General features: G+C 40.0%; 243 protein-coding genes, 1 tRNA gene, 1 other RNA gene, 5 pseudogenes and 1 other annotated feature (2 of these 251 running past the window's edge). Of the genes and pseudogenes, 76 read left to right on the forward strand and 174 right to left on the reverse strand.

Annotated features, from left to right (window positions below; translation table 11 throughout):
* On the reverse strand, positions 1-606 hold the 5' portion of the coding sequence (tnpB, locus tag ACSVDJ_RS15025; RefSeq protein WP_439166882.1) for an IS200/IS605 family element RNA-guided endonuclease TnpB. 495 nt of this gene lie to the left of the window's left edge; only the first 606 of its 1,101 coding nucleotides appear in the window; its start codon is at positions 604-606; the stop codon falls past the left edge of the window.
* A gap of 85 nt (positions 607-691) precedes the next feature.
* Here tnpB and ACSVDJ_RS15030 point away from each other — a divergent pair, with 85 nt between their 5' ends.
* Positions 692-847, forward strand: a complete 156-nt coding sequence (locus tag ACSVDJ_RS15030) for a hypothetical protein (protein WP_176450943.1) — start codon at positions 692-694, stop codon at positions 845-847.
* 45 nt (positions 848-892) lie between these two features.
* Here ACSVDJ_RS15030 and ACSVDJ_RS15035 read toward each other — a convergent pair whose 3' ends face one another.
* The 9 genes from ACSVDJ_RS15035 to ACSVDJ_RS15075 form a co-directional block, all read right to left on the reverse strand.
* Positions 893-1,330, reverse strand: a complete 438-nt coding sequence (locus ACSVDJ_RS15035; RefSeq protein WP_439166884.1) for an ABC-2 transporter permease — start codon at positions 1,328-1,330, stop codon at positions 893-895.
* A gap of 3 nt (positions 1,331-1,333) precedes the next feature.
* Entirely contained in the window at positions 1,334-1,708 is a 375-nt protein-coding gene (locus tag ACSVDJ_RS15040) for a GntR family transcriptional regulator (protein ID WP_439166905.1), read from the reverse strand.
* Between the two features lie 26 nt (positions 1,709-1,734).
* The gene (locus ACSVDJ_RS15045) at positions 1,735-2,379 is read right to left on the reverse strand and encodes an ABC-2 transporter permease (protein ID WP_439166885.1); all 645 of its coding nucleotides are present in this window, start codon (positions 2,377-2,379) and stop codon (positions 1,735-1,737) included.
* Positions 2,376-3,236 carry an ABC transporter ATP-binding protein gene (locus tag ACSVDJ_RS15050; RefSeq protein WP_439166887.1) on the reverse strand — a complete coding sequence of 287 codons (861 nt, stop codon included), beginning with the start codon at positions 3,234-3,236 and terminating at the stop codon, positions 2,376-2,378. Before ACSVDJ_RS15050 ends, ACSVDJ_RS15045 begins: the two co-directional genes overlap by 4 nt.
* A gap of 528 nt (positions 3,237-3,764) precedes the next feature.
* Complete coding sequence (locus ACSVDJ_RS15055) at positions 3,765-3,992, reverse strand: TIGR04104 family putative zinc finger protein (RefSeq protein ID WP_518619225.1); 228 nt, start codon at positions 3,990-3,992, stop codon at positions 3,765-3,767.
* A 94-nt stretch (positions 3,993-4,086) separates the two neighbouring features.
* A complete protein-coding gene (locus ACSVDJ_RS15060; protein ID WP_439166910.1) occupies positions 4,087-4,344 on the reverse strand; it encodes a small acid-soluble spore protein Tlp in 258 nt (85 codons plus the stop codon).
* Positions 4,345-4,365: 21 nt separating this feature from the next.
* Entirely contained in the window at positions 4,366-4,503 is a 138-nt protein-coding gene (locus tag ACSVDJ_RS15065; protein ID WP_439166912.1) for an acid-soluble spore protein N, read from the reverse strand.
* Between the two features lie 72 nt (positions 4,504-4,575).
* On the reverse strand, positions 4,576-4,740 hold the full coding sequence (locus tag ACSVDJ_RS15070) for a hypothetical protein (RefSeq protein ID WP_518619229.1): 165 nt from the start codon (positions 4,738-4,740) through the stop codon (positions 4,576-4,578).
* A gap of 89 nt (positions 4,741-4,829) precedes the next feature.
* Complete coding sequence (locus tag ACSVDJ_RS15075) at positions 4,830-5,609, reverse strand: class I SAM-dependent methyltransferase (RefSeq protein ID WP_439166913.1); 780 nt, start codon at positions 5,607-5,609, stop codon at positions 4,830-4,832.
* 103 nt (positions 5,610-5,712) lie between these two features.
* Here ACSVDJ_RS15075 and ACSVDJ_RS15080 point away from each other — a divergent pair, with 103 nt between their 5' ends.
* The 7 genes from ACSVDJ_RS15080 to ACSVDJ_RS15110 all read left to right on the forward strand — a co-directional run bounded on the left by ACSVDJ_RS15080 (position 5,713) and on the right by ACSVDJ_RS15110 (position 10,019).
* The gene (locus ACSVDJ_RS15080; protein ID WP_439166914.1) at positions 5,713-5,952 is read left to right on the forward strand and encodes a Crp/Fnr family transcriptional regulator; all 240 of its coding nucleotides are present in this window, start codon (positions 5,713-5,715) and stop codon (positions 5,950-5,952) included.
* A gap of 90 nt (positions 5,953-6,042) precedes the next feature.
* Positions 6,043-6,360, forward strand: a complete 318-nt coding sequence (locus ACSVDJ_RS15085) for a Crp/Fnr family transcriptional regulator (protein WP_439166916.1) — start codon at positions 6,043-6,045, stop codon at positions 6,358-6,360.
* 129 nt (positions 6,361-6,489) lie between these two features.
* The gene (locus ACSVDJ_RS15090) at positions 6,490-7,257 is read left to right on the forward strand and encodes a class I SAM-dependent methyltransferase (protein WP_439166918.1); all 768 of its coding nucleotides are present in this window, start codon (positions 6,490-6,492) and stop codon (positions 7,255-7,257) included.
* Positions 7,254-7,952, forward strand: a complete 699-nt coding sequence (locus ACSVDJ_RS15095) for an ABC transporter ATP-binding protein (protein ID WP_439166919.1) — start codon at positions 7,254-7,256, stop codon at positions 7,950-7,952. Before ACSVDJ_RS15090 ends, ACSVDJ_RS15095 begins: the two co-directional genes overlap by 4 nt.
* The gene (locus tag ACSVDJ_RS15100) at positions 7,953-8,984 is read left to right on the forward strand and encodes an ABC transporter substrate-binding protein (RefSeq protein ID WP_439166920.1); all 1,032 of its coding nucleotides are present in this window, start codon (positions 7,953-7,955) and stop codon (positions 8,982-8,984) included.
* Positions 8,971-9,729, forward strand: a complete 759-nt coding sequence (locus ACSVDJ_RS15105) for an ABC transporter permease (RefSeq protein WP_439166923.1) — start codon at positions 8,971-8,973, stop codon at positions 9,727-9,729. Before ACSVDJ_RS15100 ends, ACSVDJ_RS15105 begins: the two co-directional genes overlap by 14 nt.
* On the forward strand, positions 9,708-10,019 hold the full coding sequence (locus tag ACSVDJ_RS15110; RefSeq protein ID WP_518619237.1) for a cupin domain-containing protein: 312 nt from the start codon (positions 9,708-9,710) through the stop codon (positions 10,017-10,019). The genes ACSVDJ_RS15105 and ACSVDJ_RS15110 overlap by 22 nt, the downstream gene beginning before the upstream one ends.
* Positions 10,020-10,074: 55 nt before the next feature.
* Here ACSVDJ_RS15110 and ACSVDJ_RS15115 read toward each other — a convergent pair whose 3' ends face one another.
* Both ACSVDJ_RS15115 and ACSVDJ_RS15120 read right to left on the reverse strand, forming a co-directional pair.
* Positions 10,075-11,046 carry a bile acid:sodium symporter family protein gene (locus ACSVDJ_RS15115; RefSeq protein ID WP_439166925.1) on the reverse strand — a complete coding sequence of 324 codons (972 nt, stop codon included), beginning with the start codon at positions 11,044-11,046 and terminating at the stop codon, positions 10,075-10,077.
* A gap of 11 nt (positions 11,047-11,057) precedes the next feature.
* Positions 11,058-12,440 carry an FAD-binding oxidoreductase gene (locus ACSVDJ_RS15120; RefSeq protein ID WP_439166926.1) on the reverse strand — a complete coding sequence of 461 codons (1,383 nt, stop codon included), beginning with the start codon at positions 12,438-12,440 and terminating at the stop codon, positions 11,058-11,060.
* Positions 12,441-12,594: 154 nt separating this feature from the next.
* Here ACSVDJ_RS15120 and ACSVDJ_RS15125 point away from each other — a divergent pair, with 154 nt between their 5' ends.
* Positions 12,595-13,308 carry a FadR/GntR family transcriptional regulator gene (locus tag ACSVDJ_RS15125; RefSeq protein WP_439166927.1) on the forward strand — a complete coding sequence of 238 codons (714 nt, stop codon included), beginning with the start codon at positions 12,595-12,597 and terminating at the stop codon, positions 13,306-13,308.
* Positions 13,309-13,312: 4 nt separating this feature from the next.
* Positions 13,313-13,813 (forward strand): GNAT family N-acetyltransferase, encoded by a 501-nt coding sequence (locus tag ACSVDJ_RS15130; RefSeq protein WP_439166929.1) that lies wholly within the window; start codon positions 13,313-13,315, stop codon positions 13,811-13,813.
* Positions 13,814-14,411: 598 nt separating this feature from the next.
* Here ACSVDJ_RS15130 and ACSVDJ_RS15135 read toward each other — a convergent pair.
* Both ACSVDJ_RS15135 and ACSVDJ_RS15140 read right to left on the reverse strand, forming a co-directional pair.
* On the reverse strand, positions 14,412-15,050 hold the full coding sequence (locus ACSVDJ_RS15135) for a nitroreductase family protein (protein WP_439166930.1): 639 nt from the start codon (positions 15,048-15,050) through the stop codon (positions 14,412-14,414).
* A 20-nt stretch (positions 15,051-15,070) separates the two neighbouring features.
* Positions 15,071-15,499, reverse strand: coding sequence for a MarR family winged helix-turn-helix transcriptional regulator (locus ACSVDJ_RS15140; RefSeq protein ID WP_439167876.1), 429 nt, complete (start codon positions 15,497-15,499; stop codon positions 15,071-15,073).
* 413 nt (positions 15,500-15,912) lie between these two features.
* Between ACSVDJ_RS15140 and ACSVDJ_RS15145 the strand changes: the two genes are divergently transcribed.
* Positions 15,913-16,350 (forward strand): GNAT family N-acetyltransferase, encoded by a 438-nt coding sequence (locus ACSVDJ_RS15145; protein WP_439166932.1) that lies wholly within the window; start codon positions 15,913-15,915, stop codon positions 16,348-16,350.
* Between the two features lie 23 nt (positions 16,351-16,373).
* Here ACSVDJ_RS15145 and ACSVDJ_RS15150 read toward each other — a convergent pair whose 3' ends face one another.
* The 6 genes from ACSVDJ_RS15150 to ACSVDJ_RS15175 form a co-directional block, all read right to left on the reverse strand.
* Positions 16,374-16,550: a hypothetical protein gene (locus ACSVDJ_RS15150; protein ID WP_439166933.1), complete on the reverse strand. Its 177-nt coding sequence runs from the start codon at positions 16,548-16,550 to the stop codon at positions 16,374-16,376.
* Between the two features lie 103 nt (positions 16,551-16,653).
* Complete coding sequence (locus ACSVDJ_RS15155) at positions 16,654-17,601, reverse strand: cation diffusion facilitator family transporter (protein WP_439166934.1); 948 nt, start codon at positions 17,599-17,601, stop codon at positions 16,654-16,656.
* A 13-nt stretch (positions 17,602-17,614) separates the two neighbouring features.
* A complete protein-coding gene (locus ACSVDJ_RS15160) occupies positions 17,615-18,661 on the reverse strand; it encodes a flavin-containing monooxygenase (RefSeq protein ID WP_439166936.1) in 1,047 nt (348 codons plus the stop codon).
* Between the two features lie 126 nt (positions 18,662-18,787).
* Positions 18,788-20,686 carry an endonuclease MutS2 gene (locus ACSVDJ_RS15165; protein ID WP_439166939.1) on the reverse strand — a complete coding sequence of 633 codons (1,899 nt, stop codon included), beginning with the start codon at positions 20,684-20,686 and terminating at the stop codon, positions 18,788-18,790.
* A 431-nt stretch (positions 20,687-21,117) separates the two neighbouring features.
* On the reverse strand, positions 21,118-21,366 hold the full coding sequence (locus tag ACSVDJ_RS15170) for a cytoplasmic protein (RefSeq protein WP_439166940.1): 249 nt from the start codon (positions 21,364-21,366) through the stop codon (positions 21,118-21,120).
* Between the two features lie 142 nt (positions 21,367-21,508).
* Entirely contained in the window at positions 21,509-22,924 is a 1,416-nt protein-coding gene (locus ACSVDJ_RS15175; RefSeq protein WP_439166941.1) for an alkaline phosphatase, read from the reverse strand.
* Positions 22,925-23,286: 362 nt separating this feature from the next.
* Between ACSVDJ_RS15175 and ACSVDJ_RS15180 the strand changes: the two genes are divergently transcribed.
* The gene (locus ACSVDJ_RS15180; protein WP_439166943.1) at positions 23,287-23,880 is read left to right on the forward strand and encodes an SMI1/KNR4 family protein; all 594 of its coding nucleotides are present in this window, start codon (positions 23,287-23,289) and stop codon (positions 23,878-23,880) included.
* A gap of 31 nt (positions 23,881-23,911) precedes the next feature.
* Here ACSVDJ_RS15180 and ACSVDJ_RS15185 read toward each other — a convergent pair whose 3' ends face one another.
* A complete protein-coding gene (locus ACSVDJ_RS15185; protein ID WP_518620673.1) occupies positions 23,912-24,760 on the reverse strand; it encodes a LysR substrate-binding domain-containing protein in 849 nt (282 codons plus the stop codon).
* Between the two features lie 127 nt (positions 24,761-24,887).
* Between ACSVDJ_RS15185 and ACSVDJ_RS15190 the strand changes: the two genes are divergently transcribed.
* On the forward strand, positions 24,888-25,574 hold the full coding sequence (locus tag ACSVDJ_RS15190; protein ID WP_439166947.1) for a class I SAM-dependent methyltransferase: 687 nt from the start codon (positions 24,888-24,890) through the stop codon (positions 25,572-25,574).
* 66 nt (positions 25,575-25,640) lie between these two features.
* Here the strand turns inward: ACSVDJ_RS15190 and ACSVDJ_RS15195 are convergent, their stop codons facing one another.
* From ACSVDJ_RS15195 to ACSVDJ_RS15225, 7 genes are all read right to left on the reverse strand, one after another.
* The gene (locus ACSVDJ_RS15195; protein WP_439166948.1) at positions 25,641-26,729 is read right to left on the reverse strand and encodes an ABC transporter ATP-binding protein; all 1,089 of its coding nucleotides are present in this window, start codon (positions 26,727-26,729) and stop codon (positions 25,641-25,643) included.
* The gene (locus ACSVDJ_RS15200) at positions 26,699-28,429 is read right to left on the reverse strand and encodes an ABC transporter permease (RefSeq protein WP_439166949.1); all 1,731 of its coding nucleotides are present in this window, start codon (positions 28,427-28,429) and stop codon (positions 26,699-26,701) included. The genes ACSVDJ_RS15195 and ACSVDJ_RS15200 overlap by 31 nt, the downstream gene beginning before the upstream one ends.
* Before the next feature lie 21 nt (positions 28,430-28,450).
* Positions 28,451-29,491 carry an ABC transporter substrate-binding protein gene (locus tag ACSVDJ_RS15205; protein WP_439166950.1) on the reverse strand — a complete coding sequence of 347 codons (1,041 nt, stop codon included), beginning with the start codon at positions 29,489-29,491 and terminating at the stop codon, positions 28,451-28,453.
* On the reverse strand, positions 29,484-30,290 hold the full coding sequence (surE, locus tag ACSVDJ_RS15210; protein ID WP_439166952.1) for a 5'/3'-nucleotidase SurE: 807 nt from the start codon (positions 30,288-30,290) through the stop codon (positions 29,484-29,486). Before surE ends, ACSVDJ_RS15205 begins: the two co-directional genes overlap by 8 nt.
* Before the next feature lie 18 nt (positions 30,291-30,308).
* Positions 30,309-31,085, reverse strand: a complete 777-nt coding sequence (locus ACSVDJ_RS15215) for a sugar phosphate isomerase/epimerase family protein (protein ID WP_439166953.1) — start codon at positions 31,083-31,085, stop codon at positions 30,309-30,311.
* Positions 31,082-31,900 carry a PHP domain-containing protein gene (locus ACSVDJ_RS15220; protein WP_439166954.1) on the reverse strand — a complete coding sequence of 273 codons (819 nt, stop codon included), beginning with the start codon at positions 31,898-31,900 and terminating at the stop codon, positions 31,082-31,084. Before ACSVDJ_RS15220 ends, ACSVDJ_RS15215 begins: the two co-directional genes overlap by 4 nt.
* A 354-nt stretch (positions 31,901-32,254) precedes the next feature.
* Positions 32,255-32,581 carry an antibiotic biosynthesis monooxygenase family protein gene (locus ACSVDJ_RS15225; protein WP_439166955.1) on the reverse strand — a complete coding sequence of 109 codons (327 nt, stop codon included), beginning with the start codon at positions 32,579-32,581 and terminating at the stop codon, positions 32,255-32,257.
* Between the two features lie 322 nt (positions 32,582-32,903).
* Between ACSVDJ_RS15225 and fpuA the strand changes: the two genes are divergently transcribed.
* From fpuA to ACSVDJ_RS15250, 5 genes are all read left to right on the forward strand, one after another.
* Positions 32,904-33,878 (forward strand): petrobactin ABC transporter substrate-binding protein FpuA, encoded by a 975-nt coding sequence (gene fpuA, locus ACSVDJ_RS15230; RefSeq protein ID WP_439166956.1) that lies wholly within the window; start codon positions 32,904-32,906, stop codon positions 33,876-33,878.
* A 7-nt stretch (positions 33,879-33,885) separates the two neighbouring features.
* On the forward strand, positions 33,886-35,919 hold the full coding sequence (locus tag ACSVDJ_RS15235) for an iron ABC transporter permease (protein ID WP_439167878.1): 2,034 nt from the start codon (positions 33,886-33,888) through the stop codon (positions 35,917-35,919).
* Between the two features lie 11 nt (positions 35,920-35,930).
* A complete protein-coding gene (locus ACSVDJ_RS15240; RefSeq protein ID WP_518619262.1) occupies positions 35,931-36,053 on the forward strand; it encodes a hypothetical protein in 123 nt (40 codons plus the stop codon).
* A gap of 193 nt (positions 36,054-36,246) precedes the next feature.
* Positions 36,247-36,978 carry a DUF4184 family protein gene (locus ACSVDJ_RS15245; protein ID WP_439166957.1) on the forward strand — a complete coding sequence of 244 codons (732 nt, stop codon included), beginning with the start codon at positions 36,247-36,249 and terminating at the stop codon, positions 36,976-36,978.
* Positions 36,979-37,066: 88 nt separating this feature from the next.
* Positions 37,067-37,912: an alpha/beta fold hydrolase gene (locus ACSVDJ_RS15250; RefSeq protein WP_439166958.1), complete on the forward strand. Its 846-nt coding sequence runs from the start codon at positions 37,067-37,069 to the stop codon at positions 37,910-37,912.
* A 73-nt stretch (positions 37,913-37,985) separates the two neighbouring features.
* On the opposite strand, the gene ACSVDJ_RS15255 is transcribed toward ACSVDJ_RS15250, so the two are convergent.
* The 19 genes and pseudogenes from ACSVDJ_RS15255 to ACSVDJ_RS15345 all read right to left on the reverse strand — a co-directional run bounded on the left by ACSVDJ_RS15255 (position 37,986) and on the right by ACSVDJ_RS15345 (position 56,826).
* Entirely contained in the window at positions 37,986-38,819 is an 834-nt protein-coding gene (locus ACSVDJ_RS15255; protein WP_439166959.1) for a TIGR03943 family putative permease subunit, read from the reverse strand.
* 10 nt (positions 38,820-38,829) lie between these two features.
* Positions 38,830-39,807 (reverse strand): permease, encoded by a 978-nt coding sequence (locus ACSVDJ_RS15260; protein WP_439166960.1) that lies wholly within the window; start codon positions 39,805-39,807, stop codon positions 38,830-38,832.
* 134 nt (positions 39,808-39,941) lie between these two features.
* Complete coding sequence (locus ACSVDJ_RS15265) at positions 39,942-40,688, reverse strand: GNAT family N-acetyltransferase (RefSeq protein WP_439166962.1); 747 nt, start codon at positions 40,686-40,688, stop codon at positions 39,942-39,944.
* A gap of 125 nt (positions 40,689-40,813) precedes the next feature.
* Positions 40,814-41,560: an effector binding domain-containing protein gene (locus tag ACSVDJ_RS15270; protein ID WP_439166963.1), complete on the reverse strand. Its 747-nt coding sequence runs from the start codon at positions 41,558-41,560 to the stop codon at positions 40,814-40,816.
* 98 nt (positions 41,561-41,658) lie between these two features.
* Positions 41,659-42,588 (reverse strand): helix-turn-helix transcriptional regulator, encoded by a 930-nt coding sequence (locus ACSVDJ_RS15275; protein WP_439166964.1) that lies wholly within the window; start codon positions 42,586-42,588, stop codon positions 41,659-41,661.
* Positions 42,585-43,238 (reverse strand): DedA family protein, encoded by a 654-nt coding sequence (locus ACSVDJ_RS15280; protein WP_439166966.1) that lies wholly within the window; start codon positions 43,236-43,238, stop codon positions 42,585-42,587. Before ACSVDJ_RS15280 ends, ACSVDJ_RS15275 begins: the two co-directional genes overlap by 4 nt.
* 109 nt (positions 43,239-43,347) lie before the next feature.
* Positions 43,348-44,154 carry an alpha/beta hydrolase gene (locus tag ACSVDJ_RS15285; protein ID WP_439166967.1) on the reverse strand — a complete coding sequence of 269 codons (807 nt, stop codon included), beginning with the start codon at positions 44,152-44,154 and terminating at the stop codon, positions 43,348-43,350.
* Between the two features lie 15 nt (positions 44,155-44,169).
* Entirely contained in the window at positions 44,170-45,126 is a 957-nt protein-coding gene (locus ACSVDJ_RS15290) for a FecCD family ABC transporter permease (RefSeq protein ID WP_439167879.1), read from the reverse strand.
* A 65-nt stretch (positions 45,127-45,191) separates the two neighbouring features.
* Entirely contained in the window at positions 45,192-46,196 is a 1,005-nt protein-coding gene (locus ACSVDJ_RS15295) for a FecCD family ABC transporter permease (protein ID WP_439166968.1), read from the reverse strand.
* Positions 46,197-46,200: 4 nt separating this feature from the next.
* Positions 46,201-47,199 (reverse strand): ABC transporter substrate-binding protein, encoded by a 999-nt coding sequence (locus tag ACSVDJ_RS15300; RefSeq protein ID WP_439166970.1) that lies wholly within the window; start codon positions 47,197-47,199, stop codon positions 46,201-46,203.
* 105 nt (positions 47,200-47,304) lie between these two features.
* Positions 47,305-48,930, reverse strand: a complete 1,626-nt coding sequence (locus ACSVDJ_RS15305; RefSeq protein WP_518619275.1) for a helix-turn-helix domain-containing protein — start codon at positions 48,928-48,930, stop codon at positions 47,305-47,307.
* 131 nt (positions 48,931-49,061) lie between these two features.
* Positions 49,062-50,357: an NtaA/DmoA family FMN-dependent monooxygenase gene (locus ACSVDJ_RS15310; protein WP_439166973.1), complete on the reverse strand. Its 1,296-nt coding sequence runs from the start codon at positions 50,355-50,357 to the stop codon at positions 49,062-49,064.
* Between the two features lie 165 nt (positions 50,358-50,522).
* Positions 50,523-51,476: a methyl-accepting chemotaxis protein gene (locus ACSVDJ_RS15315; RefSeq protein ID WP_439167881.1), complete on the reverse strand. Its 954-nt coding sequence runs from the start codon at positions 51,474-51,476 to the stop codon at positions 50,523-50,525.
* Positions 51,471-52,532 (reverse strand): annotated as a pseudogene (locus ACSVDJ_RS15320) (HAMP domain-containing protein); the annotation flags it as partial. The gene ACSVDJ_RS15315 and the pseudogene ACSVDJ_RS15320, both read right to left, overlap by 6 nt.
* Positions 52,533-52,687: 155 nt before the next feature.
* Positions 52,688-53,380 carry an ABC transporter permease gene (locus ACSVDJ_RS15325; RefSeq protein ID WP_439166975.1) on the reverse strand — a complete coding sequence of 231 codons (693 nt, stop codon included), beginning with the start codon at positions 53,378-53,380 and terminating at the stop codon, positions 52,688-52,690.
* An 18-nt stretch (positions 53,381-53,398) separates the two neighbouring features.
* Positions 53,399-54,103 (reverse strand): ABC transporter permease, encoded by a 705-nt coding sequence (locus tag ACSVDJ_RS15330; protein ID WP_439166976.1) that lies wholly within the window; start codon positions 54,101-54,103, stop codon positions 53,399-53,401.
* Entirely contained in the window at positions 54,096-55,019 is a 924-nt protein-coding gene (locus ACSVDJ_RS15335) for an ABC transporter ATP-binding protein (protein WP_439166978.1), read from the reverse strand. Before ACSVDJ_RS15335 ends, ACSVDJ_RS15330 begins: the two co-directional genes overlap by 8 nt.
* 177 nt (positions 55,020-55,196) lie before the next feature.
* Positions 55,197-56,132, reverse strand: coding sequence for a sensor histidine kinase (locus ACSVDJ_RS15340; protein WP_439166979.1), 936 nt, complete (start codon positions 56,130-56,132; stop codon positions 55,197-55,199).
* A gap of 1 nt (position 56,133) precedes the next feature.
* Positions 56,134-56,826 (reverse strand): response regulator transcription factor, encoded by a 693-nt coding sequence (locus tag ACSVDJ_RS15345; RefSeq protein WP_439166980.1) that lies wholly within the window; start codon positions 56,824-56,826, stop codon positions 56,134-56,136.
* Positions 56,827-57,017: 191 nt separating this feature from the next.
* Between ACSVDJ_RS15345 and ACSVDJ_RS15350 the strand changes: the two genes are divergently transcribed.
* The 7 genes from ACSVDJ_RS15350 (at position 57,018) to ACSVDJ_RS15380 (ending at position 63,160) form a co-directional block, all read left to right on the forward strand.
* Positions 57,018-57,866, forward strand: coding sequence for a DUF4097 family beta strand repeat-containing protein (locus ACSVDJ_RS15350; protein WP_439166981.1), 849 nt, complete (start codon positions 57,018-57,020; stop codon positions 57,864-57,866).
* A 28-nt stretch (positions 57,867-57,894) separates the two neighbouring features.
* Entirely contained in the window at positions 57,895-58,734 is an 840-nt protein-coding gene (gene liaG / locus ACSVDJ_RS15355) for a LiaG family protein (RefSeq protein ID WP_439166983.1), read from the forward strand.
* A gap of 168 nt (positions 58,735-58,902) precedes the next feature.
* On the forward strand, positions 58,903-59,610 hold the full coding sequence (locus tag ACSVDJ_RS15360) for a lantibiotic protection ABC transporter ATP-binding protein (protein WP_439167882.1): 708 nt from the start codon (positions 58,903-58,905) through the stop codon (positions 59,608-59,610).
* A gap of 1 nt (position 59,611) precedes the next feature.
* Entirely contained in the window at positions 59,612-60,340 is a 729-nt protein-coding gene (locus tag ACSVDJ_RS15365; protein ID WP_439166985.1) for a lantibiotic immunity ABC transporter MutE/EpiE family permease subunit, read from the forward strand.
* Between the two features lie 9 nt (positions 60,341-60,349).
* A complete protein-coding gene (locus ACSVDJ_RS15370) occupies positions 60,350-61,099 on the forward strand; it encodes a lantibiotic immunity ABC transporter MutG family permease subunit (protein WP_518619287.1) in 750 nt (249 codons plus the stop codon).
* Positions 61,100-61,127: 28 nt separating this feature from the next.
* Positions 61,128-61,790, forward strand: coding sequence for a response regulator transcription factor (locus tag ACSVDJ_RS15375; protein ID WP_439166989.1), 663 nt, complete (start codon positions 61,128-61,130; stop codon positions 61,788-61,790).
* Positions 61,778-63,160: a sensor histidine kinase gene (locus tag ACSVDJ_RS15380; protein ID WP_439166990.1), complete on the forward strand. Its 1,383-nt coding sequence runs from the start codon at positions 61,778-61,780 to the stop codon at positions 63,158-63,160. The genes ACSVDJ_RS15375 and ACSVDJ_RS15380 overlap by 13 nt, the downstream gene beginning before the upstream one ends.
* Positions 63,161-63,532: 372 nt before the next feature.
* Here the strand turns inward: ACSVDJ_RS15380 and ACSVDJ_RS15385 are convergent, their stop codons facing one another.
* The 10 genes from ACSVDJ_RS15385 to ACSVDJ_RS15430 form a co-directional block, all read right to left on the reverse strand.
* The gene (locus ACSVDJ_RS15385; protein WP_439166992.1) at positions 63,533-63,799 is read right to left on the reverse strand and encodes a hypothetical protein; all 267 of its coding nucleotides are present in this window, start codon (positions 63,797-63,799) and stop codon (positions 63,533-63,535) included.
* Between the two features lie 172 nt (positions 63,800-63,971).
* On the reverse strand, positions 63,972-64,880 hold the full coding sequence (locus ACSVDJ_RS15390; RefSeq protein WP_439166993.1) for a glycine betaine ABC transporter substrate-binding protein: 909 nt from the start codon (positions 64,878-64,880) through the stop codon (positions 63,972-63,974).
* Positions 64,877-65,725 (reverse strand): ABC transporter permease, encoded by an 849-nt coding sequence (locus ACSVDJ_RS15395; protein WP_439166994.1) that lies wholly within the window; start codon positions 65,723-65,725, stop codon positions 64,877-64,879. Before ACSVDJ_RS15395 ends, ACSVDJ_RS15390 begins: the two co-directional genes overlap by 4 nt.
* Positions 65,726-66,970: a quaternary amine ABC transporter ATP-binding protein gene (locus ACSVDJ_RS15400; RefSeq protein WP_439166996.1), complete on the reverse strand. Its 1,245-nt coding sequence runs from the start codon at positions 66,968-66,970 to the stop codon at positions 65,726-65,728. It abuts the gene before it with no gap.
* 350 nt (positions 66,971-67,320) lie between these two features.
* Positions 67,321-69,390, reverse strand: coding sequence for a bifunctional diguanylate cyclase/phosphodiesterase (locus tag ACSVDJ_RS15405; RefSeq protein WP_439166998.1), 2,070 nt, complete (start codon positions 69,388-69,390; stop codon positions 67,321-67,323).
* Positions 69,391-69,553: 163 nt separating this feature from the next.
* Positions 69,554-70,345 carry a YitT family protein gene (locus ACSVDJ_RS15410; protein WP_439167884.1) on the reverse strand — a complete coding sequence of 264 codons (792 nt, stop codon included), beginning with the start codon at positions 70,343-70,345 and terminating at the stop codon, positions 69,554-69,556.
* 117 nt (positions 70,346-70,462) lie between these two features.
* Positions 70,463-70,774, reverse strand: a complete 312-nt coding sequence (locus ACSVDJ_RS15415; RefSeq protein ID WP_439167001.1) for a hypothetical protein — start codon at positions 70,772-70,774, stop codon at positions 70,463-70,465.
* Between the two features lie 189 nt (positions 70,775-70,963).
* Positions 70,964-72,664, reverse strand: coding sequence for a DUF262 domain-containing protein (locus ACSVDJ_RS15420; RefSeq protein WP_439167003.1), 1,701 nt, complete (start codon positions 72,662-72,664; stop codon positions 70,964-70,966).
* Positions 72,665-72,738: 74 nt separating this feature from the next.
* Positions 72,739-75,171: a DEAD/DEAH box helicase family protein gene (locus ACSVDJ_RS15425; RefSeq protein WP_439167005.1), complete on the reverse strand. Its 2,433-nt coding sequence runs from the start codon at positions 75,169-75,171 to the stop codon at positions 72,739-72,741.
* A complete protein-coding gene (locus tag ACSVDJ_RS15430; RefSeq protein WP_439167007.1) occupies positions 75,164-75,490 on the reverse strand; it encodes a nucleoside triphosphate pyrophosphohydrolase in 327 nt (108 codons plus the stop codon). The genes ACSVDJ_RS15425 and ACSVDJ_RS15430 overlap by 8 nt, the downstream gene beginning before the upstream one ends.
* 770 nt (positions 75,491-76,260) lie before the next feature.
* Here ACSVDJ_RS15430 and ACSVDJ_RS15435 point away from each other — a divergent pair.
* The 3 genes from ACSVDJ_RS15435 to ACSVDJ_RS15445 all read left to right on the forward strand — a co-directional run bounded on the left by ACSVDJ_RS15435 (position 76,261) and on the right by ACSVDJ_RS15445 (position 78,222).
* Positions 76,261-77,430 carry a methyl-accepting chemotaxis protein gene (locus tag ACSVDJ_RS15435; RefSeq protein WP_439167885.1) on the forward strand — a complete coding sequence of 390 codons (1,170 nt, stop codon included), beginning with the start codon at positions 76,261-76,263 and terminating at the stop codon, positions 77,428-77,430.
* Positions 77,431-77,521: 91 nt separating this feature from the next.
* Positions 77,522-77,707 (forward strand): hypothetical protein, encoded by a 186-nt coding sequence (locus ACSVDJ_RS15440; RefSeq protein ID WP_439167009.1) that lies wholly within the window; start codon positions 77,522-77,524, stop codon positions 77,705-77,707.
* Positions 77,708-77,862: 155 nt separating this feature from the next.
* Positions 77,863-78,222: a hypothetical protein gene (locus ACSVDJ_RS15445; RefSeq protein ID WP_439167011.1), complete on the forward strand. Its 360-nt coding sequence runs from the start codon at positions 77,863-77,865 to the stop codon at positions 78,220-78,222.
* A gap of 139 nt (positions 78,223-78,361) precedes the next feature.
* Here ACSVDJ_RS15445 and ACSVDJ_RS15450 read toward each other — a convergent pair whose 3' ends face one another.
* Positions 78,362-79,267 carry an NAD(P)/FAD-dependent oxidoreductase gene (locus ACSVDJ_RS15450; protein WP_439167013.1) on the reverse strand — a complete coding sequence of 302 codons (906 nt, stop codon included), beginning with the start codon at positions 79,265-79,267 and terminating at the stop codon, positions 78,362-78,364.
* Positions 79,268-79,362: 95 nt separating this feature from the next.
* Positions 79,363-79,761, reverse strand: a complete 399-nt coding sequence (locus tag ACSVDJ_RS15455) for an RrF2 family transcriptional regulator (protein WP_439167015.1) — start codon at positions 79,759-79,761, stop codon at positions 79,363-79,365.
* 98 nt (positions 79,762-79,859) lie between these two features.
* Between ACSVDJ_RS15455 and ACSVDJ_RS15460 the strand changes: the two genes are divergently transcribed.
* On the forward strand, positions 79,860-80,156 hold the full coding sequence (locus tag ACSVDJ_RS15460) for a hypothetical protein (protein WP_439167016.1): 297 nt from the start codon (positions 79,860-79,862) through the stop codon (positions 80,154-80,156).
* Here ACSVDJ_RS15460 and ACSVDJ_RS15465 read toward each other — a convergent pair.
* Positions 80,120-81,223 carry a Fic family protein gene (locus tag ACSVDJ_RS15465; RefSeq protein ID WP_439167018.1) on the reverse strand — a complete coding sequence of 368 codons (1,104 nt, stop codon included), beginning with the start codon at positions 81,221-81,223 and terminating at the stop codon, positions 80,120-80,122. The two genes, ACSVDJ_RS15460 and ACSVDJ_RS15465, sit on opposite strands and share 37 nt — an antisense overlap.
* Before the next feature lie 160 nt (positions 81,224-81,383).
* Here ACSVDJ_RS15465 and ACSVDJ_RS15470 point away from each other — a divergent pair, with 160 nt between their 5' ends.
* Positions 81,384-81,746 carry an HAAS signaling domain-containing protein gene (locus tag ACSVDJ_RS15470; protein WP_439167020.1) on the forward strand — a complete coding sequence of 121 codons (363 nt, stop codon included), beginning with the start codon at positions 81,384-81,386 and terminating at the stop codon, positions 81,744-81,746.
* 261 nt (positions 81,747-82,007) lie between these two features.
* Here the strand turns inward: ACSVDJ_RS15470 and ACSVDJ_RS15475 are convergent, their stop codons facing one another.
* Together ACSVDJ_RS15475 and ACSVDJ_RS15480 are read right to left on the reverse strand one after the other, a co-directional pair.
* Positions 82,008-82,928, reverse strand: coding sequence for an acetamidase/formamidase family protein (locus tag ACSVDJ_RS15475; protein ID WP_439167021.1), 921 nt, complete (start codon positions 82,926-82,928; stop codon positions 82,008-82,010).
* A 162-nt stretch (positions 82,929-83,090) separates the two neighbouring features.
* A complete protein-coding gene (locus ACSVDJ_RS15480) occupies positions 83,091-83,735 on the reverse strand; it encodes a YczE/YyaS/YitT family protein (protein WP_439167022.1) in 645 nt (214 codons plus the stop codon).
* A gap of 135 nt (positions 83,736-83,870) precedes the next feature.
* Here ACSVDJ_RS15480 and ACSVDJ_RS15485 point away from each other — a divergent pair, with 135 nt between their 5' ends.
* Positions 83,871-83,999, forward strand: a complete 129-nt coding sequence (locus ACSVDJ_RS15485) for a hypothetical protein (protein WP_518619310.1) — start codon at positions 83,871-83,873, stop codon at positions 83,997-83,999.
* Positions 84,000-84,047: 48 nt separating this feature from the next.
* On the opposite strand, the gene brnQ is transcribed toward ACSVDJ_RS15485, so the two are convergent.
* Positions 84,048-85,373 (reverse strand): branched-chain amino acid transport system II carrier protein, encoded by a 1,326-nt coding sequence (brnQ, locus tag ACSVDJ_RS15490; protein ID WP_439167025.1) that lies wholly within the window; start codon positions 85,371-85,373, stop codon positions 84,048-84,050.
* Between the two features lie 199 nt (positions 85,374-85,572).
* Positions 85,573-85,823, reverse strand: a binding site (T-box leader).
* Positions 85,824-86,042: 219 nt separating this feature from the next.
* Here brnQ and fakB point away from each other — a divergent pair.
* On the forward strand, positions 86,043-86,894 hold the full coding sequence (gene fakB, locus ACSVDJ_RS15495) for a fatty acid kinase binding subunit FakB (RefSeq protein WP_439167027.1): 852 nt from the start codon (positions 86,043-86,045) through the stop codon (positions 86,892-86,894).
* A 19-nt stretch (positions 86,895-86,913) separates the two neighbouring features.
* Here the strand turns inward: fakB and ACSVDJ_RS15500 are convergent, their stop codons facing one another.
* Entirely contained in the window at positions 86,914-87,564 is a 651-nt protein-coding gene (locus ACSVDJ_RS15500) for an oxidoreductase (protein ID WP_439167029.1), read from the reverse strand.
* A 96-nt stretch (positions 87,565-87,660) separates the two neighbouring features.
* Here ACSVDJ_RS15500 and ACSVDJ_RS15505 point away from each other — a divergent pair, with 96 nt between their 5' ends.
* The gene (locus ACSVDJ_RS15505; RefSeq protein WP_439167030.1) at positions 87,661-88,434 is read left to right on the forward strand and encodes a hypothetical protein; all 774 of its coding nucleotides are present in this window, start codon (positions 87,661-87,663) and stop codon (positions 88,432-88,434) included.
* A 43-nt stretch (positions 88,435-88,477) separates the two neighbouring features.
* On the opposite strand, the gene ACSVDJ_RS15510 is transcribed toward ACSVDJ_RS15505, so the two are convergent.
* The 3 genes from ACSVDJ_RS15510 to ACSVDJ_RS15520 form a co-directional block, all read right to left on the reverse strand.
* Positions 88,478-89,080, reverse strand: a complete 603-nt coding sequence (locus tag ACSVDJ_RS15510) for a PepSY domain-containing protein (protein WP_439167032.1) — start codon at positions 89,078-89,080, stop codon at positions 88,478-88,480.
* 85 nt (positions 89,081-89,165) lie between these two features.
* Positions 89,166-89,783, reverse strand: coding sequence for a class A sortase (locus ACSVDJ_RS15515; RefSeq protein ID WP_439167034.1), 618 nt, complete (start codon positions 89,781-89,783; stop codon positions 89,166-89,168).
* Between the two features lie 62 nt (positions 89,784-89,845).
* Positions 89,846-91,207: a SpaA isopeptide-forming pilin-related protein gene (locus tag ACSVDJ_RS15520; protein WP_439167036.1), complete on the reverse strand. Its 1,362-nt coding sequence runs from the start codon at positions 91,205-91,207 to the stop codon at positions 89,846-89,848.
* Positions 91,208-91,463: 256 nt separating this feature from the next.
* Between ACSVDJ_RS15520 and ACSVDJ_RS15525 the strand changes: the two genes are divergently transcribed.
* The 3 genes from ACSVDJ_RS15525 to ACSVDJ_RS15535 all read left to right on the forward strand — a co-directional run bounded on the left by ACSVDJ_RS15525 (position 91,464) and on the right by ACSVDJ_RS15535 (position 93,738).
* A complete protein-coding gene (locus ACSVDJ_RS15525; RefSeq protein WP_439167037.1) occupies positions 91,464-92,498 on the forward strand; it encodes a Cj0069 family protein in 1,035 nt (344 codons plus the stop codon).
* A 122-nt stretch (positions 92,499-92,620) separates the two neighbouring features.
* Positions 92,621-93,220, forward strand: coding sequence for a class I SAM-dependent methyltransferase (locus ACSVDJ_RS15530; protein WP_439167039.1), 600 nt, complete (start codon positions 92,621-92,623; stop codon positions 93,218-93,220).
* A gap of 65 nt (positions 93,221-93,285) precedes the next feature.
* A complete protein-coding gene (locus tag ACSVDJ_RS15535; RefSeq protein WP_439167041.1) occupies positions 93,286-93,738 on the forward strand; it encodes an OsmC family protein in 453 nt (150 codons plus the stop codon).
* 58 nt (positions 93,739-93,796) lie between these two features.
* Here ACSVDJ_RS15535 and ACSVDJ_RS15540 read toward each other — a convergent pair whose 3' ends face one another.
* The 5 genes from ACSVDJ_RS15540 to ACSVDJ_RS15560 form a co-directional block, all read right to left on the reverse strand.
* Entirely contained in the window at positions 93,797-94,894 is a 1,098-nt protein-coding gene (locus tag ACSVDJ_RS15540; protein ID WP_439167042.1) for a PepSY domain-containing protein, read from the reverse strand.
* A gap of 2 nt (positions 94,895-94,896) precedes the next feature.
* Positions 94,897-96,264, reverse strand: a complete 1,368-nt coding sequence (locus ACSVDJ_RS15545; protein ID WP_439167044.1) for a HAMP domain-containing sensor histidine kinase — start codon at positions 96,262-96,264, stop codon at positions 94,897-94,899.
* Between the two features lie 3 nt (positions 96,265-96,267).
* On the reverse strand, positions 96,268-96,954 hold the full coding sequence (locus ACSVDJ_RS15550) for a response regulator transcription factor (protein ID WP_439167046.1): 687 nt from the start codon (positions 96,952-96,954) through the stop codon (positions 96,268-96,270).
* Between the two features lie 79 nt (positions 96,955-97,033).
* Positions 97,034-98,467 (reverse strand): SLC13 family permease, encoded by a 1,434-nt coding sequence (locus ACSVDJ_RS15555; protein ID WP_439167048.1) that lies wholly within the window; start codon positions 98,465-98,467, stop codon positions 97,034-97,036.
* Positions 98,464-99,642 carry a glycerate kinase family protein gene (locus ACSVDJ_RS15560; protein ID WP_439167050.1) on the reverse strand — a complete coding sequence of 393 codons (1,179 nt, stop codon included), beginning with the start codon at positions 99,640-99,642 and terminating at the stop codon, positions 98,464-98,466. Before ACSVDJ_RS15560 ends, ACSVDJ_RS15555 begins: the two co-directional genes overlap by 4 nt.
* Before the next feature lie 189 nt (positions 99,643-99,831).
* Between ACSVDJ_RS15560 and ACSVDJ_RS15565 the strand changes: the two genes are divergently transcribed.
* Together ACSVDJ_RS15565 and ACSVDJ_RS15570 are read left to right on the forward strand one after the other, a co-directional pair.
* Entirely contained in the window at positions 99,832-100,371 is a 540-nt protein-coding gene (locus tag ACSVDJ_RS15565; RefSeq protein WP_439167052.1) for a DUF6241 domain-containing protein, read from the forward strand.
* A 112-nt stretch (positions 100,372-100,483) separates the two neighbouring features.
* The gene (locus ACSVDJ_RS15570; RefSeq protein ID WP_439167054.1) at positions 100,484-100,939 is read left to right on the forward strand and encodes an N-acetyltransferase; all 456 of its coding nucleotides are present in this window, start codon (positions 100,484-100,486) and stop codon (positions 100,937-100,939) included.
* A gap of 58 nt (positions 100,940-100,997) precedes the next feature.
* Here ACSVDJ_RS15570 and ACSVDJ_RS15575 read toward each other — a convergent pair whose 3' ends face one another.
* From ACSVDJ_RS15575 to ACSVDJ_RS15585, 3 genes are all read right to left on the reverse strand, one after another.
* Positions 100,998-101,852: a methyl-accepting chemotaxis protein gene (locus tag ACSVDJ_RS15575; protein ID WP_439167056.1), complete on the reverse strand. Its 855-nt coding sequence runs from the start codon at positions 101,850-101,852 to the stop codon at positions 100,998-101,000.
* A gap of 24 nt (positions 101,853-101,876) precedes the next feature.
* The gene (locus ACSVDJ_RS15580) at positions 101,877-103,334 is read right to left on the reverse strand and encodes an aldehyde dehydrogenase family protein (RefSeq protein WP_439167058.1); all 1,458 of its coding nucleotides are present in this window, start codon (positions 103,332-103,334) and stop codon (positions 101,877-101,879) included.
* A gap of 120 nt (positions 103,335-103,454) precedes the next feature.
* A complete protein-coding gene (locus ACSVDJ_RS15585; protein ID WP_439167059.1) occupies positions 103,455-103,988 on the reverse strand; it encodes a TVP38/TMEM64 family protein in 534 nt (177 codons plus the stop codon).
* A gap of 250 nt (positions 103,989-104,238) precedes the next feature.
* On the opposite strand from ACSVDJ_RS15585, the gene ACSVDJ_RS15590 reads away from it, so the two are divergent.
* Positions 104,239-104,502: a CD3324 family protein gene (locus ACSVDJ_RS15590; protein ID WP_439167061.1), complete on the forward strand. Its 264-nt coding sequence runs from the start codon at positions 104,239-104,241 to the stop codon at positions 104,500-104,502.
* Between the two features lie 127 nt (positions 104,503-104,629).
* Positions 104,630-105,265 carry a FusB/FusC family EF-G-binding protein gene (locus ACSVDJ_RS15595; protein WP_439167063.1) on the forward strand — a complete coding sequence of 212 codons (636 nt, stop codon included), beginning with the start codon at positions 104,630-104,632 and terminating at the stop codon, positions 105,263-105,265.
* A 37-nt stretch (positions 105,266-105,302) separates the two neighbouring features.
* Here ACSVDJ_RS15595 and ACSVDJ_RS15600 read toward each other — a convergent pair whose 3' ends face one another.
* The 8 genes and pseudogenes from ACSVDJ_RS15600 to chrA all read right to left on the reverse strand — a co-directional run bounded on the left by ACSVDJ_RS15600 (position 105,303) and on the right by chrA (position 113,547).
* Positions 105,303-105,881, reverse strand: coding sequence for a methyl-accepting chemotaxis protein (locus ACSVDJ_RS15600; RefSeq protein ID WP_439167887.1), 579 nt, complete (start codon positions 105,879-105,881; stop codon positions 105,303-105,305).
* Between the two features lie 183 nt (positions 105,882-106,064).
* Positions 106,065-106,595 (reverse strand): annotated as a pseudogene (locus tag ACSVDJ_RS15605) (protoglobin domain-containing protein); the annotation flags it as partial.
* Between the two features lie 174 nt (positions 106,596-106,769).
* Entirely contained in the window at positions 106,770-107,444 is a 675-nt protein-coding gene (locus ACSVDJ_RS15610; protein ID WP_439167066.1) for a GNAT family N-acetyltransferase, read from the reverse strand.
* A gap of 231 nt (positions 107,445-107,675) precedes the next feature.
* Positions 107,676-108,923, reverse strand: a complete 1,248-nt coding sequence (locus tag ACSVDJ_RS15615) for an ABC transporter permease (protein WP_439167067.1) — start codon at positions 108,921-108,923, stop codon at positions 107,676-107,678.
* On the reverse strand, positions 108,913-109,602 hold the full coding sequence (locus ACSVDJ_RS15620; protein ID WP_439167069.1) for an ABC transporter ATP-binding protein: 690 nt from the start codon (positions 109,600-109,602) through the stop codon (positions 108,913-108,915). The genes ACSVDJ_RS15615 and ACSVDJ_RS15620 overlap by 11 nt, the downstream gene beginning before the upstream one ends.
* Entirely contained in the window at positions 109,577-110,803 is a 1,227-nt protein-coding gene (locus ACSVDJ_RS15625) for an efflux RND transporter periplasmic adaptor subunit (protein ID WP_439167071.1), read from the reverse strand. The genes ACSVDJ_RS15620 and ACSVDJ_RS15625 overlap by 26 nt, the downstream gene beginning before the upstream one ends.
* 264 nt (positions 110,804-111,067) lie before the next feature.
* A complete protein-coding gene (locus ACSVDJ_RS15630) occupies positions 111,068-112,234 on the reverse strand; it encodes an FtsW/RodA/SpoVE family cell cycle protein (protein ID WP_439167072.1) in 1,167 nt (388 codons plus the stop codon).
* 143 nt (positions 112,235-112,377) lie between these two features.
* Positions 112,378-113,547: a chromate efflux transporter gene (chrA, locus tag ACSVDJ_RS15635; RefSeq protein ID WP_439167073.1), complete on the reverse strand. Its 1,170-nt coding sequence runs from the start codon at positions 113,545-113,547 to the stop codon at positions 112,378-112,380.
* A gap of 161 nt (positions 113,548-113,708) precedes the next feature.
* On the opposite strand from chrA, the gene ACSVDJ_RS15640 reads away from it, so the two are divergent.
* Entirely contained in the window at positions 113,709-114,023 is a 315-nt protein-coding gene (locus ACSVDJ_RS15640; RefSeq protein WP_439167075.1) for a thioredoxin family protein, read from the forward strand.
* 60 nt (positions 114,024-114,083) lie between these two features.
* Here the strand turns inward: ACSVDJ_RS15640 and ACSVDJ_RS15645 are convergent, their stop codons facing one another.
* On the reverse strand, positions 114,084-114,491 hold the full coding sequence (locus ACSVDJ_RS15645) for a hypothetical protein (RefSeq protein WP_439167077.1): 408 nt from the start codon (positions 114,489-114,491) through the stop codon (positions 114,084-114,086).
* 222 nt (positions 114,492-114,713) lie between these two features.
* On the opposite strand from ACSVDJ_RS15645, the pseudogene ACSVDJ_RS15650 reads away from it, so the two are divergent.
* Both ACSVDJ_RS15650 and ACSVDJ_RS15655 read left to right on the forward strand, forming a co-directional pair.
* Positions 114,714-115,256 (forward strand): annotated as a pseudogene (locus ACSVDJ_RS15650) (protoglobin domain-containing protein); the annotation flags it as partial.
* A 177-nt stretch (positions 115,257-115,433) separates the two neighbouring features.
* Positions 115,434-116,030 carry a methyl-accepting chemotaxis protein gene (locus ACSVDJ_RS15655; protein WP_439167889.1) on the forward strand — a complete coding sequence of 199 codons (597 nt, stop codon included), beginning with the start codon at positions 115,434-115,436 and terminating at the stop codon, positions 116,028-116,030.
* Positions 116,031-116,089: 59 nt separating this feature from the next.
* Here the strand turns inward: ACSVDJ_RS15655 and ACSVDJ_RS15660 are convergent, their stop codons facing one another.
* Positions 116,090-116,401 carry a winged helix-turn-helix transcriptional regulator gene (locus ACSVDJ_RS15660; RefSeq protein WP_439167079.1) on the reverse strand — a complete coding sequence of 104 codons (312 nt, stop codon included), beginning with the start codon at positions 116,399-116,401 and terminating at the stop codon, positions 116,090-116,092.
* 172 nt (positions 116,402-116,573) lie between these two features.
* On the opposite strand from ACSVDJ_RS15660, the gene ACSVDJ_RS15665 reads away from it, so the two are divergent.
* Positions 116,574-117,170: a nitroreductase family protein gene (locus ACSVDJ_RS15665; protein WP_439167080.1), complete on the forward strand. Its 597-nt coding sequence runs from the start codon at positions 116,574-116,576 to the stop codon at positions 117,168-117,170.
* A 364-nt stretch (positions 117,171-117,534) separates the two neighbouring features.
* On the opposite strand, the gene nagB is transcribed toward ACSVDJ_RS15665, so the two are convergent.
* The 4 genes from nagB to ACSVDJ_RS15685 form a co-directional block, all read right to left on the reverse strand.
* Entirely contained in the window at positions 117,535-118,260 is a 726-nt protein-coding gene (gene nagB / locus ACSVDJ_RS15670; RefSeq protein ID WP_439167081.1) for a glucosamine-6-phosphate deaminase, read from the reverse strand.
* 133 nt (positions 118,261-118,393) lie between these two features.
* The gene (locus ACSVDJ_RS15675; RefSeq protein WP_439167890.1) at positions 118,394-119,365 is read right to left on the reverse strand and encodes a S66 family peptidase; all 972 of its coding nucleotides are present in this window, start codon (positions 119,363-119,365) and stop codon (positions 118,394-118,396) included.
* A 29-nt stretch (positions 119,366-119,394) separates the two neighbouring features.
* Positions 119,395-119,589, reverse strand: coding sequence for a helix-turn-helix domain-containing protein (locus tag ACSVDJ_RS15680; RefSeq protein WP_439167083.1), 195 nt, complete (start codon positions 119,587-119,589; stop codon positions 119,395-119,397).
* Positions 119,590-119,770: 181 nt separating this feature from the next.
* Entirely contained in the window at positions 119,771-119,917 is a 147-nt protein-coding gene (locus ACSVDJ_RS15685; protein ID WP_439167084.1) for a hypothetical protein, read from the reverse strand.
* Between the two features lie 201 nt (positions 119,918-120,118).
* Here ACSVDJ_RS15685 and ACSVDJ_RS15690 point away from each other — a divergent pair, with 201 nt between their 5' ends.
* From ACSVDJ_RS15690 to ACSVDJ_RS15705, 4 genes are all read left to right on the forward strand, one after another.
* Positions 120,119-121,567, forward strand: coding sequence for a catalase (locus ACSVDJ_RS15690; RefSeq protein WP_439167085.1), 1,449 nt, complete (start codon positions 120,119-120,121; stop codon positions 121,565-121,567).
* Between the two features lie 177 nt (positions 121,568-121,744).
* Entirely contained in the window at positions 121,745-122,116 is a 372-nt protein-coding gene (locus ACSVDJ_RS15695) for a hypothetical protein (protein WP_439167086.1), read from the forward strand.
* A 76-nt stretch (positions 122,117-122,192) separates the two neighbouring features.
* Positions 122,193-122,888, forward strand: a complete 696-nt coding sequence (locus tag ACSVDJ_RS15700; protein WP_439167087.1) for a response regulator transcription factor — start codon at positions 122,193-122,195, stop codon at positions 122,886-122,888.
* Positions 122,872-124,290, forward strand: coding sequence for a HAMP domain-containing sensor histidine kinase (locus tag ACSVDJ_RS15705; RefSeq protein WP_439167088.1), 1,419 nt, complete (start codon positions 122,872-122,874; stop codon positions 124,288-124,290). The genes ACSVDJ_RS15700 and ACSVDJ_RS15705 overlap by 17 nt, the downstream gene beginning before the upstream one ends.
* Here ACSVDJ_RS15705 and ACSVDJ_RS15710 read toward each other — a convergent pair.
* Positions 124,266-124,430, reverse strand: coding sequence for a DUF1540 domain-containing protein (locus tag ACSVDJ_RS15710; protein ID WP_439167089.1), 165 nt, complete (start codon positions 124,428-124,430; stop codon positions 124,266-124,268). The genes ACSVDJ_RS15705 and ACSVDJ_RS15710 overlap by 25 nt on opposite strands.
* Before the next feature lie 126 nt (positions 124,431-124,556).
* Here ACSVDJ_RS15710 and ACSVDJ_RS15715 point away from each other — a divergent pair, with 126 nt between their 5' ends.
* Positions 124,557-126,704 (forward strand): MMPL family transporter, encoded by a 2,148-nt coding sequence (locus ACSVDJ_RS15715; RefSeq protein ID WP_439167090.1) that lies wholly within the window; start codon positions 124,557-124,559, stop codon positions 126,702-126,704.
* A 43-nt stretch (positions 126,705-126,747) separates the two neighbouring features.
* Here ACSVDJ_RS15715 and ACSVDJ_RS15720 read toward each other — a convergent pair whose 3' ends face one another.
* The 3 genes from ACSVDJ_RS15720 to ACSVDJ_RS15730 form a co-directional block, all read right to left on the reverse strand.
* The gene (locus ACSVDJ_RS15720) at positions 126,748-127,740 is read right to left on the reverse strand and encodes a CPBP family intramembrane glutamic endopeptidase (RefSeq protein ID WP_439167091.1); all 993 of its coding nucleotides are present in this window, start codon (positions 127,738-127,740) and stop codon (positions 126,748-126,750) included.
* 299 nt (positions 127,741-128,039) lie between these two features.
* Positions 128,040-128,990 (reverse strand): ABC transporter permease, encoded by a 951-nt coding sequence (locus ACSVDJ_RS15725; RefSeq protein WP_439167092.1) that lies wholly within the window; start codon positions 128,988-128,990, stop codon positions 128,040-128,042.
* Entirely contained in the window at positions 128,987-129,910 is a 924-nt protein-coding gene (locus ACSVDJ_RS15730) for an ABC transporter ATP-binding protein (RefSeq protein WP_439167093.1), read from the reverse strand. Before ACSVDJ_RS15730 ends, ACSVDJ_RS15725 begins: the two co-directional genes overlap by 4 nt.
* 614 nt (positions 129,911-130,524) lie before the next feature.
* On the opposite strand from ACSVDJ_RS15730, the gene ACSVDJ_RS15735 reads away from it, so the two are divergent.
* On the forward strand, positions 130,525-130,911 hold the full coding sequence (locus ACSVDJ_RS15735) for a hypothetical protein (RefSeq protein WP_439167095.1): 387 nt from the start codon (positions 130,525-130,527) through the stop codon (positions 130,909-130,911).
* A 55-nt stretch (positions 130,912-130,966) separates the two neighbouring features.
* Here the strand turns inward: ACSVDJ_RS15735 and ACSVDJ_RS15740 are convergent, their stop codons facing one another.
* The 6 genes from ACSVDJ_RS15740 to ACSVDJ_RS15765 all read right to left on the reverse strand — a co-directional run bounded on the left by ACSVDJ_RS15740 (position 130,967) and on the right by ACSVDJ_RS15765 (position 135,521).
* Positions 130,967-131,611, reverse strand: a complete 645-nt coding sequence (locus ACSVDJ_RS15740) for an ABC transporter ATP-binding protein (RefSeq protein WP_439167096.1) — start codon at positions 131,609-131,611, stop codon at positions 130,967-130,969.
* Positions 131,612-131,624: 13 nt separating this feature from the next.
* Positions 131,625-133,115 carry a hypothetical protein gene (locus tag ACSVDJ_RS15745; protein ID WP_518619345.1) on the reverse strand — a complete coding sequence of 497 codons (1,491 nt, stop codon included), beginning with the start codon at positions 133,113-133,115 and terminating at the stop codon, positions 131,625-131,627.
* A 23-nt stretch (positions 133,116-133,138) separates the two neighbouring features.
* On the reverse strand, positions 133,139-133,921 hold the full coding sequence (locus ACSVDJ_RS15750) for an ABC transporter permease (protein ID WP_439167100.1): 783 nt from the start codon (positions 133,919-133,921) through the stop codon (positions 133,139-133,141).
* 209 nt (positions 133,922-134,130) lie between these two features.
* A complete protein-coding gene (locus ACSVDJ_RS15755) occupies positions 134,131-134,364 on the reverse strand; it encodes a hypothetical protein (protein ID WP_518619348.1) in 234 nt (77 codons plus the stop codon).
* A gap of 37 nt (positions 134,365-134,401) precedes the next feature.
* A complete protein-coding gene (locus ACSVDJ_RS15760; protein ID WP_439167103.1) occupies positions 134,402-135,178 on the reverse strand; it encodes a permease prefix domain 1-containing protein in 777 nt (258 codons plus the stop codon).
* On the reverse strand, positions 135,165-135,521 hold the full coding sequence (locus tag ACSVDJ_RS15765) for a PadR family transcriptional regulator (protein ID WP_439167105.1): 357 nt from the start codon (positions 135,519-135,521) through the stop codon (positions 135,165-135,167). The genes ACSVDJ_RS15760 and ACSVDJ_RS15765 overlap by 14 nt, the downstream gene beginning before the upstream one ends.
* A 639-nt stretch (positions 135,522-136,160) precedes the next feature.
* On the opposite strand from ACSVDJ_RS15765, the gene ACSVDJ_RS15770 reads away from it, so the two are divergent.
* Genes ACSVDJ_RS15770 through ACSVDJ_RS15785 form a run of 4 tightly spaced genes read left to right on the forward strand, consistent with a single transcriptional unit; the run spans position 136,161 to position 138,949 of the window.
* Positions 136,161-136,724: an accessory gene regulator ArgB-like protein gene (locus ACSVDJ_RS15770; protein WP_439167107.1), complete on the forward strand. Its 564-nt coding sequence runs from the start codon at positions 136,161-136,163 to the stop codon at positions 136,722-136,724.
* Positions 136,721-136,900 (forward strand): cyclic lactone autoinducer peptide, encoded by a 180-nt coding sequence (locus ACSVDJ_RS15775; protein ID WP_439167109.1) that lies wholly within the window; start codon positions 136,721-136,723, stop codon positions 136,898-136,900. Before ACSVDJ_RS15770 ends, ACSVDJ_RS15775 begins: the two co-directional genes overlap by 4 nt.
* 35 nt (positions 136,901-136,935) lie before the next feature.
* A complete protein-coding gene (locus ACSVDJ_RS15780; RefSeq protein WP_518619351.1) occupies positions 136,936-138,216 on the forward strand; it encodes a GHKL domain-containing protein in 1,281 nt (426 codons plus the stop codon).
* A gap of 1 nt (position 138,217) precedes the next feature.
* Positions 138,218-138,949: a LytR/AlgR family response regulator transcription factor gene (locus tag ACSVDJ_RS15785; RefSeq protein ID WP_439167113.1), complete on the forward strand. Its 732-nt coding sequence runs from the start codon at positions 138,218-138,220 to the stop codon at positions 138,947-138,949.
* A 151-nt stretch (positions 138,950-139,100) separates the two neighbouring features.
* Here the strand turns inward: ACSVDJ_RS15785 and ACSVDJ_RS15790 are convergent, their stop codons facing one another.
* Together ACSVDJ_RS15790 and ACSVDJ_RS15795 are read right to left on the reverse strand one after the other, a co-directional pair.
* Complete coding sequence (locus ACSVDJ_RS15790; protein ID WP_439167115.1) at positions 139,101-140,279, reverse strand: DEAD/DEAH box helicase; 1,179 nt, start codon at positions 140,277-140,279, stop codon at positions 139,101-139,103.
* Between the two features lie 73 nt (positions 140,280-140,352).
* The gene (locus tag ACSVDJ_RS15795) at positions 140,353-140,973 is read right to left on the reverse strand and encodes a spore coat protein (RefSeq protein ID WP_439167116.1); all 621 of its coding nucleotides are present in this window, start codon (positions 140,971-140,973) and stop codon (positions 140,353-140,355) included.
* A gap of 122 nt (positions 140,974-141,095) precedes the next feature.
* On the opposite strand from ACSVDJ_RS15795, the gene ACSVDJ_RS15800 reads away from it, so the two are divergent.
* From ACSVDJ_RS15800 to ACSVDJ_RS15815, 4 genes are read left to right on the forward strand one after another with little or no spacing between them, the layout of a single operon-like run.
* Complete coding sequence (locus tag ACSVDJ_RS15800) at positions 141,096-141,809, forward strand: cytochrome c biogenesis CcdA family protein (RefSeq protein ID WP_439167118.1); 714 nt, start codon at positions 141,096-141,098, stop codon at positions 141,807-141,809.
* Positions 141,810-141,826: 17 nt separating this feature from the next.
* The gene (locus ACSVDJ_RS15805; RefSeq protein ID WP_439167120.1) at positions 141,827-142,525 is read left to right on the forward strand and encodes a response regulator; all 699 of its coding nucleotides are present in this window, start codon (positions 141,827-141,829) and stop codon (positions 142,523-142,525) included.
* Positions 142,512-143,606, forward strand: coding sequence for a sensor histidine kinase (locus tag ACSVDJ_RS15810; RefSeq protein WP_439167122.1), 1,095 nt, complete (start codon positions 142,512-142,514; stop codon positions 143,604-143,606). Before ACSVDJ_RS15805 ends, ACSVDJ_RS15810 begins: the two co-directional genes overlap by 14 nt.
* Positions 143,603-144,163 carry a redoxin domain-containing protein gene (locus tag ACSVDJ_RS15815; RefSeq protein WP_439167124.1) on the forward strand — a complete coding sequence of 187 codons (561 nt, stop codon included), beginning with the start codon at positions 143,603-143,605 and terminating at the stop codon, positions 144,161-144,163. Before ACSVDJ_RS15810 ends, ACSVDJ_RS15815 begins: the two co-directional genes overlap by 4 nt.
* A gap of 25 nt (positions 144,164-144,188) precedes the next feature.
* On the opposite strand, the gene ACSVDJ_RS15820 is transcribed toward ACSVDJ_RS15815, so the two are convergent.
* Both ACSVDJ_RS15820 and ACSVDJ_RS15825 read right to left on the reverse strand, forming a co-directional pair.
* Positions 144,189-144,689 (reverse strand): SF0329 family protein, encoded by a 501-nt coding sequence (locus ACSVDJ_RS15820; RefSeq protein ID WP_439167126.1) that lies wholly within the window; start codon positions 144,687-144,689, stop codon positions 144,189-144,191.
* Positions 144,690-144,786: 97 nt separating this feature from the next.
* Positions 144,787-145,062, reverse strand: coding sequence for a hypothetical protein (locus ACSVDJ_RS15825; protein WP_439167891.1), 276 nt, complete (start codon positions 145,060-145,062; stop codon positions 144,787-144,789).
* 115 nt (positions 145,063-145,177) lie between these two features.
* Between ACSVDJ_RS15825 and ACSVDJ_RS15830 the strand changes: the two genes are divergently transcribed.
* Together ACSVDJ_RS15830 and ACSVDJ_RS15835 are read left to right on the forward strand one after the other, a co-directional pair.
* Positions 145,178-145,885, forward strand: coding sequence for a DUF1287 domain-containing protein (locus tag ACSVDJ_RS15830; RefSeq protein WP_439167128.1), 708 nt, complete (start codon positions 145,178-145,180; stop codon positions 145,883-145,885).
* Positions 145,886-146,010: 125 nt separating this feature from the next.
* Entirely contained in the window at positions 146,011-146,889 is an 879-nt protein-coding gene (locus ACSVDJ_RS15835) for a DUF2935 domain-containing protein (RefSeq protein WP_439167131.1), read from the forward strand.
* A 172-nt stretch (positions 146,890-147,061) separates the two neighbouring features.
* Here ACSVDJ_RS15835 and ACSVDJ_RS15840 read toward each other — a convergent pair.
* Together ACSVDJ_RS15840 and ACSVDJ_RS15845 are read right to left on the reverse strand one after the other, a co-directional pair.
* A pseudogene (locus ACSVDJ_RS15840) lies at positions 147,062-147,693 on the reverse strand (type 1 glutamine amidotransferase family protein).
* Between the two features lie 75 nt (positions 147,694-147,768).
* Positions 147,769-148,731 (reverse strand): helix-turn-helix transcriptional regulator, encoded by a 963-nt coding sequence (locus ACSVDJ_RS15845; protein WP_439167132.1) that lies wholly within the window; start codon positions 148,729-148,731, stop codon positions 147,769-147,771.
* Positions 148,732-148,914: 183 nt separating this feature from the next.
* On the opposite strand from ACSVDJ_RS15845, the gene ACSVDJ_RS15850 reads away from it, so the two are divergent.
* From ACSVDJ_RS15850 to ACSVDJ_RS15865, 4 genes are read left to right on the forward strand one after another with little or no spacing between them, the layout of a single operon-like run.
* Positions 148,915-149,364 carry a LytTR family DNA-binding domain-containing protein gene (locus ACSVDJ_RS15850; RefSeq protein WP_439167134.1) on the forward strand — a complete coding sequence of 150 codons (450 nt, stop codon included), beginning with the start codon at positions 148,915-148,917 and terminating at the stop codon, positions 149,362-149,364.
* Position 149,365: 1 nt separating this feature from the next.
* Positions 149,366-149,791 carry a DUF3021 domain-containing protein gene (locus ACSVDJ_RS15855; protein ID WP_439167136.1) on the forward strand — a complete coding sequence of 142 codons (426 nt, stop codon included), beginning with the start codon at positions 149,366-149,368 and terminating at the stop codon, positions 149,789-149,791.
* Complete coding sequence (locus ACSVDJ_RS15860; protein WP_439167138.1) at positions 149,788-150,708, forward strand: ABC transporter ATP-binding protein; 921 nt, start codon at positions 149,788-149,790, stop codon at positions 150,706-150,708. The genes ACSVDJ_RS15855 and ACSVDJ_RS15860 overlap by 4 nt, the downstream gene beginning before the upstream one ends.
* Positions 150,708-151,586 carry an ABC transporter permease gene (locus tag ACSVDJ_RS15865; protein WP_439167140.1) on the forward strand — a complete coding sequence of 293 codons (879 nt, stop codon included), beginning with the start codon at positions 150,708-150,710 and terminating at the stop codon, positions 151,584-151,586. The genes ACSVDJ_RS15860 and ACSVDJ_RS15865 overlap by 1 nt, the downstream gene beginning before the upstream one ends.
* A gap of 51 nt (positions 151,587-151,637) precedes the next feature.
* Here ACSVDJ_RS15865 and ACSVDJ_RS15870 read toward each other — a convergent pair whose 3' ends face one another.
* From ACSVDJ_RS15870 to ACSVDJ_RS15885, 4 genes are all read right to left on the reverse strand, one after another.
* On the reverse strand, positions 151,638-152,252 hold the full coding sequence (locus tag ACSVDJ_RS15870) for a PH domain-containing protein (protein ID WP_439167142.1): 615 nt from the start codon (positions 152,250-152,252) through the stop codon (positions 151,638-151,640).
* 94 nt (positions 152,253-152,346) lie between these two features.
* On the reverse strand, positions 152,347-152,493 hold the full coding sequence (locus ACSVDJ_RS15875) for a Fur-regulated basic protein FbpA (RefSeq protein ID WP_439167144.1): 147 nt from the start codon (positions 152,491-152,493) through the stop codon (positions 152,347-152,349).
* Between the two features lie 17 nt (positions 152,494-152,510).
* The gene (locus tag ACSVDJ_RS15880) at positions 152,511-153,281 is read right to left on the reverse strand and encodes a hypothetical protein (RefSeq protein WP_439167146.1); all 771 of its coding nucleotides are present in this window, start codon (positions 153,279-153,281) and stop codon (positions 152,511-152,513) included.
* Entirely contained in the window at positions 153,278-153,745 is a 468-nt protein-coding gene (locus ACSVDJ_RS15885) for a flavodoxin (RefSeq protein WP_439167147.1), read from the reverse strand. The genes ACSVDJ_RS15880 and ACSVDJ_RS15885 overlap by 4 nt, the downstream gene beginning before the upstream one ends.
* Positions 153,746-154,026: 281 nt before the next feature.
* Here ACSVDJ_RS15885 and ACSVDJ_RS15890 point away from each other — a divergent pair, with 281 nt between their 5' ends.
* From ACSVDJ_RS15890 to ACSVDJ_RS15915, 6 genes are all read left to right on the forward strand, one after another.
* Entirely contained in the window at positions 154,027-154,404 is a 378-nt protein-coding gene (locus tag ACSVDJ_RS15890) for a hypothetical protein (protein WP_439167148.1), read from the forward strand.
* Between the two features lie 99 nt (positions 154,405-154,503).
* A complete protein-coding gene (locus ACSVDJ_RS15895; RefSeq protein WP_439167150.1) occupies positions 154,504-156,045 on the forward strand; it encodes a M1 aminopeptidase family protein in 1,542 nt (513 codons plus the stop codon).
* 15 nt (positions 156,046-156,060) lie between these two features.
* Positions 156,061-156,930, forward strand: a complete 870-nt coding sequence (locus ACSVDJ_RS15900) for an ATP-binding cassette domain-containing protein (RefSeq protein WP_439167152.1) — start codon at positions 156,061-156,063, stop codon at positions 156,928-156,930.
* Between the two features lie 22 nt (positions 156,931-156,952).
* A complete protein-coding gene (locus ACSVDJ_RS15905; RefSeq protein ID WP_439167154.1) occupies positions 156,953-157,627 on the forward strand; it encodes a hypothetical protein in 675 nt (224 codons plus the stop codon).
* 257 nt (positions 157,628-157,884) lie between these two features.
* Positions 157,885-159,378, forward strand: coding sequence for a nitrilase-related carbon-nitrogen hydrolase (locus tag ACSVDJ_RS15910; protein WP_439167156.1), 1,494 nt, complete (start codon positions 157,885-157,887; stop codon positions 159,376-159,378).
* Positions 159,356-159,895: a LytTR family DNA-binding domain-containing protein gene (locus ACSVDJ_RS15915; protein WP_439167158.1), complete on the forward strand. Its 540-nt coding sequence runs from the start codon at positions 159,356-159,358 to the stop codon at positions 159,893-159,895. The genes ACSVDJ_RS15910 and ACSVDJ_RS15915 overlap by 23 nt, the downstream gene beginning before the upstream one ends.
* 203 nt (positions 159,896-160,098) lie before the next feature.
* On the opposite strand, the gene ACSVDJ_RS15920 is transcribed toward ACSVDJ_RS15915, so the two are convergent.
* Positions 160,099-161,214, reverse strand: a complete 1,116-nt coding sequence (locus ACSVDJ_RS15920; RefSeq protein WP_439167160.1) for an RNA-guided endonuclease InsQ/TnpB family protein — start codon at positions 161,212-161,214, stop codon at positions 160,099-160,101.
* A 226-nt stretch (positions 161,215-161,440) separates the two neighbouring features.
* Between ACSVDJ_RS15920 and ACSVDJ_RS15925 the strand changes: the two genes are divergently transcribed.
* Positions 161,441-161,872 carry a hypothetical protein gene (locus tag ACSVDJ_RS15925; RefSeq protein WP_439167161.1) on the forward strand — a complete coding sequence of 144 codons (432 nt, stop codon included), beginning with the start codon at positions 161,441-161,443 and terminating at the stop codon, positions 161,870-161,872.
* Positions 161,873-162,062: 190 nt separating this feature from the next.
* Here the strand turns inward: ACSVDJ_RS15925 and ACSVDJ_RS15930 are convergent, their stop codons facing one another.
* The 32 genes and pseudogenes from ACSVDJ_RS15930 to ACSVDJ_RS16085 form a co-directional block, all read right to left on the reverse strand.
* Positions 162,063-162,176: a putative holin-like toxin gene (locus ACSVDJ_RS15930; protein WP_439167162.1), complete on the reverse strand. Its 114-nt coding sequence runs from the start codon at positions 162,174-162,176 to the stop codon at positions 162,063-162,065.
* 177 nt (positions 162,177-162,353) lie between these two features.
* The gene (locus ACSVDJ_RS15935; RefSeq protein ID WP_439167164.1) at positions 162,354-164,063 is read right to left on the reverse strand and encodes an ABC transporter ATP-binding protein; all 1,710 of its coding nucleotides are present in this window, start codon (positions 164,061-164,063) and stop codon (positions 162,354-162,356) included.
* A gap of 128 nt (positions 164,064-164,191) precedes the next feature.
* Positions 164,192-164,701 carry a DUF3278 domain-containing protein gene (locus tag ACSVDJ_RS15940; RefSeq protein ID WP_439167166.1) on the reverse strand — a complete coding sequence of 170 codons (510 nt, stop codon included), beginning with the start codon at positions 164,699-164,701 and terminating at the stop codon, positions 164,192-164,194.
* 3 nt (positions 164,702-164,704) lie between these two features.
* The gene (locus ACSVDJ_RS15945) at positions 164,705-164,896 is read right to left on the reverse strand and encodes a helix-turn-helix transcriptional regulator (protein WP_439167168.1); all 192 of its coding nucleotides are present in this window, start codon (positions 164,894-164,896) and stop codon (positions 164,705-164,707) included.
* 322 nt (positions 164,897-165,218) lie between these two features.
* Complete coding sequence (locus tag ACSVDJ_RS15950) at positions 165,219-165,662, reverse strand: GNAT family N-acetyltransferase (RefSeq protein WP_439167170.1); 444 nt, start codon at positions 165,660-165,662, stop codon at positions 165,219-165,221.
* A gap of 182 nt (positions 165,663-165,844) precedes the next feature.
* Positions 165,845-167,335 (reverse strand): MDR family MFS transporter, encoded by a 1,491-nt coding sequence (locus tag ACSVDJ_RS15955; RefSeq protein ID WP_439167172.1) that lies wholly within the window; start codon positions 167,333-167,335, stop codon positions 165,845-165,847.
* Between the two features lie 82 nt (positions 167,336-167,417).
* Positions 167,418-167,666, reverse strand: a complete 249-nt coding sequence (locus ACSVDJ_RS15960; RefSeq protein WP_439167174.1) for a hypothetical protein — start codon at positions 167,664-167,666, stop codon at positions 167,418-167,420.
* 281 nt (positions 167,667-167,947) lie between these two features.
* On the reverse strand, positions 167,948-168,682 hold the full coding sequence (locus ACSVDJ_RS15965) for a DUF4230 domain-containing protein (RefSeq protein WP_439167176.1): 735 nt from the start codon (positions 168,680-168,682) through the stop codon (positions 167,948-167,950).
* A gap of 373 nt (positions 168,683-169,055) precedes the next feature.
* Positions 169,056-169,934 carry a radical SAM/SPASM domain-containing protein gene (locus ACSVDJ_RS15970; RefSeq protein ID WP_439167892.1) on the reverse strand — a complete coding sequence of 293 codons (879 nt, stop codon included), beginning with the start codon at positions 169,932-169,934 and terminating at the stop codon, positions 169,056-169,058.
* 479 nt (positions 169,935-170,413) lie between these two features.
* A pseudogene (locus ACSVDJ_RS15975) lies at positions 170,414-170,859 on the reverse strand (transposase); the annotation flags it as partial.
* A gap of 51 nt (positions 170,860-170,910) precedes the next feature.
* Positions 170,911-171,102, reverse strand: a complete 192-nt coding sequence (locus tag ACSVDJ_RS15980; protein WP_439167178.1) for a bacteriocin-like WGxF protein — start codon at positions 171,100-171,102, stop codon at positions 170,911-170,913.
* A gap of 4 nt (positions 171,103-171,106) precedes the next feature.
* Positions 171,107-171,739, reverse strand: coding sequence for an ATP-binding cassette domain-containing protein (locus ACSVDJ_RS15985; RefSeq protein WP_439167179.1), 633 nt, complete (start codon positions 171,737-171,739; stop codon positions 171,107-171,109).
* Positions 171,736-173,922, reverse strand: coding sequence for a DUF1430 domain-containing protein (locus tag ACSVDJ_RS15990; RefSeq protein WP_439167181.1), 2,187 nt, complete (start codon positions 173,920-173,922; stop codon positions 171,736-171,738). Before ACSVDJ_RS15990 ends, ACSVDJ_RS15985 begins: the two co-directional genes overlap by 4 nt.
* Before the next feature lie 68 nt (positions 173,923-173,990).
* Complete coding sequence (locus tag ACSVDJ_RS15995) at positions 173,991-174,365, reverse strand: lactococcin 972 family bacteriocin (RefSeq protein ID WP_439167184.1); 375 nt, start codon at positions 174,363-174,365, stop codon at positions 173,991-173,993.
* A gap of 538 nt (positions 174,366-174,903) precedes the next feature.
* On the reverse strand, positions 174,904-175,380 hold the full coding sequence (locus ACSVDJ_RS16000) for a hypothetical protein (protein WP_439167186.1): 477 nt from the start codon (positions 175,378-175,380) through the stop codon (positions 174,904-174,906).
* A gap of 215 nt (positions 175,381-175,595) precedes the next feature.
* Positions 175,596-176,225, reverse strand: coding sequence for a hypothetical protein (locus ACSVDJ_RS16005; RefSeq protein WP_439167188.1), 630 nt, complete (start codon positions 176,223-176,225; stop codon positions 175,596-175,598).
* Positions 176,226-176,666: 441 nt separating this feature from the next.
* Positions 176,667-177,027: a transfer-messenger RNA gene (gene ssrA, locus ACSVDJ_RS16010) on the reverse strand.
* Between the two features lie 112 nt (positions 177,028-177,139).
* A complete protein-coding gene (smpB, locus tag ACSVDJ_RS16015) occupies positions 177,140-177,610 on the reverse strand; it encodes an SsrA-binding protein SmpB (RefSeq protein ID WP_100403892.1) in 471 nt (156 codons plus the stop codon).
* 56 nt (positions 177,611-177,666) lie between these two features.
* Positions 177,667-180,012 carry a ribonuclease R gene (gene rnr, locus ACSVDJ_RS16020; protein ID WP_439167190.1) on the reverse strand — a complete coding sequence of 782 codons (2,346 nt, stop codon included), beginning with the start codon at positions 180,010-180,012 and terminating at the stop codon, positions 177,667-177,669.
* A gap of 20 nt (positions 180,013-180,032) precedes the next feature.
* Positions 180,033-180,779, reverse strand: a complete 747-nt coding sequence (locus ACSVDJ_RS16025) for an alpha/beta hydrolase (protein ID WP_439167192.1) — start codon at positions 180,777-180,779, stop codon at positions 180,033-180,035.
* A gap of 281 nt (positions 180,780-181,060) precedes the next feature.
* Positions 181,061-181,279, reverse strand: a complete 219-nt coding sequence (secG, locus tag ACSVDJ_RS16030) for a preprotein translocase subunit SecG (protein WP_439167894.1) — start codon at positions 181,277-181,279, stop codon at positions 181,061-181,063.
* Positions 181,280-181,375: 96 nt separating this feature from the next.
* Positions 181,376-183,103 carry a methyl-accepting chemotaxis protein gene (locus ACSVDJ_RS16035; protein WP_439167193.1) on the reverse strand — a complete coding sequence of 576 codons (1,728 nt, stop codon included), beginning with the start codon at positions 183,101-183,103 and terminating at the stop codon, positions 181,376-181,378.
* 149 nt (positions 183,104-183,252) lie between these two features.
* A complete protein-coding gene (gene eno / locus ACSVDJ_RS16040; RefSeq protein WP_094833551.1) occupies positions 183,253-184,548 on the reverse strand; it encodes a phosphopyruvate hydratase in 1,296 nt (431 codons plus the stop codon).
* Positions 184,549-184,572: 24 nt separating this feature from the next.
* Entirely contained in the window at positions 184,573-186,105 is a 1,533-nt protein-coding gene (gpmI, locus tag ACSVDJ_RS16045) for a 2,3-bisphosphoglycerate-independent phosphoglycerate mutase (protein ID WP_439167194.1), read from the reverse strand.
* Complete coding sequence (gene tpiA / locus ACSVDJ_RS16050) at positions 186,098-186,859, reverse strand: triose-phosphate isomerase (protein ID WP_439167195.1); 762 nt, start codon at positions 186,857-186,859, stop codon at positions 186,098-186,100. Before tpiA ends, gpmI begins: the two co-directional genes overlap by 8 nt.
* Before the next feature lie 29 nt (positions 186,860-186,888).
* Positions 186,889-188,073, reverse strand: a complete 1,185-nt coding sequence (locus tag ACSVDJ_RS16055) for a phosphoglycerate kinase (RefSeq protein WP_439167196.1) — start codon at positions 188,071-188,073, stop codon at positions 186,889-186,891.
* Positions 188,074-188,384: 311 nt separating this feature from the next.
* The gene (gap, locus tag ACSVDJ_RS16060) at positions 188,385-189,392 is read right to left on the reverse strand and encodes a type I glyceraldehyde-3-phosphate dehydrogenase (protein WP_439167197.1); all 1,008 of its coding nucleotides are present in this window, start codon (positions 189,390-189,392) and stop codon (positions 188,385-188,387) included.
* A 78-nt stretch (positions 189,393-189,470) separates the two neighbouring features.
* Positions 189,471-190,496, reverse strand: a complete 1,026-nt coding sequence (locus tag ACSVDJ_RS16065; protein WP_439167896.1) for a sugar-binding transcriptional regulator — start codon at positions 190,494-190,496, stop codon at positions 189,471-189,473.
* Positions 190,497-190,646: 150 nt separating this feature from the next.
* The gene (locus tag ACSVDJ_RS16070) at positions 190,647-190,880 is read right to left on the reverse strand and encodes a glutaredoxin family protein (RefSeq protein WP_439167199.1); all 234 of its coding nucleotides are present in this window, start codon (positions 190,878-190,880) and stop codon (positions 190,647-190,649) included.
* A gap of 16 nt (positions 190,881-190,896) precedes the next feature.
* Positions 190,897-192,237 carry an RNA polymerase factor sigma-54 gene (gene rpoN / locus ACSVDJ_RS16075; protein WP_439167201.1) on the reverse strand — a complete coding sequence of 447 codons (1,341 nt, stop codon included), beginning with the start codon at positions 192,235-192,237 and terminating at the stop codon, positions 190,897-190,899.
* Between the two features lie 255 nt (positions 192,238-192,492).
* Positions 192,493-193,887 carry a sensor histidine kinase gene (locus ACSVDJ_RS16080; protein WP_439167203.1) on the reverse strand — a complete coding sequence of 465 codons (1,395 nt, stop codon included), beginning with the start codon at positions 193,885-193,887 and terminating at the stop codon, positions 192,493-192,495.
* Positions 193,887-194,591 carry a response regulator transcription factor gene (locus ACSVDJ_RS16085; RefSeq protein WP_439167205.1) on the reverse strand — a complete coding sequence of 235 codons (705 nt, stop codon included), beginning with the start codon at positions 194,589-194,591 and terminating at the stop codon, positions 193,887-193,889. The genes ACSVDJ_RS16080 and ACSVDJ_RS16085 overlap by 1 nt, the downstream gene beginning before the upstream one ends.
* A gap of 157 nt (positions 194,592-194,748) precedes the next feature.
* Here ACSVDJ_RS16085 and ACSVDJ_RS16090 point away from each other — a divergent pair, with 157 nt between their 5' ends.
* Genes ACSVDJ_RS16090 through ACSVDJ_RS16100 form a run of 3 tightly spaced genes read left to right on the forward strand, consistent with a single transcriptional unit; the run spans position 194,749 to position 197,799 of the window.
* The gene (locus ACSVDJ_RS16090) at positions 194,749-195,516 is read left to right on the forward strand and encodes an ABC transporter ATP-binding protein (protein ID WP_439167206.1); all 768 of its coding nucleotides are present in this window, start codon (positions 194,749-194,751) and stop codon (positions 195,514-195,516) included.
* Positions 195,503-197,434 carry an ABC transporter permease gene (locus ACSVDJ_RS16095; RefSeq protein WP_439167207.1) on the forward strand — a complete coding sequence of 644 codons (1,932 nt, stop codon included), beginning with the start codon at positions 195,503-195,505 and terminating at the stop codon, positions 197,432-197,434. Before ACSVDJ_RS16090 ends, ACSVDJ_RS16095 begins: the two co-directional genes overlap by 14 nt.
* A gap of 5 nt (positions 197,435-197,439) precedes the next feature.
* Entirely contained in the window at positions 197,440-197,799 is a 360-nt protein-coding gene (locus tag ACSVDJ_RS16100; protein ID WP_439167209.1) for a YxeA family protein, read from the forward strand.
* 122 nt (positions 197,800-197,921) lie between these two features.
* Here the strand turns inward: ACSVDJ_RS16100 and ACSVDJ_RS16105 are convergent, their stop codons facing one another.
* The 7 genes from ACSVDJ_RS16105 to ACSVDJ_RS16135 form a co-directional block, all read right to left on the reverse strand.
* Positions 197,922-198,050, reverse strand: coding sequence for a hypothetical protein (locus ACSVDJ_RS16105; protein WP_439167211.1), 129 nt, complete (start codon positions 198,048-198,050; stop codon positions 197,922-197,924).
* A gap of 450 nt (positions 198,051-198,500) precedes the next feature.
* A complete protein-coding gene (locus tag ACSVDJ_RS16110; RefSeq protein ID WP_439167213.1) occupies positions 198,501-199,427 on the reverse strand; it encodes a hypothetical protein in 927 nt (308 codons plus the stop codon).
* Between the two features lie 558 nt (positions 199,428-199,985).
* Complete coding sequence (locus ACSVDJ_RS16115; RefSeq protein WP_439167214.1) at positions 199,986-201,446, reverse strand: restriction endonuclease subunit S; 1,461 nt, start codon at positions 201,444-201,446, stop codon at positions 199,986-199,988.
* The gene (locus tag ACSVDJ_RS16120) at positions 201,443-202,873 is read right to left on the reverse strand and encodes a class I SAM-dependent DNA methyltransferase (protein WP_439167215.1); all 1,431 of its coding nucleotides are present in this window, start codon (positions 202,871-202,873) and stop codon (positions 201,443-201,445) included. Before ACSVDJ_RS16120 ends, ACSVDJ_RS16115 begins: the two co-directional genes overlap by 4 nt.
* Positions 202,874-202,982: 109 nt before the next feature.
* Positions 202,983-204,050: a hypothetical protein gene (locus tag ACSVDJ_RS16125; RefSeq protein WP_439167217.1), complete on the reverse strand. Its 1,068-nt coding sequence runs from the start codon at positions 204,048-204,050 to the stop codon at positions 202,983-202,985.
* A gap of 21 nt (positions 204,051-204,071) precedes the next feature.
* A complete protein-coding gene (hsdR, locus tag ACSVDJ_RS16130; protein ID WP_439167897.1) occupies positions 204,072-207,278 on the reverse strand; it encodes a type I restriction-modification system endonuclease in 3,207 nt (1,068 codons plus the stop codon).
* 268 nt (positions 207,279-207,546) lie between these two features.
* Positions 207,547-207,618: transfer RNA gene (locus ACSVDJ_RS16135), tRNA-Arg, on the reverse strand.
* A gap of 225 nt (positions 207,619-207,843) precedes the next feature.
* On the opposite strand from ACSVDJ_RS16135, the gene clpP reads away from it, so the two are divergent.
* Positions 207,844-208,443, forward strand: coding sequence for an ATP-dependent Clp endopeptidase proteolytic subunit ClpP (gene clpP / locus ACSVDJ_RS16140; protein WP_094833539.1), 600 nt, complete (start codon positions 207,844-207,846; stop codon positions 208,441-208,443).
* A gap of 93 nt (positions 208,444-208,536) precedes the next feature.
* Here the strand turns inward: clpP and ACSVDJ_RS16145 are convergent, their stop codons facing one another.
* The 17 genes from ACSVDJ_RS16145 to ACSVDJ_RS16225 all read right to left on the reverse strand — a co-directional run bounded on the left by ACSVDJ_RS16145 (position 208,537) and on the right by ACSVDJ_RS16225 (position 224,422).
* Positions 208,537-208,800 (reverse strand): HPr family phosphocarrier protein, encoded by a 264-nt coding sequence (locus ACSVDJ_RS16145; RefSeq protein ID WP_439167218.1) that lies wholly within the window; start codon positions 208,798-208,800, stop codon positions 208,537-208,539.
* 22 nt (positions 208,801-208,822) lie between these two features.
* Complete coding sequence (gene whiA, locus ACSVDJ_RS16150; protein ID WP_439167219.1) at positions 208,823-209,767, reverse strand: DNA-binding protein WhiA; 945 nt, start codon at positions 209,765-209,767, stop codon at positions 208,823-208,825.
* A 45-nt stretch (positions 209,768-209,812) separates the two neighbouring features.
* Positions 209,813-210,778 carry a gluconeogenesis morphogenetic factor MgfK gene (gene mgfK, locus ACSVDJ_RS16155; RefSeq protein WP_439167221.1) on the reverse strand — a complete coding sequence of 322 codons (966 nt, stop codon included), beginning with the start codon at positions 210,776-210,778 and terminating at the stop codon, positions 209,813-209,815.
* Positions 210,775-211,668 carry an RNase adapter RapZ gene (gene rapZ, locus ACSVDJ_RS16160; protein WP_439167222.1) on the reverse strand — a complete coding sequence of 298 codons (894 nt, stop codon included), beginning with the start codon at positions 211,666-211,668 and terminating at the stop codon, positions 210,775-210,777. The genes mgfK and rapZ overlap by 4 nt, the downstream gene beginning before the upstream one ends.
* A gap of 21 nt (positions 211,669-211,689) precedes the next feature.
* On the reverse strand, positions 211,690-212,148 hold the full coding sequence (locus tag ACSVDJ_RS16165) for an NUDIX domain-containing protein (protein WP_439167224.1): 459 nt from the start codon (positions 212,146-212,148) through the stop codon (positions 211,690-211,692).
* A gap of 291 nt (positions 212,149-212,439) precedes the next feature.
* Positions 212,440-213,393 carry a thioredoxin-disulfide reductase gene (trxB, locus tag ACSVDJ_RS16170; protein WP_439167226.1) on the reverse strand — a complete coding sequence of 318 codons (954 nt, stop codon included), beginning with the start codon at positions 213,391-213,393 and terminating at the stop codon, positions 212,440-212,442.
* Positions 213,394-213,503: 110 nt separating this feature from the next.
* Positions 213,504-215,012, reverse strand: coding sequence for a tetratricopeptide repeat protein (locus ACSVDJ_RS16175; protein WP_439167227.1), 1,509 nt, complete (start codon positions 215,010-215,012; stop codon positions 213,504-213,506).
* A gap of 574 nt (positions 215,013-215,586) precedes the next feature.
* On the reverse strand, positions 215,587-216,222 hold the full coding sequence (hisIE, locus tag ACSVDJ_RS16180) for a bifunctional phosphoribosyl-AMP cyclohydrolase/phosphoribosyl-ATP diphosphatase HisIE (protein WP_439167229.1): 636 nt from the start codon (positions 216,220-216,222) through the stop codon (positions 215,587-215,589).
* A complete protein-coding gene (hisF, locus tag ACSVDJ_RS16185) occupies positions 216,219-216,977 on the reverse strand; it encodes an imidazole glycerol phosphate synthase subunit HisF (RefSeq protein WP_439167230.1) in 759 nt (252 codons plus the stop codon). The genes hisIE and hisF overlap by 4 nt, the downstream gene beginning before the upstream one ends.
* Positions 216,978-217,706 carry a 1-(5-phosphoribosyl)-5-[(5-phosphoribosylamino)methylideneamino]imidazole-4-carboxamide isomerase gene (hisA, locus tag ACSVDJ_RS16190; protein WP_439167232.1) on the reverse strand — a complete coding sequence of 243 codons (729 nt, stop codon included), beginning with the start codon at positions 217,704-217,706 and terminating at the stop codon, positions 216,978-216,980.
* Positions 217,703-218,338: an imidazole glycerol phosphate synthase subunit HisH gene (gene hisH / locus ACSVDJ_RS16195; protein WP_439167234.1), complete on the reverse strand. Its 636-nt coding sequence runs from the start codon at positions 218,336-218,338 to the stop codon at positions 217,703-217,705. Before hisH ends, hisA begins: the two co-directional genes overlap by 4 nt.
* Positions 218,339-218,932, reverse strand: coding sequence for an imidazoleglycerol-phosphate dehydratase HisB (gene hisB / locus ACSVDJ_RS16200; RefSeq protein ID WP_439167235.1), 594 nt, complete (start codon positions 218,930-218,932; stop codon positions 218,339-218,341). It lies immediately after the preceding gene.
* Between the two features lie 19 nt (positions 218,933-218,951).
* Complete coding sequence (gene hisD / locus ACSVDJ_RS16205; protein WP_439167899.1) at positions 218,952-220,223, reverse strand: histidinol dehydrogenase; 1,272 nt, start codon at positions 220,221-220,223, stop codon at positions 218,952-218,954.
* A 5-nt stretch (positions 220,224-220,228) separates the two neighbouring features.
* On the reverse strand, positions 220,229-220,864 hold the full coding sequence (gene hisG, locus ACSVDJ_RS16210) for an ATP phosphoribosyltransferase (RefSeq protein WP_094833526.1): 636 nt from the start codon (positions 220,862-220,864) through the stop codon (positions 220,229-220,231).
* On the reverse strand, positions 220,864-222,048 hold the full coding sequence (locus tag ACSVDJ_RS16215) for an ATP phosphoribosyltransferase regulatory subunit (RefSeq protein ID WP_439167900.1): 1,185 nt from the start codon (positions 222,046-222,048) through the stop codon (positions 220,864-220,866). The genes hisG and ACSVDJ_RS16215 overlap by 1 nt, the downstream gene beginning before the upstream one ends.
* A gap of 444 nt (positions 222,049-222,492) precedes the next feature.
* Positions 222,493-223,932, reverse strand: coding sequence for a carbon starvation CstA family protein (locus ACSVDJ_RS16220; RefSeq protein ID WP_439167237.1), 1,440 nt, complete (start codon positions 223,930-223,932; stop codon positions 222,493-222,495).
* 184 nt (positions 223,933-224,116) lie between these two features.
* Complete coding sequence (locus ACSVDJ_RS16225; protein WP_439167239.1) at positions 224,117-224,422, reverse strand: hypothetical protein; 306 nt, start codon at positions 224,420-224,422, stop codon at positions 224,117-224,119.
* Between the two features lie 128 nt (positions 224,423-224,550).
* On the opposite strand from ACSVDJ_RS16225, the gene ACSVDJ_RS16230 reads away from it, so the two are divergent.
* Positions 224,551-224,730 carry a hypothetical protein gene (locus tag ACSVDJ_RS16230; RefSeq protein WP_439167240.1) on the forward strand — a complete coding sequence of 60 codons (180 nt, stop codon included), beginning with the start codon at positions 224,551-224,553 and terminating at the stop codon, positions 224,728-224,730.
* Between the two features lie 19 nt (positions 224,731-224,749).
* Here ACSVDJ_RS16230 and ACSVDJ_RS16235 read toward each other — a convergent pair whose 3' ends face one another.
* From ACSVDJ_RS16235 to uvrA, 8 genes are all read right to left on the reverse strand, one after another.
* Positions 224,750-225,232, reverse strand: coding sequence for an acyltransferase (locus ACSVDJ_RS16235; RefSeq protein WP_439167242.1), 483 nt, complete (start codon positions 225,230-225,232; stop codon positions 224,750-224,752).
* Positions 225,229-225,885, reverse strand: coding sequence for a pyrophosphatase PpaX (gene ppaX, locus ACSVDJ_RS16240; RefSeq protein WP_439167244.1), 657 nt, complete (start codon positions 225,883-225,885; stop codon positions 225,229-225,231). Before ppaX ends, ACSVDJ_RS16235 begins: the two co-directional genes overlap by 4 nt.
* Positions 225,882-226,832, reverse strand: a complete 951-nt coding sequence (locus tag ACSVDJ_RS16245; protein ID WP_439167246.1) for a nucleoside recognition domain-containing protein — start codon at positions 226,830-226,832, stop codon at positions 225,882-225,884. Before ACSVDJ_RS16245 ends, ppaX begins: the two co-directional genes overlap by 4 nt.
* Before the next feature lie 19 nt (positions 226,833-226,851).
* Positions 226,852-227,661 carry a prolipoprotein diacylglyceryl transferase gene (gene lgt, locus ACSVDJ_RS16250; protein ID WP_439167248.1) on the reverse strand — a complete coding sequence of 270 codons (810 nt, stop codon included), beginning with the start codon at positions 227,659-227,661 and terminating at the stop codon, positions 226,852-226,854.
* A 15-nt stretch (positions 227,662-227,676) separates the two neighbouring features.
* Positions 227,677-228,612, reverse strand: a complete 936-nt coding sequence (gene hprK, locus ACSVDJ_RS16255) for an HPr(Ser) kinase/phosphatase (protein ID WP_439167250.1) — start codon at positions 228,610-228,612, stop codon at positions 227,677-227,679.
* 258 nt (positions 228,613-228,870) lie between these two features.
* A complete protein-coding gene (locus ACSVDJ_RS16260) occupies positions 228,871-229,218 on the reverse strand; it encodes a phage holin family protein (RefSeq protein WP_439167252.1) in 348 nt (115 codons plus the stop codon).
* Positions 229,219-229,220: 2 nt separating this feature from the next.
* Positions 229,221-230,378 carry a DUF4097 family beta strand repeat-containing protein gene (locus tag ACSVDJ_RS16265; protein WP_439167254.1) on the reverse strand — a complete coding sequence of 386 codons (1,158 nt, stop codon included), beginning with the start codon at positions 230,376-230,378 and terminating at the stop codon, positions 229,221-229,223.
* Between the two features lie 75 nt (positions 230,379-230,453).
* On the reverse strand, positions 230,454-230,686 hold the 3' portion of the coding sequence (gene uvrA, locus ACSVDJ_RS16270; RefSeq protein ID WP_439167256.1) for an excinuclease ABC subunit UvrA. It continues 2,614 nt past the right edge of the window; 233 of the gene's 2,847 nt are visible here — the last part of the coding sequence; its start codon lies off the right edge, out of view — the gene reads right to left on this strand; the stop codon is at positions 230,454-230,456.

A 230,686-nucleotide genomic window follows, 5' to 3' on the forward strand; every position in this document is an offset into this window, starting at 1 on the left:
TTTTGGATTATGAAACTTTTGCCCATTACTTAATATTGCAAAATCACTTAACCCTACATCCACTCCAACAGAAGAGTTTGTCTTAGGTAATTCTTTCACTTCTGTTTCTGTAAGAATGGATACAAAATACTTTCGGCTTGGATTCCGTCTGATTGTTACATTTAAAATCCTACCTTCTATTTCTCTGCTTTTGGCAAATTTAACAAATCCGAGTTTAGGTAATTTAATTGTATGTTCGACAATGGCGATGTTCCCGTTTGTGTGTTTCGTTTTATAGGACTGAACTTTGTTTTTTTTGGACTTAAAACGAGGAGCGTCATTTTGTTTGTTGAAAAAGCGGTCAAACGCATCTGAGAGGTTTTCTAGAGAAGACTGCAAAGCAATACTGTCTGGTTCTTTCAGCCACACAATTTCTTTCTTCAGTTGTGTGAGTTGTTTCGAACATTTGTTGAAAGACAGACCTTTTCCTGTTTGTTTGTAAGTATCATTCCAAAGCGACAAGAAATGATTAAATACAAATCGACTAGAGCCAATGGTTTTGTTGATCAGAATCGCTTGTTTTTCTGTCGGATAGATACGAAACTTATAGGCTTTATGAACGATCATGAGTTTCACCTCCTCATCCATTATGTTATGATGTACATATTATACCAATTAAGATGTTATTTGTATATCGTTTAGGGGTGAAAATATGGAAAAACAATCAGTTGTATTACGATTTCCTAAAGTTCTTTTAGAGAGGGTAGATGCCTACAAAGAGCAAAAAGGGTTTGGAACTCGCACCCAAACTATTTTCCATTTGCTACAAGTGGCTCTCGAACAGTCGGACAATCGAGATGGCAAATAGCCATCCCTTGTCCGAAGGCGATTCATCCCCCACCTACTCATTGGGCTATCGCCCTACACATTCCTTGAGGTGGGAGTCTTCTCGCCTAAAAAGATAAAAAATGCTCATCACGCCTAGGAGCATACTCAACACGATGATGACCTCTTGCCATTTAGGAACAGGAGCGATGAAGCCACCGAGTCCTCCGGCAACAATAAGATAAATGATGAACGCAATTAGAAACCACTTTAAGCCTCCGATATATTTTGCAACGACAATTTGTGTGCGAGTGACTGGCAACGTATGAATGAGAAGCGAACTATCGGGATTTTCCTTATTCGGCAAATTAGAAATCATCACATAATAACCAGAAACCGCAAAGACAAATACGATAAACTGATAGGAATGATTAGCTGTTATTGTTGATAAAAAAATGAATGGTGTCATAAATAATAATAGTCGATTCATGCTTTGAACGTTGAGCTTCATTAAATGTCTTATCACTAGTCATTCCTCCTTGTAAATAAGTGACAGCATCTCTGTCAGTTCAGAAAGAGAAATTTGAAAAGCTTTGCTTTGCTTGGCGACTTCCGTCAACTGGTCTTCTATAATCTTCAATTGCTTCTCCTTTAACAATTCCGGATTTTGCGCAGATACGTAAGAGCCTTTACCAGGATACGTTTCAATAAATCCTTCTCGCTCTAGCTCCTCATACGCTTTTTTCGTCGTAATCACACTAATTTGCAACTCTTTGGCTAGTTTCCGAATCGACGGCAGTGCCATCTTTTCTTGCAGCTCCCCGCGCAAAATATGCTCTTTAATTTGCCGCTGAATCTGTGCATAGATCGGCTCATCTCCGCTGTTCGTAATGCGAATATGCAAAGACATCCCATCCCCTCCTTTCCTCGTTAAAAGCGATGCTTCTCATACAATCGAACACACAATAAATAACTGCCGCCAGTAATTAGCCCCGTCAGCGTTAACATGCCTAATAGCGGCAATGGCTGGCTAAACCAATAGCCTCTCTCTTCCATTAGACCAGTCCCCGCTAAAACACTAAACATAAAACTGCAAGAAAAAATAATGATAAATATCGCGAAAGCGCTACTAACATAATAACTAAATCGATAATACATCACATGATAAATCGAACTAGCGACAAAGTGAAACATACAAATGGCAACGATATCTCTCCACCCGGGCAATGATGCAGCGATTCCAACATCGACAAAAGATATTACAGCCGCAATAATGAGATAAATGCTGAAACTAATTATAAGCACTGGAATACTCACTAAAAAACGCGCGCCTACTAGTTGTTTTCTCCACATCGGCAAAGACTGTGCTAAAAAACGACTACTCGGTTGTCCCCGATCTACTTGACTAATAGAGGTAACACAAAAGAAAGAAACCATAAACACATACAAAATCGCTCCCATATTCGTGTACCCATCCGTCGTCGCCAACCGCACTAATACGAGTGCCACCGCTGAATACATAATGTAAATAATCGGTTGAATAAGCTTCAATTCTCGAATGACAAGTTGAATCATTGCGCCTTCTCCTTCACAAAAAAGTACATTATTTGATCGAGCGTCGGCTTTTCAAATGAAAAATGATCTCCATACTGTTCGCGCAATAATGCTCCTTTTTCTGTTAACGCTTCAAAACCAACAGCTGTTTTTCTAACATGAATCAAATGGGATTTTACCTCATCGACTATTTCCGTCGGGCCTTTCACGATTTGAAAATGATCAAGCAGCTCATCCTTTTCTTTACTAAAGACGATACGCCCGTTATTAATCATCGCAATATAATCAGCAATACTCTCAAGATCCGTCGTAATATGGGTCGAGAAAAAGATCGCTTTGTTTTCGTCTTGAATCACTTCAAGCAAAATATCTAAAAGCTCGCGACGAAACACGGGATCGAGCCCTGCTGTTGGCTCATCCATAATAATCAATTCCGCTTCATGCGATAAAGCAAAGGCTAACGCCATTTTCATTTTCATCCCTTTCGATAAGCTCTTCACCTTTTGCTTGCGATTTAATCCGAATTTATCTAAATACGCGTAAAAGCTTGAATCACTCCACTGCGAGTAAAACGGGGCGACTAATTTTTTATTCGCTTCAATCGTTAAATGATCAAAATAAATATTTTCATCCGCGACAAAACCGATGCGATCTTTAATCTCCCTCGTTGCTTCCTCATGTGTTTTGCCGAACAGTTTAATCGTTCCTTGCTCATAAGGAATAAAGTCCATCATGCACTTAATCAATGTTGATTTTCCCGCCCCATTCGGACCGATAAATCCCATAATAAAGCCTTTCCTTATCGATAAACTAACATCGTCTAAATAGAAATTTTTAAATGTTTTTGATACATGCTGCACCTCTAAAATATGCTCCATTTGATTCAGGCAGATTTGAACACTGCCCTCTCCCTCCTTTTCAATCTGTTTATACTGTATATACTAAACATAAACAGTATAAACAGATATGTCAACAGAAAAAAACGTCTCACTGATTTATGAGACGGTCCTGTCTGGATAGAAAGCGAAGGGATGGGGTATCCAGAAAAGTTGAAGAAACTGTTCGTAAGGTTAAAGAAATGGATAGAAAGGCGAAGAAATCGCTCGCAAGGTCAAAGAAACAGATAGAACATCGAAGAAATCGCTCGCAAGGTCAAAGAAACAGATAGAACATCGAAGAAATCGCTCGCAAGGTCAAAGAAACAGATAGAACATCGAAGAAATCGCTCGCAAGGTCAAAGAAACAGATAGAACATCGAAGAAATCGCTCGCAAGGTCAAAGAAACAGATAGAACATCGAAGAAATCGCTCGCAAGGTCAAAGAAACAGATAGAACATCGAAGAAATCGCTCGCAAGGTCAAAGAAACAGATAGAACATCGAAGAAATCGCTCGCAAGGTCAAAAAGTTACCACCAATACGGTTTCTCCTCGCTACTTAACTCCACAAACGACGGCAATAATATCATAAGCAAAAACAGCGGACTCCAATACGTTAACGTAAGCCAATTAGTCGTTTTTTCCGACACATATTGTTTCGTCCCGCAATACGGACAAGCGAGGCCGTTTTTTGAAAAGCCTACTCGCAGGACTTCTCGCCTTTTCCATTTGTGTTGACAGTTTTGACAACGAGCCATCACCGCTCCCCCCTTTTCCTTCCTATACGTACCATCTATATGAAAAGTTTCAAACAAACAAAAACCCCCACCGCTGAGCAGTGGGAATTGAAAATTATAAGAAAGATTGTTCTTCCGCAATCTCTCGTTTAAATCCTTCGATACTTTCTTGGCGTCTTTCATTATTCGCTTTGATTTTCTCGATTTGCGCTGCGCTTTCCGCGTGATCGAGTGACTCGTTTGCCTCGTGGATATTGTCCATCGTGTTATTCATCATTTGTTGCATCTTGGCGACTTTCGCTGCACGCTCGTTCGCTGCGGCAATATTTTTGGCTGTATTTTTTTTCATTTGCTGCTCATTTGAGTGGCTCATCGAATTCCCTCCAAGTAAGTATCATGATCCATTGATGACATCTGGCTGTTTTCCAGATTTATCTTGCATCTTTTGTCCTTTATTTCCGCCGGCTGCCTTTTGCTGTTTGCCTAGTTGGTTCGGCGCGAAATCCTTGCTGTTTCTTTTCGGATTGCCCACACGAATCACCTCCTACGACTAGTATGCTCGTTTCGTTCGGAGATATGAAAAAAAGCTTCCTACATAAGGAAGCTACGCTTTTTTTCTTTCCATTATATTTAATACTGGAAGCATGATCATAATAATTAAGATCATAATACTAGTGGCTCGATCTCCATAAAATTTTTCAGTTACAATATCATAAAAGCACAACCCAACGACGACGGAGATAAAAACGGGTATAAGTATTTTTTTCAATCGAGCCACCACTTTTCTAATTGATAATAATTTTCATTATCTATTAGAAATAATAACCGTAGTGATAATGATTGTCAATAGCTTTTTTATTATCGTTTTTTAGCTACGAGACAAATCCCTTGAAGATGTTGCTGGTGCTTTATGAATGTATTTCTCATTTTTAGGACACGACGACGTGCTGTCCGATGGCGTGCAATATTGAAACCGATTTTCGCAACACCTTGCACTCCTTCATCCTCGATGAGACGTTTTGGCTTTAATAAATGCATCGGTGTCAGGTGGCAATGTTGAATGTCAAAGCCATGGCTAGTAAGCAACGTTTTCCACTCTTCCACTGTTAATGGAGTGGCATTTACTTTAATCGCCTCGATTAAATCTTTACGAATGACTTGTCGTTTTTCATCAGGTAAATCTGCGGGAGCTAACGCCATTTCATGAATGGCATATAGACCTCCCGGCTGTAAAATACGCCCTGCTTCTTCAATAATTCGATCTTTTTGGATAGGCGATTGCATCGTTAACATCGCTTCCCCATAAACAACGGTCGCTACGTTATCATCGAGACCTGTTTTCTCCGCCGTTCCTAAAATAACTTCTTGATTGGCTTTCGTTAATAACTTTGTTACTTTTTGAGCAGCTTGTTGATCTTTTTCAATCGCAAAGTAAGCGGATGGATTTTGTGCTAAAGCTAGTTTAGCCGTCAGTCCAAGGCCAGGAGCAAATTCTACTACTGTATCAGCTGTTGTAATATGAAGTGCTTCTAACATTCTTCGAGTCATTTGAATGCCACCAGGTCTTAATACTGTTTTTCCCAAACTCGCTAATAACCAGTGCCCAGGAATTTTTTCATAATCAATTGATTTAGCCAACTTCAACACCCCCTATTGATAATGATTATCACTAAATGTTAATATTAATAATAACATATAATTTTAGTCTGTGACGCAAATCAATTTTTAAGGGGAACGAATTATGAAAAAAACGTATTGTTTTTCAAAAGTGCCGATTTTTCAACATTTAACAGAAGATGAAATGAAGCATGTATCTAGCATCATTACACGGTATGAATATGATACGAATGATTATATTATTCTAGCTGGTTCAAAAGATAAAAAATTATTTATCGTTCATGAAGGTCACGCCAAAGTAAGTGTCACTTCTAAAGATGGAAAGGAGACGGTATTACGCTTTTTACAAAGCGGGGATTTCTGAGGTGATGAAACGCTCTTTCAACATGATTCTATTTCATATACAGTCGAAGCGACACAACCGACAAAAATTTGTGCACTCGATGGCAATAAATTGAAAGATCTATTAGCCGAAAGTCCGTTAACCCTTTTAAAAATGATGGAATCAGTAACAGCACGCATGGATGAAGTAGAAAGACGCTTTGTCTCTATTTGTCATGATGACGTCACAACCCGTCTTGCGCACTTTTTACTCGAACGCGCACCCGTCATCACCATCGCAAAAAAAGACCTAGCCTCCGTATTAGGAACATCAAGGGAAACAATCAGCCGGAAATTAACTGAATTTCAAAAGGACAGATCTATTGTAGTAAAGGGAAGAAACATTGAAATTGTCAACAAAGAAGCTCTAGGTGAAAAAATATCAGGCTGAATGATGGCGAACAACGACTAGATATCCTCTAGTTGTTTTTTATTTTTTGCTTCGAAATGTGACGTAGATCAATTACAATGATAATCATTTTCAATTAATATAAAGAAAAAGCGAAAAAGGAGTCTTTTTATGAATTCATCCTCAAAAAAACCTGCGCATTTATTTTTAGCCGGTCTCGGTAAAACCGTATTACGACCAGGAGGAAAAGCAGCAACTCATCAAATCTTAAACGCTTGTTCGATTACCGCTGAATCTAAAGTATTAGAAGTAGCGCCGAATATGGGAACCACAGCCATTCATATTGCCAAAACATATGGAGCAACTGTCAAAGGAATTGATATTAACAAAGAAGCTGTCAATAAAGCTCAACAAAATATTCAACAGCACGAACTAGAGCACCTTATTCATATCCAGCATGGTAACGCTTTACAACTGCCATTTGAAGATGAAACCTTTGATATCGTTTTAAATGAAGCGATGTTAACTATGCTTCCAGATGAAATGAAACAACAAGCGTTAAAGGAATATTATCGTGTATTAAAGTCAGGTGGGATCTTAGCGACACATGATTTACTAATCAAAGACGAGCAACAAGTGACAACCGAACTCGATGAATTAAGAAGCCTTATCATGGTAAGAGCTCAACCAAAAACACGCACAGTATGGCAACAGCTTTTTGAACAAGAAGGGTTCGCTATTCAACAAATAAATACGGGTGAATTACATTTATTATCGCTTAAAGGACTCGTTCATGATGAAGGGTTTGATGGGCTAATGACAATCATTCAAAACGCTCAACAAAACGAAGAAGATGAAAAGTATTTCCGAGAATTAATTGAGCAATTTGATGATGCCCGCACACACTTTGGCCATATTACAGTAGTGGCTTGTAAATGACTGCAACAGTTGTAGAGCTTGAACAAATTGCCATCGAGTACAAAGGGAAAAAAGTTTGTGAACAATTTGATTTATGTTTGGCCCTTGGCGAAGTAGTTGTACTCGTTGGACCATCTGGAATCGGAAAAACATCTATTCTAAATGTAATCTCAAACATTATTCAACCTACGTTTGGCAAGGTTTCTATTTTGACTGATGAAATTTCCTACGTATTTCAAGAACCGAGATTATTACCTTGGAAAAACGTCTTTGACAATGTGGCGTTTAGTTTAAATGAAAAGGTCGATTCATCGAAAGTAGAAGCGATGCTAGAAAAAGTACAATTGTACGAAGAACGAAATGTTTATCCTAGACAATTATCCGGTGGTATGAAGCAACGAGTCTCATTAGCACGTGCATTTATTAAAGAGCCTAAATTGCTGTTAATGGATGAACCTTTTAGTGCATTAGATTATCAAATGAAGCAAAGATTGCTCGATGATTTTTGCCAATTAATTGAGCAGCACCAAACTAGTGTCGTTTACGTGACACATGATTATGAAGAAGCGGCAAAAATTGCGGATCGAATTATCGATATTACCCAGGCCAATCAAGGAATATATGATGAGCTGTTACTGACGACGGAGCGCTCTGAACGAAGTCCAAAATATATCACCGATGTACAAATTCAATTATTGGAAAGAAGGAACACCTAGATGAAATATTGGAAATTGTTATTGCTGACGGTCATTTCAATCATTTTAGTCGCGTGTAGCAATGAAAAGAAAGTAGAACAAACAGAAACTGAAAAAGAAGCTGAAAAAGCGACTGAGAAACTAGACGCATTGTCGATTCAAGCCCCTTCAGGTATTTCAATTGCCTCGCCACTTTACAAAATTTTAGACGATCAATCACTATCTGAAGTAGTAGATGAAGTGAAGTACCAACCATGGAACACACCAGATGAATTACGTGCACGTATTACGAGTAACGAAGTGCAAGTATCTGCTGTACCAAGTTATGTAGGAGCGAACCTTTATAACAAAGGGATGGATATCAAACTAATTAATACGTTAGTTTGGGGATTGTTACACTTTATTGGCCCAGATGGAGAAACATTTAGTTGGGAGGATTTAAAAGGAAAAACTGTCTATGTTCCTTTTAAATCTGATATGCCGGACTTAGTATTCCAATACTTACTAGATAAAAATGGGATCAACAAAGATCAAGACATTACGATCAAATATGCTTCAGCACCGCAAGAAGTCGTTCAATTATTGGCGGCTGGTAAAGCACAATATGCTATTTTACCAGAACATGCGGCTTCACTTGTCATAGCAAAAGCAAAAAAATCGAACGTGAAGTTAACGAAGCAAATGAATTTACAGGAAGAATGGGCGAAAGTGACGGGGAAAGAAGCTCGGATTCCACAAGCAGGCATCGTCGTTAATAACTCTTTAATCGAAGAACACCCTGAAGTTGTAGAAACATTGCAAAAGGAACTTGCTTCTTCCATCGAATTTTTAAACACATCGCCTAATGAAGCGGCACCAATGATCGCCAAATACCAAGAAGGTTTAGAGCCGGCATTCATTGAAAAGCTGATTCCATCATTAAACCTGGAGTTTGTGTCTGCACAAGATGCGAAAGAAGAGCTTGAATTTTTCTTTGAACAATTAGCAACCATTTCACCAGATATTATCGGTGGGCAATTGCCGGATGATGATTTCTACTATGACCCAAAGTAAAAGCAGATCCATCCAACTAATATCGATTTTTGCTTTATTAACAGCTTGGTATATTATCTCGTTATTTTTCCCAAGCATTTTGATTCCTTCTCCTTATGAGACAGCTTGTGCTATTTGGGAAATAACGAGGACAGGCCAACTGTTCGAACAACTGTCCATCTCTCTTGTTCGAATGATAATCGGTTTCACCATTGGCGCCATAATTGCTATTAGTTTAGGAATTATGGCGGGCCTAAACGAAACGATTTATGAAGCATTTCGTCCGGTGACAGCCATTCTAATGGGGATTCCACCTATTATTTTAGTCGTGCTCGCTCTAGTTTGGTTTGGAACGAATTCCTCCATTGCCATCTTTGTCGTTTCTATTTTAATTTTTCCTACGTTCTTCTTAAACATAGCTAACGGCTTTCGACAAATGGATCAACAATTACTAGACATGGCTAAAGTATATCAAAAATCAAAATGGGTATTATTGAAAGATATTATTTTCCCAAGTTTAATGGTTCCCTTATTTACGGCGTGCTCGATTGCATTTGGTAGTGCTGTACGCACAACAGTGATGGCCGAATTGCTTGGTGCCTCAGACGGAATCGGTGCCTCCCTTTCGATGGCAAGAATCAACATTAACACCGATGTTGTGTTCGCTTGGACCGTCATAAGCATCTTATTAATTATCGGAATTGATTACCTCATTTTAAAACCGATGAAAGAAAAACTATTTCAATGGAGTGGAGATCCCAAATGAATATTATTGAATTACAATGGAGTTTAAAAGAAAAGAAAATTACTAAGCAACATGAAGCCGAGAGCTTTGATGCACTAACGATCGAACTTAAAAAAGGGCATTCTATCCCTACACATGATGCTCCGTATACAGTGTTAATCACCGTTCTAGAAGGATGTGTAACCTTTAATATTGAAGGTGAAGATCGAGTAATGAAGCCAGAACAAATACTTCAATTAGATCCTAAAGAGGCACATAGCTTAGAAGCTCTAGAAGACAGTAAAATTCTCGTGCTGAAATTAAAAATATGAAAATTTGCCCAAGCAACTGTTCTCTTTTGCTTGGGCAAAATCACAAGATTGATCATCACCTCTTGATACTCTCTAACTGCACCGGAACTTCCACCTCTGTATTCACCCGCTTTTTCGACCAATACGTCGCCAAGATCGGACCAGAAATATTATGCCAAACCGCTCCGACCACACTCGGTAAAGCCGCTAGCGGGCCGAAGTGAGCGGTAGCTAAAGCGACGCCAAGACCAGAGTTTTGCATCCCAACTTCGATAGAAATAGCACGACGATTACTTTCATCAAGACCAAGTAGACGAGCGGTCACATAGCCGAGCATCAGACCGAATGCATTATGCAACATAACCGCAATGAAGATGATCAATCCAGCCGAAGCAATCGTTGTCGCATTGCCTGCTACAACCGCCGACACGATGATAATAATCGCCAGAACAGAAATTAATGGGATGATATGGATGCTTTTATCGACAAAACTTGGAGCAAGCTTCCTCACAACAATCCCCAATACAATCGGAATAATGATCACTTGAATGATCGACATAAACATCGCCATCGGATCGACCGGCATCCACTGACCAGCGAGCCATAATAAAATAAACGGCGTCGCAATTGGGGCCAACAACGTAGAAACAGATGTCATCGCAATCGATAAAGCGACATTTCCTTTCGCCAAATACACCATTACATTCGAAGCCGTTCCTCCTGGGACAGACCCTAATAAAACAAGTCCTGCGGCTAATTCTGCTGGCAAGTTCAATAAATAAGCAATCCCAAAGGCAGTGAGTGGCATGATCATAAATTGAGCGCATACACCGATGATGACAGGCAGCGGCTTCGTTAACACAATTTTGAAATCAACCGCCTTTAACGTCAGCCCCATCCCAAACATCACTATACCTAATAAAATCGTAATATAGCCCTTAAGTACAAGAAAAGGAGCTGGAACAAAAAAAGCGATTAAAGCAATCAAAATAACCCAAACAGCAAAATATTTTCCGGCGACATTACTGATAGCTTCTAAAACTTTCATCCACTCACCTCTTATCGCTTCATTTTCAAAATTTTATTTGGATTTAATAGTGTCAAAGGATCGAGTGCTTGTTTGATTTTTTCCATCACAAGTAACGCCTTTCCATGCTCTTTCTCTTGGTATTTCTGTTTGCCGATGCCAACGCCGTGTTCTCCCGTACAAGTACCGCCTCTTTCAATCGCATACATTACGATTTTTTCATTTAATTCGTCAGCTTTCTGCTTCTCTTCCTCGTTATTCATATCAATCATTAACAACACATGGAAATTCCCATCACCAACGTGACCGACAATCCCGCCAATCAACTCCAACTGATCAAGCTCTTCTCTCGCATAATGAATCGCTCCTGCTAATTCAGAAATCGGTACACACACATCCGTAACCATCATCTTTCTGCCTGGATAGCCATGCACATAGGCGTAAGCTAAATTATGGCGCGCTTCCCAAAGTTGTACACGAGCGGCATTGTCCGTTTCAAATTCGATTCCTTCGCATTGAAACTCCGCCACAATTTCCTTCATAAAGTCTACATCTTGCTTTAAGCCCGCTTCATTGCCGTGAAACTCTAAAAATAACGTCGGCTGTTCCTTATATGAGGTGTCACTATGAAGATTCGCTTGCTTCATCGATGGTTCATCCACAAGCTCGACTCTAGCAATCGGAATCCCCGCTTGCAAAATGCCTACGACCGCTCCGACCGCATCGTCGACCGTTGGAAAAGAAGCTCTCGCCGCCATAATAAATTCTGGAATTCCGTACACACGAAGCGTTAATTCCGTAAAGCAGCCTAACGTCCCTTCTGAACCGACAAATAGACTATTTAGATGATAGCCCGATGACGATTTCGCCGCTAAATTCCCTGTATGTATCACCGTACCATCGGCTAGTACCACTTCTAAATCACGCACTTGGTCACGCATCACCCCATATTTCACTGAAGTCGTTCCGCTCGCATTCGTCGCAGCCATTCCTCCGAGTGTGGCATCAGCTCCAGGATCAACCGAGAAAAATAATCCATGTTTTTTCAACTCTTTATTCAATTGCGAACGCGTCACACCAGGTTGGACACGAACAAGGAAATCCTCGGCTCTCACTTCTAAAACTTTGTTCATTTGTGAGAAATCAACCGTGATCCCATGCTCATACGGAATGACATGCCCTTCTAAGCTCGATCCGACGCCAAATGGTACGACCGGTACTTCATATTCTGTCGCAATATTCATGACTGCACTCACTTCTTCTGTCGTCGTCGGAAACACAACGATATCGGGAAGGCTTGTCGCATGATAAGATTCGTCTTTCCCGTGTTGCTCTAAAATCGTTTCATTGATAGATACTTGCTGATCAGAAAGAGCCTCTTGTAAAGCTGTGATCCATTCTTTCGTTATATTCATTTGCTTTTCCTCCATCGTCACATATACTAATTTATAGGTCTAACCAAATCAAAGTTGGTCTAACCTTTTTCCTATTGTACTAAATTATCTGAAAAAATCAATAATTAAAATTTTTCACTAAATTGATTACAATACAACATAAGGGGGAGATTTTTTGATTCCACAGCCGAAGAAAAAAACATATCAAGTAATTGTTGATCAAATAAAAGAATACTTTTTAACGGAACAATTGCAGCCCGGAGATAAATTGCCGACGGAAAGAGAGCTCGCTAGCCGCTTTAATGTTAGTCGAACATCCGTAAGAGAAGCGTTACGCAAGCTAGAGATGAAAGGAATTATTGAAATTAAACAAGGCAGCGGAAGCTTTATGAAAACATCCGAATTTCAACTACTTGGCGATGAACTATCCACAACAATCGTCCACGCAGAAAATAAACTTGTCTATGAAATGTTGGAGTTACGCCGAGCGCTTGAAGTAGAATGTGCCTTTTTGGCTTCTCAAAGAGCCACCTCTGAAGACTTAGAACATATTCGCCAAGCCATCGAAAAAATGAAAGTCGCTGAAACTGACGTTGAACTTGGATTAGAGGCTGACCTCCATTTCCATTTAAGCATCGTTCGTGCCTCTCATAACTCAATTTTTTTACAATTGGTCCAAACACTGAGCGAGCATATGCAAGATACAATTCGAGCGACACGAAGACAACGACTCGCTGACCCGGAACGACTACAAGGTACGATTGATGAACATAAACAAATGTACTTGGCGATCGTCGCTGGAGAAGGAGAATTAGCAAAACAGCTGATGGAGAAACATATTACACAAATTAGAAAAGAATTGGCGGAGTCGCTTTTAAACTGGGAGTGAATTTATGAAAATCATTAGAGCAGCAACAAGTGAAGATATGAATGAAGTATATATGATGGGCTATGACGTTTGGGGAGATAATATGCCTTCTGAAAAGTACGTCACTATATGTCGCGAGTCTAGTAAATATAAAAAAGGGCAGTGGTACGTGCTTGAAGATACAGATAAGAAAGAACTGTTAAGCTCCCTTATTGTCTATAAATTGCCTCCATTAGGCGACTTAATGGTTAGAGGTATCGGTTCCATTGCCACACCGCTACAGCTGAGACAAAAAGGGTATGCTTCTTTATTAATCAAGCAAGTCATCATGCAATTAGAAGAAAATGAAAACTGTCAGCTTGTCTTCCTTTATAGTGATATCGGTACCGAATTTTATAAACGATTGCAGTTTGTTGAAGTTCCAGCTTCTAAACAAAGATATCGAGAGAGCACTTGTATGTATTATTCCAATGGAAATGGAAAAGGTATTGATATAACGTGCTTTCAGATCCCGAAATATTTTTAACATGCTTTCTAGTTTTTTTATACTTACTTTCATTGTACCTGATGACAAACAAGGGCTATTCTTCATGCATAGAAGAACAGCCCCTTACGAGTAACTGATCATAAATAGTAGGTTATGAAAAAAAGCACCAAAAGCAAAAGAAGGAGGAGTATACTTCGTAATTTGCTACTTTTCCACGTTGTAACAATTGACACTATGATCCCAATTGTTATGAAAATGTACCCGCTCATTTTCATGCCGTCTACCTTTAACAAACCTCCTAATGTAGCCAAAAAAGCACCGATAACATTAAAACCGATGGTAAAAATAAACCGTGGCGATTTAAAATCCGTCATCGCCTCCTGCTGTTCCTCCTCACTCATTTTTAAATACCCTCGAACAACCATGAAAGTCGGTATTCCCCACATTATTAAAAACATCACTAATGCATCCGTATCTATCTTCAAATATATTCACCCTCTATGACTATGATAATCTTTCATTATGTATCTTTTAGACAACTCCTCTTTTTGGTAAATATACAATAAAAATGTTTTAATTACCATATATACAAAAACAAAACGCCAGCCACAAAATGTGACCGGCGCTCGCTATTTTCTTATTTCCACTGTGCAACTTTTTCGATTGGCAGGCGAACGGATGGATAACCGCTATTCGCTGCTTTCCCAATTGAAATTAACATTACTGGTACGTAACGGTCTTTATCTAGCCCAAACGCTTCAGCGATTTTATCTTTTTCAAAGCCGCCGATTGGGCATGTGTCGTATCCGTGAGCACGAGCGGCAAGCATTAATTGCATCGCAACAAGGCCTCCATCCGTTAACACGACGTTTTTCATGACTTCTTTTGACACTGAATTGTAGTAAGCAGTCATTTGTGGCATTTGGCTGTCCTTCACTTCTTGAGGCATATAGCCAAGTTCCACTGTTTTCCCATAGATTTCTTCCGCATTTTCAAAGTTGTTTAAGTCACCGAATAAGGCAATTACTGCTGAAGATGTTTCTACTTGTGATTGGTTAAACATCGCAAGTGGTGCCATTTTTGCTTTTCCTTCCTCGCTTTCAATCACAAGGAAACGCCATGGCTGCATGTTGAATGAAGATGGTGCTAACGTCGCTTCTGTTAAGATTTCCGTCATTTCTTCTTTGCTAATTTTCACGGACGGATCGTAGTAACGAATGGAACGGCGTCCTGTCATAATTTCTGTAAAGTCGTTTGTTTTTTGTGTTGTGATCATAGATGAATACTCCCTTTTTATTAAATATCGTTAATATTTGTTTCAATGCGATTCAACATCGCAAACAGTTGATCAATTTCTTCTTCCGTAAAATCTTTCAGCACTAAAGAGACAAATCGTTCTTTTTCCTTTAAAAAAGCGCTAATCTCATGGCGTCCATGATCAGTTAAGTGAACAAGCGTAACTCGGTGATCAGTCGGCTTTTTACGCCTGGCGATCATGTCGTTCGCTTCTAGTTGCTTTAAATGTCTTGTAATGGCGGCGTTATCAATATGGATTTGTTGCTGAAGCTCTTTTTGACTCATTTCCTCGACTTGATACAACTGGTACAACAGTTCAAGCTTTGACTGACTAAGACCTGTACACCCTTCAAACTTCGAGCTCATTTCTTTATTGAGGAAATGCAATTTATAGACAATCATCGACTCCTTCATGCATAAATTCGTCAACTGATCCCGTCCTTTCCAGTTAGAAAAAAATAATTGATACGTCAATAGTTGATACATCAATTAATATACTAGAACGTATGTTGAGATGCAATCATTTTATCTTCAAAGTGAAAAATTACCGTTTTTCCTAATTGGAAAAGTGGTAATTTCGTATTTGTTACACCTTTATTTGATTACGAGCTTACGTTTAATCCATATAATTCTCAATCAAGAGGAAAAGGACTTCTCTCGGATTATGTTAAAATAAATGAAGATACACTTTGCACTTGAGTATCGCGTGTTACTTAGCAGCTATGATTGATCTCCACAGCTGCTTGGGATTTTTGAAGTGGAAAGAATGATTATCTTTATGACGATGCCTTTCTTTTTTGAGGAAGTGAGTTCCTAACTAATTCAAAAGGAGAATACATTAAATGAATATAACCCTTATTGACGTAGATAAGAATAATTATGAGGATATTTGTGACCTATCTGTAGCTGAAAACCAGTATGATTATGTAGCAGAAAATATGTGGTCACTTGTTGAGTCAAAATTCAACCCATCTTATCAAACACGCGCAATTTGTTTAGATGACAAACCTGTTGGATTTTTCATGTGGGTGCCTGAAACAAAACAAAAAATATCTATCTGGAGATTTATGGTAGACCAGAATTATCAAAACAAAGGTATCGGTCGTAAAGCTTTGCAACTAGCCCTTGATGAAATTAAGCAAACAGATGGATTAGAAGAGGTTGAAATCTGTTATGATCCCAATAACCCTGTAGCAAAAGACTTTTATGCTAGTTTTGGTTTCCTTGAAGTCGGTATGGATCAAGAAGGTAAAGATGTATTAGCAATTATTAAAATTTAACTAATAAATTTAAAAACAATTCTTCATCTCCTCGTATAAGGTGTTTTTTGTAATAACCAAATAATTAATAAGAAAAATAAAGCAAAAATCATTCTAGAAAATAAACTAAGTGCTAAATTGGATTGATCAAACGGATCTACTGGAATAATAAATGTTGATAAAAATCCTAATAAAAATATAACTACATATCTCAGCACCATATATTACCTCCTCGAGTTATATAATAACATAAATGAGAGTGAAAAATTGGAAAACAAAAAAACAACAGCCGCCTTCCCCAATTGGAAAAGCGGCTGTTGCTCATTATACTTTCATTTCTCCATGCTCAATTTGCGATGTTTCAATTTGAATCGTTGTATGTTCGATTTTGAATTTGTCTTGAATTTTATTAATTGCTTGCTGTAAAACGGCTTGGCTGTCTGCGTCGTCTTCAATTAAAATGTGGCAAGTTAACGTATCCAAACCGGAAGTGATCGTCCAAATGTGTAGATCGTGAACATCAACGACACCAGCGATCGCTTCTAATTCTTTTTTCACTGCTGCTTGGTCAACTGTGATCGGTGTGCCTTCCATTAAAATATGAACGGAATGCTTAATGACGCCCCAAGCACTTTTTAAAATGAGAAGAGCAACCAAAACAGAAATAATCGGATCAGCAATGTACCAATCGAACAGCAGCATCAGTAAACCAGCCACTAACGCACCGACAGACCCAAGCGCATCTCCTAACACATGTAAATAAGCACTTCGTAAATTGACGTTATTTTTCACGTCTCCCTTACTCATCAGCGACCAAGCACTAAGTAAGTTTGCGAACAAACCGACAGAAGCGATCAGCATCATCGTTCCACTTGCCACAGTTGGCGGCTCTAAAAATCGTTCATAAGCTTCAACAACGATAAATCCAGCAATTACAAATAACGTCACACCATTTAATAACGCTGCTAAAATTTCAAAGCGATAAAATCCATACGTTTTCGTTGGTGAAGCAGGTCGTGCCGCAAACCAGATCGCCACTAAACTTAAAAATAATGAGCTCGTATCACTTAACATATGACCGCTATCTGATAGAAGAGCTAAACTATTCGTGAATAAACCTCCGAAAAACTCCAAAATCATAATGCCTGCTGTGATCAATAAGGCAATGATAAGACCCTTTTTATTCCCTTCCCGCGTTTCTTCAAAATGATGATGGTGGTGGTGATGTCCATGATGGTCATGCCCGTGATGATGATGATGATGGTGTCCCATGTTACTTCCTCCTTTATAATCCGTTTCTTATTATATGTTGATCTATGTACTGCGCATCTGCTCCTACGCCGTGAAGCAAGGCGGAGCTACGACTGAATTGCCAAGGCAATCCGAGAAAATACAACCCGTCAATTGCTGTAACGCCTCTTTCATGAAGCGGTGTTCCCTTTGCATCTAAAACTCCTACAATGCCGATCCACTGATAATCCGAGCGAAACCCCGTCGACCAGATCACATTTTCTACCTTCACTTCGCTGCCATCCGCAAACATAAACTGGTTTTGTTTGGCATCCATCGTTCTCGGTTTCAATACTATCTTCTCTTGTTTCAATACTCTTTTCAACTCTAACCCCATAATCGGTTCTGGTTGTTTCTTTATCAATCTTCCCACTTTAGAATGAGCAGGCGCTCGATAAAAACCAAATATATCCAACCAACGAAAAAGGCTTCTGCGACCAAGGCGTAACGGAAGAAACTTCAATTGATGACCTACCGAGAAATACACTTCTCTTTCCTTAGCGAGCTCAACAGCAATTTGCGCACCTGAATTCCCTCCGCCTACGACTAACACAGACCCCTCATTTAATTGCGTCGCATTTTTATATTGAGAAGAATGCAATTGCAACACATCGTCAGAAAGCGAGGTTGACAACGCTGGAATGAAAGGCTTTTGAAACGGTCCGGTCGCGACAACGACTGTTTTCGTAAAGAAGTCTCCTTGATTTGTGATGATTTGAAAGCCATCTTTCACTTGAACTAACTTTTGCACCGTTGTGTTATGGCAGATAGGAAGTGCGAATGTTTTCGTATAAGCTGATAAATACTCGGCTATTTCATCCTTTGTTGGATACCCTTCCTGATCCCCTCGCAACTTCAAATCCGGCAAAGAACTGTAGCCACGCGGCGTAAATAAAGTCAGTGAATCGTATCGCGCTTTCCAAGACGCCCCTGTCTCTTGCGCCTGATCAAGAATCACAAATGATGCCTTCCTTTTATTTAAATAAAATCCCATAGACAGCCCGGCCTGCCCGCCGCCGATAATGACTACATCATATCGCATCCGAATCACCCTCAACTATATGAATATATGCTCATATATTAATTTATGTTATTTTTTCAATCATGTCAATGGAAAAATTGAAAAATAAAACGGCGTAGCCATATCCTGACTACACCGTTTGCTTCATTACTTTCTATTTCTGATATCCTTTTGAATCTTCCTTAACGCCTTTTTCGATCCGCGCTCGATGTCATGCTGAAGCTTGCGGTCTTTGTAGGCGACAAATAACGTATTTAAGTCGTACCCTTCTGGATAAAGCTCGCTCGCCTTTAATTCTAGCTTCACTCGCTTTACGTTCACTTCGATCAGCTCTTGTTGATAAAGTACGACGAGGTTATGGAACGAATCCTTCTCTTTGTAAACAATCGCCACATCGTCATAGTCTAATAACATGACTTTGTCGCCTTTAACATACTCATACGTTTCCACTGTTTTCGTCGAGGTCATTGGCGGTTTTTTAATTTTACTTTCATGTACCCGTTCGAAACGATACTCCTTATTGTCGATATAGCTTTTAGCCCGCTCTAATACATTGTCTGGCAGCTTCATTTTTTTCGAAATCCATAAGGCATTGCTTTCTCCTGCCGCACCGATAATTAGTCGGTATTTTGGCTCTAACGTCTCACTATCAAATTGCATCGCGGCATTCATAAAGTCACTATGCCTCTCAGAAAAACGCTTAATCTCACCGTAATGCGTCGTCGCCACCGTGATACAGCCTTTATGATAAAACTCATCTAAAATCGCAATCGCTAATGCCGCTCCTTCATTTGGCTCCGTTCCACTGCCGATCTCATCAAAGAGCAACAATGTATGATGGTTCGCCACCCCCATCATATCGGACATATTTTTCATATGCGAAGAAAACGTACTTAGCGCATTTTCGATACTTTGATTATCACCAATATCGACGAACACCTTCTCAAAAATAGATACTTCCGTCTCAGGATCGGCGGCGATATGAAAGCCCGACATGACAGCGAGCGTCAATAACCCGATCGTTTTCAACACAATCGTTTTGCCACCAGCATTAGGCCCTGTAATAATTAAGCTGCGATACTCGCTCCCGATTTCCATATTGAGTGGCACGACTTCCCCTTGCAAGAGCGGGTGTTTGCTATTGATGAGCTTCGTATATCCATGACTGTTCACTTTCGGCTCGATCCCGTTCGTTTGCTGACTAAACTTCCCCTTCGCAAACACTAAATCATACTGACTGATTAGCTCGACATTAATATTGATCTTACTGATTTGCTCTAGCAGTATCCCCGATAGCGTCGCTAAAATTTGATATTCCTCCACTGCTTCTTCTGCTTTCAACGTCGCTAGCTCGGCCGTTAATTTCGTCACCGTACTTGGCTCGATAAAAGCAGTCGTCCCTTTGGCAGACAGTTCAACAACCGTGCCCGCCACTTGATTTTTAAACGAGGATTTAATCGGAATCGTATATCGTCCGTCTTTTTCGCTAATAAAAAATTCTTGAATATATTTTTGGTTGCCTGAGCTATTTAGAAATTTATTCAATCGTTCTTTAATTTTTCCTTCAGTGGATTCTATCTGCTTGCGAATTCTCCGTAATTCTTTACTAGCCGCCGAATCAACTCGACTTCCTTTAATCGCAAATTGAATTTCCTCCTCTATATGCAGAAATTCGGTCATCGAATGAGCATACGAACTTAACATCGGCGCAAAAAACTCTTTTGCTAGCATAAACTGCTTCAGCTTTCGACAGCCTCTTAAAAAATCAGCGAGATGCACAAGCTCCGTCGGCTCCAAAATGATCCCTTTCTCAAGCTTTCCAATGAGATGCTCAACGTTCGACACACCAACAAATGGCACATGATGTTCTGCATCCAAAATCGCTCTAGCCTCTGACGTTTCCGTTAAACGATTTCGAACGACTTTCTGATTCGAGCTCGGCTCTAGCTGATCAAGCAGCTTCTTCCCTAACCCGCTCACACAATAAGACTTCACCGTTTCCTTCAATTCATTATATTGCAACTTCTCAAATGTCATTGTATTCATAATCATTCTCCTCACGATGGTTAATCCATGGGCAAGAAGATACCTAAGACTTTAAAAGTGGAGCCGACTACATTCCACTATTTATGCTGTTATTGAAACGACAAAAAAGCCGTGGGCGATCCCACGGCTTTATCTATACAAGGCTTGCGTAAAAAAGAGAGGATCACGAAATAAACGATCATTTTTTATCGCTTTTCTCTCTCATCATTACACACTTTGTAAAGTACAGTAGGTATCTTCATAGGTACTGAAATAAATCCATGACAAAACGAAGGGCACAACTCCCTTTTTTATCACGTTTATTTCATTCAGTTGTATCCTAGTTAGATTCTACGGCACTCACAAAGTTCACCTCTCAAAATTAATATGATAAAAATTCATTTCCACGCTTATCATACTCTATGATAAAAAATATGTAAAGTTTCTACCTGTTAAAAAAACATTTCCTGCATTTCTTTTAACAACGGCTCTGTCACTTTAGCGCCTGAACTCTCTCCAATGACCGAATCGATGCCACAATAAGGACAAACCGCTGTATCTTCATCATCCCACCAGTCCTCAATTTCAGACGGATGAAACACTTTTAAGCAATGAAAACAACCGCATACCGTATCCTTCTCTAGCCCTTCCTTATTATGCGAAGAAAAACGATACACCGTAAGTAACTGCTCTTCACTCATAATCTCACGCTCCTTTTGTACTATTATACTAAAATAATAGAATAGTATACAAAGAGAGCAATATTCGACAAAAAGCGGGGAGTGACAGGCACCTATCCAAAAAAGCCTCAAGCATTTTGCTTGAGGCGTTCACTTCGTTCACTTAGTTAAATAGACCAAAGAAATTGAAGAAGCCACTTTTCTTCTCTTCTTTCTCTTCTTTCTTTTCTAAAATATCAAAGATGGTATTGGCTTGGTCTGTGTTATCAGTCGTACCAGCGAATCGTTCTTTACTAGGACCGTATGCATATACCGGAACATCTACACCCGTATGGCCTCCTGTTGTCCAACCAGCACGAGCACGTTCATTGAATATATTAGAAATAGCTGTAGTCACAGCATATTCATCCTTTTTCAATTCCTTCTGTGCTTCTTTAACTGACTTGATTTCGTCTTTCGTCAAATCAAACTCCGTGTATTTATTTAATACTTCTTCTACATCTCCGCCTTCTTCGATTTCAGCAGCCATAAATTCTGGTGTGCGCTTCGCAGCTTTAATCGCTTCTGGATGAAATTCATAAACGCCGTCAACACCAACACTTAAGCCTCCAGTAGAATGGTCAGCTGTTGCAACAACTAATGTTTCTCCGTCTTCTTTTGCAAATTCAATCGCAGCTTCGAACGCCTTCTCGAAGTCTTCCATTTCACTCATAGCACCTACGATATCATTGCTATGTCCAGCCCAATCTATTTGACTACCTTCCACCATAAGAAAGAATCCATCCTCATCTTTGCTTAAACGATCAATCGCATTTGTCGTCATCTCTTCTAAAGATGGAACTTCTTCTGTACGGTCAATCATCTTAGGTAACCCAACTGGTGCAAATAATCCAAGTACTTGTTCATTATCATCCGCCATTAACTCTTCTTTCGTCGTTACATAACTGTAGCCATCTGATTGAAATTCTTTTGTCAAATCACGATCATCACGAACAAAGTAATCTGTTCCACCACCAAGCAGCACATCGACTTGGTGCTCATCATTAATCATAAGATCGTAGTAATCGTCTGCAATTTCGTTATAATTCCCACGGGCCTCATCATGTGCTCCAAATGATGCTGGTGTCGCGTGGTTGATTTGAGAAGTTGCAACTAAACCGGTCGCCATCCCATTTTCTTTCGATTGCTCAAGTACTGTTTTTATTTCGGACTTGTCATTGTCAACTGCTACTGCACCATTATATGTTTTCTCTCCAGTAGCCATCGCTGTCGCTGCTGCTGCAGAGTCTGTAACATTTTCTTTTGGGTCTTCAGGATTAACTTTTTGCATACCTACTAAATGCGGGTCGAAAGCAGTCGGCTCCATCATTACGCTTTCTGGATCATCCTTCAAATAACGATACGCTGTCATATAAGAAGGACCCATACCATCACCAATTAAAAAAATAACATTCTTAATTTCCTTTTCCTTCTCTTTCGCACTTACTTCAGTTGAACCTATTTGCCCAAAACCTGCCAAAGCAATCGTTGTTGCCGCAACAATCGGCAAAGTTTTTTTAGAAAACTTTTTGTTAAACATATTTTTCCTCCTTGATTACCATTTCACAAATAGGATAACGCATGAATGTAAAGGGAATATCTAGATAGTATTAAGCAAATGTAAATGAGGTGCATATTTGTTAAAAATAAATAATATTACCTATTTTTATTATTGTTAAATACTATATTTTCATGACAGAAGACTGAGGGCAGGGTATAGCATTATGATTTAAATGCCCCCTCAGTTAGAACACTTATCGCCTTTTCATGGAAGATTATGCATAATCAACACGCATAATAGTTTATAATTCTAATAGCTAATAAAAAGAGGATATTAGCTCTTATATTGAACTAACTATCCTCTAGTAATCATAGTACAGTTATTATTGGGAGGACGAAATAATGGATTTAGTCAACACATTTTTAAACGGGTTGAGGTCAGCATTATCAACAGATGAACTCGAGGAATTAAATACAGCGTGTGGCGCTACAAAAGAGGATATTGCTACACTAAAGTCAGAATATCCAAATTGTCCCGAATCACTTATCTGTCTACTTGAAAATATTGATGGTACTTACTGGCGAAAATATGGAGATAACGAAATTGCGGTTTGTATGTTAGGCTCAGGTGTTGAAGAAGATGGATATCCATATTATTTACTGTCTACACAGCAGATGCTTGAAAGTTCAAAAGAGGAAGAAGACGTCTCCTATCTTTTAGAATACGAAGATGACGAGGAGGCTGTTGACCCTAAGATAAATCAGGAAGGACTTCTCCCAGGGACGTATATCCATTTTTCAGACTGTATGAACAATGGTGGTTCATCAAGACTCTATATTGATTTTAACCCGTCGGATGAAGGGGTATGCGGTCAAATCATTCGCTTTTTACACGACCCTGATCAATATGAAGTGATCGCAAACAGCTTTGATGAGTATTTACAGAATCTTATTGACGGTGATTTTATTTATCTGGAAGAGGAAGAAAATGATTGAAACATATAACAGCTAGAGTCTTATCCGGACTCTAGCTGTTTTCTTTCCACACATTAGCAAACCCCTCAACTTCCGCTGTCATAATTTTAGTTATAAAATAAGTGAGCGAGATCGGTGGATGAATGTGCGTTGCTGGGATGATCATCAATTCCTCTCGATGTAGCTCCTCTTGCACTAGCGATAACGGTAAATAAGAAACACCCAGTCTTTGCTCAATTAGTCGTTTCGTCACATCCATTTGCGTGACAGACAACGTACGAATGGATGGCTGCACTTGTCTAATCATCGGCAACAGTTCTTCCCAGTAAGTCGGGTGATTATCTATTAATAAACGATACGCTTGTAATGCCTCTTCCTCTGTCAGTTCTTCACCATATGGAGCCACTAAAACGACGGGGTCTTCGTGAATAATTTCATAATGAATTTCACTTTCCCACGGTTCCATTCGTGATAACCCGATATCCGCTTGCCCGCTTCGCACTTTTTTGCCAATATCAAAGGAGCGCACAACATCAATGACCACTTCTATTTCTGGATGCACCGCCATAAACCGGCTTAAGATCGCCGGCAACATTGATGCGGCTATTTGCGGCGCAACGGCAATTTTCAGTAGCCGATGAACCCCTTTTTTCCACGCCTCCATTTCCTCCATTCCTTCATCGTATGTCGCGATCCACTTCTTCGCAATCGGTAAAAATTTTGCTCCAGCCGCTGTCAAAATAACGTGCTTCCCCACTCGATCAAATAATTTCACATCGAGCTGTTGCTCCAATCGCTTCACATGTTTGCTTACGGCGGGCTGCGTTAAAAATAATTCATCCGACGCTTGGCGAAAGTTCTCATACTTCGCCGTACTAATAAACGTTCGTAGCCACTTCATCTCCACAATCATCCCTACTTTCTCTTTAATAACACTTCGTTATCAATCGGTCACTTTTTTATTCATTTTCATTATATACCAAATCGTGTATCCTTCACTTAATAATAGTTTAAGGGGGAAATTGGATATGACGAAAGAACAAGTATTGAAGAAATTTAATGAGCATGCAGCGACTTACGATGAACAAAGGAAAAAATTAATTCCTTGCTTTGATGATTTTTACTCGATTCCAATCTCGCTCATTGAAAGTGCTAAAGAAAAGCCAACCGTTTTGGATATTGGCGCAGGGACAGGGTTATTTTCCGCTTGTTTGAAAGAGAAGTTCCCTGAAGCTCAATTGACCTTAATTGATCTCTCAGAAAAGATGCTAGAGGTCGCCCAACAGCGTTTCCAAGATGAAGACATCGATTACGTAACAGCCGATTACACGACATACAAGTTCGAGCAAACATTCGATATCATCATTTCCTCTTTATCGATTCATCATCTGTCCGATGAGGAAAAAAGAAAGCTATATCAAAATGTATACACATGGTTGAATCCAGACGGAATCTTTATCAATGCTGATCAAGTGCTTGGTCATACACCGTTTATCGACTCTATGTACAAACAGGACTGGTGGCAAAAAATTTCGGCAAGCGGTTTGACGAAAGAACAACTAGAAGCCGCTCGTGAACGAACGAAGCTTGACCGAATGTCCACCTTGCAGCAACAACTTAATTGGTTAACGGAAAGCGGCTTTGATGACATCGATTGTGTCTATAAATATTTTAACTTTGTTGTGTTGGTCGGAAGGAAGGGAGCCATCAATTAACTAAAGCTAGCCCCTCGCTGCTTGATGCAATGTGGGGCTAGCTTTAGTTTTTCGATCCTATTCAAATTAGACAGTCAGTAGCTCACACTCATTTGTTTTTATTGTTAGACCGACTTGATCACCGATAGAGTAGCGCAGGGAATGAACAGATTCATGAATCGTCCATGTTTCATTCTCTACTTCAACCGTATAATGAATTTCTTTCCCTTGATATTGGACAAAGGTGATCGTGCCTTGAAGTGCAGAGTGACTATTATTTGTTAGCTGCCATTGTTCTGGGCGAACCGGATAAATACCTTTCTTTTTTAATGGTACAGAAACGCCCGTATCGAGCCATTTCTCATAAGGAGCTTTTTCCGGTATAAAAAAGTCCTTCTCCCATGTCCCCTTTACGAGGTTACATTTCCCTACAAAAGTAGCAACAAATTCTGTTTCTGGCCTCGAATAAATGATTTCTGGAGAAGCGACTTGCTCAATTGTCCCATTGTTCATAACAACAATTTTATCAGCCATCGCTAACGCTTCTCCTTGGTCATGTGTTACGTACACAATCGAAGCTTCTGTTTTTCTATGGATGTTTTGAATTTCCTTCCTCATTTCCATACGCAGTTCTACGTCTAATGCACTTAGTGGTTCATCCATTAATAATAGATGTGGGAGAGGAGCAACCGCTCGGGCAAAAGCGACCCTTTGCTTCTGTCCTCCTGAAAGTTCTGCTGGATACCGATCCGCCATTTCTGTTAATCCAACTAACTTCAACACATCTCGTACTCTACGATCGACATCCGCTTTTAATTCTTTAGCTACATAATGGTGATGTAACAACGGGAATTGAATATGCTCATACACTGTCATATGCGGCCATAAAGCAAAGGATTGAAAAACCATCCCGATATTTCTTTTTTCTGGAGGAATCAATTGTTTTTTTGAGGCTACTATTTGATGATCCATTTCGATTTCTCCATCTGTCGGCTTCATAAAACCAGCTAGCAACTTTAATAAAGTCGTTTTTCCACAACCAGACGGGCCGAGAATAGCAACAAATTCCCCTTTATTAATCTGTAAATCTACAGACTGAAGAGCTGTGAACGAACCGTAATTTTTTGTTAGTTGGTGAACTTGAATCATTTGCTCTTCATCACCTTTCTTTCCCATAATTTGCTGAACAATATAAATAAGATGCCACCAAGTAAAATCGCTAACACAATGACACTAGCAAAGGCCGTTGAATAGGTCGTATAACCGGCTTGCTCATAATTGAAAATGACCACTCCAATCGTTTCTGAGCCAGTAGACCACAGCAAGCTCGATACCGTTAATTCTGTTAACACCATCAAAAATACTAATAAAGCTCCACCGATTAGCCCTGGGAAAATTAATGGCAAAAGGATCTTTCTCCATTTCACCCAACCTTGCGCTCCCGATGTTCTTGCCGCTTCTTCAATAGATGGGTCCACTTGCAATAAAGCCGTATAGCTTCCGCGAACTTGTAAAATTAAAAACCTAGTTACGTAAGCGATAAACAAGATCCAAACCGTTCCATAAATTCCTGGATTCCAACCTGGAATGGGCTGGATCCATGCGAAGATCATACAAAGCGCAAATACCGTCCCCGGTAAAGCATAAGGAATCGTAATAAAAAACTCCGTTATTTTCATTCCAACACTCGGTTGTTTATATCGCAAATACGCCAGAAGTGTTCCAATTACTACACAAACAATCGTCGAAAAGAGCGCCAATTGCAAACTAGTAGATAGTGATGACATCGCCTTCGGGTCGGTAAAAAAGACATATTGATAATTTTTAAGTGATAGATTTTCAAGTTTAAACGAAAGTCCATAGGCTTTAATGAGAGAAGTCGCAGCCATTGATAAAAACGGCACTAAACTAGTCACAAGCAACAAGGTCCAAACACCAAACTCAACCATTCTTTTCCGGGTAGTAGATAAATAAATTCGCGGCTCCATATCTCTCGTCACCGTTTCCGTCACTCGACTCCGTTTCAAAAGCAGCCATTGAATGAGGCTTCCAGTAAGTGCGATAACCCCTAACAGAACAGAAAGAACAGCCGCTCTAGAGAAAGCCGACGGTCCAAACCCGACAATTTGTTCATATATATAAGTGCTTAACACTCGTATATTCGCCGGAATACCTAAAAAAGCAGGCACACCAAAATTATCAAGGTTGGTTAAAAAGGCTAGTAACCCTCCACTAGCAATCCCTGGTAAAGCTAAAGGAAAAATAACCTTTCTAAATATCGTGCCTCTAGTGGCTCCAGATGTCCTCGCCGCTTCTTCTAACTCCCTGGGAATCTTCCGAAACACATTCACCGTAAACAAATACACTAACGGATAATGAGAGATACCAAGAATAAAGATAATCCCTCCCATACTGTATAAGTTAGGGAGCGGGACACCTTGCAGCATCGTGGAAACTAAGCCGTTTTTGCTAAAGAATTGAATCCAAGCTAACGTCGTTATGTACGAAGGAATAATGAATGGAAGAAAAATAAACAGCTGCATCCACTTCTTCCCACTTATGTTGACATAAGCGACAATCCAAGCAAGGGACACCCCTAAACTAAGCGATAACACCGTCGATCCAAACACAATATATATCGTATTTTTAATCGTAGACCATGTCGCTTTTTCTCGTAAGATTTCGGTGTAATGGTTAAGGGTAATCGCCCCTTCTTCCACAAAACTAAGGAAAATCAAACGTAGGACGGGCACAACAAAGAATAAAATGACTAATAGAAAACCAATCGTGAAAAAGATATTTTTTTTATTTAATAATAAAGAGAAGGAGGGCAGCCCTCTCGTTCTCTTTTCTGCAAGTTGATTGTCGGCAATCATTGCCCTCTTCCCTTCTCCAAATTATTGTTGTCCAAAAATGTCTCCGAATTGCTTCTTATCGTCTTCGCGCGCTTTAAGAAGTTCCGCTGTGTCAGCTTCTAATACCGTTAGTTCCTCTATCGTTTTCAACCCTTCTGGAGCGGCTATTCCTTCACGAATTGGTGTGTATCCTAATTCCGCCGCTAACTCTTGCCCCTCTTCAGAAAGAACGAAGTCAATAAACGCTTTTGCCGCTGCTTCATTGTCGGTATTTTTCATCACTCCTACCGGTTCTGTAATAACAGGTACCCCTTCCTTCGGGTACACTAATTCAACAGGAGAACCTTCTTGTTTCGCTCTAGCGACAATAAAGTCTACTACCATACCATAAGACTTTTCACCAGTAGCGACTGCTTCGAGCACGCCACCGTTCCCTTTCGTAACGCTCATTCCATTTTCTTTTAAACTCTTATAAAAATCCCAGCCAAATGATTCTTGTCTAGAAAAGACCCCTGCATTGTAAGCTGCAGCACCTGAATAAAATGGGCTTGGCATAATTGTTTTTTCTTTAGACCCTTTTTCTGTTAAAACCGTCCAGCTATCTGGTACATCCTTCACTTCATCTGTATTGACGACTAATGCAGTCGCCATTACCTTTGTTCCTGCATATGTTCCATCTGGATCAACTAAAGCTTCTGGAAGTTGTTTTGCTTCAGGAGATTGATAGGACATGAGAAGCTCTGCTTCTTTTAAACTTTCAAATGTAACAGCATCAGCGACTAACAACACATCCGCTTGAATATCCCCAGCTAAATTTTCTGCTTGAATTTTGGAGATGACTTCTTCTGTTCCTGAACGGAAAGTTTCTACTTTCACATCTGGGTATTTCTTCTGAAAAGAATCGACTAGCGCTTGCGCATCAGCATCCGGCTGTGATGTATAAAAATTAAGAGTGCCAGCTACTTCAGAATTACTATCTGTGCTTTTCGTTTCATTTTCTGATTTCTTCTCTTCTTTATTTCCACATGCAGCGACTACAACAGCAAATACTAAAACCATCATCATCATAAATAATTTACGCATTTGTTTTTTCCTCCCTGTCATAACTTAAATGTGCTTGTTGAAACCAGCGTTGAATTTGTTCTTGCTTTCGTTTTTGATGAGTCCGAAATTCCACTGGTGACACGGTAATATAGCCATCTTTCAGCTTGGCATAATCACTATCTTCATCAAATCCTGATAACTGACTCAACTCATCCTTTAACCAAAAATAAACTTGACCGTGTGGATCATTCAGACCAACATAACGATAGCGTGAAACATTCATATCTAAAGGAATCGTCGCGATCCCCTTACATAGTTCCTTTGACAAATTAGGTAAATTAACATTTAAAAAGACGCCTTTAGGGATCTTATTTCTAATGACTGTCTCAACTACATCATAGATCAGTTGTTTCACTTTATGATAATTCACCTTTACATCATTAAAAGCATTCAAGGACATCGAAACAGAAGGTATGTGATAAAGAGAAGCTTCTACCGCTCCAGCCATTGTTCCCGAATAGTACAAATCTCTTCCTAGATTAGGCCCAAGATTCACACCAGAAAATAAAATATCCGGCGGTGTTTTTAATAAAACTTCCATGCCTAGCTTTACGCAGTCAGCAGGGGTGCCATTCACTGCCCATGCTTGCTTAACCCCTGGAAAAATATCAACAGGCTTCGCTTTTAATGGTGTTCTTAATGTAATCGAATGCCCCACCGCACTCCGCTCCTGATCCGGACATACTACATACACCTCGCCGAAGTGCTGCAATACTTCAACTAAAGCAGAAACGCCAGGTGCAAAAATACCATCATCATTTGTCACTAAAATTTTCAAAGTGTCATCTCCATTCCTTTACACTAAACTACCTTGCTTAACATAATTGACGTTTTTCTTTAACCACGTTAATTCTTTCGAACGATCAAACCCTTCTATAACAATTGGAAGGTCAGCCGTATGCAAGAAAAAATGTAACGTATCTTCTTCAATATTTCCTACTCCTAAAGGAAGGTGGAGCTTGTCTTTCGTTGCATCGCTAATATGAATTTTCCCTACATTAGGTGTAGCCGCCCAAACTTCCCGAATATCTTGATGAAGAGGAATATGAGCCACATCGAAAGTTGTTTGTAAATGTGGAATGAATGGGTCAATCACTCTCTTTAAAACATTAGGCTCTGTGACAAATTCTTTCGTTTTCCATTCCATCATTTCTAGCGACAGCGTTACTCCCTCTCTTCTAGCAAATCGAACAAGCTCATCTAGTGACTCAATTAATAATTCTTCATGCATAGAAACTAAAAAAGAAGGCAAAGTCATCTTTCCAGGGTGAAACGTAATATTATCCGCCCCGATGTTGATCGCTAATTCGATCGAACGCTTAATTTCTTCAACCGATTGTTGACGAATACCAGAATTAAGTGCACAAAGATTTAAATCCCAGCTGGCCGCATGCATTGTTAACGCCAGATCGAGTTCTTTCTTTGCATCTGCAATTTTTTTAGGAGCGGTCCCATAGCTCCATATATGTTCAGCCCATACTTCCACTCCGAAAAACTTTTCCTCTTTCGCCACTTTCATTACTACATCTACTGGGTAAGACCAAGCTAACGTTGAAGCAAAAAGTAATTTCATCTTTTCGCCATTCTCCTTTCCCAATGCTCAAGCTGGATACTAGGCTGAATCTTCACACTGCCGATCGGGTAAGGATTTCGTGAATGGGGTCCATGAAAATCACTTCCACCGGATATTAATAAATCGTGCTCATTCGCTACTTTCAACCAATGCGCCGTCGTTTCTGCTGTATGTTTGGAATGATACACTTCTATACCGTCTAGCCCATGCTTCATCAAAATATTTAAAGGTACGTCAAATGAATAAATTCCTGGATGAGCTAAAAAAGCTACCCCACCAACCTCATGAATGAGATCAATCGCATCAATGGCCGAAAAAGCTTCTCGTTGAATGTAAGCTGGTTGGCCTTTACGCAACAATGTGTCATAAGCTGCTTGTTGATTGTCAAAATAACCGGCGTCCACAAGCTCTTCTGCTATGTGCGTTCGAACGAGTACTCCTTGACCAGCCCGTTCTACACAATCATCAAAAGAGATGGAATAGCCTAGTAATTGAAGCTGTTCAACAATTTTTCTTCCCCATGCTAATCTTTCATTTTTTCGCCATTGAACATGTTCGATGATTTTAGGATGTTTCGCATCAAATAAATAACCTAATATATGCATCTCACCCAGTTCCCCATCGGTATTCAATTCGATTCCTGAAATTAGCTTAACTCCTTCTTGTTCCGCTACTTTAAGACCGACTTCATACCCTTCAAGCGCATCATGATCCGTAATCGCGATCATCTCAATTCCTTTGCCTTTCGCCTCTTTTACGATTTCAGCTGGCGTCCAGTGCCCATCTGAATAAATAGAATGAATATGTAAATCCAAACGTTTCCCCCCCTCTTCCTCCAACTCTAATTACTATGTTAAAAAAGATTTATGAATAGCGAATAAACCTACAGTTAATAGTATCTTTAGAATTTATTAAGAAAAAAGGATAAAATGACTAATGAAAAACGTGAATAAACCGCCACTTCTATAGGTTCTGTAAACTTAATGTGAATTATTAACAAACTCTTAATATACAAATCCTTTTTTGAGGTGATTGAAAAAATGTATTTTACTGTACTATCATTCGACAAAAAGCGGGGAGTGACAGGCACCTCCCAAAAATAGGCACAAAAAAAGCCGTGGGCGATCCCACGACTTTTTATTACTTTCTATATTTTTATGAATCTTCGTTTACGATTGTTGATAAGCGCCCTTTGAAGATTTCACGTCATACACACCGTGCGTTACGTTAATAATGTGATCTGGCTTTGGTTTGCCTCTACTCGCTCTATGACCAGCTAAGTGCTCTTCACTTGTCTCCCAGTTTTTCCAGTCTTGTTCTGACTCCCAGCGAATCATAACGATTACTTCCTCATCGCCTCTTCTTACTTTTTTCACAAGAACGCTTAAGTCAATAAATCCATCAAACTTTTCAATGATGCCTTCCCCTGTGTAATTTTGTACAACAAGATCAGAAGTGCCTTCTTTTACCGTAAATGTTTTCGTTTCAATAAACATATACTTCAACTCCCTTTAGTCACAATTGATTTTCCTTTCATTGTAAGTGAATGTGATAATTATTTTCAATTGTATTGTTTTATTTTTAAGTGATTCCCTGCTGCTTGTGTTACAAACAATCCAAACCGATGCATTCTCATCACTCTACCAACTCCTAATAATAGGATAATCAACCGTATTTAAGCAACAAAAAAGTGTTGACACTATAATCTGCGCCATTATATTATCTATCTATCGATATTGATAATCTCTTTCAATTAAAGGGGTTTCATTCGCGAGAGTAATCTCAAAATAAAAAATATTATATTTTTGGAGGAAGACAATGAAAAAAATCATTAGTATTCTTGCGATCGTTCTTCTATTCGTTGTTGGTTGCAGTCAGCCAAAAGAAACGAAAGAAGAAACGAAAACAGATAATAATTCTGAAGCAATTACAATTCAGCATGCTGAAGGCGAAGCGAAGTTAGATAAGCCTGCCAAAAAAGTCGTTGTTTTAGAATGGTCATATGCTGAAGATTTATTAGCTCTTGGCGTTCAGCCTGTCGGTATGGCGGACATTGAGAACTACAATAAATGGGTAAATACAGAAATCAAGCCTAGCGCCGATGTGGTCGATGTAGGTACTCGTCAACAACCAAACTTAGAAGAAATCAATAAATTAAAGCCGGATTTAATCATTACTGCTTCATTCCGTGCAAAAGAAATTAAGAATGAGTTAGAGCAAATCGCACCCACTCTATTATTCGATCCATCAACGAATAATGACAATCACTTAGCTGAAATGACGGAAACGTTCAATCAAATTGCAAAAGCTGTAGGCAAAGAAGCAGAAGCTGAAAAAGTTTTAGCAGAGATGAATCAAACGTTTGCAGATGCAAAAACAAAAATCGAAGCAGCTCAATTAAAAAATAAAAACATCGTCATCACACAAGCATTTACATTAGAAAATGTACCGACGTTCCGTATCTTAACTGACAATGCTATGGCGGCACAAATTTCGAAAGAATTAGGCTTAACTAACGCATTTGAACCAGGTACAGCCCCAGCAGATGGTTTTAAACAATCTACTGTTGAAGCTCTTCAACCAGTACAAGATGCCAACTTCATTTACGTCGTAGCAGATGATGATAACATGTTTGATGGCACATTAAAAGGTAACCCAGCTTGGGAAGGGTTAAAGTTCAAGAAAGAAGACAGAACATACAAGCTAAAAGGCGATACTTGGATGTTTGGCGGTCCGCTTTCTGCTCAATCTTTCGCTAATCAAGTTGCAGATATCATGACAGCGAAGAAGTGATTGCATGATGAATAACATACAACATTCACTTCGAGCAATGTTTGTATTTGGAGGAGGAGCAGCCTTATTGTTGCTCCTTTTCTTCATACATATTGGACAAGGTCCAGCAAATATTTCTTACAGCATCATTATCGACGCCCTTTTCTCGCCGAACCAATCGCTTGAACATCAAACGTTAGTGATGCTTCGTTTGCCACGAGCAGTCATAGCGATTGTAGCAGGAGGAGCACTTGCTGTCTCAGGGGTAATCCTGCAAACATTAACGAAAAACCCCCTCGCCGAAGCAAGCACGATGGGGATTCATTCTGGTGCTTACTTCTTTCTTGTCGCATCAGCTATCTTTTTGCCAAAAGGATTACTAGCACATTCGCTATTGATCACATTTATTGGTGGAGCTATTACCGCTTTATTTGTTTACCGCATAGCAGGCGGCCGAAAAAGTACACCGCTTCGCATGGCATTAGCTGGGATGGTTGTCACGCTTATGCTCGCGTCCTTTACAGGAACGATGCAGCTCTTCTATGAAAATGAAACATCTGGGCTATTTTTATGGGGAGCTGGCTCTCTTATCCAAAATAACTGGGATGGCGTTCAATTTGCACTCCCATTCGTTATTTGCGGATTTTTCGTCCTGCTACTTATATCTAAAAAGTTAAACGTTCTTTTACTTGGAGATGAAGTGGCCATTGGACTCGGTGAAAGACTAGAGGTAACAAGGTTGATTGCGTTTGTTGCAGCGATCTTTTTAACAGCGGTTACCGTCACAATTGTCGGTCCTATCGGTTTCATCGGTTTAGTCGCTCCACATTTAATGAGAATGATTGGTTACCATAAGCACTTGCCACTGCTGCTCTCCTCTTTCTTATGGGGTGGAATCTTACTGCTTGGAGCAGATGTAGTTGGCAGAGTCATTGATCCAACGGGTGCTGAACTTCCAGTCGGAGCCGTGACGGCCATGATTGGTTCACCGTGGCTCATTTATTTAGTGTTCCGCATGATGAAGTCAAAAAAATATATGAGTAACGGTGGTTCTGCCATATCAAGCGGACGTTCTCGATTTTACTCTTATAAAAAAGTACTTATTGTTTCGTCCCTACTATGTATGTTAACGCTTATAGCTGGTGTCATCATTGGCAGTAATGACTATTTGTACAGTATTCAAAATGTGTTAACGGGGCAACTGACAGAGTTTGATAAAAATATGATGTTCAACTTACGGCTGCCACGGATGCTTGTTGCTGCGATTGCAGGAGCCTGTCTAGCACTCAGCGGACTCGTCTTTCAAGGAATCTTGCGCAATCCACTCGCCGATCCAGCGGTCATTGGGATTTCTTCCGGAGCAGGTGTTGGCGCGTTAACCGTTATCTATTTGTTCCCGACACTACCTAGCTTTTTCCTACCGCTTGGTGCATTCGTTGGTGGACTTATCGCTGTTGGGATCGTGCTTCTCTGCTCCTGGAAATCAGGCTTTCAACCAACGGCGCTCATTTTAATTGGTATCGGTGTGTCAGCATTCGGTTCCGCCATCATTCAAGTATTTATCGTCAGAGCTAACCTAAACGTAGCTTCTGCCTTAACATGGTTATCCGGAAGCACTTACGCCAAAGGATGGGAACATTTAGAAACTATCATTTTGTACCCTTCGCTTATATTAATACCTATTATTTTCTACTTCATCAGGCAGCTTGATATTCTTATGCTTGGTGATGAATCCGCGACGGGACTTGGGCAAAATGTAAATCAAGTACGCTTGATCTTAATCATTTTAGCGACATTACTTGCATCGGTGAACATCGCCGCTGTCGGAACGATCGCTTTCTTAGGACTTGTTGCTCCTCACTTGGCGCGCCTATTTGTCGGATCGGATCATCGCAAACTATTTTTCTGTTCCATTTTATTCGGGGCCACCCTTCTTTGCCTTGCTGACTTCATCGGCCGGACCATTCTGTACCCGAAAGAGATTCCATCTGGCTTAGTTGTCGCCGTGCTCGGTGCTCCTTACTTCCTATGGTTAATGAGGAAGAGTGGGAAGAAGATATAATGTAAAAAGGAATGTTCTACGATGAGAACGACAATACGTTGCTCATTTTCTCTACCGTGAAAATGGGTACATCATCTGTTCCTGTTATGGGAATTGAAAAAGTGTACTTTGACGTAGAAAGCACAGAAGAGTAAAGCAAAACTTCACTCAACAGGATAAAAGCTAGGTCATAAATTGAGATTTCAATTTACGATCTAGCTCTTTTTGTATTTCTCGTGTGGTTCAGTGAACTGAAAGATCGCTTGCCAGCAAACACCAAACCCCTATATACTATAATTCGACAAAAACCGGGGAGTGACAGGCACCTGTCGAAAGGAGAGGATTTTTTTGCCGCTTACGTTTGCTCATCCAGCTGCTGTTTTGCCTTTTCCGAGGAGGAGCAGGTGGTTTGATTTTAGTGCGTTGGTGCTTGGGAGTATGGCGCCAGATTTTGAGTATTTTCTTAGAGGGGAGCCGTATGGGGTGATTGGCCATACGTTGGCCGGGTTCTTTTATTTCAACCTTCCTTTAGTGATCCTCTTTTATATCATTTATCATCAGCTCATTCGAGAACCGTTGCATCGGCATTTGCCGTCCTTTTTACAAGAAAAGCCGATTGATTACTCGTTGTCTAGTAAATTGCAAAAAAGCTTCGTCGTCATATATTCAGCTTTACTCGGCATGCTCACCCATGTCGTTTGGGATTCTTTCACCCATGTCACTGGCTATATGGTCGAGCGGATACCAGCACTTGCTCATTCCTTCCACCTATTTGGACTAGACATCCCACTATTTAAGCTTCTGCAGCATGGAAGCACGTTGTTTGGACTTGGCATGATTTTTCTCTATATGATATATCGAGCGATGTTTCTTTATCCTCAAACAAACACCACCACGAGCCGCAAACAGAAGCTCTATTATTGGTTAGCTATTATCGGTATTGGTGGCTTCATCATGGCTTTATGGTATACTTTTTTCTATGAATCAGTTTTCAATTACGGTACAACCGTTGTGAGATTGTTTGACTCGATGATTTTGAGTTTATTGATCGTATCAATTTTATTCAAAAAACAGAGGTGATGAGAATGCTAGAGCGTTCGATGGAAAATATCTGGGTAGAAAAAGACGGAAAGGAAGTGATACAAAAAACAAGAAAAGGATGATAAATATGAACGAATATAAACAAATGATGAGCGATGGATTTGAATTGAACTATTGTATGAAAGGAAAAGGAAAGCCGGTATTAGTTGTTGGCAGCAGCATCTACTACCCGCGCTTATTCTCAGAACAATTATATCAGCATTTCCAATTCATCTTCATGGACCATAGAGGATTTGTCCGACCGCCGAGAACGTTAGAGCGTGAAAATTATCAATTAGATCAAATTTTAGCCGATATTGAAAAGTTGCGAGCAGCCTTACAACTTGAAGACATCGTCATTTTAGGCCACTCTGGTCACGCTTTTATGGCGTTGGAATATGCGAAAAAATTCCCTAAGCATGTCGATAAAGTCGTACTATTAAATTCAGCTCCCTCCAACAGTATGGAACGCCAGCAAGGAAGTCAGTCCTGTTTTGAGCAAGAGGCTGAGCCTGAAAGAAAGGCCGAACTGCATAAAAATATCGCCTTGTTACAAAGTGACATTGAAAAAGATCCCGAACGAAGATTTGTTCATATGTGCCTTCGAATGGGCGCGATGAGCTTTTATGATTACCAGTTCGACGCTTCCGACACGTGGGATGGCGTTTATACGAATATGAAGATCATTGACTACCTATGGGGCGAGGCGTTTGCTACACTGGACGTCACTAATGGTCTGAGCGAGCTGAACAAGCCGATTCTATTAGGCTTAGGGAAATATGATTACTTAGTGGCACCTACGACTCTTTGGGACCCAATTGTTGCAAAATACCCCGCGATTCAAAAAGTTATTTTTGAACGAAGCGGTCACAATCCAATGTTGGAAGAAAAGCAACATTTTAATGAGATTTTAATCAATTTTATTAAACATTAACTATCGAAAAAAGCCTTTCCTAGTTTTTACTGGGAGAGGCTTTTTTCGACAAAAACCGGGGAGTGACAGGCACCTAGCGAATCACCGTCAACACCGGAAACACATAAGGCTCAGCCGGTTCCGGAACCTCTTTCCATGACACGTTCTTCACTAGCGGTATACTTGCTTCATTATAGGAGGTCGTTTCTAGTGTCCCTTCGACCTCTAGCCATGTATCTTGCGGAATAGTAGCTGCTTCCTCGACCTCCGTTAAAAAGCCAATCGTCGTGGCATCAGCAACACAATGAGTAATTAAAAAGCGAGCAAGCACGAGCTGATTGTTTTTGAAATCTCCCTCTTTAAACACAAACCCCGTCATCTTTATTTTCTTTCCAGTGTATTGATTCGGTGCGGCATTGATTTCTCCGTAATAAGGTTCAAACACATCGTCAGTCAATGTAATGACCTCTTCGGCATTAAGAGCGTTCATTTTTTGATTGTATTCTTGATCGCTCATTTCATTCGGATTAACTAATGGTTCCTGCTCCTCGAAACTGCTTTTCGATGGAAGTGGAGTGGTTCCTTTTTTAGCGGCAATCGATGCATTCAACGTTGTCGCCGGCAATAAAAACCCCGTCACTAACGGAAAGGTTAAAATAGAATAAGAGATGATTTTTTTCATCCTAGAGTCGGAATCACCATGATCGTGATCGCAACCATGATGGCTACAAGAAGCCTTTTTCATCCAAAGACGCGATAATTGCACGATAAACAAAAACAGAAAAAGCCAGGCTGCTAGTTGACTTAATACCTCGTACTTCGGATTAATGTACTGTGAAATTTCTCCACGATAATGTAGCTGCCATAAAAACAAGACGAATGCTAATAGAATCAACGCTCGAAACGCTTGCTGTGGTTGAAATTTCATCTCTTCCCCCCTAGTTTAAAACTTGAATACATCCCCAAACAATAAGCGTAATCATTACGATTAAAACAGCGACAAATCTTACTTTAAACACACTTAGCAGCATGAAGGTATTTTTTAAATCAATCATCGGTCCGTAAATTAAAAAAGCCAAGATCGATGTAGTTGGAAAGACATGACGGAAAGAAGCTCCGATAAACGCATCGGCTTCGGAGCATAGAGATAAAAAATACGCCAGCCCCATCATCGTCAATACCCCGTCTCCCACCTGCAAAATCGATTGCATCGAGACATACGTTTGCACGAAAGCTGCTAAAAAAGCACCGATAATTAAATACTTGCCCATATCAAAAAACTCATCAATCGAGTGTTTACACATACCGAGAAGCTGCTGCGGAAAAGACACCTTCTGTTTCGACGGTAAAGGCGTAACATGCTTATGCTTCAACTGATTTCCTTTAAAAATAAAGCTCACAAGTAAAGCAATCAAGAAAGCAGCAACAAATCCCACGCCCATACGTAAACCCGCCATCCCCCAATCGTTTCCAAAGGCCATATACGTTGAGAAAATAACAATCGGATTAATTAGCGGACCCGTTAATAAAAATCCCACACCCGCATAAATAGGTACCCCTTTGGCCACTAATCGGCGAACGATCGGAACAATCCCACATTCGCAAGCTGGAAAACAAGCCCCAACAATGCAGCTCATCAACACCGCTGAAAACTTATTTTTCGGTATCCACTTCTCGATCTGCTCCACCTGGATAAAAATTTGGATAAACCCTGCAATTAGTACGCCGATTAAAACAAACGGAATCGCTTCAATCAGAATACTTAAAAAGATCGTATTCATCTGTAACACCGAAGTAGGTAATGTCCAAGTTACTGCTTGTCCTTCCATCAACCGTTGAAAAGTTACATAACCAGCCGTCACCATCACCATAAAAGCAAACACTTCAACAAAATGGATTCGTATCCACCGACTCATACTTGCTCCTTCCTAAACAAAATTTTTTCACCTAAACTATTATATGCAAAGAAAGAAAAATAGAATAAAAAAGGTCCAGCATCACCACATCATGCTGGACTTTTTTTCGACAAAATCCGGGGAGTGACAGGCACCTATCTACCCCTATCTAATAACTGGCTGAATTTTTTCGGACTCATGATTTCGTGGGTAATAAATTTTCCGTTTATAAACATTGAGAAGGTTGTCCACACTGTAGGAGCATTTTGTGCTTCTTCTGTTGTGTGGAGTTTATAGGCTGTAAAAGTCATTCCTTTATTTTTGGCAACTTCGCTTAACTCTTCTAACACTCCAGAAGCAAACGGGCACTGATTCGTATAATAGACAACGATACCTTCTTCATTCACTTTTACCCTCTCTTTAAAAGCTGGAGTTTCTCCTTGGTCGTTGAATTTCAACACAATCAATTGAAAATACGGCTCTGCCTCATCAACAACTTCAAATCCCATATATTCAAAAAAACGTTTCTCACTTAAGTAAGGAAGCTTTTTCTTGCCAACGATGTGAACAACTCCGTCCATTCTTTGATTGCGAGCATCTTGTATACACTTATCAAGCAACTGCCTTGCATAGCCATTATTTTTATAACGACCTGATACCCATAAGCAATTAATAAACATATAATTTGGCGCATGAATCGGCACCCAAGCATTATTTGCGGGGATATATTCTATAAACACTTTTGCTCGTTCATTTAACCGATAAAAGACCAAACCTTCTTCCATTCGTTCTAACAGCCACTGCTTCTTTTCAGTTACTGCAGAAGCGTATTGCTTCGCTCCTAATGCACAACAAATATGTTCATCTTCTATATTGTTTTTCGTAATTTGGATAAAACTCAATCGAATTCCCCCCTATTCTAAGAGAAGTCTTGATCATCCCAAAAAGCCTTTCCTAGTTTTGACTGGGAGAGGCTTTTTTCGACAAAACCCGGGGAGTGACAGGCACCTACCTGACAGGCACCTACCTACCCCCGTATCGCAATATAAATATCGACTTGCGCTTCTTCAGGGTTGGCACATCTTTCGTCGTATACTTCAAAGTCACCGGTATATGTTCTTTCAACTTCAGAGTTGGCGAACCAAGTCCAAATATGTTGCCAAGTCTTGATGACCTCTTCAACCATCGGGCCTTTTTCAGAGGTGAACACCATGTATTTGGCTGCTGGAATTGTCTTCACTCTCAGCCCCTCGGGAACGGCGCCGTTTGAGGAGACTTCCATTCCAATGGTCAGTGAATATTCTCCGTTCACATCCGTCGCATAATCCGAATACAAGCCGTATGTAGCAGTTGGCTTCACTAGATTCGACGTTTGTTCAGGTACCTGTTGCTCATAAAACGCTGACCACAAGGACGGAATCTTCCCTTCAGGCGTCATTTCATCCGCATTGCACGTCCGAACGGTTAATCCCATCACTTGAAAAGCTTCTTTCTCCACGATCACAGGCTCAACCGCTTCCCCCTTTTTCCATCGCTTTAAGCTCGGTAAAAAAGAAGTTAACATTTGACGTGCTTGCTCTTCTTCCATACCATCTTCCTTTAAATGAGGCACACAGATGTCAATCATTTCTTCCACCGTTAAATTCGGTTGCTTAAACTCCCCAGCCTCATAACAATATGTACAGTAATCTTTACTTAGTTGCCCCTCTTTTTCTGTCCCAACTAACGATTGCTCCTTTAATGGCATACCACAACTTTGACAATGATTATTCATTTTTCATTCTCCACCTTTCTATCATTTGTCCTTACTATAGCAAGGCAAACTTGACAACAGTCTGTCAGCAAATGAAAATAAGCCATTAAGCACTCCACTTAATGACTTTCTTCTTTATATAACGCGACGATTTCCTCCGCACGTTCTCGCACAATTTTTCTTATATGATCAGGTTCAATCACTTTGATCCGTTGTCCGAAACTTAGTAAATAACCGTATAGCCATTCATTTTCAGGTAAAGACACTTCAATGATGGAGTGTTCTGCATCGACACGTTCTAGTCCAAACATTTCTTCCATCGTTGTCACCATCTTTGGATCGAATGACAACGTAAGATGAACTAAGTTTTGTGGCTGCTGCCATTCTTTATCCCATGGCAACTCTGCTAACTGGAGCGGCTTTTTCTCAAACGATTCCGTCTCTTCTTCTACAATATCTTTCAGCCTAGCAATTTTAAATAAACGGAAGTTTTCCCGTAATCGGCAATAGCCATATACATACCACATTCGCCCTTTTTGTACTAACGTGTACGGCTCAATCAATCGGCTCGTTACGCTCCCATCACTAGCCGCGTAGCTAAAACGAACACAGTGAGCGGATTCAATCGCTTGTTTCAGTAAAGTGAGCTGTTCTTTTAACACGATATTTTGTCCCCAAGGACTGAGGTCGATAAACACTTGATCAACCGATTGCCGAACGCTCTCATCTGCCACTCCTGTCAGCTTCTCGAGCACAGCTTCTGCATGAGGATCTTCATAAGAGGTGAGCGCACTTTGAATCGCCACTGAAAGCGAAGCCAATTCGTCTTTCGTTAACACTTGCTGATCGACTCGATATCCTTCCATCAAACTAATGCCGCCGTTTGAGCCTTGCTGACTAGTAACGGGGATACCAGCACAACTAAGCGTATCAACGTCCCGGTAAATCGTACGAACCGACACATCAAATAAATCAGCTAACTCTTGCGCCTTCACTTTTTTACGATTGATCAAAATCATGATCATCGTTAATAACCGTTCAATCTTCATTTTTCGCTTCCTTTCAAATATTGCTTTCTTCGACAAAATCCGAGGAGTGACAGGCACCCGATTATCCCAGCTAAAATCAACAATGCTTCCTGTCCATAATAGATTATCATATCAATGTGGTCGCCAAATAGATAGCCGGTGGTAAAGATAATCGCCAGCCATAGAAATACTCCTACATAGGCTAATGATGCGAAAGTAGTAAAAGGTAACTTACGTACACCGTACAGAAACGGAACAAAATTACGAATGCCAGGCACAAAATAGCTGAATAACAGAGAATGAGCATGGTACTTATCAATCATTTTTAATGACTTTCGCAACGTCTTAGAAAAATAATTTTTACGTTCGAAAAAAATCAACAACGGTCGGCCGATAAAGCGACCTATTGAATAACTAGTCGTAACAGCCGCAATAATTCCACAATAAATGACGAAAAATGCAGCTACAGGATTTAATAAATGAGCGGCTGCCGCTACCCCAAGCGTTGTGACAATCGCCTCGTTCGGCACGGGAATGCCGAAAATACCGAGCCACAGCCATAGGAACAAGCCAATATATCCGCTCTCTTCAAGGATCGTAATCAAATAATCAAGCTCCATCGCTTCCCCTCCATTATCTAACGTCTTATCTGCTATTTTACTTTTTCTCACTTCACATGAAATCAAACCTCAGATTGACTTTACCGTAAGAAAATAGTCGCATTCATTCATGATTGACATGAATAAGAAAAAAGACAGCCACCTCTAAGGTGGCTGTCGCTTATTTACTTAGCGCAAAACGATAGACTTGATTAATGTAAGGTGGCAAAACAGAAATATGGTTTTCTTCTTCATAACAACAATGCTTCGTCGTTAAATGAGGGATTTGTGCAGATGTTAAACGATCAAACACCAATTTAGCATCCTCAACCATTTGTTGCTTTTCTAACGCACCAATTCCGATAAACAGCTTCGTCGGGGGAAGCTCTTTAGGAACGTCTTGAAGCATTCGTTCCATCTCTTGTATGAGCGCGCGGTTCTTCCACCAAGTGGAGGGACTTCCCGCTGCATACACTTGAAAAGCTTCATAGCGATTAAACATCGTATAAAGGACAAATAGTCCCCCTAACGAATGACCGAATAACGTCTGTCTCGTCCGATCGATGGAAACGAGCCCTTCAACAAACGGCTTCAACTCTTCCTCAATAAATGTGAGAAATGATTCAGCTCCGCCAGTCTTTGGCCATTCCTTCTCTGTTCGTCGCATCGGAAATTCATGCGGCTCAGCATACGTCGTATAATCGTAAAAACGAGCATCAGTATCAAAAGGTTCATCCGTTTCATAGCCAATTCCGACAACGACTGCCGGATCTAGCCCATGAGGTTTCCGAGATTGCAGACGAGCTGTTTCCGTTACCGTTCCAAACACAGAATTGGCATCTAATACATAGATCACAGGAAAACCTTCCGGTGGCGCCTCAACATTCGGTGTCCACATCATCATTCGATACGTACGACCAGCTTTGCTTTCACAAGTCCATTGTTTCGCTCGCGGAATTTCAAAAGCAGATGACTCGGTTACTTTCATTTTCATACTCCCCCTCTACTTCCTTGCTTTAAACAATAAATAAACGAAATAAGGTACACCGATAATCGAGATCACAATCCCAACCGGCAGTTCAGCTGGAGCAAAAATCGTCTTTCCGATAAAATCTCCAACTAACACCATGAGCATACCGATCGCTCCACAAGCCGGAATAATATATTGATATTGAATGCCGACTAACCTTCTCGCGATATGAGGAGCAATTAAGCCAACAAAGCCAATGCTTCCCGATACGGATACACAAGCACTTACGATTCCGATAGAGCAAAGAAGAAAAATCAGTCGTTCACGATCTTTATTTACACCAATGCCTGTGACCGTCACTTCATCTAGCTGCATTAAATTTAGCGCATGCGACCGCCACCAAATAATCGGAACTAAAATGACAACCCAAGGCAATACAGCGAATATATGAGTCCAAGTCGCATGATAGATGCTTCCCGTTAACCAAACCGTCGCCATTTCAAAATCTTGTGGGTCCATCTTCAGTGAAACATAAAGAGTAATCGCACCAAATCCTGAACCTAAGGCGATTCCTACTAAAATTAATCGCTGCGGATCAAGCGAACCTCGATGCCTAGCAAAAAGCAACAGTAAGAATGCCGCACCTAAGCCTCCGAGCCAGCCAAAAAGCGGCATCGTCATCACTGATAACAGACTTGCTCCTTTCATCGTTCCTTGGATGAAAAACATACAAAGAACGATCGCCGTTCCAGCTGCTGCATTGATTCCGAGAATACCGGGATCTGCCAATTGATTTCGTGTCACACCTTGCAAAACAGCCCCAGCAATACCTAAAGCAAATCCGACGATCGCTCCGATAATGATCCGCGGCAAACGAAATTCGAAAATGACTAAATCATAATCCGCTTCCGACTGCAATCGAAACAACGTGCGGATCGTATCCATCGCTGACACATCAAACGTGCCATTCGTGACACTAACATACATCATGACGATAGAAAGGATAATCGTCGATAAAAACACACTTAAAAATCGAGTACGTTGACCAAGCTTACTCAAATGCTCCTACCTCCTCTCGTTTTAATTAAATAAAGGAAGTAAGGAACGCCAAATATAGCAGTCACTACGCCAACCGGTGTCTCAAATGGATGATTCATAAAGCGGCTAATGACATCCGCCCACGCTAAAAACAACGCACCAAAAATAGCGGCATACGGAACAATTCTCCGGTAGTCTTGACCGATAAGAAGCCTCGTAATATGAGGGATAATCAAACCGATGAAGGCAATTTTCCCAGCCATCGCGACCGATACACCTGTTAAAATGACGACACTTAATATCGTCAAGCCTTTCATGAGATTAATATTGATTCCTAACCCTTGAGCGACTTCATCACCGAGGGAGATCGCTGTCACAGAGCGAGCAACAACAAAAGCGAGTATTAAGCCCACAAGCGCAAATGGAATCGTCCATTTAATAAGTGTCGGGTCCATTTGATGCAGTCTTGCGTTATACCAAAAGCTAATATCTTGTGACACTTGAAAATATGTCGATAATGCTTGAGACACCCCGTTAAGAAAGGTTCCAAGAATCGTTCCTAATATCGCTAGCGTTAACGGCGTCATTCCTCCAGGTAACAAGCGAGCAATGGAAAAAACGAGTGCTGCGCCTAATGCGGAGCCGATTAACGAGAACGTAACCAATGTCATAGAGGAAGCTTCCGGTATGAAAATCATGGATAATGTAATGACAAATACCGATCCATCAGCTACCCCCATAATGGTTGGGGATGCAAGATAGTTTCTTGTCATCCCCTGCATGAGCGCACCTGAGACAGCCATAAAAGCGCCAATTAATAAGGCTCCTACGACTCGCGGAAAACGCGACGTTTGAATGATTAAGTGATCCATATTGTTTGAATCAAAGTGAACGAGCGCGTCCCACACCGTTCCAAAGCTAATCGATTTCGAACCGTAAGCAATAGATACGAAGATCGTCGCTAGGAATAGGAGACTTAATAAAACAAGATGGACAACCCTGTTTTTCAATATAGAGCTCATACTATTATTCCCCTAAATGCTTTTGTACGCTTTCTAAAAACTCGATTCGACTGTAAGCAGGGCCTCCTTCCATTAAAGGATCTACAACGTTTACAAACACTTGATCATTTTTAAACGCATTCGTATTTTGGATAATTGGGTTCTTCTTCAACTCTTCAAAGGCCTTTTCTTCCTCTGAACCTTCACCTGTAACGAATTGTACAAATAAAGCATCTGGATTCATCGCAGCTAGCTGCTCAACAGAAATTGCTTCTTGCGTTTTCGCTTTGCTCACCTCTGCAGGAACGTCTAAGCCAAGCTCACCGTATAATACAGGGTTAAAGTATACATCTTGCGGATAAACGAACGATTGTCCTTTACGAATACGAACTGCGGCTACTTTTTTCCCTTCAAACTTTTCTTGTAAAGACGTTCTTGCCGCATTCATGTCCGCTTCATATTTTGCTAGAATCTTTTCTGCTTCTGCTTGCTTTCCAGTTAATTCAGCCATTAAGTTCAAATTTGCTTCCCAATCTGTTGCAATGTGAGATACTAAAATCGTTGGAGCAATTTTCTTCAACTTTTCGTGTACTTCTTCTGGAAACTTCGTAGAACCTAAAATAACGTCTGGCTTTAATTCTAATATTTTCTCAAAGTTCGGTTGAATTTTCTCACCAATTGACTCTGCTTGATCTGTTACTGAAGCGAAATGTTCCGGGAATTTTCCTCCCATAGAAATCGCACCTACTGGATGAACATCAAGTACGACCGCATCCTCCATTGCTTCCATTGCACCTGTAATAACAATTTTTTCGACATTTTGCGGAACCGTGTACTTCTCACCAAGATACTCAATAGTGCGAGTATCACCTTCTCCTGCTTCCTCTGTCTTCTCTGCCTGCTCTGTTTTCTCTTCCTTATTGCCTTCGCTCTTGCTTGGCTCGCTCTTTTGCTCTCCTCCGCAAGCAGCCAAAACTAGCATAAATAATGCTATTAAACTAACTAGCATAAACTTTTTATTCATTTTACTTGAACTCCTTCCAACATCCTATGAATTTATTGATAATGATTATCAATGTTGATTGTAATTGAGAAAGAAGCCCTTCACCATGGAGAAAATCCAGAAAGTTTATGGACAATCGATAGGTGGAAATGTCTGTAACAACTCCACCATTCGCCTATAAGCATGCGGCGAATGTTCTAAACACGGATCGGACGAGAGGTGGTACATTTGATTTTGGTGCACAGCAGAAAGCCGCTGCCATTCTCGATCGTTTTTCAGCCTCTCCCAATTCGCTAACGTATAGTTTTCTTGCCTAATTAACATAAATAGATGACTTGGGTTTTGTTCATTCAATTCCGCAAGCGTCACGATTTCATTATTCATACACTTATCATAAGTCGGCTGTAAATGAAGCTGCTCATAAAGCAATTCGCTAATGCCTTTCGAATGATGAGCATATAAATGTTGCTCTCGCATTTTTATGATGGCAACGGATTGGTTGCTAAATTGTTTCACATATTGATCTTTCACTTCTTGCAATTGACACTCGAATTGCTGCAGCCATTTCTCAGCTTGCTTTCGTTCTCCTAAAAACTCCGCCAACAATAAAAATTGCTTCTGCCACGTTTGCTTCATAGAAATATAATAGACGGGAGCGATTTCTTCCAATCGTTCCTTCTCATACGCACTTATATCATCAAAAGCAATAATGATCTGAGCACCAACTTGTTTAATCGCTTCAATATTAGACTGATGTACGTTTCTACGATAAGCACTTAAATGAAGAGGGATGTCTTGACGATAGTGCTGATAATAATGAGGCGTCCACTTCGGATGCAGCGGCGCCGCAAGCGGAAAAATATTAAGGGGCAATAAATAACCTAGCACAGACGGATGATACGCGATCAATTTTCGGCCACGATTTTTTATATACATTGAAGGAGATTCTCCCACTTCTTGCTTAAATTTACGACTGAAGTAAAATTCATCTGAATAGCCAACTTGATGAGCAATATCTCGAATCGGCAGTTGAGTCGTCGCCATTAATCGCTTCGCCTCTTGCATGCGCAATTCACTCACATATTTCATCACACTTTTGCCAAACGTCTTCTTAAATAAATCACCGAAATATTTCGGGCTAAGCTCCGCCATTTGAGCGAGTCGATCGATCGTTAAATTTTCCATATAATGCACTTCAATGTACTGTTTCGCCCGATCGATTGCTGAATATGTATGATCTGGCTTCATTTGCGCCATATGATGAATATAGTAAATCAGCCGTAAACACATCAGTTCACAATAAAGTGAACTTAATCGCTTCTGACTATGCCTGCCTTTATGAAGAGAAGTACAAATAGCAAATAGCTTATCGTCCTCCGGCAAAGATATTTTCCCCGAATAAGGGAGCGGTTGAGCATCCGTCGTCGCAGTTAACACTCGACCGCTTTGATTTTCTTCATACACATCGAAATAAACAACATACATCTCTGCATTTTCCGTCATAGCCGTTGCGACAAACGTTTCATTCGGCTTACATAAAAAAACCACATTCTTTTCCAATCTATACGTTTGAATATCTAACGATAGCTCGATTTCTCCATTCGTTACGACGATCAGTGCATAAGAAAAAACAAGCTGTTGCTTTAATTGGCAATTCTCTGCGCCTTTCATGAAATCAATGGATCGAAATTTAAAAGAGAGAGCCTCTAAACTTGTATCGTTCTTCTCTATATCTATCTGTATTTCTCCCATGCTCACACCACCATTACTTTTATTGATAACGATTATCATTTTTGATTATAGCATATCGATCAAGTGCTCACGTAATGACTCCAAAATAAAGACCTAGTAGACAAACACTGCCTACTAGGTCTTTGAACGTCTCACTTGATACGTAAATGCTCACGTAAAGTAACACCTGTATATTCACTTCTGGACAAGCCTTTTTCAACTAACATCGGCATTAATTCATCGAAAAATAATTCCATCGACTGGACAGAGCCACCCGGAAGAGCAATGAATCCATCCATCGCGCCCGCTTCAAACCACTCGATAATGTCGTTCACCACATCTTCCACCGTGCCAACAGCTACCCAATGCGCCGAACCGACCACTTCTGGTCTCGCCAACAATTCTTCCACTGTCGGCTCCTCACGCATAATGAATCGGCGCAATAAATCGGCATGTGTCCGACTGCGAACAGGCTGACTCGGATCTGGAAGCAAGTCGGCCGTTATCCGCTTATCTAAAGGCCAATCGCTTATATCTAGACCTAAAATCGACTGAACCGATGCATATCGATGCTCACGGCTTAAATGGGCATGTGTCTCGCGATGGAGCTCTTGCGCCTCGCTACGCGTCTTCGCTAAGAAGAAGTATAAGCCAGGCAACACTCGAATCGCATCCGGCTGGCGACCTCTCTCCTTCGCCCGTCTTCTCAAATCTTCACGCAATTCAATACCTGACATCATATCCGGTGTCGCAGCAAAAATCGCATCCGCTACCGAAGCAGCGAAATGTCGACCAGAGTCAGATGCTCCTGCTTGAAATAAAGGAAGCTCCCCCGATGAATGAGCTGGCAAATTAAGCGGGCCTTTCACACTGAAAAAATCACCCGAATGATCAATTGAGGAAACGAGCTCCTTATTCGCAAACTGCCCCGATGTGCCGCGAGCTGTCAATGCCTCATGTGGATAACTCGCCCAAAGCTTGCGCACAACATCCGTGAATTCACTTGCTTTCCTATACCTTTCTGAAGAAGAGGGCATAGGAGCATCGCCGAAATTTTCAGCCCCTTCTATAGAAGTAACGATATTCCAGCCAGCACGTCCGTTGCTGATCCAATGCAACGACTGAAGCTGTCTCGCAACAACATATGGCGGATTAAAAGTCGTCGAAGCAGTCGTAACAAGCCCAATCCGTTCCGTTTCACAAGCAATCGAAGTAAGCAAAAGCGTCGGGTCCAGACTACCGAACCCAGGAGATTTATCTAACACTTTCTGATTAAGAAATAACGTATCCGGTCTGAAAACAAAATCAAGCTTCGCCTTCTCAGCCATTTTCGCCAGTTTGACGTAGAAATCGGTCGAATATAAGTTCTCTACGTTACTATGTTCCTTTCCTTTCCTCCAAGTTGCCGTTAATGATAACCCGATGCAAAGCTGTCTATTTATAGTCATACGTACCAACCTTCCATAAAATGATAATCATTCTCATTTTATTGTCGGCAACGCCTCTGAAACCATAGACAAAACCCAGAATGTTTTTGGATGATTTCCGCATCAACACCTGTATAAATTAAAACGAAGAAACACCTCAAGATGTTTCTTCGCTTGGATCTATACTTATTCTTCTACCTTAAATCGCTTTACTTCTCGTTGAAGCACTTGGCTTAGCTCGGTTAATTTTGTAGCATCTTCCGCAACGAGTTGGATCGCTTTTGCTTGTTCTTCTGATGAAGCGTTCACTTCCTCACAAGTAGCAGCGGTTTGCTGAGCTAATGCCGCCATTTCCTGTATTGATTTTAATACAGCATCTTTCTTCTCAGATACACTCTCAATGTCATGGCTGACATGATCGATTGAAGCGACCATTTTATGAACAAAATCAGAAATCTGTGCGAACACATCATGTGTATGCCCTATAACTACTGCTTGCTTACTAAAGATTTCACTCGTTTGTCCCATTTCCTTCACTGCTTTATGTGAACTTTCCTGAATATCGCTCACGATCGTTTTCACATCTTCTGTCGCAACAGTTGATTGTTCAGCCAGCTTTTTCACTTCGTCTGCCACAACAGCAAACCCTTTCCCACTTTCACCTGCTCTAGCAGCTTCGATACTAGCATTTAAGGCGAGCAAGCTCGTCTGGGAAGAAATATCCGTAATCGTGTCCATCACCCGACCGATCGCAGAAATCTTACTATTTAATTCACTAATGACCGATTCCATCGACTGAACGAATTGATCCGTCGCCTCAAAAGAACTTTCTAATTCTTTCATTTGACTTTGTCCTTTAGCGTTCAATTCATTCGTCTCTAACGTCATATTTGACATCGTTTGTGTATTCTCTAAAACTCGTTGCAGTTCTTCTCCTAACTCTATTGATGAATGATTCGCGCGATCTGCATCCTCTGACGAACGACTCGCCCCTATCGAAATTTCAGAGACAGCATACACGACTTGCTCACTAGATGCTTGAGTTTCTTCAGAAATAGCACTCAAATTCTCACTCGACGTTAAGACGTCATTGGACGAACGATGAACGACAGAAATGACACTACGCAATTGTTCAACCATTTGATTAAATAGTTGGGCGAGTTGACCTGCTTCATCCTTCGTATCTACATTGACTTGAACCGTGAGATCACCATTAGTAATTCTTTCTACTCCAATTTTCAACTCGTTAAGTGGGCGCGTAATGATTGTAGAAATAAACTGAATCGCAAAGAAAGAAACAATTAAAATAGCAACAGTAATCATTAATAGCCTGTTCCTAACATGCGTAGCAAGCTCATACACCTTCTCTTCCTTATACGCCGTTCCTATCAACCAATCTGTCTCAGGCATTTTGTTATAAACAAGCAGTTTCTTGGCATCATCCAACTGATACTCCATGCTCCCCTTGTCTTGTTCATTATTTATCATCCTTTGAATGACTGGAACATCGGTTAAATCCTCTCCCTGCTTAGTCGGGTGAGCAATCGCAACTCCTTCATTATTAACAATGAAAGGTTCCCCATTAAAAGCCATCTCTTGGCTATACAAAAATTCGAAGATCTCATTCAATGTAATATTAATCGCAATAACCCCTAAAGTTTGATCATTCACTTTTATCGCTTTTGATATCGCAATCACATTTTCCTTTGTTCTCGCATCAATAAATGGGTCAATAATGGCTGCTTTCTCGCCACTCTCTAATCCCTCTTTATACCAAGGTCGAACCGTTACATCATAATCCGCTCCGAAATCATGAATAGGGTAATTGACATAGTTGTTATGAGCGGTTCCCATTACAACATTGACCGCAGCTGGATACTCTTTGAAAAACCCTTCCATTTCTTGATGAAATTTTGCTTCCAACAATGCAAGCTGTTTCTCATCGTTTTTTGATAAAGCTACAGCTACTTGTTCAACTGTCTGTCTTTTGGCTAATTGGTTTAACGCTGACGTATGAGCGCCAATAAATAACTTGACCATCTCTGTGACCGATTCATTGCTTACCTCAGCCACTTCACTTACATTTTTCTCTGTTTGCTTTTTCACTTGTAGTTGAGTGAGAAAGATAGCGATCAAGAAAGCTATCAAAAAAAGGCTCGCTACAAGGAGAACCATCTTGCTCTTAATTGATTTCATATTCTAAAAACCCCATCTATAAATTTAGTACTTTTAGAATATCGGAAAGAATTTACGAGCATTAATAGCAAGAAAAAATATAAAATAATTATAAATTGCATGTATATTTACAAAAAAGCTAAGAAACACAACAAGCGCTTCTTAGCTCTTTCCAATTATATAGTATCCTCCCTCTCAATATTCCGAATGGCCGAATAGGCAATTACCATTCCAATGGCGGCAAGCCCTAATTGAAGAGGAATGAATGTCACCATAGAAAACGCTGGATTCGTCGAGCAAGCAATCGCTACAACGATTAGCGATGAAGCAATCGTGGCTGCAACCGAATATTTTCGCATGCCGAAGTACAAGGAAATTAAGCTAGCTCCGGCAGCCGCGATAGCAAAGAAAATCATTTTGACCGCCTCTTTTAGAAACTCGTGGACAGTGACTGAAAACGGAACAATCGGAACGTACATATTGAGAATAAAAAATGAACCAGCCACAATTATATTAGATAATAAAATCGCAATAAACGTCATTACCGCTATTACTAATAGTTTACTAATGATTATTTTCTTTCGGCTGACAGGATAAGAGAACAAAATCAAAATCGTTTTATTTCGATATTCTTCAATCACCATTTTCGCAATCAATACCGCAGCAAACACGATAAACGTCGCTCTCACCATTCCACCGATTAGTACAAAGACATCTTGATACATCGTAACCATCAAATCTCTTTCTTCTTGTTCTATATACATAATGCAGCACATCAATATGATCATAATGATGTTGGCAATCATAGCCCCTTTTACATACCATCCAAATTTAAATTTCTTCATTTCTAGCTTTATTAACTGCAGCATGGAGTCCCTCTCCTTCTTTTAAGCCACATCGATTCGGTCCACTTTACGATAAGAAAGATAACCAATCATCATGCCTAATAAGCAAAGGGCCAGCGGTATGACAATGAACTCGTATAAACTTACATTGCTCACTCCATCAGACACGTTGGCATTAATTAGAAATCCGATTAATACCGATGTTGTAATCGTTGTAGGAGTTGATTTTTTTCTCATTCCGAAATATAGAGGAACGAGACTAATGCCAGCGACCATAAAAGCGTTAATGAAAGTCGATGGGACTGTCGCAATGATGTCACTCATCTGAACAGGAGTGTCAAAGAACCCTATCATAGGATTGAAGAAAAATGTCAACAAACTAATGATAAAAGTGGAAAGTACAATGCTGAAAAAACAGAAACTAAAGACGATAAATAGCTTTGCTTGCATTAATTTTTTTCGCTCGATCGGATAGGTAAACAATAATTGCATCGTTTTGTTTTTGTATTCATCAATGACTAAACGTGATAAAAGGACCGCTGAAAAAATGATAAATGTGATTCTAATCAAGATATTCGTTAACGTCATGAACTCTGAATAATCCGCAAACATTAGGTCACTCTCAACTTTCGACCCCCACGCCATTAGACCAACAGCAGCGAAAATCCCTAAAATACAAAATGCTACACTTTTAAAATAACGAGGTAATTGATGTTTTTTCCATTCTAGTTTTATCAGTTTAAGCATGGATGCCCTCTCCATTCATAAGGTTTAGGAAATACTCCTCTAATGAGCTATGCTTCTTATTGATGCTTTCAATCTCAATATCATTCATAATCAATGTCTTTGAAATTTCTTGCTGGGTAGCTGTCATTTCATAAATGCGAATCATTTTGTCATTCATGATTTTATAGTTTTTCAAGCCTAATTGATCGTCTAAAATATAAACAGCTTTTTTCACATCGTGAACCGTGACCTCAATATACTCGGTTTGTTCACCACTAATACTCTGCATCGACACTTCTTTAATCAGCTTGCCGTTTTGAATCACTCCAATCGTGTCAGCCATCTGCTCCATTTCCGCTAAAATATGGCTAGAAACTAGTAACGTAATGCCGTATTCTTTGCAAAGTATTTTAAACAATTCTCGCAACTCTTTAATGCCGATAGGGTCTAACCCATTGATCGGTTCATCTAAAATCAACAGTTCAGGCTTTGTCGTAATCGCTCTCGCAATTCCTAACCGCTGTTTCATCCCAAGAGAAAAATCTTTTACTTTTTTGTCATCGACATTATGCAAATGCACCAGATTTAACGCGTGGTCAATCGCCGTCTTGTCATAGTAGCCCATGTACTCACAGTGTAAGTAGAGGTTCTCTTTCGCTGTGAGTTTGTCATAAAAAATCGGATATTCAATAATCGTTCCCATACGTTTTAGCACTTCATAGGAAGTATCCGTTAACTTCTCACCGAAAATTTCAATATCACCACTCGTTGGCTTAATTAAATTCGTCAACATTTTCATGACCGTTGTTTTACCCGCACCATTCGGCCCTAAAAATCCGTAAATCTCCCCTTGCTTCACATGCATATTAACCGCAGAAACCACCTCTTTCCCACCAAACACCTTCGTTAATTGATTCGTTTTTAATATATAGGACATATCATTTTCTCCTTTCACTGTATAATTCAATTGTACGAAGCGAACTTCTCTTTTTTCTTACTCAATCCTTACAAATTTCTTAAGCTCACAGAAAAGCGAAAGGCGACGGTTAAGCCTGGAGCTAGACAAGAAAAGCGAAAGGCGAAAAAAAGCTTGCAGAACCTCCTCGTCTACAAGCTAAAACTCCATTCTTTTCAACATAATGGTAAACATGGTTTTCTCGTAAGGTTTACTAGAAAGATGGATTTCTCCACCTAATGCTTCCACAAGCCGCTTCGTGATTGTCAATCCAAGCCCGCTACCTTGGTACAACCGATTCCTTGAATCCTCTAATGTGTACATCCGCTCAAACACTTTGTCGATATGAGACTCAGAAATTCCTTTTCCCTTATCCCATATATCAATGCACACCAACTTTTCCTCATTTCTTACGGTCATACCAAGCGTTTTCCCATCTCCCCCGTACGCAATCGCATTCGAAATTAAATTATTTAATATCCGTCCTAACACTTCCTCATTTCCAAGTGCATAGAGCGGTGCTTCCGGTAGATCAATAGGAACAGCGAACCCTTTCGTCGTCAGTACATCATAGAAGGATAAAATATTTGCCTGACACACTTCATTCACATTAATTCTCGTTAGCTCGATCCTTTGATCTCCCGACTCCAATTTCGCTAAGTCAAAAAATTTATGAATAAGCTCCATCAATTCATGCGTTTTCAGTTGTACTTTTTTCAGCAAGGCTTGCCGCTCTTCCTCAGACAGTGTAGGATCGGTTTGTAATATTTCGATGTATCCAAGAATGACCGTCAGCGGTGTTTTTAAATCATGCGACACATTCGAAAGCATCTTCCGCATCGATATTTCTACCTTCGCATGATCCGCATTAGTTTTTTGTTTCGCTTCTAATAATCCATTAATAGCGACCAACAATTTTTGCAGTTCCCGGTCATCCGTCACGACTAACAACTTCTCCGCTGTTTGCTTTCCAGCGATTTCTTGCAGTTTTTCATATGTATAACGCAACTGTTCATCTTTACTTTTCTGCATCCGATATTGAAGGAAAATCACGCCTAGTAATATCAATATCATCGTCGTTAACAAACTGACCATGCTACACCACTTCCAGCTTATAGCCGATTCCCCATAACGTTTTAATATACTGCGGGTTGGACGGATCATCCTCAATTTTCTCTCGTAGCCGTCTCATATGAACATTAATAACATTCTCATCTCCGTAATATTCTTCATTCCAAATCAGCTGATAAATTTGCGCTTTCGTAAATACACGATTGCGATTTTTCATAAATAGCTTTAATAATTCAAATTCTTTAGAAGTAAGTTTGATCACTTCTTCTTTCTTCCAGACTGTAAAATTAATCAGGTCTATTTTCAACTCACCAACTTGAATTATTTCCGCTTGTTGCTGCGGAGTGGAATATTGGGTCGAACGACGAATGCCCGCCTTTACTCGTGCACATAACTCAATCATAGAAAACGGCTTACAAATATAATCATCGGCACCAAGGCCTAACCCGATCGCCTTATCAACATCTGTATCTTTCGCCGACATCATTAAAATCGGCACAGCACTTCTTTCACGAACCAACCTCACCACTTCTAACCCATCGATCTTCGGCATCATAATATCTAAAATGAGTAAATCAAACGACTCTTGTGTAAATTTCAGTAGCCCTTCTTCTCCATCCGAAGCCGTCGTTACGGTAAAACCTTCTTTTATTAAATAACTGCCTACCATTTCTTGAATCGATTGGTCGTCCTCTACTAGCAATATACGAGATGACATCTTCTTTTTATCTCCTAACTTTACATATATTAGCATGATTAATTGTACCGTAGGATCGATCATATGTGAATGAATACCCTCCGTCTCTAGTCTGAGTTGAAACTAAACCTCCAGTTCGTTGTTTAAACTTGGAAAATCCAATAAAATAGCATTATAGATTAGGAGGAAAAAACAGAAGTGAGGGAAAAATAGTGAAAAATATTATTGCCTTTATTCTTGTCATCTTAGCGTTCGGTGTAGCTTTTTATATCTTCAATGAAACGAGGGGATCGACAGCACGCAGCGCCGATATAACAAAAGACATTAATAAAATTGAATTAAACATGGAAGGTAGCGATACAACCGTCATCGCCGAAAAACGCGAGAATGTGAAAGCGGATCTTGAAGGAAAAGGAAAGCTCTCCGTTCGCGAAAATGGAAATACGATTGAAGTAGAAGTAAAACAGAAATGGTATCAATCATTTTTATCTTTCGGAAAATCAGCGACAGCCACCGTGTATATTCCGAAAGATTACGACCGCGACATGGAATTCAATATCGACGCTGGAAATTTAGTATTTTCAGGTGCATCTGAAGCAAATCCGATGAAGCTCGATACAGTGAATACGGAGATGAATGCGGCAAATGTGGAGTTCAGTCATTTAAACACCGCTCAATGGGTGTTAGAGGTTTCTGCAGGCAAATTAACGATTGATTCGTTAACAACGAAGGAAGGCAGCTTTAATGTCAGTGCAGCTGATGTAACACTTACTCGTTACACAGGTCCTCTTGAAGGAGATTTGGCTGTTGGAAATATGGAGATTGAAATGGAAAAGCTCGCTGGAGATGTCCGCTTTGATGTAAACGTTGGAAGCGTTGCGCTTGACCTCCCTGACAAAGCCGATTTTTCATTAAAAGGCCGGTCGGAATTGGGCGATATTTCCTGTGACTTCCCTCTACAAGATCAAGAGAGTCGCAACGGAAATATTTCCGGGAAACATGGCTCTGGGAAATATCAAATGGACGTGTCAGTAGCAGCTGGCGAGATGGAAATTTATTAATGGCAAACGTAAAGCAAGGAGGAAAACTATGAGAAATTTTTTCGTTATTCTCATCATCGTTTTAGCATTAGGGACAGCATTTTTGATAAAAAGAGACCAATCGGCGGGAACTCGTGCTGATGTGACTGATCGGATTGATACGATTGAGTTAAATATCGACAGCAGTGATACAACGATCATTGCGGAAAAGCGAGATGATGTGCAAGCTGAGCTTGATGGTAAAGGCACGCTCTCCGTCCAAAAAAATGGCGATACAATTGAAGTAGAAGTGAAGCGCAAATGGTACCAGTGGTTTTCATTCTTTGGGGAATCAGACGTCACCGTATATATTCCGAAAGATTATGAACGCCATCTCGATCTCAACATCGGCTCTGGGAATTTAACCTTCTCAGGTGAATCTAAATCGAAGCCGATGAAGCTAGACAGAATGAACATCGATATGAGTTCAGGCCATATAAAGCTAGCCAATTTAGAAACGACAGAATTTGAACATGACGGTTCCTCCGGGAAATTAACGATTGATTCCCTAACAACAAAAGAAGGTAGCTTTGACATGAGCTCAGGTGATGTAGTGCTCAAGAACTACGTCGGCCCAATTGAAGGCGATCTTTCTTCTGGAGATATGCGCGTAGAAATGGAAAAAATATCCAGCGATGTCCACTTTGATTTAAGTTCTGGAAGCGTCAAGCTCGACCTTCCCGATCAAGCAGACTTTACGTTAAAAGGAGAAGCAAGCAGCGGCAACATTTCCTGTGACTTTCCGTTAAAAGATCAGAAGATGGATGATGGAAATATTGCTGGAAAACACGGTTCTGGAAAGTATAAAGTTGATGTGTCCATATCAAGTGGAAATGTGGATATTTATTAATAAAGAGGCTGGGACAAAACTAGCTGATATTCAAGAAAAAAGGGAAATCGATGCTGCTCGATTTCCCTTTTTTCTTGTTTGACCAAGTCATTCTATTTTCTTTACCCTAATCCTTATAAAATCCTTATAATTATTTTCTACACTATAATCATCGAAAGGAAGATGATTATGGAAGATATTATTTTACAAACAGAAAATCTTAGTAAAAGCTTTAAGGGGCAAAAAATTGTAGAAGATCTGTCGTTAACGATACCCCGTAATACAGTATACGGTTTACTAGGCCCTAACGGTGCAGGGAAATCAACAACGTTAAAAATGATAACAGGGATGCTGCGTCCAAATGCAGGAAAAATATTTTTCAATGGTCATGAATGGAATCGTCATGATTTAAAAGACATTGGTCTATTAATTGAAACACCACCGCTTTATGAAAATTTAACGGCAAGAGAAAATCTCAAAGTTCGAACGATTGCCCTCGGATTGCCACAATCACGAATTGATGAAGTATTAAGAATTGTTGACTTGACCAATACAGGAAAAAAGCGAGCAGGACAGTTTTCATTAGGGATGAAACAACGCCTTGGAATAGCTATTGCGCTATTAAATTATCCAAAGCTTTTAATTCTTGATGAGCCAACAAATGGTCTTGATCCAATCGGCATTCAAGAGCTTAGAACACTAATTCGATCTTTTCCAGAGCAAGGTATTACCGTCATTTTATCTAGCCATATACTTTCAGAGGTAGAACAGGTCGTTGATGAAATTGGCATTATTGCAGGAGGTAAATTAGGTTATCAGGGAGTTGCTCCGCAAGGTCAGGAACTAGAATCATTATTTATGCAGGTAGTGTCTGCTAATAGAAAGGTAAGCATGTAACATGATTTTAATTATGAAGGCTGAAAGATTAAAATGGAAAAAGACTTTTATTACTAAATTAGTTTGGCTAGCCCCCATTGTGGCGATATTACTAACTGCAGTATTGATGGGAGGAAGCTTTTTTCAAAGTGGCGCTTATAATTGGTGGTATGCAATGCTCCTGCCGGGTGCACTGACGATATGTTGTGCATTAGTTGTGGAAAAAGATGCTAAACTGAAATATCATAGTATTCTTGCACTGCCTATTGATCTTAAAAGAATATGGTTAGGTAAAATACTTGCATGTAGTACTTGGTTGTTATTAACTACACTTATTTTCTTTGCAGGTATTACTACTGGTGGAATGCTTTTTGGCAATAGCTTTTCTTTCACCAATAGTCTTTTTGGTAGTTTATTGATTTTCTTAACATTTTTATGGCAAATTCCACTTTGTCTATTCCTTGCGGCAAAATTAGGAACTTATATGGCCATTTTAATAAATTTAGTTGGCAATATTGCTGGTGTGGTTGCACTATCAGATGGAGAGTTTTGGTATAGCGTTCCTTATGCCATTACACCAAGACTAATTTGTCCAACATTAGAGATTTTACCAAATGGTCTGCCAGTGCCTGAAGGAAGCCCATTATTAAGCATGTCGGTTATCGTTCCGGGTATATTAATTGCTTTAGCGTGGTTTGCATTAATTAGTTACTTTACTGCACGTTGGTTTCAGAAAAGAGAGGCGAAATAGTATATGGTAATGTTAAGATTACTTAGAGCCGAGTTCCTTAAAATTAAAAGAACACCATTTTTACTAATTCATTTCCTTGTACCCATTATTATTTCTGGGCTGTTTTTAGCATACTACACATATTCTCCATGGTATTTCACTGAGAAAGTATCAGTTTATTTTCAGGTTCTCGCATGTGGGTTTCCAACTATAATTGGATTAGTTTGTGCAATGGCCTCGGAGCAAGAAGCAACAGCAGGACATTTTCAAGAGATGCTAACAGCCTCTAAAATAAAAATAATGGCCTTTTTAAGCAAGCTACTACTCTTATTATTGTTTAGTTTTGGGGCAATATTATTGTCCATAGGTATTTTTAGTGTTGGTTTTATTAAGCTTTTACATGAAGATACCTTTAGTTTCTATTTTTATTTAACAGCTGGAAGTATTCTGTTTGCAAGCTATGCATTTTTATATATTTTACATTTTTTTGTGAGTCTTCAATTTGATAAAGGTGCCTCAATCGGATTAGGTATTGTAGGATCACTAATAGTAGCCCTACTACTCACTGGATTAGGTGATGGTATTTGGTCATTTATACCTTATGGTTGGGGTGGTCACTTTGTTTCATTATGGGCAATGAAGGCGTCAGGGCTTGACCTATCAACGGTGGAAATAGGACTACAGGAAGGTATTATTGCTTCAGTTTGCGGAACTTTACTCGCATTAGCCATATCTTGTTTATGGTTTTGGAAATGGGAAGGAAGAAAGTCTGATAATTAGGGTATGAAGAAATGATGAGGGTAGAAATATGGCAAAAATATTAGTAGTAGATGATGAAAAAGATATTTTAGTATTGATCAAAAATGCATTACTAAAAGACGAACATTTAGTGACGGCAGTCTCTGATGCTACGGAAGTAAGTAAAACGGATCTTGGTGCCTTCAATTTAATTTTATTGGATGTGATGATGCCGGAAATTGATGGATTTACTTTATGTGGCCAAATACGTCATGCGGTAGATTGTCCAATCCTTTTTTTAACGGCTAAATCATTGGAGGAGGATCTAATGTATGGTCTAGGTCTTGGCGCAGATGATTATATTATCAAGCCGTTTGGAATTGGAGAGCTACGCGCAAGAGTGAATGCACATTTGAGACGTGAAAAAAGAGAAAGACGTAGTACCCTTTTTGTAGATAAAATTCACTTTGATCTATCTGGCAAAGAGCTGTTTGTAAATGAGGAGAAGGTAATGCTGACAAAAAGCGAATATGAAATATGCGAATTTCTCGCTCGAAATCGAGGACAGGTGTTTTCTAAAGAAAAGATTTATGAAACCATTTTTGGGTTTGATGGGAAGAGTGACAGTACTGCTATTACGGAGCATATTAAAAATATTCGTTCAAAGCTACATTCCTTTAATATTGACGCCATTGATACTGTTTGGGGGATTGGATATAAATGGAGAAAGTGAAGCCTGCTAGAGGAACACGACTACACACTTTTTTTCTTCGATATCTCCTTTTCCTAAGTTTAGGCGTCATTCTGTTACTTGTACTACTGATTTGTTTAATATCTTTTGCTATTTCTACCAACATCGTATTACCAGCAAATTATGCAGAAACTCAAATTTCATTATCAAGGGATCGTATTGCGTCTAGTAGTTCGGTTACAGCTGATATTATCCCAGACCTTGTTGATTACGCAGTCTTCTCTAAAGAAGGTAAACTTCTTGCAGGAAGTCTTTCAGAGAAGGAAGCCTTTAAAGCTTGGGATGCAATGAAAAAAGAAACTCAAGGTACCACCCAATTCTACTCGTTTATAGAGCGAGAAAATGAGATTTGTATATTACGGTATTATATATTGCCACAGTACCGTTCGGCTATTATGAGAAAATATTTACCTAACCCACAACTGTTAGGGATTCTATTATTTATTATAGGGGTTATAACTCTAGTAACTGTCCTTGCGATCCATTTTGGAAGAAAGCTTAAGAAAAACATGTTTGGTTTGCAGGAAGCAATTGAAAAAATACAAAATCAAAATTTGGATTTTACGATAAACCCTTCAGGAATCCGTGAAATAGATGAAATATCGATTTCTCTTGAGCAGATGAAAGAGGCCTTAAACAATTCGTTAAAACAGCAATGGGAAATAGAGCAGACCCGTAGAGAACAAATTTCTGCTCTTGCTCATGATCTAAAAACACCACTTACAATTATTCGGGGGAATGCAGATCTTTTACAGGATACTGTTCAAGATGATATACAAAGAGAATATAATGACTATATTTTGAAAAATACAATAAAAATAGAAAAATTCACGAAAGAGCTGATTGATTTATCGAAAATGGAGAAAAATATCGTTCGTGAAAAAACGAATGTTAAAACGGATGTATTTATGACAGAAGTAGAGCATCAAATGAGAGCTCTTTCGTTGAAAAAAAATCTTCACGTAGATGTCCAAAAAGAAATGCTTCCTGCACGTATATTTATCGATGAAGAGCAGTTCTATCGTGCAATTTTAAATGTCATTGCCAATGCTGTAGAGCACGCCCCTGAAAATGGAAAGGTGATATTAACTGTTCAAGGTACTGCTGATGTTATTCAATTTACCGTTATCGATAGCGGCTGTGGATTTTCTCCGAGGGATTTAAATGAGGCTACCAAACAGTTTTATCGCGGAGATCCAAGCAGAAATGCAGGAAATCATCATGGGATGGGACTTTATATTGCCCAATCAATTGTTAAGAATCATGGTGGAACACTGCTAATTGACAATGATTTATCAGTTGATGGAGGAAAAGTGACCATAACAATCCCAATCAATTTCGCCTTGGCGTAATTGTATACTTATTTTTTGATATTGAACAATATAAAGTGAAACTTCAATCAGTGGGGGTTTTCTTCATCCCCCACTGATTAAAAGAGGAACAAAGGCTAAAACCGCAACGTCCTGTTGCAACACCTTTGTAACCTGCATCCTGCAGGCCCGAACGGATCGGGCGTTTACGGGCTGTTGATCTCCCGCCTACATGTCTGCGCTTTTTCTGCCCTGTTAAGGTGGGAGTCTTACAGCCCGTTAATGCGGGATAAAAGAAAAAGGGGACTGGGACAAACAGTTCACATCAAAAAAGCGCGAGAAATCAAATGTTGATTTCTCGCGCTTTTTAAGGCTTTGAACAGTTTTGTCCCAGCCTCTTTCGTCCGCTATTCTTCATTTCACCTTTTTCAACATTAACACATCCGCTTTCGTTTCGATCATTTCTTCTGTCAAAACGGTGAATTTCGCATCGACTTTATCGATTTTGTTTTCTACGACGATTAATCTTTCTTCTGCTTTGTCCATTTTGTTTTCTATAATTGTTAACCTTGCTTCTATTGCATCGATTTTTTTCGTCAATCGTTGCTCCATGGCTTTCATTTGATCGGATAGCTCCATAATTGCTTGTAGGATGGCGGCTGTGTCGATGGATGGGCTCATGCTTTAATTAATTCCTCCTTCTCTGTTTCAATGATATCTATGTTGACAACGTCTAAATGGCTAGTTTCAATTTCCTCTTTATTATAACACGCTTTTACATGAAACCACGAGAACGAACGTTCGTTTTAAACTAACAAATAAAGGGAATGCTAGTGCACTCCCTTCGCTTCCATTATTCTTTTAGATCCTCAATCGAATCGATGTCCATGTAAGTAGGAACGGTTAGACCGATTTTGACGTTTTCCATGCTTACGCCGATGTCTTCAAATTTGCCTTCGTATTTTTCCATATATGTTTTGTGGGTAACTGGTAGCCACGCGGAAAGCATCGCATCCGCACTGCCATCCGCGACCGCTGTCCACATCGGCCCCGCTTCTACTTGCGTCAGCTTCACTTTATAGCCAACGTCTTCTAATACTTTTTTCATGACGTGATGACTAGCCATTGCGCTATCCCAAGCGACATAAACGAATTCGATTTCATCGCCTTTTACCTTCTCGACACCTTTCGTCCATGCGTCCACTTTATCTTGATTCGCTTCTACCCATTTAACGGCCGCCTCTTCTGGTTTGTCACCTTTTTGAATATCGACCATGACCGCTCCCATATCGGCATCTTCCCATTTAAATTGCTGAAGCACTTGATAAGCTTCTGGCATGTCGTCTTTCAACCCGACCCGGCCAATCGAATGAATCTCTTCCGCTCCGCCATATGAGCCTTTAGGGTCGTCTAAATATTTCAAATCGTATTCAGAAAACATCCAGTGTGGATTCCAGCCTGTCACAATGATCGGCTCTTGTTTGTCATATGCTTTTTTCAAGGCCGCTGTCATCGCCGCACTAGAACCTGATATAACACTCCAATCATCTAACTCATAATCTTTAATTGCGCGATCCGTCGCTTCCATAATGCCAGCTCCTGGATCAATGCCGGTAATTTTATAATCTAGGCTTTCACCGACACTAGCCGTGTTCCCACTATTTTCACTATTGCCATCTTTCACTTCCGTCTCACTATTACATCCCGCAAGCCCCATCGCCAAAATAGCTACACTACTAAAACCGATTATTTTTTTAATCAAGATACTTTGCTCCCTTCATTTTGCTTGCCAATATCTTGTGTCATTCGATCTAAGGCAATGGCTAAAATTACGATCGCAATTCCCGCCTCAAAGCCGATCCCAATTTTCAGCTGAGTAACTGCTCGATACACTTCCTCTCCTAGCCCCGGTGCTCCGACCATCGAAGCGATCACGACCATTGAAAGCGCGAGCATAATGCTTTGATTAATCCCCGCCATGATCGTTGGCATCGCCAGTGGAAGCTGCACTTTCATTAAACGCTGACTCGTCGTCGAGCCAAATGCTTCCGTCGCTTCAATTAAATCATTCGGCACTTGACGAATCCCTAAGATCGTTAACCGAATCGTCGGTGGCATCGCAAAAATGACCGAGGCGACAACACCTGGAACCACTCCAATGTTAAAGAAAAAGATCGCCGGTAATAAATAAACAAAGGCCGGCATCGTTTGCATAAAGTCTAATAGCGGAGTAACGATTCTCCTTACACTGTCTTTTTGTGAGGCTAAAATCCCGACTGGAATGCCCACAACAACAGAAATGATAACGGACGTTAAGACGAGAGCCAACGTTTGCAGCATCGCATCCCAATAGCCTAAATAATCAATAATAAGAAAACCGATAATAGAGAATATTGCGATATTTCTACTTGAAACAAACCAAGCAATCCCCCCGATGATTAAAGTAAGAAGAAGCGCTGGCACAGCACCAAACCCCATGACCATTCCTTCGACCATTTGTTCAAGCCCATTGGAAATCCCTTCAAATAAGCCGCCGAATTGACTAACGAGCCAATCAACCAACTCGTCAATCCAATCTGCTAACGGTATTCTCGGTAATTCACTCATTTAATCCACCTTCTTTAATCCGTCTGTCTTATATTCATCTAGATCGTTAATATACACATCATTTCCGGCCAATGCGCCGATTAAAGCCCCTTGAATCACAATTCCTTGCAGGCGATGAGCGTCATCGACAACGGCGATTGGAATAGACGACATCGATACTAAATGAAATAAATCAACTAAGCGTGTTTCTGGTGCGACCGTTGAAATTTCTCGACTGAGCACTTGTTCGAGCGTTTTCCCTGTTTCTACCGCTTCTTTCGCTGCTTGAGCCGTAACCGCTCCTAATAAATGATTTTGTTTATCGACGACATAGATAGAGGAAATTTTAAAATTTTTCATTAACGTCAGAGCCACTCTTGCTCCTTTATCGATTTGAACGGTTTCCGCTGGCTTCATAATATGTGCGGCTGTGAATACTTTCGATAGATCGACATCCTCCACAAACTTCTCCACATACTCATTCGATGGGTTCATTAAGATTTCTTCCGGCGTGCCGATTTGTACCACTTGCCCATCCTTCATTAACGCAATGCGATCACCAATTCGGAGCGCTTCGTCTAAATCGTGGGTAATAAAAATAATCGTTTTCCCCATCGAATCATGCAATTGAAGCAACTCGTTCTGCATGTCCTTGCGGATGAGCGGATCTAAGGCACTGAAGGCTTCATCCATCAGTAAAATATCTGGCTCATTCGCAAGTGCACGCGCAAGTCCGACCCTTTGCTGCATCCCTCCACTCAGCTGCTTCGGATATTGTGCTTCATATCCTTCTAAGCCAACGAGCTTCAGCGCTTCTTTCGCTTTTTGCTGTCTCGTCGCTTTCTCCACCCCTTGAATCTCCAAGCCGTATTCCGTGTTACTAAGAACCGTACGATGCGGAAACAGCGCAAAATTTTGAAACACCATCCCCATCTTTTGCCTTCGTACTTGACGCAATTGCTCTTTGTTCATCTTCATCACATCTTGCCCATCAATTAGAATCTGGCCTGTCGATGGCTCAATCAATCGATTCAACAAACGAACGAGCGTCGACTTCCCACTTCCGGAAAGCCCCATAATCACGAAAATCTCTCCATCATAAATATCAAAGTTCGCCTGATTGACCCCGACTGTTGCACCTGTTGCTTTCAAAATCTCCTGCTTCGACTTGCCATTTTGCAAAAGTTGTGTCGCTTTTTTCACATGTTTTCCAAACACTTTCGTCACATGCTTCACTTCCACTTTCTTCACCTTTGCTTCATTCATCCTCTCACCTCTCATTGCCTTTTTTGTCAATACTATTTTATTGTAATAAACTTCATCGTTTGGACACAAACAGCGTAAAACGTGATCTCCGCTTTATACACTTTGTAAAGTTAAAGCTTTATGAACAAAACAGCACCTATTCTTACAATTGATTGAATTTTCTCTATTTTTCTGCGTTTCCCTCTTGGTAATTGAAGATGAAACGAATACTCTCCACCGCTAAGTATGTTTCCTGATTATACGTGAAGAAAATTTTCTGAATCTAAAATAGCGCTCGACAGAATCCAACAAAAACCAGGGAGTGACAGGCACCTAGAACAAGCCGCTCCTTAAAAAGGAGCGGCTTGTTTTTAATCGACAAAACTCGGGGAGTGACAGGCACTTGTCGAAGAAGAAGAAGAATACCACTCGACGACGTCATGGGCTTTCAATGGCTTGGAGTAGTAGTAGCCTTGAATGACGGGCGAGTTGCATGTAGTTGTTAAGTAGTCGACTTGTTCTTTCGTTTCTACGCCTTCTATGACGACTTTAAGTTTCAGTGATTCTCCTAGTGAGATAATCGATTGGATGATCGCCGAACCTTTCTCCGACTGAGGCACACCATCGACAAAGGATTTATCAATCTTCAACGTAGAGATCGGGATTTTCTTTAAATAAGAGAGCGAGGAGACCCCTGTACCAAAATCATCTAACGCTACACCGAAGCCTTTTTCTCGAAATTGATTGACCGCTTCAATCGCCCCATCAATCGTTTTCACAAAGCTCGTTTCAGTAATTTCGAGCTCTAAATATTTCGGATCGATCCCGTAAAACTCCATTCGATCCACAACATTATGTAACAGTCGTGGAGAGGTGACATAATTACCTGGAATATTAATCGCCACTAACCAATCATGTTCCTTGTTCGTTTGCCACGCTTGGAGCTGCTGGCATACTTGATCAATAATCCAATCCGTCACATCCATCATCTTATTATTCTTTTCTAAAATCGGGATAAAAACTGCTGGTGAAAGAAATCCGTGCTCTGGATGCTCCCAGCGAAGCAACGCCTCGACACCAATCATTTTCTTTAACGATGTTGATACTTTCGGCTGATAGACGATATACATCTCATTTTCCGCCATTGCTCGCTCCACATCATCAAGCAGCGATTGAGCAAACGATTGGGTGTGCACAACAGGATTATAATGAATGATTTCATGCTGAAATTGAATCGTTGGATGGTCTAAAACCGCCATTACACGCGTATGTAAATCCGTCGCCTGCTCACCCACACCAATAGTTGAAAGCGCACAAACCGTTTGTAGCTTCACCTGTTGCTCTTTCACGAGGAGCGGCTGTTTCAAAAGCTCCGCTGTCTTCTCCATCGCCTCTTCTAACACATGACTTCCTTTCACCCCGCGCGACACATAAGCAAACCGATGTCCATCTAACCGATACAAATCCACTAAAGCTGGCTTTGTCGACTTCAGCAAGCGGCTCGTCTCTTTAATCACCTCATCGACAAACGTATATCCATGCGCTCGATTCAATGACTCTAAATCGTGCAAATGCCACACTGCTAACGCATCATAAGTAAGATTCTCTACATTTTTCTCAAATAGACGGCGATTCGGCAATTTCGTTAACGAATCAAAGTAACGCAGTTGATGAGCTACATAACGATCTAACACACTCGACACTAGAAACAAACCGAATAACACTACCATGCTTACAGCGACACTTTTAGCCAAAAAGAGCTCATCCATCGAATGAGCCATGCCTTCCATTAACGGCTGATCGATCGGCACATAAAAGGTCACCGCAGTCATCCCCGTGAAATGCATACTCGACACAGCTATTCCTAACATACATCCAATCGCTACTCGAACGAAAAAACGCTCAGATTGATGCTGCAAAATAGAAAACACATACAAGGCAACACAAGAAACGACTATCGCAATCACAACAGAAAGAGCAAATAATCCAAAATGATAACTATAAATCACTCCGTCCATTTTCATCGCGGCCATGCCGACATAATGCATAGTAGAAATCCCGATTCCCATCACAAGACCTGCAACCAAATAAGAAGTCTTCGTACGCCTTGAACGGCTAGAAAAATAAAAAGCAAGAAAAGAAGCAATCATCGCAGGAATGATCGAAAGAAACGTGAGTGAACGATCATAGTGCATATCAACAGGTAAGGACAACGCACTCATTCCCACAAAATGCATCGACCAAATTCCTATTCCCATTGAAATCGCCGCAAACGTCAACCACAACTTTTGATGAAAAAAGCTACTCTTACGCGAGCGCTCATTCATACTTAATGCCGTATAAGCGGCTGCCCACGCAACTGCAATCGAAAGAATAACGATGGGGGTCGAATACTCCCCTTGAAGAACTTCATATTGAGCTAAAGAAGGCGCTGAAAACATATTTCTCCTCTCTTTTTCGACAAAATTCGGGGAGTGACAGGCACCCCTTTTATGCCATTCTACCCTGTTTCATGTTTTATCGACAATATGAATGTGGAATATGTCGAAACTTTTTTCTTTTTTATAGGAAAATAGCCCTTCCCGTTAGGAAAAGGCTATCGAACTATCCTCGGTGGAAAGACCCAAACACTTCCACCGTCTCTGTTACGTTAATAAACGCATCGGGATCGGCCTCATGAATCATTTGCCTCACGTTACTTAACTGATAACGCGTAATCACCGTCATCAACACCGCACGCTCGTCACCCGAATACGCACCAACACCCGGCATCACCGTCACCCCGCGATATACATTCGAAAGCAGCTTATCCTTCACCGCTTCCCCTTTCGCCGTCACAATTGTCACCGTCAGCTTAATATGGTTCGTATGGATCGCATCGACCACTTTCCCCGTCGCATAAATCGCCAACATCGTATACAACGCCGCATCCCAAGTAAAAATAAATCCAGACGCCGCCACAACAATTCCATTCATCGCCGACAACAACGCACCAAGCGGAAAGTCCTTCTTCTTCGTCAACAACATCGCAATAATATCAAATCCACCGGACGACCCCGACGCCCGAAAAATCAAACCAATCCCAAGCCCCGTCAACACACCGCCAAACAACGAAGACAACACCGGCTCCGTTGACACCTGATAAATCGGAATCACATACAAACTCAAAGAAATCATCACAACCGAAAAAATCGTATAATAAATAAACTGCTTCCCAAGCTTTCTCACACCAAGCAACAACAAAGGAAGATTCAATAAAAAATTAATCACACCCGTATTCAAAGGCGTGACCAACCCAAACATAATCGCAATCCCACTCAACCCACTACTCAAAATCTCATGCGGAATCAAGAAGAAATTATAAGCAAACCCCACAATAGCCGAACCAATCGCCATTACCAATAAGTTCAAACGCCTTTCCCCCTTCACACATATACCGTTTATTTTGTTCATTATAAGGGAAAGACAACCTCTCAAGTAAAATTAAGTTTTTTCTGAAATATTGGATAACACCTACACAAACATCCTCTCTAGCATCTCAAACACCGGCCAATTCTTCACCCAAACGAACAACCTCACAAAATGAAACGGCTCCACCAACACAACAAGCAGCAACACCCCAAAGCAAATCGCTACCGCCAGCCACTTCAACCAACCAACATCCCCATTCCGAAATGCCCCAACACTCACCAACATCCCAGCCCCCAAAAACACCAACCCAAGCGCAAACACATACTCCACAAAATTCTCAAGCACAAACGACACCCCAACAAACATCGCCCCAATCAACGAAAAAACAAATGAAGACAAACTGTAGATTTGCATGACGGCTCCTTTCTCACCTTCTCATATAATTTCTAGTAGAGTTTCTGTTTTATAGTTTAGGAGTTGCTTTACTACCTCATTGATGTGCATCGGTTCTTTTCTCCTTTTTCTTGATTATACTAATTTTATGTAAAAAAAGAGCCACCTCTACGGGATAATCGTAAGGTGGCGAGTAAATAGGAACACTTCTTACACAAAATACAATTTCATCAATTGATCAGCTAATTGTTGATGACGAGCTTGACACTCTTCTATTGTCCATTGTGGATAACTCTTCAATTCTTTTGTTAACTCAAAATCGGTAATTCCATTAGAGAAATATTTCTGCAATTTAATGTGAAACTCTCTATTATTAGCAGAAGCATTCTTTTTACGACTTAATAAAACAAGATTACCTAATCGATGCGTCCATATTTTTCTTTGTTCGTCTGAAAATCCTCTCTTCCAGTCGCTATCGTCTGATGGTTTTTGCGGTAAAATATGCTCTACACTAATGATACCTGTGTAGGATTTTTTCACATTTATGTTTTCGCTAAGAGCCATATCTAAACGAAGCAATAAGTATTTAGCGTATTTTTTCTTGTATAATTCGCTAGAATCAATATTATATTGAAACGCCTCTTGATCTAATTGAGTTTGAAAAATATCGGCTCGATACACTTTCTCTACTGTCTCAGCTTGTTCGATGACTTGAATCATTTTCACCGTTTCTATGACTCTAGCCGTTGGCGTGATGCCTTTCACCCAGCTAACAACATTTTTTCGCTCCAACACTTTTAAGAAAGCATAGGCTTCCCCATCGTTTGAAAACTTTTGACAGAAGCTAATGAAGACTGGAATCCAATCGGAAAATGGGATAAAGTCACGCATTAACGTCAACAGCCCATAGTACTTCGCCCCAATCTCCTTATCAGCTGTTGGAATATCCGCATTTAAAATTTTCTCTCGATAAATATTGGCAAAACGGAGTAAGTATTCAATAAATTTTTGACCTTTGAATTCAGGATGTTTATCAAAAACCTTCTCCGTATATTCTTCTTGAATCGTTTTTCTCGCTTTTTCTTTGACAAAAATCAAACGAATAAAGCCAAGTAACTTCTCTAATTCTTCTCGCCCAAGTTCCTCTTCCATGGACTCCCATAGATTTTGGTAATGTGGGCGTTCTAATTCATTGATGGCTCCTAAGTTCGTACTTTTTAATAAATCGGCATTTGTTAATGGCATCCCACGGTCATTTAAAATAGAAAACAAGCGAAAAGCTGATGTAAATGTGCCTGTTTTTACATAAACAAACATACACTTGTTTAGAACAAATTGAATCATTTGCTTCAGAAATTCTTCTTTTAATAGCCCATCCTCATAAAATTTTCCACGGAATAATTCGATTGCTTCAATCATTCGTTCTTGTGATTCAGTTAAATCCGTCTCACTAACAGGCAGATTCGTTCCCTCTTCTTCTAAAATATATTTCTTAAAAAAAGCAAAATCCCGATCTCTTACACGCAAGCGCACCGTTTCCGGCTTATCTTCATACGGATCTGCTTCCTGATAAATCTTTGATTGTAACGTCACCTTCGCACGCGAATCCGTCACTAAATCACGCATCACCGCTATTAAGATCGTCAAAGTCGTTAAACGCTGTTGACCATCTACTACATCATAAACACCACTCTCATCACTCTTTTGAGACATCACTTGTAAAATAACGCTCCCTAGAAAATAACTCTCTTCTTTATAGGCGAGCGCCTCTTGAATATCCTCAAACAATTGATTTTGTTGATCTTTTTCCCAAGAATATTGCCGTTGATATCCCGGGATTTGAAAAGCAAATTTGGAACCAAATAAATCTTTAAACAGTATCTCTTTTGCTGCAATTTTCGTATCAATCATTAAATCGATTAAACCTCCTATGCTACCACTCACAAGCTAATTTGTTTCTATCATACTATAAATGATTTCATTAATTATTGCTGTTTTTTCACATAACCTTTCCTCTCAAAATGCCAATGCAATCGATATTGACAAATCTCCTTCGTCCATTCAAATAAGATTTGTTCATGTTCTTTTTCCACTTCAATATACACTTGGAACTGGTTATCCTCAAATGTGATCATTCCCTTTGACGATCCGCTCCACTTTGTCATTGGCATCTTGGCGATGAGATCAGTGACTTTTTTCTCTTCGTATTGTTCGAGTTCTCGGCTTTGTTTATCGGAGAAATCGATTCGCTTCCTATATTCTTTAGATGTTAAATAGTCATGGAAAAATGGTGCGACTTCTTCTGGTGTAAGGGGTTCAAGCCACTGTTTCACACCTTTTGAGAGCATGTAACTTAGGACAACCATTTTGTAACTTTTCGTCATGCTTGTTCGCTCGACTTCTTTGAGCCAGTTTTCATGAGCCAAATAAACTTGCTCCTCTTGTTCCGTCAGTTCATTAATTGCCTGTAAAAATCCCGGATAAGAGCCGTAAAACTCTTTGATCGCTTTGCTGTCAGCATAGGCTTTCAAGTGAAAGTCAAGATAAGAAGGGCGTCTACCTAACTCTAGTTTTAACTCTTCATACGCATACAACAATTGATCTTTTCTCGGATTCTTTTTGCGAGTCATTTCCTTTAATAGCTCAACTGCTTGCAAATCAAATTCAATATGACAATTCTCTGGGACAGTCGGGATCATCGCTTTCTTTTTCTTGTTGTCTGGATCACTATCAAAGACTTGTAGTTTAATATCAGCATTGCGATAGTTCCCGATTAAATCAATAATCACACAATGACTTTTTCCATCCGCTACTCGGAGCCCTCGACCAATTTGTTGAGTGAACACCGTCAATGATTGGGTCGGACGAGCAAAAAGCAACGTATCCACCGAAGGAATATCAATCCCTTCATTAAATAGATCGACGGTAAAAATGATATCCAATTCCCCTTCATCAAGTGCTTTGATCGCCTCTTGCCGAGAATATCCCTTTGTTTTGGAATGAAGCGCAATTGTTTTCCAACCTTTGTTGTTGAAATAACCACTTAAAAATTCCGCCTGACGAATCGATGAGCAGAAGCCAATCGTTTTCGTCTGACGATATTTTTTCCATGCAGCTTCAATCTTTTCCGCCATTTCTTCTTTTAACTGTACTTGCAAAAGCTGTTCCTCATCATATCTTGCGCCAAGCCAAGTGAGCGCAGAATAATCGGTATCATCATACACGCCATAATAGACGAAAGGAGCGAGCCAGTTTTTCTGAATCGCTTCGATAAAATGGATGCGATAAGCAGTGTTGCCATCACAAATGCTATACACATCTTTATTGTCCATTCGATCCGGTGTCGCCGTAATCCCAAGCAGAAACTTCGGTTGAAAATAATCAAGAATCGTTTGATACGAATTAGTGGCAGCATGGTGAAATTCATCAATGATGATTAAATCAAAATCAGTTGGAGCAAAGCTTTCTAAATGATGCTTCATGCCAAGAGTAAACACTGAGGCGAACAGCATATCCACACCTTTTTCTTTATAATCCGCATTCAAAATTCCAGCCGTTCGTTCTGGCATCACATGCTGAAATGATTTTTTCGCTTGTGTTAATAGCTCTTTTTGATGAGCAATAAATAGGATGCGTGTAAATTTGCGAGCGAAAAATGCCGCAAGATACGTTTTCCCAAGCCCTGTTGCCATCACAACGAGCGCACGATCATATTGTTCTTCAAGCGTGCTTTCCAATGCGGCTAATGCTTCTTGTTGAGCGGGTCTTGGACTTAATTTTTTATTAATTATGTATGATTCCGTTGGTTCACTGACAAGTTCTGCTTGATCAGCAGGTTCTGAAAACATTATTTCTGTTTCTTCAGCTTCTGTCCATTGTTGAACGACCGATTGCTGGCGATGAAATTGCTCGTAGCTGTCTCGGTATGCCTTAATCGTTTCGTTGTTTACAGGAATCGTGAATTCATGTTGAAAAATAGCGGCAAATTCTTCGAGTCCCTTTTCAAAAATCTCGTCATCCACAGCTGGTGGGGCATGAAGATTCCATTCTACTCCGCTCGTTAAAGCAGAGGCAGATAAATTGGACGAGCCAACAATTAAATGACCTGTCTCATTCATCCGAAACAAATAAGCTTTCGGATGAAATGACTTCCCACCACTTTTCCACATACGAACTTCAGCATCAGGCAGTTCTTCCACAAGAAGCTGAAGCGCATCTGGCTGAGTAATATGTAAATAATCACCCGTGCCGATTTTAATCGTTGCTCCACGTAAAACAGCCTTCTTTAATGAAGGAAGAATCTGTTTTACGCCTGATTTCATCACGAAAGAAGTGAGGATATAAATCTCCTCCGCTTCTTCTGCTAATACGTTAATCGTATCGACTAAATTCTTGGTGATTAATTGTAGCTTAGTCATCCTCCACCTCAATCAAAAAAATCCGTTCCTCAAATCCCCCACGCTTTTCCGCTTTACGCTCACGAATCGCTTCGAGCTGGTCGTAATCAGCTCCATGAATCGTAGCCGCTGCATGGATTAGTTCTAGCAAATCAGCCAATTCTTCCAGTGCTTCCTCGTCATTATCGGCTGCTTCATATTCCATCAGCTCTTCGTTCATTTTTTTATGGACTTCTTCATAGTATTCTTGTTCGTTTAGAATACGAGTTTTTGATGATTTCCCTGCTTTTTCGATGATTTCTGGAATGCGGTCTCGAACGAGTTTGTTGTAGATGGGCATGGTCATAGCTCCTTTTACATTCGTTTTCCTAACATTTTATCAGAAAAGGCAATTAAAAAAATAGATACCCTCTGATCTTTATTGAATTTTCCCTTTCATTTTCCACCCATTCTATATATCAACAAATATTGTAAAATCACAAGTAAATGATAGGCCTTTCACACTAGTAAATCCCTTGTAAGTAGGTTACTATTGTAACTAAGTATGGGGTTTTTGGAATTATTATGTCGTTTTTTAAATGAGGTTAAGGGGGGCTTTATGTGAAGGTAGGAATTCGGACGAAGCTGTTTGGTGCTTTCGTTGTGATGCTGGGCTTTTTGGTTGTTCTTGGCGGCATTAGTATTGCTCATATTGTCAAGACGAATCAGATGCTGGCAGATATTAAGAAGAATGAAGAAATTATGGTCGGTTATAATGATATCGCCTTTCATACGGTTCGATCGAATGCGGCGATTCGTGGATATATGAATTATCAGAAGGACTTTATGAAGGAGAATCATTATTCGATTCGTGAGCAAGTACATGCTTCCATTGATCGGTTGAAGGAATTGGGTGTGACGGATGCGAAGTTTGTGCAGTTTGAAAAGGACTTCGTGGCATGGGAGCAGGCGATTGATGAGCAGGTGATGCCGTTAATTGATGCGAATAAGTTGCCTGAAGCGTTGAAGGTGTCGGCGCCGATTTTAGGAGAGGGCTCGCAGAAGTTGGTCGTTTTCTCAAAGGATAATGCGAAACAGATTGATAAGCAGATTGCTAGTGAAATCGAGCAGATGAATGCGAATGGCGATTTCATTTTTATTTTGACAGCGATTGTCGTTGTTGTCAGTCTGATTGTCGGTGCGGTTCTTGCGTTTGTGTTTGGAAATGGCGTGTCGAGAGCAATTCAGCAGATCATTTCGCAAGTGAAGCAATTTGCCTCTGGAGATTTCACAGTGACATTTGATACGAAGCTTCGTGATGAGTTTGGGATGCTCGCGTCTTCGATGAATGAGATGACGAGTACGCTTGGGAATACGCTCAATCAAATTAGTTCATCAGCGGAGCAAGTAGCGGCGACGGCCGAGCAGCTGACGGCGAGCAGTCAAGAAGTGAGTAAGGCAACCGTGGATATCGGGGGCGCGATTCAAAATATCTCTTTTGGCATCGAGAAGCAAAATGATAAAACGAAGCATACAGGCCAGCAGGTGAACAGTGTCGCTCATGAAACGGATCAAATTTCAGCGAAGATCCAGTCCGTGAATGAACAAACGGATTGGGCAACAGAAAAAGCAAATCAAGGCCATGATTTTGCGAACAATGTGACGGCACAGATGGATACGATTTTAACGAAGACGAATCAGATTACAACGAGCTTGCATGAGTTAAAAGCGAAATCAACGACCATCACAGAGATGGTGGCGATCATTTCAAACATTGCCGAGCAAACGAATCTCCTTGCCTTGAATGCGTCGATTGAAGCGGCTCGTGCCGGAGAGCATGGAAAAGGCTTTGCTGTGGTGGCGTCAGAGGTTCGTAAATTAGCGGAGCAATCGGGAAATGCCGCTCAAGAGATTCATGCGCTCGTCGGTACGATTACGGCGCATACGGATCGGGTCGTTCAAGAGATGGACAGCAACAACGCTTCGGTGCAAAAAGGAAAAGAAATGATCGATATAACAGGAGCGACTTTCGCCGATATCTCGCAGGCGGTGGAACGCGTACAGGCTGAGGCAAATGATGTGACGACAGCGATTCACAATATGCACGAAAACATTCAATCGATCGTTCAAGACACGAACTCGATCGTGAGCATTTCCGGTGAATTCATGGACGAATCACAAACGGTGGCAGCGGCGATTCAAGAAGAAAGTGCGATGATGGAAGAAGTAGCCGCAGCGGCGAACGAGCTCGCGCATATGGCGATAGAGCTACAGGAATCTGTTAGTCAATTTAAATATTAAAGAGTTTGAAAGGAGAGCCGCTTTTCGTAGCGCTCTCCTTTTGTGATATATGTTATCCTTAAGGAAAACAATAATGGGGAGTTTTACCAAAATGGTCAATAAGCAAAAGATACGAAATGCGCTTCCGTGGGTTGGAGTGGTTTTTTCATCGATTATTATGCTTGTTAGTTACTTCAGTGACAACGGAAGATGGACTGGCTATGTAGCGATGACTTTATTTATCATCGTACTTATTTTGCGGATTGTCTCTTGGGAGCGGAAGAAAGAGGAAGAGTAGAGGGGGGATATTTTGAAAAGATTTGTGATTCGACACAAGTCGGGGAGTGACAGGCACCTATCTTAATATTATCTATTTATCTGAATATTATAATCACTAAGGGGCTACTTAGATAATTTCTATCTAGCTCAAGGTGAAAAATGGGAGGTGTAAGAATGAAAAAAATAGCAATGAATATACTCATCATCTGCTTATATAGTTTTCCGTTTGTTTATTTTTCAATGTACAAAGACTTCACGGATGGCTCGATGATCGGCTATTTATTGATGATCCTCATTACTTCGATTCTCTCTTTCATCAGTCAATACTCTAACTACACACTAGCTGTAATCATCGGAAACGTGGTGTCGACTATCGTTTCTTATTATTTTATCACTCAAATGGCTGGAGATGACCGCTGGAGTAGTTATTTTAAACCACTAGCACCTACTCACTTGTTAGTATTGGTGAGTGTGTTAAATGTAATTCCTCAGCGAATGGCCATGAACTTCGCAAAAAAGCATAGAAAAAAGTAAATGATAATGAGGGCTATACATGATATTCATATAGGAATGCTTCTAACAAAAACAAGCCTACATCTCCGCTAAATCTACAGGGATACAGGCTTGTTTCACTTTATATTATTCGACAAAACCCGAGGAGTGACAGGCACCTTTAAAAATTTTCATTGATGATGTCCATATTGACAGTTTTAGCTACTTGACTTCCTTCTGCGGCTGCTATAGTTAGCGATGTAGATTTAAGGTTCTTACATTCTCCTGCCACATATATATTTGGTTCGGATGTCCGAGCTAAATCATCTGTAACGATATGACCCTTCTCGTTGATTTCACATCCAAGTTTTTCTGCAAAGTCATTCGTTCTTTTGTATGTAGGAGAAATAAATCCTCCCGTTCTTTCAATCACCATACCTGAATCAAACTGTACCGCTTCTAGCATCCCATTATCGCCACGCAGCTTTGTTATCCGAGATTCAATCGTCTCTATCCCCTTTTGTTGGAACAATTCAATCGTACGATCTTTAAATTTATGTCCGTTCGATGCAATGATGAGATCTTTAGACCAATTGTATACGAGTTTCCCTAAATGAATAGCGTGCTCATCACTTTCGGCAATTACAATAAGTGGTTGATTTTTCACTTCCCACCCATCACAATACGGACAGCTGAACACACTTTTTCCATAAAACTCGCTGACATTAATATTGTTAGGAAAAATCTCTTGAATACCGGTTGATAATATTATTTTACCTACTTCAAAGATCGCCCCGCTTTCTGTATGAATTAAAAATTTCCCACCTTCTATTTTACTGATATCCTCAACTGCCTGATTGACCAATTTCACATTGTCATACTGTTGAATATCTTTCATCGCTAACTGCTTAAATTCATTAGGGGTTACACCATCTCTTGTTAAATAGCCGTGTGATTTTTTCGTCACTCTGTTACGGTTTGTCCCATTATCAAAAATCACTGTATCTCTTAATGATAAACCTAAATAAAGACCGGCGCTCAATCCTGCTGCTCCTCCACCGATAATAGCACATTCAAATTGTTCCAAAATAATCGCTCCTTCCATATTTTTAATTACAGATATTATAGACTGTTAATGTCTTTAATTAGTATAAAATAAAAAGAGTTGAGCCGTCAATCCACTCAACTCCCTTCGATTTCTTTGGCGATGTCGAATATTTTTTTTGTTTTCAATTCTTCTTCCATCTTTTTTTCTGCTTCTAACATGACCTTATATACAAGACAGTTGGGACCATGTATGGGATCACATTCGAATAACGAAGATTTTCCTTCTATCGCCTGGATCACATCAAAAAATGTGAGTTCTTTCGCATGATGCAGTAAGCTATACCCACCGTTCACACCTGTTGTTGATACGATCATTCCTGCCTTTACTAATTGCGAAAGGATCTTCGATAGATAAGTAGTAGATATTTGTTGCTGGCTTGCTAGTTCTTGTACACCAATTGAAGTGTTTGAATCCTGCCTAGCTAAATAAATCAACGTGTGCAAAGCGTAATTGGTAGCTTTGGAATATTTCATAGTACCTTGCTCCATTCTAACAGTGATTAATTATCTATTATAAAATGGAACGTTGACAATTAATAGTGGGAACGTCAATAATTTTGTGTAAATAGGGATTGAGAAGCGAGATACAGGTGAATCCTGTCGCTTATGAGACGGAACAAATTTCAGTGAACATTCAAACGGTGAATGAGCAGTCCGACTTTACGATAGAGAAAGCGAATCAAGGTCAAAATTTCGCCCACAATGTAACAGAGCAGATGGATATTATTTTAACGAAAATATTCAGTGCCATGCTATTTTCATTCTATCCATTTCAAAAGCTTATTTATCCCGTATTAACAGACTATAAGACCCTACTGAGTCAAATTTCACTTTATTCACTCATAATCCGAATTAAATCGTATTGGTAATAACGACGATTCCTTTTTCTGTCATCCCCAAAAATCATATTTAATTGAACGAGTTGCGTTAAACTTTTCCGAACGGTTGCAGGAGCTAAACCTGTAGCTTTTTCAATTTGATGAACAGTCGCAATGGGCCTTGCAAATAATGCCCCCCACACTTTCTTCGTAGAAGGTTGATTAAGTTTTTTCATTCCTACATTATAAAGCTGTTCAGCTTTATCTAATTTCTCATATTGATGCTCTGCCATCCGAATGGTCGCATCTAAAAAGAAGACAATCCAACTTTTCCAATCTGGTTTTTCCCGTCCAATTGCCCGAACCCCATTTAGCATCGCATAATATTTGAACTTTTCTTTCTCAAGCTCTTCACTTAAAAAAAATAACGGCGAATCAATTAGATTAGATTGTAGCAAATATAAAACAATAAGAATTCTACCTAATCTCCCATTCCCATCTAAAAATGGATGAATAGATTCAAACTGCGCATGGACAATGGCCGCTTTAATAAGTGGATGCAACATATCCTCTTCCTCTTTTTGATAAGGATGACCATTAATGTATCTCTCTAAATTTGTCATATAATTCCCCATAAGTTGAGGCTCGGGTGGAATATATGATGCATCTTTTATATGTTTGGTTGGCCCGATAAAGTTTTGAATTTTACGGTACTCTCCAGAAGCATTAGTTGAACCTCTAGCATTTTCCATTAAAATCACATGCATATCACGAATTAACCGCTCTGTTAATGGATATCCCATTTGAACACTCTCTACACCTTTTTGTAAAGCGCTTTGATAATTACGAACTTCTATCTTCTCCCAGTCTTGTTTTTGATCAATATTATCTTCCAACATCTCACTAAATGTTACTTGCGTTCCTTCAATCCTTGTAGATTGGACAGACTCGTGCAACGTTAACAATTGAATGAATGACTCATTTACTAAAGAATAACGAAGCTTTTGCTTTAAACTCTCTAGCTTGGATGACGCTTTCACTACCTTTTTATAAAAAACAAGTTCCGTTTCCGCATCAAATGGAATAGGGAGTAATGGTAAGTTATATGGTTTCTTCAACTCAAACACCCCTAAAATTATTTTTAATAACATTATACTCTATCATATATCTTTTTTAAACATTACAACATTTTTCAACCAGAAAATATTACAAAATAATTGGAAGACTATAAAAAAATATACGAATCCGTTTTAACTTTGGAAAAGGAGTTGCATTCATATGAAGAATGATGAAGTGAAACGATTTTTATCAAACTTAAACAAAGAATTATCTCATATACCTAAGTCAGAAAGGGATAATTACATTCATGAATTTGAAGATCATCTTACTTCGTTGATTGAGGATAAAAAATCAACAGGAATGACAGAAAAAGAAGCAATCGAATCATCTTTAAACGAATTTCCCTCTCCTAAAATAGTTGCAAAAGATTTAGTAGACAGCCATGAAAAATTGTTTAAAGATCCAACAGAGGGTATGGATTTTAAATTCAGATATAAATCTGCATTGATAGTTATGGGGTTAGGGGAACTTGCACTATTGTTCATAGATCAATCAACATTTATTCGATTATTATTGGGTTAGTAATGATCATTTCAGGAAACATCTTGGTGTTTAAACATAAGAATTGGAAAGCTGACAATATCAAATTTGGATCCAGAAGAAATACAAAACTAGACAACTAGGTAACGGTATTATACCGGCAACCAGTTGTCTAGTTTTAGTTAGGTACAGCTATAGTTATAGTATTAACTATGCCCTTCTATAATATTTCGACTGTCTAGAAAGTCCAATTTTTTACTAATAAACACCTAAATTCTAAAAACACGTTTTATCCACCCGATTTTATTCGACAAAACTCGGGGAGTGACAGGCACTCACTGCATCGTATTGCTCTGCGATCCAACGCGGCAGTTCTACTCGCATTGTTTTGAGCGGGTTTACGGCTTGGCAGACACGCACATCACTAGCAATGCTCACTAACATACTCGCTTCCGCTGTGTTCAATAACGTTTCCTTCTCTAGCCATGAAACCATATTTTTCACTGCAATGCTCGTTGCTTCATCTAAAGTTTCCGCAGAGCCAATTGTTATCACATGTTCATCTGTGACGACCATCGGCAAGGTCCACTCTTTCCCTTTCATCACATCGACTTCTAATGTGACTCTCCCGGCAATTTCTACCCCTGTTGAAACTTCGCCATCTCCCATCGCTGCGTGTAAATCTCCTAAAGATAATAAAGCGCCTGGAACATTGACAGGCAAAAGAACACTAACCCCTTCTCTAATTTGCTTACAATCCATATTGCCCCCGTGAGCGCTCGGCCGATCATTCGATACCGGCTCATCTGCAGGAGCTGTACCGATCACGCCGATCATCGGCTGGACCGACAACTGTAGCCTATCGTTGAAGATCACTTTTCCGTTATGTATCGGCAACTTCTTTGTCACATTAACCGTTAATTGCTCCCCCATCACACCAAGGTCAGGTGCCACAAACGAAAATCCATAATCAGCTAATTCTATTTGTTGAATACGTACATGCAAAATGTCTCCTGGCTCTGCTCCTTCCACATAAATTGGACCAGTCGCAGGATTTAAACGTCCCCAATCAATTTCATGTAAAGAAACAGCCTCAGAATCAATTTGATTGTCAAAACAGTCGTTAATATCTAAGGTCACAACAGACCCTCGACTGACGACCAATGCAGGCGGATTCACTGGTGACATCTCATACACCTTTTTATCATTAGAAATCTTGTACATAGCCCATCTCCTCTCGTTTCCCTTCATAATCACACTCTATAACATACAAAAAATTCTAAATATTTAAAATTGTAACACACACATAAAACACGCGCAATCTTTCGTTTCATAAAACAAAAGCTGTTTCGCAAAGGAAATCATCCCTAAACGAAACAGCTTTTTTCAAATAATGTTTTTGACATTTGCATTCACTTGCCCTTTTTTAAGTAAATAAGCAAGCCATTTTTGACATGGCGGCAACGTCACTTGAATGATTTTTCCTAAAAATAAGGCGATGAAAATCGTACCGATGCCGACTGGTCCTCCGAGTAGCCACCCTAAAAAGAACACCGTGATTTCCATGCCATTTCGAACGAGCGTAATGCTCCAACCCATTTTTTCAACGATTAACAACATTAAACTATCGCGCGGTCCCGCTCCAAGATTAGCCGATACGTACAAACTAATGCCAAATCCTAAAAGGAGAACACCGACGATGAAACAAATGACTTGAATGAACAACGTCTCTGGCACTGGTAACAAACCATTGAAGATATCAATAAAAATCCCAAGCAACAGCATATTCGCAATCGCCCCGATTTTCGGTGGCGTTTTCGTTCCGATCCATGTAGCGCCAATAATGATAATTCCAACGATGATGGACCATGTACCGATCGTTAATCCTAATTGCTTATATAAGCCGTAATGGAAAACATCCCACGGCCCCACTCCTAACACTTTTCCTTTAATCGTTAACGTAATTCCTAAAGACAGCACAATCAAACCGACAATAAAAAAAGTCCATCGCAAACGATACTCTCGGCGCATACGCACCCTCCATTCCGATCAGAACACTTATTTATTTAGTATTCCGAAATAGTTTCCTCATTTACTTTAGCATATACCTCTCATTATTTTAAGAGGTTTTTCACTGCTTCTCGTTTGCTTAATGAGCCTGAGAGATTGGTTAACTATTCTATCTCGTTTCATCAAGATGATGACCAAGCAACGATTATAGATCATGATAAAGAATACATTGGCACATTAGGCAAAGAGCATTCCACACGATTAAAAGAAATTTTGCTCCAGTAAGAATGTACGATTCTCCTTATCTCCACAAATAGCAACAAAAAGCCAGGATTAAATCCCTGGCTTTTCATTCGACAAACTTCGGGGAGTGACAGGCACCTTAAGAGTTCCAAGCGCCACACCTACCAATGCTGGAACGATCCATTCTAGTCCAAATTCGGCTAGTGGAAGGTGTTCTCTTACGGTTTGGAGCGGTCCTAAGTTGATGCCGAATGTGTGTAGTCCTCCAAGTACTGCGAATACTCCGGTGAATAAAACGGTGCTTCCGTATACTTTCTTTGAGTTTTTAAAATAGCGATGAAAGAATGTTAGAACGATAAGCACGATCGTTAATGGATACGCCGTCACAAGGAACGGAACCGATACTTTTAAAATTTGCGCAAGGCCTAAATTCGCTAACGTGAATCCAACGACCGTTAATACTAACACCAATGTTTTATAGCTAACTTTCGGAAATTGCTCGGCAAAGTATTGGCTGCAAGAAGTCGTTAAGCCGACGACTGTTGTAAAGCAAGCTAACGTGAAGATTAACCCAAGTAAGATCATACCGTTTTGTCCTAATAAAAGAACGGATGTTGCAGTTAAAATGTCTGTGCCATTTTCAAAAGAGCCGCTCGCTGCCATTTTTCCACCGATTAAGCCAAGGCTGATATAGACGACGGAAAGCAAGCCGCCAGCGATCATTCCCGCTTTTAATGTATATTTCGTTAATGCTTTGCTGTCAGTGATGCCTTTTTGGCGGATCGATGTAAGGATAACAATTCCGTAAGCTAAAGCTGCAAGGGCATCCATCGTGTTATATCCTTCGATAAACCCTTTAAATAACGCACCACTTTCATATCCTGCTGTCGGTGCTTGTAACGGTGCATCTAACTTCATAAAGCCGACGACACAAAGGACGACCATCGCCACAAGCAGGACGGGAGTGATCCAGCGGCTTAAATATTTTTCCATTTTCGAAGGGTCTAAGCTGATGACATACACAAGAGCGAAGAAAACAAATGTATAGATAAATAATGTCAATGCCGGGTTCCACGCTTCACTTAAAAATGGTTTTACGCCCATTTCATACGCTACATTTGCATTTCTCGGGATACCAAGAAACGGACCGATCGATAAGTACACGCCAAACATGAACACTTTGCTGAAAGTTGGATGTACACGATTGCCGATTGCTGGTGCGCCGTCCTTCACAAGGGAAACAGCTAACAAAACAGCGAAAGGCAACCCAACACTCGTGATAATAAATCCAGCCATCGCGAGCCAATAAGACGTTCCCGATTGCGCTCCTAAATGAGGCGGAAAAATCAAGTTCCCTGCTCCAAAAAACATCGAAAATAACATTAAGCCGATAAATACTGTGTCTAATCTCTTCATTGCAAATCTCTCCTTTTGTTTTTGTAAAATAGAAAAGCGTAGCCGACTGCTTAGACACGACAAGCAAATGTTCTGACGCTGAAAAGGCGACAAGCCTTGTAAGCGGCAGGTTATTTGACTCGAGTGTCTAGGAGGCGAAGCTAGACAATAAAAATGCGTATGTACTGATCCTGGAAAAACAAAAAAACTCGTCCCCAAAAATAGGGACGAGTTTGTGCTCGCGTTACCACCCATATTCCGTTCGTATCGACAACGATACAAACAGCTCTCCAGTCACGTACAATCATACGCGCTCCATGATAACGGCGGAAAACCCGTCAAAGCTTACTTCTGTTCAGCTTTGCATCTCAGAGATGATTTTCGGACAAATCCTGAACATCGGCTCTCACCAGCTGCCGATTCTCTGTAGAACAGGGGGCTTGTCGTACTCTTTCTCGTCATAGAATTTATTGATTGATTAATAAATTAACAGACTATTTTTATTATGTCAATATATTTTAATAATTTAAATTTAAAAAAATATTATTTTTTTGATATAACAAAAGTCCCGCTTTGTGAACAAAATCGACATAATTCGGGTGGTGACAGGCACTCCCCGATCAAGGTATAATGATGTCTACAAAATACTACAATATTCGGGTAATTTATAGCCTGGAAAAGGATGAAGATATGACAAAAAAGAAGATTGCTTGGGTGACAGATAGTACGGCATTTATTACGGAAGAGTTACGCAATCATCCGGATGTGTATGTTGTTCCTCTTAGTATTATTTTTGGTGAGGATGCATTTGAGGATGGCATCACGTTAACGACGGATGAATTATATACTAGAATTAAAGCGGAGAAGAACATTCCGAAAACTTCGCAGCCACCTGTGGGCGTGTTTGCTCATTTGTTCGAAAAGCTGAAAGAAGAATATGAATGCGCCATCGCCGTTCATGTATCTAGTAAACTAAGCGGCACATACGCGACCTCGAAAGCTGGTGCGGAGATGGCTGGATTGGACACGTATATGGTCGATTCTAAATCGATGTCCTACGCTATTACTTCGCTCATGTATAAAGGAATGGCCTATGCGGATGAGGACATGGACCCACAAACGATCGCTGAGACGCTCAATGTGGAAACAGCCAAATCACAAAACTTAGTGCTATTAGGGAGCCTAGAGCAATTTTATAAAGGTGGCCGGATGTCAGGTACTTCGTATTTGCTCGGCACAATTTTACAAGTGAAGCCGATCATTTGCGTCAATAGTAACGGTGAGTTTGAATTATGCGAAAAAGTGCGTTCTGAGAAAAAAGCGCTCAAGCGTGTAATTGACATCGTGAGAGAAAAATATGACATGCATCATATCCCTGAAATTCGGATCATGCACGGAAATGTCCTAGAGAAAGCACAGTCTCTTCAGCAAATACTTGAACAAGAGTTTCCAAATGTGAACTTTGTCATTGGAGAAATTAGCTCAACGATCGCTGTTCATGCCGGTGAAGGCACACTCGCACTCATTTGGGAAAACGAATAAGAGGACGTTCGATAACGGACTATCCTCTTTTTTTGGCGATATTTTCAGATTCATACATATGCACGCCACCACTCTCTGTTAGTGCCATGGCGACCATGGCATGGGCGACTGTTTTCGCATGAATCGGCTGATATTTTTTCAACGGTCCAGTAAAAAGAAACGGGAACACGCTAGCTAATTTTTCAGCTATCCCTTCGCCAAGACGAGATTCCTCCCGCTCTCCAAGTAATAGCGACGGGCGAAAAATGTGAAGTCCATTTAGTTCAAGTGCTTGTAGCTGCTGCTCAAGCTCCCCTTTCACTCGACTATAGAAAAACGGTGATTTCACGCTGGCTCCCATCGAGGAAATGACGAGAAATTGAGACACTTGATGTTTTTTCGCCAGCTTAGCTAGCCGGAGCGGATAGTCTAAATCAACCTTTTGAAACGCCTCTTTCGTCTTCGCCTTTTTGATCGTTGTACCAAGGCAGCAGTATACATGATCGATCGACTCATCCAACGTCAGCTCATCAAAATTCACGACCTTCTCCTCCAACTTATCATGCACCATTCCCGACGAACGTCTGACAACCGTGATCACTTTTTCATACGCTGATGTCGCTAATAACTGTTGAACTACCTCACTTCCAACCAAGCCCGTCGCCCCAGCAACAAGCGCAACTTTTCCCATATGACCTCTCCTCTCAAATTTTTTATCAAATAGGGTGTCCTTTTCGCCCCGCTTTTTCTATATAGAGGGTGAATATATAGAATGGGGGCGTCTAACATGCGTTCAGGTCCAATTACTCAATTTCAATCATACAGTCAGTTTCACAATTTACAACAATTCAACCATCATATCGAAGCGTTCTTATTCGAGCATAAAAAGGATTTCACGAAAAGTGAACTGATTTGCTTCAAAACATTACTCCGTTTTTGCGCCAAAGTCGTCGGCGTCAGTAATGCCTCGATTGCCGTTTTATTGAAAGCTGCCGGGAACAAATTAGGCCCCATCTCCGAATCGACGTTTCATCGCATGAGAAGAAAAGCGGTGAAACTCGGTATTTTAACGGTGTATGCGACAGAACGAAAAAACCAATCGCAATCAAGTAACCTTTGGGTGTTCAATCGCTGGCTCAACAATGACACCCCCAAAACAAAGAACGAACAGCCTGAACCCGCACCACATCAAGAAAAAATTGTCGAGCCATTGGCACCCCATGAAACTAGTATTCTTTCAAAAACTAATAAACCTTTAAAAACACGTATGTTAAAACATGTACCAGCATCATTTATTTCCTATGCAAAAGCGATTTGGAATGACCCTGCTATGATTAAAGAATGCTATCGTGTCGTACAACTATCGACCAAATTTTATTTTCACTATACCGATGAAGATCGCGCCCAGCTTGGCCGCGAAGCTTTAATCATTCTCTTTCGCAAGCTGAAAAACGGCAAGAAAATGGATCGCCTATTTGGCTACTACTGGGGAATTATCAACCGTTTATTAGACGAGCGCTATTTTGAAGTTTTAGATGAGGCGAGTATCATTCAATCGTGAAATACAAAAAAAGGGGCGAACTAAAAGTTCCCCCTCACTCTATTTAATCGTCGTCACGGTCTTCATCATCATCGTCGTCATCATCATCTTCATCCTGGTCATCGTCCCAATCGTCACGATCATCATCGTCGTATCGATCGTCATCCCAGTCATCGCGATCATCATCGTCGTCATTGTCGTGGCGAATGGATGAAATTTCACCCTTTTGAGCATTTATGTACATATCTGTTTCGCCTTTTGCTGTGGTAACTTCCACTTCGTATACCCAAACACCATTTTTGTTCTCTAGTTCCATTTCGGTTACTTTGCCTTTAACTTTCGCTAGAGCGATTTTCTTCGCTTGGTCACGAGTGATCTTCACTTGGCTCTTTGCTAAGATTTTACCTGTTTGAGCATCAACATGTACTTCTTGTTCACCTTTTGTTGTGCGGATTTCTACTTCGTACACCCATTGTTTATTTTTTCTTTCTAAATCCACGTCAGTTACTTTGCCTTTGACGCTCTTCAAAGCGATTTTCTTTGCTTTGTCATGAGTGATTTTCACAGCTACTTTTTTATCGTCGTGATCATCTGCCTGCGCTACTTGAGTGATGCCTCCTAAAGTTAATGCTCCAGTTAAAGCGACTGCCCATAATTTCTTTTTCATTTCTCTTACCTCCTTTTTTTGTTACTTCTATCATAAGAAAGGAACATTAAGGAAAAAGAAGAGAAAGATTAAAATTTGATGAGAATCATTCCACTAATACGCCTTGCACCATGACACGCTTAGTCGTTTTCGTCGGAACGTCACAGGTGATCAAGGTGATTTTATTTTCGGTTGTGTCGTTGATGACATCCGTTTCCGTTTCTGAAATGATTTTGTTTTCGGTCACTTTGTAGTGATACTTATTTTTTTTATCTGTAACATAGATGTCTGCGCCTTTTTTCAGCTCAGGTACGTGTCCGAAAAATTGATCTTTCGAGCGGGTGTGATGACCGGCTAACGCGTAGTTTCCTTGGCCCATTTGTTGATCTGGACGCATCGTGGCCGCACCGATAAGTAAGTTGGCATTCGTCGTTCCTTTTAGTATCGGCAATTCGATGTCAACATCGGGAATCGTAATTACTCCGATGACGGCTGGGTCGTCCGTATTTACTGAGGAGCTCAACACATTAGTCATTGTCGGCGGAGTGATCGCTTCATAGTCAAAGGTTGCTTCCTTCTCATTGTTCTGTTGTAACTCTTCGGCAGAATATTGATCGATGGATACTTTAGAAGCACTAAAGTCGATGAGTTGATACTTGATCAACGGCGAAATCAATAAAATGATGCCTGCTGTGAATAATACACCGACAATCCACTTTCGCATGTTCTTCTCCCCTCTCTATGAAAAAAATCCCTCGCTACTAGGACGAGGGATGGTATGCTCGTTTAGATTTTCAAACGAATCGCTGCTAAAATCAAGAACGCGCCAAGGATCGGTGCCATCGAGCCAGCAGCATCTCCGGTTTGAGGTAGCTTACTCGAAGACTTGTTGTCGTTTTTTTGTTTGCTAACAGTCGTTCCACTTGATGTAACTGGCTTCTTGGAGGAATCCGGCTTTTTCACTGGTATTCCAACTCCTGTTCCATTCGAACTTGGCTTTTGAGGAATAACCTTTTGTTTTTCATTTTTGACTTCTAATTGTGTCATTTCGCCAGCAACGACTTTGACTGAAAATGTCACATCAGATTTGTTATAGCCTTCAGGTGCTTTTGTTTCTTTTAATAAATATTGACCAGAAACTAGTTTCTCAAAAAGAGCGACTCCGTTTTGATCGGTCGTCTTTGGCTGTGAAGCGACATGTCCCTCTTCATCATAGAGTTGAAATTCTGCTCCTTTTAACACAGCGCTTGTTTCACTATCTTTCCTAATGACTTTCAAACTACCAAGCTCTTTCGTGTTTGGAACAATCATTAAAATATCTTGCTTGTTTTCTAGCTTGACATCGATCGTTTTCGCTAGCAATTGATAGCCTGTCGGTGCTTTCGTTTCTTTCAATGTGTACGTCCCGTCAGGTAATTCTTTCGATACGGCTTTTCCGTTCGTATCGGTCACAAAAGAATCGATAACTTTCCCATTTTGCAACAGGTCAAAGTGCGCTCCTTGTAACAGTTGATTTTGATCTTCTTGATCAACCTTTACAATTTGAACGTGCGCTTGTTCATCTGTTGCTGTTTGAGGAGATTGTGTTACTTTTGAAGCGTTACTTTTGAGAACGATTGTTTCAGGGTTTTCCTTTACATCATGACCGATGAGATGGACAGGTACATCATACGTTTGGCCATTCACTTGAAATGATAGGTTTTTCGTCCCCTCTTTTTCTTTCATACTTTTGACTTTCGCTTCAATGAGGAACGAGCCCTTCATATTGGCTTTGTCCTTTACAGCCTCATCATATGTACATGTAAGTGTTGTTTTAGTAGCGACACATTGCCCAATGGATTGTCCATTCGCATCTTTCATAGGAACTTTTTCACCGTAGGCTTGCAGCTCCTTTGGCAGTTCGATCGTCAATTGGTCCTTCGGCTGTATCGCTGATTTCGTTGACCATTCTATTTCAATTTTCACATCTTCATATTCATGAAAACGATTCTTTGACTGTCCGTTTGCATCTAATAGCCTGATTTGATCTACGACGTCCGCCTTCGTTGCTTCAGCATGTGCAAGCGGCGGAAAGGCATTGATCATCATGCATAATCCAAAAAGAAAACCAATGATGGCCGGCATCTTCTTCTGAATGTGAACGTTCATTTTCTTGCCTCCCTTTATTTTCTCTCTACTTTCAACAAGAAGTCACTCATTACAATATTTTATCAGCGCATAAAAATATTGTAAATGACCCCCTTGAATATTCATCTATTATTTTTCGACAAAAACCGGGGAGTGACAGGCACCCTTTGTAAAATTTGTTAAGTTATTATGAAGTATTTCATAATTATATTCCATTTTTATGGTAGTGGTGGTACATTATTGTCGTTACTTAAGAACTATAGGAGGAGCTGACTAAATGAAAAAGCATATCGTTATTTTTGAAGTTGCAGGTGGAACAGATAAAGGACCAGATGGCTATCGTCCTGATACGATGCCGATTGTAAAATCACTAGAAAAACGCGGTTGGACCGCTGAAGTCATTTTTTACTCCCACGAAAAGAAAGATGAAATTTTACAACATGTTTCCAACACAGCTGATGCATATGTAAGTCGTATTAATCCAGGAAATTTAGCAGATGAAGCAAATTATTTTGATATGCTCCGCAAGCTTTGCGACAATGGCATCAAAGGAATGTCACATCCAGATGTGATGACTAACTTCGGAGCAAAAGATGCGCTCGTTAAACTTCGTGATACTGACTTAGTTCCTGACAACACATTTTCGTATTACGATATTGAATCATTTAGACACTCCTTTCCAAAATCTTTGTTATACGGAGAACGTGTATTAAAGCAAAATCGCGGCTCCACTGGCGAAGGAATTTGGCGCGTTCAACTAGTTGATAAACTAGCAGACGTTAAAGCCGTTCCACTGATGGCAAGAGTAAAATGCACAGAAGCGAAAGATAACCATGTAGAATATCACGAGCTTGGAGACTTTTTAACCTTCTGTGAGCAATACATTGAAGGCGATAACGGGATGTTAGTTGATATGCCATTCCTTCCTAGAATTAAAGAAGGAGAAATTCGTCTCCTCATGCTTCACCGCACACCAGTCAATGTTGTTCATAAAAAGCCAGCTGCTCAAGCGGATGCTTTTTCTGCCACGTTATTCTCAGGAGCTCAATATCGTTACGATGCGCCAAGCGATTGGCCAGAATTAATCGACCTATTTATTGCTAATTTGAGCACGATTACGAGCAAACTTGGCAACTTAGATTTACCACTTATTTGGACAGCCGATTTCATGCTTGATACAGATGAAAACGGAAACGATACGTATGTCCTCGGTGAAATGAACTGTTCTTGTGTCGGCTTTACTTCCGAATTATCACTAAGTGAACATATCGCTGATGAAATCATTAGCATTTTAACTCCGCAACTCGTATAAAAAACAGCCCCGAATTGTTTATTACGTTTAACAATTCGGGGCTGTTCTGTGTGCATCATATTAGACAGCATCCTTTCGCATCATGTATACTGATTTTTAGATACATAAGGGGGTATTAAGTTATGACAAAGGAACATTGGAATAAGCATTTCGGGCAAGAAGAGTTTGCTTATGGAAAAGAACCGAACGCCTTTATTCAAGAGAAAGGGCCTCTTCTTCCTCAAGGAAACATATTAGCGATTGCGGAAGGCGAAGGTCGAAATGCGGTCTATTTAGCAACTCTCGGACATGACGTCACCACTTGGGATTATTCGACAGCAGGATTGGAGAAAACAAAGCAGTTAGCCGCAGAAAAAGGCGTCAACGTGGAAACGAAATGCGTTGATTTAAATGAAGTGCCATGGGAGGCGGAAGCATGGGATCACATCACTTGTGTATTCGGTCACTTTGAAACAGACTTACGCGAAAAAACGTTACAGCAAATCGAAAAAGCGGTAAAAACAGGTGGTAGCTTCCTTTGTGAAGTGTATTCAACTGAGCAGCTCGACTATAAAACGGGTGGCCCGCGAGATATAAACATGCTGTATCGTCCAGAAGAATTTTTAACAGCCTTTTCCGACTGGAAGATTAAACATTTCTTCGTTGGGGAAGTAGAACGCCAAGAGGGAAAGCTGCATCAAGGACTTTCTCATGTCATTCAGTTTTATGGCGTAAAAAAATAGAATAGTTCCCCCTCGACAGAATGTAACTATTTCCGAGGAAATACAAACATAAAGGAGGACTTTTTATGACAAAACATCATTTTCATTTAACAGCTGATTGGCCTGGGACACGTAATGGCACTGGACATATTGAGTCAGGAAATTTAAAAACAGAAGTGTCGATTCCAACTGAAATGAATGGGCCGGGTGTTGGCACGAACCCCGATGAAATGCTACTTGGTGCCGCATCGACATGCTATATCATTACACTGGCGGCCATGCTGGAGATGAGTAAATTAGAAAAAGTGTCGCTCACGATGGAATCTGAAGGCATTGTCGATGTGACACGAGGAATGCTCACATATGAAACGATTATCCACCGTCCAAAGCTGATTTTAAAAGCTGATGCCTCTGATCGCGACATCGCTTTAGCTGAAAAATTAGCCGTCAAAGCGGAACACTCTTGTATGATTAGCCGCGCCCTTAAAGGCAACGTCGACATGCAGCTTGAAGCTACGATTGAAAGAGCGACTAGTTAACAGTAAAAGCCTGTTCGGCCACGCTATAAGCGTCTTTGCCGAACAGGCTTTTTACTAATTAATCGTCATCGTCGTCTCCATCATCATCATCGTCATCCGTTTCTCCTCCATCGTCGTCATCATCGTCATCCGTTGGAGCTGGAGCCGGTTTTGGAGTTGGTTTTGGAGTCGGCTTAGGCTTTGGTTGATTATTGCTTGGTGTTGTATTATTTGTTGCTGGTTGGCTTGGCTGTTGTTTAGCCGGCTGTTTTTCCGGTTGTTTTGCTGGTTGTTTCGCTGGTGCACCGTTGTCAATCGTTGTCGTTGAAAGGACGTCTCCTGTAATCGCGTGAACACGAACATCAACGATTCGATCTTCTGTTTTCGCAATCACTTGATACACAGGGCCTTTGCTCGTTTCGATTAGTTTGACAGCAGATATCGTTTCGCTATCGATGCGATCATCAGTGATTTCTATCGCTTGCTGCTTACTAATTTTCACTTGTGGTTGAGCGACTACTTTTTTGGACAGCACCTCTCCTGTCGCTTCGGCAATCTCGACGATCACATGCTCCTCTTCACTTTTCTTCACTTCTACGAAGAAAATGCGCTTACCTTCTTTCGACTCCATCGTCACTTGGACAACCGTACCTGGCACTTGCTTCACAGCGACCTCTTTCGCCTGCTGTTCAGTAATATTGCTCGGCTTCTCTTTGCGGACACGCTTCGTCATCACTTCTCCTGTCGCTTTGTCAATGTCCACGATCGTCGTTTCATTGACGCCTGTTTCGATTTCAACGACATATACCGAGCCGTCGCGCAAAGTGACTGTTTTCAACGTACCTGCGGCAACACCGAGAGCGAGATCGACAGCTTCTTTTTCAGATACCGCTAAAGCGATTTCTTTTAGCTCAACAATTTCACCGGTTTCCGCATTGACGATCACTTGATAAGTGCCGCGATCATTCATTAATCGTACATAATAAACCGTTTGTTCCTCTTTTTGCTTCAGTTTAATTGACTCGATTTCGCCGCTATATCGATCGATTACGATTTGCTTTACTTCTTTTTCAGTTAAGACTTTCGTGTCCATACTCGCCACAATACGTTGTACACTAAAGGCCGCTGTCACAAGTACAAAACAGACAATCAATAATACTTTCCACTTTCGATTCACCTTCACACCCCTCTTTCTTCATTTGGTAATAAAACCGTCACTTTCGTCCATTTCCCCTCTTCACTCTCTAGCTGAATCTCTCCTTCATGGGCATCGACAATTCGTTTCGCAATCGACAGCCCTAGACCTGTGCCTCCCGTGTCCCGACTGCGTGCTTTATCCACACGAAAAAATCGGTCAAACACTTGTGGCAAATCTTCTTTAGGAATACCGACACCGCTATCCTTCACAGAAAAAAAGACATGCTCCTGATCGATCCCGACGTCAATCTCAACCGCATCGGAGCTATATTTCATCGCATTGTCTAACAGCACGACGAGCACTTGCTTAATTTTTTGCTCATCAGCTAACACGAGCACGGATTCTTCGTTCGATACGAGCTGGAACGTCCGCCCGTAAGCGTTCGTCAACTGATCGGCCGCGGTTTGACAGACGCTCACTAAATCCATTCGTTGCATATTTAAATTCCACTCGGCACTATTATTAGCGAGCAATAGCATTTGATTCGTCATCGCCTTCATTCGCACCGCTTCTGAGTGAATCGCCTCAACCGATTCCTCTAACACATCCGGCTTTTTCGTTCCCCACCGTTTTAATAATTTCGCATAGCTTTCAATGACCGTTAATGGCGTTTTTAATTCATGGGACGCATCGGAAACGAATTGTTGCTGTTTTTCAAAGTTTTGCTGTAATAAGTCCATCATCTTATTGAAGGTGTTCCCCATTTTATAAAGTTCATCTTTCGACTGATGCTCAAGTGGGATTTTCTTAAAAATCCCTCGCACTTGAATATCTTCCATCGTTTGAATCATCGAATTAACAGGCCGCAAAATGAGATTACTTAACATACGTCCCGCAAAAAAGGCTGGAATTAACACGAACAATGACGCGAGAAATAATACATTTTTTAACATTTTCAAATTACTTTGCAACCTAGCGAAGCTTTCGGTCACTTCTAACGTCATCACTCGGCCGTCCGTCCAAATAACAGGCACTTTCACAAAGCCATACTCCATGCCTTTTGCTTCAAATTGACCGTCCGTCGCTTTCCGTTCAAAGTGCGGCTTCGTCCGTGGCATCGGCTCATCGCCATCCGCTTCTTGCGTGACAATCGCACGCGAATCGGCATCGATCACTCGAAGCATCCCGTTCGTCGGCAAATACGGCTGCAATAACGTCGCGGGATCGATCTTTTCCACACCTTCTTGATTTAAGCCGTCGGTAATATGTAGCGCCTCCTGCTTTAACCGATCAAGCTCTCCGTCTGTCGTCACTTTCGCAAATAGCCAATAAATCGAGCTATTAATAATTAGTAAAATAATGAGCAACGTGACGGTTGAGAATAAATATATTTTATTTTTTATCTTCATTCTTTACCCCTTTAACATATATCCAACGCCTCGTACTGTATGCAGAAGCGACGTGTCAAAATCACGATCTACTTTTTTCCGTAAATAACGAATATACACATCGACGACATTCGTATCGCCGAAATAGTCAAAGCCCCACACATTCGTTAAAATTTGCTCACGATTTAATACTTGATTGTGATGCTGCATAAGAAACAATAATAAATCAAATTCTCGTGGAGTGAGCTCAATTTGTGTCTCCCCTCGCGTGACTTCCCTCGTTTTCTCATCGATTGATAAATCAGCCACTTGAACTTTTGGATTCTCTTCCTCTTTCTTATAAGCTTGCGATAAGCGTAAACACACCCGAATACGAGCAAGTAATTCTTCAATTTCAAACGGCTTTGTTATATAATCATTCGCTCCTTGATCGAGCCCATTCACTTTATCAACCACGGAATCACGAGCAGTTAATAAAATAACTGGCGTCACAGAATTTTGCGAACGGATACGGCGCAGCACTTCCATTCCCGTCAACTCCGGCAGCATCACATCGAGTAAAATTAAATCCCACTCTGCATCATGAAACTTCTCTAACGCTTCGAGACCCGTTTTCGCCGTTGCACTTTCATACCCTTCATATTCAAGTTCCAATTGGATCACTCGTGCAATTTTCTCTTCGTCTTCTACAACCAAAATTCGCTCTGACATAAAATCCTCCCAAACTATCAATCTTTTTCCATGATTTCAGTTTAGCAAATTCTCTCTTGCCCTCAAAGAGGAAAAAGGTTCACAGTGAGAGGCCCACCCATTGCCAATACACATAGTAAAAGACGATCATTAAAATGAGATGCACGAAACCAACGGATAAACTTAATCGCAATAAATCCCTCGGCTGAAATATTTCTCTTTCGCCTTCTTGGAACATTAATAATGCCTTTGAACTGACCGGGAACGTTAAACAATAATTCATCCCGACAATCCCGATAAAGAGAACCGCCACTTCATTGACCTGTAAGCTACTCGCTAAATAAAGAAGAGGTGGTACAAAAATGACCGCTCTTGTCGTATGAGAAGTAATATATAAATGAGAAGTGAGCGACAGAATAATAATGACGAATAATAACGGAAACGTTGCTTCTCCACTTAGCTGATCCGTTACAGAGAAGAACCTCCCCATCACCCATTCCGCTGCGCCGCTTTCAATCAATGATTTTCCTAACGCAATGGCGGCACCAACGAAAATAATTAAATTCCAAGAGACTGCTTGCACGCCCTCCTTCCATTTCATCACTCCCACGTTTGGAAGCGTTAATAGGAAAGCACCAATCACAGTCACTGTCGTAATCTCAATGCCATGCAGTCGCTCGGTTACCCAGAAAATAACCATCGCCGCAATGATGGCCATCGTATAGGTTTCATTCCGTGAAAAGGTAAGCGTCATTTTTTTACCGCTGAGCGGCCGCTTTCTTTCTTCTTTATTAAGAAACAGGATGAGGACGATCCGACAAGAGAGGAAGCTCGCCACGATTCCAAATGGCAAGCCCCACAACAGCCATTCGATGAAGGAAATCTCTTTTCCACTAAACTCTTTCAACATATCCAAGGCGATAAAATGCGAGCCCGCTCCGATCATCGTCGAACTCGTTGACACTAAAATAATCGTCGGTAGTAAAATCGCCATCGCTTTCGTCAGACGACGACTGCCAATTTCCGTTGTTAACGAGTGAAAGACCGGAAGCAAGACAGCCGCCCGCCCCGATGTTGATGGGATGAAAAATGCCAGTAATTGCACGACGATCGTTAATAGCGTAAATAAGCTCGTCACATGTTTTGCTCGGCTAATGACGAGGTTCGTCAGCTTCTCGGCTAATCCTGTCACTTGAAGAGCTCCTCCAAGAATGAAGGAGCCAATCATTAACCAAATGACATCAGACGCTAATGATTCAAATAATAGCTCTTGCTTCGCCGTTCCGGTCACGACGAGAAATAACACCACTCCTAAAGCGACGTAAGCAGAATTGAGGCTCGTTGTCGTCCATAAAATGATCGCACACCCGAAGCTAAACAAGCTCCACTTTGCTTCCATCGTCATCGATGTCGCAAACAAAAGGAAAAGCTCCAATAAACCGATGAGCACAAGTGGAACCACCCAAGCCGGCCGTTGCTTTCGTGCTTCGACCGGTGCTACCGCTTCCTGCTTCGCCGCTAATGCTGCCTTCAAGAAACTCGCCCCTTTTTCTTTAAACGAGAAGCTAATTGTAAGCCGACTAAAATCGTTCGCATCGCACTTTCGGTACAATCTTTTAGCCATTTTTCCGCATGGATAAAGGCTTCTTCAAGTGTCGATGGCATCGGTAAAATGCTTGTATATGCATCAATGCCATGTTCATAATTCAGTCGCGCTCCTTTACCAACCGTTCCGACTAACGCTACAACCGGCAAGCTATGCTTTTTCGCTCGCTTAGCAACTTCGGCTGGAATTTTTCCGCGCGGTGTTTGAAAATCGATACTGCCTTCTGCGGTGAAGACGAGATCACTTTTTAATAGCATTTGATCCAAGTCAATATACTTCATAATGATGTCATAGCGCGGATGCAATTTCGCCCCGATGAGCGCGTGCAACCCCGTACCGAGCCCACCTGATGCGCCACCTCCTGGCATTTCTCTAACATCGATGCCGAGATCGCGCTCGATGATGTTGGCCAACTGTTCAAGCGCCGCTTCTAACTCCGCTACTTGCTCTGGCGTCGCTCCTTTTTGCGGACCAAACACGCGTGCGACACCATTTTCTCCGCATAATTGATTGAACCAATTGCAAGCAACATCGATTTGTACGTGCTGAAGTCTTCGGTCCACTCCCGACAGATCGATTTTGGCTACTTTTAACAGGGAAGTTCCACCTTCAATAGCGATTTCCTTCCCCTTTTTATCGAGAAACTTTGCCCCTAGTGCCTGCGCCATTCCTGCGCCCCCATCAGATGTGCCAGAATCACCACAGCCGAGTAAAATTCGCTGTACCCCTTTATCTAATGCCGCTTTTATTAATTCACCCACTCCATGTGTCGTTGTCTTTCTAGGGTCGCGCATATTGCGTGGCACAAGCCGAAGTCCTGCGGCAGCGGCCATCTCGATCACCGCTGTTTTTTTCTTTTTGCCGAACACGCCGAAATGAGAAGACACTTTTTTCCCGACCGGGCCTGTTACTTTCACTTTGAATAATTGACCATTCTTTATTTTAATAATTGCTTTTGTGAATCCTTCTCCGCCGTCCACCATCGGCAACGTTCGCACATTCGAACGCGGCATCACTCGCATAATCCCTTCCTTCATCGACTGAGCCGCCTGCTCCGCATCTAAACTCTCCTTAAAGCCCGAAGGCACAACTAAAATACGCATGATCTATATACTCCCTTTATCTATTATTTGTTAGCTCTATACTAATGCTGGAAAAAGAGAAGAGCATGATAGCTAGATTAGAAATTGATGAGAAATAGTTAGGAGGGGATGGGATTTTTGCTCAGTCATCACCAACCAATATATGATATAATTGGAAAAATATCTTTTTTCAAAAAGGGAGCAGAAATCATGGAACGAGCCACAAAACATTCAAAGAAAATCGGCCTCATCTTACTTTTTTTCATTTTACTCATTACTGTGACTATTTATGGAAGTATGCAATCGATCATTTTCTTTAACGATCGAGAGCAAGTAACAAAGGATGGCGTCAATCTCCAACAAACGAAAAATATTCAAGAAAAAAAGCCGAGTGAAGTGACGGCGGAATCAACTGAAGATGAAGTGTTGGACGTGATGAACAAAATGACGCATCAATTTGTGATTGCGGATGACAAATGGGGAGCGGTTGAAATGACACCTGAACGCATTGACGAGCTGATCGAAATTGTATCGACAAACAGCTATCCTAATAAAGAAAAAATGCTTGTGATTTTAGAAAAATGGAAGAAAGGGAGCTTCGAAAAGATGGATGAAGATCATAACATCATTTGGGATATGCAAGATGGAAATATCGGCAAAGCGAAAGGTATCATGAGTGAAAAAGAGCAAGAAGCGTTTAAAAAGAATAACTTTTCCCAAGAACATGAGGAAATACCTGTGAATGAGTAATACAACTAACTCCTCGACAAAATTCGGGGAGTGACAGGCACCCCTATTGCATATTAAACCACTTTGTTGCATAATTATAATTACTTTTTGATGAGTGGTGAGGAGAATGATAATGAATATTTTTCATGCGAAAACGAGTGATGTGCCAGCGATTTATCAGTTAATTCAAAGGTATGCGGAAAAGGGGGTTGTGTTGCCGCGTTCGCTTTTATCTTTATATCAGCAAATCCAAAGCTTGTATGTGATGAAAGAGAGCGACGATATTTTAGGGGTCGCTGGCTTGCATGTGTTAGGGCAGGATCTTGGGGAAGTCCGTTCTTTAGTTGTTTCGCCGGAACATGCAGGCAAAGGAATCGGCCGGCAATTAGTGGATCATGTAGTCAATGAAGCGAATAGATTAGAAGTGAGACGAGTGATTTCGTTAACCTATGAAACTGAGTTTTTCACTAAGTGTGGGTTTGAGAAAATTAATCGAGAGGAACTACCGGAGAAAACGTGGATCGATTGCATGCACTGCCCGAAGCTAGAATGTTGTGATGAAGTGGCGATGATTAAGTATATCCGCTAAAGTAATCTCCAATATAAATAGAACATCGAGCCAGCGAAGTGACTCGATGTTCCTTTTTTCAGTTGTCTCTGCTCATGCTTTGCTTCACCATATTTGATAATTGCTCCGCGTTGGCACTAATCTCTTCCGCTGTTGCAGAGATTTGCTCGATAGCAGCTGCTTGTGTTTCTGTAATTTCATTGATTTGATCGAATGATTCAGTTAAATCGACGATCATCGATTGCATTTTAGCCGTGATAGCATCTACTTGCCCTACATTTTCCTTTGATGAACTAGCGAGCTTGCGAATTTCATCAGCGACAACCGAAAAGCCCCGACCAGCTTCACCCGCACGAGCTGCCTCAATCGCTGCATTCAAGCCTAGCATATTACTTTGTTCAGATATTCCGCGAACAGCTGCTGATATATTGCCAATTTCTTTTGCCCCTTCTTCTACTTCTGTCACTTTCGACACGATATTCGACACGCGATCCGCTAAATTGTTCACAGAAGCAGCAACCTCATTGATCGTACCTGATGTTTGTTCAACAATCGCCGATAAACTTTCCGCCACTTCATACAGTTGACTCGCTTTTTCAAGGCTTGTCCCTATGCCTACTCCACCAATGATTTGATGATTTTCATCAAACAATGGAATCGCTTTCGCCATAAGTGGAAAGCCAAACAATTCTTTTGGGACATAGTCCGTTTGTTCTTTTCCTTGTCTAATGGCATTTGTAATGATATCTCCTTCGACTAAAGGATCTCCTGGTGTCACTTGGATAGCAAACGTTTTTGCTGGAATATTAATAATTAATTTTTCCGTATCATAAATTCCAACTGTCACATCGTCTAAGATCAAATGATTTAACAAAGGAGCCACCGTCAAAAAAGATTGAATAATTGGATGATATTGATTGTCTAGATGATTCATCTTTAACTTCCTCTTTTCATTAAGTTAATATGGAAATACCCGTTTCGAGCGATTGACGGAAATCCACTTCATCGTTGTGAATTCTTCTAAGCTCCATTCTCCATTTAATCGGCCAATGCCTGAATATTTCTCGCCACCAAAAGCGACAATTGGTTCATCGTTAATTGTTATGTCGTTCACATGAATCATCCCGGTTTCTATTTGTTGAGCTAATTGTACCCCACGGTCGATATTGCTAGTATGTACAGCTCCGCTTAACCCATAATGTGTATGATTCGCAAAAGCAACGGCTTCCTCATCTGTATCAAATGGGACCACAGTTACGACTGGTCCAAATAATTCTTCTTGAGCAACACACATATGGGAAGAGACGTCTATTAAGATGGTCGGATGGACAAGCGTCCCATCTATTCTCCCTTTTAAAAGTGGGGTCGCTCCCTCTTTGATAGCTAGCTGAATCATCTCTTCTAGACGCTCTGCTTGCTTTTTGTTCATCACCGGACCAATGACCGTATCTATTTCTTTCGGATCACCCACTTTTAAAGAAGATACCTTTTCTTTAAATTTACGATTGAATTCCTCATAAAGAGAGCGATGAACGAGAATCCGATTCGCAGACATACAGATTTGTCCTTGGTGAGTGAAACGACTAAAGGTAGCCGCTTCTACCGCATAATCTAGATCGGCATCGTCTAAAATAATAAAGGCACTATTGCCACCGAGCTCAAGTAGCGGCTTTTTAAAATGCTGGATCGCTTTTTGCCCAATATGACGTCCAACTGTTGTGGAACCAGTAAATGAAATCACACTCGGAATTGGATGTTGAACAAACGTATCACCAATCTCTTCAATATCCGTCACCAGTACATTCACTAGCCCTTTAGGCACTCCAGCTTCTTCAAAGATTTTCGCGATTAACGTGCCGCCGGTAATCGGTGTTTCTTCATGCGGCTTTAACACGACACCATTTCCCGCCCCAATCGCTGGCGCCACTGACTTCATTGAAAGGAAGAACGGGAAATTAAATGGACTGATCACACCGACCACTCCAACTGGCTTCCGATATAGGCGGTTTTCCTTCCCATCGACAGGTGAAGGTAAAATTTTTCCTTCCATTCGTAATGGGTATGTCGCTGCTTCCTTAAGAATATCGATCACTAGCCCGATTTCAAAATTTGCCTTTAATCGCGTGCCACCTAACTCGGCAATAATAATCTCTGTTATATCTTCTCTATTGGCTTGTATGTAAGTAACTGCACTTTCTAAAATCTCTCTTTGTTTATAAGGATTGACCTTGCCCCACTCCCACCGAGCTTGATCGGCACTTTGATAAGCATGATCTAAATCATCGATGCTTGCTAGTTGAAACTCAGCAATCTTTTCTCCATTGTATGGATTCATATCCACTAAAAATCGTCCACTACTTCCTTCAATCCATTCCCCGTTGATAAAGTTCTTGTGTAGCTCTCGATAACAACTCATATGATCCACCCATTTCTGTTTAAATCTTACACGTAAAATATCGGATAATTCTAACAAAAAATAAGATATTCGAAGTAACTGTCACGAAATAGACAATTTTCAATGAATAGGAAACTATTTTCACGAAGCTCTCTTATAAACGATGTAACAAATAAAGATCACGAGCAGTAGCCCAACTTGCCATTGCCATGTTAATCGCAACACCTGTTGCACGGAATACGCTTCAATGAGCAAGGAAGGAATTTTTCCAATCGTGCTCGCTATACTGAAAGAAAGCAGACCCATTTGACTGAAAGCTGCCGAAAGCGTCACGGCACCAGAAGGAACAAAAGGAACCACTCTTAAGAAAAGGACTAACAAGACCGCTTCTACCCCTGCTGTCCGTTCTAGCTTTTTCAAAAATTTATTTTCTAATTTTATCTTCCATTTCTGTAACCCTCGACGATACAGAAGAAAACTGACGACAGCCCCAGCCGCTTCTCCAATAATTGATACGATCAGTCCTCCTGTTAATCCAAACACCCCAATATTCACCGCTGTGATGAACGCACTCGGCAAGACGCCGACAACCGCCACCACTATATTTAAACTGACGCTCACAACGATGGCGATGAGCGGATGAGCAGGCAACCATTGAATCCATTCGTTGTCCATTTTTCAATTCCTTTCCTGATAAGATGCAAGACATATCATTCTATTTTATAATATATAGGAATTAAAATCCTTGGGGGGTGGTCAAATGGTAAATCAGTTCTATTTACCACAGTCTGGAGCGACTCATGCAAAGCCTGATAGAAACATGGCGATACTTTGCATGGGGCGGACGTTCGTTTAACTCACTATCGCCTATTCTATTTGGCTTTGCACCTTATTTTTTACTAATTTAAATAAGGGGCTGACCAATATGAAATATGTAAAAGCAACTCATGTGTTACCGGAACAGTTAATTATTGAAATTCAAAAATATGTTCAAGGGGAAACGATCTATATCCCTAAACAAAAAAAGTTTTACGAACCATGGGGGACACGTTCAGGAAGCAGAAAAACACTCGATGACCGAAACGCCTCCATTCAACAAGCTTATAAAAACGGCCAAACGATCGCACAACTAGCTGAAGATTATTTCCTCTCTGTGGAAACGATTAAGAAGATTGTGTATAAGAAATGATCCTGATACAAAGCGTCCTTTCTTCATGGAAGACGCTTTTTTATGTTAAATTTGTTTCCTACTCGTTTTCTCCCTTTCCAAAGGACAACCAATGTTTTACACTTAAAGCGAAAGAGGAGTGATAAGAATGGAACCATTTATCCGAAGTGATCAATTTCATTTTATTCAGTCACAGGCACAGATTCTTACGAATGGCCATGCGAGCGTGTCTGATATAGATGTTCTGCAAGCGTTGAAATCTCTCGCGCAGGAAAAAATATTTGCTTTGTTTCCGAATATAAATGAAGAACAACAGCAAGTGCTTACTCCCATTCTTACGATTGAAGAAAAAGCCGAGGCTGAAGCTGTGTTAACCCAATTAAAGCCTTATGTGCTACCTTTCCCAACAGTCACAGAACAAACATTGAAAAAACTATTTCCAAAAGCGAAGAAGCTAAAGACTTCTTTTTTAAAGGAAGTGAATTGGGAAGGGCTTTCTTATTTAAGCTGGGAGGACCTTGGCTCGAATAAGAGATTTATTGTCACTCCATACAACAATAAACTGATTGGTATTCATGGAACATTTAACCCCACAACGAAAAAAAGCATTTGTGCACTTTGCCATCAATATGAAGCCGTTGGTATGTTTATGACTGAAGTAAAAGGAGCTCAACAAGGAACTTTTATTAAAAGAGGCAATTACATTTGCCAAGATCCACAAGCATGCAATGAAAAGATCACTACACTGGATCAATTACACCACTTCATTACGAGAAATAAGTAACAAAAAAAAGAACCTCATTTGCGTAGAGGTTCTTTCTTTATGTCACTTTTTCTGTTTTCAGTGCTTCGATTGCTTCGTTAATAAACAAAATGGCCTCATTAATCTGTTTCGTTGATTCAGAGACGAGTTCAATGTGGTGATTGGCTTTCGGTATTTCGTTCACTGTTAATTGTAAAGAGTCGACGATATCGCTGAAAGAGTCGGTGGCACTCGAGCAGGAAGACTGATTGTTTTTTACCAATGAATCGAGCTGTTGCATCACATTTTTTACTCTTTCCATATCTACTGTCGCTTGATCAATTAATGAACCGACTGAGTCTGCCGAAGATTTTGTTGCATCGGACAATTTCCTCACCTCTTGCGCCACAATCGAAAAGCCTTTTCCTGCTTCTCCAGCACGAGCCGCTTCAATCGCCGCATTCAAAGATAATAAGTTCGTTTGATCAGCAATGCTAATGATCAACTGCATCGAACGGATCACCTCTTCAAAAGAGGACGATAGTTTCTCAATTAATACATACGCATCTGAAGACGTCGTTCCCATTTCTGAGAAGTTTTCTGTCAGCTGTACCATCGTTCCTTGTCCACTTGATGCTAATTGACTCGTCTCTTCCATCTTCTCTTTCGTTGAGTGAATGTGAGTCTTTAGCTGATTGGAATCTTGTGATAATTCATTGGAAATATCTAGCCCATCGGAAACAATTTGACTTAAATTATTCGATACGTTTTCAATAGCATCCGTAATTTTCTGTTGAGCTTTCTCATGCTCGTGTTCAATCGCTAACTGCGTTTCACTCTCGTAAGCTTCTAGCACAATCTGCTGTTCAAAGCTTAATAACTTAGAAATCGAAGAAATACACTTATATTGTAAATGTTCATCGTCTATCTTTTCACTTATTTTTTGAACCAATCCATTCTGCAACTGTTGAAATGCACACAAATACCACTTCGGTTTTAAACCAATGCGATAATGGGCTTTCGCCACATTTAATCTCTTACGAATAAATTCTGCATCAATTGTTCCATCAAATAGCTCCATAATATGTCGATGAATCACCTGTTTCAACTTATTAATAGTCGAGTGGTTTTGAATAATGGACTCTAACTCCGGGCTTTTCATCACGACTTGATAAAAACGATCAATGACATCATCTAATTGATCGATTAAAAGAGACTTAAGCATTTTCACCCGCTGCAAGTCCTCTTCTTTCAATCGAATCATTTCTATCTGAAGCTTCATCTCTGGATCAGTCAGTTGGATGGAGACTTTTTCCTCACTATACGAATATGTTTCTGTTGCGATCTTGCTTTTTCTCTTTAAAAAAAGCATAAGCCTGTTCCGCCTCTCAAGAATAAGATCTAATAAATATAAAGTAATATGTTAATTCTCCTATTTATTAGAATGATAAGTCAACAAATACCTACATTTTTCACATAAATTTTACAATTAGGCATAAAAAAGGGGACATTCTCGCACCGAACACCCCTTCTTTTTATCCATCGATCACTTACCTTTGATCCACTCTCTTGATAATATCCCCATTTCCCATTGATCCCAATATGTATCACCTATTTTTCTGCATTCGCGCATTAAACCCTCTCTCCTAAATCCGATGCGCTCATAGCAAGCAATAGCCGATTGATTAAAGTCAAACACACCAAGATTAACCCGATGCAACTGCATCTCCTCAAAAAGAAGCGTTAAGGCTTTTTGGATCATTTGTGTGCCAATTCCTTTTCCTCTCATGCTCGGGTCACCAATCAACACCTTTCCAATTCTAGCCGATTGATTCACGGGATCAACCTTGAAAGAAAGATGGCCAATCACCTGTTGTTGTTCTTTATGTACTACGCTATAACTATAAACATTCGTCTCTTTCTCACAGCTCATTCGCCAATATTCCTCTAACTGTTCCTTCGTTAAAGGAAAGCGAAACTGTGACCCACTCCACTGCACCAAAAACTCCGGCGTCTCCACCCAATCGATTAACAAAGGAATATCCTCTCTAGCAAAAGGTTTAAGTGTGATTGTCTCCTCGACAAATTTCGGGGAGTGACAGGCACCTACTAAGTCATCAAGCAGTTCTTTTTCCCATCGTTTCAGCTTTTGCCATTGCTCTTCTTTTGTTCTCGGCTTTTCTTCATTGGATCTTACTAGCTGTTGCGTTTCGTTTTTCATCGTAACACCCTCCAATTTATCGCGAGAAATATTTTTTGATTTTTACAAAAACTAAACCTTTAGTTATTCCACAAATACCCTTGAACATTACGCACTGCTCCTCTTCCACCATTTCACGACTAGCCAACTAGACAAAAAAGAAAAACCTGCACACTCAATTATGTACAGGTTTTTCACTACAAAAATCAAGCTTATTCGTTCGACAAAACTCGGGGAGTGACAGGCACCTGCTCACTCATATCTCAACGCATCGATTGGCTTCATTTTAGCGGCTTTCATCGATGGGATTAAGCCGAAGATGATGCCGACTGCCATGGAGAAGAGAACGGAGCCCACAATGGCAGGGATCGGAGCGGCGAATGGTAGGTTGGCAAAGTAAGTGATTGCTTTGGCCAGTCCTAAACCTACTAAGACGCCGATGACGCCTCCCATGCTTGTTAATACGGCGGATTCCGTTAAGAATTGCCATAGAATCACGGATCGTTTCGCTCCCAATGCTTTCTTGATTCCGATTTCTCTCGTTCTTTCTGTGACGGATACGAGCATAATGTTCATTACACCAATTCCACCAACAAGGAGGGAAATACTCGCAATGCCTCCTAATAAAAGAGTAAAGGCGCGATTCATTTCATTAATATCATCCATGATTTGCTGTAAATCAGGGATGCCGTACTGCCAAGTAGATGTAGTTGGCAAATGACTGTTCAATGAGGCAGCAACTGCTTGCCCCGCTGTCTCTAAATCATCTGAACGAAACGCTTGGACGAGTACTTGTGGGATATCATTGAAGCTACCTAAATATGGCCAAGCTGCCTTAGGCACGTAGATTTTCCCCATATCCATGTCCATCATAAACATATTATTCTCTTCACTTTTCTTATCGGCATACACCCCGACAACTCGAAATGGAACCTTGTTGATTTCAATCACTTGATTGATTGGGCTTTCTTCAGGAAACAAAGCATCTCTTGTCGATTCGTTGATCATTACGACTTGACTGCCATTTTCATACTCAACTGGTGCAATTTTTCTCCCCTGAAGTATTTCGATAGGAAAAATAGAAAAATACTTTTCATCGACAGCATACAACTCTGAATCTGATAAGTTATTTAAATAGAATACTTGGCTAAAGGTTTGATAATAGACTGCGACCGACTTCACTAAGTCTGGTATCATCGCTTCCTCTAACTGTTCATTGGTGATCGTTGGGATGACATCAGGAGGCGGTTCTTCTCCTCCCCCCATCATCATCATATCACTGCCGCCCATCGCCATCGCTTCAGGTGATTGGAACATAATAGCAATGGAATTATTCCCCGTTCCAACCATGCTTGACTTCAGACTTTCCTGTTGGCCTTCAATCATCGAAACAATCGCGATAATCGAGGCAATACCGATAATAACTCCTAACATCGTTAAAATCGAACGCATTTTATGAGCAAAAATGGATTGAAAGGATAGCTTTAAATTATCTAGCATAGCCTTCTCTCCTTTCATCCTTAATGATCGCCCCATCACGAAGCAAAATTTTTCGATGAGCAAACTCGGCAATCTCATCTTCATGGGTGATCAATACAACAGTAACCCCTTCTCGATTCAATTCAGTAAACAAGTTCATCACTTGTTCACTTGAAACCGAATCAAGGGCTCCAGTCGGCTCATCCGCTAAAATAAACTTCGGCTTGTTAATGAGCGCACGCGCAATCGCCACTCGCTGCTTTTGTCCCCCTGACAGCTGCGTCGGCTTAAAATTGACGCGATCCGCCAAACCGACTTTCGTTAACGCCTCAATTGCTAGCTCCTGTCTTTCTTTTTTATTTACCTTCGCATACACGAGCGGCAATTGAACGTTATCTACAGCGGACAATCTTGGAAGCAAGTTAAAGTTTTGAAAGACGAAACCGATATACTCATTGCGGATTTTGGACAGATCGTTTTCTTTACGCGATAGCACGCTATCGCCATCAAGTGTATATTCTCCTGACGTTGGTGTATCTAAGCAGCCTAAAATATTCATGATCGTTGATTTCCCTGAACCAGACGGCCCCATAATCGACACATATTCGCCTTCTTCAATAGCAAGATTGATATCGTGAAGGATCGGAACTTCTTCCTTCCCAATCCAATATGATTTATTGATGTTCTTCAAATGAATCATCAATAGTTACCTTCTTTCCTTCTTTTACTGTGTCATCTGGATACACAATGTAATCTTCGTTCTTTAATCCGCTCTCGATGATCGTCATCATCATATCTGGTAGTTCCTCACCCAGTTTGACTTCTTGCTTCTTCAACTTCTCATCAACGACCGTCCAGACAAATGCTTTATCGCCATCCATCACAATCATATCCGATGGAATCATCACTTCTTTAGGTGCCTCTTCTGCTCCTTTTAATTCAATAAACACATGGTAACCGAATTCTAGACCTTCATGCTCTGTTAGTTGCACTTGGAACGGATAGTTCGATGCTTGTGGGTTCGTCATCATATCCCCCATGCCCATATCCATGCTCATGTCGTCTCCATTTTCTTCGGTTGGTAATTTACCAATTTCGATAATTTTCCCTGGCCATTTTAGTGAAGGGTCTTTTCGGCTCACTACGTTCACTTCTTGACCAGCCTGCAGCTCATCTTTAATTAATTCGTTCACAGTCCCTTTTACAAAATAAGCATCGGTATTATAAATTTGCATAAATGAACCGGGAGCTTGCTGTTGCTCCATTTGATTGTTCGCAACAGATGACTGTTTTTGCTCTTCATCGACTTTTTGAACGATACCGTTTACTTTTGCTTTGACAATATTATCATTCACTTTTTTCTTCATTTCTTGATACTCTAAATTCGCTTTTTCTACTTCAAATTGAGCGAGTTTTAAATCGCCTTGTGCTTGTGTCACTTGCTGTCTTAATGCGGTCTTCTCTTCCGCAGCGGCATTTTTGATTTGTTTTTCTGTTTGCCAAATTTCATCTTTCTTCTGCTTCACACTGCTATTGGCAATTTCAAGCTCGATTCCTTTTTGCTTTAATTCCATTTCGCCTTCCTTATTTTCATAAGAAAAAAGCTGGGCACCTGCTTTAACGACGTCTCCTTCTTTCACAAATACCTCTTTAATCGTTCCACGTTGAGGATCAATAAAGATTTTCTCTGTTTCCTTCGGCTCAACTACTCCAGCAAATAAACCTCCGGAACCAGCCTCCATTCCCCCCATCATATCGCTCACTTTCATCGGGATAATTTCGCCTTCTCCTTCTCCTTCTGAACTATCAAACTTAGACTGTGTAAAGGCGTATCCTCCAGCCACTAACCCTAGTATGACGACTACCGCAATCGCAATAATCCACTTTTTCTTTTTACTCATCTACTACTCTCCTCTTTACTTTAAAAATGATTCTATTTCCCTACTACTTTTACACAAATTATATCACCATCTGTTTACACCAAAAAATACTACTTCGACATAATCTTAGCAAAGACTTCTATTTATTACAAATATTTTAAAATCCTGTCCGCTTTATTACAAATTCACACCACCTCATTCACATAGAAAAACCCACATAAACCACTCTTAGGAATATGCGGGCATCTCATTAATTCGACAATTATCGGGGAGTGACAGGCACTACTACTCCGACGAGAACATATATCGCCGTTCATTGTAGGTGATGGAGAAGATCAGTCCCATGGCAAACATGACTCCCATGAGAGAACTTCCTCCGTAACTAATGAACGGTAGCGGAATTCCTGTAATTGGCAAAAGCCCAATCGTCATTCCGACATTTTGAAAGACGTGGAAGGTAATCATCGCAATGACACCAGCACACATATACGAATAATAAGGGGTTCTCGTATTTAATGACAATTTCGTCAAGTGATAGACTAACAAAAAGAACAAGCTAACAACAATACTCGCTCCGATAAAGCCAAATTCTTCCCCAATGATACTGAAGATAAAATCCGTGTGACTTTCCGGAAGATACACTTCACGTGTCCCGAAGCCTTTTCCTGCTGTTTGACCAGAGCCGATCGCAAGAAGTGATCTCGTTAAATGGAACCCTGTCGAGCTTTCATAGCTGTATGGATCAAGCCAAGAGTAAATACGACCAAATTGGTACTGCTTCACTCCAAGATATTTCTCCAAAACCATAGGGTGATAGAGTACAAGATAAAAGATACCGACGATAAAAGCGGTAGCTGATCCAAAAAGCGGAAGTAATATTTTCCAAGTGATACCAGAAACAAAGATCATTCCTAAAAGAATCGAAATAAAGACGAGCGATGTTCCGAGATCCTCCTTGATCACTAGTAAGAGAGGACCTAGAGTCACAATACCTAACTTAATCAACAACGTAAAATCTGATTGCACCGTCTTCACAGGATTATTTTGATGATGAGTAACCATGACTCTTGAAAGCGTTAATATTAAAAACGTTTTGACAAACTCAGATGGTTGAATAGACAACGGACCTAATCTAAACCAAGCTTTTGCTCCGTTAATTCGCGGTGCGATATCCTCTGGTGCAAGGATCAAAGCCACAAGCAAAAGCAAACCGAAACCATACAAATACCAGGACATGGCTGACAATTGATCAGAGTCAAACCGAATGACCACAAAAATAATTACCAACCCAATAATGTAATAAACAGTTTGTTTTAACACAAAGTTGCTACTTCCATATTGACCAGTCGTCTGCGCACTGTAAATGGCTACGACACTCACAACAAACATCATTAATATAATTAAGATTAAGCCGAAATCAATTCGGCTAGAATTTTGATTTGGAGAAGTCATCGAACGATTCCTCTTTCTAATAAAATTACGCCTACTACATTATAACCTTATTGCGCAATTTAACAACAGTTAAACGTCCGACAAAAGGCTCCTCCATTCAATCAATATAGCTCTAAACCTTGATCTATCAACCTTTACCGTACTTATCCAAAAAATGTGAACAATAAGCTAATAGCGATTACTCCGAGCACAATTTTCCACACAGGCAGCTTCCAAACAGCAATCGCCGCATACAAGATGAGCACAAAAGCAAGATCAAGCGGCTGCTTGACCGCACTTGTAAAGACCGGATCATAAAGTGCAGCCAATAAAATCCCCACTACCGCACTATTAATGCCAATGAGTGCTGCTTGAAAGTAACTTTTCTTTCGAAGCCAGCCCCAAAATGGTAATGTGCCAATTAGAAGCAAAAAGGATGGCAGAAAAATAGCGACGGTCGCCAGCAATCCACCCGTCACGCCACTAGTGACAGTCCCTAAATAAGAGGAAAGTGTAAACAATGGCCCAGGTACAGCTTGTGCCATCCCATATCCCGCTAAAAAGGCTTCTTCCGTCATCCAGCCTGCAGGAACCACTTCTCTCTCAAGCATCGGCATGACGACATGTCCGCCGCCGAACACGATGGAACCCGCTCGGAAAAAGGTATCGAACATACTATAAAACATATGATTCACGCTTTCTCGACCGAGCGGAAGCAATATGAGCAATCCGAAAAATAAGACCCAAGCTAGAGCGGCACTTTTTTTGCCAATGCCAAAGTCGAAAGAGAGCTCAGACGATATTTGTTGATCCTTATAAATAAAAGCCCCTATGATTCCAGCAATAATAATAATCGCAATTTGTCCAAGTGCTGTCGGATATAAAAGAATGAACATAGCCGCAATGATCGCGATGGTTTTTCTCCCTTTATCCGGTGTCAGCTTACTGCTCATTTGCGAAAGAGCATGTGCCACCACTGCGACAGCCGTAATTTTCAATCCATAAATAATATATTCAGCATCAAAACCAGAATGCTGCAAAAATAACGCAAACAACATTAATACGACAACAGAAGGCATCGTAAAGCCAAACCATGAAAGAAATCCGCCTAGCATTCCACCGCGCAGCATACCAATCGCTATACCGACTTGACTGCTCGCCGGACCAGGTAGAAACTGACAAATCGCAATAATTTCTGCATAACGTTGATCATCTAGCCAACGCTTTTTTCGTATGTATTCCTCTTGAAAATACCCAAGATGGGCTGTCGGTCCCCCAAAGGAAGTGAAGCCCAACTTTAATGACACAAGAAAAATCTCTAAATATCTCCCCATAGTCCCTCCAAAAATGTTATTTCATTTGTTGTTAGTATAAAAAATTGAACGGCCATTTTCAGCATTTTAACAAAAGCTTTACATGATTGAAATCTTTTATTTGTTCCGATGCAAAGATCACGCTACAATAGCAGATGATAGCCATTTGAGGAGGAGTTACAATGCAATTAGTGAAAAGTGTCGAGCAATTCCAACAATTAATTTCCCAGGAAAAGCCCGTTATTATGAAGTTCACTGCTGGCTGGTGTCCAGATTGCCGTCGTATGGATATGTTCATTGATGACATTATCGCTGAATATAACCAATATGACTGGTATGAAATCAATCGAGATGAATTCCCAGAACTAGCTGAAAAATACGACGTCATGGGCATTCCAAGTTTGTTGATTTACCAAAACGGCGAAAAAACAGCTCATCTTCATAGCGCACACGCGAAGTCACCTGAGCAAGTCATCGAATTTCTACAAAGTGTATAAAGTGAAACTTTAATCAGTGGGGGCAGATGTCAGATTTGCCCCCTCACTTCTACCTCACCTTTACTGAGCCTTCATTTTTACTTCTCGTTCTGCTGTTTTATCCTCCACTTTTTTCACTTGCCTCCATTCACTCACAAGAATGCCAAGCGCTCCACCCGCCGCATAGAAAATTGTCGCTAGTTCACTAAAGAGAATGAAGACGACGATCGTGCTTAATACATAGAGAGGCCACGCATACCAAAGAGACATAAATAGATGATCTTCCTTTCTTCCATGTCGGGGAACACCTTGATAGAGAACTAGTTGATAGATCGCTCTTATATAAATAAAAAAACAGCCTCCCCCGATGAACGCTACCCCCACCAACAGCCAGCTCACATAGAAAACTGCAAGAAATGCTGTAAACAAACAGGTCATTATGACAGACATAATATACGGATTGTAAACGAATTCGCTAAGCTTCATCATGCCACACCCCTTTTTTTCTAAAATGTATGTTAGGGACAAGAAGAAAAGACTGTTTGAATGAGAAACCCTGTATATGTAATTTATCATAAAAATCAGAAAATAATTATTTTAACCGATGAAATAGACCTGTTTACTATATGAAATTTCATAGCGTAATCGACTAAAGTACGGTAAACTGATATAAAAACTAGAGGAAGATTGGGCTATACGAGGAGTGGGGAAATGAAATTTTTCAAATCAAGAGTTACTAATGATTCTAATTCTACTAATATATCTAATTTTGCAACAGCAAACGTTAAATTATCGGTAAAACCAAAGTCGGCACTATCCGAACAAATAAAAATGATCGACTTAACAGAGAATGATTTAAAAGCGATCAAGTCCCTTCAACCGCAAGTTGAAGAACACTTAACAGCGGTCATCGATTCCTTTTACGGAAAACTGATGCAACAATCGAACTTAATGAAAATTATTCAAGACAATAGTAGTGTGGAACGCCTAAAAAAAACGTTACGAAGACATCTTCAAGAGCTTTTTAATGCAGAAATCGATGAGGCCTTTCTTCAGAAACGAATCAATATTGCTCATATACATGTCAAGATTGGGTTGACAACTAAATGGTATTTGGCTGCCTTTCAAGATTTACAAAACTCTCTTTTTACTATTATTAGTCATACAAACACTTCTAAGGAAGAACAGATGGTACTCGTTCGTGCCGTTTCAAAGCTATTAAACTTAGAGCAACAACTCGTGATCGAAGCTTATGAACTTGAATTTGAGCGTATTCAATCGTTAGAGAACGAGCGTAAAGATGCCTTAACGAACAAAGTTCATACCGTTTCACAAGAGTTAGCGGCGATTTCTCAAGAAACTTCGGCTTCTTTAAAAGAACTTAGCTCACAAGCTGATTCTATTTTGCAGTTAGCGAAAGAAGGGATGTCAATGGCCGATGAATCCGCTAATCATTCTCTCGAAGGTCAAAACCAGTTGAAAGAACAAGGACAAAAGCTATCTGAAATTCAAAAAGCAGTCACAGACATCCAAACATTCTCAACAGAATTAAACGACATTGCTTCAAGCATTACCGAAGTCATTACCATTGTAGGAAACATTGCTGGTCAAACAAACTTACTGGCACTGAATGCATCGATTGAAGCAGCACGCGCCGGAGAATACGGAAAAGGCTTTGCGGTGGTAGCAGAAGAAATTCGTAAATTATCCGATCAAACAAAAACATCGACTTCGAGCGTGTCCGACCATATTTTAAAAACAAATGCGCTAATCGGGCAAGTAAGCCAATCAGTAGAAACAGTCAACAGCCTTGTCCATAAAGGGATTCAAAGCATGACAGCGACCGCTGATGATTTCAACCAACTACTCGAACTAATTAGCGGCACAAAGGAACAAAACCACTACATCGAAAACCAGCTGCAACAGCTGTCTAGCATTATTACAGAAATTGAACATGCATCAAAAGAAGTTGCATACTCGGCTGTCAAATTAAATGATTCTACCGAGCAATATCTCCATTCTAACTAAACATAAAAAAGGATGTCCTCTTCGTGCGGACATCCTTTTTATGTTTTCTTTTTCCCCACTTACAACTCCACCCATTGATGGGCCCATCTCTCCAGTTCTTTCACACTCGCCTCAAGTGCCCGCCCCTTCTCTGTTAATTCATATTCCACACGAACAGGCACCTCAGGATAGACTTGGCGTGTGACTAACCCCTCTTCTTCCATTTCTTTCAACCGATCTGTTAATAATTTCCCGCTAATAGGGAAACCTGATTTTATCTCTGAAAATCGTTGAGGTCCCATCAACAACTGATTAATAATCAATCCTGTCCAACGCTTTCCCATCATCTGCATGGCTTTTTCAAACTTCGGACAAAGTTGAACGTCTTTCATTTCTTTCACCTCTTTATGTCATCATTATACTCCTTTTTTCTTGAAAAAGATATCTTTACACTTTTTAAAACAAAGTTACTTGACTTTAATATTTTATAATTTTATACTAAGTTACGAAAGGTAACAAAAATAATTATTAAAAATATAACTAACAGAAAAGAGGAAAAAAATCATGACTAATTTTTATTCAGCTGTAGAAACAAGACGTTCGATTTATGCGATTAGTAAAGAGCAAACGGTATCAGACGAAAGAATACAAGAAGTAGTTGAATTCGCCGTCAAACATGCGCCTACTGCTTTCAACTCACAAAGTGGCCGTGCGATCGTCCTTCTCGGTCAACAACATGATGAACTTTGGGACTTGACAAAAGATACGTTAAGAGAAATAGTTCCTGCTGACCGATTTGGCCCAACAGAAGAGAAAATGGAAATGTTCAAAGCTGGTTATGGTACCGTTCTTTTCTTTGAAGATGAAACAGTAGTCAAAGGGCTACAAGAAAGCTTCCCAACTTACGCGGACAACTTCCCACTTTGGTCGATGCAATCTTCAGGCATGCTGCAATACATCGTGTGGACAGCGTTAGAACAAGAAGGCTTCGGCGCCACACTTCAACATTACAATCCACTCATCGATGAAAAAGTCCGCACAAAATGGAACGTGCCTGGAAACTGGAAGCTAATGTCTCAAATGCCATTTGGAAAACCAGCGGCTCCTGCTGGCGATAAAGAATTCCAACCAATTGACGAACGCGTAAAAGTGTTTAAATAAGGACAAATGAGGCTGGTTCCGAAATAGGAACCAGCCGTGTTTGTTGATTGTTGTGGCAGCTTTCTTCGACTTTGATGACGATTTCTTTGATCTTGGATAGCCTTCTTCGACCTTGAATTGCTTTCTTCTACTTTAGCTACATTTTCTTCAACCTTCGTTAGCTTTCTTCTACTTTAGCTACACTTTCTTCAACCTTCATTAGCTTTCTTCTACTTTAGCTACACTTTCTTCAACCTTCGTTAGCTTTCTTCTACTTTAGCTACACTTTCTTCAACCTTCATTAGCTTTCTTCGACTTTAGCAATATTTTCCTCACTCAAAAAAGCTGCCGAGAATTTCTCCTCGACAGCTTACATACGCTCTATTTATTTGCCATTTAAAGCCGCTTCGTCAACGATGATCGTTACATTCGGGTGTTGATGCAGGCAGGAAGCTGGAAACTCCTCAGTTACTTCTCCTAATAACAGGTTAGAGATCGCTTCTACTTTGGCCGCGCCTGATGCTAGCAATACAATTTCCTTCGCACTCATAATCGTTTGAATTCCCATCGTAATCGCTTGAGTTGGCACTTCTTCTAAACTGTTAAAAAAGCGAGCATTCGCTTCTCTCGTTGACTCATCCAATTCAATGGTATGTGTCAATGAATCAAATGGTGTGCCAGGTTCATTGAAGCCAATATGTCCATTGCCGCCGATGCCTAGCACCTGTACATCTATACCACCTGCTTCATGAATCAACGCCTCATACGCTGTACATTCGGCTGATAAATCCGCTTTTTCTCCACTCGGTAAATGAACATTTTCAGCTAGCACATCAATATGGTCAAATAAATGCTTCTTCATGAAAGCGTAATAGCTATTGTGATCTTCTTTTGGCAAACCGATGTATTCATCTAGATTAAATGTTGTCACTTGTTGATAAGTCGTTCCATTTGCTTCATGGTCTTCGATTAAGTTTTTATATAGTCCTTCGGGCGTGCTCCCAGTCGCTAAGCCTAGTACAAGTTTTGGATTCTTTTTCACTTGAGCAATGATGATTTCTGCAGCTGTTTGACTTATTTCCTGATAATCTTTTACCTTAATAATCTTCACTTTGCTTGTCCCCTTCTACCTACGACCGTTCAGTGATCGACCGACATTTTATCATTTTCTTTCATTTTCCATTTTATAAAAAGAATAGCACGTATTTTATTTAGTTGTCTATACCATTCCACACAGCTTCACTTTAACTAATCCAAATCTCGGTCTTCCCGTTTTCAGCTACGACTTCAGCAAAGCCGCCGATAGGTAAAGTAGCGAGCGGGTCGGTGTGGCCGAAATCAAGGTTAGCAATTACCGGAATATGTGCGAGCTCCGGCTTATTTTTCAACAAAGTAACGAGCGCCGCTTCCGTCACATTCGACTCTTTTTGGAAGCGGCCGATTAAGACGGCCTTCAAGTGCTTCGCATCCGGCAAGTGTAGCAATGATTGCAGTTGTCGATCAAACGTCATTAAATGGGATTCACTATCGTCTTCAATAAAGAGTACCCCATCTTTCAACGATGGCATAAATTCCGTTCCTTGCAACAAATTGATTGTGCATAAGTTGCCTCCAACTAGACGTCCTTCCGCTTTGCCCTCCGTCACAATTACCGGGCCACGATTCGGATAATAGGTGCGCTGATCTTGTTCTAAATACCATTTATCATCGCTCCATTGGTCAGACGGTTCGAGCTCAAACGGCGCATCATTCGTTAAGGCAGTGAGCATTCCTTGCACGACATAATCAGATAAATGCTTCATGCCGAACGTTGAAAAATGCGGGCCTGAATATGTAATGAGCCCTGTTTTAGCATACATCGCTAATTGCAGAGCCGTTATATCACTATAGCCACATACTATTTTGGGATTGGCTTTAATCAGTTCATAGTCAATATGCGCTAAAAGCTGATTGACATTATAGCCACCAATTGCGGTAAAAATTGCTTTCACATTCGGGTCGCGAAACGCGTCATGCAAGTCTTCCAGTCGATTTTCCACCGACGTCGAAAAAAACATATCATGCTCATCGACATGACGACCGAACGACACACGAAAGCCAAAACTCTCTAAGCGCTCGGTCGCTAGCTTCACTTGTTCCCCTTTCACTAACGCCATGTTTGTTGACGGGGCAACAATTCGCACTTCATCTCCAGGCTGTAAACGCACAGGTTGCATCACATTTTTCCTCCCTTATTTGCCTGCTTTCACCAATCGAGCTTGCCAATCGATTTCAGAGATTTCAAGGACAGCAAAAGCTGAAAAGTTGCTTCTGCATCTCGCAAGCTCACATCTAGCATTTGATCAATTTTGCTCATTCGATAGCGTAAACCACTGACTGACAAAGCCAGCTCGTCCGCCGTTGCCTCCAAATTTCCGCCATTGAGCAAAAAAATATACAACGTATTTAATAGCTCGATTTTTTTCTCATCCAGTGTATCATATAATTTTCCAAGCGTATATTTCGCAATTTTCTCGACAGCCGCTTCATTGTTGCTGGGTTCTACCCTTCACGCTCCTTGAAGAAAGGAACTTCTCTCGAATTATGTTAAACACAAAAAAACGACCCAACGGCCGCCATGTTCAAACTTTATGTAGGTCCTCTTTATACATTTCTTGCATTCTCTCTTTAATGATGTGCATTACTTGCTCCACTTTGCTGTCGTCTCGATGCCCTTCTTCAATCGCCTCTTGCATCAGCAGCAACAATTGTTTCTGTTCTTGCACCATGTTTCACTACCTCAATCATTGGTTTATTTATTTCTATTTACTGACAGCTATATCATACAACAAAACGGATCACCTTCCAAGCATTTGTATTATGAATGGCTTTTTATTGTTACATCAATCTCTGTAATCAATTACTTTTTATTTGACAAAAAGGAAAATAACTATTAAATTATAATTATTATTAAAAAGGAGTGACTTTCATTGAAGAAACAATTTACAACGAATCAAGGAACGCCTGTAGCTGATAATCAAAACTCCAAAACAGCTGGACGCCGAGGCTCTACTTTATTAGAAGACTATCAATTAATTGAAAAATTAGCTCATTTTGATCGCGAGCGCATTCCTGAGCGTGTCGTTCACGCACGAGGCGCAGGAGCTCACGGAGTCTTCGTCGTGAAAAATAGTATGAAAAAATATACGAAAGCTGCCTTTTTGCAAGAAGAAGGATTAGCGACACCTGTATTCACTCGATTTTCTACAGTTATTCATGGCAAACATTCGCCAGAAACAGCTCGTGACCCACGTGGATTCTCGGTGAAATTTTACACAGAAGAAGGAAACTATGATTTCGTCGGTAATAATCTTCCTATCTTTTTTATTCGTGATGCGATTAAATTCCCTGATGTCATTCATTCATTAAAGCCCGATCCAGCAACGAATATTCAGCACCCTGAACGTTCTTGGGACTTTATGTCATTGTCACCGGAAACAACGAATATGCTCATTCACCTATTTACTGATGAGGGCATTCCAGCAAACTATCGCCAAATGCGCGGCTCAAGCGTGCACGCATTTAAATGGTTTAATGAAGAAGGAAAAACTGTTTACGTAAAATTACGTTGGCAACCGAAAGAAGGTATTAAAAACCTTTCCATTGAAGAAGCGGCAACTATTCAAGGAAAAGACTTTAACCATGCGACGCGTGATTTATATGAAGCCATTGAAAGCGGCAATTACCCAGAATGGGATTTATATGTGCAAGTGCTAGATCCTATGGATATGGACAAATTTGACTTTGATCCATTAGATGCGACGAAGGATTGGTTAGAAGAAGACATTCCATCAGAGTTAGTTGGTACGATGACGTTAAATCAAAATCCTGAAGACTTTTTCTCTGAAGTAGAATCGGTAGGCTTTAATCCAGGCGTGCTTGTACCAGGGATGCTCCCTTCTGAAGATAAATTATTACAAGGTCGTCTTTTCTCGTATTCAGACACACAACGCCACCGCTTAGGGTCGAACTATTTGCAGTTAAACATTAATTCTCCGAAAAAGGATGTTCATAATTATCAGCGCGACGGCTATATGCCAGTGAAGCAACAAACGAACCGAATTAACTATGAGCCAAATAGTTATGAAAACACACCGAAAGAAGCCCACCAGTATGAAGAACCGTTACAACCAATGGAAGGCATGGCTGGGCGACAAGCGATTGAAAAAACGAATGAGTTTGGACAAGCAGGTCGCATTTATCGCAGCTATGATCAAGCAACTAAAGAGACGCTTATTAAAAATATTCTCAATGACTTCAAGCAAATTAAGAATCGTGACATCGTGACACGCGTCATTTCTCATTTCTACCAAGCAGATGAGCAGTTAGGAAAAACGTTAGCTGAACAAGCGAATGTCGAGCTCGTCGTCCATAAATAATCATTAGCGGCAGAGGATACTTTCTTCCTCTGCCTATTTTTTTGTTAATTTTATGAAAGAAATTCGCTAAAAAATTAATAATTTTTTTCTCATTTGACATTGTACTGACACATTGTTCCTGTAAAGTATAGTTATCAGGTAATGATTTTTGTCTATCCGTATAGGAGGAATAAATAAATGAAGAAAAAAACGATGTCTTATGTGATGAGCGGAGCCCTTTCCATTAGCATTCTAGGATCGGCTCATACAATTGTAGCGGCAGAAGGACCGGCAACTAGCGTAACTAAGACGGAGGCTTCTTCTTTGAAGTATAAAGAGGGTTTACAAATTAAGCCAATAAGAGACTTTTCAGATATTGTTTATGAGCAAGCAGAGCAGTTTGGGATTGATACAAAAGGAAAAAACTTTGAAGCGGTAGCAAAAGAGGTCCGCGAAGCGAAAATGAAACAGCAAGCGGAAGCGTACGGCATTTCTCATACAGATAAAGATTATCAAACATTAACACAAGAAGTTCGCCAAGCCCAGCAACAAGCAAAGGCTATGCGCTAATATTTTTTTAGAGGCTGTCGGATTGGCAGCTTCTTTATGTTTTTTTATATAATAAAGAGAAAAAGGGGTGGGGCTGATGACAGCAACGATTTTAGTAGCAGAAGATGAACCGGCAATCAGCCAAGTGTTAAAGGCGTATTTGCTCAAAGGTGGCTTTCAAGTCGTGCAAGCATTTGATGGAGAAGCAGCCATCGAACAGTTCCAAGCGGAGCAGCCAGCACTCGTCTTACTCGATGTGATGATGCCAAAAACGGACGGATGGACCGTGTTAAAAACGATTCGAGAGTCGAGTTCTTGTCCTGTCATTATGCTAACGGCTCTTGGCGATGTCAATTATCGACTATCCGGCTTAAATGGCGGCGCCGATGATTATATTGCGAAGCCCTTTAACGGCGAGGAAGTTGTCGCACGAGTGAAGGCGGTGTTACGAAGAAGCGGTGAGGAGCCGACACCTTCTTCTGCGACAAGCTATGGCTGTTTAACGATCGACCGTACGGCTCATCGGGTGACGATTAAGGAGGAAGAGATTTCGTTACCTCCACGCGACTTATCGGTTTTGTTCTTTCTTGCTTCCCAGCCAAATCGCACGTTTACTCGCGAGCAGCTCATTGAACACGTATGGGGACAGGATTATGATGGCAGTGATCGAGCGGTGGATCTCTCTATTAAGCGGTTGCGAAAATCGTTAAAAGATTGGCCGAAAGCAGAAGGAGAAATTAAAACTTTGAGAGGGTTAGGGTATCAATTTTGTATTTATGAAAAAGACGAATAGAATTTCTTTACTTAAATATTGGACGACCCGCTATGTAGCAACGTTAGTCCTCGGCTTGATCGTCGTCACGATCCTTTCTGTTGCTTGGATTCAGCATACGATTTTAGAAAATCGTTTAGAAATCTCTGAATTCATTGCCGAGGAGTTAGCTAACCGTATTGCGGGTAGCCAACAGCCGAACACTTCTCCTTCTATCGATAAAAATATGTTGAAAAGCCGCGACCAATTTTTACAATCTGAGCGTCCGCCAGCGATTTATATTGCCGATGCCGCTGGTCAAGTATTGTCTACGAATCAATCCGATGGCCCATACAGTTTAGACCACTTCCCCACCGATCTGTTACAAAAAAAGAGAGATGTGCTGAAGTATCCGACGGGGACGGAGGAAGCGCGTATTTGGATGATTAAAAAGCCGATTAAAGTGGATGATGTCGTGTTCGGCTGGGTCATCATGCTACAGCCGGAAAACGAACTCGGAAATGTCACTGACGAGTATCGCTTGTTAGCCATTTTGATCGTTAGCCTTGGACTATTTGGCTGGGCGGCGATTTATATTTTATCGCGCAGGCTGTCTAAACCGATCAGTCAAGTAGCCGAAGCCGCCAAACAAATTCAAGAGGGAAACTACGACGTGCGTCTTCCTGAGCATACGAAAGAGCAGGAAGTGTATGATTTAGTCTATTCATTTAAAGAAATGGCGCAAAAGCTACAGCAGCTAGAAGCGTTGCGCGCGGAGCTGTTAGCCGGTGTCACCCATGAATTAAAAACGCCTGTCACATCGATTAGCGGTTTACTCCAAGCCGTCAAAGATGGAGTTGTCACTGGGGATGAAGCCGACGAATTTCTGAGCGTATCCTTGAAAGAAACAGCCAAAATGCAAAAAATGATTAATGATTTATTAGAATTTAACTCTTTTACAGCGAATGCTTTGCCCGTTGCCATGGAAGAACATCACGTCAACGAGCTAATGACTGATATGGTGCATCAATGGAAAATAGGGCAAGACCTAGATTCGATCACTGTCGAGTTGACGACACTACCGACCGACCGAATCATTTACACCGACCTTGTTCGACTACAGCAAATTATCGTCAACTTGCTCAACAACGCTAAACACGCCGTCGAAGCAGATGGTCGAATTGAGCTTACATTGACGGAAGAAAATCAACTCTTGCTAATCGAAGTAAAAGACAACGGCTTAGGCATTCCAAAAGCCGAACAAGAACTAGTATTCGAACGATTTTACCGCGGCGATAATAAAAAATATAAAATCCGCGGCCTCGGTCTCGGCCTTCCCTTTAGTAAACTGCTAGCCAACGCCCTCGATGGCGACTTAATCTTAAAAGAAAGCTCTAGCTTCGGTACTACCTTTATTATTCAATTGCCGCTGAGTCGAGAGTAAAAGCAAAACCCCAGTTGCCGTGATGGTAACTGGGGTTTTGCTTTGGGTGCGGATCGTTCCAGTCCATACGCCGCTGAACATTCATTTCCTTGCGCCCAAAAAGTACAGTTATTTACTTCACAGAGAACGTCTTTTGCCAAAGGAATTCATCCACCTGCAGAAAATGCCATTCTTTTATTTCTCAAAAGAAACTTCCTATCGTATGATTAAAAGAAACAACAACATTTAACATCGACGACATCCCCTAAATAGATTGGAGGAATTTTATGAACAACCTAGCGTCTTTCATCGTTCGTACTCATAAGTGGCTGCTCGCGCTATGGCTCATTTTTTTCATAGTGATGGGGTATTTCGCCATTCAGCTCCCTTCTTTACTTGAAGGAGACGGGTTCCGAACGGATGGAGAATATGAACAAGTACAAAAGGAATTAAACGAAACATTCGATTTTCCAGAGTCCACTTTACTGCTTTTATTTGAAAAACAAGCAAGCAAATCGAATGACGACTTTCGGACAACGATCGATGATGCATTGACAGCCATTGAGAAGCAAAACACAACTACAAAGATTCAATCGCCGTTAACAGATCAGACACTCATGAAAGCGGACACCGCTTATGCCGTCCTCCATTATGATGAAAAGCTAGAGGATATGTCAGACATTATTAAAGACGTCAAAAAGGTAGCCGATGATCAAGCTGGCGTCACTGTTACTGGCTCTCCAGTTCTGTCAGAGGACATTAACAAAGCGAGTCAAGATGATTTAAAACGAGCGGAATTGATCGGCCTTCCGGTAGCACTTCTCGTTTTACTATTTGCTTTCGGCACAGTCGTAGCATCGATGTTGCCGCTCGTTGTCGGGGCGATTACGATTATTATCGGCTTCGGCTTACTGACATTTATCGGACAGGAAATTAAACTATCCATTTTTATTTTAAATATCGCTCCGATGATTGGGTTGGCGCTTTCGATTGATTTCTCACTGTTATTCATTAATCGTTATAAAGAAGAACTAGAGAAACAATCGAAAGCAGAAGCACTGATCACGACGATTCAAACAGCCGGCCGCTCAATTATTTTCTCTGCCGTTTGTGTATTTATCGGGCTTGGTGCGATGCTTGTCATCGAAGTCGATATTTTCAAAAACGTGGCGATTGGTGGCATGGTCGTCATTGCAGTTGCGGTACTCGGATCATTAACACTGTTGCCAGCGATACTGTATATGCTTGGCGACCGGATTCATAAGTGGCGCCTCGTTCGCACTGATCGTGATAGCCGTGCTCGTTGGCGGACATTTGCCGGAGCTGTCATGAAGCGCCCTGTTCTCATTACGCTTGTGGCAATGGTAATTTTAATTATTGGTATCCTTCCCGTCCAACATATGCGACTAGCAATTCCGACGACCGATTCATTACCAAAGCATTTCGAGTCACGCATCGCTTATGAAAAAATTGAAGAGACATTTATGCAAGAAAACAAAAGCACGATTTATGCCGTTGCAGAGCGTCCAGATGGCTGGCTAAATGAAGCTGGATTGGAAGAGATGAAAAAACTGCAAGACACGTTCAGCAAAGAAAAAAAAGTGACTGACATCGATACATTGTTTGCTACAAGCCAAATCGATGATCCTGCTCAACTAGCGGCTGCCCTTGAACAACCGCAAATGCGCCAACAGCTCGAACCAGCGATTGAACCATTCGTTCAAGAAGAAAAATTACTAATCCCTGTTCATCTAAATGTAGAGGGAAGTTCAAAGAAAGCTCAATCACTCGCTCGCACTTGGAGTGAAAAAGAATGGCCAGTTGACATCCAATTTGGCGGTCAACCAAAGTTTAACCAAGAAATTTACGACGAGATTTACGACAAAATCGGACTCGCCGTCGCGATCATTTTAATCTCAACGTTTATCATTTTGATGCTCGCCTTCCGCTCGATCATTATTCCGCTCAAAGCGATCATGATGAATGTCGTTGGTTTAACATCCACATTCGGCATTCTCGTCTGGATCTTCCAAGGCGGACACTTCGGATTGCCAGAAATGGATATTTCCTTAATTTTACCTGTGCTTGTATTCAGCCTCGTCTTTGGCTTAAGCATGGATTACGAAGTATTTTTAATTTCACGCATTCGCGAATTTTACTTAAAAACAAGTGACAATACCGCGGCGACCGTAGAAGGATTGGCGAACACAAGCAAAGTCATTACCGCTGCCGCACTGATTATGATTGTGATCACGGGAGCATTTGCTTTTACCGGCGTCGCACCAGTCAAGCAAATCGGGATCGGCATTGCGATTGCGATCGCCATTGACGCCACAATCATCCGCTTACTGCTCGTACCAAGCTTAATGAAGCTATTAGGTGATTGGAACTGGTGGTATCCGTTTGGAGGACGAAGAAAAGAGAAAAGCTTATAAGATGAAAAGGAGTCGGAAATGAAACATTTCCGACTTCTTGCTTTTAAACATTTACTTCACTTTTCATTTCGTCACTAGTGGATAATGGCAGAAACCCGGAGTTTATCCAAAGACAAATAATAAAATTGTAAAGTGCATGAGCAAGAATTGGAGCCCAAATTGTCTCTGACTGCACATAGATAACTGTAAACACTATGCTCAAAACAAATATTACCAGATTTAAAAAATGACTGTTTTTATATTGTGGCAAATGAATCATCATGAAAAGAATGCTAATAACTAAAATGGAAACAAAAGGATAAAAATAAAGAGTTAACAATCCGAAGAGTGCTCCCCGAAATAACAGCTCCTCAGATATCCCTGAACCTATAGAAACCACAATAGGCCCCCATGGTTTTTTTAATAACTGAATCACCCCTTTTGTATTACTGTTGACAGGGAAATCTATCTTCCTAATCTTCACACCCAAAAATACCATTAATAATGGGATGGTAGCACCTATAACTCCGAAAAACAGGACTTTTGAATCAAATAGAGGCTGCATATAAATTTCCGGGCTTAAAAAATAATAGATAATGATCATTGCAACGATAAGGTTAAATGCGAACCCTATAATTGTCTGCAGAAGAATATCCATATCGGAACTCTCTGAAGCTTTTACTTTTAAGTCACTCTTTTGTGCCTCTACTAATTTACTCCTATTTTCTCTCTGAAACAAAATTTTAATGAGCAAATTGATACAGATCATAATCATGAAAGTAAACAGCCAAGTAACACTCTTCTCATGAACAAAGAAGACTAGAGCCGAGCTTATTATAGGAACAACCCCAACAACTATATTTAGTACTACTAATACTAAATTTTCTGTTTTAGCAGCTACTCTTTCTAGTTCAGCTTGTTCATTGATGAACATATAAAGGAACCATATCGTCAAAAGCAAATAAAAATAGTTATATGGGAAACTTTCTTTCCAAAAAAGATAAAAACAAATTGGTGAAGCAATTAAGAATACATATTTTCCGATTTTATATTTCATTATGTAAGTTTCTCTTTTTTTTATTATCAATTAAGTGACAGTCCACAAACAAAATGAGCATACATATTATCAAAATAACGGCATCGATATTTATATATGCGCCATTGATCAAAGAGTATAAGAGAGAAAAGATTCCATATAATAAACCGAATCCAGTAATTCTCTTTACTATTTTCCTATTTTTTGCGCTCTGTTTATACATATGTTATTCCTCCATTTTAAGGCCCTTGCCGCCAAACTATTCATAACTCTCACCTTTTCTCGGCATCATGTAAACAATGCTTAATACTGCTAAAAACTTAAATAAGCATACCTTTTTTAGTAAATCTCGCAAACGCCAAACATGAAGCGATAAACGCAGTCATGACCATAACTATTAAAGATAATGACAATGAAGTATTTTGAGCAGAAAATTCTCCTGTAATATGTGAAGCAAGGTCTAAGTTTAATACAAAGAAATACTTTAAAAAATCTAGTTGGCTTTGTAAATTAGCTAGCAATCCACCAAAAAGAATAATAGAGATTGATAAACTTACAGTCGTTGCAACTGATTCAAACAAAATTGATACTAGTATAAATACACTAATTAAAGTAAGGATCGTAATAATATTAAGAGCAAGTCCATACATCATATACTCCCAAAGTGGAATAGCTTTGAAGTTCTCATCCCCTACTACTATTAAATCGTTCCAACTCCCCAAACCATAAAAAGGGATTGATGTAAAATATGTTAATAAATCCGATAATAACATAGCCCCTATCGATATAATTAAGGCTGCGCTATACTTAGCAATTAAGATACCTTTCCTGCCTATTGGTCTTACCAACATAGATTTCATAGTTCCATTTGAAGTCTCTCCAGATACTATATCCGCTGTGATAATAGCAATAAGTAAAGGAAGTATCAGTTTAATGAATATACCTTCTACACTAGAGGTCGTCATTCCTGATGCACCTTGATGTTCGGGATTAATGTTATTTTCCAAATGAAATGTAAGCTTGTTTTTTTGATTTAAAAGTTCAATATATTCTTGTGAGCTCTTGTTTTCAATCGTACTTAGATGATTTTCAATATTTACTATACCTTCTTTGGTAGATCCCTTCCAATCCATACTACTTCCAGTATCTTTGTCAAAAAAATTGATCGTAATCATTAGTGCAGAAAAAAATAAAATAATCCCTATAATTGCATGCATGCGCTTTTTCCAATAAAGTTTTTCTAATTCATTTTTTATTGCGCCAATGATCATTTATTAACCTCCTGAGTTACAGAAATAAAATAATCCTCTAGAGAAGATTCTTTTTGGTTTATTAAATAGACCCCTACACCATTTTTGTAAAGTTCATTTATTAAATGTGGGATCTCTCCTTTTCTACCTTGAACAATCAAATAATCCTCATATGGATGGACAGTGATATTTTTACTTTTAATTAAATCATACGCGATATTTACATTTTCTTTATCTACCGTTAACTTGAATTCGGAATGATTCTGTTGTATTAATTCATCCACCAGCCCTGAAACCACTTGTTTACCTTTGTTAATGATAAGAACGTGGTCACACAAATTCTCTATTTCACTCAATAAATGGGAAGATAAAAAAATAGTGATTTGATGCTCATAAGCCAGATTTTTAATTAATATTCGCATATCTTTTATTCCAGATGGGTCCATTCCGTTCGTAGGTTCATCAAGAATTAATATTTTGGGAGAAGATATTAAAGATTGAGCAATCGCCAACCTTTGCTTCATTCCCAATGAATAGCTTTTAACCTTATCGTGTATTCTATCCGTCAATTCTACGGTTTCAACGCACCACTTTATGTATTCCATATCTGGAGGAGTGTCTAACAATCTGACACTTTGGATAAGGTTTTGCCACCCAGTCATATAATTGAATAACGAAGGATGTTCAACAATTGCCCCTAAATTTTGCATAGCTTGACTAAATTCTTTTTGAACATCATATCCCATAATTTGTACCGACCCCATTGTCGGCTGAATCATGCCTGTCATCATTCGAATCGTCGTAGTTTTTCCTGAACCATTGGGACCTAAAAATCCAAAAATCTGCCCCTTTTTCACTGAAAATGAAAGATTTTGTATAATTTTTCTACCGTCGATTTCTTTAACTAAATCTTTTACTACCAGTATTTCATCTGAATTCATAACTCTATCCCCCATACTTATCCACACATTTGTAAAACGGGCTCTCTTCTTTAATCTTAATATATGTTTACTAAAAAACTTTTTTCGTATTGAAATAGTCTTTTTTTCAGTCTTTAACGTCCTTTTTTAAATTAGTTATCACCATTTATTGACGTTCACGATGCTATATACCGAACTTCAAGAATACTTGCTACACTGCTCAAAGAGAGGAAGTAGATTGGAACAACCAAAACAGCCAATTATTAATGAAGAACACCGACTGTACTTAAGAAAACAAGCACACATCCAGTAATAAGTAACAAAAATGATCATGCTTAGTATATTAAGATTACAAACATTAATTTAATCGAACTTTATTTTAAAGCTACAAGATCAACTAAAAATGAATAGAACAAACACATTATGCAAATTAAATGATAAGTAGAAATAAACTATGAATACGAATTTTATCAGAAAACTGATATTTATTAATACGGAATTAAGATGGAATTAACGGTTATTACTGTTTTTTGAACTTTTACGAACAAAATAAGAAATATTTTACATATCACTATATACTAAACCTGTACTAATACATATGGTACAAAATCAAATACTTTAATGGATGGTGACTCATGATGAAGAAGAACAAGTTAGCAGTTTTAGGTATGGCTGTAGGTTTGTTAGCTTTTGGTGGAGCAGTACAAGCAGGTACAAGTTATTCTGGTTACAATACTACTGTTGGTAAATTTAACGGAAGTGGTTACACAAGTTACCAAACAAAAGCTGAATCTGGTAAATATGGTCATTTGAAATCAAGAAGCGTTGGCAGTAGCTATGTTGTAGATGCGAGAATGAAAGCAAGTAGTGGTACAGGGAGTTGGGTTAGAAATGTTAGTGATAATGACTCTCGTAATTTACCAAACTCTGTTAGTAAAGGAAAAAGCACACGGGTTCAGTTCAGCAATGATGTAGATACACCTGTAAATGTTCAAGTGACTGGCTCGTGGAAAAGTAATTAATTAACGAAATCAAGAACGCTAATGGATATTGAAAACAGCGTTCTTGATTTTTTGTTTATTTCAGATAAACTGGTTCTAGTTGATATCTATTGATGCGGAATACATGATCACAAAGAATATTAATATCATCCTGATTATGACTTGTAATTAAAATTGTACGCCCCTCGTTCTTAAATGATAATAATAGATTTCGAATTCTATCCACACTTTCTACATCTAAAGCATTAAAAGCCTCATCTAGTATAAGAACCTGTTGATCTTCCATAATTGCCTGAGCAATAGCTAATTTTTGTTTCATTCCTAAAGAATAATCTTTAACTTTTTGCTTTGCCTGCGGTTGTAATCCTACCATTTCCATTGTTTCAGCAATCTTTTTATCACTAATTTCTCCTCTGATTAATGCCAATTCTTTTAGGTTTTGAAATCCGGTTTTATTTGCAATATAACCTGGACGATCTATAATAATACCAAAATTATCAGGAAACCTTTTGCTTTTTCCAACTTCTTCTCCTCTAACATAAATCGTACCGTTATCAGGGAATACGAAGCCACATATCATCTTGAATAATACAGATTTACCAGAACCGTTATGACCCACAATTCCATATATTTTTCCTTTTTCAATATTTAAATCTACACCATCAAAAAGAGTTAACCCTTTATATGTTTTACTTACATTTTTTAATGAAATAATAGACATATTTTCACCCCACCTATATTTTTAAACTTTGTTTGAATAAATAATTAATTATAAAAAAAGCTAGAGCATTCATTATAATTAAAATACATGTTAGATAATATGGCGAAAAATTAGTTAAATAAACAATACTATTTAATCCCACTGGAATAATCCCTACTTTATTAATACCTGGCAACATTAATATCATCAACAAACTAATTAGTAATACACCATGTATTGATTCCTTGCTGATCCATGAAACAATAAACACAGCGAATATATACAGAACAGTCTGTAAGAAACCATTAATGAAAAAATGGTACATAATATCATGTAAGGGGTTAGGGAGTATCGTCACATCAAAATTAGTATTCATCCCGAAACAACTAGCTATTATAAGAGCAAGTGCCATTAATATAAAAAGAAACAAAATCACTTTTATTAATAATTTCCTCATCCAACTCCAAAACCACTTATTCAAATTCTTATAACGAATAATTTTGTAGTATCCAAGACGATCAATTTCATTACTTAAAAATAACTGAACTAAATAAATAAAACCAAAGAATACAATTAAATAAAAGAAAAAAGGGACATAAGAAAAATTTTCTGCATTAGAGCCCCTAAAAGACATTACCCAAACATCCCAAATAGTTGATTCAGAAGGTTTAAGTGAAGTAGCTGTTGAGATTATACCTGTTAAACACAACAGCAAGTAAATTACTATAGGTATATACGACTTTATGGATTGAGCATGTATTTTTTTATTAAGGTCTATAATTCTTAAATATAAAACACTAAATAAACCAAGCAGCAGTAGAACAATATAACTTGAAATAGGAGAATTAAATGAATTAGCTGCTTTTGCAATTGAAAAATAAGTAGTTGGAGATAAAAAAAACATTTCCTTTGGTAATAATTTAAAACCTATAATACTTCCAAAAAAAATCATTACACTAACAAAAAGTATAAAATACTTAATTTTGGTCACCACATATACAGTTGCTAAAAATACATGCAACAATGAAAGCGTTAAAATTAATAAAATTAACTGCGCTAATAATACATATATTGGTGCATCAAAGGTTTTCACTAATTCATAAAGGGTATTAGTAATATGCTCAACCTCGCTAAGTGTGCTCCAATTCCACGAGTAGGGAAACCCAATCATCATAAACAGTGATACGAATACCCATAAAAACAATAAAGGAGTGCACTTCAACCAAAAATGTTTAAGAGAATAATATATCCATTTTTTGAACGAACCTAATCGAATTAAAATCTGGTAATCAAAATCTAACATAATAAATTTTATTGAAAAAAACATCACAATAGGGATTATAAAATAGACAATGAGGTACATATCGTTTAACAAACGTAAAGTAATGTCCCAGCCATTAAAGGACATACCCATTTCATAAGCTTCTTTGACTATCTCCTTTTTCAGCATAAAGCCATAAAAGTAAAAAACAACACCTATAACTAACCATTTAATACCTATTAATTCTTCAAGATATTCTTTCATACGAAGTTTTCCCTGCCTCATACTTATATCATCCATTCTTTTCTGTTACGGATTATGAATGCATAAAGACCTATTATAATGATTAGCAAAAATGAAAATGGTACCAGTACAGTCCATAATGGTTGTTCTACAATGTTAAATGGAAAAATAGTACTTAAGGGTGAAAACCAGGGTGTTGCAAATACACCTGTTATAAAATTGAAAATATGATAATAAAGAAACGGAGCAGATAAAGCTATAAAAGGATTATCTACGATAAGTAAGAGCATAAATGCAATAGTTGAATAAACTAACGCATTTACGGAAACCCACAAGGAATAAATAAGTCCATATGTCAGATCTCCATATGCCAAGAATTGCGAAAAAGTAACTTTTGGAATAACTGTATTCTCATCTATAGAAGAATAAGAAATTATCCCTAATTTCGGCTCAATATACACCACAAAAATAAATGTAAGAAATATTAACAAAAATGTAACTAGCGCCGTTAAACAAGCATTTATGATACCTTTGCTGAGTAAATAAATGTTTAACGGAATTCTAGTACGAGTGTAAGGAATAAAGTTATTTCTTTGCTCTTGTAAAAAACCCGGCAAATAAATGGTAATAATAATAGCGGGAAAGAGTAAAGAAATAATTGTTGATATCATCTCTTGAAACACTTCAATTGGATCAAAGAATTGGTATCCTTCTTTTATAGAATAAAATCTTATTGTTGGTATAAGAATAAGAATAGCTAACCATAATAATAAATTTTTCACCGTATATACTCTTTTTAATTCGACTAATAATTGGTTACCCAGCATACCTTTCACCCCTTGTACTTATTTATGGATTAATAAAAAATTTGTTAATTCAGCTGCAAAATGTACGGCATTAATTTTAAACGTAAAAATTTATTTTTAGTTGTTTACCTTTCGAATAAACGATTAAAAATAACTATCGATTATAGTTGATAAAGCACTTTCAAGATTTCAAAACAATAAAATATTGTCACATAAATAAGTAGATATAATCACTTACTTTGATCATGATATTTCTCTTTAAGAAGAAGAAGAAGAAGAAGTTCATCATAATCCACATTCAACGGTGCGATTTTATCAAGAAAAGTATCCAGTAAATTATCAATCAAACTTGTACGAATTTGATTAATAATTAAACGGTCATTTTGTACATAACTTGGTTTACCTAACTTAGTAACAATTATTTTTTGTCTTTCTAATTCGCTATACGCTAATACAACACACAATAAGCAAAAGAACAGTAAACTTTTTTCAGCTCCCCCTTTAGTTGGTTGTTTTTTTAAAATCCCCCTTGCTTTTAATCCAAAATAATAAATAACCAACAATATTCAACAATAAAAGGTTTATTATCCAAATTAATTTTAATCCATCTGCATGATACAATTGGATTAGCCCCCAGATGGTAAATAAAACATAATAAATTGTAAAACCGATAGCAAATAGAAAGATACCAATTGTTCGAACATCTATAACTTCCAGCGAGACAAAAAATTGATCTGTGCCGTAGTGCAACTCTCTTTTGAATAGCTCAGGTACCCAATGTTTATTACCTTCGAATGTGTAATCAGTTTTCGGAAGGTTTATTTCCCTTGATTCTGTACTGTATAAAGAAGCTCTAAGAATAAATGGTTCATTGACAAGCAAAGGATCTGCTGACTCTGAATTCACTGATGGTAAATCTCCTCCAAGTTGATATCCTATATCAGCAAAATGAGCATCATGAATGTTTCCTAAATATAAGAACAAACCAAACATACAACTGACAAATACTAAAAATGAAACGCCTACTGTCAACAACCAATTCGCAAATGTCCTCTGTCGAATCTCCATCAATGAAATTAATTTTTCTGCCTGTTCAAGCCCGCCAAAACGTTCGACTGCAATTCTAAATGCATCATTTTCCGTATAACCATCCCTCATTAATTCTTTTACAGATTCATTAAGATGAACATGAGTTTCTTCTTTTAATTCTTTTGTTTCTGGATGTTTTGAGTTTGCATGTTTATATAAGTTATCAACGTATTCATCAATCCTCCTCATTTCCATCCCCCTCACATGTATCCAAAAAAGTGTCTATCAATTTTTTTACGAATTCCCATTCTTTGATTTTTAGCTTAAAGTTGCAACGCCCTTCATCAGTCATTTGATAATATTTTCTACGTGCTCCTGCTCCTTGTTCATCACTCCAATAAGAGAAAATCCATTTTTTCTTCTCCAATCTTTTTAAAGAAAGATAAAGAGTGCCTTCCTTCAATTCAAACGCCCCATTACTGTTAATACGAACCACTTTCGCAATTTCATATCCATACATATCTTTTTTACTTAGGAGGGATAATATAAGTGTATCAATATGCCCCTTTAGTAATTCCTTATCAACTTCCAACCATATCCCTCCAATAATGAATCACTGTGTGATAAATATTTCATAAGGACATTTTAAATCCAATTACTTAATAATGCAAGGTTTTATATTGATTAACTATCATAGCTTTCCAAAATCTCTCATTACACTTGTGTATTAAATGTTTTCTAGAATTTAGACTTGTAGAAAAGGATTAGAGGAAATGCGCTGACTTATTCATCCACATGACATTTTTGTTATATAGTCATTGAGTTTTTAGAGAGAAACATGTGGCACCCTATTGGTGACCTTAATAGTTAAGAGACTAGTTTTCACAGCTTTATAGAAAAGCATTTGTATATATAACTACTCTAAGCCAACTAAAGCTATTTCCCTAAAAAATCTAACCCCCTCATCATCGTCCTCTAACTTATCAAAAATATCGAAAAATTTATCTATAGTAGTAATATATTTAAAATTTTATATATCCTTCAAATATAGTTCCTTATTTGAATCATTGACTTGCTTTCAGCTTTTCGTATTTTTTAAGTGGAGGATATGTTTCTCTAATTTGATCCATCGCTTGAGTGATGATTAAGACTAATATTGTGACGTTTATGATATTGCATATCCAATTTTAAGAATATTCGTTACAATAATTACAAAAAGGGGTGAATCTCAATGTCAATAATTGAATCATTTATTGTTAATACACTGATTAAACAAAAAAACTACACACAGCTAGATCAAGCAAAAATACGTTTCGGCGTTCAATTAATTTTTGCTGACTTATGTAAATTTTTGATTGTATATGGGGCTGCCTTTCTGCTCGATTGTTTATTACCAACTTTTATTGTACATATAACCTTCTATGCATTAAGACAGAAGTCATTTGGGTACCATTTTTCGAGTGCATTTAGTTGTATAGCTTGGAGCGTGCTAGCGTTTCCTATTATGTCCGCCTTTTTAGTTGCTTTCACTTTACCATTATGGCTCGTTTGGAGTATCGGCATTTTCTCAGCACTTACTGTTTTCTTACATGCACCTGTTGGAACGGCCAAACATCCGATTATTAATGAGAAACATCGACTTTATTTAAGGAAACAAGCTCATTTTCGCTTGTTGACTATAGGTATTATCACGTGTACTATACCCATATACACCCATAAATTCATAGTATTAGGTATATCGTTACAAAGCTTATCCTTACTTATTCAAAAATTTAAAGGAGAGAAGTCATTATGAATACCATGAGTAAGCTATTACAATCAGTAAAAGGTTTTGTTCTTTCAAAATTATCAAGCTTTGCTTTGTTAGTAGGAAGTTTTGCTTCGATAAATGCCTGTACATTTTTCTTTCATGAAGAAGAAATACCTGAAGAACTTCAGAAGAATCACCCATTTCTTACACATGAAGAGTAATAAAGAAAGTTGGAATTAAATCGATGAGTAGTTCTATGTATACTGCTTTAATTGAATTTATCGCCATTTTTGTTGGGCTAACCTATACATTAAACATTCAATTAGATCGCCGAAAAATATTTTTTATGATAGTAGGTATTGTTTTACCAACTGTTTGTGTATACATATGGATAGCACCTTGGTTAGGCATCATTACGCTGTTTTCTGCAACCACCATATTGTTTTATAGATTTTCAAACAATTATCGAGTGTTACTAGACTTATGTATTCTCTTTATAGGTGCTATGTTAGCCGATCATCTAGCACAACTTGTGAATATTGATCTATTTCATTTAGAAAACGTTGTATATACTTTTTCACACTCTTTATTTTTTCTTTTGATTTTCGCCATTTTTGTCTATGGTTACAAAAAGAGTATCGAAAAAATAATGGCTCACTTGGATATCCCATTATTCGTACAAATACTTATTTTCATTATCGTTAGCACGACTATTTTTGTTTTTTACTTGAATATTTTTATCCCATCTAATCAAGATGAAATGGAGCTAGTGAAAATCAATTTAGTGATTCAATTAGGCTATTCTTTATTAATGATTCTTTCGTTTAGCTTACTGTTATATAATGTAAAAAAGGAAAATCAAATCAAGCAGCGTACAATAGAGATGGAGCAATTTACGGCATATATGGAGGCTCTTGAACAAGTTAACCGAGATATGCAAAAGTTCCGTCATGATTATCGAAATATTTTACTGACAATGAAAGGCTATCTAGATGACGATAATTTAGATGATCTGAAAAAATATTTCCGACAACATATTTTACGAACAGAGGCTCATACGTTATTTAAAAATAGAGTGTTAGGAAACTTAGACAACTTACAACTAATTGGCTTAAAAGGATTATTAGCTACAAAAGCCCTCCAAGCAGATGAACAAGGCATCAAAATCAGTATTGAAATACCTGAAGTCATTGACAATATCGATATGAACATTATTGATTTAACAAGAATTATGGGTATTTTAATTGACAATGCCATTGAGGCAAACGAAACGGCATACGGAGGCGAAATTAATATTGCCTTCTTTAAAACGAAATCAGATTCAACGGTCATCATTATTCGAAATACTCTGCAAGACGATTCAATTGATCTAGTGAATATATTCAAGGACTCATTCTCTACAAAAGGTAAAGGTCGCGGTACTGGGCTAGCCAATATTAAAAATATTTTGGAGCGTTATCCACAGGTCCTTATGAATACACGTATCGAACAGAATTGGTTTATTCAAGAAATAGACATTCAAGACAGGAGAAAATGACGTGAAAGTGATAATTTGCGAGGACGATGCTGCACAACTTGAATATATTTATTCAAAGCTACGAAAATATGCGCTAATACAGTATCCGAGTATAGAATTCGCCTTAGCAACTTCTAATCCAGAAGACGTACTCGCTTATATAGAACACGATCGAGCGGACTGTTATTTTTTAGATATTGAATTAGGAAGCTCTTTAACAGGTCTAGAATTAGCCAGTAACATTCGGGAATATGATCCTCAAGCAAGTATTATTTTTGTAACTACACATGCAGAAATGCTTCAATTAACTTTTACATATAAACTAGCCGCACTTGACTTCATAGTAAAAAGAGAGAAAGTGGAGCTTACACATCAACTAATCACAGCGTTAGAAGTTGCTTATCAAAAATATAAACAATTAGGACATGTAGATGAGGGACACTACTTTCAGTTAAAAATTGGAGAGCTTATTAAAAACATTCCCTATGAAGAAATTTATTTTTTTGCTACATCTAGTCAAGTTCATAAGATAGAATTACATACTAAAAACGGACACTATGAATTTTATGGGAAGTTAAAGGAACTTGAAAGCCTAGACAGCCGATTTTACCGCTGTCATAAAAGCTATATTATCAATCTACAACATGTTCGAGAAATTAATAAAAAAGAGAGAACATTAACAATGATAAATGGGGAAACCTGTTACATTTCTTTTCGAGCTTTGCGAGGATTGCAAGTCAAACTGGCGGAATGAGGATTTTCAAATGGAGTGTAGAATAATGTTGTGTCGCTAGTGTTTTGGGAATCACTTTAAGGCCATATCGCCTTTAGACTGAAATATATAAAATCTCACCGATAAGCGAAAAAGTTCACTAAATAAAAACCAGCCCACAGGCTGGTTTTACTCATCTTCTACGATTATTTCTTTTACTAGAAGGGCGCTTTTCTCGATTGTTAACGACCGGCAATTCCCCCACCTCGACTTCTTTTCGCTCGAGCTTACGGCCAAGCCCTGTTTCAAGCGCATTCAATAAGTCTTTGTCTTTCAATGCTACAAAGGTAAAGGCCGCTCCGTCTTCCCCTGCTCGTCCGGTTCGCCCGATGCGGTGAACGTAGCTTTCGACATCTTGTGGAATGTCATAGTTAAATACGTGCGTCACTCCTTCAACGTCCAATCCACGAGCCGCAACATCCGTCGCTGCCAGTAAATGAAGCTCGCAGTCGCGGAATCGCTTCATGACTCGCTCCCTTTTTGCTTGGGACAAGTCGCCATGCAGTTCGTCAATGTTATATCCTTTCGCTTTCATCTCATCGCAAAGCTTGCTGACTCGGCGTTTTGTTCGGCAAAAAATAATGCCTAAAAACGGTTGAGCTTCGTCGATCGTTTGGCAAAGGGCTTGTTGTTTGCGGCGATCGGTCGTTTCAATGACATACTGACTTATTTTTTCAACGGTCATGTCTTTACTATGCACTTGAATCGAACGCGGCTCACGCATATAGCGTTTCGCTAATCGTCGCACTTCTTTTGGCATCGTCGCGGAAAATAAAGCCGTTTGTCTTGTGAACGGCGTTTCGCGGATGATCGATTCGACTTCATCTAAAAAGCCGATGTGTAGCATTTGATCGGCTTCATCGAGAATTAACGTCGATACATCGGTTAAATCGATGGTTCCTCGACGAATATGATCTAACAATCGACCTGGCGTTCCGACAACAATATGTATATGTTGCTTCAGTCGTTTCAATTGCTGTTCGACATCTTGTCCGCCATAAACCGCTAGTACATTCACATCTTCATCCTTCGTTAACTGCTGCAATTCATTCGTAATTTGCAGGGCCAGTTCTCGCGTTGGCGTTACGATGAGTGCTTGAATATACGGTTGGTCCGTGTCTATTTTTTCAAGAATCGGCAGTAAAAAAGCAAATGTTTTTCCTGTCCCGGTTTTCGCTTGTGCAATGACGTCTTCTCCGTTTAATAAAAATGGGATTGCTTCTTGTTGGATCGGAGTTGGTTCCGTCACGCTTTGATCGCTCAGCTTTTTCGCCCAACGTTCGTTAATTCCTAATTCGATAAATGTATTCATTCGTTCACCTCTTCATTCATTATACCAGTAAACAGAAACGCCATCCTCACAAAAGGACGGCGTTTCTGTTTTTTTAATGGGCGGTTGGATTGCCCTGGGCAGGGGCAAATGCTTGAACCATTTGCTGCATATCCTGTTGGGAAAATTGCGGCACTTGATAGTAATGATGTTTGTTTTGATAAATGGAAAGTTCATACGCCATTTCAATGCAGTTCGGTACGGAATCCGCTAATACGCGGCGAACGACTGGATTGGTCACTTCACAAGCGGCCATCGCTTTCAAGGCAGCGGAAGACTTCATCGCTCCAAGCATCAATCCAGACACGTTTTCATCCGTTATTTCAGAGATAGATTGTATCGGCTTCTTTTGTTGGGTTGGCGTAAGTCCAAAAATGAAGTCATTATTCTGGGTCATCTCGTAGCTTTGCGTCGGAACAGCCGGATCTTGACCAGAACGGAAACAATCGACCGTCGTATTATATTCCTGCTGCATAAATTGATATTGTCGATCGAGAATACCTAGCAGCTCCTGATCCTTCACATACTGTCTCAGCATCGTGTACTGATTCATCGCTCCGATCGAACCCGATAACACCTCATGAACATCCATCACTTCATGCCCACCATGGTTCAATTGCTGTGGTACAGCTCCCGTTTGCATATTTTGATGAGTTTGCCCACTTTGAAATTGCATTGAGTCATCCCCTTTTTAAGTGATAGCCGTACTTCGTTAGTATGTGAGCGATGGAATGTTTTATACGATCTTCATCGAAACTTAACAGAAGTCGTTCATGATGAAGGAAAGGAGTGATTCAAATGACTGATGTTGGCTTATTATTTGCTTTTACCGCAGGGATATTATCGTTTTTCTCCCCATGCGTCTTCCCTTTATTACCTGCTTACGTCACCCATTTAACAGGTGGAACGGTGGAAAATGCTCAACTGCAAGTAGAAAGAAATAAATTAATCACACGCTCGATTGGTTTCGTTCTCGGATTTAGCTTCATCTTTATTATCATGGGAGCATCCGCTACTTTTTTAGGAAAAATATTTATGGATTATCGATGGGTTGTTATGCAAATAGCAGGGGTGTTGATCATTATCTTTGGATTGCAAATGGCTGGACTTATCAACATTAAGTTTCTTATGATGGAAAAGAAAATACAAACGAATCAAAAGCCAAAAGGCATGTTCAGCTCGATGGTGCTCGGCATGGCTTTTGCGAGTGGTTGGTCGCCGTGTGTCGGCCTAGCGTTATCATCCATTTTATTATTAGCAAGCTCATCTGATACCGTCAATCAAGGAATGTTTTTGCTAACGTCTTATTCACTTGGAATGGCGATTCCCTTTTTCCTCATCTCAATTGCTATTTCCTATTCATTAAAAGCGATGAAGCGAATCAATAAATACTTATCGAAATTATCATTTGTAAACGGCATGATTATGATCGGCCTTGGCTTACTTGTATTAAGCGGACAAATGCAAAAAATTAGTGCTTGGCTCTCAGCCTATAGTTTATTTCAGTTTTAACGAAGGGGGGATCACCTTTGACAGCCACCAATTTAATCGGAAAAACGGTCTTAATTGTGGAAGATGACGATAAAATCCGACAGCTCGTCAAAATTTATTTAATGAAGGAAGGATATGAAGTTATTGAAGCGGCGGATGGACAAACAGCGAAAGAACTGATTGAGCAACTAGACCCTTGCCTATTAATTCTTGATTTAATGCTGCCAAAAATCAGTGGAGAAGAACTTTGCCGCTGGTTGCGTGAAGACTTAAAAAACCTTATGCCCGTCATTATGCTAACAGCGAAAGTATCTGAGAAACATCGAATTGACGGCTTTAAATTAGGGGCTGATGACTATGTCGTCAAGCCGTTCAGCCCCGCTGAGCTGATGGTTAGAATCGAAGCAGTTTTACGAAGAACGTCTAGCCGCTGCGGCAAGCTCAGTTTCAATGGGTTAACAGTGAAGCCCGTCAAAGGTGAAGCGAAATGGAATGGCGAATTGTTAGAGCTCACCAATTTTGAATTCCGCTTGCTGCACTTATTCATGCAGCATCCTGAACAAGTGTTATCACGCGAGCAAATTTTATCGTATTTGTATCAACATCATGAAAAAGCGGTCACCGAGCGAACGATCGACGTTCATATAAAAAATCTTCGTGAAAAAATAAAAGAAAAAACGCCACAAGATTACATCCAGACCGTGCGAGGAATGGGGTATAAATTTGCAGGACTTTAAATTATTACTTTCCAAATTAGTCGTCGTCAATAGTCTCGTCATTGCTCTCGTCATCCTACTAGCAGGCATGTCTGTCAAAGACTACGCCTGTTTTTTAGTCAATGCCGAAAATATTACGGGCCCACAGCTCGTGCAAATGCTCAACATCTTTTTAGTGATCGTCAGTGTTCTTTCTTTCGTCATCGCGGGCATCTTTCATTATTTCTTCGCTAAACAAATTGTGAAACCTGTCAAAATTTTATCTAATGCCGCACAAGAAGTTTCTGCTGGTCGCACCCCCGCTCCAATTGATGTCTCCACTTCTAGCGGCTTGACTGAATTGGCGAGCAATTTCAATCAAATGGTCGAAACATTAGCATCCGTACAAAATCAGCGAGAAGAAATGTTAAAGGATATCGCCCACGAATTGCGAACACCGCTGACGAATATGAACGGTTATTTAGAAGCGCTACATCACGAAGTTATTAAAGGCGATGCCGCTTTATTCGGCTCCCTTTTGGATGAATCACAGCGCATTACGCGAGTGGTCGAGTTAATTACTGAATTGAACGCTTGGGACAAAGGCATTTATTTTTTACAGAAGCCTTTTGAAGAGATCGAGATGGACAAGTTGCTTGATGAATCGGTCACTGCTTTTGATTTAAAGCTACAGCATACGTTTTCAACATTCGAGGCTGACTTTGAAGCGGCGATTGTGAAAGGACATACAGATGGCTTGAAGCAAGTGTTGACGAATCTTTTGCAAAATACGATTGATTATAATGAAGGAAACCACTTCTATATCCGTGGCGTTTGTGTAGATCACACGTATCGAATCACACTCTCCCACCGTGGTCAATGGATTGACCCAGAGCAAAAAGAGATGATTTTCGATCGTTTTTATCGAATGGAGCGTTCAAGAAGTACACCGGGAACGGGGTTAGGACTTGCGATCGCTCGCCGAATTATTGAAGCGCATCAAGGGTCGATTAGCGTGGAAACAGACGGACATCATCATCATTTTTCGATCGAGCTCCCACTTCTTCATCAATCCTTAACAAAAGCCGTTCATACTTCTGTTAAAGGAGGCGACGCGCCATGAAGAAAAAAATGTTAACATTCGCGATTTTAGCTTTAACGCTCGGCATCATCATCGTCAACGTTTGGAAACCTGACAATAAAGCTGAATCAACTATACAACAAGAGGAAACAAATTCAACCGAACAAATCGGGCTTGAACCTGGAAACATACCACCTGATTTTGAATTGACGACGTTAACTGGAGAACAAGTGCAACTCTCAGATTATAAAGGCAAGAAAGTAATTCTCAACTTTTGGGCCACATGGTGTCCACCTTGTAAAGCAGAAATGCCGCATATGCAATCTTTTTATGAGAAAAATAAAGACAATGACATTGCCATTTTAGCCGTCAACTTAACGAACACAGATAAGGGGAAAGCAAGCATTCGGGAATTCGTCAACGAGTACGAACTCACCTTCCCGATTCCACTTGACAAACAAGGAACAGTCGGACCAGAATATCAAGCGTACACGATCCCAACGAGCTACATCATCGACTCCAACGGCCTCATCCAAGAAAAAGTCGTCGGGCCTATGGATGAGGCGATCATGGAAGATTTAATGAATAGCATTGACTGAACAAAGCGTGTTTTGCACGCTTTGTTTAGTTAATTCCCATCCTTAACTCATACATATACTTCACAAATGGATGCTCCTCTTCCATCTGCTCCTGAAGTTTTAACAGCGTACGTTTTCCAGTTCTGCGATCAATAACGGCCAACATCTTAACGAGAGGATTAGTTGAACGAAGAGCCTGCTCAATTTTCACGGAAAAATACTCATCCAGCGCTTGAAAAAAATCAGTCTGTTCAAAATACCCATCAGCATTTGCCCACTTTCTAGCTTGTTCCTGAATGCTTAAATTTTCGCTTCTATTGTATATATCATCATCATCTCTTAGTTCATATTCTCTTTCGTTGATTTCCGATTCCGTCTTTATTGAGCACATACTGATGACTTCTTTTTGATCTACTCGAATAAAGACTCTCCCCATCTGATCATGAGCTTTACGATAGTTTGTCACTTGGAACAAAATGCGTTCCCTTAAACTGTCACATATCAATCCATCTAATTGTTTTTTGACCTTACTCCATTTTCTATGCATCAATTACTTCCTTTTCTGTTCATCCTGTATTAATTTCTTTCTATATATAGAGCCTTTAGGTTCATACATATATTTAGGAGTGAAACTTTAATTATATTCAATCTTCTTCGTCTTCATAAAAACCAAATAATTTTTCTTCTTCATATTCGTACTTTCTACCGAGATTATTTGTATCTCTTTCAATCTGCAATGTTACTATGTATTGTTCTTTATCCATAAAATCCAAACCAGATTTTTTAAACTCCACAACTGTAACTTTATCATATTCATATGTTTTCGAATAAACTTTTATCTCTTCAATTGTACTTGTTAATTCTTCATCATTTCCACGATAGACATCAATAACAACTTCATTTTTATATTTTTCAATCATAATCATACTCTTTTCTTTATTTTTCATATGTACAAATTAAATAATAAAACAAGTCACTAAAATCCATATATAGTATGATAGGAGTAATAAATTCCAATTTACGAGGTATATTCAATTGAAGCTAAAAAAACTACTCCTCTACTCATCTATTGCTATTTTAACAGTTGTCTCGTTGTTTACGATCTTTTTCAGAAACGGGATGATTTTAGATACGATCGGGATTCATTTGCAGTCCCCTTTTACAAAAAAAGTAGTGGTGGAAAAGCATTATTCACAAGTCGATCAGAATGAAAATGGCGTGGCTGATCCGCTAGATATCGTCCAGACGGCGAGGAAAGAAGTAGAAAATCGAACGAAGTATGAAAGCAACTACTATGCCGAGGGCTACCCACCGGAAAGTGAAGGGGTATGCACGGATGTCATTTGGCGAGGTCTGATGGGCATCGACGTTGAATTGAAGGATTTAATTGATCAAGATATTCAAGCCAATCCGTCTTTATATCCACGTGTGAATGAGCAGCCAGATGCCAATATCGATTTCAGACGAGTGCCGAATCAGTTTGTGTTTCTTGAGCGGCACGCCGAATCGTTAACGACGGAATTCATTCCTGGCGATGAGAAAAATTTGGCGGAGTGGCAGCCTGGAGACATTGTCGTTTATTTAGAGGGCACGGATCACACCGGCATCATCTCGGATAAACGAGCAAAAGATGGCGTCCCTTACTTAATTCATAACGCTCCACCTTTTGCCGCTGAAATTAAATTATCTTCTTATAGCCAACAGATTGCCGGACATTTTCGTTGGAAGTATGAAAATCAGTGAATAGGGGGCTTCATCTCCCATCTGCACGCCCTCGCTCCTGCTAGTTCTGCACTTTTTCACATTTGATTCCACACATAATTCTCCCTCCTATCAAATAGGATGTATAGAACAAAGGGGGGAGAACGATGCGGGATAAAGCGGATTTTGGACAGCAAATGCTGATTGCCCCGGAGACGAAAGCGGCTCCGGCTGAAGCGTTAACAGAAAAGATGTTCATTGAGCGTTCGCTTACGGAGAATCGATTTTGGCTACGGATCATGAAAGAACATGCTTATTTTCTTGGGGAAGGATTTAATAAAAAAGATAAACATCTTATTCAGCAAACCGACAATTTTTATCGATACTTTGAACAACAGGAAAAAAGAGCTTTGCAGACACCAGAGACGGTTCAAGCTGTTCGGAAATTAAACGAAGACAGCATTCAAATCGTGTACGGCTTTCGTAATTTCAAAAGAAATCTGTTACTGATGATTATTAATTGTAAAGTGAGCGGCTTTAATTTCCCCTTGCTCGTCGACCATATTGCTCGGGAAGCAGAGTATTTTATACGAACACTTCAAAAGTTCAATCAAGGGATTTTAGACCCGATTCAAGATGCGATCATTAGCGAAAATGTCTTTTGGTTGCGAATTATGATGGAACATTCTCGCTTTATCGCTTCTTTATTAGATCAGTCCGAGCGTAAATTAGTGAAAACGGCGCGAGAGTTTGCGGATGATTTTGAAGTGCTACTGAACCAAGCGAGAGATGTAGAATCGATGTTATTCAATAAAGAACCGACGTACCCAATTATTGGAAAAATGAATAAGGACAGCGAAAATGCGGCGACCGAAATACGAAATTTTAAAGTAGCCGGCTTAGAATTAATTAAAACTTGCCAAATCAAAAGCGTCATTGACCCTTTATTAGCTGATCATGTCGTCCGTGAAGCAAACCATTTCCTAGCGATGGTTCGCGTATTAGAAGATCGTTTGAAGAAAAAACAAAGAGAAGACCTCAATTAAACATATGTATCCCACTCGTATGGAGGTGGGATTTTCATGTGAAACATTACTCTATCACCACATCAGAAGCTAGCTGACACTTCGGATGAATTGGTAAGACGGTCCTCATGTAGATGACCGTCTTTTTGTATAGAGTGAAGGAACAATTAGCGCTTAATATTGATTTTTCCACTCATCTATTTATTGAATTCATTAACCGAAAAAATATTCAGTTTGATGAGTCTTATGTAGGTTATACCATGAATGCAATGTATCTGATGCAAATACATTTAAGGTTTTCAGCACTTCCATCGCAAATTCTAGAGGAGCTATTCCTGATGAAGTAACTAAATTCTCATCAGATACTACAGGTCCCGTCTCATAAAACTTTTCTCCTTTATAATTAGGGCAGACCATTTTAGTATAATCTAAGTTATTACTTGTATGCTTTCTAGAATCTAAGTAGCCCATATTGGCCAAACCATCAGTTGCACCACAAATTGCAGCAACGACAGTACCCAGCTTTAAAGCTTCGCCGATTTTTTTCAAGATCGGTTGATGAATATCTTCTCCCCAAGTATTTCCTCCCGGTAAAACGATAAGGTCTTTACTCTCAAGAGTACACTCATCAAGGGAGATATCCGGTTTTATCTCCAACCCTCCCATTGTAGTAATCATTTCTTTAGTCGTTCCTACTGTAACTACTTTTAAAGGGGCTACCCCTTTTTTGAAATATCTTCCTGAGTTTAGTTCAGCGATTAAATATCCATATTCCCAGTCTGACATTGTACTAAATACATAAAGATAAACTTTCGTCGTTTGCATCCAATAACACTCCAATCACAGTTGATATAGCCTATAATAATGGAACTTCCCTGACAACTAACGTCAGTGAAGTGATCATACTTGATGAAATGTTATTAATTCCGACAGAACTTCAACTAGCTTTTTCTTCAAACTGATTGGCTCAATAACTTGAATAGATTTTCCGTATGGTAAAAGCAAGTAAGGTACTTGTGTATGTATGATATCTTCTTCAAGAAGAAATGTTGCTTGAGTTGAAGTCCGTTCTTGTAAATACTGCCCTAAAAACCAATGTTGGCAAAGATCATCCAACACTCTTTTATTTCCAGAAATAACGAAAGAGATAACCCCCTCCTTATCTTCTATCGTTGGCAGGAGATTTTGCATAAAAAAGTCACCTGCTGAAAAATTTTCTGGTGGATTAAATTTATTTTTGGTGAGCACTAAACTTTCCATTCGATCTACTCTAAAACTACGGATCTCACTCCTAAGGTGACAAAATCCAATCACATACCACTTATTATTCCAATAAATAATTCTATATGGATCAACTAGTCTATACTTTGATGGCTCTTCGCCACTTTTATCGTATCGAATGTTTACAGAGTATCCATCAGCTACAGCCTGCTCTAATTCTTTCAAGAAAGGTTCTATCGAAAGGGAATTTGTTCGACTGATGACTTCAAGACTGTTGAAATGTTGGTTTATCTTTCTTTCCTGTTCTTCGTTTGAATAGTTGCTTAGCTTGGAAATTGCCCGATTTAGTGCTTCGCCTCCATAATATCCGGCGTCTTCTGCAAAAACAGCCGCGTGAAATAGTGCGGTTTGCTCCTCAAAATCAAAGAAAAGAGGCGCTTCAATAAAATGATTCAATAAAGTATACCCACCGTTATGCCCTGCGTCTGAAATGATAGGTACACCACTTGTCGAAAGTGTATCAATATAACGATACACAGTCCTTATATTCAGCTCTAACTTTTCTGAAATCTGCTTTGCCGTAATTTTTTGACCTGAATTGAGCATCCATAAAACCGCTAGCATATTGTCAATTTTAGGCATGTAAAGCCTCCTCGCTATGGATTTTATTATCTATCAATAAATTTTACTACTCTTTATACACCCCAAAAATCACCTGTTATGAACCATTTCTAACCTCTTACCTAACAATTTCCCACCTCCAAAAATTTCTATGTTACATTCATACTATACTGATTCAGTAGCTTCATCGGAAGGAGGCCTCCTATGAAAATTCATTTAACGATTAATCATGAGCTAGAAGAGACGGAGATCCATATACATGCGAAAGAATATAACGGGCAAATCGATCAATTAATGAAACAGCTACAAGCAGCGCAAACGACGATGATCGATGGCTATTTACAGCAGGATATTCATCTGCTAAAAATTAGCGACATTTACTCGATTTATGCAGAAGGCGCAAAAGTATTTTTGCAGACGGAAGAGCAGGAGTTCGAATCGAAACGCAAATTGTATGAACTAGAAGCGCAGCTCGCCAAAGACTTTGTACGTGTGAGCAAATCGACCCTTGTGAATATCAATAAAATTGCCTCGATACAAATGGGCAAAATCGGCGCAACGGAATTACTGCTTGAGAATGATGTCTCGATCCATGTGAGCCGGAAATATTTAAAAGAACTAAAACAACAACTAGGTATAGGGAGGAGTTCATAATATGAAAATTTTACGCATGATGATTATCGGTCTACTCATCTCGCTTAGTTCTTCCTACACTTTAGTGACGATCAGTGTCTTATCTACCCCTGGTGTTGTTGCAACAGGACCCGATCTACTTAAACAATTAGTATTGGCGGCTGTCCTTGGCATAGTGATCGGACTTATTTCGCTTATTTTTGAATCAGAGCGCTTATCATTTCCGATTCAATTAATCATCCATTTTATTGCTATTACTATTTGTGTACTCACAGCGGGATATGTCGGTGATTGGTATGATGTCACACAAGTTTCAACGATTATGTCTGTTCTTACTTCAGAGCTGATCATTTATGGACTCGCTTGGGGAATTTTATATGTCCTTACTAAGCGTGATATTGACATATTGAACGAAAGCATTCAAAAACGAAAGGAAGAAAGGCGATGAGCACGATCATTCAAGTCGAAAACTTGCGAAAACAATACGGCAACTATGAAGCGGTCAAAGGCATCTCCTTTACCGTCAAGCAAGGCTCCCTCTTCGCTTTTTTAGGTGCGAATGGGGCCGGGAAATCAACGACGATTGAAATATTATGTACATTACTAACAAAATCGAGCGGGACCGTCCTCATGAATAGCTATACACTCGATCAAACCGATCATCATGCCGACATTCGAAAATCAATTGGTGTCGTTTTTCAGCAAAGCTTACTAGATGAACGATTAACCGTTTACGAAAACATTATGCATCGCGGCAAAATGTATAGTCTGTCCAAAGCTAAATGGCGGGAAAACTATCAATTCATTTCGACTTATTTACATTTAGAGGATATTGAAAATCGGAAATACGGAACATTATCAGGCGGGCAAAAGAGGCGGGCAGATATTGCTCGAGCGCTTATCCATCGCCCTCAAATATTATTTTTAGACGAGCCGACCACTGGACTCGATCCACAAACTCGCCAATTTGTTTGGCAAACGATTAAAAAGCTGCAACTAGAAACGAATATGACCGTTTTTCTAACGACACATTACATGGAGGAAGCTGCCGTCGCTGATCAAATCGTCGTGTTAAAAGAAGGACAAATCGCAGCAGAGGGAACGCCCGATGCACTTAAAACCAAATACGCCTACGACCAGATGGCGCTCGTTTTTCATGATAGATCAAAAGGGGATAAATGGCTTAAAGAACAGTCACTCACCTACACCGAAAAGCTTGGCATCTTCTCGGTTCGGGTGGAATCTACCGTTCATGCCCTTGCTTTACTAAAAAAAGCAGAGCCACTGTTAGCTTCGTTTGAAGTGATCAAAGGAACGATGGATGATGTCTTTATGAATATTATGAAAGAAGGAGGAGCGGCCTAATGGAAGCATTATTTAGCTTAGTGCAACGAAATAACAAAGTGTTTCGGCGGGATAAAACACAAGTCTTTTTCTCGCTGCTATCCGTAATCATTTTGATCGTTCTTTATGCGGTATTCCTACAAAAATTACAAGTAGATGCGATTGAACAAATGACCAAAGCGACACCGGAAGTTGTGACAATGGTCAATGAATGGCTCGTCGCTGGCCTTTTATCGATGATTGCTGTGACATCAACACTGGCCGCATTTGGCATTGCCGTACAAGATATGGAGTCAAAGGTAACGGCCGACTTTTTAACCGCCCCTATTTCTCGCACAACCATTCAACTCAGTTACGTCTTACATGCTTTTCTAATCGGATCTATCTTTTCTCTTATTGCCCTCATTGGCGCTGAAATTTTCATTGTAGCGACTGGTGGCCAATGGCTAGCCATCGCCGATCTCGCCAAAGTCGTTGGCATTCTACTGCTATCCGTCTTACTCGCAAGTGCTATGAATCTCTTTCTCGTGCTATTTGTCCGTTCGCAAAATGCTTTTTCTACCTTAAGCACCATCGTCGGTACAGCGATCGGCTTTTTATGCGGCATCTATGTGCCAACGGGTGCGTTACCAAGCTTTGCTCAAAATCTTGTCATGTACTTTCCAGTTAGCCACACGACGTTGCTACTGCGAAATGCCTTTATGGAACAGTCGATAACGAAAGTATTTGATGGTGCTCCCGCCACCCAGATCGAAGCTTATGAAATCAACTACGGGATGATTTACGAATGGAGCGGGCAACAGCTAAGTGCGACGACAAGTATCGCCGTCATTGTGATCACGATCGTCGTACTTTCCGTTTTATCTATTATCATATTCAAAAAGAAAGGTGCAGCTTAATCACAAAAAAGGTACTGTTCAGTGACTCATTTGAACAGTACCTTCATTCATTTAGTTATTAATATATTTCTCAAACACATAACCGAAGTCTTTAATATAATACTTATCGTGAGCAGATGTTAACCATTCAAAGCTAAAATCCGTTAATCCTTTATACGTACCAGCTAAATTTTGATCATCCGTTCTAGAGCTTTGCAAAATCATCGCTGCTTTATCTAAGCTTTGCGTCGCCATATCCATATGCAATCCATTATCATACGTAATCTCAGCAATGCGAAGAAGTGATTTATATAAGTCTTTCAGCTGCTCGATTTGGTCTTTTCTCACATCGATATCGAAATGCTGACCGCCGATCATAAATTTAATTTCGACATCCATATCGATTTTCCCAGCTGTTTCTAACAGCACGCCAGAAATTTTATGCTGAGAATACGGATAGCGCTTCAATGTTCTCTTCGATGAAACGGCGCTTTCCCCATCTACATGAATCAACGCTAGATTCGTAAAGCAATACTCATCTGCCTTCGTCTTAATTAAAAAATAAATCTTCTCGTTATCCTCATGCATCACATAATCATCGGCATCTGCTTTATCATAGTCAGCCGGAGAAATAATCGTTCCAATATCAGACAAACCTAACGCATCCGCAGCCATTTTCTTAAACATCTTATCATCCCTTCTTCGGTTTCATTTGGTGAAAAATACTAAATTACCATTTTATTTTAACAAATTTCCTTAAGGATTCATACTGATTTTATCCTTAACGAACATAAACCATTTCTTCCACCAAATGCCGCAATTCTTGTGTCGATAGCTCGAATAATTGTCTGCCATCCTTCGCCTTATACACTTGACGATCGAGTAACCAGTAAATCATATGGTCTTTGCTATTGTGAAAGTTTATCATGTTTCATTGTCATCCTTTCATGTTAAAGGTTTGATCGGAAAAGGTTCTCGCGTATCCTCTTTACTGCATATATGAATAAATGGACATTGGGCACAAACCTCTTCCCCTGTTTGTATATTCGCTTCCAATGGTTTTTTTATCATTTCTTTTAATGTTTGTAAGTAACGAATGCCTACTTCCATATCCTCTGAGCAAGGGGAATAACAGTATTCCTTATTATTCAACAATGAGACGATCCGAACAGACGATGGCAACTGATGAAATGACTTTTCACAAAAAACAATCGTTAAGTAACGATATAATTTAATTAGCTCTTCATTCGTATCCACCAAGTATTTCGTTACTTGATAACTTTCCCGATGCCACTCTCCGACTTCAATCGTTAACGAAAGATACGTGTCTAACTCTTGAATGTGCTGGCGAAACTTTTCATGGACAAAAACGGGAGGCAACGTCCCATAATTAGTCGTTAACTCTTGCACTAAATAATCTGTAACGTTCGCTATGACGGTATAATAGTGCATTTTCGAATCAAAAATTGCGACTGTTAAAGGTGATACATGTTGATGAATAAGCTCTAATACTCTTGAAGTCGTTCGCTTCGAGGGAGGAATTTGAAAATATTGAATAACTACCTGATTCACAATATACTGCATCACTTTCTTCCACTCGACTTTTTTGGACTTGACTCCTTTAATGTAACGATAAAAATATTTATGAGGACAATTAATCACTTCTTTAAAATGCTGGTCTGAAATCGTACGAATAGAAAGCGAATACTGACTCATCCGTCTTGTTTACTAAAAAGTAACTCCTTCGCAAATATCCGACCGAACTCCTTGCACGCTTCTACATCTTCATCCTCTGGAGTAAGTTCCACTTTCAAGCCTTCTTGAGGAACAGAAGCTCCCCTTTCTTCTAGCTTTTCGATTAATATATTAACCGCTTCCCCATATTTCGGATACATCGAGTCGCACGAGCCGAAAGCCGCTGCCACTTTTCCGGTTAAATCTACTTCGTTCATCTCTTCATAAAACTCTTCAAACTCATACGGAAGCTCTCCGTCTCCCCAAGTATAAGCTCCTAATAAGATTCCACTATATTGTTCAAGCACTTGTGCTTCTGGTTCATCATTGATATCAATCATTTGTAACTCGGCCCCGGCCTCTTTCACACCTGCTTCAATCGCCTCGGCCATTTCTTCTGTATTTCCACTCATACTAGCATAAATCATGACAATCGTTTTCGACATGCGACTGCCCCTTTCAACGAATTAATTGATAATGATTATCATTATTGACTTAAATATATAAAATTTCCTGATCGTTGTCAAGGGAAAAGAGGGGGATATTTCCTTTGTGGTATACCGCAAAGGAAATGACGGTATGCCGCAATAGATTGGCGGTAATTACTTGATATATTTATGTTAGGGTATTAGGTGAGCGCTCGAAATAAAAGTCAGAAACTATTAACTAATTAGTGGAATAACTATATTACAATTGGTAAAATTAAACTGAGAAAGGATAGTGTACGATGAGTCTAAAGAAAAAATTAATTTCCGTAGGATGTGCAGCAGCCATCATGTTTTCTGCCGTTTCAGCAAGTGCAGGTACCTATATATATGCTTCAGTAGGTGGTAAATCTCAAACTACCTACAGTAAAAATCTAGGTAACGGCAAGCGATATTTGACAGGAGCTGGTGTAAGAGGATCAGGCACAGCTCAAGCTATAAAAATAATAAAATGGAAGCCAGATGAAGCTGTTGCTACTATTTATCTATCAGCCAATCATAGAGCAGAACGTTCATTCACGTCAAAAGCTAAAGCTTCTGATGGAACAGGCCAATCTTATTATATTAAGTGGAAAGGGAAGAATAGCTCTTCCGGTGCAAATGTGTCTATTAGGAATTAAAAATACAAGCAGGATGTTGATAAAACCAACATCCTGCTTGTCGATATATATTTATTCATAGAGAGGAGACTTACACACTTCTGTGTAGTGTAAAAAATAATGAAATCTTCGCTATTTTACATAAAAAAAATTCTAAAAAGCCCTCTATTCATTGTCGCTTTATTATTTAATCTCTATTTAACGAAAGAAAACATAGATGTACTAGAGACGAAATTATTCAGTTTTGTTGGCTATTACTATTTTGCTTATATATGTGCCAACTTGTATATGATCATTTCAAGCGCCTCCATTATGTCTAAAGATTATGAAGTGCTGTCATTTTTGGAAAGAGATCGTTGCAAGAAAATGATTGTAACTCTATATTCTTCAGCAATGATTGCCATTATTATGTTCATCCTACCGTTAGGAACAGTATTAATTTTCAACAAAACTATCACAGATCATCAGTTTGTTGTTAACGTACTCTTACATTTCTTTATCATATGGACCTCATCGAATATATTAGCGACAACGATAGGGGCTGCAGCTGGAATGATCTTAAAAAACACGCTAGCCCCGATAGTAGCTATTGGCGTTTACGGATTATTTTTATACCAATCTCAAATCCCAACACATAGATTTTTACGTAAATATATCAATTTTTTTGACGATCATACTTTCGTAGAATCCAATCATTTATCCGGTCCTATTTTCAATAATAGTTACATAATGGATAAACTTTTTATCATCTTGCTCATTGTATTGATCATCATGCTTCTGTATTCTTTCTATTCCAATGGGAAGAAAATCGTTTATATTAGTCTAGCCTGCATGACATTGTCTCTATCAATGTTTTTACTATATCAAGGAAAGCAACAGCAAGTAGTAGCTGAGCCAATTGTCCAACAAGATCACTCAGTAGCTTATACAATTCAGTCCTATCACATGGATTTGCATTTACAACGTGATTTACAAAATAAAGCAGATGTGTCCATTCACTTTACCAAAAATGTGGATAACATTGAGCTGTTGTTAGAAGATATTTTCACTATTAAAGAGTTAAAAATAAATAAGAAACAAATAGAATTTCATCATCAAGATGGTGTCGTAAATATTCCCGCTTCATTCCAAAAAAATCAAACGATTCAGTTATCTATCGAATATGAAGGAACAGTTGATGTAGAAAATGAGTTTGGGGTTAATACCTTTTATGTTCATAATCAAGTCGTCAATTTACCTGGTGAATATTTCGCGTGGTATCCAAAATTAAAGGGCCATCATGAAGGAGCCGCCATTCCGTTTGATGTAAAGATCGACACACCTGCAGCTATTTTTTCTAATATTCCCGCAAATAAACATGATCACAGTGTATTATCTGGAAAAGCAGAAAACTTGAATGTATTTGCCGGGAATTATCAAGTGATCAATAATAATAATATTCAATATATCATTCCGACGACTTATGACGTTGATTTCTTTTTATCTGTTATAGACGAAATGAGTCATCATTTGCCTGACTACAACGACCAGTTATCTGAGCAAGAAATGGAATTCATTCGAAAGAAATCATATAACAAAGTAATAGTTGGCGTTTGGCCTTATGGTAATGGCGACTTAAAATTAGTCGATAATACATTATTAGTTAGATACTACGACTATTAAATAGGAGTTACTCATATGGAAAATATACTGAAACTAGAAAATATAAGTTATTCATACGGAAAGAAAAAAATATTAGATCAACTCTCCTTTACTTGTGGAAACGGAATCACAGCATTATTAGGAAATAATGGGGCTGGTAAAACGACTTTAATGAAAATTTTAACAGGTCTTAATCCTGTACAGACTGGGAGTGCAACATTAAACGGGACAGAGATGCTGCGAGGCGAATATCCACTTCATGATGTAGGCTACCTACCGCAGAACTTTGAAATGTATAAAGATGTCAGCGGTTATCAGTTTTTATCTTTTGTGTATGACATCAAAAAAATGGACAAGCATCGCAAAAAAGCATCGATTGAAGAAGTAGTGCACAGATTCAATTTAGAAAAAGTCATTCATAAAAATATCGGTCGCTACTCTGGAGGTTATAAGCAAAGGCTCGGTATCGCGCAAGCCGTCCTTGGTAAACCATCACTAATCATTATAGATGAGCCAACTGTTGGACTTGACCCTGAACAAAGAGTTGAGTTCCGCAGTTATTTATCGGAAATCAGCAAAGATTCGATCACTATCATTTCTACCCATATCATTGAAGATATTGAGCTGTACAGTGATCAAATCCTTATATTAAAAGATGCGGAAATTCAATTTAATGGCACGATAAAAGAAATCATTGAAAGCAGCCGCCCTTTCATCTATACAACAGAAGTAAACCGAACGGCTCTGCCTCACGTAAAAAAGCAAGTGAAAGTAATCGAGGAAAAACGACTAGCGACCGACACCGTCAAAATCAAATATGTTCAATCTGAGCAAATGATAGAAAATAGCTATCCTGATAAGGAGATTTCATTAGAAAATGCGTATTTATACTTCCAAAATAAATAAAAGCTTTTGGGACATGTTTGAAATGAACGGGAGAAAGTTTAAGTTAGCCTTGTACTGTCTCATCGGCTTTTTCATCTATTCTTTTTTCGTTCCTGCACCTGTGGATTATCTGATTAGAACTCAAGAAAAAAGCTCACTAATAAGTATAGAAAGTGTATTTGACTACACACTTCCTTTATTCGCTTCATTAATGATTTTCTATGTTTTTTTAGAAGATTATAAAGGGAGAATCTATGAAATACTCGCTTTCTATAATCCTCGTAAGCGAAATAAAATTATGCTCTACCGCTGGAGTTTCTTTGTTAGTTTATTTATGATTGGTTCATTTATATGTGCCCTTTTTTATTATAGAAATATCTCTTTTATTGACCTAACTTCTATTTTATTAAGTATACGATTTTTACCTAATATTTTATTTCTCTCGTCATTGCTTTTAGTGACGATTGTCTTAACTAAAAATAATTTCGTTGGCTTATTTGTCACTTTATCTTATTGCGCAGTTGACTTCTTATCTGCAGGACGGATGTTCAAAATATTTTCGATCGGTGCACACACAAATAACTTTTATTATGCCCACTCACCACAGTATTATTTCGTCAATCGCTGCATCATTCTTTCACTAAGTATCTTATTCATGTATATTGCTACTAAAAAATCATTTAAGGTGAGGCTCTCACCAAAAATGTTTATGAAATAATGGATAAGAAAAAGGCCGATATGAACACGGTGGAAAATGATTTTTGATTTATATAGTAGTCAAACCTAGCAAAACAGTAAATATCAAAAAATGTACAATCCCCCCTCCATGGCCTAATCCGTTCCATAGAGGGGGATATTTCTATCCACAAAATTGTCCCGTTCATCGTATATTTTGTTCCTTATACATATTTATTAGTACAAATCTCTCCTTGAGCATCTATACTGATCCCATCATTAGAAGGGAGAGATTTTAACATGAAACATATAAAAACAATGACCTTATTTTTATTAGGAGCCATCTTGATGGTTTTAAGCAACGGAAAGTTTCTCATCGCTCCGGCCGCTTGGATCTATCCGATTTTCTTCTTCTTGGCAACGAAACATTTGAGTCCGCGTAAGTCTTTAGTTATCTTGATTGTTTTGACAGGTATATGTAATCAATTAAGTTTCTTTCATTTGATTCCAAGTGTGCCGATTCCGTTTTTCGAATACTTGCCTGCCCTTGCTGGATCGATGTTCGCATTCCCCTTCTTTTTTCAGAAGCTCGCTTATAAGAAATCGACGTCCTTTGCGGCAACGCTCATTTTTCCTAGCACCTATGCTTTACTTGATTACTTGAACTTGTACTTCAATCCAAACGGTACTTTTGGCGTTCTTGGGTATTCTCAATATCAAGTTCTCAGCATCGCACAACTCGCTTCCGTCATCGGGGTAGTCGGTATCACGTTTGTCATTACTTGGACGGCATCGATTATCTTTTGGCTAACTTTAGACCATCCACATGTTAATAAAAGAACGTACATCATCGGAACGTCGCTTGTGTTGATAGCTATCTTTACATTCGGAAGTCTACGTGTAATGTCGGACTCCGATGTGAAAACAGTGGCGGTTTCAGGCATTCATACAGTTGATCGAGATGATCCTCTAGTTACACAACTGCCTGATTTGCATAAACAGGATCTTCCTACATTTCTGAACGAAACAGAAAAAAATATGGAACAATTAATTGCTCAGACGATCCAAGAAGCGGACAATGGGGCAAAGATGATTGTGCATTCAGAGGGGACGCTGTTCATTGATGAAACACAAAAAGCAGCTTATTTAAAAAGGCTACAGGAGATTGCTAAAGATAAACAAGTATATATTATCGCCGTCCCCTATGTGCTTACTCGTGAAGAAGAACCGAATGAAAATGTTCTCTATATGATTGATTCGTCTGGAAAACTTGCCATTGAACATTTTAAATATGGCGGCAATATGTTTGAAGGTACTGTACTTGGGGATAAAACGATCCACGCGATCGACACAGAGTATGGTCGACTGTCTGGGATCATCTGTTGGGATAAAGATTTCCCGACCATTATTGATCAAGTTGGGGAAAAAGGTGTGGATACTCTTTTCATTCCATCAGCCGATTGGAAAGAAGTGACGCCTTATCACACGATCGTCGGTCACATGCGAGGAATTGAAAACGGCGCTAATACGGTCACACAATCTGTAAACGGTCTGTCTACGATCACAAATTACAAAGGTGAAGTTTTATCTCAAATGAATCACTTCGATACAGACGATTGGGTCATGAGAGGCCAAGTTCCTACACAAGGCACGAAAACACTCTATTCCATGTTCGGAAAATACTTCGTTATTTGTGTTATACTCGCATTAATAGGTGCTTTAGTCATCATATACAGAGATCAAAAAAAATCGCTTGCTTCAAGGAGCCACAATGAAACTAGGTCTAATTTGTAATAATGACATACGAAATCAATTGCTAGAAGAAATCGAATCGCTCGGTATCGAGTTGTTTCAAGATGCCGATTTATACATCGTTGAAGATGGACTTCACCATAGCTTCAACCCGTGTATCGTGTTTAACCCGAATGATCGAAATAAACTATTCGATATTTTGCAAATGCTGTCTTCTAAATCAGCCACATCCAAAATTGTTGGTATGCACAATGAAGAATATTATGTCATCCAACATGATCAAATCCTCTTCTTCGAGGCAGATGGCTCCTCTGTGTTTTGTCACACAGCCGCACAGATGTATCGAATGAGAGAAAAACTTTACCAATTAGAGGAGCGCTTACCTTCTGACAAATTTGTCAAGGTAAGCCGCTCCTTTATCGTCAATATTGATTCCGTCACGAAGATCATCCCTTGGTTCAACCGAAAGTTACTTCTCAAATTTGATCCCTCCAAGAAAGAAGTGGAAGTGTCAAAAAATCACGTTGGACATTTCAAAAAATTTTTAGGTATGAGGTAGATTCATTTGTCAACAACCCACCACTTAACAACCTTACAGTCTGTTTGAAGTGGGGGCTTGCGTCTGCCAAAGTTCGACAGTACCTCTACCCTCATAGATGGTAACTACGCTTGTTCCTACCCAGTAGTGCAAACGGTTGTTGAGACCTCCTACCTTAGAGTGGTGGAACATAAGGACGGTTGACTTCGCCCTTACTACAAGAGTCATGCTCCTGTAGTAACCACACCAATATGTTCAATGCCTTTACGGTGTAGGTTCATTGCACCAGTACGGTCATCATTTGATTCGTATTGGCAGTTTTTACACTTAAAGATGTGTAGGTTTTTGTTTCGATTCGCTTTCTCAATATGGCCACATTTAGGACAAGTTTGAGAAGTATATTTTGGGTCTACGACAATTACCTTCTGCCCATTCAATTCAGCTTTATATTCAAGCATTTGACGGAATTGGTAGAAAGCCCAAGAAACAGAAACATAGCGTTTTTTCACTCGTACTTTTTCTGTCACAGAACGAACACCTGTTAAATCTTCCAAAACAAACATAGTACCTCTAGGGTATTTGTCAACGAGTGCCTTTGTAATTTGATGGTTCACATCAGTTACATAACGGTTTTCTCTTGAGCCTATTTGTTTTAGTTTCTTACGAGCAGATGGGGTTTGTCGTATTTGTAACTGTTTACGAGTAGCTTTAAATTTACCACGCTTATGTTTAACAACATTTCCGTTATAGAAAGTGGTTTTACCTTGACTGTCATAAGTAACTGCAAGGAAGTTTATTCCTAAGTCAATGCCGACAATATGATTTACATCGGCAAAGTCTAACTCTTGGTATTCTTTTGTCATAGGGATGTGCAAGAACCATTTCTTGTGCTTATGCACTAATTTAGCTGTACCGAATTTCCAAGTATTATTAAAGTATTTTTTCATAGCCTTACGCTCATAATTTAGCTTTAGACGACCATCCAGTGTATTTACACTAAATTGATTTTGGGTTAGTGAGTAATCACGATTCCATACAAGGTCATATTCTGGAAGGTTAAATTCAACTAAAGACCATTCATGCCCATTCGATTTAGCTGACTTGTAACGAGCGATGACGGTTTTCATCACGGATTGAGCCATTTGGCTTTTTAGTCCAAATTGATTGCGTAAATCAGAATAATACAAGTCATTGAGGTTTGCTTGATTCAGTACTTTTGTTTCGAAAACATGTTTTGATAACCAATTGCAAGCTTTACGATAAGCATTAGTTGTTATCTTTAGACTTTCAGCTTGATTATCGGAAACATATATCTGTATTTTTGCAGTAATTGTAGTCATTATCTTCACCACCTTTCACTAACTGAATTATACCATTTTTTTAGTGAAAGCAAATAACTTAAACAGAGAAAGGAGGGGGCAAGGTGGAAGGTTCAAATACTTGATATGGTATAAAACCTGACGATTTTAACCTACCATACCGTATCTGACGACAATTCCTCCCCCACTGATCGTTGGGCTATCGCCCTTCACACGATTGAAGAAGGGGTATCCTTGCCGATTTTAGATGAAGAAATATTATATGAAAGCACTGATCATGTCGGCCTTTGCAGGTTTACTTATAAGAGGCATCGCTCTTATTGTATTGGATCAGCCTATTTTGACAAACCCTGAAAACTATATCGCTAGCGTTCTAATTGCTATGGCCTCGTTCTCAATTTCTTTCTTCATCCATGTCAAAGTACTGACTAACACCGATTATCCTTTTTCAATCAAACTAGGATTGATTTATTTCTTTATTTTACTCATTTATTTTAGCGTCAACATTTTCTTCAGTGGTGTAAGCATATTATCTGAACCCACTGTATATATATTTGCTTTGATCATCATGATTATCTCCTTGCCACTGATCTATCATTTCAACAAAAAGATGATGATGTATAACCATTATCTTCATCTTAAGAAGTCGAAAAATGCGAATAAAACATTCTTATCTTAGCGGCTATGTTGTCAAATTGCAATTTAAGGTATGATCACATATAATTATTTATATACTAAAAAATGACCGAGTGCGACGAACACTCGGCCAAAGCAACTACATGCCGCATGAAGAGCGGCTGACCAGTAAATATTGAGGTTTTTCTAAAAGGAGTAACTACCCTACATTCTTTGGTCGAGAGCGGAGGGGGTTACTTCTTTTTTCTATTGGTAACGAGTGTAATCATTGCCACTATAGCTGTTAGCACCGTCGCTAGAAAAATGCCAAATTGAAATAGCATATTCATTGCTTCGTATGTCACCATATCAAACACCCCCTTTCTTACAGGGAGTGCCAACCGCCCATCCGCTTTATGTAGTTGTTAAAGTGATTGTATCAATATCAACTGAAAAAATCTACAAAAGGAGAGCCGATCATTCCTTCACATGATCGGCTCTCCTTTTCTTTTTTCGACAAACTTCGGGGAGTGACAGGCACCTTATCACCCGAACTGCGCTTGATGTAAGCGGCTGTATATTCCTTTTGACTCGATTAGTTCGTGGTGATTGCCTTGTTCGGCGATTCCCTCTTTCGTAACGACGAGGATACGGTCGGCATTTTTGATCGTAGCTAGTCGATGGGCGATGACGAGGGTTGTTCGTCCTTCTGTCAGTTCTTCCAATGACTTTTGGATCGCGACTTCTGTTTCTGTATCTAGCGCCGAAGTGGCCTCATCCAAAATGAGGATCGGTGGGTTTTTCAGGAACATACGAGCAATCGCTAGTCGTTGCTTTTGTCCGCCAGACAATTTCACGCCTCGTTCACCGATGACCGTGTCTAACCCTTGTGGTTGATCATCGATAAAGTCCGTTAACTTTGCTTTTTCGGCAGCTGCTAAAATGTCCGCATCACTCGCCTGTAAATCTCCATAAGCAATATTTTCACGAATCGTTCCTGAGAAAAGAAAGACATCTTGCTGGACGATCCCAATTTGACCGCGCAAAGAGGATAACTTAATGTCTCTTATATCCCGGCCATTAATCGAAATCGCTCCATCCTGCACCTCATAAAATCGTGGAAGCAAGCTACATAGCGTCGTTTTTCCAGCACCGGACGGACCAACAAATGCCACCGTCTCGCCTGGCTGAATAGATAAGCTAATCTGATTAAGCACTGGTTCAAGACCTTCATAACCGAAAGAAACGTTTTTATATTGAATCGCCCCGTTTAATTCCAGCTCTACCGCATGTTCATGATCTTGAATATCTGGCTCCGTATCAATAACTTCCGTATAGCGCTTAAATCCAGCAATCCCTTTCGGATAACTTTCAATGACGGCATTAATCTTTTGAATCGGCCCACTTAAAACATTGGATAATAAAATAAAAGCGACAAACTCTCCGTACGTTAACTCTCCTCTAATGACAAAAAATGTCCCGAATAATAAGATGAACAACGTAACCGTTCTCATTAATAAATAGTTAGTCATAATGTTTTGCGCCATAATTTTATACGATTGTAGCTTTGTCGTCCGGTAGCTTTCATTGTTTTCTCTAAACTTGTCCTGCTCATACTCCTCGTTAGCAAACGCTTGAACGACGCGAATACCACCGATGCTATCCTCTACTCTCGAATTAATCTCGGCCACATTTTGAAACATTTTGCGGAAAGTGACCGTCATTTTTTTATTAAAATAAATCGCAAGAATAATAAGAAGCGGAATCACGATAAAAGACAGAACAGCCAGCTTCCAGTTAATGCTGAGCATCAAGGCGAAGGAACCGATCAATGTCATCACTGCCACAAACACATCTTCTGGCCCGTGATGAGCGACCTCACCAATCTCCTCCAAATCCTTCGTCAAACGAGAAATACTATGACCCGTTTTATTGTTATCATAATACCCAAATGAAAGCTTCTGCATATGAGTAAACAGCTTTTGACGCATATCTGTCTCGATGTTAATCCCAAGCATATGCCCCCAGTAGGTCACGATATAATGCAATCCTGTATTCAACAGATAAATCAACAGCAAGCCAACACAAGCGAATAAAATAATGCTCCAATTGCCCTCTGGCAGCAACCGATCAATCACTTGATTGACTGCTAAAGGAAAGGCAAGCTCTAGTATCCCTACAATAATTGCTGAAACAAAATCAAGAATAAACAACCATTTATACGGCCGATAATAAGAAAAAAATCGTGCTAGCAAATAATAACCTCCCAGTTAAGTTATAGATGAACAGAAATGAAATCCATTCTCAATTATAGAGGTAGGTTCTTGTTTATTCAATACTTTTCATCCTGTACTACGTATGTTTTTTAGCTATGCTACTGGATTTAATATAGTTTTTTCAAATTAGACAACGCTAGCCCGTACATCGCAATTCCAAAAAACGCTCCTGCACAACTCCAAAGAATAACGTCAAATAAGGAAACGGAAATGTCTCCTGAGCTCAAATAAGGACTAATATAAGACATGAAGATAAACATTTGGAAGCCCCAAAGCACTCCCGCTTTTACACCTGATTTTTTTAACTGCCTTTTTTTCTGTAAATATTCTTCTTCTGTTGCACACTCTGTGTCATTTAATCCCTTCTTCTTTAATTTCCACACTAGATAATTGGCATAAATCATATTAACGAAAAAAACAATGATCGTTCCAATGGATATCGTATCATTCATAGTATCCACGATTAACATAATCAACATCGCTAACATATTTAAGTACCACAAACCTATTCCTGCAATAGCTAACTCTTTATTTATTTCTTGTTTTTGATATTCATCTCTTTCACTTATCGCTCCGATAAAATGACTATATACTTTTTCTTTCCAGCTATCTTTCATCTTCTAGTGTTCCTCCCAAAATAAGGTGTTTAAATCTGTTTTCAATGCTTTCGCTATTTCAATGCACAAAGCTAAAGAAGGGTTATATTTATTGTTTTCAATTAAATTTATTGTTTGTCTAGCAACCCCCACCTTTTTAGCCAATTCCAATTGGGAAAGCCCTTCAGATTTCCTATACTGTCTGACATTATTCAAATATGAACCTCCCTCACCACTCTTTTTTGTCATTTATATATGACACATTACACTAAAAAGAAACAAAATGTCAATTATATATGACAAGAAATATTTTATTTTCATAAACCAAATCGTTAAAAAGAGCATATTTTGGAAAGATACAGTCCAAAACATGCTCTTCATATGTTCAAATGTAGGCAATAGCCAGCTAATAAGGATCATGCCTGCAAATATCGAAACCCATTGTTTCACTCTATCATTCATCCACTTTCTAGACGTTGCGACAATCATACATAAGACGATGTCGTGAAGCAATACATTTTAAAAAAACTCCATCATCCTACTCCCAATTTTTAATATAATGCCGCACACCTTGTTCTACTGTCATCCCCATTTTTTCATATAAACGCTGCGCTGAGTCATTATCATTGGCGGTTTCAAGTCTAATCTGTCGAGCTTGCTGTTGTTCACAATACGTATAACAAGTCTCCATTAACGCCTGTGCTACGCCTCGTTGGCGAAATTCTGGCATGACAAACAAATCATTTAAAACGTACACACGCTTCATCGCCACCGAAGAAAAAAATGGATACATCTGTACAAATCCAGCCGCTTCTCCCGCGATATACGCAAGCCATACGATCGATTCCCCTCGTTCAAAACGCTCGCTTAAAAATGCTTTCGCTCCTGCCTTATCACTTGCTTGCCCATAAAACTTCCGGTATTCATTGAATAAATCACTCGCCTCTTCTAACATCTCTCTCGTAAGTAATTGAATGTTCATGTCATTCTCCCTTCTCTCTCATCACAAACTTCAGTAGAATAATATAAAATATTCTGACATTACAAAAGGGACAGAATAAAACTTTTCCACATGTCAAAAGTAAAAAAAGGAAAGGGGATTATTTCTTTACATGATTGACTCTCCTTTTCTTTTTCGACAACCTTCGGGGAGTGACAGGCACCTCAATCATTCTTCTTCAAAAACAGTAAAAAAGCAAAAGACAAAATCGCAAAGAGAAACACAACAAAATAGACACTATGCAAAGAAGCCGCCAGTCCTTCCGTTAATAAGTGACGCACTTCTGCAGAAAAGCCGCTTTGTCCATCCCCTAATAATTGATTAATCGAGTCAATCGATAACGTCTGGACAGGCTCTTTCGATTGGCTCGACAAATAGGCTTGAAGCTGATTGTTCAACACGCCGCCTAACAAAGCGGCTCCTACTGTGTTTCCTAAGTTGCGCATAAACATATTGGCTGCCGTAGCCGCTCCTCGTTGTTCCCATTCTACAGAGCTTTGAATGGAAACAATGAACGCTGTCGATGTTAGCCCCATGCCGACACCAGTGAAAAAGGACGAGCCCGCTGCCCATAACGGCCCTGACTCCTTCGTCATTAACAGAAACATGCTGCTACCAATGATTAAAGCAACGCCCCCAATGATCGTCGTTTGGCGGTAACCGATGGAAAGTAATAATCGGCCCGATAACGTGGAGGCGAGCGGCCAGCCAATCGACATCGCCGTCAGCGTGAAGCCGGCAACCGTCGCACTTTCTCCCATCACCCCTTGAACATATGTAGGCAAAAAGCTAGTGACACCGATCAAGATCACACCTGTCGTGAATGAAACGATATTGGCAATCAAAATGGAACGCACTTTCCACAATTGAAAAGGCATCATCGGCTCGGCTGCTCGTTTTTCCTGCCAAATAAATAAGGACAAAGCGACCGCTATCACGGCTATGAGCAGAACAGCAGAAGTGGAAAACCACGCAAATTGAACGCCACCTTCTACTAATAAATACATAAGACTAGAGATCGTCACTAAAAAGAGCATCGTCCCTGCATAATCAATCTCCGGCTTTTTCTTTTCAATCTTTTCATGTAAAAAGAAAATTAAGCCCGCAATCGTTAACAAACCGAGCGGTAAGTTCAGCCAAAACACATAGCGCCAGCTGACATGTTCAACGAGCAAACCGCCTAACGCTGGTCCCATCACAGCGGAAATTCCCCACACGCTCGACAAATATCCTTGCACTTTCGCCCGTTCTTCCTTCGTATAAAGATCGCCCACAATCGTTGTCGCCACTGGCAAAACCGCTCCGGCACCAAGCCCTTGCAACAACCGGAAGATAATCAACTGCTCCATCGAACCCGCAAATCCACATAAAAAAGATCCGATTAAAAACAGAACGATCCCCGTAATTAACACCGGCTTCCGTCCATAAATATCCGACAGCTTACCATAAATCAACACCGTCGCCGCATTCATTAACAAATAAGCCGAAAACACCCAGCTATATAAAGAAAAACCGCCTAAATCAGCAACAATCGCTGGCATTGCCGTCGAAACAATCGTCGCTTCAACCGCTCCCATAAACATTGCCAAAATCACAGCGACCAGTACAAGAGGGCGTTTCGTTGTTTTGCTTGCTTTTGAAACAGTTGCTTCCATGTGGTTTTTCTCCTTTCTTTCTAGGGTTCAAGTAAGATCGAATAGACTTTTAAAAATTGGACCAGCTATCGTAATCAAACGATTATATGGATGTCAAAAATTCTATTACATAACCAATAAACATTAGAATGAAGAAGCTAAAAAACGTGATTGTATTGCCGATCATGAGAATTTTGGAATCAATCTTGATCGACAACATAACGCCCACACCTGAAAAAACAAATGTGAACAACCATAGAGAGGATGCTTCTTGAAACACAATATTAGGTATCCAAAGCAGTAAAGAAATAATTATTGTAGCGGTTGCCAAAAACTTAAATATGTTATTCATTTATGCACCCCTTTACGTTGGAATATAAAAACTATAATACCATATTGTGTAGTTTAGCTAGACTACAACACTAAGTTGGACAGAGAAAATAAGAAAATTAAGCCTAACGATAAAGTTTCGGAAAGGTTATAAGCATCAGCATTCTGTATGCACAATCCAAAACGCAAATTTTTTTTGTAGTTCTGCCCATATGCTGGATTCAAAAAAAAAATCCCCCCGAACCATTAGTTTGAGGGAACATCTTATGAACCGCTTATTAACACTGGTACCACTACAACAGATTATTTGAAAGTAACAGTTACGGTATAATTTAGATTTTTAAAAAAATCTTGTAGGGCAAGGCGGGCATTATCTTCAGCAGTTTTTAAAAGACCAGACTGAATGGCTTCCTTTTCTATATTTTGTTTAGCGAGATCTTCCATCTGAAACCCTTCCTCCCAATTGACATCACTACGAAACATGCCTTCACTTGAAAAGGATTGAATGTTCTTTAAGTCGATAGATGGGGCTTGCACAATGGTGGCATGCGGCAAAGTGATATGAATCGCCTTCGTGTTGGTATCCAAGGTGATGTCCTTTTTAGTCAAATTTTCCAAGTCAACACCTGCAGTCACTTCTCCAGGAACGACCAAAAATAACGTCCTTTTTGACCCAGGAAAATCAAATGGGATGCTTTTGCCAAATAATTTATTATCTTCTTTAGATATAACAGTTGTGATATGTCCTTGTGCAGTTGCCAATGTGGCTAATTTTTGGATGCTTTCAACGACTGATGCACTTTTTAATGTTTCTTCTTTTTGTAAATAAGCATGCCCTGCAAATAAAATGACTAGACTAACGATAACTGCTATTACAATTCCCCAAATCCAAGATTTAACCAATCGTGATTTTTGATGCCGATGAATAGGTCTAGCTAGTTGTACCGCTGAATTGGCAGCTGTTTCCTTTTGAGTTTGTTCCAGCTGATTAATAATATAATCTAGATCACTTTTGGATATTTTGCCTTCTTCTCTCATACGTTTCTCCCCTATACTAACCTTCATTTTAATAAAATGAGATTCTGCACCTACATGAAATAACGATTTTTCACAAATCTATTATACTTTAATTAGACATTTTTGTTTAATATTTTTTATTTAAGTAATTATTAACAAAGGTATCGGAAAAATTCCATCCACAAACATAATTTAAGATGATAAATCTTTGACTCTATGGAAATTGAGACCCCCGTGTAATTACAAACCAAAAACAAAACACCCGTCCTATTATGGATTGGTGTTGTTCTGTTTCCCTAAAAAAACTCATTTACTTATGGTACGGTTCAGCACGTTACATCTAAAACAAGTAAATGAATCCATCTAACTTACTTCCCCCTGGTCACTTCCCCACCTATCTCCCAAACCTCTTACGATATCCACATTTTCTACACAGCTCTTCCACTGCTTCTCTTCGTGAAAAACCATCGACAATATTCTTCGCTCGATCTCCTTCAATAATCTCAGAAAATGAGGCGTCATTAATATTTCCAAGGTTGATTATTCCTTCACCGTCTAAGCAACAAGGAATCACCGTGCCATTCGCTAAAATGCCCGCTTGATTTCGAAGTCCATAACAGAAGCCCTTTCCATCGTCCTCTTCTTCATGCAATGCCGGCCACTGAAATTCGTAATCTTGATTGATGTAGATGCGATCGGCAATCTTCACACCACTTCCTGGTACAACCTTCTCTTCAATTTTGTAGTCTAAATCAAATTCATTCTCAATAATTTCAAGTAATTCTCTGTTTCGTTGTTTTTCAAGATTCGTCGCATTGTCTTGGGTAAGATTCCATAATCTTAACGAAACAATCATTTCGGACTGACTCGTTGCTTCTTTAATAAAAGAAAGGATGCTTCTCACATACCCTTCCTTATCTGTAGAGCCCTCATGACCATCAAAGCTATGAAGCGAAAAATTCATCTGTCTTAATGCTGGTTTATTTAATAATTTGTCCCTCTTTTTATTAATCAACGTACCATTCGTTGTAATGTTCACTTTAAACCCTTTTTCATGACTCAAGTCTAATAGCTGGCCGATCTTAGGATGAAGCAGCGGCTCACCTTTTACATGTAAATAAATATAATCTGTATGCGGTTTAATTTGATCTAATCTCTTAGAAAAGTCATCCACAGAAATAAACTGCTTCTGCCGCTCTGTCGGCGGACAAAAGCTACAAGCAAGATTACACACACTTGTAACCTCTAAATAAAACTTCTTGAATTTTTTCAACTTCCATTCCTCACTTTTTTTCACTACTTAGAACAGGATGAGAGATTGTTCTCTCTCTATTACAACATACTTTTTCAGAAAATGTTATCTGTTGAATGGGTTTAATTATTATGATGGGTGTGTTGATGCGAAGACGAATAAGAATGGATAAAAAGAAAATGTGCGAAATGGATTTTGGAAAAATTCTGCGGAGTTGTTAAGCGGCTATGGGGTCTGACCCCATAGCCATAAAACAAAGGGAAAAGAACAAAAAAAGAAGCATAGCTTTTGCTACACTTCTCAAAACAATCATTATTCTTTTACACGGATTAAATTTAAAGGCATGCTGTTACCGGAAGTTTTATCTGTTTTAAATTTGGCGTCTTCATTGCATCTTCTGGTAATTAATTTTGTAAGACACGGATGGCTGTTTCCATAGAGAGCGCCGATCGATCGACATCTTAAGGGCCACGCCCCGATACAACTGTATCCAGTTCCTAATGACCAAAAGTGGCGCGCTGCTTGACTTCTTTAGAGCGCTTTATGATGGAAGTATCGACATTAAAACGTCCTCTTGTTTCTTATCGTTTTTGACGCTTTCCCTTGTGGCGTAAGGATTGAACGATTCTACACAATTGCTCCTTGTAAAGCCAATGATAAATCGTTTTGAAGGAAATATAGTCTCCAAACAAGCGATTAGAAATTTGTTCTGGAGACCAAGTGATATCCAACTGCTCCTCAATCATTTCAGCCAAGGCGGAGGACCACTTTCCACGGCAACCACCGTTGTTTTTGAGCCACTTCTGGCTTATATTCCCCATCCGATCGATTTCGCTTAATCTCTTTAGATATGGTCGAAGCAGCATGCCCAATCGTTTCGGCAACTCTTCGGATAGAATAACCCAGTTTTTATTCGTGCACGTTCAAATGTGGTAAGATGTTGCACTTAATATTACAATCCGTCTTGGATTTATATACTTTAGTGGTATAAATTGGACTATCTATCGTTCTTTTTGATGAATATGATATTTGAAAGTATATTAAGCACGAAAAATACAGCAACAAAGATTCCCCAATACATAATTAAGCTTTCATAGTTTAAGAGCATCGTCCGGTAGATTATCTTATGTATTAACACAGTGAAAAGAATTAAAAAACAATTTAATAAAGACAGGCCCACAATTCTCATGATTTTAATCCTCCTTTCCAGTAATATTAATTACCCTATCCGATTTGTCCGCAATTTCTTTATCATGGGTGACACAGACGATTGTCTTACCTGAACTTTGTAATTGACGAAACAGGGAGACAATTATTTCTTTGTTTAAATGATCCAGATTCCCCGTCGGTTCATCGGCTAATACAATCTTACAAGGCTTTAACATAACCCTAGCAATTGCTATCCTTTGTTGTTCGCCACCACTTAACTGATACACCTTTTTCTTTAAAAATGTAGAATCTAATCCAACTTTCTCTAAGGTACTTATCAACATTTCATCGCTGAACTCCTCGTTGTATACCTTTGAGATTAATAAGTTATTTAAAACTGTTTCATTATCCATCAGAAGATAATTTTGAAAAATATACCCGAATATATGTCTTCTCAAATACATGATTTCTTTTTTATTAGGATTTACATATCCGGCCACCCTAACATTGCCGTGGTCTGGTTTATCTAATAATCCCATAAGGTTTAACACCGTTGTTTTACCAGACCCACTTGAACCTACTATAGATACAAACTCATTTTTGTTTATATTTAAAGAAAAATTTGATAATACAGGCTGCCCATCAAAACTTTTACTTACATCATTAAGTTCGATCATATGTGATCTCCTTTTAACAATTTGTACATGTTCTTTTTACTTAAATAATTACTTAGCACATTTATGACAACCAAATCAATAATCAAAACTAAACTGACCACGGGGATTATAGTAGTGATATCATAAATGAAGCACACTAGTAATCCTGATATAACGTTAGAAAGAACCGCAATTAGAATAATAGTTTTATTTCTTTTCCAGTAAGAATAGCCAAACAAATATTTGAGATTTAATTGATAGACATTCGCACGATAATATGCCCAAATAAATGCAATAAAGAGTACCCCTGAAAAAATAATGGTAATGACCAACCCAATTATTTGCTGGAACAACAACCACTGTAATTGAACGATTTCATCATTCGCCTCGCTATAGACAGACACTGCATTGTTTACTTCAGACACATTAGCCTCAGATAGTGAGGAGGAAATATTCTCAAATGCACTCCCCTTAGAATTGTCTAAAAAGAATAGAGATGTCGTTGCATATGCTCCTATATTCGAAGTATCTACATTTTCGTTATATATTACCGCGATAGGGTCTTTAATTTTATTTTGACTATCTCCTGTAAAGCTATTGTATGTAAAATAATCCTGCCCTTCCTCGGTATATATAATATTAACAGTTAAATCTTCTATTTTTTTTTCGTTCAATGGAGAACCAATTTCTCGATTATACATATTATCTATATCTACTTTTTGAAAATAGAACTCTTCTTTATAGGATTGAATAATTTGATTTTCTAAGCCTTTGAACTGCTCGGGCACTAATATATTTAAAGTATCTTCGTCGTTTTGCACTTGATCATCGATAGCTAGCCCATTACTACTATTGATTGGATTAACATGTAAATAGTTTTTATTTATAGTAACACTTCTACCATGAGAAGAATAAATTTCGTCTTTATCTGTCGTATTTAAGGTGTAACTATAGATAGGTTCCCCATTATCATAATCAATGACACTGAAATTTTCAGACTCCATAAGAAACGCTTTATTTTCCGATTCAATCTTTTTGTAAAAATCAAACAATCGATTGGTTAAATCTCTATCCGTCTCTAAGTTGTTCATTACATCTTCACTTATTGGCCCGACTTGAATTCTAAACACATTCTGCGTTTGATTCCAATAGTCTAATCTTTCAAGCTTGTTACTTAAATAATAAAAATCAACTAGTGAAGAACTTATAACGCTAAATAGAACCATGGAAACTACCACTTTTAAAATAGCGGATATCCACTGGATTTTTTCAAACGGGAGTTTACCTTTAATATTTACAGGACTAGCGTTGAATTTTTGGATAAACCACGTCTCTATTAGCGTAAAAAATAGGAGAACAAGGATTGTAGTAGCATTCGTAAGAATAAACATTATTATGTAATCAGTAAGGAAATATGCTTGACCAAACACTATAATAAAACCTAACATTACCAATAATAATAACGATACTAAAAGGATGAAGAAGCGTAAAAACAGCCTTGGAACTGTGAATAATACTAACCATTTCGAATATCCCCAAAGCTCCTGCAATAATATATCTTTTCGATTTTGGATAAGAAAGTAAAACACCCCAATAAGAAAGATAACGAAGGAAAAAGCCACAACCATTAACAAGGACCTATTCGTCAAAACTAAACTACTTATATTTTCACTTGTCAGTGAAATACTACCGTAGCTTGAGAATTCCTCAATAAAGGCATTAATTAAGTCATGATCAGCCCCACTTATATAAAATTCTTCTCCAAATCCAACATTGTTTACTTGTTGAATATCATAGATATGAACCTTCCAGTTCGATAACGGGAAAGAAAACATACCCGACTGATTAGCGTTACTTAAATCTAAAGCCTCATTTGAGATATATGTAGTATCCTTAGGAATCTCTCCCGATTCCAAATGAATATTTGGGTCATTTATAATATTTGTAGAATAGATATTTAACTCATTTTCACTTAGATAATTATACTGAGAGATATTTATATTTTTATCCTTTGAAAACTTAACCAGATGTTCTACGAACTCAGCAATTTCAAAGTTTGATTTAGCTCCGCTATAGTCAATGTGCACCATTTGATTATTTGTGTATAAAAAATCAACCAATTGTTTATTACTCATTAATGAAATACCAAAGAGATTTACCGAAATAAAAACTAAAGTTAACAACACATAGAGTAATTTTTTCACAGAAGAGTACTCCTTTAAATAACGTAACATAGTGTAGTCAACGCCTACACTATGTTACAGGTTCATTATTATTTAGTTTGCCAGTTTGCTTTATTTCCCCACGGAGTCGACTTAATCGATTTATGAGCTAAAACCTTTTTGAGTTTCCAACGACTACGTAATGTTTGGTAGGCATTACTTACACTTGCTAAATGTGTTTTGGTCGGGTGATTGTAATATGATGTATGATAATTTTTTCCGTAATCAACATAGAACGTTCCTCCACCGTCTCTAGGAATTTTAACGGCTTTCGCAATTGCAGTTAACCCCTTAGATTCTTCTTGAAGAATAGGGTCTAAGTTAACTCCACCACTATCCTGAATTTCTATAGACTCATCAGACGCACTTACTGTTGATACACTAAGACAAGCAAATACCGCAAGTGTTGAAACTATTTTTTTCATAATTAAACCCCCATTTTTTAGAATAATATCCAAAGCGATGTATAATATTTCGACTGAACATTCCCAATTGATAATTTCAGTTGAAACGTCAAAAAAAACAATACTCTATAAAAGATTGATACTATATCAAGCGAAAATCTTATTTGGTTCTAGTAGCGCTACTAAATGCTATCATACTATATAATCGACCTATATTTACCGCAAATAAGTCAGTAATAACCGCCATTTTTTTGCGGTAATTACTAAAATCCACATGGATTCTCACGCTTTTATGAATATCCCATTTTCAGATCTTTGCTTAATAGAATTGCAAAAAGCACCTTAATCCAAAAAAGGTGCTTTACACATAACTTCAACTAATGCTTCTGATCTTGTGCTTGTGTTTAGTTATATATATTTTTTTGTTAAATTATATTCTACCGCTCGGGTGCTCATAAATAAGGCATCTGCAAGTTTTTTATTTCTTTATACTTCCACAATACAAAGGGAAAAGAATAAAAAAGAAGCGCAACTTTTGCTGCACTTCTCAAAACAATCATTATTCTTTTACATGGATTAAATTTAAGGGCATGCTGTTATCGGAAGTTTTATCTGTTTTAAATTTGGCGTCTTCTCTTTTAATCTGAATGGAACCATATATTTTTTCATCTTTACTTGATGAAACACTACCAAACCAATAAATATAGTTTTGAATGCTTTCTCCTTTACAAAATATAATAAGCACACGGTCATCTCGATATGCTACTGAAAAGTCGCTGATTCGATTTGCAGCAATTCCATATTTATTCTTTATTTCAGCTTTGTCCGTGTACGAATTAACTAGAATTATATTGTCCCAATCGCCATCTACTATTTTATTAAAATCAACATACTCGTTCTGTTGAACTTCTTGTTTAATATTTGAATGAATTGTATCACTTTCATTTATTTTATAAACATTATACAAGACGACTGCTAATATAATTGAAACAAAAAAAATTCCGTATTTTAAAAGTTTCTGAGATTTTAAACTCATTTTTTAGCTCCTGTACTATTTGTTTTTACTAAAGAACTTTTCAAACCAATATCAGTGCCATAGATTGATACAAATCCGCTCTGCCTGCATAAGGTGCGATTTTAGGACCATAGCTAATCCCAATATTATTTTTTAGATGTTGCACCACGCGTGATAAAAAATAACCAACTACCTAAAAAGTTCAGGCAGTTGGCTATTTAAATGGTTTATTTTTCTTACTGGTCATATTGAATTGTGTTCTCTCTCTTTTGAGGCTTCACCTGTTCATAGGCGACTTTTGCCATTTCGATGGATTGCTTTTGATTTGGTTTGTAGCTAATCGTAGCGGGTTTTTCTTGTTTTTCTAACGGACTATTTGGCTTTTCCTTGTATTCATCCGTTTGCTCATACTCGTGCTTGGCATCAGCTAAATGCTTCGCGCGAATTTCACGCTCTTCTGGATTTTGATGCTTTTCAATTTGCTTCGACGCACGAAACGCGACCATTTGCACATCTGTTTTTGTCGGTGCCATTTTCATACTTAGTTCAATAACTTCACGCTCACGTGTAATGCGATCAATGTAATCAATGATACCCGGTGCATTTTTACGCACATACGCCATTTCCTCTGGTGTTAGCTTTTCGCCGTTTTTAAAATTTTCAATTAAACGCTGTGCCTTCGGGTCATCCTCTCCCATATCCGTTCGCGCTTCTTCGATTTCAGCAATTTGTCGCTGTATGGTTTCCTTTATTGCTTGCTTCGAATCGGTTAATTGCTGCAAAACTGTCGCTTCCGTATCAGCTATTTTTTCTTTTTTCCCTAGTTTCGGTATGATTGGTTGAAAAGGAGATTGTCCAATTTTCAATTTGCTCACCTCTTGCTATTTTTTTAGTGTCTCTAAACCAACCCGTTTCACTATAATTCAATTGTTGCCTCACATCTTGCAGTTTGCCATCTACATAGTCAACGATAACACAAAATCTGGTAAGGCAGCAAATCCATTTTTTCGCAAGCTCATAATAAGTTGGTTCGTAATGTGAAGTTGATGCACTTACATAATTTTTTCATACGGATTGGCACGCATTTTATTTAAAACTGTTAACAATGTTTTCATATAACCATACTAAAAAGTCCTTCATCATTTAAGAATTGATAAAAAGAGAAAACGCGCAGAATGGATTGTGGAAAACTACGAGAGAGTAACTCCTAGAAACGGAAAGTATTCTACGGAGTTGTTAAGAAAGGAGTTATCGTTTGAGGAAAATTTTTTCAGATATAAACAATAAAAAACCACCAAATATGTATTTGGTGGAGACGGTGGGAGTTGAACCCACGTCCAAAGATAACGGCACTTAAGCTTCTACGAGTGTAGTCGATATATTCGCGTTTCGCTAAACTTCTCTGCCTATCGACAGGCGTTAAAGCCGCTAGTCTGGTTGTTCTCTTCCTTCTTCCTCAGACGGTGGAATCCGGCGTAACCCGCTAAAGTTGAGTCCGCTACCCTACCACACGGGTGATGGAGGGGCGAACCGCTAAGCGCTTATTAAGCAGCTAAAGCGAAATTGTTTTGTTGTTTGCCAGTTATAGGCTTTGACGTTTTAACGAGGCCGATCCCCTCGACTCGCAACCTAAGCTCGAACTACCCCTGTCGAATCCGTAACGTCCCCATGTTAAAAGGGTTGCGGATGCTCCAGGCTATTAGCCAGAGCTAAGTTGTCATTTAGTGACAAGACCAATTATAGCATACTCACATAAAAAATCAACCGATCGACGCTGGTATTACATTCCTTTTTGACGGTCACGGAAGGCGCGATCAATATCTCGTTTCGCTTCTTTCTTCTTCAAGTCTTCACGCTTGTCGTATTTCTTTTTCCCTTTTCCTAGACCGATTAACACTTTCGCATAGCCATCTTTTAAATACATTTTCAATGGAACGATGGAATAGCCTGCTTCCTTCGTTTCACCGATCAGCTTATCGATTTGCTTGCGGTGCAAAAGCAGTTTTCTTGTGCGTAGTGGCTCATGGTTGTAACGATTTCCTTGCTCATATGGACTGATGTGCATATTATGAATGAACACTTCTCCTTGTTGAATACGAGCGAACGCGTCTTTTAAGTTGACACGGCCGTTACGGATCGATTTGATTTCTGTTCCTTGGAGCACAATTCCCGCTTCATATGTTTCTTCAATAAAATAGTCGTGGCGCGCTTTTTTATTTTGAGCAACGACTTTTCCCTCTCCCTTTGGCATTTGCTTCACCTTCCATTTTTCATTTGAGCCGGCAGCCGTAACTGCCGGCTCACTAATCATTGTTTATTTTTACGTTGTTTCTTCATTTTCTTCGGCACACCTTCGTAAAATTTGCCGCGCTTTTTCTTTTTACGAGGAGGCTGATTGGACCATTCTCCCGCGGATTCTTTCTCGCTGTTGCCTTGTGGACCGCGTTTTTTCTGATCGTTGGATTTTAATTTTACCACTTTTGGCTGTTCTTTAAACGAACGTTTTTTCACATTTTTCATGCCGACGATTTCAAAGTCGATCGATTGCTCGTCTTTGTTCACATTGGTCACACGAACGGTAATTTCATCGCCAATGCGGAAGACGTTTCCGGTACGCTCGCCGATCATCGCAAAGTGACGTTCGTCGTAACGATAATAGTCATCGGTCATATAGGAGACGTGAACGAGTCCTTCAATCGTATTCGGCAGCTCGACAAACATCCCGAAATTGGTAACAGAGCTAATAATGCCATCGTACTCCTCGCCAATTTTATCAAGCATATATTCCGCTTTTTTCATTTCATCGGTGTCTCGCTCCGCATCAACCGCACGGCGCTCCATGCTCGATGTATGGTCAGCAATTTCCGGAAGTCGCGCATCCCATTTCGCTTGTGTCGCTGGATCGATTTCTCCGTTGATTAAATACGTGCGAATTAAACGATGCACAATTAAATCTGGGTAACGACGAATCGGTGACGTGAAATGTGTGTAAAATTCGGTCGATAATCCGAAGTGACCGAGACTTTCTGGATTGTATTTCGCTTGCTGCATCGAGCGTAGCATCACGGTAGAAATGACGACTTCTTCCGGCTTGCCTTCGATTGCTTCAATAATTTCTTGCAGCGCACGCGGATGAACAACATTCGCTGTTCCTTTGACGATTAAGCCGAAGTTCGTAATGAATTCAAAGAAGCGCTGAAGCTTGTCTTCTTTCGGGTCTTCGTGAATTCGATACATAAACGGTACGTCCATCCAGTGGAAATGCTCCGCTACTGTTTCGTTAGCGACAAGCATAAACTCTTCGATCAAACGCTCCGCCACGGAACGCTCACGCAATACAACGTCGGTCGGCTTGCCGTCTTCATCAACTAGCACTTTTGCTTCTTTAAAGTCGAAATCAATCGCCCCACGTTTTTTCCGCTTGTCACGCAAGATCGACGCGAGTGTTTCCATGTCTTCAAATACCGGCACGAGTGGCTCGTATGTTTTACGTAGCTCTTCATCTTTTTCAACAAGGATGCTGTTCACATCGTTATACGTCATACGCTCCGTCGTTTTAATCACGCTTTGGAAAATTTCATGACTGACGACTTCCCCAGTCGCATTAATTTCCATTTCACAAGACAGTGTCAGTCGATCGACTTTTGGATTAAGCGAGCAAATGCCGTTAGATAGGCGATGGGGAATCATCGGAATGACGCGGTCCACTAAATAAACACTCGTGCCACGCTCATATGCTTCTTGATCAATCGGAGAGCCTTCCGTCACATAATGGCTAACATCGGCAATATGCACGCCTAATTTATAGTTTCCATTATCAAGCTTCGTCACTGTGACCGCATCATCAAGGTCCTTCGCATCCGCTCCATCAATCGTCACAATCGTTTCCCCGCGCAGATCACGACGATTTTCCGTGTCTTTCGGGTCAATTGTATCTGGCACGGCATTCGCTTGTTCCATTACTTCTTCCGGAAACTCCTGCGGCAAGCCATGCTTATAAATGACGGACATAATGTCGACACCCGGATCATTTTTATGCCCAAGAATTTCAATAATTTCACCCTCGGCATTTTTGCGGCCTTCCGGATACGACGTAATTTTTACGACGACTTTATGACCTTCGACCGCTCCTTTCGTCACTTCTTTCGGGATAAAAATGTCGCTGGCGAACTTTTTATCATCTGGAACGACAAAGCCGAAATGTTTGCTGTCGGTGTAAGTTCCAACAATTTCGCTCTTGCCTCGTTCTAAAATGCGGACGACCGTTCCTTCTCGGCGTGATCCGCTCGTTTCAGATGTGATTCGAACAAGCGCAATATCTCCATTCAATACCCCATTTGTTTCATGTGGTGGGATAAAAATATCATCCATTCCCGGCTCCTCTGGTAGTAAGAAAGCAAAGCCTTTCGCGTGACCAGAAATTTTCCCGCGAACTAAATTCATTTTTTCCGGTAAGCCGTAGCGGTTCGCTCTCGTACGAACGACGAGACCCTTTTCTTCCATATGCACAAGTGCTTTCACAAACTCTTTAAAATCAGAAGAATCGTCTATTCCAAGCGCCTCTTCTAGCTCTTTCACCGTTAGCGGCTTGTAGCTTTCTTCTTTCATATATGTTAACAGCTGCTCAACGTACTGCTTTATTTCTTGTTCCATCTCTTTCCCTCCTGTTCTCGTTAAACTGTCCAGTCTAACCGCTCTAAAAATTGATACACATCTTCATGAAGCTGCTGTTTCTCTTGATCGAGTGTGATCACATGACCGGACTCTTCATACCATTTGATTTCCTTCATCGTTGACTCGATTTCTTCGTAAATAATATTGGCGCTGTTTGGGTTAATCATTTCGTCGTGGCGCGCTTGAACGACGAACGTCGGCGCATAAATCATATCGATGCTTGCACGAACGTCAGCGATTAAATGTTGCAACGCCTTTAACGTATTCATCGGCGTCTTTTTAAATTGTTCCATCTCTTTTTCAATGACGTCTTCCGATTTTCCTTCAAACTTTTTAAAGCCGCGCGCATATTCTACAATGCCATTGTACATGACCTCTTCACTTTTAAAATACATCGGAGCGCACATCGTGATCACACCTTTAACCGGTGCCGTTTCCGCTAGCTTTAAAGAAAACACACCGCCAAGTGAAAGACCCGCAACGGCAATTTCGTTATAGCCAAGCTCCTTCAAGTGATTGTAGCCATCCAGTACATCTTGCCACCAATCATCAGGTCCCGTTAACACAAGCTCCTCCGGCGGGACGCCATGCCCTTTATAATGAGGAGCGTGAGACGTGTACCCTTGTTTCTCTAAAAAGCGACCGAGCATGCGGACATCGGCAGAATTACCTGTAAACCCGTGGAGCAAAAGAACCGCCCGCTCGCCCGCTTCAAATGTAAATGGTTGTGGTAAAGTTATTTTCATGATGCATAAAGCTCCTTTTCTCTAGTATGGACCGTTCCTTCAACTCTCAACATTATTTTACGAAAAATTTCCTCCAGTAGCTAGTAGGAGGGAAAATTAAGTGGGTTGGGTGGGCGGCCAATTTGACAAAATTTGCGCCCGATTTGACAAAGCTCGCGCCCAATCATCGTTCATTCGTGACCAGTTTCCTCCTATTCGCGCCCAAAAAGAGCGATTTCCCGCCCGATCCGATCATAATTCCCCAAAATAAAAAAAGCACCCGTACGGATGCTTTTTTTTTATTATAGTCCTAAATAGGATACAGCGATCGTTAAGCCGAAGAATAAAACCGCTAATACGACCGTAGCACGGTGCAACACTAAATCAATACCGCGTGCTTTTTGTTTACCGAAAAGCTGTTCCGCACCACCTGAGATCGCTCCAGATAGACCAGCACTTTTGCCAGATTGAAGAAGAACAACTGCAATTAACGCAATCGACACGATGACAAGAGAAACCATTAAGATTGTATGCAACATGTTTTATTAACCTCCATCAAACGAACATACGAATATTCTTATTTTAACATAAGAACTGGAATTTGAAAAACAAGAATTCTATTCGCTCGTTTTAAATCGTTGAACGGTTTGGTGCAGTTCATCGGCAAGTCCCGCTAAGATAGCGGAGGAGGCATTAATTTCTTCCATCGAAGCGAGCTGCTCCTCCGTCGCCGCAGCAATTTGTTCCGTATTAGTAGCGGCTTGCTGGGCCCCTTCGTCTAACGTTTCTATCGTAGAAACAATGTGCGCGACATCTTGGCGAATGTCTTCGATCTTAGAGGAGACGTGAACAATGACTTGTTGCATCCCTTCAACAGACGATTCGATCGTTTGAAAATCGGTATTGGCTTGGTCGATCGTTCGGACACTGGAGCGAACATTCGCCGTCGATTCCGTCATGCTCACTTCTACTTTCTTCACTTGCTGCTGAATCGTTTGGATCATCGGCTTAATTTGTTCCGTCGAGGCGGCCGACTGTTCTGCGAGTTTCTTCACTTCCTCCGCAACAACCGCAAAGCCTTTGCCATGCTCGCCTGCTCTAGCGGCTTCAATCGAGGCATTTAGCGCTAATAAATTCGTTTGTTTGGCGATATCCGAAATGACTTGAACGATGTCATCAATATGATCCGTTTGCTCCACTAAGCTAGAAATATCCGTCGCTAAACTAGCAAAAGAGTTGGTCATATCATTCATTTGTGCAACGGAAGTCGTAAGCACCTGCACCCCATCTTGCGCCGCTTTTGTCGTTTCTTCAACCGCACCAACCGCTTGCTGCGACTGATGATGAATGTCTGAAATCGCCTCATTCATTTGCTTCGTCGTCTCTGTCGTATTGACAGTGAACGCTTTTTGAGCCTCTGAAGCCGCCGCAACGCCCATCATCGAATGGGTAATTTGTTCAGATGCTTTACCTGCTTCCTCTGACACGACACTTAATTCGACTGAGGAATCATTCACTTTTTCAGCGTGATGAGCCACTTCTTGAATCATTTGCTTCAATTCTTGCTTCATCCTATCAATATTTTGACCTAATCGACCAATTTCATCTTTGCGCTGAATCGATAACGACGGCTTGCTCAAATCTCCTTTGGCAATCAATCGAACTTCACGCTCAATCGACAAAATCGGGCCAATCATTCTTTTCGTATAAATAGAAATAATAACTGTACCAATCAGAAAAGCGGCCATCAACGTTATGAGTAAATAAGTCACAATTTGATTCGCCCCTGCGTTAAAGTCTTTCATATAAGTGCTCGCCGTCACGTTCCATCCCCAATGAGGGTCATGTGCGACATAAATGATTTTCGGAGCGGTCTCCTCCGAGTCTGGCAAGCTCCATGTATATTCAAGAAAGCCTTCTTGACTACTACTAGTTAAAATATTCATAAGCGCTTCGCCTACATTCACCCCATCAGGCGTCACGATCTGCATTAAATCGTCTCCCTCTATTTGCGGATGAGCCAAAAGAGTGCCTTGATCATCGGCGATATACATGTAACCGCTTTCACCTAAATCAAAACGATCCGTAATCGGGCGCGTTCCGTCCGCTTGCTTCGGTCCAAGGATCATTTGCTTCACTTGCTCCTGCGCTTCCTCAAGCGGCACCTCCCCCTTCTCCACTTGCTTATTCAACACTTCAATCGTTGCGAGCACAAACTGCACATCATTTTTTAAATTCTGCTTTCCAAGTTCATTTAACTCCTCTTTCGACGTCTCATAAGAAATCCACCCTATGACGAAAGCCGGCACAGCCAAAAGAACGAGTGTCACCACAATAAAGTTCATCTTAATCGACCGAAACACCTATATACACCCCATTCCTCCAACGATATACATAAAATTTTAACACATTTTTCTAAATATTCAAACGTTTATTCCGATATCAAAAAATGCGTAAAAAAAACCGACACATATTGTGTCGGGCTTTCCTTCACTTATTTCTTCAAATTATAAAACGTTTTATCGCCTAAGTACTCAGCCAATTCACCAAGGTTGTCTTCGATGCGAAGCAATTGGTTGTATTTTGCTACACGGTCTGTACGAGACGGTGCACCCGTTTTGATTTGGCCAGCGTTTGTTGCGACAGCGATGTCTGCGATGGTTGCGTCTTCTGTTTCACCAGAGCGATGAGAGATAACGGCTGTGTAACCAGCACGTTTGGCCATTTCGATCGCGTCAAATGTTTCTGTTAGTGTACCGATTTGGTTCACTTTAATTAAGATCGCATTGCCTACGCCTTGCTCAATTCCTTGTGCAAGTTTTTCTGTGTTTGTTACGAATAGGTCGTCCCCAACAAGCTGAACTTTGCCGCCGATGCGCTCTGTTAGCATTTTGTGGCCTTCCCAGTCGTTTTCGTCTAAGCCGTCTTCAATCGAAACGATTGGGTATTTAGAAACAAGCTCTTCATACCAATCCACCATTTCAGCAGATGTTTTGACAACACCTTCTCCGCTTAAATGGTATTTGCCATCTTCTTTGTTATAGAACTCAGAAGAAGCAGCATCCATTGCTAGTTTCACTTGTTCGCCGGGCTTGTAGCCAGCTTTTTCGATCGCTTCGATAATTGTTTGTAATGCTTCTTCGTTTGATTTTAAGTTTGGAGCGAAGCCACCTTCATCTCCAACCGCTGTGTTCAAACCTTTTTCTTTTAATACCGCTTTTAAGCTGTGGAAAATTTCTGTGCCCATGCGAAGAGCTTCTTTGAAAGTTTCCGCACCGACTGGCATAATCATAAATTCTTGGATATCAACGTTGTTATCCGCATGCTCTCCACCGTTAACGATGTTCATCATCGGTACAGGAAGTTGCTTAGAGTTTACGCCGCCAAGATATTCATATAAATGAACACCTAAGTGGTCAGCCGCTGCATGTGCAACTGCCATTGATACACCAAGGATTGCGTTCGCTCCTAATTTTCCTTTGTTGTCTGTTCCATCTAATTCGATCATCGCACGATCAATCGCTACTTGCTCAAGTACTTCAAAGCTTCCAACTAATTCTGGAGCGATGACATCGTTTACGTTTTCAACTGCTTTTAATACCCCTTTACCGAGGTAACGGTCTTTATCGCCATCGCGAAGTTCTACTGCTTCATATTCACCAGTAGAAGCGCCAGACGGCACAAGCGCGCGTCCAAATGCGCCAGATTGCGTATATACTTCTACTTCAACCGTAGGATTTCCGCGTGAATCTAATACTTCACGTGCGTAAATATCAGTAATAATCGGCATACTAAACTCTCCTTTTAATGTAATTTATTTTTTAATTAATGATGTACCAGTCATTTCTGACGGTTGTTCAATCGTTAACAAATCAAGCATCGTTGGTGAAAGGTCGCCTAAAATGCCGCCTTCACGCAATGCAATTCCCTGTCTTGTTACAATCACTGGAACGGGATTTGTCGTATGAGCTGTCATCGGATTTCCTTCAAGCGTTACGACTTCATCGGCATTCCCGTGGTCAGCGGTAATAATCGCTGTTCCACCTTTAGCTACAATTAAATCAACGACTTTGCCTAAACATTCATCGACGGCTTCTACTGCCTTGATTGTCGGCTGTAGCATACCGGAATGTCCGACCATATCAGGGTTGGCAAAGTTTAAAATAATCGCATCTTGTCTGTCGTTTTGAATCTCATCAAGCAACGCGTCCGTTACTTCATAAGCACTCATTTCCGGTTTCAAATCGTAAGTAGCTACTTTTGGTGAATTAATTAAAATCCGTTTTTCTCCCGGGAATTCCTTCTCACGGCCTCCGCTCATGAAAAAGGTGACATGCGGATATTTTTCCGTTTCCGCGATGCGTAATTGATTCAGTCCGTGATTCGATAACACTTCACCGACTGTATTCGTTAAATCAATATTTTCAAATGCAATGACACCATCAACTGTTTCGCTATATGGAGTCATGCAGACAAATGTTAGATTTTGCGGCACGACTCCACGATCGAAGCCTGCAAATTCTTTATTCGTAAACACATTCGATAATTGAATCGCACGGTCTGGACGGAAGTTAAAGAAAATAACAGCATCATTATCTTCCACTTTCGCCACTGGCTTGCCTGATTCATCCGTTAACACAGCAGGAACGACGAATTCATCGGTAATGCCGTTTGCGTAAGAATCTTCGACAAGCTCGATTGGATCTTTAAACAGAGGTGCTTCTTGGCGTACGATCGCTTGATAGACCATTTCTACACGCTCCCAGCGTTTATCGCGATCCATTGCATAGTAACGACCAGAAATCGTTGCGAACTGACCTACGCCATACTCTTCGATTTTTTTCAACGTGTCCTCAATATATCCAACCGCTGTTTTCGGACCAACATCCCGTCCATCTAAGAAGCCGTGGATATACACCTTGTCTAAACCTTTTTGAGCAGCGAGCTTCAGTAGAGCAAACAAGTGATCATTATGACTATGCACACCGCCATCCGATAAAAGTCCGAATAAATGAAGCGCAGAATCATGCTTTTTCGCATGCTCAATCGCTTGCAAAAATTTCTCGTTTTGAAAAAACTCACCTTCGCGAATAGCCACATTAATTCGTGTTAAGCTTTGATAGACGATGCGACCAGCGCCAATGTTCAAATGGCCTACTTCTGAGTTACCCATTTGTCCATTTGGTAGTCCGACTGCTTCGCCACTTGCTGTTAACGTCGTATGGGGATACTGCTCCCAATAACGATCGAAGTTTGGCTTCTTTGCTTGAGCAACCGCATTTCCTGCCGTTTCGCCTCGGCAACCAAAACCATCTAAAATAATGAGGGCTACTGGTGCTTTACTCATTGCCAACCGCCTCCAACAATTGCAAGAACGACGCTGGCTCTAAGCTAGCTCCACCAACAAGCGCGCCATCAATATCCGGCTGAGACATGTATTCGCCAATATTGCTAGGCTTTACACTGCCGCCGTATTGAATGCGAACGTTGTCAGCAACGCTTGCAGAAAAGCTCTCTGCCACCGTTTGGCGAATATGAGCACACACTTCATTGGCATCTTGTGCTGTTGACGATTTACCCGTGCCAATCGCCCAGATCGGTTCATAGGCAATCACCGTTTGGCTCACTTGCTCTTCCGTTAGTCCTTCAAGTGCTTTTTTCACTTGTCCACCAACGAACGCATTCGTTTCACCATTTTCACGTTGCTCTAACGTTTCACCACAGCAAACGATCGGTGTTAATCCGTGTTGAAAAGCAGCCTGCACTTTTTGGTTGACCGTCTCATCGGTTTCGTTAAACATTTCACGACGCTCCGAGTGACCAATAATTACATAGTCCACTTCGATATCTTGAAGCGCTTTTGGGCTAATTTCGCCTGTGAATGCCCCGCTCTCTTCAAAATGCATCGTTTGTGCACCAATTTTGACGTCTGTGCCTTTTACAGCCTGTACAAGTGGCTGTAAAAACAACGCAGGCGAGCAAATAACGCTATCTACTACATTAGCATCAGGAACTAAGCCTTTCACTTCTTCCGCAAAGCTTGTTGCTTCCGCTAATGTTTTATGCATTTTCCAGTTTCCTGCGATAATCGGTTTACGCAAGTGTCTTCATCCTTTCCAATGCTTTTCTCTTATTTGTCGTTTAAAGCGACTACACCAGGTAGCTGCTTGCCTTCCATAAATTCTAGGGAAGCACCGCCACCCGTTGAAATATGACTCATACGATCCGCTAGCTGGAACTTCTCAACAGCAGCTGCTGAATCGCCACCACCGATCACAGAATATGTACCTTCAGCTTCCGCCAACGCTTCTGCTACAGCTTTCGTTCCACCAGCAAACTTGTCCATTTCAAATACCCCCATCGGTCCATTCCAAATGACAAGCTTTGACTTTTGAATCGCTTCTTTATAAAGTTCACTCGTTTTCGGTCCAATATCAAGACCCATAGCATCGGCTGGAATGTCCTCAATCGCTACTTCCTTCGCCTCCGCATCTTCAGCAAATCGATCTGCGACAACCGCATCAATTGGCATTAAAAATGATACGCCTTTTTCTTCGGCTTTTTTGATAAATTGCTTCGCTAGATCAATTTTGTCTTCTTCTAATAAAGACTTGCCGATTTCATGGCCTTGTGCCTTCACAAATGTGTAAGCAAGTCCACCACCGATGATTAAGTTATCCACTTTATCAAGCAAGTGGTCGATAACATCGATTTTGTCCTTTACTTTCGCTCCGCCGATAATCGCTGTAAACGGTCGCTCTGGATTCGAAAGCGCTTTTCCAAGTATGTCAAGCTCCTTCTCCATTAACAAACCAGCAACGGCCGGCACATGATGAGCAATCCCCTCTGTCGATGCATGGGCGCGGTGAGCGGCTCCGAAGGCATCGTTGACATACACATCTGCAAGGCTAGCAAATGCTTGCGCCAATTCAGGGTCATTTTTCTCCTCACCAGGGTAAAAGCGAACATTCTCAAGTAGTAAAAGGTCGCCATCGTTCATTTTTTCGATTTCAGCTTGAACAGTTTCGCCGTAAGCTTCATCGACTTTTTTGACTTCTTTGCCAGCAAGCTCAGACAAGCGACCAGCAACAGGTGTTAAACGAAGCTCTTCTTTCACTTCGCCTTTAGGGCGGCCAAGGTGGCTCGCTAGGATCACTTTCGCTCCTTGCTCAGACAAATATTGAATGGTCGGTAACGCGGCACGGATTCGTGTGTCATCCGTTACTTTTCCGTCCTTCATTGGTACGTTAAAGTCGACGCGACAAAACACGCGTTTTCCTTTCACATCCACATCCTTGATCGTCTTCTTGTTCATTCAAAAAGGCCTCCCTTGTTTAGTTGAAAAATTGATCGATCACAAATGGCATTCCCACTTTTTAGAACTAAGGATGGCATGGCGAAAAGAACCGGTTCTCATGGCTTTGGCGCCCCGTTTTTTCTCGCCAGCCGACTCCCTACTTTTCAAAGTCAAGACGACTCATTCGTCACGATCAATGACAAAGGGGAGGGGGATTGTTCCCCGCTCCCCTTACATCCCAATTACATTATAGATGGTGGGTTACTATTTTCCAACTAAGATGTTGAAAAATATAACACATTTTTTATTAGTGTAACACTTTCAGAAAATTATAGTCCTTTTTCCGCGATGTATTCAACTAAGTCAATCACTCGATGAGAATAACCTGCTTCATTATCATACCAAGCAAGTACTTTCATCATGTTGCCTTCGATCACCATCGTCGATAAAGCATCAATCGTTGAAGAGACAGAGCTTCCGTTATAGTCGCGAGAAACGAGCGGCTCTTCTGTATAAGCAAGAATACCTTTTAATTCACCTTCTGCTGCTGCTTTCAATGAGGCGTTCACTTGTTCCACTGTTGCATCTTTTTCTAGCTCTACAACTAAATCAACGACGGAAACGTTCGGTGTCGGCACGCGCATCGCCATTCCGTTCAACTTACCTTTTAACTCAGGAAGGACTAAAGCAACTGCTTTCGCCGCTCCTGTTGTCGTTGGAATAATGGATTCCGCTGCCGCACGCGCACGACGATAGTCTTTATGTGGAAGGTCTAAAATTTGCTGGTCGTTTGTGTAAGCATGAATCGTCGTCATCATTCCGCGTTTAATACCGAATTCGTCATTTAATACTTTCGCAAACGGCGCTAAGCAGTTCGTCGTACAAGAGGCGTTAGAGATGACATGATGATTTTGTGCATCGTATTGCTCATGGTTCACACCCATCACGATCGTCACATCTTCTTGCTTAGCTGGTGCTGAAATAACGACTTTCTTCGCACCTGCTTCTAAATGCTTCGCCGCATCTTCACGCTTCGTGAAACGTCCTGTTGATTCGATAACAACATCTACGCCTAGCTCTCCCCAAGGAAGGTTAGCCGGTTCGCGTTCTGCTAGTACTTTCACTTTATGTCCATCAACAACGATGTACTCGCCATCAACTGTTACTTCTGCCTCCAACGTTCCGTGAACAGAATCATATTTTAAAAGATGAGCTAACATATTAGCATCTGTTAAATCATTCACCGCTACGATTTCTAAATTTGGATGTTTCAAAGCTGCTCGCAATACAAGACGTCCAATTCGTCCAAATCCATTAATACCAATCTTCACTGCCATATTCAAATTCCTCCTTCAATTTTTCAGAATTTATATGATCAATAATTAATGAAATGCCATTAATTATTAACTACTAATTTATTCATGAAGCAAACATGTAGCCGCCGCTTCATCCGTAATTAAAACCGTCGCTTTCGGTGCACCTTGCAAATACGAGTGAATCGCTTTTCCTTTAGATGCTCCACCTGCGACAGCAACCACCTCGTGAGCTTGTTTAAGGTCGTTCAATTGCAGGCCGATCGTAGCAATTTTATGTACGACAGTGCCCACTTCATCAAAGTAATAACCAAAAGCTTCCGCTACCGCCTGACCTTGCCTAATCTTCTGCCTATCTTCTTCAGCTGTATTTCGTCTTTTCGCCATCACGAGCGCCTCACCAATTCCATGAATGACAATGTTGGCGGATTTGATCATCGTAAGTACCTCTTTAATAGCCGGTTCTTTCATAAGAGACTGTTGCGCTTTCGGGCTCATTTGGTCAGGTGCATACAAAACTCTATGAACGCGACCTGTGTTCATCGCCATCTGGGCTACAATCGAATTGGCTTGAATATGAACATCTTCTCCAATGCCGCCTCGTGCTGGGACAAAAATGATGTCCTTCCCTTCGCTGAATTGTTCATTCATCGCTTGAGCTGCTTCTACCATCGTTGTACCGCCTGTAACTGCGATGATATTCTGTGCGATTAACCGCTTTTTTATACAGTTGACCGCAGCCGTGCCAAGTTCTTTCTTAACCCATGGCAATTGATCACTATCTCCTTGCACGATGATCACTTCATCGAGTCCATAGCGCATTTTCAATTGTTCTTCCATCGCGTGTAAGCCTTTAATTTCACCCATTAATTCTTGCAAACCATCAAGTACAGATTCACCATCCATCGTTAAAACCATACCCTTTGACTGAAAATCAATTAAAGCCTGATCTTTTAAAAACTCGACTTCACTTCTTAACACTCTTTCAGTCAAGCCTAGCGATTGAGCTAATAGCCTTCTTCCAACCGGTTGAGCAAGGCGAATCGATTGCAATATTTCATAACGCTTCTGCAAAACATGTAGCAAGTCAGGTAATAATCTTTTTTGAATATCAATAAATGTTCGCATAAAAACTCCTTTAATTCTGTTGTGGGTCGTTTTTCGTCCCATTAAAAATAAATACGTCCCACTAAACTCAAAAAAAATCCCTGCCTTCACGTTTATAGTAACAGGGGGAAATTCAAAAATCAACCAATATCATGTTAAGCTTTTATGTTGCTATTGTAATTTTTCGATTAATGTCGAATAATCAATCATCCCATATTGAATGATTTCATTATTATATTCAATCACAGGGATCATCAAGCCATACTGCTCTGTCCATTCGTCTCGATCGTTAATATTGCGTTCATGGACGACGATGGGCACCTCTTCCTGCACAAGCTGCAACACCGTTTGCGCTTCTGCACAAAGAGGGCACTGTGGTCGCGTATAAAAAATAATTTCTTTCATTGCTGTTCCTCAATTCTCAGTCGTATCTTTTTCGTTTCGAGGAGGAAGGGAGCGAGAGCTGATCACGGTATTTCGCTACCGTTCTTCTCGACACCTGCCACCCTTCTTCCTTCAATCGATTGCTAATTTCCTGATCGGAAAGCGGCTTTCTCTTATCTTCCGCCGTAACAAGCTCCATCATTTTTGCCTTAATTTGTTGAGCGGAGGCTGTCTCTTCTGTTCCCCCATTCGTTAAGCCTGCCGGGAAGAAGAACTTCAATTCATATGTTCCGTACGGCGTTTGCATATATTTCCCTCGCACCGCTCGGCTAACAGTGGATTCGTGAATCTCTAATTCGTCGGCAATCTCCTTCATCGTTAGCGGCTGCAAGCTCGTCGGCCCTTGGAAGAAAAAGTCTTTTTGCTTCTCAACAATTTTCAACCCTACTCGCTGAATCGTTCGCTTCCGTTGCTCTAAGCTTTTCAGTAACCATAAGTAGTCTTTTTGTTTCTCCTTCATAAACTGCTTCAACTGCGGGTCTTTATGAATCGCTAATTCATTAAAGTAATCTTTTTGAAAAATAATTTTCGGCAGATCCTCTTCAAGCAGATACACTTCAATCGCATCTTTTTTCAACTGAACCGTTAAATCCGGGCGCACGTAATTTGCTTGCTCTTTTTGAAAATGCGCACCTGGTTTCGGATTTAACCGTTGTTGAATAAAGTCCGCCACCGCTTGAATCTCTTTCACATCGACATCGAGCTTCTTCGCCAGCGGACGCCAGTTTTTTTCGGCAAATTCCATGAAATGATCTTCAATGATCGTAAATACGAGCGGAGAAGCATCGAGCATTCTTTCTAGCTGTAACAACAAGCAATCTTGCAAGTTAAATGCTCCTACCCCCGCAGGCTCTAACTCACGAATCATCTCTAGCACTTCTTCTGCTTCAGCTGGCTGGCAACGACACATGAGCGCCGCCTCTTTCATCGTAATCGACATATAGCCGTTTTCATCCATATTATATAACAAAAAATCAAGGATTCGCTTTTGTGTAGGTCCCATCGGAATGAGCGACAATTGCATTCGTAAATAGTCGAGCAATGTCTGTGACGTATCCGCCAAATGCTCCACCCAATTCTTATCATCTTTCTCACTTGATACCCCTTGCTTCGCCCCTGTTTTTTCCTTCTTATGAAGCGCTTTCATTCCTGATTCCTCTAATTGTATAAAAGGGTTCTCCATCGTCTTCGCTTCTAAAAACTCTGTCAACTCTTGGGCAGAGTACTGTAGCAAAGCGATCGCCTGCGTGAGCTCTTGCGTCATCGCAAGCTTCATTGTCTGCTGTTGCCAAAGTCCTGGCTTCAAATGCATATTCATCTTCCCGCTCCCCCCTTATTCTCTATTATACAACAGGAAATAAAAATGAGAATGAAAATTTAGAATTTTTATCAAGAATTGCTTGTATTTTGGTGGTGAACGATTTCAATTCGAACATGACTGACGGATCTACTACCAATGATTTTGTCTACTCGCCCAAAAAAAATCCTGTCGCCTCATGAATAAGGACAACAGGATTGGCTTATATACGTCGTATTTGAAATTGTCGAATGGACTGTGTCATTTTGATATTTTTTATAACTCAATCCGAATCGTTGTTCCTTCACCTAAAATGCTGTTAATCGCAATCGTACCGTGATGGGCTTCGATAATATCTTTCGCAATCGCCATCCCAAGCCCAGAGCCTTTATGAGATTCCCCTGTATTCGTACCGCGATAGTAACGGCTAAAAATATGGTCAAGCTCTTTCTTATCCATCCCTTTGCCATCATCCTCAATACAAATGGCTGTTCCGTCCACCGCCACAGTGATCTTCGTATCTGGATCATTATGTACGACCGCATTGTAAATTAAATTGCTCAATGCCCGCCGCAGTAACAACTCATCCACCTCTAAAAAAACCGCTTCTTCTTTACAGTTAAAAGTAATCGAGCATTGTTGATGTTTCGGGTCATTTAATAAATCGATGACGATATTTCTCACTAACGAGACGAGATTGACGCTTTTCTTATTTAACGACATTTGTTTATTTTTCAAGCGTGTTGTTAAATTCAAATCGTCGATCACTTCTTTTATATATATTGATTTTTGCTCAATGATTTCAGCGTATTCACGCATCTCCTCAATGGAAAAATCATAGTCTTTATCCTTCATTATTTCCGCAAACCCTTGAATCGAAGCAAGCGGCGTTTTCATGTCATGCGAAATGTTCGCAAGCCATTCTTCTTTTAAGCGATCCAGCTTCTTCCGCTCCGCTTCCGCTCTTTTTAACTGTGTTGATAAATCTTGTACATTATGAGTGACTTCCCGATAAACTCCCTTCGATTGACTCACGACGTTATAGTCTTTGTTTGCCAGCTTTTTAATATCATCAATAATTTTATGAACCGGTTTCGTTAATCGCTGGCTAAATGCATAGCCAATCAACACAGCAATCAAACTGTCGATGATCAGAAACAGCAAAAAGATATTGTTCAAGCTCTTCCCTAACTGTGCCGTATTGTATGAAAGGACATATCTATTAATATTACGGTCAACCACGCCAATAAAGTAACTGTACGCTTGTCCATTGTGATTCACACTATCCATAAAGACGGTGGTATCGGCATCGACTTCTTTATATTTATACATTTGAACAATTTCCACTGGTGAATACGATGTGGGCAACGTCTTTGGTGCTCGGTATGTATATTGCTCTTCTCCTTGTTCATTCAATACTTGAATCCAAGCATTTTTCTGTTTCAAAGCTGCTTTTCCTGCTGAACTGATCGTTGGTCTTCCTTCATCTATCTGAACATATTGTTTAAACTCTCGCCCAAATGATTCCACTGGTTGACTAGATAAAGGCGCAACCGTGTGCGATTGCCACAACAGTAAGCCAACGAGCATCATCCCATTAATACAAACGACAAATAACACAATGAGGAGGATCGAAACTAAATACCTTCCTGTTAAACGCCAGCGCATCATCAATCCTCCTTCATAACGAATTTATACCCTAAGCCTTTCACTGTGAGGATGTACTCTGGCTTGGACGGATTTTCCTCAACTTTTTCGCGGAGACGACGAATATGCACCATAATCGTATTATCAAAGCCGATAAAATCCTCGCCCCACACATGATGACAAAGGCTTTCCTTACTAATAATATGATTAGCATGCTTCATCAAATGGCTCATTAAGCCCAGCTCTTTCGGCTTTAACTCAATCGATTCACCATTCTTCGTCAGCACCGCTGTTTGTTCATTTAACGTAAACGGCCCCGCTTGTAAAATCTCTTCTTTCGGTTCCTCTCTCATAAAACTCGCTCGGCGCAGCTGTGCTTTTACCCGATAAGCGACTTCTTTCGGGCTGAACGGCTTCGTAATATAATCATCTCCCCCAATCGCAAACCCGACGATTTTATCCACCTCTTCATCCTTCGCGGATAAAAATAAAATCGGCACGTTGGAGATCTCGCGGATTTGCTTGCACACATCATACCCTTCTCCATCAGGCAGCATAATATCTAATAAAACAAGATCCGGACGATGCGCCTGAAATTGCGCCACTCCATCCTTCACGGTCGTACTCGTATAAATACGTTCAATTCCTTCTTTCGTCAACACCGTTTTCAATAACCGTAAAATATCCTCTTCATCGTCAATAATCAGGACTGCTTGCTGTTTCGTCATCTGTCGATCCCCTCCTGTTTTTCTTTAGTATAGCGGAAAAAGCTCCGTTTAGTAGCGGTTCGCTTCCTCTCATATTTTAAGGTTGTTGTAAGGTTCAGATTAAGATGATGTAAGATTCGGTGCGTATGCTAGGTGTCAGAAGGAAGGAGCGAGCAACATGAAACCTATATTACAAGCGAGAAATGTGGAAAAGGTGTTTGGCTCAAAGGAAAATGAGTACCACGCCTTAAAGGACATTCAATTAGATATACACGAAGGAGAATTTGTTGGCATTATGGGGCCATCTGGGGCTGGAAAGTCGACACTTTTAAATATTTTATCAACAATCGATACGCCATCTGCTGGTGAGATCATCATCGACGGGCAAAATATTGTGCAAATGAAAGAGGAGCAATTATCGGATTTCCGCCGTCATAAGCTCGGCTTTATTTTCCAAGATTATAATTTACTAGATACATTGACGGTAAAAGAAAACATCGTGCTGCCGCTGGCGTTATCGAAAGTGCCAGTAAAAGAAATCGAAACGCGCGTCAATGAAATGGCCGACACGTTTGGTATTCGCGAGATTCTAAATAAATATCCGTATCATATTTCTGGTGGACAGAAGCAACGAACAGCCGCTTCCCGGGCAATCATTACGAACCCGAAGTTGATTTTAGCTGATGAGCCAACGGGAGCGCTCGATTCTAAATCAGCAACTGACTTATTAAATAGTTTAACTACCTTAAATGAAAAACAACGATCCACGATTATGATGGTGACACATGATGCGTACGCCGCTAGTTTCTGCAAAAGATTATTGATTATTAAAGACGGAGAGTTATTTAAGGAAGTGTATAAAGGAAAGCAGTCACGTCAAGCTTTCTTCCAGCAAATTTTAGATGTGCTTGCGTCGCTTGGAGGTGGCGCTCATGACGCTCTTTAATATCGCAAGGAAAAATATTCGCCAAAACTTTACGAACTATTTTTTATACTTTGCTTCGATGATTTTTGGCATCGTCATTTATTTCACATTCGTTTCCTTAAAATATGACGAAACGATTGCCGCAACAACGGAAGCTTCACCGAAAATCAACTCAATCTTTAGCGCCGCTTCGTTCGTCTTACTCATTTTCGTTTCGATCTTTATTTGGTCATCGAACGCCTTCTTCATGCGGAAACGAAAAAAAGAAGTCGGCTTATATTCACTACTTGGCGTTCGCCGAAAAGAAATTGGGCGCATGCTCTTTTACGAAAACTTCTTGATGGGGATGCTTGCACTCGTGATCGGGATCACGCTTGGAGCACTATTATCTAAAGGGTTCGTCGCGATATTAATGAACATGATGGGCTACGAGGCCATCACCAACTTTACGATTTCATCAGCGGCCATCATCAATACAACGATCGTCTTTTTGATCATCACACTCGTCACATCGTTTCAAGGCTATCGCTTAATTTATCGCTTTCAATTAATTGAGCTATTCAAAGCGGATCAAGAAGGAGAACCTGAGCCAAAAGCTTCTCTATGGTTAGCAGGATTGTCACTCATCCTAACTGGTAGCGGTTATTGGCTCGCTCTTCAATCGTTCAACTCGACCGCTTGGCAAACACTCGGCCTGTTGTTCACGCCGCTCATCATTTTAACAACGGTCATTACCGGCACATACTTTTTATTTAGCACTTTCATTGTCTATGCGTTAAAAGCATCGAGAAAAAAGAAGTCGCACTTTTGGAACCGGTTAACGATCATTACGACGTCCCAATTGTTATATCGAATCAAAGGCAATGCCCGCACATTAACGATCATCGCTGTCTTAAGTGCGACGACATTAACAGCCGTCGGAGCTGCTTTTAGCTTTTACTACAATACGAAAACAACAGCGACAACGATGACACCAAATAGCTATTCCTTCGTCTCGACAGATGAGCAACTAGCGAAACAAGCAGAGGAACGGATCAAACATGCAGAAGATCATCAACTGCGCTATCACCAAACGATCCAGACTTTACAAGTAGAGGCCGATACAACGAATATACAAAGCCCTTTCATGGGAAAAGAGTTGGTCTACGCCTTAATTTCGATGAGTGATTTTAATACATTAGCCGACAAACAAGGACGGAAAGAATCGTTATCACTACACGGAAACGAAGTCGCTGCCTTAGATCGCATGTATTATGAAGAATTCTCACCGAAATATGTTGGCAACTCGATTACGTTTCAATTGAACGATCGCGAAGAAGAAGTGGCCTTCACCGATTTTAAAACCTATGACGTCCTCAATATCGGTGTCGACGGAGCAACGCTTGTCGTCAGTGACGAACTATTCAACAAGCTAGCAAACGAGCTTGAAGCGAGAACGATTGATATGTACGGCATCACAAACGCTCACCAAGCGAAAGAGTTAACAAAGCAACTGAAAACAAGCATGCCAGAAGAGGCAGCCTTCTCTAGCTATTACGAAGTGTATGCGGCTGGCTTAGAATCAAATGGATTACTCATTTTCGTCGGTGGCTTTTTAGGACTTGTCTTCTTAGCCGCAACCGGCAGCATCATCTACTTCAAACAACTAACAGAAGCACACGCCGACCAAGACCGTTATCGCATTCTATCCAACATCGGCGTCAATAAAAAAGACGTACGCAAAACGATTGCGAAACAAGTATTTTTCATCTTTGCCTTGCCATTACTTGCAGGGATCACTCATAGTGCCATAGCTTTAACCGCTCTATCTAACTTACTAGCAACCAACTTAATCATCCCAACGCTGATCTGCATGGGCGTATACACATTGATCTATATTATGTACTACTTCATAACCGTTCAAGCGTACTGTAAAATTGTCACAAACAAAGGAGAATAATCATTATGAAGAAATTAGGAATATCTATCGGAATACTTGCTGCTTTATTTATCGGGTTCATTCTATTCATCCAAAACGTGAACATAAACCGACTCGGAGCCGACAGCTACTTCGTCAAAATTACAACAGACGGAAAAGAAATCGGAGACGTGACTGACACAGGAGAAAAATGGACGCGCTACGAATATCAACTAGAAAGCGTGAACGAAAAAGGCGAGACGAAAACACTCGAATTCACAAGTCAAAATCAACTTCGCCACGACGCTTACCTTGAAGTGTTTGTGAAGGGTGAAAATGAAGTTACTTCTTATCAAGAAGTGCAACAAGCGGAGCTTCCTGATAAAGCGAAAAAGGAATTAAAATAAGACAAATGGGGTGATGTTCATTGAGCATCACCCCATTCATTTATAGCATTTCACAGGTTTTCGCCTAGCTATAACAACAAACACGATGCGGTTTTTTCACCCAACCACCTCTAAATAAAACTTCACAATCCATACATACCTTTAATAAAACCTTCAATAAATCCCTTAACAAAATCAGGGATTGCAAAAGCAGCCAAATAAATCAATACACCTGTTCCAATGCAATATTTAATTACCGTATGCTTTTTCAAACCGATCACCTTATTTACAAATATTTTACACAAAGATAGTATAACATAATAGATTCATAGATGATGTTGTTCATTTTAATACAAAAAACCTCTACGAATCACAACAAAAAATGTCGCAAAACATAGAGGCTTACTAGATTTTTCAACGCCTTCGGAGGGAATCGAACCCACATTTTAAGAACCGGAATCTTACGTGCTATCCGTTGCACCACATTCCGCTCAGAATATTATTGGACGTTGTTATATCTAGATCATCAGCATTCTATTCTACAGTGATGTATTATGTAAAAAATTTCAAGAATAATTACTTCAGTTGTTAAGAACACAGCTGCAGCGCTTCCTGAGTTTTGGAGATCTAAACAAATTACTTTTGAAGCTAAGTTTAACTTACCTGACCTTTGACTTTTATAATCCAGAAAACATCTTAGACCTAAAATATCAATTCAGCATTCAATTACTTATAGTTTTGAATGCCTTCAAATGGGTTTGACGTAAACCGTTAAATTGTTTCAAATTCTCTTCAACATCTTCAGTAGAGTGTGCTGGTCGAAGTAAATCTTTTCGTTTTGAGACATATCCATTACTTATGTAAAAATTGCTCGTCATAAAGATACATTCTTTTCTTAAAACATACTCTATTACCTTAAGCAATTTATCAATATTCCTAGTCAGCATTTTAAAGCAATCCGTGTAGAATACTGGTTGAAATTCAAGCGATATACGCATCAAAATCTCTAACAGTCCTTTGTCTAACTTTTCATCGATTCCGCTTTGTATTTCTGTAACTCTCATTTTTTCTTGTTGGTTAATTGGAATCTGTGTCTGTTGTAATTCTGCTATTTCTAATGGTGTATATTTAAGACTATCAAAAACTTGTGCTTTATTAGACCATTTACCTAATTCTGATAAGGCTTTCCATGCTACTGGATATCTCTCTTTTAGATCACCGAACATATCTTTACTCTCATCAATTATTAAATTATTACATTCTTTTTCAAAATCTATGTACTTGAAATGGGTTATTGCTACCTGTGTAAAAGCCTTAACATCAATTTCTGGTATAGGCGATTTTTTCAATCCTAATGTCAATGTAGCCTTTCGATTACTAACAAGATTTTCAAATAAGCTATTTCTAATAGCAACCACAACAAAACACCTTAATTCTAAATTCTCATTTGGTTCATAAAAGGTTGCTTCTTCTAGTCCAATCGTCAATAAGACTCTCCTAAATTCAATATCATTCCAACGAACCAAAAGAGAATAAATACGAGTTTCTATATCTTTATTAACAATCTCAATAACCTCATTTGGTAAATTATACTTTTTGAAAAATGAAGGTAGTACATCTTGAACATAGTCATTAATAAGATTGTACATTTTTTCCTTTTCACTCCTATTTAGTAAATACTTTAATTTGAAATAGCTTTTATATATAAATGGATCTAGTTTGAGTATACTTCCTTATTATCCCTTTCCACACTCAAAATGTTACTACAAATCCTTAATAAAATCGATATTTCATTAATTGAATAAGTAGGGCCATCTATATAAAGTACTGGTTTTGGAGAATGTTAGTTCTATGCTTATGGAAAATATGATACGTTATGAAAATGAATTTAGTACCATATGAGACTATCCGAAACCTTATTCGACCGTTGAGTAATATGCGCTGCAAAAAATGTACCTTTTGAAACGATTAAATTATCGAAAACAACATGATAAAAGTAGCGGTATCTCTCCTTTGATACCATTATCGAACTTTAATAGGTTTTCACTACAATTCTTATCACTTTACCTTGCTAAATCACATTGATGATTTGATTCGTGTCGGAAACTTACCAAATGTCAATTTGTGAACGAGCGTGATTTCGGTATTATGACTCTTGCATACAATATAGTAAAAGACATCCAACTGACTTGGATGCCTTCTTACAACTACTTCACTTGTTCTTGTAACACTTGTTTTAATAATTCAAGCGCAGTTTCTTCACTTGGGTCATTTGTTCCAAGTTCACCTCGGAACGCTTTTGAAAGGATAGACTGCTTTAAAGTTTCTAATTTCTCTTCAAGTTTCTTTATTAACCTGAAAGATTTAGCTTCTTTATCAAAAAAAACATCTAACATCTCTACAATAATTCCTTGTTCATCTTTTGGTGGAATCTTTACCTCAACTTGAAAAAAATTATTTCGATTTAAAGTAGGTACTGCTGTGCTTGAACTATACGATTGAAAATCAAAATTCAACAGATAGTAATAAACATATTTGGGGTTGTTTCCATTAAAATAATCTACATATAATGAGGTATTCAGAGGCCAATAGTCCTCTTCAATATAAAAGACACTACCAATTGTACCACTTCGTCCTGTTGTTACTCCAGGTCCTTTTACTTTAGATTCATTATGATGGTCAATAATTCCCCCCGCTGAAACTATAGGATAACTTCCTCCTACTCTATTTTGCACTGGTAAATCATAACCTCTTTGTAAGACACATAGATGAATAAAAGTTGTTTTTACCCATTTAGAAAGTCCTTCTATCTTATTATCTTTCAAAGAAAAGTGTTTAAAAATTTCAGGTCTTTTAGGTTTAGGCTTATTCTCTTTCTTTGCACTCAAGCATTGTTCTTCATATATTTTGGTTAGTTCAATATAGGCATTTTGAATATGTTCGTATGCAGACATTGAATCCAACTCATTCTCACGCCATTTCTTTGTTAACTCTCCATTCAAAGCTTTTCTTAGTATTGATTTACGACGAAGTTCAAACGTTTCCTTCGCTTCATCAATCAACCGCTTTGCTTCTTCAACTTTACTTAAAAGCTGCTCCACTTTCTCAGCAATCCGTTTTTGTTCATTTAAAGGGGGTAAAGGTATTTTTAATTCGTCTATACGAAAAAGTGCTAGCTTAGGTTGTGATGTAGATACTGTAGAGTTTTTAATTTGATTTTGTAATGCATCAGTATTTAGTACTAAATGAATAAATTTATTATTTGCACCTTTAATATCTGTAATTTTTGCAGCATTTTCAGTTAAATTAGCACCACTTAAATAATCAGGAACAATGCCTGTTTTTCCAATTGTACCAGCAATAGAGATATAAACGTCATCTTTAGAAATAACATACCTTGATATCTTGCTGGCTGTATCTGCAGAGATATATTTCAAATCACTATTATCAATAGTTCCGTTTTCAAAATCAGCTACTCGAAGATACGGATGATCCGTAGATTCTTGCAACAAAGCATGCCCTTTCGGAAGTCTTTTTCCACCTTTTACGTTCCCAACCCCTTTGATTTTCACCCACATCCAATTCTCAGGCACTTCATAAGGCTGCTCTTCCTCTAATACTAATGCTTCTTCTAACAATTCCTCAATGGTCTTCTTTTTCTTACTCACTGTTTAACCACCCCATCCCCTTCAACAGCACGTAACTCCTCAACTACTTCATGTAACAACTCCATCGCCTGTTGAAGTTTCACAATCGCTTCTTCCGCCGATTCAATCGGGTCTGGTAAGTTTTCATATGATGATAAAGACTCGTCTGCAATCAATCCAATATCTAAACTATCATCCTTCTTCGCAATTTCTTCCCTCGTAAACTTATTCCAACGCTCATCTTCTACCTTTGTACGGTCTTCTGAGGAATATGCTTTCATAAAGTTTTCAAAATGTGTCATTGTTAGCTGATTACGTTTTCCAAATGAAGTCATATTTGTACGAAGGTCGTATACCCATACATTTTTCGTTTGGTCTTTGTCCGTTTTTCCTCTTGTGAAGAATAAGACATTTGTTTTTACACCTTGTGCATAGAATATACCTGTTGGTAAACGTAAAATCGTGTGTAGATTACATTTATCCATTAAGTCCCGACGAATTTGCGAACCAATCCCACTTTCAAACAACACATTGTCAGGTAAGACCACCGCTGCTCTTGCATTTCCATCATCTTTTAATGCATTATAAATTAACTGCAAGAAATTCAACTGTTTATTCGATGTTTCAAATGTTAAATCATCACGAGAGACACGTTCTCCGCCTTTTTTTGTACCGAATGGTGGATTTGTTAAAATAACATCAAAGTTCTTCATCCATTTTCCGTTTCCTGATAAAGAATCTCCTTGTTCCAAACGCCCTTCCATGTTGTGAAGCAAAGCATTCATTAGCGCAAGACGATGTGTGTCTTTGACAAGTTCCATTCCTGTAAAGGCTTCTTTCTTTTGGAATTCAGCTTCTTGCGGATCGAGGTCAAAATAATCATCTGTTTTGTTCTTTAAATATTGATCTGCCGCAATCATGAAGCCTAATGTTCCAGCGGCAGGGTCATTGCATCGTTCTCCCACTTTCGGGTCGATAAGCTGTACCATGACATCAATCAATACACGAGGGGTAAAATATTGTCCCGCTCCCGATTTCTTTTCACTAGCATTCTTCTCTAATAAGCCTTCATAAAGATTGCCAAGTCCTTCTTCCTTTGCATTGTACCAATCAAGTGCATCAATCGATTTAATGATTTTCTCTAAGTTTTTCGGTTCGGTAATACTTGTAGCAGCGTCACTATAAATAAGGCGTAACTGCTCATTTTCACTGCTTCCTAAATCAAGTAACAACCGCTGATAAAATGTCTTTAATTCTACACCTTCTTTATCTAACAAATCATCCCAACGATAGCCTTCTGGGATCACACTTTCCGTTTCTTGTTCTTTCATCATTTTTAAAAACAATAAGTATGTTAACTCCGTAACGTATTGTTGATACGTGATTCCATCATCACGCAGGACATTACATAAATTCCACAGTTTTTGTACAATCTCTTGATTATTCATAGCTTCCTCCTAATTTTTGCTCAACTATTTTATTATAATGGAAAATTAATGACTCTGAGCAATTACCTTTAATTTCAAGAAAAAGAGAGTCCCCTTAGGAACTCCTCTGTTATTGAGCCTTTTCTTTTATGAATTGATAGAACTTAACAAATGTCTCATTATACTGTTTTAGACATTCCTCGATAGCCTGTTTTTCTGAAAAAGTAAACTTTGCCGCTAACCGATATAAATCGGTGTTTTTTGACCCTTGAGAAAGCTCTATTTCACATCGAAGCAACGTTTGCAACTCATCCGTATATCTCTCTGCTATCGAACGGATCAAATCTGTTTCTTGCTTTTTATAAGACTCCACGAACATGGAAGCAGTACGATCCTTCTTGTAGACAAACACAAAATTCCATTTCTTCCCCAAAAAGCGGTGTCCTTTGAAATAATCTCTTTGTCCACCATATCGAGCTGTGTAATCCGTATGGTTGTTGATAAAGTTAGCTACTTCTTGCAGGAATGAAGAAATATCTTCGTCCACCTTTATTTTGCGCTCTTTTACTGACGTCTTCTTGTTAATATAATAATCCTCAAGCTTATATGGAGGAATAATTTGATCGGTATCTACAATAAGTTGATCTCCCAGTTTGTATGGTTTGATTGTTACACATTTCACATCGATGCTATTTTCATATAACCATGTACAAACGGAAAGAATTCTCTTATCAATGTCTTTGCCGACAATAATGATCCGTTGGTTATTGTTAAGAATATTATTTAACTCTTCCTCACTGTCTACTTCAAGAAACTCCACTAGCTCATCTTTAGCATTAGTTGATGGAGCATGAACGCTTGAATAATCTTCATATACTTCAAGGATATCAGTGGGACTAAGCCTCGCACAATAAGAAGCATATTTTAGAGCTTGAAAATCAACACCGCTCCCCGTAGTGTCTCTCTTCACTTCAATTATCACTAAGTTACCTTCTTTATCTATAGCTAGAAGGTCTAGTCGCTCGTTCACTTCAAACTTATCGTATTCATGAGCAATAATGAGTAAATCTTCAGCAAGGATTTCTGGACTTTTACGAATCCATTCCTCTATGTGTTGCCGTTCCTTTAAGTCATTCTCAGAGAATGTGGTTTCTCGGATTTCTTCTAGTCGATTCTTTTCTGTATCAAGTCTATACAAGATAGTTATCCTCCTAATGAATCAGCTTATATAAAGGTTTTCATTAATTGTCGACACAATCGTATCAATGAGATCACCAAATTCACGGTGTAACAGCTTATATCCACCTTGACTGCGGAATGGCTCTTCAGTAAACGCTTCATGCGATGTTGGAGCAAGTACTGGCACTTGAAGTAATTGTTTTTCTATTCTCTCTAACCACTTCTTCTGCCTTGGAGTCCAATCATGCAGTGAATACACTTTTTGCATTGCTAGCTTAATACGGGTTTCATGGTCAACAAGGGCCTCACCTAAAGCAGCTTGACGAACAAAGCTGATAATATCAGCGGCAATGTCTTCATTTTTTGTCTGCTTCCAAGCTGTTTGCAAATGAGATTGCTTAAAGCCTTTCGTTTCCAGAATGGTAATAAGTTCTCGTAAATCCTGTCTTGTTAAGTCTTTCGGTCGTGTGCAAATAAGATGAAGAGCGGGAATTTCATTAATATTCTCTTGGATAAAACGAACGAAACCTTCTAAATAGTCTTCTGGTCGCTTGTTTCCTTCACCGTATCCTCGAATCACATCTGTTACTTCATCTTCCTTATTGGAGATGTATCGTTTCTCTCCTGTTACCCGATACGTTTCCATATACTCAAATAACATGTTATGTTGCTTTGCTTCTTGTGGCGTATACGACTGAATTTCTTGCGCCCACTCATCCACATTTTTTCCATTCGACAGTTCTTCAAACTTTTGCTTTCCTTCTTCATCCAGTCTTTGTTTACGACGCTGGATTTTCGCTACCAATTGTTCACGATAAAAAGAAGCTTCGTCTTCTGTAGCAGCATTAGCAAGTGATTCGTATAATTCACCGATACTGTAATTTTGTTTCTTTACAACAGGTTTCATCTCTGTATAACTTTGCAATTTGTCGTAGATACCCACTGCATCATAGACGTTAAAATGTGTCTTTCCAATGTCTGGACAAAGACGAGTCGCACGTCCAAGCATTTGGTCATACAGAATACGAGATTGTATTCGTCGTAAAAATACCAAGTTTGTAATTGGAGGAACGTCAATGCCTGTGGTCAGTAAATCCACTGTTACAACGATATTTGGTAGCCGTTCATTTTTAAACCGTTTAATTGCATCTAATGGCTTGTAGATATAGCCCGTAATTTTCATAATGGCATCGTCTTCAATTTCATCGCCACGTTCTTTGAAAGCTTCCTTTAATAACCGAACAACTAAGTCCGCATGTTGGTCAGTAGCTGCAAAAATAAGAGTTTTCTCTTTTCCTGTCGGGTCAATGTATTCGACCAATTTGTTTAGAACCGCTCGATTAAAAGGCTCAGTAATCACCCGTTTATTAAACTGCTCAACCTCAAAATGAACGGTATCTTCCATTTTCTCAAGAATAACCTCACCTTTATCAACATCATACACTTCTACTTCTTCGTCTTTTTCAAACGTAATTCCCACTTGTGAAAGTTCTGTCTTAAATAAATAAGGTGGCTTATGGTCAACTAAATAGCCATCCAGAACCGCTTCACTATAAGAATATTTGAAAATGGGCATACCAAAAATTTCTGTTGTATGAAGAGCAGGCGTTGCAGTAAGTCCTAAACATGCCGCATCAAAATAATCAATTACACGTCGATATTGACTAATGTAATCATTTTGGTCACGGAATTCTAATTCTTCCTCTGACATTTCTCTATCACTTGTATAGCCACGATGTGCTTCATCTACAATGATAAAGTCATACTGCCCGACACTTGGAAGCTTTTCGTTATCGCTATAGAAAAGTCTCCGAACCATTCCCTGGACTGTCGCAATATGCACCTTCGTTTCAACTTCTGGAGACATATCTTCTAATGACTTGACATCATATATATCAGCGAATGAATAGCCTTCAATTTTTGTATCTTTTAAAGCGTCCTCCGTCTGTTTTCCAAGCGAGTTACGGTCAACTAAGAAAAGAATACGACGACATTTTTTTGATTTAATTAAACGATACATAAGAGCGATAGCTGTACGAGTCTTCCCTGTTCCCGTTGCCATTGCAATGAGCATTCTTCTTTGTGCTTCTTTTAATCCCTCTTCAGCGGCAAGTACAGCTTTTTGCTGATAGTGACGTAAGCTAAACTTGGTAATATCTTCTTCCTCTAGCCGTTTATGTGCATCCTTATCATCTTGACTAAGAAGAAGCTGCAAATCGTCAGGTGAGTGCCATCCCTCAAGAGGACGGGCATGTTCTAATGGTTTGCGTGAATCCCAAAACCAGATGCCTGACTCTTCTTGAAGCTGTCTCAAGTATGGTCGACCGTTCGTTGCGTATAAAAACGGCACTTGATATTCACCTGTTGTCGGTGTAATAACTTCATCCTCAACTTGTACTACATTTTTTGCATAAACCTTTGTTTGACTCTCTAATGCACTAGGAATCGTTTTCTTTTTTGCCTTTGCTTCAATAAAGCTAACAAGCTTTAGCCCGATAAACAACGCATAGTCAACCCTGCCCCCATCGACCTTCCACTCAGCTATTGCCATGTTACGATTTTTCTCTGGCAACGTTCCATTCTTTTGATGATTTAATACAGCTGTGTCTACTTCCCATCCAGCAGCACGTAGTTTCCCATCAATAATCGTACGTGTTTCAGCTTCTGTTAATTGCTGTCGACTCATAAAGTTTTTGGATATCTTTTTACGCTCGGTTTTTATATCCGCTTGTTCTACTTCTGCTTTCTGACGAATTGCTTCTAATTCTTTTTCAAGCTTTTTGACTTTTTCTTCATATTCTTGCTGAAGCATTTCTGTACTCTGTTCTACTTGTTCTTGAGGTTCTATATACTTTGGTGCTTGAAAGTCCCAATCACCATATACCTCCATAAACCAAACAGACAAGCGGAAAGTCAATTGCAATAAAGCTTTTGCTTCTTCTGTTTTTCCATACCCTGCTTCGTGCATTGCTAGATTTCCCTTACGACGAAGAGCTTCAAATATATCTATTAATTCTGGCTCAAGTAAGCCTTCTCGACGTAATGTATTAATACGGTCTACCTGTGTTGTACCGTATGCCTCTTTAATGTTCTCAGAAGCAAGAATAAATTTTGTTAATGTCTCTGCGAACAATCGTAGTTTCATCACTGTTGTATGAGGGTCTTGATATACATTGTTCTCCGCTGTTTCTCCTAAGTTAGCAAGTACATCCCATTTCCCTTGAAAAAATGAAAAGTTGCTGCCCATTGTTATCACCGTTTTTCATAAAGTTGTATGCGTCTATTATACTATAAGTACAAATAAAATGGGAAAACAGTGGAATTCATGTGAAGTTAATCGAAGTCTTTTCATACTAGAACTCATTTTGTAGCACATCAATATAAAATCACAGCTTTATTCTTACTTGACTTCCCTCCCACGCTCCCAAAAACCCCTCTATTGCGTGGCACACAAAAAAGCTCCTACGCTCGTAGAAAAATCACTACAAACATAGGAACTCATTATCATTTTATTACGCCCTCGGCAGGAATCGAACCCACATCTTAAGAACCGGAATCTCACGTGCTATCCGTTGCACCACGAGGGCAAAATGTTTAAGTACATTACAAAATTATAGCGTAATATATCAGAAATTGCAATATGCAATTATTTCGTGCTGTTTAGCAGGACTTTTATTGGACATACTAGAAAATTATATTTAAAGAGAAAATGTTAATATTTAAAGCTTAATGTTTGACCTTCATTGACCATCACTGTATGATAAACATTACATAAGATTTTCTTACAAAATCATTCTTAAGGAGGAAAGAACATGAATCTAATTCCTACAGTTATTGAACAAACAAACCGAGGAGAGCGTGCGTACGATATTTACTCTCGTTTGCTAAAGGATCGCATTATTATGCTTGGAAGCGGCATTGATGACAATGTAGCAAACTCAATCGTTTCCCAATTATTATTCCTTCAAGCAGAAGACCCAGAGAAGGACATTTCCATCTACATCAACAGCCCAGGTGGAAGCATTACAGCCGGTATGGCGATTTATGACACGATCCAATACATTAAGCCAGATGTTCAAACGATTTGTATCGGTATGGCTGCTTCTATGGGAGCATTCTTGCTGGCGGCTGGAACGAAAGGCAAACGTTTCGCCCTACCAAACAGTGAAGTAATGATTCACCAACCACTCGGAGGCGCGCAAGGTCAAGCAACGGAAATCGAAATTGCTGCGAAACGCATCTTGTTCCTTCGTGAAAAACTAAACCAAATTCTAGCTGAGCGTACAGGTCAATCACTTGAAGTCATTTCTAAAGATACAGACCGCGACAACTTCATGACAGCTGAGCGTGCATTAGAATACGGCTTGATTGATAAAATTCTTACACGTAACGAACTTCCGGAAAATAAATAAAAGCGGAAGTCCACTAGTCGGTGGAACCTGTAGCTGGATAAATAAATCAAAAAAACACCTGAACAATGGAGCGATCCATCATTCAGGTGTTTTTTAATAGTTACCTTCCTGTTCAACGAAGGCTACTAATGCCTCTAATGCGCTTTGTTCATCATGTCCGTCAGCGGAGATCGTGACGGAGCAGCCGCGGTTAATCGCTAGGCTCATAATGCCCATGATGCTTTTGGCGTTCACTTTCTTGCCGTCTTTCTCAAGGAAAATCTCCGAAGAAAAGCGATTGGCCTCCTGCACAAATAAGGCTGCTGGACGCGCTTGAAGTCCCATCTTCAATTGCACGTTTGTTGTTTTTTCAACCACTTTGTTTCCCCCCTCTTCTTACTTATTCGATCGGTTCGCTTGCTCTAATTTTGTCAGCGATTTCATCTATTTTACGAAGACGATGGTTAATACCTGATTTGCTAATTTTCCCTCCAGATACCATTTCTCCCAGTTCTTTCAATGTGACATCTTGATGCGTCACTCGCAGTTCGGCAATTTCGCGCAGTTTATCTGGCAATACTTGTAGGCCAACTGTTTCTTCGATATAGCGTATATTTTCAACTTGGCGCAGAGCTGCACCAATCGTTTTATTCAAGTTAGCGGTTTCACAGTTAACTAGTCGGTTCACCGAGTTTCTCATATCGCGGACAATGCGGACATCTTCAAAACGAAGCAAGGCACTGTGCGCACCAATAATGTTTAAAAATTCGGTGATTTTCTCTGCCTCTTTTAAATAGGTAATAAACCCTTTCTTTCGCTCTAATGTTTTACTATTGAGATCAAAGACATTCATCAGTTCACTCAGAGCCTCATTATGTTCTTGATATAGGGAGAAAATCTCCAAATGATAAGAAGACGTTTCTGGGTTATTTACCGACCCACCTGCAAGGAAGGCTCCTCGTAAGTAAGCACGTTTACAGCATTGATTCTCAATCAGCTTGGCCGAAATGTTATGAACAAAGGAAAAGCCGGTTTCAATAATCGCTAAATCGTCTAATATTTCTCTTGTCTGTTCCTTTAGTCTAACAATGTAGACGTTATTCTTTTTCAACCTCATCTTTTTACGAACGAGCAGTTCTACTTCCACTTCATAGTTTTTCTTTAATAACACGTATATTCTTCGAGCGATCGCCGCATTCTCTGTTTGAATATTCACAACAAGTAAGCGATTGGAAAATGAAAGTGATCCATTCATTCGAATAAGCGCAGAAAGTTCCGCTTTCGTACAGCAACTATTTCCTTCAACGGTCGTTAGTTCTTTTTTCGTTTCCGAAGCAAAAGACATATGAGACACCCCCCTATCTGAGATGCTCGTTCTATAGTATAAGGTTTATTTTTTTTCTTTAATTAAGTTCGATAAGATGTCCGCCACTTTGTTGGTGTCATGACGAATCATGCCCTTTTCTCTAGTGACGATATCATCAAAAATGACGTTGAGCCCTAATGATTTCAAGAGGTCAATATCATATACGACTGGTTTCGCCAGCTCTTCTTTATATTTCTCTTGAATTTGTGTCGGGATCGGCTCGTTATTAACGAGGATCGTATCGATAAAAGCACAGGCCATATGGTCATAAATTGCTTTTACATGATCGCTTGCGGTGAAATCGAGCGTTTCGCCAGCCTGGGTCATTAAATTACAAATATACACTTTTCGCGCTGTCGCATTGCATACTTCTTCTCCAATTTGCGGAACGAGTAAGTTCGGCAAAATGCTTGTATACAGGCTTCCCGGTCCGACGATAATTAAGTCGGCTTCTCGAATCGCTCGAATCGTCTCAGGCAAAGGCTGTATATCCCCCGGTGTTAAAAACACGCGCTTAATTCTTTTTCCTGAGTAAGGAATTTTCGATTCGCCGGATACGACCGTACCATCTTCCATTTCAGCATGAAGGACGACGCTTTGATTCGCCGCAGGCAACACTTTTCCACGGACATTAAGCACGCGGCTCATTTCTTGAACAGCATGTACAAAATCACCTGTGATCGAAGTCATGGCAGCGATCATTAAATTCCCAAGCGAGTGGCCCGATAGTTCATTTTTAGTACTAAAACGATGTTGGAACATACTTTCTAGTAACGGTTCCACATCCGATAAAGCGGCGAGCACATTGCGGATATCCCCAGGAGGTGGGATGTTAAGCTCATTACGCAAACGGCCAGAGCTGCCGCCATCATCCGCTACCGTCACGATCGCCGTCAAATCGATGGGATGCTTCTTCAAGCCGCGAAGCAAAACAGATAGACCTGTGCCTCCACCGATAATCACGACTTTTGGCTGTTGCTGATTTTTCATACTTTTTTCGCCTTGCGTTTATTAATGTCGCGGTGTGTAATGCGCGTCTCATAATCCTTAGAGAAATGGTTACCGAGATATTCCGATAAAGCGACAGAGCGATGCTGTCCTCCTGTGCATCCGATCGCAATGACGAGCTGAGATTTTCCTTCCATCTTGTAATGTGGAAGCATAAATGTTAATAAATCAATCGTTTTTTCTAAAAATTTCTGCGTGTCACTCCATTTTAATACGTACGTCGCGACATCTTCCTCAAGCCCTGTTCGCGGTCTCATATGATCGATGTAGTGCGGATTCGGTAGAAAACGAACGTCAAAGACGAGATCCGCATCGATTGGTAAACCGTGCTTAAAGCCAAATGACATCACATTTACAGTAAAGACGGACTTTTTGTTTAATGAAAACTCGGTTAAGATTTTTTCACGTAAGTCTTTCGGTTTCATTTCCGATGTATTGTAAATGAACTGCGCTCGACCTTTTAACTCCTCTAACAGCTCGCGTTCTTGGAGAATTCCATCTAACGGCAAGCCAGTTGGAGACAGTGGATGAGAACGCCTTGTTTCTTTATAGCGGCGAACGAGTACGGAATCTTCAGCGTCAAGAAATAGTACTTTTGGCGTTAACTCGGCCATTTCGATCACTTCATCCAACGACTTAATTAAATCATCAAAGAATTCGCGTCCGCGCAGATCCATCACGACGGCTACTTTATTCATTTGATTATTCGCATCCTTCATAAGCTCCAAAAATTTCGGCAGCAACATCGGCGGCAAATTATCGACGCAATAAAAGCCAAGGTCTTCAAAACTTTGAATCGCGACGGTCTTCCCAGCGCCAGACATCCCGGTAATAATGACTAATTGCACATCGTTTCCCACATTTGTGTTCATGTTCTTTCTCCTCTCCTTTTTCTAGCTTGGATCTAATCGGTAAGATAATAGAGTAAAGTCTGGTGTATATGTAAAGGCTCCATAAAGAATGCCAGATCCATGAATCATGTACTCAAGGATATGACGATCTCCTTCTGCCATTGGAAGCTCTTTAATCATATCGATCGCATGCCATTCCAGCTTTCCTTCTTCACTCTCTACAATATTTACTCCATCACTTTCCGTTGCAAAAAAGGTGAACATCATCCATTCGGAAATAATTTCATCCTTCTCTTTAATCGTAAAAGTAAAGATTCCTTTCACATTCGGGTTGCGTAAATACATACCTGTCTCTTCCCGAAATTCACGAATAGCCGCATCTCTGATCGATTCCCCAGCTTCCATCTTTCCACCGGGAGCAACCCACCAGTTTCGGCGTGGCTTTTGCAGCAATAAAATTTTGTCATCCTTTAACAATAAACAATTTGTTACACGTTGCACAATTGATCACCTCAAGCCGATGCGACAAAATGCCGTCATTTTACTATTTTCATTATTATACTATGTTCTTTCTACCGATCTCAATGCTAGGTTCGTGTAATAAGGGTAGAGGGTTTTTTTCAAAAAAAAGCAGGTTGCCTCGCTCACATCGATTATGTGACCAAGACAACCTCATAAAGTAGGGATATACGTTAATACTTAGGGGGTGTTTGAAACTGCTAATTGTAGTATAGCGGAAAAATATTTCACCTCTATTACGGTTTCATTAACAGTCGATTAAACTTTCCCGTCTTATGCTTTAACCCCTAGCTCCGCTTTCAATTCTTCGATGTAATGCTGTGCCGATTGAGCGGCGATACTTCCATCTCCTGTTGCTGTGACGATTTGACGAAGTGTTTTCTCGCGCACATCACCCGCTGCATAAATTCCAGCAACGTTCGTTTCCATTTGATCGTTCGTTACCACATAGCCAGCTTCATTCGTGATACCAAGGCTTTCAAATGGCTTCGTCAACGGAACCATACCGACATAAATGAACACGCCGTCCGCTTCGAATTCACGTTCTTCGCCATTTTCAGTAGAAACGAGCGTTAAGCTACCAACCTTGCCGTCTTTTTCATTGATTTGCTTCACGGTATGACTCCAAATGAAATCTACTTTCTCGTTGCTAAATGCACGATCTTGAAGAATTTTTTGCGCACGCAATTGATCACGACGGTGAACAATTGTTACTTTTTTCGCAAAGCGAGTTAAGTACACACCTTCTTCTACGGCAGAGTCTCCGCCACCGACAACGACTAGCTCTTTCTCTTTAAAGAAAGCACCGTCACATACCGCACAATAAGAAACGCCGCGGCCGCCTAATTCTTTTTCACCTGGTACGCCGATTTTCTTATACTCCGCACCTGTTGTGATGATAACCGCACGTGCTTTATATTGCTTCGTTCCAGCGTCAATCGTTTTATATTCTTTGCCGTCAATAATTTGCTTAATATCGCCATAAGCATATTCCGCTCCGAACTTCTTCGCATGGTCAAACATTTTCGTCGATAGCTCTGGCCCAAGAATATGATCATATCCCGGATAGTTTTCTACTTCTTCTGTATTTGCCATTTGTCCACCTGGTACACCGCGCTCAATCATTAATGTTGAAAGATTCGCACGAGAGGTGTAAACAGCGGCTGTCATCCCTGCTGGACCTGCCCCAATGATAATGACGTCATACACTTTTTCTTCTGCTGTCAAAGTAAGCCACTCCTTTATTTACTCTCATTTTGAATATACCCTAAAACGTATTTTTTATTCTATACTCATATCGTACTCAATGTGTCACGATTCGTCTATTTTTATGCTTATTAAAGGTGTTCTCTCACAAATTTGACATATTTCTTCATTGTCGAAGGTGATACGTCATACTTTTCAGCGAGGTTCGCTTGCGACTCTTTTTCTCCACGGAACTTTCGCCACACATATTCTGTCGCTGCCGCAAAAGCAGATGGATTTTTCATTTTTGTCTCTTGCTCCATCTCATGAAAGATGGTAAACCATAACATAATTAAGCCAGCTTCCTCCGCACCGATCGGCTGAAACTGTCCATGTAATATCAAGGCTGTTTGATGAGCGATTTGAACGTTTGCTTCATCCTTCAGCTGCTCCGTGATCGGCATCCCTAACACAGTAGCTAAATATATTTTTTCCCGAAAATCGAGAGACTCAATCTCACAAAAATCCGGGTGACTCATCACTTGCTTTTGATCGTCCGATAGTGAAAACAAAAAAATACCGAATAAGCGCTCTTCCTCATATTCACTATTTAATCGGCGAACGATTGTCGCTGGATGATGCTCAAGCCCTTCCTTTTGACGATCATCTGCATTCCACGGTTCTAGCCCTTCTTTTTCAGGGCTTTGTTGCAACACGTATTTCCAAGCTTTACGCGCCACTTTCTCCCGCCCAGTAAAGTAAGCTGAATAAGCGAACCAATAATAAAACGATGCTTCTCCCTCAAAGCCGCGTTTATACAACTTCTTCAACCATCGATACGCCTCTTCATATTGACCAATTAAAGCGAATGTAGCACCAAGCTTATATTGTTGCTCCGGTAAAAGCGGGTTAATTTTCTTCAAAAGCTCGACTAGTTCCTTCAGTAACCCGTATTGCTTTTCGTAATACATAAAGACCGCCATATTACTTAACGCATGTAAGTTCCCTGGACTTTTCTCTAACACGTCATGGAGTACATTATGCGCCTTTTCAATATGTCCTAAATAAAAATGAGCAAGTGCTAAATTATTATAAGCAGACCAAAAATCAGGGTACTTTTCGATGAGGGCCTCTAAACGTTCAATGGCCTTTTCGTAGCTACCGCCCTCAAGGAGAAAACGAGCCTCTTCCTGCATCGTAATTAAATCATCTTGTGCATAAAGATCGTCCAGTTCCCCTTCACCATCGATCGTAATTAAATCTAATAGATCTTCCGCATCCTCGTGAAAATCCCCTTGCTCATCCTGATCTAAATAAGTTTGAACATGTTTAAATGCTTCTTTAAACATTCCCATATGGGCATAGTTATTCGCTAAAAAATAATGGCATTCACTAACGAGTGGATCTAAATCATCCAGTATAAAATGTAGAAGACCATTCGATTGTTCAAAATTCCCAAGTTCCGTTTCAACAATTGCTAATTGACAAGCAATCATCGGCTCCAGCGGCTCTAAATCCATCGCACGTGATAAATATTTTTTTGCCTTAGGTAGCTCTCTTTTGCTAAGAGCTTTCAACCCTTTTTTATAATAATACTCACCTGTCGGCAAAAAGGAGATCACTTTCCCCTTCTCCTCCCGTAACTTTGAGTGTTTTCTCATGTAAATCCTCCGAGCCATTTATACTTAACCTATGTAGTATACCATATAAAAGAAATTATCAGTTGCAAAAAAACAAAAATGGATAGCGCCATTATTGGGAAAAGGGGGTGGGCACTGGAATGTTGAAGAAAACGGTTTAACATTGAAGAAGGTCTTTGCAACGTTGAAGAAACGGTTACAACATCGAAGAACAGTCCGGCAACGTTGAAGAAACGCCTACAACATCGATGAAGTGCTCCGTAACGTTGAAGAAACGCCTACAACATCGATGAAGCGCTCCGTAACGTTGAAGAAACGCCTACAACATCGATGAAGCGCTCCGTAACGTTGAAGAAATGGCTATAACATCGAAGAAGCGCTCCGTAACGTTGAAGAAACGCCTACAACATCGATGAAGCGCTCGGTAACGTTGAAGAAACGGCTATAACATCGAAGAACAGTCCAGCAACGTTAAAGAAACGCCTACAACATCGAAGAACACCCCTGTAACGTCGAAGAAACACCCACACCACCGCCTTCCCACCTCGCCCACACGATAAAAAAGCGAGGCACGTTCCCCCGCTTTTCCATTCATTTATTTCGATTTTTCCTCGTGACGTTTCGCTAATACACTAAGGACATCTGCCAATTCTACTTTTTGCTCGCGCAGCAAGACGAGCAAATGGTACAACAAATCAGCCGATTCCCATTGCAATTCATCTTTGTCACGATTTTTCGCGGCGATGATGACTTCAGCTGCTTCCTCTCCGACTTTCTTCAAAATTTTATCGACGCCTTTTTCAAATAAGTATGTCGTATACGCGCCTTCTGGTCGGTTTTCTTCTCGTTCCGCGATGACTTCCTCTAGCTTATGTAAAATGACATAAGGCAATGTTTCCGTTTGCTCACCGTACAAGGAGTGCTCAAAGCAGCTAATTGTTCCTAAGTGACAAGCAGGCCCCACAGGCTTCACTAACACAACGAGTGCATCTTGATCGCAATCGTATTTAATATTGACGACTTTCTGTGTGTGACCGCTCGTTTCTCCTTTATGCCACAATTCCTGACGAGAGCGGCTAAAGAACCAAGTTTCACCGGATTCGATCGTTTTTTGCAGTGACTCTTTATTCATGTAAGCGAGCGTCAACACCTCATAAGTTGCCGCATCTTGAACGACCGCAGGAATGAGCCCTTTTTCATCAAACTGTAAATCGTCAATGTTTACACTCATCTCATTTTCACTCCTTGACTTTTTAAAAAGCTTTTCACTTCATTTACACTTGTTTCTTTATAATGGAAAATGGAAGCTGCAAGTGCCGCATCCGCTTTTCCTTCATTAAATACTTCGAGAAAGTGCTCGGCATTTCCTGCTCCACCTGAAGCAATGACCGGCACATCGACTGCCTCGCTCACGGCCTTCGTCAAGGAGAGATCAAACCCTTTTTTCTCGCCGTCACTGTCCATGCTCGTTAATAAAATTTCACCAGCCCCACGCTCGACCGCTTCCTTCACCCAAGCAATTACTTCGCGCTCCGTCTCTTTGCGACCACCATGTGTATAGACGCGCCATGAACCGAGCGCCTCATCCCACTTCGCATCCACTGCAAGAACGATACATTGCGAGCCAAAATAGTCGGCTCCTTCTGAAATCAACTCGGGGCGTAGGACAGCAGCGGTATTAACAGACACTTTATCTGCCCCTGCACGAAGCATCCGCTTCATATCATCAAGCGAGTTAATTCCTCCACCAACGGTAAAAGGAATCGCTAGTTCCGAAGCGACGGATTGAACGACATCGACCATCGTTTTCCGACCTTCATGAGACGCCGAGATATCAAGAAACACAAGCTCATCCGCCCCTTGATCATCATAAATACGAGCAAGCTCGACTGGATCACCCGCATCACGAAGCTGCACAAATTGAATCCCTTTAACAACTCGACCATCCTTCACATCTAAGCATGGAATAATTCGTTTCGTCACCATTCACTTCACCTCTTCCAACACTTCTCGAACCGTAAACTGACCCGTGTAAATCGCTTTCCCGACGATGACCCCACTTACGCCGTCCTCTGTATACTGCTTCACCTTATGTACATCCGCTAGGGAACTGACTCCGCCAGAAGCAATGACGCTTTTTCCTGTAGCCCGAGCTAGTTCCGCCACCGCCTCAATATTCGGACCAGAAAGCATACCATCTGTCGCAATATCGGTAAAAATAAACGTTTCCGCTCCAGCCTCCGCTAACTCTTTCCCAAGATCGACTGCTTTTAAAGAAGACGTTTCAAACCAACCATGCGTAGCGACAAAGCCGTCCTTCGCATCTAAACCGATCGCGATTTTATCGCCATATGTACGAAGCCATTCCTTCACAAGCTCCGGCTTAGAAACGGCCAAACTACCAATAATGACTCGATCCACGCCGTTCTCTAAGTAGTGGCGAACATCCTCTTCCGTGCGAATGCCGCCGCCGATTTGCACTTTCGCCGATAACTTCTGCGCCGCTTCAATGACAAAGCGATCATTGATACGCTCTCCATCTTTCGCGCCATCAAGGTCAACCATGTGAATCCATTCCGCTCCTTGGTCGACAAATGATTTCGCCATCTCAAATGGAGAATCGCCGTAAATCGTTTCCTGATTATAATCTCCTTGCGTTAATCGTACGCATTTGCCAGCGCGCATATCGATCGCCGGGTAGATGACAAAACTCATAATATCGCCTCCGATTGCTCCATTGCTTTTGCAAAATTTCTTAGTAATTGCATGCCTACTTCTCCACTTTTTTCTGGGTGAAATTGCATCCCAAATACATTTTTATGACCAACGACTGCCGGAGTGCCAACGCTATACATGGTGCTTGCGAGTAAATCCTCTTCCCTCATTTCACTCACATAGTACGAGTGAACGAAGTAGACAAACCCTTGATCGACGCCTTGCAACACAGGCGAATCTTGATGAAACGTCAGCTCATTCCATCCCATATGCGGCACCTTCACTTTTTCCCCAGCCACTTCAGCTGGAATGCGAGTAACTCGACCTTTTAATAAGCCCAGCCCTTGAAAACAGCCATTTTCTTCACTTTCTTCAAATAACAGCTGCATCCCAAGGCAAATGCCAAGAAGCGGACGACCACTGTCCACATACTCTTTTAAAAATTGATCGAGCTTCGTATCTTGCAGTAAAGCCATCGCATCTTTAAAGGCTCCCACCCCAGGTAAAATTAACCCTTTCATCTGATCCAGCTCTTCCGGCGAATCGCTAATAATATAAGGGACCTTCATTCGCTCTAGCGCTTTACTGACGCTGAATAAATTCCCCATTCCATAATCGACAATCCCGATCATTTACAACATTCCTTTCGTCGAAGGCACACCTTTCACACGTGGGTCGACCATCGTCGCTTCATCGAGTGCGCGAGCCAGTGCTTTAAAGACCGCTTCAATCATATGATGTGTATTTTGTCCGTAGTGAATAATGACATGTAAATTCATTCGTGCTTCTAATGCCAGCTTCCATAAAAATTCATGAACGAGTTCCGTATCAAATGTACCGACTTTTTGCGAAGGAAAGTCCGCTCCACGTATTTCAAAATGCGGACGATTGCTTAAATCGACGACGACTTGCGCCAACGTTTCATCCATCGGCACGAACGCATTGCCGTAACGCTTAATTCCCTTTTTATCACCAAGCGCTTCTTTCAATGCGAGTCCGAGACAAATACCGATATCTTCTGTCGTATGGTGATCATCAATTTCGACATCGCCATCGGCTTTTACCGTTAAATCAAACTGACCATGCTTCGTAAACAGATCCAACATATGATCCATAAACGGCACACCTGTCTCAATCTCCGCTTTTCCTTCTCCATCGATCGAAAAATTTAAGTTAATTTTCGTTTCATTCGTATTCCGGTTCAATTCTGCTATCCGCTTACTCACACTCGACACCTCATCTATGTTATTTTTTCTCCGCTCGGATCTCAACCGCTCGCGCATGAGCTTCAAGCCCTTCTAATCGAGCAAAAGCGGCAATCTTTTGATAATTTTCATTGTACGCCTGCTCGCTGTACATAATAATGCTAGATTTTTTCATGAAATCATCGACGTTGAGCGGGCTCGAAAAACGAGCGGTTCCGTTCGTCGGCAACACATGGTTCGGGCCGGCAAAATAATCACCGATTGGCTCTGAACTGTAGCGTCCCACAAAAATCGCTCCTGCATGACGAATGTCTTTGACGACCTCTAACGGCTGTTCCGTCATAATTTCTAAATGTTCTGGTGCAAGTCGGTTAATCGTTTCCACCGCTTCCGCCATAGCTTTCGCCACATAGATCGCTCCATAGCTTTCGATCGAAGCACGTGCAATCTCTTGACGCGGCAATTCTGCTAATTGTCGCTCGACTGCTTTTGCTGTCGCTTTTGCTAACGTATCAGACGTCGTGACGAGTACACTGCTTGCGCGTGGGTCATGCTCGGCTTGCGATAACAAGTCGGCCGCGATTTCTTGTGGACAAGCTGTTTCATCCGCGAGCACCGCAATTTCGCTCGGTCCAGCAATCATATCAATGTCAACATCGCCAAACACTTCTCGTTTCGCTAGTGCCACATAAATGTTTCCCGGCCCTGTAATTTTATCCACAGGCTGAATCGTTTCGGTTCCGTAGGCCAGTGCTGCGACCGCTTGCGCACCGCCGACTTTATATATTTCTTTCACACCCGCAATATCAGCAGCGACAAGTACTCCAGCTGGTAAGCGCCCATCTTGGCCCGGTGGCGATACCATCACAATTCGCTCCACCCCTGCTACTTTCGCTGGCATTACATTCATGAGCACAGACGACGGATAAGCTGCCGTTCCTCCTGGGACATAGACGCCCGCCGAATCGAGTGGGGTCATTTTTTGACCGAGTATAGAGCCGTATTGGTCGCTGTACATCCACGTTTGTCGCAGCTGCTTTTGATGGAAGGTGAAAATATTGTCAGCCGCTTCTTGAATAATATCGACCATCTGCTTCGGCAATTGCTCATACGCTTCATTCACTTCTTCTTGTGTCACTTTTAAGCTAAACAATTTCGCTCCGTCAAACTTTTTCGTTAACTCTCTTAATGCTTGATCGCCTTGTGAGCGGACAGTACGAATAATCTCTTGAACGGTCGCACGTTGCTCTTCTGTGCCGCTATCGACCGATCGTTTCAGCGTTAAATCACCCGTTATTTTTTCGATTTTCATCATGTTCACACGACCTTTTCTGAAATAATCTCGGTGAGTCGATCGACTAACGTTTGAATCTCTCTATCTTTCATCCGATAGCTGACTGGATTGACAATCAATCGCGACGTAATTCCGACAATCGTTTCGTATTCAACTAAGCCGTTTTCCTTTAACGTCCGCCCTGTGGAAACAATATCAACGATGCGGTCGGCTAACCCGATTAACGGCGCAAGCTCAATCGACCCATTTAGCTTAATAATTTCGACTTGCTCCCCTTGCTCACGAAAATAAGTCGATGCCACATTCGGATATTTCGTTGCAATTTTTGGTGCCACTTCGCTCATCGATGTATTCGGCAACCCAGCAACCGCTAAATAACAAGGACTAATTTGTAAATCAAGAAGCTCATACACATCGCGCTCTTCTTCTAATAGCACATCTTTTCCGGCGATTCCAAGGTCAGCGACGCCATATTCAACATAAGTCGCAACATCCATCGGCTTAGCTAAAAAGAAGCGTAAATTTTCTTCCGGCACTTCAATAATTAATTTGCGAGACTCATCGAATTCAGGAGGAAGCTGATACCCCGCTTGCCGCAGCAAATCAGCCGCTTCTTCAAAAATTCGTCCCTTTGGCATCGCGATCGTTAACATCGACATTAGCTTTCCCCTCCATTCTTCGCTTGCCCGACATAATAACTGACATTTTCATAGGCACTTGTAAAACGATCGACATCTTTCACGCCAGCCAAATCTTGTAGCACAACCTTTTCCCCTTGTGCTCGAAGTTCAGCCGCCGCTTCAATCGCTTCTTTCCGGCGCTCTTTACTGAAAATAAGACAATGAACTTGTTCCGTTTCCACTAGCTCACCGACCGCTTCAAGCAGAAAATCAATCCGTAGACCAAAACCGGTCGCACTAGCTGGCCGCCCGAATTTTTCCAATAAATTATTGTAACGCCCTCCGTTGCCGACCGGATAACCGACCCCATCGGCATACGTTTCAAATAAAATGCCAGTATAGTAACTCATATGACTAACGAGCGATAAATCAAATTTAATATATTGCTCGATACCGTAATCTTTCAGCAACTCGATCAATTGGCGCAACTCCTCAATCGCTTCTTTACCGGCTCCATCTTCGATTAACTCAGCCGCCATTTGCAAGCAATCTTCATTTCCATGTAAATGTAAAAACTTCAATAGCCGTTGCTTATCAATCGACGATAAAGACAGGGCACGGACATGCTCACGGTAGCCGACGTAATTTTTTTCATATAAATAACGACGAAGCGTGCTCGCTCGCTCTTCCGTTCCAAGGATTTGCTGAAATAGCTCTTCGACAAAGCGAATATGACCGATCGACACTTGAAATTGCTTTAAGCCTGCTTCTTGTAGCGCCGAGACCATTAACGCAATCACCTCAGCATCGGCACTAATCGTTTCATCGCCGATGTTCTCCACACCAATTTGAGCAAATTCAGCCGCTCGCCCTCCTTCACGCTGCTGGGCACGATATACATTCGCTGAATACGCAAGGCGAAGTGGCACTTGCTCTTTCAGCAATTTAGAAGCCGCCGTTCGTGCAATCGGCGTCGTCATATCCGGTCGAAGCACAAGCGTGTTCCCTTGTTGATCGAGCAATTTAAACAGCTGCTGATCTAAAATTGCCGATGCTTCCCCGACCGTATCGTAATATTCTAAAGCTGGCGTCTCAATAAACTGATAGCCAAAGCTTTTCATTTGTCGTTCAATGGCCTCTTTGAATTGCCGCTTCGTTTCATATATATGAGGAAGCGTATCCCTCATTCCAACTGGTTTTTCAAACATGAACAGTTTTGACATCTTCATCACCCGACCGCTTATATTTTTCAAAACCCTTTAGTTCGCTAATATGTTACCATAGTGAAGTTATTAGTATTTTAACGTTTCTGACTATTTACGTCAAGATAATTAACAGAAAGTTTGAAAAAGGAGACTCGATCGTCGCCGAGTCTCCTTTTGAGTTTAGTTAATTCATAGCTGCTTCTGCTTTTCTATTGTCTAGCTACAGTCCCCAGCGACTAGTGGCCTTCCCCTCTCCTCCTTGCGATAAGTCAACATCGATTCACTATCGTTCATCGTGTTGTCTAGCTCCGCCAACTAGCCGCTCGAGGTCAAAAATCAATCCGTCCAAAAGGTTAAAGAACAACCTTTCAGCCGGCTCGCCTTTTGCTTGTCGCGGCTAACGAGTTGGCTCTGCATTTCATTTTCCTTTATCTCGTGCGGATCGGTCCAGCCCATACGTCGCTAAGCAGGGACTTCCGCTTTTCTTTCTGCTGTTTTTACCTGTTTATGCTGAATGATTTGCCATACATATAATGAGAAGATTCCTACAGTCAGTACACTACCGATTATTAAAGAAATGGAATAATCCATTGCAAATCCTTCAGGTGCATAAAAGATGTACGTACAAACTACTCCTGTCATGAACAATGCTGGAAGACCAGTCATCCAATGAGCTTTTCCTTCTTTTAATAAGTAAGAAGTCGCCGTCCATAACATGACCGTTGCCACGACTTGGTTCGTCCAACCAACATATCGCCACAAAAATGAATAATCAATGGTCGCTAACAGTAACGTCGGCACACTTACCGCAATGGTTAATAAGAAGACCACACTTTTCTTATCAGGATTTATCCATTTAACCACCAGTTCTGTCACCATCATTCGCGACGAGCGAAGTGCTGTATCTCCTGTTGTAATCGGTAAAATAATTACTCCTAACACGGCTAGGATGCCACCAAGCGTTCCTAATAACGAAGTCGAAATTTCATTGACCACTCCAGCAGGACCACCTGCCGCTAATGCTGCTTGAAGCCCATCCGTCCCACCAAAGAACGTCATGCCAGCCGCCGCCCAAATTAAAGCAATGACCCCTTCACCAATCATCGCTCCATAAAATACTTTACGACCTTCTGACTCCTTTTTCATCGTACGAGCAATAATTGGACTTTGTGTACTGTGGAATCCAGAAATCGCTCCACAAGAAATCGTTACCATCAACAATGGCCAAACCGGCAATTCACCAGGATGAAGATTGTCCAATGTTATATTCGGAATCGGCTGATCCCCAAACAATAAAGCTACGGCAATCGCCAGTGCCATAAAGATTAATATCGCACCGAATATCGGATAGATTTTACCGATGATTTTATTGACCGGTAACACAGCTGCTAATAAGAAATAGATAAAAACAAGAACCAAACCAGCTGTGAAATTTAACGGAGTGATTTGTGCGATCAACTGAGCAGGCCCTGCGGTAAAGGCCGCTGCTACCAAAATCATTAATACGATAGAAATAGCATTGATCATCGTTTTCACTGTTTTGCCTAAATATCGACCAACTAACGTCGGAAATTGCGCCCCACCATGCCTTAGCGATAACATTCCTGAAAAATAATCATGAACCGCTCCGGCAAAAATACAACCAACTACAATCCAAATAAAAGCCACTGGACCGTATAAAGCTCCTGCAACCGCCCCAAAAATGGGACCCAATCCTGCAATATTTAATAATTGAATTAACGAGCCCTTCCACCAACTCATCGGCATATAATCTAATCCATCCTGCTGCGTATAAGCTGGTGTCGGTTGCTCATCATCAATAACAAACACCCGCTCAACCACCTTTGAATACACGGCGTAACCAACAAAAAGTAATAACAAAGCTGCAATAAATGTCACCATAAGATGTCTCCTCCTGATGTTATGTGTCAAATAATTTATTCTATATTCTATATTCTGAAAAATTAAAATACAAGCTTTTTTTTGAAAAAAAACAAGTAAAAATTGAGTTTGGTGGTAGGTTTGTTCTATTTTGAAATAATTTTTTCTATTTTTACTAACGCACTTGTTTCTGGAGGATAGCCATTTACGAATCATCGTTTCCTTTTTTTCTATAAATCTCATAAGCGAAAAATCCAAATAAATAGCCTATTCCAGCTCCTAAACTAACTGTAAATACTAAAGGGATCGAGAAAAACACGCCAAAAATTACACCGATCGCACAACCAAAAAGCATTCCCATCGGTATTAAACTGGCTAATAAATTTTGAGCGCCTTTTGACTTTTTCTTCCCTAGATCGCCTTGGTTATATTGATGTTTAAGTCTTTCAATTACATAAACTACAATTCCCCCCACTATTACAACAAGCGCAATTGCCATGACCAACTCCATGTTAGAACCCCCTTATTTTTATGATGTAGATCTAATCTACAAAAGATTAGCCCGGACAGGTGATTGATTCCCCTCCACTAATAATAGATGGTATAATAATCCTAAATAGGTAACGAGAGGTGAGTTTTTTGGCTGATTTTAACACTGCGGATGCTATGTTTCAACTGTTTATGCTGCTATTTGTATTAGGAATCCCTGCAATCGTCATTGTGGCTATGATGTATTTTATTCGGTCGGGGAAAAGGCGAAATGAACAGTTGCAGCGACTAGAGGATAAGATCGATCAATTAGAAAATCAATCAAAATAACCTCTTCCACACGAAGAGGTTATTTCCTATCTTTAATTTGCATCGGGTTCCCCCCGGCGAAGGCGCCAGGTGGGACGTCTCGATGAACAAGGGTCGCAGCAGAAACGATGGCTCCGTCGCCGATCGTCACGCCCGGCAAGATCGTACAATTGGCGCCGATCATTACGTTGTCACCGATGATCACTTGGCCAAGGCGATATTCGTCGATTAAATATTCATGGGCGAGGATCACGGTCTTGTAGCCGACAATCGAGTTGCGACCGATCGTGATGTACTCTGGGAACATAATGTCGGGCACCACTTTATAGGCAAGTGCCGTTTGTTCGCCAATGTTCATGCCGAGAAACGTGCGATATAAGCTGTTTTTCAGCCTCATAAATGGCGTAAAGCGACCAATTTCAATGATGGCGGTGTTTTTAAAGGTTTTCCAAAACGAAACGGTTTTGTAAATATTCCAAAGTGAGTTGCCCCCCTCTACTTTGTACCGCTCCGTCCGTCTCATTGTTTCACAGCATCCACTTGTAACACATCTAACAGCTCCGGCATTGTCTCTAACATATAATCTGGGTTAAATGTTTGTAAAAACTCTTTCCCTTTTACCGACCAAGCGACTCCAGCCGTCAATGTACCGGCATTTTGTCCACCTTCAATATCGTGGTAATTATCACCGATCATCATCGCTTCCTCCGCTGTCGAGTCGAGCGCTGCTAACGCTTTTTGCAACGGTTCTGGATGAGGCTTCGGTTCCGTCACATCATCAAGTCCGACAATCACTTCGAAAAAGTCATACAACCCCGTCAGCTTTAAGCCTTTAATAACCGTATCGCGCATTTTCGTAGAAACGATCGCCAGCTTATAGCCGTTTTCCTTCAACGTGCGGATCGTGTCATACACGCCTTCAAACTCTGTCACTAATTCATCATGCTTCGCTAAGTTATATGTACGGTAGCGATCGACCATTTCGTCCACCCGATCAGGATCGATGCTACTAAATGTTTCAACGAGTGTCGGTCCCATAAAAGGATACACATCTTCTCGCTGATATTGATTCGGGAAATAATGATCTAATGTGTGCAAAAATGAAGCGATAATTAATTCATTTGTGTTAATTAATGTACCATCTAAGTCAAACAGTAAAGTTGTTATGTTTTTCATGATAAAGTGGCTTCCTTTCTTTCTGCGATTTCAGCGCGTCTCCATAATGTTGAGACGATCAGAGTTAAAATGATGGCGACGATTACTCGGATTAAAAATAGAGAGAGCAATGTCCAGCCTGTGAGTCCAAGCGGCACGAAAATCAATGTATCCTCTACGACAGCGTGACAAGCAACTAAAAAGATAAAGGCGATCGTGACATCTTTACGACTCACTCCGTCATCTTTGACGGCTTGAATCATCACCGCTGATCCGTAAGCCAACCCGAATAAAAGACCCGCCGCTAACGTCGTCGATGTATTTTCCTTCATCCCAAGCATCCGCGTCACGGGTGCCATCCAGCGCGAGAACACATCGAGCCATTTCAAATCCTTTAATATTTGAATAGCGACCATTAACGGAATCACAATGAGCGCTAGTTGAAAAATGCCGTATCCCGCTTTTTCAAGGCCGAGCAGCAAAATTTCTCCCCAGCCGTTCGGCTCCGCTTGCTGCGGTGGCGCTATACCATATTTCGCGAGCTCGCCGCCACCTTTCCAAACGAGATTGATCACAACTCCAGATACAATCGCCAATCCGAGGCGGACGGCTAGCATCACCGATACCCTCACACCAACCTTCGTTGCGACGCTCGATTCAATTAATAAATTATGGGAAAACGACAGCATCACGGCTAAAATAAATACTTCTTTTACCGTTAAATCAAGCGACAGCATCGCTCCGATTCCCGCATATAAATTCAAAAAATTCCCTAGAACGAGCGGAATGGACGCTTCCCCTGATAGTCCGAAGATCCCCATGACCGGACTGATCAATTCCATTAGCCACGGCAAAACGGGTGTGAATTGCAAAATCGTGACGATCAACGTAATCGGAAAAATGATTTTTCCTAATGTCCAAGTCGTTTTTCCTCCAACAAACAAACCCCTTTTGATTGTCGAAATCATCCCTTACTCTCCCCTATGTTCAATTTTCCATACTATTGTAGCGCACTTGCTTAGTGTTCATTTTGCGACGAACGATCCAAATGATAACCGCCGCTACTACGAGCCCGATCGAAATCACTTGCGCCATTCTTAATCCTCCAAGCATCAAGCTATCTGTCCGCAAGCCTTCAATGAAGAAGCGGCCGATCGAATACCAAATGACATACGTTAAAAACATCTCACCGCGTCGTAAATTGACTTTTCTTAACGCGATCAATAGCGCAAATCCAAGCAAATTCCACAGCGATTCATATAAAAACGTTGGATGATAATACACGCCCTCAATGTACATTTGATTAATGATAAAGTCTGGCAAGTTCAAGCCCTCTAAAAAGGAACGAGTCACTTCTCCCCCATGGGCTTCCTGATTCATGAAATTTCCCCAGCGTCCAATCGCCTGGCCTAAAATAATACTAGGAGCGGCGATATCCGCCAGCTTCCAAAACGAAATATTTTTTGCCATGGAAAAAGCAATCGTCGTCGCCACAGCTCCAATTAATGCCCCGTGGATCGCAATGCCACCTTCCCAGATTTTGATGATATCCCCAGGGTGCTGCGAATAATATTCCCATTGAAATAGCACGTAATAAATACGGGCGCAAAGAATCGCAATCGGAATCGCCCAAATAAGCAAATCGGCAAAGGTATCTTTCTCCAAGCCGAGACGTTCGCTTTCCTTCGTGGCTAAATAAAAACCGAGTGCAATGCCACAACCGATAATAAGACCGTACCAATGCACTGGAAATGCACCGAATTCGAATGCCACACGGTTTAACGGATAACCTTCCATACATTCTTCCCCTTTCTATAATAAATCCGGATCTTTCTCGCTAATGACATTAGCCAACTTGTTCGTAAATTCCTGTGCCGTGTTAATACCGAGGCGCTTCAAGCGGAAATTCATCGCCGCTACCTCGATAATAACCGCCAAGTTTCTTCCTGGACGAACAGGCAAAGTAATTTTCGTAATATCTGTATCAATGATTTTCAATTTATCTTCTTCAATTCCAAGGCGATCGTACTGCTTTTTCGGGTCCCAAGCTTCCAAATGAATGTTTAATGTAATTCGTTTATGACCACGAATCGCTCCTGTACCAAATAACGTCATCACGTTAATGATCCCTAGCCCACGAATCTCCAATAAATGCTCAATAAGCTCAGGGGCACTACCGACAAGCACATCCTCATCTTCTTGACGAATTTCAACACAATCATCCGCCACTAGTCGATGACCACGTTTCACAAGTTCCAAAGCCGTTTCGCTTTTTCCGACTCCACTTTGGCCGGTAATTAATACACCGACACCATAAATATCAACCAACACTCCATGCACAGCGGTTGTTGGCGCCAGCATGCTTTCTAAATAATTCGTCAAGCGACTCGAAAGCCGCGTCGTCGTCATCTTCGAGCGCATCACCGGGACAGCATTTCGCTCCGATGCTTCCATTAATGATTCCGGCACCTCTTGTTCTCGTGAAAGAATAATCGCCGGTGTCGTATCATGACAAAGCCTTTCCATCCGTGATGTTTTCTCCTCCGGATGCAACTTACCGAAAAACGACATCTCCGTCATGCCAAGCAATTGCACGCGCTCCGCTGGATAATAATCAAAAAAACCAGCAAGCTCCAAACCCGGCCGCGAAAGATCACTCGTGATGATCGGACGATGAATGCCGTCCTCTCCACTCACAAGCTCGAAATTAAACTTCTCTAACAAATCCTTTGTACGAACTTTAGCCAAACTTTCTACCTCCTCAACTGGCAGTCTGATCATATTGTAACATTTTTCAGCACATCTCATATATAGGTGTCTCTTTTTCAATTGTATGACTCATCCTGAAGAAGCACAACTACTGCGGACAAGCCTGTACCAACAGCAATGTGCCGAGGCAATAGCTGAGGCGATTATCGCTTATTATCAAATGATTGCAGATTGCTAGTGCCACAAAAAAGAGGCGTCTATCAGCCGAATGCTCGACGGATAGACGCCTCTTTTCACCTATTCTTTTTGAAAAATCGTCAGCTGTAAAATCAAATTCACAAGCGCCATGATAACCGAAATCAACAGCGCCATACCAAATCCGGACATTTCAAAGTGACTCCCCATAATATTATCTGTCAGCATTAACGTTAAGGCGTTAATGACAAACAGAAACAATCCAAGTGTCACAAATGTAATCGGTAACGTCAAAATAACTAAAATCGGCCGAACGAGGATGTTTAAAATAGATAGCACAATACTAGCAATGATAGCTGAGCCGACACTATCCACTTCTAACCCCGTAAAATAGCCTGAAAGTGCAATGAATAATAAGGCATTAATTACAATGCCAGTAAACCATCTCATCTTTACTCCCCTTGCTCTAATTTAGGAATACTCTCTTGTTCCTCGCTTTTCGGAGAAATCGTGCGAATCGTAATCAAGCCTGTACGTGTTTCCGCTGTAATAAACACTTGCTGATCCGCTTCATTCTCGCTTTCAAAACGAACGAGCTTTTGAATCATTTCTTCCTTCTCTGTCACTTTCTTCATTCCCGTTTCTGGCAAATGGAACGAGCCAAAGTTTGTGCGCAATTCACCTTTCATCGCCATAGAGGCTGGTGCATACACTTCAACATTTCCAGTGATTGCATGTGCTTTAATCGTATGAACAGCGCCTGTTTTCATATCGCATAGCACATTACCGTTCACCGTTTTCACATCAATATCACCGACAGAACCAATCACATGAATCGCTCCGTTAAAGGAGTTCGCTTCTACCTTTTTAGCTTCAACATTCGTTAAGTAAATTTGGCCGTTAGCTGTTTCCCCTTCAAAATCATCTATGTTACAGTTCTTCACTTCAATTTTTCCATTTCCTGTTTTTACATCTAATTCGTCTGCATGAATGTCACTTACAGCGAATGAACCATTAAATAGCTTAATGGCAATATCATCGATTTTGGCTTTCGGCACATACAATACCGTATCTACCTTCATTAATTTCAAGCCGACAGAGAATGATATTTTATTGTCACGAGCATAGAATACACTGTTTTTAATAAATTCTTCTCGTGCAGTTTCTTCTTGCTCTGCGCCGTATACTTTCACATGGCATTCAGCTTTCACTCCTTGCTCATCCCAAGGTAAAATCGTTAAATCACCATTCGCCATTTCCACCTTTAAACGCTTCGGTGAGAAAACTTCTTCATGAAATACATGAGAGAATTCGACTGCTTTTCCAATAGGCAATTCAAAGTCCTTTAGTTTTTGAACTGTTGATTGAACGAACTGAAATAATTTATCCTTTGGCTGATGAAGCTGACTGCCTGCTCCTTGCATTTGACTACCTAATTTCTGTCCGAAATTCAATAACTCATCAAAGAAACTATCTTTTTGAGTAGTGCTATCTTTTTGAGTAGTGGAGTGCTCATTTTTTTCAAGTGCCTCCATTAATGCCACTGCTTCGCTCCCGGTAATAATTCCATCTTCAACCATTTTCAAAATTCGCTTTTTCTCTTCGTTCATTCTAAGTCCCTCCAAGTAATTGAATTTGACTTTCTCTCTTTACATACGCAACGATTTAGAAAAAGTTTCAACATCTTAAACTTTTACAACACGTTCGCGGTCACGAACTAATACTTTGTTCAAATAGTAACCGGTATACGATCCTTCCACTTCCGCTACTTCCTCTGGTGTGCCTGAAGCGACAATCATTCCCCCACGATCGCCGCCTTCCGGTCCAAGGTCAACAATATAATCCGCTGTTTTAATGACATCTAAATTATGCTCAATGACTAATACGGTGTCGCCGTTGTCAACTAAACGCTGAAGTA

Origin of the sequence: Bacillus sp. Hm123 (assembly GCF_051842975.2) — a bacterium.
GTDB lineage: Bacteria > Bacillota > Bacilli > Bacillales > Domibacillaceae > Bacillus_CE.

Coding starts and splice junctions, on each gene's coding strand:
- ACSVDJ_RS15030 (WP_176450943.1), top strand. CDS start 692: ATGGAAAAACAATCAGTTGTATTACGATTTCCTAAAGTTCTTTTAGAG.
- ACSVDJ_RS15045 (WP_439166885.1), bottom strand. CDS start 2,379: ATGATTCAACTTGTCATTCGAGAATTGAAGCTTATTCAACCGATTATT.
- ACSVDJ_RS15050 (WP_439166887.1), bottom strand. CDS start 3,236: ATGGAGCATATTTTAGAGGTGCAGCATGTATCAAAAACATTTAAAAAT.
- ACSVDJ_RS15055 (WP_518619225.1), bottom strand. CDS start 3,992: ATGGCTCGTTGTCAAAACTGTCAACACAAATGGAAAAGGCGAGAAGTC.
- ACSVDJ_RS15060 (WP_439166910.1), bottom strand. CDS start 4,344: ATGAGCCACTCAAATGAGCAGCAAATGAAAAAAAATACAGCCAAAAAT.
- ACSVDJ_RS15080 (WP_439166914.1), top strand. CDS start 5,713: ATGAAAAAAACGTATTGTTTTTCAAAAGTGCCGATTTTTCAACATTTA.
- ACSVDJ_RS15090 (WP_439166918.1), top strand. CDS start 6,490: ATGAATTCATCCTCAAAAAAACCTGCGCATTTATTTTTAGCCGGTCTC.
- ACSVDJ_RS15095 (WP_439166919.1), top strand. CDS start 7,254: ATGACTGCAACAGTTGTAGAGCTTGAACAAATTGCCATCGAGTACAAA.
- ACSVDJ_RS15100 (WP_439166920.1), top strand. CDS start 7,953: ATGAAATATTGGAAATTGTTATTGCTGACGGTCATTTCAATCATTTTA.
- ACSVDJ_RS15105 (WP_439166923.1), top strand. CDS start 8,971: ATGACCCAAAGTAAAAGCAGATCCATCCAACTAATATCGATTTTTGCT.
- ACSVDJ_RS15110 (WP_518619237.1), top strand. CDS start 9,708: ATGGAGTGGAGATCCCAAATGAATATTATTGAATTACAATGGAGTTTA.
- ACSVDJ_RS15115 (WP_439166925.1), bottom strand. CDS start 11,046: ATGAAAGTTTTAGAAGCTATCAGTAATGTCGCCGGAAAATATTTTGCT.
- ACSVDJ_RS15120 (WP_439166926.1), bottom strand. CDS start 12,440: ATGAATATAACGAAAGAATGGATCACAGCTTTACAAGAGGCTCTTTCT.
- ACSVDJ_RS15130 (WP_439166929.1), top strand. CDS start 13,313: ATGAAAATCATTAGAGCAGCAACAAGTGAAGATATGAATGAAGTATAT.
- ACSVDJ_RS15135 (WP_439166930.1), bottom strand. CDS start 15,050: ATGATCACAACACAAAAAACAAACGACTTTACAGAAATTATGACAGGA.
- ACSVDJ_RS15145 (WP_439166932.1), top strand. CDS start 15,913: ATGAATATAACCCTTATTGACGTAGATAAGAATAATTATGAGGATATT.
- ACSVDJ_RS15150 (WP_439166933.1), bottom strand. CDS start 16,550: ATGGTGCTGAGATATGTAGTTATATTTTTATTAGGATTTTTATCAACA.
- ACSVDJ_RS15155 (WP_439166934.1), bottom strand. CDS start 17,601: ATGGGACACCATCATCATCATCATCACGGGCATGACCATCATGGACAT.
- ACSVDJ_RS15160 (WP_439166936.1), bottom strand. CDS start 18,661: ATGCGATATGATGTAGTCATTATCGGCGGCGGGCAGGCCGGGCTGTCT.
- ACSVDJ_RS15165 (WP_439166939.1), bottom strand. CDS start 20,686: ATGAATACAATGACATTTGAGAAGTTGCAATATAATGAATTGAAGGAA.
- ACSVDJ_RS15170 (WP_439166940.1), bottom strand. CDS start 21,366: ATGAGTGAAGAGCAGTTACTTACGGTGTATCGTTTTTCTTCGCATAAT.
- ACSVDJ_RS15175 (WP_439166941.1), bottom strand. CDS start 22,924: ATGTTTAACAAAAAGTTTTCTAAAAAAACTTTGCCGATTGTTGCGGCA.
- ACSVDJ_RS15180 (WP_439166943.1), top strand. CDS start 23,287: ATGGATTTAGTCAACACATTTTTAAACGGGTTGAGGTCAGCATTATCA.
- ACSVDJ_RS15185 (WP_518620673.1), bottom strand. CDS start 24,760: ATGAAGTGGCTACGAACGTTTATTAGTACGGCGAAGTATGAGAACTTT.
- ACSVDJ_RS15190 (WP_439166947.1), top strand. CDS start 24,888: ATGACGAAAGAACAAGTATTGAAGAAATTTAATGAGCATGCAGCGACT.
- ACSVDJ_RS15195 (WP_439166948.1), bottom strand. CDS start 26,729: ATGGGAAAGAAAGGTGATGAAGAGCAAATGATTCAAGTTCACCAACTA.
- ACSVDJ_RS15200 (WP_439166949.1), bottom strand. CDS start 28,429: ATGATTGCCGACAATCAACTTGCAGAAAAGAGAACGAGAGGGCTGCCC.
- ACSVDJ_RS15205 (WP_439166950.1), bottom strand. CDS start 29,491: ATGCGTAAATTATTTATGATGATGATGGTTTTAGTATTTGCTGTTGTA.
- ACSVDJ_RS15215 (WP_439166953.1), bottom strand. CDS start 31,085: ATGAAATTACTTTTTGCTTCAACGTTAGCTTGGTCTTACCCAGTAGAT.
- ACSVDJ_RS15225 (WP_439166955.1), bottom strand. CDS start 32,581: ATGTTTATTGAAACGAAAACATTTACGGTAAAAGAAGGCACTTCTGAT.
- fpuA (WP_439166956.1), top strand. CDS start 32,904: ATGAAAAAAATCATTAGTATTCTTGCGATCGTTCTTCTATTCGTTGTT.
- ACSVDJ_RS15235 (WP_439167878.1), top strand. CDS start 33,886: ATGAATAACATACAACATTCACTTCGAGCAATGTTTGTATTTGGAGGA.
- ACSVDJ_RS15240 (WP_518619262.1), top strand. CDS start 35,931: ATGTTCTACGATGAGAACGACAATACGTTGCTCATTTTCTCTACCGTG.
- ACSVDJ_RS15250 (WP_439166958.1), top strand. CDS start 37,067: ATGAACGAATATAAACAAATGATGAGCGATGGATTTGAATTGAACTAT.
- ACSVDJ_RS15255 (WP_439166959.1), bottom strand. CDS start 38,819: ATGAAATTTCAACCACAGCAAGCGTTTCGAGCGTTGATTCTATTAGCA.
- ACSVDJ_RS15260 (WP_439166960.1), bottom strand. CDS start 39,807: ATGAGTCGGTGGATACGAATCCATTTTGTTGAAGTGTTTGCTTTTATG.
- ACSVDJ_RS15270 (WP_439166963.1), bottom strand. CDS start 41,560: ATGAATAATCATTGTCAAAGTTGTGGTATGCCATTAAAGGAGCAATCG.
- ACSVDJ_RS15275 (WP_439166964.1), bottom strand. CDS start 42,588: ATGAAGATTGAACGGTTATTAACGATGATCATGATTTTGATCAATCGT.
- ACSVDJ_RS15285 (WP_439166967.1), bottom strand. CDS start 44,154: ATGAAAGTAACCGAGTCATCTGCTTTTGAAATTCCGCGAGCGAAACAA.
- ACSVDJ_RS15290 (WP_439167879.1), bottom strand. CDS start 45,126: ATGATGTATGTTAGTGTCACGAATGGCACGTTTGATGTGTCAGCGATG.
- ACSVDJ_RS15295 (WP_439166968.1), bottom strand. CDS start 46,196: ATGAGCTCTATATTGAAAAACAGGGTTGTCCATCTTGTTTTATTAAGT.
- ACSVDJ_RS15300 (WP_439166970.1), bottom strand. CDS start 47,199: ATGAATAAAAAGTTTATGCTAGTTAGTTTAATAGCATTATTTATGCTA.
- ACSVDJ_RS15305 (WP_518619275.1), bottom strand. CDS start 48,930: ATGGGAGAAATACAGATAGATATAGAGAAGAACGATACAAGTTTAGAG.
- ACSVDJ_RS15310 (WP_439166973.1), bottom strand. CDS start 50,357: ATGACTATAAATAGACAGCTTTGCATCGGGTTATCATTAACGGCAACT.
- ACSVDJ_RS15315 (WP_439167881.1), bottom strand. CDS start 51,476: ATGGTTGAACAATTGCGTAGTGTCATTTCTGTCGTTCATCGTTCGTCC.
- ACSVDJ_RS15325 (WP_439166975.1), bottom strand. CDS start 53,380: ATGCTGCAGTTAATAAAGCTAGAAATGAAGAAATTTAAATTTGGATGG.
- ACSVDJ_RS15330 (WP_439166976.1), bottom strand. CDS start 54,103: ATGCTTAAACTGATAAAACTAGAATGGAAAAAACATCAATTACCTCGT.
- ACSVDJ_RS15335 (WP_439166978.1), bottom strand. CDS start 55,019: ATGTCCTATATATTAAAAACGAATCAATTAACGAAGGTGTTTGGTGGG.
- ACSVDJ_RS15340 (WP_439166979.1), bottom strand. CDS start 56,132: ATGGTCAGTTTGTTAACGACGATGATATTGATATTACTAGGCGTGATT.
- ACSVDJ_RS15345 (WP_439166980.1), bottom strand. CDS start 56,826: ATGTCATCTCGTATATTGCTAGTAGAGGACGACCAATCGATTCAAGAA.
- liaG (WP_439166983.1), top strand. CDS start 57,895: ATGAGAAATTTTTTCGTTATTCTCATCATCGTTTTAGCATTAGGGACA.
- ACSVDJ_RS15360 (WP_439167882.1), top strand. CDS start 58,903: ATGGAAGATATTATTTTACAAACAGAAAATCTTAGTAAAAGCTTTAAG.
- ACSVDJ_RS15365 (WP_439166985.1), top strand. CDS start 59,612: ATGATTTTAATTATGAAGGCTGAAAGATTAAAATGGAAAAAGACTTTT.
- ACSVDJ_RS15370 (WP_518619287.1), top strand. CDS start 60,350: ATGTTAAGATTACTTAGAGCCGAGTTCCTTAAAATTAAAAGAACACCA.
- ACSVDJ_RS15375 (WP_439166989.1), top strand. CDS start 61,128: ATGGCAAAAATATTAGTAGTAGATGATGAAAAAGATATTTTAGTATTG.
- ACSVDJ_RS15380 (WP_439166990.1), top strand. CDS start 61,778: ATGGAGAAAGTGAAGCCTGCTAGAGGAACACGACTACACACTTTTTTT.
- ACSVDJ_RS15385 (WP_439166992.1), bottom strand. CDS start 63,799: ATGAGCCCATCCATCGACACAGCCGCCATCCTACAAGCAATTATGGAG.
- ACSVDJ_RS15395 (WP_439166994.1), bottom strand. CDS start 65,725: ATGAGTGAATTACCGAGAATACCGTTAGCAGATTGGATTGACGAGTTG.
- ACSVDJ_RS15400 (WP_439166996.1), bottom strand. CDS start 66,970: ATGAATGAAGCAAAGGTGAAGAAAGTGGAAGTGAAGCATGTGACGAAA.
- ACSVDJ_RS15405 (WP_439166998.1), bottom strand. CDS start 69,390: ATGTTTTCAGCGCCTTCTTTAGCTCAATATGAAGTTCTTCAAGGGGAG.
- ACSVDJ_RS15410 (WP_439167884.1), bottom strand. CDS start 70,345: ATGGCGATTGGTTCGGCTATTGTGGGGTTTGCTTATAATTTCTTCTTG.
- ACSVDJ_RS15415 (WP_439167001.1), bottom strand. CDS start 70,774: ATGCAAATCTACAGTTTGTCTTCATTTGTTTTTTCGTTGATTGGGGCG.
- ACSVDJ_RS15420 (WP_439167003.1), bottom strand. CDS start 72,664: ATGATTGATACGAAAATTGCAGCAAAAGAGATACTGTTTAAAGATTTA.
- ACSVDJ_RS15425 (WP_439167005.1), bottom strand. CDS start 75,171: ATGACTAAGCTACAATTAATCACCAAGAATTTAGTCGATACGATTAAC.
- ACSVDJ_RS15430 (WP_439167007.1), bottom strand. CDS start 75,490: ATGCCCATCTACAACAAACTCGTTCGAGACCGCATTCCAGAAATCATC.
- ACSVDJ_RS15435 (WP_439167885.1), top strand. CDS start 76,261: ATGAATGCGAATGGCGATTTCATTTTTATTTTGACAGCGATTGTCGTT.
- ACSVDJ_RS15440 (WP_439167009.1), top strand. CDS start 77,522: ATGGTCAATAAGCAAAAGATACGAAATGCGCTTCCGTGGGTTGGAGTG.
- ACSVDJ_RS15445 (WP_439167011.1), top strand. CDS start 77,863: ATGAAAAAAATAGCAATGAATATACTCATCATCTGCTTATATAGTTTT.
- ACSVDJ_RS15455 (WP_439167015.1), bottom strand. CDS start 79,761: ATGAAATATTCCAAAGCTACCAATTACGCTTTGCACACGTTGATTTAT.
- ACSVDJ_RS15470 (WP_439167020.1), top strand. CDS start 81,384: ATGAAGAATGATGAAGTGAAACGATTTTTATCAAACTTAAACAAAGAA.
- ACSVDJ_RS15475 (WP_439167021.1), bottom strand. CDS start 82,928: ATGTACAAGATTTCTAATGATAAAAAGGTGTATGAGATGTCACCAGTG.
- ACSVDJ_RS15480 (WP_439167022.1), bottom strand. CDS start 83,735: ATGCGCCGAGAGTATCGTTTGCGATGGACTTTTTTTATTGTCGGTTTG.
- brnQ (WP_439167025.1), bottom strand. CDS start 85,373: ATGAAGAGATTAGACACAGTATTTATCGGCTTAATGTTATTTTCGATG.
- fakB (WP_439167027.1), top strand. CDS start 86,043: ATGACAAAAAAGAAGATTGCTTGGGTGACAGATAGTACGGCATTTATT.
- ACSVDJ_RS15500 (WP_439167029.1), bottom strand. CDS start 87,564: ATGGGAAAAGTTGCGCTTGTTGCTGGGGCGACGGGCTTGGTTGGAAGT.
- ACSVDJ_RS15505 (WP_439167030.1), top strand. CDS start 87,661: ATGCGTTCAGGTCCAATTACTCAATTTCAATCATACAGTCAGTTTCAC.
- ACSVDJ_RS15510 (WP_439167032.1), bottom strand. CDS start 89,080: ATGAAAAAGAAATTATGGGCAGTCGCTTTAACTGGAGCATTAACTTTA.
- ACSVDJ_RS15515 (WP_439167034.1), bottom strand. CDS start 89,783: ATGCGAAAGTGGATTGTCGGTGTATTATTCACAGCAGGCATCATTTTA.
- ACSVDJ_RS15520 (WP_439167036.1), bottom strand. CDS start 91,207: ATGAACGTTCACATTCAGAAGAAGATGCCGGCCATCATTGGTTTTCTT.
- ACSVDJ_RS15525 (WP_439167037.1), top strand. CDS start 91,464: ATGAAAAAGCATATCGTTATTTTTGAAGTTGCAGGTGGAACAGATAAA.
- ACSVDJ_RS15530 (WP_439167039.1), top strand. CDS start 92,621: ATGACAAAGGAACATTGGAATAAGCATTTCGGGCAAGAAGAGTTTGCT.
- ACSVDJ_RS15535 (WP_439167041.1), top strand. CDS start 93,286: ATGACAAAACATCATTTTCATTTAACAGCTGATTGGCCTGGGACACGT.
- ACSVDJ_RS15545 (WP_439167044.1), bottom strand. CDS start 96,264: ATGAAGATAAAAAATAAAATATATTTATTCTCAACCGTCACGTTGCTC.
- ACSVDJ_RS15550 (WP_439167046.1), bottom strand. CDS start 96,954: ATGTCAGAGCGAATTTTGGTTGTAGAAGACGAAGAGAAAATTGCACGA.
- ACSVDJ_RS15560 (WP_439167050.1), bottom strand. CDS start 99,642: ATGCGTATTTTAGTTGTGCCTTCGGGCTTTAAGGAGAGTTTAGATGCG.
- ACSVDJ_RS15565 (WP_439167052.1), top strand. CDS start 99,832: ATGGAACGAGCCACAAAACATTCAAAGAAAATCGGCCTCATCTTACTT.
- ACSVDJ_RS15570 (WP_439167054.1), top strand. CDS start 100,484: ATGAATATTTTTCATGCGAAAACGAGTGATGTGCCAGCGATTTATCAG.
- ACSVDJ_RS15575 (WP_439167056.1), bottom strand. CDS start 101,852: ATGAATCATCTAGACAATCAATATCATCCAATTATTCAATCTTTTTTG.
- ACSVDJ_RS15580 (WP_439167058.1), bottom strand. CDS start 103,334: ATGAGTTGTTATCGAGAGCTACACAAGAACTTTATCAACGGGGAATGG.
- ACSVDJ_RS15585 (WP_439167059.1), bottom strand. CDS start 103,988: ATGGACAACGAATGGATTCAATGGTTGCCTGCTCATCCGCTCATCGCC.
- ACSVDJ_RS15590 (WP_439167061.1), top strand. CDS start 104,239: ATGAAATATGTAAAAGCAACTCATGTGTTACCGGAACAGTTAATTATT.
- ACSVDJ_RS15595 (WP_439167063.1), top strand. CDS start 104,630: ATGGAACCATTTATCCGAAGTGATCAATTTCATTTTATTCAGTCACAG.
- ACSVDJ_RS15600 (WP_439167887.1), bottom strand. CDS start 105,881: ATGGAAGAGACGAGTCAATTAGCATCAAGTGGACAAGGAACGATGGTA.
- ACSVDJ_RS15610 (WP_439167066.1), bottom strand. CDS start 107,444: ATGAAAAACGAAACGCAACAGCTAGTAAGATCCAATGAAGAAAAGCCG.
- ACSVDJ_RS15615 (WP_439167067.1), bottom strand. CDS start 108,923: ATGCTAGATAATTTAAAGCTATCCTTTCAATCCATTTTTGCTCATAAA.
- ACSVDJ_RS15620 (WP_439167069.1), bottom strand. CDS start 109,602: ATGATTCATTTGAAGAACATCAATAAATCATATTGGATTGGGAAGGAA.
- ACSVDJ_RS15625 (WP_439167071.1), bottom strand. CDS start 110,803: ATGAGTAAAAAGAAAAAGTGGATTATTGCGATTGCGGTAGTCGTCATA.
- ACSVDJ_RS15630 (WP_439167072.1), bottom strand. CDS start 112,234: ATGACTTCTCCAAATCAAAATTCTAGCCGAATTGATTTCGGCTTAATC.
- chrA (WP_439167073.1), bottom strand. CDS start 113,547: ATGGGGAGATATTTAGAGATTTTTCTTGTGTCATTAAAGTTGGGCTTC.
- ACSVDJ_RS15640 (WP_439167075.1), top strand. CDS start 113,709: ATGCAATTAGTGAAAAGTGTCGAGCAATTCCAACAATTAATTTCCCAG.
- ACSVDJ_RS15645 (WP_439167077.1), bottom strand. CDS start 114,491: ATGATGAAGCTTAGCGAATTCGTTTACAATCCGTATATTATGTCTGTC.
- ACSVDJ_RS15655 (WP_439167889.1), top strand. CDS start 115,434: ATGGCCGATGAATCCGCTAATCATTCTCTCGAAGGTCAAAACCAGTTG.
- ACSVDJ_RS15660 (WP_439167079.1), bottom strand. CDS start 116,401: ATGAAAGACGTTCAACTTTGTCCGAAGTTTGAAAAAGCCATGCAGATG.
- ACSVDJ_RS15665 (WP_439167080.1), top strand. CDS start 116,574: ATGACTAATTTTTATTCAGCTGTAGAAACAAGACGTTCGATTTATGCG.
- ACSVDJ_RS15675 (WP_439167890.1), bottom strand. CDS start 119,365: ATGCAACCTGTGCGTTTACAGCCTGGAGATGAAGTGCGAATTGTTGCC.
- ACSVDJ_RS15685 (WP_439167084.1), bottom strand. CDS start 119,917: ATGGTGCAAGAACAGAAACAATTGTTGCTGCTGATGCAAGAGGCGATT.
- ACSVDJ_RS15695 (WP_439167086.1), top strand. CDS start 121,745: ATGAAGAAAAAAACGATGTCTTATGTGATGAGCGGAGCCCTTTCCATT.
- ACSVDJ_RS15700 (WP_439167087.1), top strand. CDS start 122,193: ATGACAGCAACGATTTTAGTAGCAGAAGATGAACCGGCAATCAGCCAA.
- ACSVDJ_RS15705 (WP_439167088.1), top strand. CDS start 122,872: ATGAAAAAGACGAATAGAATTTCTTTACTTAAATATTGGACGACCCGC.
- ACSVDJ_RS15715 (WP_439167090.1), top strand. CDS start 124,557: ATGAACAACCTAGCGTCTTTCATCGTTCGTACTCATAAGTGGCTGCTC.
- ACSVDJ_RS15720 (WP_439167091.1), bottom strand. CDS start 127,740: ATGAAATATAAAATCGGAAAATATGTATTCTTAATTGCTTCACCAATT.
- ACSVDJ_RS15725 (WP_439167092.1), bottom strand. CDS start 128,990: ATGATCATTGGCGCAATAAAAAATGAATTAGAAAAACTTTATTGGAAA.
- ACSVDJ_RS15730 (WP_439167093.1), bottom strand. CDS start 129,910: ATGAATTCAGATGAAATACTGGTAGTAAAAGATTTAGTTAAAGAAATC.
- ACSVDJ_RS15735 (WP_439167095.1), top strand. CDS start 130,525: ATGATGAAGAAGAACAAGTTAGCAGTTTTAGGTATGGCTGTAGGTTTG.
- ACSVDJ_RS15740 (WP_439167096.1), bottom strand. CDS start 131,611: ATGTCTATTATTTCATTAAAAAATGTAAGTAAAACATATAAAGGGTTA.
- ACSVDJ_RS15745 (WP_518619345.1), bottom strand. CDS start 133,115: ATGAAAGAATATCTTGAAGAATTAATAGGTATTAAATGGTTAGTTATA.
- ACSVDJ_RS15750 (WP_439167100.1), bottom strand. CDS start 133,921: ATGCTGGGTAACCAATTATTAGTCGAATTAAAAAGAGTATATACGGTG.
- ACSVDJ_RS15760 (WP_439167103.1), bottom strand. CDS start 135,178: ATGAGGAGGATTGATGAATACGTTGATAACTTATATAAACATGCAAAC.
- ACSVDJ_RS15770 (WP_439167107.1), top strand. CDS start 136,161: ATGTCAATAATTGAATCATTTATTGTTAATACACTGATTAAACAAAAA.
- ACSVDJ_RS15775 (WP_439167109.1), top strand. CDS start 136,721: ATGAATACCATGAGTAAGCTATTACAATCAGTAAAAGGTTTTGTTCTT.
- ACSVDJ_RS15780 (WP_518619351.1), top strand. CDS start 136,936: ATGTATACTGCTTTAATTGAATTTATCGCCATTTTTGTTGGGCTAACC.
- ACSVDJ_RS15790 (WP_439167115.1), bottom strand. CDS start 140,279: ATGAATACATTTATCGAATTAGGAATTAACGAACGTTGGGCGAAAAAG.
- ACSVDJ_RS15795 (WP_439167116.1), bottom strand. CDS start 140,973: ATGCAATTTCAAAGTGGGCAAACTCATCAAAATATGCAAACGGGAGCT.
- ACSVDJ_RS15800 (WP_439167118.1), top strand. CDS start 141,096: ATGACTGATGTTGGCTTATTATTTGCTTTTACCGCAGGGATATTATCG.
- ACSVDJ_RS15815 (WP_439167124.1), top strand. CDS start 143,603: ATGAAGAAAAAAATGTTAACATTCGCGATTTTAGCTTTAACGCTCGGC.
- ACSVDJ_RS15820 (WP_439167126.1), bottom strand. CDS start 144,689: ATGCATAGAAAATGGAGTAAGGTCAAAAAACAATTAGATGGATTGATA.
- ACSVDJ_RS15825 (WP_439167891.1), bottom strand. CDS start 145,062: ATGATTGAAAAATATAAAAATGAAGTTGTTATTGATGTCTATCGTGGA.
- ACSVDJ_RS15835 (WP_439167131.1), top strand. CDS start 146,011: ATGCGGGATAAAGCGGATTTTGGACAGCAAATGCTGATTGCCCCGGAG.
- ACSVDJ_RS15845 (WP_439167132.1), bottom strand. CDS start 148,731: ATGCCTAAAATTGACAATATGCTAGCGGTTTTATGGATGCTCAATTCA.
- ACSVDJ_RS15850 (WP_439167134.1), top strand. CDS start 148,915: ATGAAAATTCATTTAACGATTAATCATGAGCTAGAAGAGACGGAGATC.
- ACSVDJ_RS15855 (WP_439167136.1), top strand. CDS start 149,366: ATGAAAATTTTACGCATGATGATTATCGGTCTACTCATCTCGCTTAGT.
- ACSVDJ_RS15860 (WP_439167138.1), top strand. CDS start 149,788: ATGAGCACGATCATTCAAGTCGAAAACTTGCGAAAACAATACGGCAAC.
- ACSVDJ_RS15865 (WP_439167140.1), top strand. CDS start 150,708: ATGGAAGCATTATTTAGCTTAGTGCAACGAAATAACAAAGTGTTTCGG.
- ACSVDJ_RS15870 (WP_439167142.1), bottom strand. CDS start 152,252: ATGTTTAAGAAAATGGCTGCGGATGCGTTAGGTTTGTCTGATATTGGA.
- ACSVDJ_RS15875 (WP_439167144.1), bottom strand. CDS start 152,493: ATGATAAACTTTCACAATAGCAAAGACCATATGATTTACTGGTTACTC.
- ACSVDJ_RS15880 (WP_439167146.1), bottom strand. CDS start 153,281: ATGAGTCAGTATTCGCTTTCTATTCGTACGATTTCAGACCAGCATTTT.
- ACSVDJ_RS15885 (WP_439167147.1), bottom strand. CDS start 153,745: ATGTCGAAAACGATTGTCATGATTTATGCTAGTATGAGTGGAAATACA.
- ACSVDJ_RS15890 (WP_439167148.1), top strand. CDS start 154,027: ATGAGTCTAAAGAAAAAATTAATTTCCGTAGGATGTGCAGCAGCCATC.
- ACSVDJ_RS15895 (WP_439167150.1), top strand. CDS start 154,504: ATGAAATCTTCGCTATTTTACATAAAAAAAATTCTAAAAAGCCCTCTA.
- ACSVDJ_RS15900 (WP_439167152.1), top strand. CDS start 156,061: ATGGAAAATATACTGAAACTAGAAAATATAAGTTATTCATACGGAAAG.
- ACSVDJ_RS15905 (WP_439167154.1), top strand. CDS start 156,953: ATGAACGGGAGAAAGTTTAAGTTAGCCTTGTACTGTCTCATCGGCTTT.
- ACSVDJ_RS15910 (WP_439167156.1), top strand. CDS start 157,885: ATGAAACATATAAAAACAATGACCTTATTTTTATTAGGAGCCATCTTG.
- ACSVDJ_RS15915 (WP_439167158.1), top strand. CDS start 159,356: ATGAAACTAGGTCTAATTTGTAATAATGACATACGAAATCAATTGCTA.
- ACSVDJ_RS15920 (WP_439167160.1), bottom strand. CDS start 161,214: ATGACTACAATTACTGCAAAAATACAGATATATGTTTCCGATAATCAA.
- ACSVDJ_RS15925 (WP_439167161.1), top strand. CDS start 161,441: ATGAAGAAATATTATATGAAAGCACTGATCATGTCGGCCTTTGCAGGT.
- ACSVDJ_RS15930 (WP_439167162.1), bottom strand. CDS start 162,176: ATGGTGACATACGAAGCAATGAATATGCTATTTCAATTTGGCATTTTT.
- ACSVDJ_RS15940 (WP_439167166.1), bottom strand. CDS start 164,701: ATGAAAGATAGCTGGAAAGAAAAAGTATATAGTCATTTTATCGGAGCG.
- ACSVDJ_RS15950 (WP_439167170.1), bottom strand. CDS start 165,662: ATGAACATTCAATTACTTACGAGAGAGATGTTAGAAGAGGCGAGTGAT.
- ACSVDJ_RS15955 (WP_439167172.1), bottom strand. CDS start 167,335: ATGGAAGCAACTGTTTCAAAAGCAAGCAAAACAACGAAACGCCCTCTT.
- ACSVDJ_RS15960 (WP_439167174.1), bottom strand. CDS start 167,666: ATGAATAACATATTTAAGTTTTTGGCAACCGCTACAATAATTATTTCT.
- ACSVDJ_RS15965 (WP_439167176.1), bottom strand. CDS start 168,682: ATGAGAGAAGAAGGCAAAATATCCAAAAGTGATCTAGATTATATTATT.
- ACSVDJ_RS15980 (WP_439167178.1), bottom strand. CDS start 171,102: ATGAGAATTGTGGGCCTGTCTTTATTAAATTGTTTTTTAATTCTTTTC.
- ACSVDJ_RS15985 (WP_439167179.1), bottom strand. CDS start 171,739: ATGATCGAACTTAATGATGTAAGTAAAAGTTTTGATGGGCAGCCTGTA.
- ACSVDJ_RS15995 (WP_439167184.1), bottom strand. CDS start 174,365: ATGAAAAAAATAGTTTCAACACTTGCGGTATTTGCTTGTCTTAGTGTA.
- ACSVDJ_RS16000 (WP_439167186.1), bottom strand. CDS start 175,380: ATGAGTTTAAAATCTCAGAAACTTTTAAAATACGGAATTTTTTTTGTT.
- smpB (WP_100403892.1), bottom strand. CDS start 177,610: ATGCCAAAGGGAGAGGGAAAAGTCGTTGCTCAAAATAAAAAAGCGCGC.
- rnr (WP_439167190.1), bottom strand. CDS start 180,012: ATGGAACAAGAAATAAAGCAGTACGTTGAGCAGCTGTTAACATATATG.
- ACSVDJ_RS16025 (WP_439167192.1), bottom strand. CDS start 180,779: ATGAAAATAACTTTACCACAACCATTTACATTTGAAGCGGGCGAGCGG.
- secG (WP_439167894.1), bottom strand. CDS start 181,279: ATGGTTTCTCTTGTCATCGTGTCGATTGCGTTAATTGCAGTTGTTCTT.
- ACSVDJ_RS16035 (WP_439167193.1), bottom strand. CDS start 183,103: ATGAACTTTATTGTGGTGACACTCGTTCTTTTGGCTGTGCCGGCTTTC.
- eno (WP_094833551.1), bottom strand. CDS start 184,548: ATGCCGATTATTACTGATATTTACGCACGTGAAGTATTAGATTCACGC.
- gpmI (WP_439167194.1), bottom strand. CDS start 186,105: ATGAGTAAAGCACCAGTAGCCCTCATTATTTTAGATGGTTTTGGTTGC.
- ACSVDJ_RS16055 (WP_439167196.1), bottom strand. CDS start 188,073: ATGAACAAGAAGACGATCAAGGATGTGGATGTGAAAGGAAAACGCGTG.
- gap (WP_439167197.1), bottom strand. CDS start 189,392: ATGGCAGTGAAGATTGGTATTAATGGATTTGGACGAATTGGACGTCTT.
- ACSVDJ_RS16065 (WP_439167896.1), bottom strand. CDS start 190,496: ATGCGAACATTTATTGATATTCAAAAAAGATTATTACCTGACTTGCTA.
- ACSVDJ_RS16070 (WP_439167199.1), bottom strand. CDS start 190,880: ATGAAAGAAATTATTTTTTATACGCGACCACAGTGCCCTCTTTGTGCA.
- rpoN (WP_439167201.1), bottom strand. CDS start 192,237: ATGAATATGCATTTGAAGCCAGGACTTTGGCAACAGCAGACAATGAAG.
- ACSVDJ_RS16080 (WP_439167203.1), bottom strand. CDS start 193,887: ATGATGCGCTGGCGTTTAACAGGAAGGTATTTAGTTTCGATCCTCCTC.
- ACSVDJ_RS16085 (WP_439167205.1), bottom strand. CDS start 194,591: ATGACGAAACAGCAAGCAGTCCTGATTATTGACGATGAAGAGGATATT.
- ACSVDJ_RS16090 (WP_439167206.1), top strand. CDS start 194,749: ATGAAACCTATATTACAAGCGAGAAATGTGGAAAAGGTGTTTGGCTCA.
- ACSVDJ_RS16095 (WP_439167207.1), top strand. CDS start 195,503: ATGACGCTCTTTAATATCGCAAGGAAAAATATTCGCCAAAACTTTACG.
- ACSVDJ_RS16100 (WP_439167209.1), top strand. CDS start 197,440: ATGAAGAAATTAGGAATATCTATCGGAATACTTGCTGCTTTATTTATC.
- ACSVDJ_RS16110 (WP_439167213.1), bottom strand. CDS start 199,427: ATGTACAATCTTATTAATGACTATGTTCAAGATGTACTACCTTCATTT.
- ACSVDJ_RS16120 (WP_439167215.1), bottom strand. CDS start 202,873: ATGAATAATCAAGAGATTGTACAAAAACTGTGGAATTTATGTAATGTC.
- hsdR (WP_439167897.1), bottom strand. CDS start 207,278: ATGGGCAGCAACTTTTCATTTTTTCAAGGGAAATGGGATGTACTTGCT.
- clpP (WP_094833539.1), top strand. CDS start 207,844: ATGAATCTAATTCCTACAGTTATTGAACAAACAAACCGAGGAGAGCGT.
- whiA (WP_439167219.1), bottom strand. CDS start 209,767: ATGTCTTTTGCTTCGGAAACGAAAAAAGAACTAACGACCGTTGAAGGA.
- mgfK (WP_439167221.1), bottom strand. CDS start 210,778: ATGAAAAATCAGCAACAGCCAAAAGTCGTGATTATCGGTGGAGGCACA.
- rapZ (WP_439167222.1), bottom strand. CDS start 211,668: ATGAACACAAATGTGGGAAACGATGTGCAATTAGTCATTATTACCGGG.
- ACSVDJ_RS16175 (WP_439167227.1), bottom strand. CDS start 215,012: ATGAGAAAACACTCAAAGTTACGGGAGGAGAAGGGGAAAGTGATCTCC.
- hisIE (WP_439167229.1), bottom strand. CDS start 216,222: ATGAGTGTAAACATTGACGATTTACAGTTTGATGAAAAAGGGCTCATT.
- hisF (WP_439167230.1), bottom strand. CDS start 216,977: ATGGTGACGAAACGAATTATTCCATGCTTAGATGTGAAGGATGGTCGA.
- hisA (WP_439167232.1), bottom strand. CDS start 217,706: ATGAGTTTTGTCATCTACCCGGCGATCGATATGCGCGCTGGCAAATGC.
- hisH (WP_439167234.1), bottom strand. CDS start 218,338: ATGATCGGGATTGTCGATTATGGAATGGGGAATTTATTCAGCGTCAGT.
- hisD (WP_439167899.1), bottom strand. CDS start 220,223: ATGAAAATCGAAAAAATAACGGGTGATTTAACGCTGAAACGATCGGTC.
- hisG (WP_094833526.1), bottom strand. CDS start 220,864: ATGTCGATGTTAACGATCGCGATGCCAAAGGGACGAATTTTTGAAGAA.
- ACSVDJ_RS16215 (WP_439167900.1), bottom strand. CDS start 222,048: ATGTCAAAACTGTTCATGTTTGAAAAACCAGTTGGAATGAGGGATACG.
- ACSVDJ_RS16220 (WP_439167237.1), bottom strand. CDS start 223,932: ATGGTGACATTTATTGCAGCTTTGTTATTACTTTTTGTTGGTTACGCC.
- ACSVDJ_RS16225 (WP_439167239.1), bottom strand. CDS start 224,422: ATGGAGTTGGTCATGGCAATTGCGCTTGTTGTAATAGTGGGGGGAATT.
- ACSVDJ_RS16235 (WP_439167242.1), bottom strand. CDS start 225,232: ATGAGACGGACGGAGCGGTACAAAGTAGAGGGGGGCAACTCACTTTGG.
- ppaX (WP_439167244.1), bottom strand. CDS start 225,885: ATGAAAAACATAACAACTTTACTGTTTGACTTAGATGGTACATTAATT.
- ACSVDJ_RS16245 (WP_439167246.1), bottom strand. CDS start 226,832: ATGATTTCGACAATCAAAAGGGGTTTGTTTGTTGGAGGAAAAACGACT.
- lgt (WP_439167248.1), bottom strand. CDS start 227,661: ATGGAAGGTTATCCGTTAAACCGTGTGGCATTCGAATTCGGTGCATTT.
- ACSVDJ_RS16260 (WP_439167252.1), bottom strand. CDS start 229,218: ATGAGATGGTTTACTGGCATTGTAATTAATGCCTTATTATTCATTGCA.
- ACSVDJ_RS16265 (WP_439167254.1), bottom strand. CDS start 230,378: ATGAACGAAGAGAAAAAGCGAATTTTGAAAATGGTTGAAGATGGAATT.